This is a genomic window from Pseudomonas sp. JUb52 (assembly GCF_004341115.1).
GTDB lineage: Bacteria > Pseudomonadota > Gammaproteobacteria > Pseudomonadales > Pseudomonadaceae > Chryseomonas > Chryseomonas oryzihabitans.
The window spans coordinates 1-220083 of the sequence record NZ_SLYS01000007.1 but is presented as its reverse complement, the minus strand read 5'-3'; the positions used below and the strand labels follow the sequence as shown (position 1 = coordinate 220083).

Below are 220083 nucleotides of genomic sequence, written 5' to 3'. Positions count from 1 at the left end.
TGGCAGCGGCGTTTTCGCCGTCGGCCATTGGCACAGCGAGGTGGGCAAATGGCGGGTGAACTATACCGAAGAGGAGTACTGCCAGATCCTCGAAGGGGTAAGTCTGGTCACCGATGACCAGGGCCACGCCACCCGTCTCGGGCCCGGCAGCAGCTTCGTCGTGCCGCGCGGCTTCCAGGGCACCTGGGAGGTACTGGAGCCGACCCTGAAACGCTTCGTGGTCTACGAAGCCAAGGGCGGCTGATGACCGACGCGGGAGGCAATCTGGCCGGATCTATCCCCTTTTGGCCGCTGCGCCTCTCGTCGCGGGGCGCCGGGCTGGCAAGAATCTGGAGAGAGCCCGCCGCCCGGAGTCGCCATGCGCATCCATCACAGTCCCGATCACGCCCTGCACCACGGCCGCTGCGAATTGATCGATGGCCAGTTGCAACCCTGTTTCGAAAAGCCCCAGCGCGTCGAATTCATCCTCGCCGAGTGTCACCGTCGGCAGCTCGGCGAGGTGGTGCCGCCCAGGGACTTCGGTCGGGCGCCGCTGGCACGCATCCACAGCACAACCTATCTCGACTTTCTCGCCGGCGCCTGGGACGAATGGGCCGCCCGCGGCGAGACCGTGGACCTGCTGCCCTATACCTGGCCGGCGCGCACCCTGCGCCAGGTACTGCCGCCCACCAGCTTGCACGGGCGCCTGGGTTACTACAGCTTCGACGGCGGCGCGCCCATCACCGCCGGTACCTGGCAGGCCGCCTACAGCGCTGCCCAGGTGGCCTTGAGTGCCGGTGCCGAGGTTGCCGCGGGCGCACGCAGCGCCTTCGCCCTCTGCCGTCCGCCGGGCCACCACGCCGCCGCCGATGTCATGGGTGGCTACTGCTATCTGAACAACGCGGCCATCGCCGCCCAGGCCGCCCTCGACGGCGGCGCCCGGCGGGTGGCCATCCTCGATGTCGACTACCATCACGGCAACGGCACCCAGGACATCTTCTATGCGCGCGACGATGTGCTGTTCCTCTCGCTGCACGGCGATCCGGGTTTCGAATTCCCCTTCTTCCTCGGCTATGCCGATGAGACCGGTAGCGGGGCGGGCGAGGGCTTCAACCTCAATCTGCCGCTGCCCGCCGGCAGCGCCTGGGATAGCTGGAGCGCAGCCCTGGAGCTAGCGCTGGCGCGCGTGCAGGACTATGCCCCGGACCTGCTGCTGGTCTCCTTGGGCGTGGATACCTTCAAGGCCGATCCCATTTCCCAGTTCAAGCTGGAGAGCGACGACTACCTGCGCCTGGGCGAACGCCTGGCGCGACTCGGCCTGCCGACCCTGTTCGTCATGGAAGGCGGTTACGCCGTGGCGGAGATCGGCATCAACACGGTGAACGTCCTGGCCGCCTTCGACGGCGCCTGACCCCTATCGCGAGGAATCCGACCATGCACAGCCTCCTGCGTCCGCTCGCCGCCCTGCTCGGTGGCGCCCTGCTCGCCACCGCCGTCCAGGCCGCCGATCCCGGCGAATTGCGGGTCTACAACTGGGCCGACTACATCCTGCCCGAGACGCCCAAGGACTTCGCCAAGCAGACCGGCATCCGCGTCACCTGGGACACCTTCGACAGCAACGAGTCGCTGGAGGCCAAGCTGCTCACCGGGCGCTCCGGCTATGACCTGGTGATTCCCTCCAACCAGTTCCTGGAAACCCAGATCAAGGCCGGCGTGTTCCAGAAGCTGGACAAGAGCAAGCTGCCCAACTGGAGGAATCTCGATCCCGAGTTGCTCAAGCTGCTGGAGGTCAACGATCCGGGCAACCAGTACGGCGTGCCCTACATGTACGGCACCATCCTCATCGGCTTCAATCCGGCCAAGGTCAAGGCGGCGCTGGGTGCCGACGCACCAGTGGATAGCTGGGACCTGGTGTTCAAGCCGGAAAACATGGCCAAGCTCAAGAGTTGCGGCGTGGCCATGCTGGACTCGCCCTCGGACATCCTGCCGGTGGTCCTGCACTACCTGGGCCTGGACCCCAACAGCGCCAACGCCAAGGACTACGAAAAGGCCACGGCGCTGATGCTCAAGATTCGCCCCTACATGGCCTACTTCAATTCCACCAAGTACATGACCGACATCGCCAACGGCGACATCTGCGTGGCGGTGGGCTATTCGGGCAGCTTCTACCAGTTCGGCAATCGCGCCAAGGAAGCCGGCAACGGCGTGGTGGTGGACTGGCGCCTGCCACGCGAGGGCGCGCCCATCTGGTTCGACACCTGGGCCATTCCAGCCAGCGCCAAGAACGTCGACCAGGCCCATGCCTTCATCAATTACCTGCTCGAACCCAAGGTGATCGCCGGGATCAGCGACTACCTCGGTTATCCCAACGCCAACAAGCCGGGCATGCCGCTGGTGACCGCCGCCATCCGCGACAACCACGACCTGGTGCCCACCCCGGAGATGCTCAAGAAGCTCTATGTGGTGCAACCGCTGCCGCAGCCCATCGAGCGGGTACGGACCCGCGCCTGGAGTCGCATCAAGGCCGGTAATTGAAGGTCGAGTCCTCCACGACCATCCGAATGGTAGCCAATGGCTACCATTCGGCGGTTACATCCCCGCGTCCGGGAACCCTCTATCGCGCTAAGGGACTTATTGTGCTGAAGTGACCCATTGGATTTACCTGCCAGGTACGGCGTCATGTCCCTCAGTCTCGCCCTCACCCGAGCGCTGGCTCGGCCTTTCTGGGCCCTGCGCTTCGAACCGGTATTGGAACGGCATTACCAGCACGACATCGCCCGTTCGCGCCGGCGGCACCTGCGCATCAGCCTGACCGTGGCCATCCTCGCCTACGCCAGCTTCTCGATCTGGGACTGGATCCTGATGACCGATGCCTTCTGGCTCATCAGCCTGCTCAGCGCGCTGGTGGTGATCGGCGGCGGGCTGGTCTTGCTGGCGCTCGGGTTGATACCCGCCGAACATCCCGCGCGCGAGTGGCTGGGCATCCTGCCTTGTCTGCTGGCCTATCTCCCGCCACTGCTCGACGTCGAGGCCACCGATGTGGCCCATCGCGCCCTCTGGCTGGCGACCATGCCGTTGATGACCCTCTTCACCAACAGCTGCATCGCTCCGCCCGTGCGCCAGGCCGCGGTACACACCCTGTTCGCCCTGCTGGCCATCGGTCTGGCCACCCGGATGCACGCCCTGCCGGCCCTGGAGGCCTCGCTGGTCATGACCCTGGCGTTCGCCACCGCGAGCTTTACCCTACTCAACAACTTCTGGATGGAGCGCGCTCGCCGTCAGGGCTATCTGCTGATCCTGCGCGACCGGTTGCGCAACGAAGAGCTGACCGCCTCCAACCGCTTCCTGGCGCAGCAGTCCGCCACCGATCCCCTGACCGGAGTGGCCAATCGCCGGGCGCTGATGCAGGCCCTGGCCACCGGCCTGGCCCATCCTCCGCCCCGGCCGCTGCTCCTGCTGATGATCGACGTCGATCACTTCAAGGCCTTCAATGACCGCTACGGGCATCCGGCCGGCGATCGCTGCCTGCAACAGGTCGCCAGCGCCCTGGCCGACGAATTGCGGGCCGGCGATTGCCTGGCCCGCTACGGTGGCGAGGAATTCGCCATTCTCTGCACGCCTTCGCGCGAAGAGGATGCCGCCAAGCTGGCGCAGCGCCTGCTCGATGCCGTACGGCGCCTGGAGATCCCCCACCTCGGGCCCCAGGCCGGTCCGCGGGTGACTGTGAGCATTGGCGGCGCCTGTGCCCGTCCGGACCACGACTGTGCCGAGACCTTTATCGAAGCCGCCGATCGCCAGCTCTACTGGGCCAAGCAGGCCGGGCGCGACCGCGCTATCCTCGAAGACTGCGTTCGCTGCCACCCACCGATCGAGGAACCCCTCTAGCCCAGGCGATAAACTCGATCGACCAGGGCCACGCTGGCCAGGCGCTGGCGCAGATCGTCGTCCAGGCTGGGATCCTGCCAATCGTAGAGGCCGATGCGGGCATAGGCCCGCCCGCGTGGCGGTCGGGTGCCCAGGTACTCCCAGACCACCCGGGTGCAGGCCGGCTCGCGCCGGTCGGAGGCGCTGACGCCCAGTTTGAGTCCGTTGAGGCGATCGATGCGGTTGCGCGCGCTGGGCAGCAGCACCGTCTGCGACAGCTCGTTGCCGGTCAGGGATTCGTAGTCGGTAAAGAACAGCCGGCTTTCCAGGCTCATGGCCAGGCCCAGGTAGCGAAAACGTGCCTGACTCGTGATCTCGCCCCGGCGACGCAGACGCTCGAAGCGCACATAGCGGAAGACGCCCTCTTCCGCGAACAGCCAGACCAGCCCGCAGAGCACCACGCCTGGTGTGGACAGCGACGGGTAGTATTCGTGGTAGTAGCCCTGGTAGCGCGCCAGGCCTTCCTGACGCTCGCCGAACAGGGCCAGTGCCTGGCCTGCCCACCCCGCTTCCTGGCCGACCGGCGCCCCCAGGCGCGCCGCGAACTGCCGCTGCGGCAGCTGCAGATCGCCCACCGGCAGGCCAAAGAACGCCGCCAGCCGCTGCAGGTTGTAGGGCGACGGACGGCTCTGCCCGTTGAGGTAGCGATTGAACTGGGCGCGGTTGATGCCGACGGCGCGACAGACGGCGGCAATCGAGCGGTGGCGCTGGCAGAGCAGCTGCAAATTGGCGGAAAAGTCGCTCATGAATCCTGCCCGAGCTTGACAGACGGCCAGAAAACTAGCATCAAGTCGCGCCATTTTGAAGCGAGGCGCGGAATTGTCCACGCCGGTGGGATAGCCGAATCTAGGCGCCCGGTCCGACCTACTGCCCGTTCCACCCGGACCGACCCGCCCCAGAGCCTGTTGCCGTCGTCTCCCCACGACGGGAGCAGGCACCGGCGGGATATTCCACAATAATAGCCCCAAGGCTTGCGAGCCGGCCTTGGAGCATCACTAGCATGCTCGAGGATTCTTCATGCACTACCTAGAAATGCTCAACGACTTCCTGTCCGGCCACGTGCTCATCGTGCTGATCGTCGGCCTGGGCAGCTACTTCACCCTGCGCTCGCGGTTCGTGCAGTTTCGTCATTTCCCGCACATGTTCACCGTGTTCAAGGACTCCCTGCGCAACAGCGGTGACGGCCTGAGCTCCTTCCAGGCGCTGATGCTCAGCCTGGCCGGTCGCGTGGGTGCCGGCAACATCGCCGGCGTGGGCCTGGCCGTGACCCTGGGCGGCCCTGGCGCGGTGTTCTGGATGTGGGTGACCGCCCTGGTCGGCATGGCCAGCAGTTTCTTCGAGTGCACCCTCGCGCAGGTCTACAAGCGCGCCGATGGCGACGGCCTCTACGTCGGCGGCCCGGCGTACTACATCCAGCACGGCCTCAACAAGCGCTGGATGGCGCTGGCCTTCTCGGCCCTGCTGCTGGTGACCTACGGCTTCGCCTTCGTCGGCCTGCAGTCCTTTACCGTGACCCATTCGCTGGAAAACGCCTTCGGCCTGCCGGTGCAGTACACCGGGATCGCCCTCGCCATCCTGCTGGGCCTGGTGTTCATCGGTGGCATCAAGCGCATCGCCGCGGTCTCCGACATCCTGGTGCCGGTCAAGACCCTGGCCTACATCGCCGTCACCCTCTATGTGATCGTCACCCAGATCGACCTGGTACCCGGCACCCTGCTGACCATCGTCAAGAGCGCCTTCGGCCTGGAACCGGCCTTCGCCGGCCTGCTGGGCGCCGCCATCACCATGGGCGTCAAGCGTGGCGTCTTCGCCAACGAAGCCGGCCTGGGCGCAGCGCCCAACGTCGCTGCCGTGGCCGCGGTCAAGCATCCGGCCGCCCAGGGCGTGGTGCAGGCCTTCAGCGTCTTCCTCGACACCTTCGTCATCTGCACCTGCACCGCGCTGCTGATCCTGCTGTCGGGCTTCTACACCCCGGGCTTCGACGGCGACGGCATCGTCCTGACCCAGAACTCCCTGGCCGCGGTGGTCGGTGACTGGGGTCGCATCTTCATCAGCGTCGCCCTGTCGCTGTTCGTCTTCACCTGCATCCTCTACAACATCTACCTGGGCGAGAACGGCCTGCGCTACCTGCTCGGCCGCGGCAAGGCCGTGCTGCTCGGCTATCGCGGCCTGGTGCTGGTGCTGATCTGCTGGGGTTCCATGCAGAATCTGACCACGGTGTTCGCCTTCGCCGACATCACCATGACCTGCCTGGCCTTCGTCAACCTGATCGCCCTGGCCCTGCTGATCAAGGTCGGCATGCGCGTGCTCAACGACTACGACGCCCAGCGCCGTGCCGGGGTCGACCAGCCGGTGTTCGACGCCGACCAGTTCCGCGACCTGGACTTGGATCGCCAGGCCTGGCCGGCGCTGGAGCGTCTGGAAGAGACCGTCGCCGAAGCCCGCGCCGCCCAGCCGCGCCAGGCGCACTGACCGCCGCCACCGGGTCGTCCTGACCCGGACCGCGACCGCTTTCCTGCCCCCACCCTGTGTGGGGGCAGTCTTATCAGGAAGTCCCTCATGAACTCACCCTACCTGCACATCCTCTACACCGGCGGCACCATCGGCATGCAGGCGACCGCCGCCGGCCTGGCCCCGGCCGCCGGTTTCGAGGCGCGCATCCATGCCCTGCTGGCCAGCCGTCCGGAGCTGGGCAATCCGGCCTGGCGGCTGCAGGAGCTGCTGCCGCTGATCGACAGCGCCAACATGACCCCCGCCGCCTGGGAGCGCATGGCCCAGGCGATCATCGCGGCCGCTACGGACCCGGCCTGTCGCGGCGTGTTGGTGCTGCACGGCACCGACACCCTGGCCTACAGCGCCGCCGCCCTGGCCTTCCGCCTGCTGGGCCTGGCCATTCCGGTGCTGCTGACCGGCTCCATGCTGCCGGCCGGCGTGCCGGACAGCGATGCCGACGGCAACCTGGCAGACAGCTTCGCGGCCTTCTCGAGCGGACTGGCGCCGGGGGTCCAGGCGCAATTCCATGGCGAACGCCTGCCCGCGGCGCGCTGCACCAAGCAGGCCAGCAGCGGCTGGAAGGCCTTCGTGGAAAGCGCCCGGCCGCGCAGCGGTGACGCCCTCGTCGCCGCACCTGCCGCGCTGCGCTTCGACCAGCCGCGCCAGCCGGTGCGGGTGGCGGTGCTGCCCCTGTTTCCAGGTGTCGACGGCGCGGTCCTGCGCGGTCTGGCGGGCAGCGGCGTGCAGGGGTTGGTCCTGGAGTGCTACGGCAGCGGCACGGGGCCGGCGGATGACGCAGACTTTCTCGCCGCCCTCGCTGAACTACGCGACGCCGGGGTCCCCGTGGTCGCGCTGAGCCAGGGTGCCCGCGGTACGGTGGAATTGGGCACCTACGCCGCCGGCAGTGGCCTGGCCGACGCCGGAGTCATCTCCGGTCGCGGCATGACTCGCGAAGCCGCCCTGGGCAAACTGCACGCCCTGCTCGGCTGCGGCCTGGAGCGCGCGGCGGTGGCCGAGTGGATCGGGCGGAATCTGAGCGAGGAGTTGTGATCGTCGGCTGAATGGTGGCTGCTTCCTCACCCCGGCCCTCTCACAGGGGGAGAGGGGGCGTTTGGGTAGACACCGCAGCAAGGCAGTGACCCTGCCAAGCCAGGCGTGAGCCCTGCGCACGCTCCAATACCCAACAATCGGAGCATCCCCTCTCCCTCTGGGAGAGGGCCAAGGTGAGGGTGCGCTTGAAGCCCAACAGCCCCAAGCCCTTCGCGCCAAACTCCTCCTGAGCGCCCCCTCTCCCTCAGGGAGAGGGTCGGGGTGAGGGCCGCCCCAGACGTCCGCTCAGCCTCTTACAGCGCTTCGCGCCACAGGCTCACTGCCATCTCGGCCGAGGCGCCCGGCGCCACGGTCAGGACGTCGTCCATCACCCGCGCGGTCTCGATGCACAGCATGCCGGTCCAGGCGTCGTCGGCGAACTGGCTCAGGCGCGCGGCCTTGTCGATCCAGGGATTCCACAGCACCGCCGAATGGCTGTTGCGGGTCTCGACGAACAGTCGGCGCTGCCACTGGAGATCGCGGATCGCTAGGCGGGCCGGCAGACCGACATAGACCCGGTCGGTCTCGGCGGTAATGGTCGGCTCGCCGTTCTGCCGTTTGCGGGTCCAGCCGTCCAGGCAGTCGTAGTAGTCGGCATTGGCCAGGCCTTCGATACCCACCTCGCGCACGTCGCTCACGGCGAAATAGGTGTGCAGCGCCTGGCTCAGCACCAGCGGATGATCTTCCAGATTGCGCACGCTCAGGGTCAGTTCCAGGCGCTCGCCGACACTCAGACTCAGGGTCAGCTCGGTGGCATGGGGCCAGCCAGGAGTGGTCTCGGCGGAAGTGCGGTGGTGGAAGTCCAGGCGCACCCGGTCGGTGTCCACCTCGACGCCGCCGGCCTGCCAGGCCACCTGCCGCGCCAGGCCGTGGGCCGGAGCGTCCTCGGTGGTGGTGCACATGGCCTGGACCGCGGCCGGATTCTTCAACAGGTCGCCGAACCAGGGCCAGCAGACCGGGATACCGCCACGGATCGGGGTGCCGGGCTCGAACACGGCTTCCGGATTGCCCCAGACGATGTCCGGTTCGCCGTCGAAGCCGTAGCGCAGCACATGGGCGCCCTGGCAGGCCACCAGGGCTTCTGCCTGGCCGACGCGGATGCGCCAGACGGGCAATTGGCCCAGTTGGATCTGTTCGACGAGGGGGGCAGCGGACATGGGATGACTCCTGGAAAAGGGGAGAGACGACTGTAGTCCAGTCGAGGACGGGGCTCCAGCCAGCCATGGACAGCATCGGTGGGAAAATCTTCCAACGCTGGCCGCGTCTCACACCCAGGCGGCATCGCTCGGCTAGACTCCTGGCCTCCCCTCCTCAGGAATGGCTCCCGCATGTCGGCTTTCCCGCGTCTTTCCCTGCTGCTCGGCCTAAGCCTGGCCCTGCCGCTCCTGGCCAACGCGGCCGATCCCCTCGACGGCGAGGTCCACGCCGCCGCGCGTGCGGTGATGGCCGAGCAGGACATCCCCGGCCTGGCCGTGGGCGTCATGGCCACAGGGCTGCGCCGGCTCTACTACTTTGGCGTGGCCGACCGCCGCAGCGGCCAGGCGGTGGACGCCGCCACCCTGTTCGAGATCGGCTCCCTGAGCAAGACCTACACTGCCACCCTGGGTGGTTACGCAGCGGCGACCGGTCGCCTGCGGCTGGACGAAACGGCGCAGCAGGTTCGTCCAGCCCTGGCCGGTAGCGCCATCGGCCAGGCCAGCCTGCTGCAACTGGCCACCTACAGCGCTGGCGGGCTACCCCTGCAATTTCCCGACAGCGTCACCCACAACGACCAGGCCAACGCCTTCTACCGCGCCTTCCAACCGCCCTTCCCCGCTGGCAGCCGCCGCCTCTATTCCAATCCCAGCATCGGCCTGTTCGGCGCCCTGGCGGCCCAGCGTCTCGACGAACCCTTCGCGACGGCGCTACAGCGCCACGTGCTGAAGCCCCTGGGACTCAATCACACCTATCTGCAGGTACCGACGGCCGAGCGGGCCCACTACGCCTGGGGCCATGGCAAGAACGATCAGCCCCTGCGGGTCAATCCCGGCGTCTATGCCGAAGAGGCCTATGGCATTAAGACCACCGCGGGCGATCTGCTCGCCTTCGTCGAGGCGAATCTGCATCCTGGTCGGTTGCCGGCACCCCTGGCCAAGGCGATCGACGCCACCCAGCAGGGCTACTACCGCAGTGGTCCCCTGATTCAGGGCCTGGGCTGGGAGGCTTACCCCTATCCGCTGGCCAAGACCCAGCTGCTGGCCGGCAACACCCCGGCGATGGCCCTGGAGCCGCAACCGGTGGACTGGCAGCATCCGCCACTGACCGCGACAGGCGCCCGGCTGCTGAACAAGACCGGCTCCACCAACGGTTTCGGTGCCTATGCGCTGTATATCCCGGAGCGCCAGCTTGGTCTGGTGATCCTGGCCAACCGCAATTATCCGATCCCGGCGCGGATCGAGACGGCCTGGCGAATCTTGCAGAAGCTCGATAGTAGGGTGCATTGAGGTACCCAATCGCGGCCATGGGCCGCTTCTACAGAAGCATCACACCCTGTAGGAGCGGCCGCATCGGCGGACCGCCATGGCCGCGCTGATGCGAGCAGACAGCCTCGCAGGGTGGATGACGGCGCAGCCTCATCCACGAACCTATGCGTCAGACCCCGCCCGATTCCTCCCGCCCTTCCACCGGCACCTCGTGCTCGGTGGCGTAGCCGGCGTCGGCTGCCTCCAGCACGCCGTGGGCGATGCTGCAGAACAGCGAATTGACCCGGCGCATGTCGCTGAGCAGGCCCAGGTGCAGGGAGCTGGTCTCGAAGCTCTCCACCACCTGCTGGTGCAGCCGCTCGACGTGAGCATGGGCATAGCGCCGCTCCAGCAGGCGGAAGCGCTGCTTGAGCCGGCGCAGGCGGCGCGCCGCGTCCAGGTCGCCGGAGAGATAGACCGACAGGCACAGCTTGAGGCTGTCGACCAGCAGCCGGTGCAGGGCGGAGAGTTCGTCCACCCCGGATGCGGAGAAGGAACGGCGGGCAGCGATCTTCTTGCTGTCCACGTCGCTGGCCATGCGCTCGATCAGGTCGCCGGCCTGCTCCAGGTTGATCGCCAGTTCGATGGTCTCGGCCCAGCGCCGGCTGTCGCGCTCGTCTAGGTCGTCGCGCGGCATGCGCGCCAGATACAGCTTAATCGCCGTGTAGAGCGCGTCAACGTCGTCGTCGAGACGACGCACCTCGCGGGCCAGCTGCTTGTCGCCGGCGTTGATCAGCACCAGCAGGTGCTGCAGCATCTGCTCGATGACGTCGCCCATGCGCAGGAGCTCGCGGGAGGCATTGGTCAGCGCCAGGGCCGGAGTGTCCAGGGCGGCGGTGTCCAGGTGCCGCGGCCGCAGGATGGTCTCGGCGCTGTCCTTGGCCGGCAGCATGGCGGTGCAGAAGCGCGCCAGGGGCCCGGTCAGCGGCAGGAACAGCAGGCAGCGCACCAGGTTGTAGGCGACGTGGAAACCGATCACCACCTCGGCGTCGTTGAAATCATAGCCCTGCAGCCAGTCGGCCAGCAGGCCGATCCAGGGCAGCACCAGGATGCAGCCGGCAAGCTTGAACAGCAGACTGCCCACCGCTACCCGCCGTGCCTCCACGCCCTGCTTGGCCGCGCCCATCAGCGCCAGCACGCCACTGCCCAGGTTGGCGCCCACCACCAGGCACAGCGCGACCTTGAGCGAGATGACCCCGGAGCCGGCCAGGGTGGCGGTCAGCAGCACCGCCGCCAGGCTGGAATAGGAGACCATGGCGAAGACCGCGCCGGTCAGGGCGTCGAGCAACTGGTCACCGGTCAGCGAAGAGAACAGTACCTTGACCCCGGCCGCATGGGTCATGGGCGAGGCGGCTTCGACGATGAGTTGCAGCGCCAGGATGATCAGCCCCAGGCCGATGGCGACCCGACCGAGCTGGCCGGCGCGGGTCTGCTTGCGGCCGAGAAAGAACACCACGCCGAGAAAGATCAGCAGTGGCGACAACCAAGACAGATCGAAGGTCAACACCCGCGCCATCAGCGCGGTGCCCACGTCGGCGCCGAGCATGATGGCCAGCGCCGGAGTGAGCGGCACCAGGCCCTGGGCCACAAAGGAGGTCACCAACAACGCGGTGGCGTTGCTGCTCTGCACCAGGGCGGTGACGGCAATACCGGAGAGAAAGGCCAGCGGCATGCGCTGCATGCTGCGGCTGAGCACCCGGCGCAGGCTGGCGCCGTATACCCGCAGGATGCCGGTGCGCACGATATGGGTGCCCCACACCAGCAGGGCCACAGCGGATAGCAGATTGAGCAGTGTCAGCATCGTGGCGCCCTCCCGGCGCGTGTCCAAGAGCTCCTGGCGAGCTTGTCACAAAATCGTAACGACCGTTCTGCACAGACGCACGAGCCCGAAGGCAGGGCACCTTCGGGCTCGTGGGGACTTGCTGGATTAGGCGGCGGAGAGCCGGGTGGGTTCCACCGCCGCGATCAGATCTGCTCTTTGCGCAGCTTGACCGCTTCGCGGGCCTTGGCCTTGCCGCGCAGGCGGATGTTGATGGCCTCCACCGCCAGCGAGAAGGCCATGGCGAAGTAGACATAGCCCTTGGGCACATGGACTTCGAAGGCTTCGGCGATGAGCACGGTGCCGACTACGATCAGGAAGGACAGCGCCAGCATCTTCAGGCTCGGGTGCTTGTCGATGAAATTGCTGATAGCGCCGGCCGCCAGCATCATCACCAGCACCGCGACGATGATCGCCGCAACCATGACCGGCACGTGGCTGACCATGCCGACCGCGGTGATCACCGAGTCCAGGGAGAAGACGATATCGATGATGGCGATCTGGATGATGGTGCCGATGAAGCCGCTGCCCTTCTTCTGGGGCGCGTCTTCGTCCTGCTCTTCCTCGCCTTCCAGGCCGTGGTAGATCTCGGCGCTGCTCTTCCACAAGAGGAAAAGGCCGCCGAAGAAGAGGATGAGGTCACGGCCGGAGATGCCCTGGCCGAAGACGAAGAACAGGTCGGCGGTGAGGCGCATCACCCAGGTGATGGACAGCAGGAGCAGGATGCGGGTGACCATGGCCAGGGCCAGGCCAAAGAACCGGGTCCGCGCCTGCATGTGCTTGGGCATGCGGCTGACCAGGATGGAGATCATGATGATGTTGTCGATGCCGAGGACAATCTCCAGGGCCGTCAGGGTAAAGAAGGCGACCCAGATTTCCGGGTTGGTCAACCATTCCATTGCAAATCCTCTCGTAGCTAAGGCGCGTTCGGGCGCGCGCTCTAATGGAAAAGGCGCATCGGATGACGCGCCGTTTTCGAACAGCCGGCAAGGCTAGTCGTACCTCTGGCAAAACTCTAGCGGCTGTACAGCGGAAACACACCCAGTAACAAAGCGCCGACCAGCAGGAACATGCAGGTCACGGTGGCCCACTTCAGGGTAAAGCGCTGGTGGTCACCAAACTCCACCTTCGCCAGGCCTACCAGCAAGTAGGTCGAGGGTACCAGGGGGCTGAGCAGGTGCACGGGCTGACCGACGATGGAGGCCCGGGCGATCTCCACTGGGCTGATGCCATAGGCCGCAGCGGCCTCGGCCAGCACCGGTAGCACGCCGAAGTAGAAGGCGTCGTTGGAGATGAAGAAGGTGAACGGCAGGCTGACCAGGGCGGTGATCACCGCCATGTACGGGCCCAGGGCATCCGGGATCACCGCCAGCAGGCCCTTGGACATGGCGTCGACCATGCCGGTACCCGAGAGGATGCCGGTGAAGATACCTGCGGCGAAGATCAGCGAGACCACCGCCAAGACGTTTTCGGCATGGGCGGCGATGCGCTGCTTCTGCATGTTCAGGCAACGGTAGTTGACGGTCATGGCGATGCCGAAGGCGATCATGAACAGCACCGGCATCGGCAGCACGCCCATGATCAGCGCGGCCATCAGCGCCAGGGTCAGCAGGCCGTTGAACCAGCGCAGGTGCGGGCGGCGGGCCTCGGCGCACTGGGAGACGGTGACGTCGGCGCCTTCGGTCTCGCCAATCTGCAGGATGCCCAGGCGAGCGCGCTCGCTGCGGCCATAGAGGTAGGCGAGGAAGAACAGCCAGGCGATGGCCAGCAGCATGGGCGCGATCATGGGCACGAAGACGTCGGCCGGATCCACGTGCAGGGCACTGGCGGCGCGCGCGGTCGGACCGCCCCAGGGGGTCAGGTTCATCACGCCACTGGAGAGCAGCATCAGGCAGGTCATGATCAGCGGATTCATGCCCAGGCGCCGGTACAGCGGGAACATGGCCGCCACGCAGATCATGTAGGTGGTCGAGCCGTCACCGTCGAGGGAGACCACCAGGGTCAGGAAGACGGTGCCCATGGCCACCTTGAGCGGATCGCCCTTGACCAGCCTGAGGATCCAGCGCACCGCCGGGTCGAACAGGCCGGTGTCGATCATCACCGCGAAGTAGAGGATCGCGAACAGCAGCATCACGCCGGTGGGCGCCAGCTTGCGGATGCCGTCGAGCATCATCGGCCCGAGGGCGTCGAGCTTGACGTGGCCGAGGCTGGCGAATTCGCTGGACAGCGCCCAGGCCAGCACGGCGAAGGCGATCGGCACCATGGTCAGGGCGATCAGCGGAGACAGGCGCTTGGTCATGATCAGGTACATGAAGGTCATGACCATGGCGAAGCCGAGGAAAGTCAGCATGGGAATACCTCTGAATTTTCGCGAGGAGAAAAGGGGTTCAGCCGCGGCGGGAGGGCGCAGTGAGGGCGAAAATCCAGGGGGGGCTGGCGCACAGGGACGCCTGGAGGGACAGGTACGGCATGGCAAGGATCCTGGTTATTTTTGTAGGACTCACCCGCTCACGGAGGCGGGTTTTGAACGGATCCTAAGAGCTCAACCTTTCGCCAGCCTTGCGTGGTGGCGAGTGGATGTTGCGAGATGTCACGAAGCCGACACGGACAGGTGCTGTTCGCCTCGCTGCCAGACGGGAGCACTCAGGTGCTCGACGAAGAAATCGAGCAGCACCTGGATCTTGGTCGGGCGACTGCGCGCCGAGGGGGTCACGAAGTAGAGGCCGCCATGGGTCAGCTGCCAGTCCGGCAGCAGCTGCACCAGCCGGCCATCGGCCAGGTAGTCGGCGGCGATGAAGTCCGGTAACTCGGCGATGGCCAGGCCTTCCAGTAGCACCGGTAGCAGGGCGTCGGAATTGGTGACGCGCAGGGGGCCACGGGGCAGCACGCTTTCTTCGCGACCGTCGTCCCCGCTGAAGCGCCACACCTGGCTACGCGCCCGGTAGGCATAGCTCAGGCAGGCATGTTCGGTCAGCTCCTGCGGATGCCTCGGCGGGCCTTGGCGCTCGACATAGGCCGGCGCGGCCACCAGCAGCTGGCTGACCGCACAGAGACGCCGGGCGACCAGCGAGGAGTCGGGCAAGGCGGCGATGCGCAGGGCGGCGTCGAAGCCCTCCGCCACCAGATCCACGGTGGCATCGGACAGGTGCAGATCCACCGTCAGCTGCGGATAGCGGCGTAGCAACTCGGGCAGCAGCGGCGCCACCCAGCGCAGGCCGAAGGCCATGGGCACCGCCAGCCGTACCTGGCCGCGGGGCTGCACGGCGCGCGCCAGGGCGCCGCTTTCGGCCGCCTCCGCCTGGCGATAGAGATCGCCGGCCTGGGCGGCCAGCTCGTGACCGAATTCGGTCAGTGCCAGCTGCCGCGAGGTGCGATTGAACAGCCGTCCGCCGAGGCGTTCCTCCAGGCGCGTCACCGCCCGCGAGACGGTGGCCACCGAAACGCCCAGCACCCGCGCCGCAGCGGCGAAGGAGCCCTCCTCGGCGACCTTGGCGAACATCGCCAAGCCTTCAAAATCCGGCAATCTATTCATTTCATATCTGCAACGATGGCTTGCCAATCATTCTATTTTGCATGGAGTCCAGGGTCGATAGGCTGACTCCACCTGATCACAACCCCTTGGAGATCCCGTCATGACCCTCAAGCTCGCAGACAAGATCGCCCTCGTCACCGGCGCCACCAGCGGCATTGGCCTGGCCTCTGCCAAACTCTTCGCCCAGCAGGGCGCCCACGTCATCCTCACCGGGCGGCGGCAGGCGGCACTGGACGCCGCGGTCGCCCAGGTCGGCAACGCCACCGGCATCGCCGTGGACTCCTCCCACCTGGACCAGCTCGATGCCCTCTATGAGCACATCCGCTGCGAGCACGGACACCTCGATGTGCTCTACGTCAACGCCGGGGGCGGCAGCATGCGGCCCCTCACCGAGGTGACCGAAGCCCACTACGACGACACCTTCGATCGCAACGTGAAGGGGGTGCTGTTCACCGTGCAGAAGGCCCTGCCGCTGCTGGCAGACCATGCCTCGGTGATCCTGGCCGGCTCCACTGCCGCCAGTACCGGCACCGCGGCCTTCAGCGTCTATGGCGCCTCCAAGGCCGCCGTGCGGGCCTTCGCCCGCAACTGGATCCTGGAACTGCAGGGCCGTGGCATCCGCATCAATATCCTGAGTCCGGGCGCCACCCGCACTCCGGGTCTGGTGGAGCTGGCCGGTCCGGATGCCGCCCAGCAACAGGGCCTGCTGGATCATCTGGCCAGCCAGATCCCCCTGGGTCGCGTCGGTGAGCCGGAGGAGATCGCCAGGGTCGCCCTGTTCCTGGCCTCCGGCGATTCCAGCTTCGTCAACGGCGCCGAGCTGTTCGCCGATGGTGGCCAGGCGCAGGTCTGAACGGCGTCTGGCGGCAAGAAAAAAGCGGACAGTGCTCAGGGCGCTGTCCGCTTTTTTGCCGACTGAACGCGAAGGTCAGCCGCGCAGTCGCTGATTCAGCACCGCGATATGCTCCGGGCCGATGCCGCAGCAGCCACCGATCAGGCTCGCGCCACGCGCCTGCCAGTCCTGGGCGAAACTCAGATAGCCGGGCGGATCCAGGTCCGGACGCAGGGGATCGAGGCCATCGTTGGCGGTGGCCTCTTCCGGCTGGGGCGGGAAGGCGTTGGCATAGGCACCAAAGGGAATCTCGACACCCGCCGCGGCAAAGGTCGCCCGCGCGGTATCCAGCGCCGCGGCCATGACCTCGGGCTGGCTGCAGTTGAACAGCAGGGCTCCGGCGCCCAGCTCCACCGCCAGCTGCGCGGCCGCGGCCACCGGCTCACCGGATCTTAGCCGTGGGGTCTCGTCGACGTCTTCGTCCTTCAGGGTGAAGGACAGCCACAGCGGCTTGCCATCCCCTGGCAGCCCGGCGGCGATGGCGCGCACCTCGGCCAGGGAACTCTGGGTTTCCGCCAGCCAGAGATCGACATGGGGTGCCAGGCCACGGATCAAGGGCTGCAGCACCTCGTCCACCCGCTCCGGCTCGAACAGATCGGGGCGATAGGAGCCGAACAGCGGCGGCAGCGAACCCGCCACCCGCGCCGGCTGACCACTGGCCACCACCGCCTGCCGTGCCAGCTGACCGGCGCGCGCAGCCAGGACCTCGCCTTCGGCGGCGAAGCGCGCTTCGCCGATATGGAAGGGCACCACCGCATAGCTGTTGCTGGTGATCACCTGGGCGCCGGCCTCGATATAGGCGCGATGCACCGCCTCGACCTGCTCCGGCGCCTCGCTCAGGGCCAGGGCCGACCATTCAGGCTGACGGAAGGGCGCGCCGCGGCGCTGGAGCTCGCGGCCCATGCCACCGTCAAGAAGCACAAGATTCATGTTAGCCATATAGCTATTTCACTTTTCCTTATAACCAAAACAGAGTTCAATATCGGTTCTCATATCTCTCTAATACCAGGCCCTCTTACCCTTTGCAAAGGACGCCCCCATGAGAACCGCTCTGCTATCGGCCCTCGGCCTGACCCTGGCGCTGGTCGCCACCTCCGCCTCGGCCGGCGCCACCCTGGACCGCATCAAGGCCAAGGGCGAGCTGGTCAATGTACTCATGGAGAGCTATCCACCCTTCTCCCAGCTCAATGCCCAGAACCAGCTGGAAGGCTTCGACGTGGACGTGGCCAAGGCCGTTGCCGACAAGCTCGGCGTCAAGCTGCGCCTGGAAACCCCTTCCTGGGACGTGATCGCCGCCGGTCGCTGGAGCGGTCGCTACGACGTCTGCATCTGCTCCATGACGCCCAGCCAGGCGCGCGCCCAGGTGTTCGATTTCCCGGTCAACTACTACGCCTCGCCGGCGGTGATCGTGGTCAACGCTGGTGACGACCGCATCCATGGTGCCAAGGACCTCTCCGGCAAGAAGGTCGGGGTCACCAGCGCCTCTTCCTACGAGAGCTACCTGAACAAGGACCTGACCATCGAGGGCCAGGAAGACCAGCCGCTGAGCTATCCCTTCGACGACGTTCAGGTGGTGCCCTTCCCCGACGACAACGTCGCCTTCCAGGACCTGGGCCTGGGCGCCGGCAAGCGCCTGGACGCGGTGCTGACCAATCTGGTGACCGCCCAGCCGCGCCTGGCCCAGGACAGCAAGTTCAAGCTGGCCGGTGCGCCGCTCTATGCCGAGCCCAATGCCGTGGCCATCGAGAAGGGTGACCCGGAATTCGCCGCCAAGCTGCGCGAGATCATCGAAGGGCTGCGCCAGGATGGCACCCTCAAGCGCATCTCCGACAAGTGGATCGGTGCCGACATCAGCCAATGAGTCCGCTACCGCCCCCGGTCGAATCGCGTCCGCTGCTGAGCTTTCGCACCCGTGTCTGGCTGACCTGGCTGGCGCTGCTGGCCGGGGGCGTGGTCTTCGTGCTCGGCTTCGACCTCAAGTTCGCCAGCGTCTGGCCGCGCCTGCCCAATTTGGTGGGCTGGCGTCTGGGCCCTAATGGCTTCCTGCAGGGTGCGGCCCTGACGCTATTCCTCAGCCTCAGCTCCATCTTGGTGTCGGTGCTGCTGGGCTTTGCCGCAGCCCTGGGCCGGCTGTCATCCAGCGCCCTGGCCTATGGCGTGGCGACCTTCTACGCCTCCTTCTTTCGCGGCACCCCGCTGCTGATCCAGATCCTGCTGATCTACCTGGGCCTGCCGCAGATCGGCGTGGTGCCCGGCGCCATCAGCGCCGGCATCCTCGCCCTGTCACTGAACTATGGCGCCTACCTCAGCGAGATCTTTCGCGCCGGCCTGCTCGGTGTCCCCGCCGGTCAGCGCGAGGCGGCCCTGGCCCTGGGCCTGTCGCCACGGGTGATCTTCTGGCGCGTCACCCTGCCCCAGGCCATGCGCAGCATCATCCCGCCCACCACCAGCCAGTTCATCTCCATGCTCAAGGACTCCTCCCTGGTCTCGGTGATGGGTGTCTGGGAAGTGATGTTCCTCGCCCAGTCCTATGGTCGCTCCAGCTATCGCTATCTGGAACTGCTCACCACCGCCGCGGTGCTCTACTGGCTGATGTCCCTGGCCATGGAGTTCATGCAGTCGCGCCTGGAGCGGCACTATGGGAAGGCGTATCGGGGGCGTTAGAGCCTCCCGATGTTCCTGCGGGATCGTGCTAGCCCTTTGATACCAAACCGGATTTCGGTGAACCAGGTCACAACACCCCTGGATCAAGCCTCTACCATTCCATCCTCCTAAATTCCCGCTTCGGAAAGGACTCACCATGAAGCCTCGTCATCGCCTTGCCGTTCTCTGCCTGGGTGGCAGCCTCGCCGTTACTGGCTGCTCCAACATGTCGCAGAACGAATGGCTCAATCAGGAAAATGTCGGCACCGTGGTCGGTGCGGCGGCCGGTATCCTCATCGGCAGTCAGATCGGTGGTGGCAGTGGCCGTACCGCCGCCATGCTGGCCGGCGCCCTCGCCGGTGGCGCCCTGGGCAAGACCCTGGGGGCCAAGCTCGACCAGCGTGATCGCGAGGCCCTGGCCGTGCAGACGCAGAAGGCGCTGGAGCACGCCCAGGATGGTCAGGTGACCACCTGGACCTCCGACCACAGTGGCGCCACCGCCCGCATCGTACCGGTGGCGACCGAGACCGAAGCCCGCCAGGTGGCGGTCAAGCGTACGCCCAAGGTGCAGAAGGTCGAGCAACTGACCCTGCTCAACAAGCCCTATCAGTCGATCAAGTCGGCCAATCTGCGCGCTGCGCCTAACGATAGCGCCGCCAAGGTCGGTGGGCTGCCCACGGGTACGCGCTTCACTGCCCTGGGCCGTACCGGCAACGACTGGATCGCCGTGGGCCGCAAGGGCGTGACCATCGGCTATGTCTACGCGCCCCTGGTGACGCCGGCGACGGCTGCCACGGTGGCGACCTCTGGCAAGACCAAGGCTCAACCGGCACCTGCGGTGGATCTGGACACCCTGGACGTGGCCAGCGCCAAGCAGCAGGGCGTGGACCTCGACGCCGCTGATCTCGATGCCGCGCCGGTGCAGGACAAGGTCGCCGCCAAGACCACCTGCCGCACCCTGAACTACAGCCTGAGCCAGGGCGGTCAGCAGGATCAGCAGACCACCAAGGCCTGCCAGGCCGCTGACGGTGCTTGGGAACTGATCTAAGGAAGGATGACCATGAAACCCACCCTGCTGGCCCTGACGCTGCTGGCCACGGCCACGGCTGCCCAGGCCGAAAGCACCCGCCTCGCCTATTCCAAGGCCGAAGACGTCGAGGTCTTCGTCGACCACGCGGCGGCCGCCTGGTGCGCGCCCGAGCTGGCGCTGCGCTTCGTCTATGGCAAGCCCGCCGAGGCCGTGGCCGTCGAACGCCTGATGCCCAAGATCGGCGCATTGCTCGGCAAACAGTGCGACCAGGCCGAACGCCTGACCTGGACGGCGACCGGTACCACTGACTCCCGGCTGAACGGCACGGCCGCCAAGGCCACGGCCTGGACGGCGCAGGTACAGAATCCGACCGCCGTCGTTGCAGCTCCTGCCCCGGCCCCCGTCGAGCCGCCCAAGGCGGCGCCTGCCGAAACGCCCGCTGCTACGGCGCCTGAGACAGCCAAGCCCGCGACTCCTCCAGTAGTACCAGCGGCACCGGAACCCGCAGCGCTACCGGCCCCGGTCGCCGAATCGACACCTGTCGCGCCGGCCAAGGTCGAGCCTGCACCTGCACCTGCACCTGCAGCAGCCAAGGAGCCTGCCGGTCAGATCGCCACCGATTTCGATGTCGCCGGCTGGCGTCCGGGCGATGGCGAAGCCCAACTGGCCAAGACCGACTTCATTACCACTCTCAAGGACAGCCAGGGCTGTGCCTTCCGCGTCCCCTTCAAGGCCGAGGAAGATAGCCGCTACCTGCAGATTCGCTCCAGCGGTATCCGTTGCGAGAACGGCCTGGCCCAGGGCGAGGGTGAACTCGCCGTGGAGCGGAGCGATGGAAAGCAATTGCAGCGCTGGAAGGGTTTCTTCCTCAACGGTCTGCCACTGGACAAGCCCTTGCCGCCGCTGCGCTTCGTCGGCTTCGATAGCCAGAAGCAGGCTCTGTTCCTGCTGGCCAGCGATCCGGCAACCGCCAGCTACAGCCTGCTGCGTCTAGGTTATAGCTATCGCGACCAGTGGTCGATCAGCGGTCTGGATGTGCTGTTCGTGACCGGCAACAGCGAGCAATTCCGTCAGCTCGATCAGATCCGTCCCATCATCGCCAAGACCCAGCAACAGCTCGACGCGCTGGGTACGATGATCCCGCATTTCACCTTCCTGGCCGTGCGCGACTTCACCAAGGGCATCTTTCCACGCCCCTGGAACAGCAACGAATCCAGTCAGGACTTCTGGCTGTATCGCGTCAATGTCGACCGCAACTGGCGCAGCAAGGCCTGGCAGTTCAACCCCGAGCAGGCCACCAACTATCTGTTCATGTGGGACGAAAAGCAGGCGCGCCAGCGCGAGCAGGCCGCACGCGAGCGGGAGCGCGAAGCCCGGCAGGCACGGATGCAGCAGGCGGCCCGTGCCCAAGATCAGCTGGCCACCTACGAGCGCCTGACCCAGGAAGCACGCAGCAATCCTCAGGCGCTGCTGGCTCGGCAGGTCAACGATGTGCGCTATGCCCCGGACGGCGGTGGTGGCTATGCCGCCCTGGTCGGCGGCGAGACCCAGCCGGTACGCCTGATCGCTAGGGTGACCAAGACGAATAGCGATGGCTGGACCCTGGACTATCCCTATCCGATCCAGGCGCAGGTACCGGTCGGCACCTCGGCCAAGACCGGCTGGTATGTCCTGAGCGGCACTCTGCAGCTCGATCCGAAGGCGCGTGACGCCGACGACCTGCCCCTGACGCACCTGACGGCCAAGGTCGTGCAGCCCTGCACCAGCGAAGGTTGCAGCGACCTGCGCGATCCCCTGGCGCTGGCACGGGTGCAATTCGAAGACCCCGCCTGGACCCCCGAGGCGGCCCGCCAACAGCTCAAGGATGCCGGTCTCGGCGAGGAGCGCTTCTGATGAAACGGACTCTCAACGTCAAACTCCTGGCCGGTGCGGCGCTGGTCGTGGTGGTCGGTGGCTATTTCGGTCTCAAGGCCTATGCCGCCCATGTCGCCGACGGACGTCTGCGCGACTGGCTGTTCGAACACCGCCTGCAAGACAAGATCAGCTGGCAGTCGCTGTCCTCCTCACCGCTGGGCGGCACGATCAAGCTGCACGAGGTGCGCATCAGCGATGGGCCGAGCATCGCCCAGTTGACCCTCTCCGACCTCAAGGACGAACCCGCCCACCGCCGGGCGGATGTCCAGTTCGAAGGCGTGGCTTTTCCGCCCGACGCCAAGGGCCGCTCGACGGCGCTGCGCCTGCCCCTGGTTGGCGATCTGCTGCTCGCCAGCGGACGCGCCGAACTGGCGCCCTTTTCCGGCCGGTTGAAATGGAACGTCGAGGATGAGTTGGCGGACATCGGCCTGACCCTGGACCTGCCGGAGCTGCTGGACGTGGATGCGAGCCTGTCGCTGGCTCAGGTCCGCCGCCTGGCCGAAGACCTGAGTGACATGGCCGACAATGGCCAGCAGGTGGGCCAGCGCGGTCTGCTGTCATCCTTCGGTCTGCTGGGCAAGCTGCAGCAGAGCGCGCAACGCGCCGAGCTGAAGGGCTTGCAGGTGGATGTCACGGATCAGGGCTATTTCAAGCGCAGCCTGGCCCTGACCCGTCGCTATCTGCCGCTCGACCCTACCGCGGGCGACTTCGACAAGCAGCGTGACCGGGCCCTGGCCGCGGCGCACCAGCAGCAGCGCAATGACTGCCTGCAGGACTTCCAGACCCTGGGTGCGCGCGGCAAGGACCTCTGCAAGGGTCTGGTCGACTTGGCCTCCGGCGAAGAAGATGGCCTGCGGGTGAGCCTTGAACCCAAGCAGCGTGTGCGCCTGACGGACACCTTTGAGGCCGCGCTAACGGCGGCCCTGGATCCTGCGGGGGCCGCCGGTCTGCTGGACCGCCTCAACCTGGAGTCGAAAAGCCTCTGACGGCAGCGCTCAGGTCCAGGCCCCCCGCAGCCTGGCCAGCGCCTCCTTGATTCGCGCCTCCGGCACCGCCGCGAAGCCCAGCACCAGTCCGGCGCGGGTGTCGGGCGGGGTCGGCCCCTCGGGCAGCCAATAGCGCGATAGCGCATTGATTTCCACCCCGACCGCGGCCGCTCGCTCTACCAGCTCCGCTTCGCGGGCCAGCTGGGTGACCGGCAGGCACAGATGCAGGCCGGCCACTGGGACGCCGGGCGGGGCGCAGCCGGCGACCTCTGGCCAGCCGGCCAGCAGGGCATCGCGGCGATTGCGCGCGGCCCGTCTCATGCGCCGGATATGGCGCTGGAAATGACCCTGCTCGATGAAATCGGCCATGACCGTCTGGGTGGCGCTGTCGAGATGGCGAATGCCGGCGCGTTGCAGCTCCAGCAGGGCCGGCAGCAGCGCGGGCGGAGCCACCAGATAGCCTAGGCGCAGACCGGGAAAGGCGATCTTGGAAAAGGTGCCGACATAGAGCACCCGACCGTGGCGATCCAGGGCGGCCAGGGGCGCCAGCGGCGCGCCCTGGTAGCGGTATTCGCCGTCGTAGTCGTCCTCGACGATCCAGCCGTCCGCCTGCCGCGCCCAGTCCAGCAGGGCCAGGCGTCGCGGCAGGGACAGTACCGCGCCGGTGGGATACTGGTGCGAAGGGGTGACATAGACCAGCCGGCAGTCCGGGTGGCCTGCCAGTTGCTCCACCCTCAGCCCTGCCCCATCCACCGCGATTCCCTGCAGCCGCGCGCCGCCACTCTGCAAGGCCAGGCCCGCAGCGCGATAGCCGGGGTCCTCCATGGCCGCCAGGGCGCCGGGCGCCAGCAGCAGCCGGGCGCAGAGTTCGATGGCCTGCTGGGCGCCGCTGGTGATGAGGATCTGCTCGGGTACGCAGACCAGGCCCCGCGCCTGGCGCAGGTAGGCGCAGAGCAGTCGGCGCAGTCGCGGTTCGCCGCCGGGTTCGCGATAGCCCAGCAGCGCCGGTTCCGGCTGACGCCAGAAACGCTGTTGCAGCCGCGCCCAGGTGGCGAAGGGAAACAGATCCACCGCCGGCAGGCCGACTCGAAAGGCGCACGGCGCGCCGGGCGGCACGCTGGGGAGGGGCACGGGGGTCGCCCTGGCCGTGGTTTCAGGGGCGGCCAGCGCCTGGGTCACGGGCGCGACATAGGTGCCGTCGCCCGGGCGACTGTCGAGAAAACCCTCGGCCAGCAGCTGCTCGTAGGCCGCGGTCACGGTATTGCGCGAAACGCCCAGCAGCCGCGCCAGTTCGCGGCTGGCGGGTAGCCGTACTCCGGCGGCCAGCTCATCGGCCAGGATGCGCCCGCGCAGGCCCTGGTAGAGCTGGCGCGCCAGACCCTGGCCAGGCGCCAACAACAGCCCTGACGGCTCGAATCCCAACATGGATTGGCACCCTGAAAGTCATGGGAATTGGCTCTTACAGGGAGCCAAAGCCGACCTTAGCATGGCCGGACGTCGCTGGAGTTCCTGCCCATGTATCCCAATCCCGCCTTCTGTCTCGACGATATGCCCAGGCTGCACCAGCACCTGCGCGATCACGCCCTGGCGCTGCTGGTCAGCCAGACCGACGCCGGTCCGCTGGTCAGCCATCTGCCGCTCTGGCTGGCGCCCGACGAGGGCCCCTATGGCACCCTCTACGGCCATCTGGCGCGTAGCAATCCCCAGGCGCAGGCACTGGTCGAGGCCCCTGTCGCGCTGGCGGTGTTCCAGGGTCCCCAGGCCTATGTCAGCCCGGCCCTCTATCCCGGCAAGACCGAACATGGGCGGGTGGTGCCGACCTGGAACTATCAGGCCGTGCACGCCCGCGGCAGCGTCGAGGTGTTCGATGACCCCGAGCGTCTGCTGACCCTGCTGGAGCGCCTCACCGCGCAGCACGAAGCCGGGCGTGCCCGCCCCTGGCAGGTCGCGGATGCGCCCGCGGATTATGTCCAGGGCATGCTGCGCGCCATCCGTGGCCTGCGCCTGCCCCTCGACAGCATCCAGGGCATCGCCAAGCTCAGCCAGAATCGCAACGCCGCCGATCGCGAAGGCGTCCGCCAGGGTCTGGCCGCCAGCCCGGTACCCGGCGACCAGGCCCTGGCAGCCCTGATCCCCTCTCCCGCCTGACCTTGGAGCCACCCATGACCATCCGCCCCCTGAGCGAAGCCGATCACGCTGTCTGGCACGGCCTCTGGCAGGCCTACCTGGCCTTCTACGAGACCGTCCTGCCGGAAACCACCTATGCCCGCACCTGGCAGCGCCTGCTCGATCCCGCCCAGCCCCTGCATGGCGCCCTGGCCTGGGACGGCGAGCGGCCCCTGGGCCTGGTGCACTTCATCTATCACCCGTCCTGCTGGACCGAGACCGACTACTGCTACCTGCAGGATCTCTATGTCGCCGATGGCCATCGCGGCGGCGGCCTGGGCCGTGCCCTGATCGAGCACGTCTATGCCCGCGCCGAAGCAGACGGCTGCGACCGGGTGCACTGGCTGACCCAGGAGACCAACTACCCGGGACGCCAGCTCTACGATCGTATCGCCACCCGCTCCGGCTTCATCCAGTACCGCCACCTGCTGGGAGACAGAACATGACCCCTCTCGACTGGACCCCGGCCCGCCTGCCCCAGCTCCGGCTACTGCAGGGTCGCCATGTACGCCTGGAACCCCTGGACCCGCCGCGTCACGGCGAGGATCTCTGGGAGGCCCTGCACGACCGGGATCCGGCTCTGTGGGACTATCTGCCCTATGGCCCCTTCACCGAGCGGGCCGCCTTCGACAGCTGGCTGGCCGGTCTGGCCCAGGGGCGTGATCCCTTGTTCTATGCCGTGGTGGATCCCCGCCAGGGCCGCGCTCTGGGGCAGCTCAGCCTGATGAGCATCGTCCCCGAGCACGGCAGCATCGAGATCGGCCATGTCGCCTTCGGCGGGCGCCTGCAGCGCACGCCTCTGGCCACCGAGGCCTTCTATCTGCTGATGCAGGAGGCCTTCGCCCTCGGCTATCGGCGCCTGGAATGGAAGTGCGACAACGCCAATGCCCGCTCGAAACGCGCGGCCGAACGCCTGGGCATGCGCCCTGAGGGGCTGTTCCGACAGCACCGGGTGATCAAGGGTCGCAATCGCGACACCGCCTGGTTCAGCCTGCTCGATCACGAATGGCCCGCGGTGGATGCCGGCTTCCGGCGCTGGCTGGCAGCGGAGAATTTCGATGCCGAAGGGCGCCAGCTGAGCGCCCTCGCCGTGAGCGCCGGACGGACCGGCTGACCCGTCACTCGCCGCGGATATAGCCTTCCAGATGGCGGATCAACTCCGCCTGCTGGACGGTGGTCGCCTTGACCAGGTCGCCGATGGACAGCAGCCCGATCAGCTTGCCGTTGCCCATCACTGGCAGGTGGCGCAGGTGGTGCTCGGTCATCATCTCCATGCAGTCGCCCACGGTCTGCTGCGGCAGAACGATGATGACCGCCTCGGTCATGATCTCGCTGACCGGAGTCGCATAGGAAGAGCGCCCCTGCAGGGCCACCTTGCGCGCATAGTCGCGCTCGCTGACGATGCCCACCAGCTCGCCGTCGCGCATCACCGGCAGCGCTCCGACGTTCTTTTCCGCCATCAGCCGCAGGGCGTCGAGCACCCAGGCGTCGGGGGCGATGGTGTAGACGTCCTGCTGGGTCTTCAGGGCGAGCAACTGGGCGACGGTTTTCATTGTGGTTCTCCTGAGGTAAGGCGAGCGTGACCGGAGGTGCCTGGCAGGGCCGGTCAGCCGATTACATCAGGCCACCTGAACGCCCTTGTCGCCCGAACGACGTCGATCCCGCCACAGGCGCCATGCCAGGGCCAGCAGGAAACCGGCCGTCAGCAGCATCACCAGGGTGGGCGCCGGGGCGCTGTCCCACACCAGACTCAGCAGCACCCCGCCCAGGGCTGCCGTCACCGCCAGGGTGGTGGCTACCAGCAGCATCCAGCCAAAGGAACGGGTCAGCAGAAAGGCCGTGGCACCGGGGGCGATCAGCAGCGCCACCACCGGCACCATGCCCACCGCCTGCAGGGCGCCAACCACGGTCAGGGCGATCAGACCGAGCAGGCCGTAGTGCAGCAGCCCCACCCGCAGGCCCAGGGCCCGGGCCTGGGCCGCGTCGAAGGCCAGCACCAGCAGGTCGCGCCACCGACAGGCCAGCGCCAGCACCACCAGGCCGGCGATCACCGCCATCTGCCAGAAGGCCGCCGGGGACACCCCCAGCAGGTCGCCGAGCAGGATGTGGTCCAGGTGCAGCTCGGTGGGCAGCCTGGCGTGCAGCACCAGCCCCAGGCCGAACATGCCGGAAAAGACCACGCCCATCAGGGTGTCCTGCTTTACCCGGCTGTGGCGCTTGAGATAGCCGGTGGCCAGGGCGCAGCCCAGCCCCGCGACAAAGGCGCCCACCACCAGCGGCGCGCCCAGCGCCGAGGCCAGCACCAGACCGGGAAACACCGCGTGGGCGATGGCATCGCCCAGCAGCGCCCAGCCCTTGAGCACCAGAAAGCACGACAGCAGCGCCGTCGGTACCGCCACCAGCACGGCCATCAGCAGCGCCTGGCGCAGGAAATCGACTTCCAGGGTCAGCAGCAGCCAGTCCATCAGCCTGCCTCCGCCGTCTGCCGCGCCCGGCGCCGGTTGGCCAGCAGGCCATGAAGCGGCGCTAGGACGAAGACCAGCAGGAAGATCAGGGTCTGCAAGACCACCACGCAGCCCCCAGTGGCGCCGTCGATGAAGTAGCTGAGGTAGGTGCCTAAGAGGCCGCTGCCGACGCCGATGGCCACGCTGATCAGCACCACCCGCGAGAAGCGATCGCTGAGCAGATAGGCCGTCGCCCCTGGCGTCACCACTAGGGCGATGACCAGAAAAGCGCCCACCGTCTGCATCGCCGCCACGGTGCTCAGCGCCAGAAGGGTAAAGAACAGCAGCCTGTACAGGGCGGGATTGAGACCGCAGGCACGCGCCTGACCCTCGTCGAAAAACACCAGCAGCAGGTCACGCCACTTGAGCAGCAGCACCAGCAGGGAGACGGCGGCGATAGTCAGCAACTGGCTACTGGCCTCGGGGGTGATGGCCAGGATATTGCCGAAGACGATGGTCTGGATGTCCACCGCGACCGGCGCCAGCGAGACCAGGAACAGCCCGCCGCCAAAGAAGGCGCTGAAGATCAGCCCGATGATGACGTCTTCCTTGAGCCGGGTGTACTGCCGCAGCCCGAGCATGGCGCCGGCCGCCGCGCCGCCGGCGAGAAAGGCGCCCAGGGCCAGCGGCAGGCCGAGCAGATAGGCGCCGGCCACGCCGGGCACCACCGCGTGGGACAGGGCATCGCCGATCAGCGACCAGCCCTTGAGCATCAGGTAGGCTGAGAGAAAGGCGCACAGCCCGCCAACCAGCGCCGCCGCGCCCAGGGCATTTCTCATGTAGCCGTAGGCCAGGGGTTCCAGCAGTCCTTCCATCAGGCACGCTCCCGCCGCCGCGGCTCCGCTTGCAGGCCGTCGAACAGCCGCAGGGCGCCGCCAAAGGTGCGTTCCAGATTCTCCCGGGTAAAGACCTCGGCCGTCGGCCCCTGGGCCAGCACGGTGCGATCGAGCAACACGGTGCGGTCACAGAAGCGCTCGATGCTGGCCAGGTCATGGGTCGAGACCAGCATCGAGCGGCCCTCGGCGCGCAGCGCCTGGAGCAATTCGATGATGGCGCGCTCGGAGGTGGCGTCCACCCCGGTGAAGGGTTCGTCCAGGAGTATCACCCGGCTGTCCTGGGCCAGGGCACGGGCGAGGAAGACGCGCTTCTTCTGGCCACCGGAGAGTTCGCCGATCTGCCGCTTGCGCAACGCGGTCAGCCCCACCCGGGCCAGGGCGGCGTCCACCGCCTGGTGATCGGCGGCGCGGGCCAGGCGCAGGAAATTCATCCGCCCATAGCGGCCCATGAGCACCACGTCCTCCACCCGCACCGGAAAGTCCCAGTCCACGTCTTCGCTCTGGGGGACGTAGGCGACGAGGTTGCGCTTGAGCGCCTGGGCCGCCGGCAGGTCATCGACCCGCACCTGCCCGGAACGGATCGGCACGAAGCCCATGATCGCCTTGAACAGCGTCGATTTGCCGCTACCGTTGACGCCCACTAGGGCGGTGATGGAACCGCCGGGTACCACCAGGCTGGCGTCGCGCAGGGCGGTATGGCCATTGCGATAGGTCACACTGACCCCGTCGAGCACGATCATGGCGCCAGCCCCTTCACCAGGGTTTCGGTGGTGACCCGCAGCAGGTCGAGATAGGTCGGTACCGGCCCCTCGGCGGCGCTCAGGGAATCCACGTAGAGCACCCCGCCGTAGCGGGCGCCGCTCTCCCGTGCCACCTGCTCGGCCGGTGCGGCGGAAACCGTGCTTTCGCTGAACACCGCCGGAATCCGTTCGGCGCGCACCGTCTCGATCACCCGCCGGACCTGCTGCGGCGTACCCTGGGCATCGGCGTTGATCGGCCAGAGATAGAGCTCTTTCAGCCCCAGGTCGCGCGCCAGGTAGCTGAAGGCGCCCTCGCTGGACACCAGCCAGCGCCGCTGTTCGGGAATCGCCTGCAGCTGCTGGCGCAGGGGGTCAAGGGTGGCGGTGATGCGCGCCTTGTAGGCCGCGGCGTTGCGGCGATAGGTGTCGGCCTGGGCCGGATCGTGCTCCACCAGGGCATCGCGGATGTTGTCGACGTAGATCAGCGCTGCCTGCGGCGACATCCAGGCATGGGGATTGGGCTTGCCGGCATAGGGGCCCTGGGCGATGGCGATGGGCTTGACGCCCTGCGAGACCACGGCGCTGGGCACGTCCTTCATGCGACTGAAGAAGCGCTCGAACCAGAGCTCCAGATTGAGGCCGTTCCACAGCACCAGCTGGGCGTCGCGCGTCTTGAGCAGATCGCCCGGGGTCGGCTGGTAGTTGTGGATCTCGGCGCCGGGCTTGGTGATGGATTCCACCTGCGCGGCATCGCCCGCCACATTACGCGCCATGTCGGCGATCACCGTGAAGGTGGTGACCACCTTGAATGGCTCGGCGGCCTGAGCGGCATTTGCCAGCAGCAATCCCAGCAGACCCGCCAGAGTCCAGCGTCTCGTCTTCTTCAGCATCCGGCCCGCCTCTCGGTGGTTATAGCCTTGGCTAAATTAGATAGCACAACCTATCAGAGGTGCAGAGAGACTTTGTAACCTGGGATGAGAGGGATAGAGGACAGCGGCGAACAGGGCAAGGCGCCTCGTTCAGGACATAACGGAGGCGCCTGTGAGTGCGGCAGAAGCCGGGCGGCGCCTGCCTGATCGACAGGGATCAGTGCGCGGCGTGGGCCGTCATGCCGCGCGAACGCTCGGGTTGGGTCTCCAGCGCGCGACGTTCGGCGTGTCCGTCGAGCAGCTTGTCCAGCAGACCGCGCAGGGCGCGTTTCTTGAGATCTTTCAGCATCGCGAATCCTCCCGGGATCGTTATAGCCTTGGCTATATTAAATAGCAGACCCTATCGAGAGGTGTTAGTGCTTTTTCTCAATCGATTGGATAGAAACCGCCCATAAAAAAAGGGGCCGCAGGCCCCAAGGGAAATCGAAGTGATCTCAGCCTTCGATTTCGATCAACACCTCGCCCGGATTGACCCGGTCGCCCTTGGCCACCCGCACCGCGGTGACGGTGCCGGCGATGGGCGCCTGGATCTCGGTTTCCATCTTCATGGCTTCGGTGACCAGCACGCCCTGCCCGGCCCTGACCTGGTCACCCTCCTTGACCAGCACCTCGACGATGTTGCCCGGCATGGTGGTGCTGACGTCGCCCGGACGCTCCGCCTGGCGCCGCCGCTGGCCGCCCTCGGCGACGAAGTCGCCACTGGCCTCGAACACCACTTCTTCCGGCACCCCGTCGATGGACAGATAGAAGTGCCGCTTGCCTTCGCTCTTGAGTCCGATACCGGTGATGTCCACTTGGTAGGTCTCGCCATGCACGTCGACGCTGAAGGCGGTCGGCACGCCCTGGCCGCCCACCGCGGCCACGCCATCGGCCGACGGAATGGGCAGCAGGGCTTCCGGCACCAGGGTCCCGGCGGCGCGTTCCTCGAGGAACTTGCGGCCAATGTCGGGGAACATTGCGAAGGTCATCACGTCTTCTTCGCTCTTGGCCAGGTCGCCGATCTCGGCGCGCAGCCGGGCCAGCTCGGGACTGAGCAGATCGGCCGGACGCACCTCGATGACCTCTTCCTGGCCGATGGCCTGCTTGCGCAGCTGCTCGCAGATGGCACCCGGCGCCTTGCCGTAGCGGCCCTGCAGATAGAGCTTCACCTCGTTGGTGATGGTCTTGTAGCGCTCGCCGGCCAGAACGTTGAAGAAGGCCTGGGTACCGATGATCTGCGAGGTCGGGGTCACCAGGGGCGGATAGCCCAGGTCCTTGCGCACCCGCGGGATCTCTTCCAGCACCTCGTTCATGCGATTGAGGGCGCCCTGCTCGCGCAGCTGGTTGGCCAGGTTGGAGATCATGCCGCCCGGCACCTGGTTGACCTGCACCCGGGTGTCGACCCCGGTGAACTCACTCTCGAACTGGTGGTACTTCTTGCGCACCGCATGGAAGTAGAGGCCGATCTCCTGCAGCAGCTCCAGATCCAGGCCGGTGTCATAGGGCGTGTCGCGCAGGGCGGCGACCATGGATTCGGTCCCCGGGTGGCTGGTGCCCCAGGCCATACTGGAAATGGCCGTGTCGATGCGATCAGCGCCATTCTCTACCGCCTTGAGCTGACACATGGCGGCCACCCCGGCGGTGTCGTGGGAGTGCACCACCACGTCCAGGGTCAGGGCCTCCTTGAGCGCCTTGACCAGCTCGCCGGTGGCATAGGGCGTGAGCAGGCCGGCCATGTCCTTGATGGCGATGGAGTCCACACCCAGGTCGGCCATGCGCCGCGCCTGGTCGACGAAGGCCGCGACGGTGTGCACCGGGCTGGTGGTGTAGCAGAGGGTGCCCTGGGCATGCTTGCCGCTGGCCTTGACCGCGCGGATGGCGGTTTCCAGGTTACGCACGTCGTTCATGGCATCGAAGATGCGGAAGACGTCGGTGCCATTGGCGGCGGCGCGCTCGACGAAGGCCTCGACCACGTCATCGCTGTAGTGCCGGTAGCCGAGCAGATTCTGGCCGCGCAGGAGCATCTGCAGCCGGGTGTTGGGCAGCGCCTTGCGCAGCTGGCGCAGGCGCTCCCAGGGATCTTCCTTGAGGAAGCGCACACAGGCATCGAAGGTGGCGCCGCCCCAGACTTCCAGCGACCAGTAGCCGACCTGGTCGAGCTTGGCGCAGATCGGCAGCATGTCTTCGGTGCGCATGCGGGTCGCCAGCAGCGATTGGTGGGCGTCGCGCAGGATGGTGTCGGTGATCTGGATGCTTTTCATTGTTCTGTCGTCCTTACAGACCGGCGTGGGCGGCGATGGCGGCGGCGATGGCGATGGCCAGGTGCGTCGGGTTGCGCTTGATCGAGTACTGGGTCAGCTCCGGATGGTTTTCCACGAAGCTGGTATTGAAGCGCCCGCTGCGGAATTCGGGATCCCGCAGGATGGCCTCGTAATAGGGCGCGGTGGTCTTCACCCCCTGCACGCGCATGTCGTCCAAGGCGCGCAGGCCGCGATCCATGGCCTCTTCCCAGGTCAGCGCCCAGACGATCAGCTTGAGGCACATGGAGTCGTAGTACGGCGGGATCACGTAGCCGGTGTAGATGGCGGTGTCGGTACGCACCCCCGGCCCGCCCGGCGCGTAGTAGCGGGTGATCTTGCCGAAGCTCGGCAGGAAGTTGTTCTTCGGATCCTCGGCATTGATGCGGAATTGCAGGGCGAAACCGCGGTGCTGGACGTCTTCCTGGGCGAAGGACAGTGGCAGCCCCGAGGCGATGCGGATCTGCTCGCGAACGATGTCGATGCCCGTGATTTCCTCGGTGATGGTGTGCTCCACCTGCACGCGGGTATTCATCTCCATGAAGTACACCTCGCCCTCGGCGAGCAGGAACTCCACGGTACCGGCATTCTCGTACCCCACCGCCCTGGCAGCACGCACGGCGAGATCACCAATGTAGGCACGCTGCTCGGGGGTCAGCTGGGGACTGGGCGCGATCTCGATCAGCTTCTGGTTGCGCCGCTGGATGGAGCAGTCGCGCTCGAACAGATGTACGGTGTTGCCGTGGCTGTCGGCGAGGATCTGCGCCTCGATGTGCTTGGGATTGACGATGCACTTCTCGAGGAACACCTCGGCCGAGCCGAAGGCCTTGGTCGCCTCGGAGATCACCCGTGGATAGGCCTGCTCCAACTCCTCGCGGGAGTTGCAGCGGCGGATACCGCGCCCGCCTCCGCCCGAGGTGGCCTTGAGCATCACCGGATAACCGAGCCGATCGCCTTCACGCAGGGCCTCGGCGATGTCCGCCACGTTGCCCTCGGTGCCGGGGGTGCAGGGTACGCCGGCGGCGATCATGCTGCGCCGGGCCTCGGTCTTGTCGCCCATGCGGCGGATGACCTCGGCGGACGGCCCGATGAAACGGATTCCGCGTTGGGCGCAGATTTCCGCCAGTTCGGCGTTTTCGGAAAGGAAGCCATAGCCGGGGTGTAGGGCGTCGCAACCGGTCTCCACGGCGAGGTTCACCAGCTTGCGCGGATTGAGATAACCCTCCAGCGGATCGCTGCCGATCCCATGGGCTTCGTCGGCACGTTTCACGTGGAGCGCTTGGCGATCCGCATCGGAGTAGACCGCCACCGCGCGGATGCCCATCTCGGCACAGGCACGCACGATGCGCACGGCGATCTCGCCCCGATTGGCGATAAGTATCTTCTTGATCACACCTGGCTCCTTGTCTGCTGCAGCCTGCAGCCGCTTGTTATTGCCGGTGACCTGAAGCTACGCCAGGGTCTCTCTTATGGAAAATAAATAATTGTTGGATACTCCATAAGTCATCCCTTATGGATCTCGCCGATGCCCATGCGCAAGCCGCTGATGCGGCTCACCTTCCGCCAACTCCAGGTGTTCGAGGCCGTGTGCGAGGCGCGCTCCTACAGCCGTGCGGCCGACATCATGGCGCTCACCCAGCCGGCGGTGAGCCTGCAGGTGCGCCAACTCGAAGAGGTGGTGGGTGCGCCGCTGTTCAACTACGTCAATCGCACCCTCTATCTCACTGAAGCCGGCGAGGCCCTGCGCCAGACCGGACGTGATCTCTTCGCCCGCCTGGGCAGCCTGGACATGCAGCTGTCGAACCTGCGCGGCGCCCTGCATGGCCAGCTGCGGCTGGGGGTGGAGAGCAGCGCCCAGTACCTGGCGCCGCACCTGTTCAGCCAGTTCCGCAGCAGCCATCCCCAGGTCGATCTGGCGCTGACCGTGGGCAACCATGCCCGGGTGCTGCGTCGGCTGACGGAGAATCGCGAAGACGTGGCGCTGATGTCCGGGGTGCCGAGTGGCTCGGACCTGGACTTTCTGCCCTTGCTGGACAACGCCATCGTCGCCGTGGCGCGCCCGGGCCATGCCCTGGCCGGACGCAGTGGCCTGAGCCTGCGCGATCTGACGGCCTATCCGCTGCTGGTGCGCGAGGTCGGCTCCGGCACGCGCCAGGCCTGCGAGGACTATCTCAAGCAGAAGCGCGCGCACTTCGCCGAACAGCTGGAGATCGGCGCCTTCGAGGCGCAGCGCGAGGCGGTGCGCGCCGGGCTCGGCCTAGCGCTGCTGCCGCGCCAGGCCATTCGCAGTGATCTCGCCGCCGGCAGCCTGGTCGAGCTGGACGTCGCCGAATTGCCGCTGCGCCGCTCCTGGTGCGTGGTCCAGGTACGCGGCAAGCCCCTGTCGCCGGTAGCCCAGGCCTTCGTCGACTATCTGCGGGGCCAGCGCAGCCTGATCAATGCGTTAGGTATTGCTCTGGAGCCTGCTGCCGGCGCTGGGCCTGGCGTTCGTCCAGCAGCTGATTGAGAAACAGCAATTCATCGAGCTCAACGGCGAGCCGCTGTTCTTCGGCGCGGGCTTCGATGGCGCGGCGGAATTTCATCCGCCGTTGATCCTGTAGCTTTCTGCGAGTCTTGCTGTCGAGACGAACGCTGGATTCCTGGATGAGAGCGGTCATGCCAATTCCTCCGGGCTGGGATCGGAATGGGCAGCTTCACCCTAACAGGTGACGATTTGGCGACAGAGAGACGACTATTGAGTGTCGCTGTGCTTGGTCGATTTCGATGACAGCCGCAGGCTGCGCAAGCTGCGCTTCACGCCCTTGAGGTGCTCGACCAGGGCCGGACCGCGGGACATGGCCACGCCCATGGCCAGCACATCGATCACCACCAGGTGAGCGATCCGCGAGGTCAGGGGCACATAGATATCGGTGTCTTCGTGCACGTCGATGGCGATGTTGACCGTCGACAGATCGGCCAGCGGCGTCTGGCCCGGACAGATGGTGATCAGGGCCGCGCCGTTGTCGCGCACCAAGTTGGCGGTGATCAGCAGATCCTTGGAGCGTCCCGACTGGGAGATGCAGATGGCCGCATCGGACGCCGTCAGGGTCGCCGCCGACATGGCCTGCATGTGCGGATCGGAATAGGCGGTGGCACTGAGCTGCAGGCGGAAGAACTTATGCTGGGCGTCGTTGGCCACCGAGCCCGAGGCGCCGAAGCCATAGAACATCACCCGCTGGGCCTTGGCGATCGCCTCGATGGCCGTCTCCAGGGCGCGCATGTCCAGGCGCTCGCGCACGTCCATGAGGGTATGCAGGGTGGTGTCGAAGATCTTCAGGCTGAAGTCTTCCACCGCATCGTTCTCGTGGATGGCGAACTGGCCGAAACTGGCCCCTGCCGCCAGGCTCTGGGCCAGGCGCAGCTTGAGATCCTGGAAGCCATCGCAGCCAATGGCGCGGCAGAACCGCACGATGGTGGGCTCGCTGACGCCGACGTTGTGGGCGAGGTCGGCCATGGAGCTGTGCATGACGGCAGCCGGATCCACCATGACCTGCTCGGCGACCTTGAGCTCCGACTTGCGCAGCAGGTGGCGGGATTGAGCAATGTGTTGCATGAGGTTCACAGGCGTATCTCGTCTAGCGGGCGGATGTAGTGCGCCGTACTTATACTACATAACGGTCGCCAAGGCTCTTGGTCATTACGATTCAGCATGGCCTTTTTCGTGCCTGTGTCGGCACTTGGTAGTCATCCGGACAGGCGACTACCTGAGGCGAAGCAGCTTTCGAACCGCTCTGCGCAAGGCCTTGCGCAGTTTCCCGAGCAGTAGCGCACAGTCGCCCTGCTCCGTTCCTGTAGTGCTTTTGCAAGCTACTGATCAGAAAGGATTTTTTACTTCTGGCACAGCCGTTGTTAGATCCTGGTCCCGGGCCATGAAGGCCTATCACCAGGCAAGGAGAGCACCATGCCAACCCCCGCGTATCTGTCCCTCGAAGGTACCAAGCAAGGTCTGATCACCGCCGGCACCTTCACCGAGGACTCGGTCGGCAACATCTTCCAGGAGGGTCACGAAGACCAGATCCTGGTCCCGGCCTTCAATCACTAGGTGATCATTCCCCGCGATCCCTATCCGGCCAGCCCACCGGCCAGCGCGTGCACAAGCCGCTGATGATTACCAAGGTCTTCGACAAGGCCTCGCCGCTGATCTTCAACGCCCTCACCTCCGGCGAGCGCCTCGGCAAGTGCCGCCTGGAGTAGTACCGCACCTCGGCCACCGGCACCCAGGAGCACTACTTCACCATCGAACTGGAGGACGCCATCATCGTCGACGTCCAGTCGCGCATGCCCAACTGCCAGGACCCGAGCATGGCGCACTTCACCCACCTCGAAGACGTCTACTTCACCTACCGCAAGATCGTCTGGACCCACGAGGTCTCCGGCACCTCCGGCTCCGACGACTGGCGCTCACCGATCGCCGCCTGAGGCGCCGCCGCGAGCGTCCCCCCGAACCCCCGACCAGCAGGGCTGGCCGGGGTTCGGCTGTCCCGCCCTACCCGCCTCGCCTCCCATCCGTCCGGTTTGGCGCTCCTTCTGCCGCATCGGTAGAATGCGGCGATGAACGACGACATCTCCCTGCTGCTCAATTCCCTCAACGATGCCCAGCGTCAGGCCGTGGCCGCGCCCCTTGGGCGCCAACTGGTCCTGGCCGGTGCCGGCTCGGGCAAGACCCGGGTACTGGTGCACCGTATCGCCTGGCTGATCCAGGTCGAGCGCGCCTCGCCGCACTCCATCCTCTCGGTGACCTTCACCAACAAGGCCGCCGCCGAGATGCGCCACCGCATCGAGCAATTGCTGGGCATGAGTCCGCAGGGCATGTGGGTCGGTACCTTCCACGGCCTGGCCCACCGCCTGCTGCGGGCGCACTGGCAGGAAGCGGGGCTGTCGCAGAATTTCCAAATCCTCGACAGCGACGACCAGCAGCGCATCGTCAAGCGGGTGATCCGCGAGCTGGGCCTCGACGAGCAGCGCTGGCCGGCACGCCAGGCGCAGTGGTTCATCAACGGCCAGAAGGACGAAGGCCTGCGGCCGCAGCACATCCAGGCGGCCGGCGATCTTTTCCTCAGCACCATGCGCAGCATCTACGAAGCCTATGAGGCCGCCTGCGCCCGTGCCGGGGTGATCGACTTCTCCGAGCTGCTACTGCGCGCCCTGGATCTCTGGCGCAACAACCCCAGCCTGCTAGAACACTATCAGCGGCGCTTCCAGCACCTGCTGGTGGACGAATTCCAGGATACCAACGCCGTCCAGTACGCCTGGCTCAAGCACCTCGCCCAGAATGGCGCCAGCCTCATGGTGGTGGGCGACGACGACCAGTCCATCTATGGCTGGCGCGGTGCCAAGATCGAGAACATCCAGCAGTTCAACGAGGACTTCTCGGCCGAGATCATCCGCCTGGAGCAGAACTACCGCTCCACCGATACCATCCTCAAGGCTGCCAATGGTCTGATCGCCCACAACTTCGGCCGCCTCGGCAAGGAGCTGTGGACCGATACCGGCGAAGGCGAGGCCATCACCCTCTATGCCGGCTTCAACGAGCACGACGAGGCGCGCTACATCGTCGAGACCATCGAGAGCGAGTTCAAGAAGGGCACCCGGCGCAGCGAGATGGCCATCCTCTACCGCTCCAACGCCCAGTCGCGGGTGCTGGAAGAGGCCCTGTTGCGCGAGAAGATTCCCTATCGCATCTATGGCGGTCTGAGATTCTTCGAGCGCGCCGAGATCAAGAACGCCATGGCCTACCTGCGGCTGATCCAGCATCGCCACGACGATGCTGCCCTGGAGCGGGTGATCAACGTGCCGCCGCGGGGCATCGGCGAAAAGACCGTGGAAGCGCTGCGCAGCGCCGCCCGTACTCAGAACACCTCGCTGTGGCAGGCACTGCACGATCTGGTCGGCGCCCGCGCCGTGTCCGGTCGCGCCGCCTCGGCGCTCAATGCCTTCGTCGAGCTGGTCGACACCCTGGCGCTCAAGGCCGAGGACCTGTCTCTGCACAGCCTGGTGCAGCAGATCATCGAGCAGACCGGCCTGGTCACCTTCCACAAGGAAGAAAAGGGCGAGAAAGGCCAGGCGCGCGTGGAAAACCTGGAAGAACTGGTCAGCGCCGCGCGCTCCTTCGATTTCAGCGGCGACGAGGAGATGACGCCCCTGGCGGCCTTCCTCGATCATGCGGCCCTGGAATCCGGTGACACCCAGGCCGACAGCCACGAAGACAGCGTCCAGCTGATGACCCTGCACAGCGCCAAGGGCCTGGAATTCCCCTTGGTATTCCTTGCCGGCATGGAAGAAGGCCTGTTCCCGCACAAGATGAGCCTGGAAGAACCCGGCCGCCTGGAAGAGGAACGCCGCCTGGCCTACGTGGGCATCACCCGCGCCATGCGCCGCCTGGTGATGAGCTATGCGGAGACCCGCCGACTCTATGGCAGCGAGACCTACAACAAGGTCTCGCGCTTCGTCCGCGAGGTACCGGACGGCCTGATCCAGGAAGTGCGGCTGTCCAATGCAGTCAAGCAGCCCTTCGCCGGCAGCCGGCCCAGTCCCTTCGCCCAGGCCCCGGTACCGGAAACCACCTTCAGCCTCGGCCAGCCGGTGCGCCACGCCCTGTTCGGCGACGGCGTCATCCTCAACTACGAGGGGTCCGGCGCCCATGCCCGGGTGCAGGTGAACTTCAAGTCCGAAGGCAGCAAGTGGCTGATGGTGAGCTACGCCAAGCTCGAACCGCTCTAGGCATGACCACCTCCTGGCTGTTCTGGGCGCTCCTGGCGGCGGCGTTCGCCGCCCTCACGGCCATCTTCGGCAAGCTGGGCGTGGAACACGTCAACGCCGACTTCGCCACCCTGCTGCGCACCCTGGTGGTCGTGGTGGTCCTGGCGGCCATCGTCCTGGCCACCGGGCAGGCGCAACCCCTGGCCAGCATCGCCGGCCGCAGCTATCTGTTCCTGCTGCTTTCGGGCGTGGCCACCGGCCTGTCCTGGCTGTGCTACTACCGCGCGCTCAAGCTGGGCCCCGCCTCGCTGGTGGCGCCGGTGGACAAGTTGAGCGTGGTGCTGGTGGCGATCTTTGGCGTGGCGCTGCTGGGTGAGCGCCTGGACCTGCGCCAGTGGTGCGGCATCGCCGCCATCGGCGGGGGCGTGCTGCTGCTTGCCTGGCGACCCTGAAAGGGCGCAGGAAAAGGGCCTGACCGCCGGTGGGAGATTGCCGGACGGCAGAAAGCGGCCAAGCCCATTTCCTGCATTGCGCATTCCCTTGCCATCGATCCGCTTATTCAAACGGCCGACTTAGAGCGATTCTGCCGCGTCGATCCCCAGCCGGCAATGGCTGGACTCCGCAAAAGCGGGCTAATGGTGTCCGCCCTTGTCCTGTTCCAGAGTCTCGATGAAGGCGATCTGCAGCCGCGAATGGACGCGGATGAACCAGCGCCACAGCACCGCGATCACCACTACCGCGACCAGGCCGATCAGCAGCAACAGCTCGCCGCGCGGCAGGATGCTGCTGCTCAGTGCGGCCAGCAGCACCAGAATGGCGGCCAGCGACAGCAGCGGGATCAGCTCGCTGACCAGCCGCCGTACCGGCTGCGTGTAGCGGCCGGCCTGATTCTGTCGCACGCTGAGTTCGGCCATCAGCATGGCCAGGGCCTTGAGCTTGCGATAGGCGGCGATCAGGCAGGGCAGCGACAGCAGCAAGGCCCCGCCCCAGATGCAGGCCTTCTGCAGATCGGGATCGGTGATCCAGGTGCTGAGCCAGCCCGCCAAGCCGCCCGCGAAATAGGCGCCGCCGAGGAAGATGGCGATGACCAGCGCCAGGTTGATGCCCACCTGCAGCAGGATGCGCCTCATCATACCGGCCAGGACCGCCTTCTCGCCCTGGGGCTGGATGCTGCGCAGCCATTCGCCATAGATGCCCAGCACCCGCTGCAGGGGCTGCGGCAACCAGCGGCCGATCCACAGCGCCAGCGGATCGGCCGCCTTGATCAGATAGGGCGTCAGCAGCGTGGTGACCGCCGACACCGCCACCGCCACCGGATAGAGGAAGTGGCTGGTGACGCCCAGGGTGATCCCCAGGGTGGCGATGATGAAGGAGAACTCGCCGATCTGCGCCAGGCCCATGCCGACCCGCAGCGAAGTCCGGCCGTCGTTGCCGGCGATCAGGGTACCCAGGCTGCAGGCGAGGATCTTACCCAGCACCACGGCAACGCTGATCACGGTGATGGGCCAGGCGTATTCCACCAGCACCTTGGGATCGAGCAGCAGACCGATGGCGACGAAGAAGATGGCGCTGAACATGTCGCGCAGCGGTTCCACCAGCTTCTCGATCTTCAGCAGCTGACGCGACTCGGCCATGATGGCGCCGATCAGGAAGGCGCCCAGCACCACGCTGTATTCCAGCTTGGCTACCAGCAGGCAGAAGCCGAAGCAAAGCCCCAGCACCGTGATCAGCAGCATCTCGTTGCTGTCGAAGGTGGCTACGTAGGCCAGCAGGCGCGGCACCAGCAGGATACCGATGACCAGGGCCACGATCATGAACAGACTCAGCTTGCCCAGGGTCGAGGCCACCGCGCCCGGTTCCACCGAACCGCTCACCGCCAGGCCCGACAGCAGGGCGATGATGCCGATGCCGAGGATGTCCTCGACGATCAGCACGCCAAAGATCTGCTGGGCGAAGCGCTCGTGCTTCATCTTCAGCTCGTTGAGCGCCTTGACGATGATGGTGGTCGATGAGATGGCCAGGATGGCGCCAAGGAACAGCGAATCCATGTGCGACCAGCCGAACATCTGGCCCACCTGGTAACCCAGCCAGAGCATCAGGCTGATCTCTAGGAAGGCGGCGATGAAGGCCGTGGCGCCCACCCGGAACAGCTTGCGCAGCGAGAACTCCAGGCCGAGGCTGAACATCAGGAAGATCACCCCCACCTCGGCGAGGGTCTTGATGCTTTCTTCGTCGTGGATCAGACCGAATGGCGGGGTGTGGGGTCCGATGATGAAGCCGGCGAGGATATAGCCCAAGACCACGGGCTGCTTGAGACGGTGGAAGAGGATGGTCACCACGCCGGCCACCAGCATGATGACGGCCATGTCTTGGATAAAAGCTAGAGCATGCATCGGCCGGGCCCTCCTATGACGGGCCGGGCAATCTCCCGACACCTGCGCTGACTGGAGTCCAAGACTAGCATCTGCAAACTCTTGTGACGGATTTTGCAAAAATCTGTAATAGATTGATGTGCTTGGAAATTTTCAACGGTCGCAAGCACTTGGCGCCCTGCTTCCAGGTAACGCCGACAGGGCAAAATACCGAAACAATTCACGCTGGCTGTACTTGACCGGGCAGCGCAAGATGTACTCAACACCAGACTCTTCACAGAGAGAACACCACATGCAACGCCTGATGAGCTTCTTCATGATCCTGTGCCTGGGCCTCACGCTCAGCCTGGATGCCAATGCCAAACGCATGGGCGCCGGCAAGTCCGCTGGCGCAGCGCCCATCCACCAGACCCGCCAGGCCGCGCCGACCCAGCAGCCGGGCATGGCCGCCCCTGCCGCCGGTGCTGGCGCCGCAGCCGCTGCCCGTCCCAGTGGCGCCTCGCGCTGGCTCGGCCCGCTGGCAGGTATCGCCGCTGGCGGCCTGCTGGCCTCCATGTTCATGGGTGACGGCTTCGAAGGCTTCCAGTTCTTCGACTTCCTGATCCTGGCGCTCATCGCCTTCGTGATCTTCCGTCTGCTTGCTCGTCGCAAGCAGCAGGCCGGTCCGCAGCCCGCCGTCGCCGGTCATGCGCCGATGCAGCGCGAGATGCCCAACCAGCCCAACAACGGTGGTCTGTTCGGCGGTGCCGCCGCTGGCGCCGCGCCGGTGATCAACGCACCGAGCTGGTTCAATGCCGAGCGTTTCGTGGCCGCCGGTCGCGAGCACTTCATGAACCTGCAGCAGCACTGGGACGCCAACGAGATGGACAAGATCTCCGAGTTCGTCACCCCGCAGATGCTGCAGTGGCTGCGTGACGAGCGCGCCGCGCTGGGCGAGGGCTTCCAGTCCACCTACATCGAGAACCTGAACGCCACCCTCGACGGTGTCGAGGATCTGCAGGGCAAGACCATCGCCACCATCACCTTCAACGGTGTGTCAAAGGAATCGCGTTTCGACCAGGGCCAGCCGTTCAGCGAAAGCTGGCGCATGGAGCGCATGGCCGGCGAGAACCAGCCCTGGCTGCTGGCCGGTATCCGCCAGAACGCCTGATAAGGCGCGTCATCCAGAAGCCCGGCTCTACGCCGGGCTTTTTCATGGGCGCCGCCTGCCGAACATCTCTCGAAACCGCTATCAAGTCCGTGCGGAAGCTGCCGTTATCCCGGACTGAACTGCTAACCTTGCGCGCCTCTTTTCCCTTTATCCGGTGCGCATTTCGAGAGAGGCCTGCTATGGAAGACGTCATCGAACGCCTGCGTGAAGAAAACGAACCCGTTCCCGTACCCCTGGAGCTGCCCGACGAAGACCTGCTGGTCGAGATCGAGGAAGAACTGCTCATCAGCCTGCCGCCGGAATTCCGCGAATTCCTGCTGACCGTCAGCGACGTGGTCTATGGCCGTATCGAGCCGGTGACCGTCACCGATCCCCAGTCGCATACCTACCTGCCGGAAGTGGCCGCCACTGCGTGGGACGAAGGCCTGCCGCGCGAGTACATCCCGCTGTGCGCCAGCGACGACGGCTACTACTGCGTCAGCCAGGAAGGCGAGGTACTGTTGTGGGAAGATGGCGACCTGACCGACGAATCCTGGGATTCGGTCTGGGTCTGGGCACGCGACGTCTGGCTGGAAAGCTGACCGGCCCGGTACTGAACGACCCCGCTGCGCATGGGTCTGGATAAGGCCATCAATCCGGAGGAAGCGTCATGAGCACTCCCGTCGTCCTGATCACCGGTGCCGCGGGCGGCCTCGGCCGCGCCCTGGCGCAACGCTTCGCCCAGAGTCGCTGGCGCGTCGCCGCCGCCGACCGCGATGCCGAGGGCCTGCACGGCCTCAACGGCATCGTCGGCCTGGATTCCAGCGTGACTGCCGACATCTCCAGTGCCGAGGGCTGCCGCTCCCTGGTCAGCAAGGTCATGGCCCGCACCGGGCGTCTGGATGCCCTCATCAACGCGGCGGGCATCTGGCGCGAAGGCGAGGTGGAGACCTTTACCGAGGACGACTACGACCTGGTGATGGCGGTCAATCTCAAGGCCACCTTCTTCATGTGCTCGGCGGCCATCCCCTTCCTCAAGGAAAATCGTGGCGTCATCATCAACGTCGCCAGCGGCGCCGGACGCCAGCCCATCGCCGGCGCGGCGGCCTATGGCGCGGCCAAGGCCGCGGTGCGCTTCTTCAGCCAGAATCTGGCGGTGGAGCTGGCGCGCGATGGGGTAAGGGTCAATGCCGTCTCGCCAGGTGACATCGACACTCCCATGCTGGACTTCCAGGCCGCTCACTATGGCAGCGGCGACCCGGCCGGGTATCGCCGCAATTTGCTCAATCGCTATCCCCAGGGCGATACCGCGCGCTTCATCCAGCCGGAAGAAGTGGCCGAATTCGTCTATTTCCTCTGCCAACCCCAGGCAGCGGCCATTTCCGGCGCCGACCTGCCCATCGACTTCGGGCTGTCCGCCGGCCGTTGATGGCTGTGACAGACGGCGCTGGTGCGCCGTCTACAGGATTTCCCCCTCGAGGATTCGCCCATGGAAGCCGGCAACCACCAGTTGAGCATGACCATCCTGATGACCCCGGACCTGGCCAACTTTTCCGGCAATGTCCACGGTGGCGCCCTGCTCAAGCACCTCGACGAAGTGGCCTACGCCTGCGCCAGCCGCTATGCCGGACGCTATGTGGTGACCCTCTCGGTGGATCAGGTGATCTTTCGCGAACCGGTGCATGTCGGCGAGCTGGTGACCTTTCTCGCCTCGGTGAACTACACCGGGACCACCTCCATGGAGATTGGCGTCAAGGTCATCACCGAGAACATCCAGCAGCGTTCGGTGCGCCACACCAACAGCTGCTTCTTCACCATGGTGGCGGTGGACGAGAACGGCAAGTCCTGCCCCGTGCCCCAGCTGGAACCCGTGACCGCGGACGAGAAGCGACGCTGTGTGCAGGCCCAGCAGCGCCGGCAGATCCGTCGGGAACTTCAAGAGCGCTATCAGGCACTCAAGGAAACCTTTTGAGTTTTGCCGGCTAGGTCGCCGTCGTCCGACGGCAGCGGCTCCAGGATCTGGCAATCCAAATCCTTGGAGCCAGCATGTCCCATGACACCCCTCTGATATCCACCCTGGCGATCGGCCTGGTTCTGGCCTTCGCCTTCGGTATCCTGGCCACCCGTCTGCGCCTGCCGCCCATCGCCGGCTATCTGCTCGCCGGGGTGGCTGCCGGCCCCTTCACGCCCGGCTTCGTCGCTGATCCCGAATTGTCCAAGGAGCTGACCGAAATCGGCGTCATCCTGCTGATGTTCGGTGTGGGCCTGCACTTTTCCATTAAAGATCTGCTGGCGGTCAAACGCATCGCCATTCCTGGCGCCATCGTGCAGATCGCTGCCGCCACCCTGATGGGGATGGGGGTGAGTCACTTCTTGGGCTGGGGACTGGGCAGCGGCCTGGTGTTCGGGTTGTCGCTGTCGGTGGCCAGTACCGTGGTGCTGCTGCGGGCCCTGGAAGAACGCCAGATGGTGGAAAGCCGGCGCGGTCGCATCGCCGTGGGCTGGCTGATCGTGGAAGACCTGCTGATGGTGCTGGCCCTGGTGGTACTGCCGGCGCTGGCCGGGGCGCTGGGTGGCGACAGCGGCGAAGAGTCGGGCCAGAGCCTGGGGCTGGAGCTGGGTCTCACCGCGCTCAAGGTCGGTGCCTTCATCGCACTGATGCTGCTGGTGGGCCGACGAGTCATCCCCTGGCTGCTGGCCCGGGTGGTCCGTACCGGTTCGCGCGAGCTCTTCACCCTGGCGACCCTGGCCATCGCCATGGGCATCGCCTATGGCTCGGCGTCGCTGTTCGGGGTGTCCTTCGCCCTGGGCGCCTTCTTTGCCGGCGTGGTACTCAACGAATCGGAACTCAGCCACGATGCGGCAGAGAATTCACTACCCCTGCGCGAAGCCTTCGCCGTGCTGTTCTTCTTTTCCGTGGGTTGCCTTTTCGATCCGGAGATCCTGCTGGAACAACCCCTGGCGGTGCTGACCACGGTAGCGGTGATCGTCTTCGGCAAGTCCATCGCCGCGACCCTGATCGTCCTGGCCTATCGCCGCCCCTTGAGCGTGGCCCTGACCATCGCCGCCAGCCTGGCGCAGATCGGCGAATTCTCCTTTATCCTCGCCAGTCTCGGTCTGTCGCTGAAACTGCTCGACCAGGGCGCTCACGATCTCATCCTGGCGGCCGCCATCATTTCCATCATCCTCAATCCGCTGCTGTTTCACGGCATCGACCTGCTGCAGCCCTGGATGGAGCGTCGCGAAGGCCGCCGGCTGATCAATGCCAAGGGCAAGCATGCGCCAGAGCTGGACGACGAGCCCGAGCCAGTGGCCCAACAGGGTCACCTGGTGCTGGTGGGCTATGGACGGGTGGGCCGCTATATTTGCGATCGCCTGGACCGCGAGGATCCGCCGCTGATCGTGATCTCGGACGAACCGGAGCACGTCACGGCGCTACGCCAGCAGGGATTCAAGGCGATCCTCGGCAACGCCACCCAGGACAAGGTGCTGGCGCGGGCCAAGCTCAAGGAGGCGCGGGCCCTGCTGCTGGCGATTCCCAACGGCTTCGAGGCCGCCGAGATCGCGCGCCGGGCCCGCGAGCTGGCGCCGGAACTGCCTATCCTCGCCCGCGCCCATCACGAAGACGAGATCCGCCATCTGGAGCGTCATGGCGTAGACGAGGTGATCATGGGCGAACGCGAGATCGCCCTTGGCATGTTCCGCTATCTGGGTCTGGAGCGGACCGGGGAGTCCGAGGCGGAGCCCAGGGGCTCCGCCGCCTAGCGACCTAGCGGCGCTGGATCTTGAAGTTGAAGGTCTTGGTGGCCTTGCGCGGGACGATCTGGCCGCCGGAGACCCGGGGGGCGAAGCGCCATTCGCCCAGCACCTCGAGCACCGCGCGCTCCAGTTGCTTGTTGGAGGCTTCCAGCACCTGGATATCGGCCAGTCGACCGTCGGCGGTCACGGTGAACATCACCCGCACCTCGCCACCCACACCGCGACGACGCAGCATTTCCGGATACTCCGGCGGCGTCATCTTGATCGGTCGGATGTCGGCGTCGTCGATGCTGCCGGTGGGCAGGCCGGCGGTCTTCGGCGGACCGGACGGTGCGGCGGCCGGCGCCGGCTGACTGGGCGCAGCCGTGGCCGCAGGCGCGGGGGCCGGCGCCGGTGCGGCCTGAGCCACCGGCTCAGGCGCGGGCTCGACCTTTTTCGGCAGCGGCTTCTGCTGGCTGTGCTCGACCGGCTTGGGCTTCGGCTTGGGTTTGGGCTTTTCCACCACCGGCTTGGGCGGCTCCACCGGTTTCGGTGGTTCCACGGGCTTGGGCGGCTCCGGTGGCGGCGGTTCGGGTTGCGGCGGCGTTGGCGCGGGCGGTGCCGGAGTCGGCGCGGGCGGCTCGGGTACCGGCTTGGGCAACTGGATGAAGCTGACCTGCATGGGTTCGTCGCCCTTGGCGATCTTCAGCTCCGGTGGCGCCTGGACCACTAAGAACAGCGCCGCGGCCATGCTGGCGTGCATGATCAGCGACAGCGCCGAAGCGGTCCCCCAGCCGCGTCCCCGGGGTGGCTGCTCACCCGGTTCTGCAGCGCCGACCGGGGTCAGCACGGGGGTCAGAATCTCTTCGTTACGCTCGGGCATGCGGAACGACAGGATGGTGGCCGAAGGCTCGCTACGCTTGGCATTGACCCCTGCCACGGGCTCCACATCGCCTGCCTGGGCGGCCCTGACGGGTCCCTGGACGGATTTCAGCTCATCGCCATCGGTACGCGCAGCGACTACGAGAGGTTCAGGCTTGGCAAGAGACGTCGGAGCCATGGGAGCAATACGCAGAGGAAGTAAATTTAATAATCATTATCATTAACTGAACGAATTTGGCAACCTCAAATGTCGCGAATGGTCCCCCTCAGCCCGTTTTCGAGAGCCTCTAGGTCCGGCTTCTCCTCCAGGATCAACTCCAGCCGGTTGTCGCGTCGCCACAGGGTCGGCTCCCAGGCGCCCTGTCCGGCCAGACCGTTGTAGGCCTGCCAGCCATCCTTCAGCTGCAGGACCGCCTTCAGCCTGAGCAGCCCGGACAGACCATCCAGCAGGGCCAGCAACGCCGGGCCGTCGAAGCTGTGGCTGGGATGCCAGCGCCAACCGACGGCGTGGTGGCCCTCCAGGGTATGGCTGAAGCGCAGCGGTCGTCCGGGCAGCAACAGCGCCTGTGGAGCGGACGCCGCCTCAAGCTCGGGCAACTCGCCGTCAGTCGAGGTTTCACCATCGGCCAGGGGCAGATCGGCCAGGGTGATCCGCCCGCCTTCGGTCCAGTACAACGGCCGGTCGCCCAGTGACACCGGCAAGCCTGTCCGCTCCAGGCCCGCACTCTTGTTAAGCACGATCAGACCGGCCTGCTCCAATGCCTGTTGCTGGGAATCTTGCAGAGGTTGGCCCGCCAGCAGGTGCCTAGCGTCCACTACCCAGATCAGCGGTTGCAGGGTCAGCACCCCGGTCCAGGGCGGCGCCTGGAGTTGCCGATAGAGGCTGGCGGGATGGCCGAGGCCGGAAGGCTCGATGAACAGCCGCTGCGGTCGTGCCCGTCTGAGCAGTCGCGTAAGGGCCACCTGCAGGGGCACGCCCTGGACGCAACACAGGCAGCCGCCCGGAACCTCGGCGATCGCAAGGCCGTCGTCATCCCGGGTCATGAGCGCCGCGTCGAGTCCGACCTGGCCAAATTCGTTGACCAGGATCGCCCAGCGCTCGCTGGCGGGGCGCTGGGCGAACAGCTGGCGGATCAGAGTGGTCTTGCCGGCGCCCAGGGGGCCGGCGATCACATGGGTCTTGATATCGGCGAGGCGCATGGCGGGAGAGTCGAATGCTAGAGTGGCGATTTCATCAGGGAGATGGGCTGGAATGTGGCGATTGCTGATGCCTCTGTTGCTGTTGCCGTCACTGGCGCTCGCCGATGCCTGCGTGATCCGCAGTCGTCAGGGCAGTGTGGACGTGCAGGTCTGCCAGAGCAACATCGACATCCCTGCCCAGCTGTTTCACGACGGCTTCTGCCAGCCGCAGCTCAAGGATCAGCAGACCGAGGTCCGCTTCGTCGACCGCTGTCCGGTGGGCGAGATCGGGATCTGCCAGGGCGCCCGCAGCCCGGGCGTGCCTTATCGGCAGGATATCCACTACTACGGCGAACCCGGCGACGGCCGTTTCCTGGCCGTCGCCTGTCGGCAGCAGAATCAGGGCAGCTGGCGCGTGCCCTGAGGTTCCACGTGGAACCCCTTATTCCACGGTCACCGACTTGGCCAGGTTGCGCGGCTGGTCCACATCAGTGCCCTTGAACACGGCCACGTGGTAGGACAGCAGCTGCAACGGGATGGTGTAGAGGATCGGCGACAGGGCATCGTGGATGTGCGGCATGGGTACGATGCGGGTGCCTTCGCCTTCCTCGAAGCCGGCACGCTCGTCGGCGAAGACGATCAGCTGACCGCCACGGGCACGCACTTCCTGCAGGTTGGACTTGAGCTTTTCCAGCAGCTCGTTGTTGGGCGCCACCGTCACCACTGGCATGTCGGCATCCACCAGCGCCAGCGGACCGTGCTTGAGCTCGCCGGCCGGATAGGCCTCGGCGTGGATGTAGGAGATCTCCTTGAGCTTGAGCGCACCCTCCATGGCCACCGGGTACTGCTCGCCACGCCCCAGGAACAGGGTGTGGTGCTTCTCGGCAAAGGATTCCGCCAGCTTTTCCACGGTCTTGTCCATGGCCAGGGCTTCGTCCAGCCGCGCCGGCAGCCGGCGCAATTCGGCCACCAGCTCGGCTTCGACGGCCGCAGCCAGACGCTGCTGGCAGCGACCCAGACTCAGGGTCAGCAGCAGCAGCGAAACCAGCTGGGTGGTAAAGGCCTTGGTCGAGGCCACACCGATCTCGGGACCGGCCTGGGTCAGGAAGCTCAGCTGGGATTCACGCACCAGGGAGCTGGTCGCCACGTTGCAGATGGCCAGGCTGCTCAGATAGCCGGATTGCTTGGCCATGCGCAGCGCGGCCAGGGTATCGGCGGTCTCGCCCGACTGGGAGATGGTAACGAACAGGGTGTCCGGGCTGACGGCGACCCGGCGATAGCGGAATTCGCTGGCCACCTCCACTTGGCAGGGGATGCCGACGTATTCCTCGATCCAGTAGCGCGCCACCGAACCGGCATGGAAGCTGGTGCCGCAGGCGACGATCTGGACCTGGCGGACCTTGGCGAACAGCTCGGACGCGGCCGGACCAAAGGCCTCTGGCAGCACCTGACCGTCACCCAGGCGGCCTTCCAGGGTGCGCTGGACCACGCTGGGCTGCTCGTGGATCTCCTTGAGCATGAAGTGGCGATAGGCACCCTTGTCGGCGGCCTCGCTGCCTTCGTGGTACTGCACCGTCTCGCGCTGAACCGGCGCGCCGCTCACGTCCCAGAGCTTGACCTGATCCAGACGGATCTCGGCCACGTCGCCCTCTTCCAGGTAGACGAAGCGATCGGTGACCTGACGCAGCGCCAGCTGGTCGGAGGCCAGATAGTTCTCGCCCAGCCCCAGGCCGATGACCAGGGGGCTGCCACTGCGCGTCGCCACCAGGCGATCCGGCTGCTGGCGCCAGACCGCCGCCAGTCCATAGGCGCCGTGCAACTCCTTGACTGCCGCCTTGAGCGCCGTGGTCAGGTCGCCACTGTCCTGCAGCTTGAGATGCAGCAGGTGGACAATGACCTCGGTATCGGTCTGGGAGGTGAAAACGTAACCTTGGTCCTTGAGCTGGGCGCGCAGGGCCTCGTGGTTTTCGATGATGCCGTTATGCACCACCGCCACGTCACCCTGGGAGAAATGCGGATGGGCATTGGCTTCGGTGGGCGCACCATGGGTTGCCCAGCGGGTGTGGGCGATGCCCAGGCGTCCGGCCAGGGGATCGGCCAGCAGGGCCGCTTCCAGCTCACTGACCTTGCCGATGCGGCGCAGACGCTGCAGCTCGCCCTGGGCATCCAGCAACGCCAGGCCGGCGCTGTCGTAGCCGCGGTATTCCAGGCGCTTGAGACCCTCGACCAGAATGGCGGTGATGTTACGCTCGGCAATGGCGCCGACGATTCCACACATGCTTACCTCCCGTTGCCTGTCTTATCCACCGCAACCCCACGGGGCCGGCTGTGGATGACCTGATTGTCTAGTTTTCCACCGGGGCGCAGATGACCTGCACCCCGCGGGTTTCGATCGCCCGGGCCGCCTCGGCGGGCAGTCGCTCATCGGTGATGAGCACGTCCACCTTTTCCCAAGGTAGTTCCAGATTGGGGATTCGCCTGCCCAGCTTGCTCGCCTCGGCCATGACCACTACCTCGCGCGCCACCTCGGCCATCACCCGCGACAGCGACAGGTGCTCGTTGAAGGTGGTGGTGCCGCGCTCCGGATCGAGACCGTCGGCGCCGATGAACAGCTGGTCGAAGTCATAGGATCTGAGTACCTGCTCGGCGACCTGCCCCTGGAAGGATTCCGAGTGCGGATCCCACGTGCCGCCGGTCATCAGCAGCATGGGTTCCTGTTCCAGCTCGCGCAGGGCGGTGGCCACCTGCAGGGAATTGGTCATCACCACCAGGCCGGGACGACGATCGAGTTGTGGGATCAGCGCCGCCGTGGTGCTGCCGCAGTCGACGATGATCCGTGCATGTTCGCGCAGGCGCCGGGCCGCGGCCCGGGCGATGGCCTGCTTGAAGGGCGACGCCTGGGGCGGTGCCTCGGCCAGCAACTCCTGGGGCATGGCCACCGCACCGCCGTAGCGGCGCAGCAGCAGGCCATTGCGCTCGAGGGCGGCCAGGTCCTTACGGATGGTGACCTCGGAGGTCTCCAACTGGCGGGCCAGTTCGTCCACGCTGACCTCGCCCTGCTCCTGGAGCTGGGCAAGGATGGCGTGGCGACGCTGGGCGGTGTTACGACGGGTCATAAATTTCGATTCGAAAGATAATGAATCGAATCAAAACCTAATAGCAGGCCGGCGTCAAGTCTTGGGGGCCTTCTTCGGTCGCTGCCAGCCGGTCTTGTTGACCTGCCGCGCCCGTCCCAGCGCTAGGGTACCGGCCGGCACGTCCGCCGTGATGACCGAACCTGCCGCCGTGGTCGCGCCGGCGCCCAGGCTGACCGGTGCCACCAGCGAGCTGTTGGAGCCCACGAAGACATCCGCGCCGATTTCGGTTCGAAACTTATTGGCCCCGTCATAGTTGCAGGTGATTGTGCCCGCGCCTATGTTGCTGCCGGCACCGATGGTGGCATCCCCCAGATAGGTCAGGTGGCCGGCCTTGGCGCCGTCCTGCAGGTGGGCATTCTTCAGTTCGACGAAATTGCCCACATGGGCCTTGCTGCCCAGTTCGCTGCCCGGGCGCAGACGGGCGAAGGGACCGACGTCGGCGCCCTCCCCAACCACGGCGCCCTCCAGGTGGCTGTTGGCCTTGATGATGGCGCCGCGCTTAAGGACGCTGTCCTTGATCACGCAATTCGGCCCTATGCTCACCCCATCCTCTAGTACCACCCGGCCTTCGAGGATGACATTGACGTCGATGGAGACGTCGCGACCGGCCTCGACCTGGCCACGCTGATCGAAGCGCAGCGGATCCAGCAGGGTCACGCCCTGCAACATCAGGCGCTCGGCGGCGCGCTGCTGGAAGTGCCGCTCCAGCTGGGCCAGTTGCCGGCGATCGTTGGCGCCCTGCACTTCCATGGCGTCCGCTGGCTGGCTGGTGGCGATGGTCAGGCCGTCCGCCACCGCCAGGGCAATGACGTCGGTCAGGTAGTACTCGCCCTGGGCGTTGCTGTTGGACAGGCGACCCAGCCAGTCCGCCAGTCGCCGACCGGGAACCGCGAGGATGCCGGTATTGCCTTCGCGGATGGCGCGCTGGGCCTCGCTGGCGTCCTTGTGCTCGACGATGGCGATTACCCGCCCCTGCTCATCGCGCAGGATGCGGCCATAGCCGGTGGGATCTTCCAGCTCCACGGTCAGCAGCGCCAGGTGGCTGTCATCCACCTGCTGCAGCAGGCGCTCCAGGGTCTCGACCTGGATCAGGGGCACGTCGCCATAGAGGATCAATACCCGCTCCGCCGTCAGCGCCGGCGCTGCCTGGGCCACCGCATGGCCGGTGCCGAGTTGCTCGGCCTGGACCACGAAGCTCACGTCGTCGGCGGCCAGCTGGCTGCGGACCTGGTCGGCGCCATGGCCGATGACGACGTGGATGCCGGCCGGCTGCAATTCGCGGGCGCGGTCGAGGACATGCCCCAGCATGCTGCGACCGGCCACGGGATGCAGCACCTTGGGTAGAGCGGATCTCATGCGGGTGCCCTGACCAGCAGCCAGGATGACGATTTCCAGGGACATCGGAACCTCGGAGACAGAGGGAAGAGACGGGCCGCGATCGAGGGCAACGGAGCCCCACGAGCGCCGACCACGCGGAATTTCTCGCGCCACTTTTCGGGCGACAAAAGAAAAGGGTAGCCGAAGCTACCCTTGTCGTTACAGCCTGACCTTGCGCTTAGCGCTTGGCCTGCCGCTTGAGCTGCTGGATGGTGCGCAGCTGGGCGGCGGCTTCGGCGAGCTGAGTGGCGGCAGCGGTGTAGTCGAACTCCGTGCCCTTGTCGCTCAGTGCTGCCTCGGCGCGCTGCTTGGCTTCCAGAGCGGCAGCTTCGTCGATGTCACCGGCGCGGCTGGCGGTATCGGCCAGCACTTCGACGACATTCGGCTGCACTTCCAGAAAACCGCCGGAGATGTAGAACACCTCCTCGGCGCCCCCGGCCTTGACCAGGCGGATGGGGCCCGGTTTCAGATCGGTGAGCAGCGGCGCATGGCCCGGGGCGATACCCAGATCACCCAGGTGGCCGTGGGCGATGATCATCTCCACCGCGCCGGAGAAGATTTCCCCTTCCGCGCTGACGATGTCGCATTGGACTGTCTTGGCCATAGCGTGCCTCTAAGAGCGCCCGTCGCCGGGCGCGGCAGTTACAGTTTCTTGGCTTTCTCGATGGCTTCGTCGATGCTGCCGACCATGTAGAACGCCTGCTCGGGCAGGTGATCGTAGTCGCCACGCAGGATCCCGGAGAAGCCGGCGATGGTGTCCTTGAGGGACACGTACTTGCCGGGCGAACCGGTGAAGACTTCGGCCACGAAGAACGGCTGGGACAGGAAGCGCTGGATCTTACGCGCGCGGGATACCAGCTGCTTGTCGGACTCGGACAGTTCGTCCATGCCCAGGATCGCGATGATGTCCTTCAGCTCCTTGTAGCGCTGCAGCACGTACTGGACGCCGCGAGCGGTGTCGTAGTGCTCCTGGCCGATCACGTTCGGGTCCAGCTGGCGCGAGGTGGAGTCCAGGGGATCGACCGCCGGGTAGATACCCAGGGAGGCGATATCACGGGACAGAACCACGGTGGCGTCCAGGTGGGCGAAAGTGGTCGCCGGGGACGGGTCGGTCAAGTCATCCGCAGGGACGTAGACGGCCTGGACGGAGGTGATCGAACCCAGCTTGGTGGAGGTGATGCGCTCCTGCAGGACACCCATCTCCTCGGCCAGGGTCGGCTGGTAGCCCACCGCGGACGGCATACGACCCAGCAGCGCGGACACTTCGGTACCGGCCAGGGTGTAGCGGTAGATGTTGTCGACGAACAGCAGGACGTCACGGCCTTCGTCACGGAATTTCTCGGCCATGGTCAGACCGGTCAGGGCCACGCGCAGACGGTTGCCCGGCGGCTCGTTCATCTGGCCATAGACCAGGGCGACCTTGTCCAGAACGTTGGAGTCCTTCATCTCGTGGTAGAAGTCGTTCCCTTCACGGGTACGCTCGCCCACGCCGGCGAACACGGAATAACCGCTGTGCTCGATGGCGATGTTACGGATGAGCTCCATCATGTTGACGGTCTTGCCCACGCCGGCGCCGCCGAACAGGCCGACCTTGCCGCCCTTGGCGAAGGGGCAGACCAGGTCGATGACCTTGATGCCGGTTTCCAGCAGGTCGTTACCACCGGCCTGCTCTGCATAGGACGGGGCCTTGCGGTGGATTTCCCAGCGCTCTTCCTCGCCGATGGGGCCGGCTTCGTCGATGGGGTTGCCCAGAACGTCCATGATGCGGCCGAGGGTCTTGACGCCGACCGGGACCTTGATGGCCTCGCCGGTGTTGCCTACGTTAAGGCCGCGCTTGAGGCCTTCGGTGCTACCCATGGCGATGGTACGAACCACGCCGTCGCCCAGCTGCTGCTGGACTTCCAGGGTGGTTTCGGCACCCTGCACCTTGAGGGCGTCAAAGACGCGCGGTACCGCGTCGCGCGGGAATTCCACGTCGATCACGGCGCCGATGATTTGTACGATACGTCCGCTACTCATTTCGCGTTCCTCGAATGTTTAAGCTGTCCGTCAGACCGCGGCGGCGCCGCCGACGATTTCCGAAATTTCTTGGGTGATCGCAGCCTGGCGAGCCTTGTTGTAGACCAGCTGCAGCTCCTTGATGAGATCGCCGGCGTTGTCGGTGGCGTTCTTCATCGCGATCATCCGCGCGGCCTGTTCGCTGGCAGCGTTCTCGACCACGGCCTGGTACACCTGGGATTCCACGTAGCGCACCAGCAGACCGTCGAGCAGGGTCTTGGCGTCGGGCTCGTAGAGGTAGTCCCAATGCTTGCCTTGCAGCTCACCGCCCTCGGCCGGTACCAGGGGCACCAGCTGCTGGATGGTCGGCTTCTGGGTCATGGTGTTGACGAAGACGTTGGACACCACGTACAGACGGTCGATACGGCCGTTCAGGTAGGCATCCAGCATCACCTTGATGCTGCCGATCAGATCGCCGATCGCCGGGGCTTCGCCGAGGTGGCTGATCGCCGCGACCACGTTGCCGCCGAAGCTGCGGAAGAAGGAGGCACCCTTGGCCCCAATCACCGCCAGATCGATTTCCACACCCTTGCCGCGCTGGTCGCTCATGTCGCGGACCAGAGCCTTGAACAGGTTGGTGTTCAGACCACCGGCCAGACCCCGATCGGAGCTGACCACTATGTAACCGACGCGCTTGACCTCGCGTTCCACCATGAAGGCATGGCGGTACTCGGGGTTGGCGTTGGCCAGGTGGCCGATCACAGCGCGGATGCGCTCGGCATAAGGCTTGCTGGCAGCCATGCGGGCCTGAGCCTTACGCATCTTGCTGACCGCAACCTTTTCCATGGCGCTGGTGATCTTCTGTGTGCTTTTGATGCTCGCGATCTTGCCGCGAATCTCTTTTGCGCCTGCCATGTGACACCTATCGGGTTGGCAAACGGGGGCTGGCGCCCCCGTCGCGGCTTACCAGGTTTGCGTGGCCTTGAACTTCTCGATTCCCGCCTTGATGCCGGCGTCGATCTCGTCGTTGAAGTCGCCCTTCACGTTGATCTTGGCCATCAGGTCGGCGTGATCGCGGTTGAAGTAGGCGATCAGGGCCTGCTCGAAGCTACCGATCTTGTCCAGGGACACATCGCTCAGGAAACCACGCTCGGCGGCGTACAGGCTCAGGGACATCTCAGCGATGGACATGGGCGCGTACTGCTTCTGCTTCATCAGCTCGGTGACGCGCTGACCATGCTCGAGCTGCTTGCGGGTGGCTTCGTCCAGGTCCGAGGCGAACTGGGCGAAGGCCGCCAGTTCACGGTACTGGGCCAGCGCGGTACGGATACCGCCGGACAGCTTCTTGATGATCTTGGTCTGGGCCGCACCACCCACACGGGATACCGAGACACCGGCGTTGACCGCCGGGCGGATGCCCGAGTTGAACAGGCCGGCTTCCAGGAAGATCTGGCCGTCGGTGATGGAGATCACGTTGGTCGGAACGAAGGCGGACACGTCGCCGGCCTGGGTCTCGATGATCGGCAGTGCGGTCAGCGAGCCGGTCTTGCCGGTCACGGCGCCGTTGGTGAACTTCTCGACGTAGTCGGCGGAGACGCGGGAGGCGCGCTCGAGCAGACGGCTGTGGAGATAGAACACGTCGCCGGGATAGGCTTCACGGCCCGGCGGACGACGCAGCAGCAGGGAGATCTGGCGATAGGCCACGGCCTGCTTGGACAGATCGTCATAGACGATCAGGGCGTCTTCACCGCGGTCGCGGAAGTATTCGCCCATGGTGCAACCCGAGTAGGGTGCCAGGAACTGCAGGGCCGCCGATTCGGACGCACTGGCTGCCACCACGATGGTGTTGTGCAGAGCGCCGTTCTCTTCCAGCTTGCGCACCACGTTGGCGATGGTCGACTGCTTCTGACCAATGGCGACGTAGACGCAGCGGATGCCGCTGTTCTTCTGGTTGATGATGGCATCGATCGCCATGGCGGTCTTGCCGATCTGACGGTCACCGATGATCAGCTCGCGCTGACCGCGGCCTACCGGGATCATGGCATCGACGGCCTTGTAGCCGGTCTGCACCGGCTGGTCGACCGACTGACGCCAGATCACGCCCGGTGCGACCTTCTCGACGGCGTCGGTGGCGCTGGCGTTCAGCGGACCCTTGCCATCGATGGGGTTGCCCAGGGCGTCAACGACGCGACCCAGCAGTTCCGGACCAACCGGGACTTCCAGGATGCGGCCGGTGCACTTGGCGCTCATGCCTTCGGCCAGACCCAGGTAGCTACCCAGGACCACGGCGCCGACGGAGTCCTGCTCCAGGTTCAGCGCCATGCCGTAGATGCCGCCGGGGAATTCGATCATTTCGCCGTACATGACGTCGGCCAGACCGAAGATCCGCACGATACCGTCGGACACGCTGACGATGGTGCCTTCGTTGCGGGCTTGCGAGGTCACGTCGAGTTTCTCGATGCGACCCTTGATGATTTCACTAATTTCGGAAGGATTGAGTTGCTGCATGCTACTGCCCCTTCAAACTCAAGGTTTCAACGCTTCGGCCAGTTGCGCGAGCTTGCCGCGAACGGAGCCATCGATTACCAAGTCGCCGGCGCGGATAACCACACCACCGATCAGGCTCGCATCCTCGGATGCATTTAGTCGCACTTGTCGACCTAGCCTTGCGCTGAGAGCCTTGGCGAGTTTGTCTTGCTGTTCGTCGCTCAAGGCGAAAGCACTGGTGACTTCCGCCTCAATGGATTTTTCCTGCTCGGCCTTGTACGCCTCGTAAATCTCGGCGATGGCCGGGAACAGGTCGATCCGGTCGTTTTCTGCCACGGTCCGAACGAAGTTCTGGGACTGTGCATCCAGCTGATCGCCACATACGTCGATGAGCAATCCGGCCTTGGCGTCCGCAGTCAACTGCGGCTGCTGAAGCAGCTGGCGCACGGTCCCATCTTGGGATACCGCGGCGAGCAGCCCTAGCGCGGCCGACCATTGGGTCAACTGCTGCTGGGACTGTGCGAACTCGAAAGCCGCCTTGGCATAGGGCCGGGCCAGCGTGTTCAGTTCTGCCATTGGTGGCCTCGCTTAGATTTCCGCTGCCAGTCGGTCGACCAACTGGGCATGAGCATTGGCATCAACGGTCGATCCGAGGATCTTCTCGGCGCCGGCCACGGCCAGCACGCCGACGCGAGCACGCAGAGCGTCCTTCGCGGTGTTGATTTCCTGCTCGATTTCCGCCTGAGCCTGCGCCTTGATCCGGTCGCCTTCGGCACGGGCCTTGGCCTGTGCGTCCTCGACGATCTGAGCGGCACGCTTGTTGGCTTGCTCGATGATCTCGGCTGCTTGACCCTTGGCTTCGTTCACTTTCTGGTTGGCTTGCTGCTGTGCCACTTCCAGATCACGAGCCGCGCGGTTGGCAGCGTCAAGGCCATCGGCAATCTTCTTCTCACGCTCACGCAGCGCCGAGATGATCGGCGGCCACACGTACTTCATGCAGAAGAGCACGAAGATGAAGAAGGCAACGGACTGGCCTATCAGGGTTGCATTAATGTTCACGCCAACACCTCGCTCGTTCGTTGTCCATCAGTCCTGCCTACACCCGCGAGGGTGATCAGCCGGCGATCTGACCAACGAAGGGGTTAGCGAAGGTGAAGAACAGGGCGATACCAACACCGATCATGGTCACGGCGTCGAGCAGACCGGCGACGATGAACATCTTGACTTGCAGCATCGGAACCATTTCCGGCTGACGAGCGGCGCCTTCCAGGAACTTGCCACCCAGCAGACCGAAGCCAATGGCGGTACCCAGAGCGCCCAGGCCAATCAGCAGAGCAACGGCGATCGCGGTCAAACCAACTACAGTTTCCATCTTTCCTCCCGACTTTTTTAGTCGTCTTGGTTAAGGTTGAAGCGAAAAAGTTTTCCCAAGTTACCCGGCGGACAGGGCCCGTCGGGACTCACGGCAGAACCGCCTCCGGACGCCGTCAGCAGCGCCCGGGGGCCATTCCTTAGTGACTTTCTTCGTGCGCCATTGACAGGTAGACGATGGTCAGCATCATGAAGATGAAGGCCTGCAGGGTGATGATGAGGATGTGGAACACCGCCCACGCCCACTGCAGCACGATACCCAGACCGCCCAGTGCCAGACCGTTGGCGAACATGATGGCGATCAGGATGAAGATCAACTCGCCCGCATACATGTTGCCGAACAGTCGCAGTGCCAGCGAGATCGGCTTGGCGATCAGGGTGACGAATTCGAGCAGGAAGTTGATCGGAATCAGGATGATCTGCAGCAGCGGATTCTTGCTGCTGAAGGGGTGCAGGGTCAGCTCGCCGAAGAAGCCGCCGAGACCCTTCATCTTGATGCTGTAGAAGATGATCAGGCCGAACACCGACAGGGCCATGCCCAGGGTGGCGTTCGGGTCGGTGGTGGGCACCACGCGGAAGTAGGTGTGCTCGCCGAACAGCATGCCGGCCACGGACGGCAGCCAGTCCACCGGCACCAGGTCCATCAGGTTCATCAGGAAGATCCAGACGAAGATGGTCAGGGCCAGGGGTGCGATCAGGGCGTTCTTGCCATGGAAGGTGTCACGGACGCTGCCGTCGACGAATTCCACCAGCACTTCGACGAAGTTCTGCAGGCCGCCGGGCTGACCGCTGGTGGCCTTCTTGGCGATGCTGCGGAACAGCACCAGGAAGATCAGGCCGAGGGCGACCGACCAGCCGAGGGTGTCCACGTGGAAGGCCCAGAAGCCCATTTCCTTAGCTTCAGCGGGGGTGTGGGCGAAGCTCCAGCCGTTCACCGGATGCATACCATAGGTCAGGTTCTGCAGGTGGTGCTGGATGTAGCCCGAAGCGGAGTCTGCTGCCATGTGTGCCTCGAATGCCTTAAGGTCTAGTCGGTTTTTTCAGTAGCAGGGGCGCGCCGGCATTGACCATCAGCGTCAACAGGTAGACGCCGAACAGTGCAGGAGCCGAAAGCGGTTTTACCCCGGCAAACGTCAGTGCAAAGAGCACTGCCGTGAGAATCAGTTTGCCCGCCTCGCCCGAGTAGAAAGAACGGACGATGTCTCGGGCGGCATGGGCGCCGCGATAGCGGAACGCCTTGAACGAAAAATACAAATTGGGCAGCCAGGCAATCAGCCCGCCCAACAATCCGGAATAACCGGCGACCTTACCGACGAAGCAAGACAAGACAACGGCGGCACACGACGCGACAGCCAGTTGGACGAGCAGCAGGCGAAAGGCAGGCTGATGATGGAAGGGCAGGCGTTTGGGCGTGCGGCGGTCCATCGGCTCGAAGTCCTCTGGTGTCGGCATAATAGTTGTTTTCACTGGCATGCTTTGTGCCGACAAAAAGCGGGCAAAGTATAGGGGCGCGCCAGGGGTGGTTCAAGCCACCCCGGACAGATTGCCTTTCTTGCCGGAAGGCATTTGTGTCAGCGAATGTGCGCCAGTACGCCTTGAAGTTCGTCCAAAGAGGTATAGCGGATCACCAGTTGACCCTTGCCCTTCTCGCCATGGCGGATCTGCACGTTGGCGCCCAAACGCTCGGCCAGACGCTGCTCCAGGCGACTGATGTCCGGATCCACGGCTGGTGCCTTCTCCACCGGCTCCGTTCCGCTGAGCCACTGGCGCACCAGGGCCTCGGTCTGGCGGACGGTGAGCCCCCGTGCGACAACGTGCCGCGCCCCTTCGGCCTGGCGGGCCTTGGGCAAGCCGAGCAAGGCGCGGGCGTGGCCCATCTCCAGCTCGCCCCTGGCCAACAGGTCCTTGGCGTCCTCGGCCAGCGCCAGCAGGCGCAGCAGGTTGGTCACGCCCGAGCGCGACTTGCCGACGGCTTCGGCCACCTGGGCCTGGGTCAGCTCGAATTCGTCCTGCAGCCGCTGCAGGGCCATGGCCTCTTCCAGCGGATTGAGGTTCTGCCGCTGGATGTTCTCGATCAGCGCCAGGGCGATGGCCACCTGGTCGGGCACGTCGCGCACCAGGGCGGGGATGCGGTCCAGGCCGGCCTGCTGGCTGGCGCGCCAGCGGCGTTCACCGGCGATGATCTCGTAACGGCCTTCGCCGATGGCACGCACCACGATAGGCTGCATCAGCCCCTGGACGCGAATGGAGTTGGCCAGCTCTTCCAGAGCGGTCGGATCCATGTGCCGGCGCGGCTGGTACTTGCCGCGCTGGATGATGTCCACCGGCAGCGATTGCAGTTCGCTGACCGGGGTGGCGGCGGCCTGCTCCTGCAGGACCTTGACGCTGGCACCGCCGAGCAGGGCGTCGAGACCGCGGCCCAGACCTCGTTTCTTCACAGCCATGGGGATTCCTTAGGCAGTCTTGGCGACGCGAGCCGCCTTGCGCTGACGTTTGACCAGCTCGCTGGCCAGCTCCAGATAGGCCGCGGCCCCCTTGGAGCTCTTGTCGTAGACCAGCGCGGGCATGCCGTAGCTGGGGGCTTCGGCCAGGCGGACGTTGCGCGGAATGATGGTTTCGTAGAGCTCGTCGCCGAAGTGCTGCTTGAGCTGGGCGGCGACGTCGTTGGCCAGGCCGATGCGCGGATCGAACATGGTGCGCAGCAGCCCTTCGATCTTCAGCTGCGGATTCAGCCGCTGGGCGATGTGCTGGATGCTGCCGATCAGATCGGTCAGGCCTTCCAGGGCGAAGTATTCGCACTGCATGGGGATGATCACGCCATCGGCGGCCACCAGGCCGTTGATGGTCAACATGGACAGCGACGGCGGGCAGTCGATGAGCACGTAGTCGTAGTTGTCCCGCACCGGGGCCAGGGCATCGCGCAGGCGGCTCTCGCGCCCGCTCATCTCCAGCAGCTCGACTTCCGCGGCGGTGACGTCGCGGTTCGAGGGCAGCAGCTGGTAGCCGCCGTGCTCGGAGAAGTGCATGGCGTCGAGCAGGCCGCAGGCGCCGGTGAGGACGTCCAGCACCGAATGCTCCAGGGCATGCTTGTCGACTCCGCTGCCCATGGTGGCGTTACCCTGGGGATCGAGGTCGATCAGCAGCACCTTGCGCCGGTTGGTGGCGGCCAGAGAAGCGGCGAGATTGATGCACGTCGTGGTCTTGCCCACCCCGCCCTTCTGGTTGGCTATCGCGTAAACCTTGGCCATGTACCGCCTTACCCCTCTCCGTTCGTGCGGCGCAGTATCAGCAAGTGCCGCTGGCCTTGGCAACCGGGAACCGCGAGGACGTGCGCCGCCGCAACCCGGAAATCCGCTGGTAGCTTGGCCAGCTCGTCGTCGGGGTGCAGCCCCTTCATCGCCAGCCACTGTGTTTGGTTGTCGCCCAGGTGCCGCGTCCAGGTGGCGAAGTCGTCGATGGCGCTGAACGCCCGCGAGACGATGCCGGTGAAGGGCGCGGCGGGCTGGTAGGCCTCAACGCGGGCATGCACCACCTCGAGATTGGCCAGGCCCAGCTCGATCTTGGCCTGGGTCAGGAAGCGGGTCTTCTTGCCGTTGCTGTCGAGCAGGGTGAAGCGCGACTCCGGAAAGAGGATCGCCAGGGGGATGCCCGGCATGCCGCCGCCACTGCCCACGTCCAGCCAGTGCCCGGCGCCCACGTGGGGGACGATGCTGAGGCTGTCCAGCAGGTGCCGCGAGACCATCTCGTTGGGGTCGCGCACCGCGGTGAGGTTGTAGGCCTTGTTCCACTTGACCAGCAGGTCGAGGTAGCCCAGCAGGCGCTCTTCCACGGCGGTGGACAGCGCCACGCCCAGGGTCTCGGCGCCCTGGCGCAGCTCGTTGGCTTGAATCGCGCTGGCCATCAGGCGCTGTACTCCAGGCTGCGACCGGCGCTGCGCTTCTTCAGGTGGATCAGCAGCAGCGAGACCGCCGCCGGGGTGACCCCGGGAATGCGCGAGGCCTGACCGAGGGTTTCGGGACGGGCCTGGGCCAGCTTGTGCTGGATCTCCTTGGACAGGCCGGAGATGCTGGCGTAGTCCAGCTCGGCGGGCAACGCCACGGCGTCGCTGGCGCGCAGCCGCTGGATCTCGTCCTGCTGGCGATCGATGTAGCCGGCGTACTTGGTCTTGATCTCGATCTGCTCGGCGACCTGTGTCTCGGCCGGCGTTTCGCCCACCGCGGCCATCAGGCCGGCGTAGTCGATCTCCGGGCGGGCCAGCAGATTCTGCAGGTTGTATTCGTGATTGAGCGGGGTGCCGAAGCGCTCGGCCACCGCCGTGCCCTGGGGTGTGCCCGGACGGATCCAGGTCGCCTTGAGGCGCTGCTCTTCCAGGGCGATGCCCTCGCGCTTGGCTTCGAACAGCGCCCAGCGCTGGTCGTCCACCAGGCCCAGCTCGCGGCCCTTCTCGGTCAGGCGCAGGTCGGCGTTGTCTTCGCGCAGGATCAGCCGGTATTCGGCACGCGAGGTAAACATCCGATAGGGCTCCTGGGTGCCCAGGGTGATGAGGTCGTCCACCAGCACGCCGAGGTAGGCCTCGTCGCGGCGCGGACACCAGGCCTCGCGGCCCTGGGCGCGCAGCGCGGCGTTGGCACCGGCGAGCAGCCCCTGGGCACCGGCTTCTTCGTAGCCGGTGGTGCCATTGATCTGGCCGGCAAAGAACAGGCCGGCGATGACCTTGGTTTCCAGGCTGTACTTGAGGTCCCGCGGATCGAAGAAGTCGTATTCGATGGCGTAGCCGGGTCGCAGGATGTGGGCGTTCTCCAGGCCACGCATGGAACGCACCACCTCGAGCTGCACATCGAAGGGCAGCGAGGTGGAGATGCCGTTGGGATAGAGCTCGTGGGTGGTCAGACCCTCGGGCTCGAGAAAGACCTGATGGCTGTCCTTGTCGGCGAAGCGGTGGATCTTGTCTTCGATGGACGGACAGTAGCGCGGCCCTACCCCTTCGATCACGCCGGAGTACATGGGCGAACGATCCAGGTTGGCGCGGATGATGTCGTGGGTGCGGGCGTTGGTGTGGGTGATCCAGCAGCTGACCTGCGCCGGATGCTGCTCGCGATTGCCGAGGAAGGACATCACCGGCAAGGGGGTGTCGCCAGGCTGCTCGGTCATCACCGAGAAGTCCACCGAACGGCCGTCGATGCGCGGTGGCGTACCGGTCTTCAGTCGCGATACCCGCAGCGGCAGTTCACGCAGGCGCTGGGCCAGGGCGATGGCCGGCGGATCGCCCGCTCGTCCACCGCTGTGGTTCTGCAGGCCGATGTGGATAAGACCACCGAGGAAGGTCCCGGCAGTGAGCACCACGTTGTCGGCATGGAATTTCAGGCCCATCTGAGTGATCACGCCGGCGACGCGATCGCCTTCGACGATGAGGTCGTCGCAGGCCTGCTGGAATATCCACAGGTTCGGCTGATTTTCCAGCGTGTAGCGGATGGCCGCCTTGTACAGCACGCGATCGGCCTGGGCGCGAGTGGCGCGCACAGCAGGTCCCTTGCGGCTGTTGAGAATGCGGAACTGGATGCCGGCGAGATCCGTGGCCGCGGCCATGGCGCCGCCCAGGGCATCGATCTCCTTGACCAGATGGCTCTTGCCGATGCCGCCGATGGCGGGGTTGCAGCTCATCTGGCCGAGAGTTTCCACATTATGCGTGAGCAGCAGGGTGCGCACACCCATGCGAGCGGCCGCCAGGGCCGCTTCGGTACCGGCATGGCCGCCGCCGATCACGATGACGTCGAAACGGGAAGGAAAGTCCACCACGCACCTCGTGCCTGTTGGCAGGAATTCAAAGGAAAGCCAGCAAGTATAAGGCCTGGACGTCGCTTGCAGAAGGGGGCTCTGGCCAAAAAATGATCAGCCGGCTTGGCAGACACCCAATATAAACAATAGGGAAGAAAGTTTTAAAAGGACTGATATAGAGCTTATGTATATGCAGGCCCTCCGCTGTGGATAAGCCTACGCAGCCCTCGTCAGCGCTGGGCTGGGGAAAACCTGAACCCCGTGTACGTCTTGTGCTGTGGATGAATACAAGCTCTCAGCATCCTGTGGACCCTTTGCCCGCTTATCCACAACGCTAGTCATGGACAGTTCGTGCACCGATTTATGGGCAGACCTCAGGCAGGGTTATCAACAGGGCTCTGGAAAAGGGAAATGAGGACAGCCAAGGCCTGCGTTGCACAGGCCGGGAACGGCGGGCGGGGAGGTTATTTGCCGATGCAGAAGCTGGAGAAGATGCGGCCGAGCAGGTCGTCGGAGCTGAAGGCACCGGTAATCTCGCCGAGCACCTGCTGGGCCTGGCGCAGGTCTTCGGCCAGCAGCTCGCCGGAGCCGGCCAGGGTGAGCTGGCGATGGCCGTGGTCCAGGGCGCTGGCGGCCCGTTGTAGGGCATCCAGATGCCGGCGGCGGGCGCTGAAGCCGCCCTCGGTGGTCTGCTCGAAGCCCATGCAGGCCTTGAGGTGCTCGCGTAGGGCCTCGATCCCGGCACCATCGGTGGCGCTGAGACTGATCTCGACCGGCTCGGTCGCCAGCAGCCCGGTGGCCTCGCCGGTGAGGTCGGCCTTGTTGCGGATCACCGTCAGCTTGCCCAGCGGCGGACGGGTGCTCAGCAGTTCCGGCCAGAGGGCCTGGGGATCCCGAGCTTCCGGTGCGCTGGCGTCCACCACCAGCAGTACCCGGTCGGCGCCGGCAATGGCATCCAGGGCGCGCTGGACCCCGATCTGCTCGACCCGGTCGCTGGTGTCGCGCAGGCCGGCCGTATCGACCACATGCAGCGGCATGCCATCGAGGTGGATATGTTCGCGCAGGACATCCCGGGTGGTGCCGGCGATGTCGGTGACGATGGCGGCTTCACGCCCGGCCAGGGCGTTGAGCAGGCTGGACTTGCCGGCATTGGGGCGACCGGCGATCACCACGGTCATGCCGTCGCGCAGCAGGGCGCCGCGATTGGCCTCGCGCTGGACCTGGTGCAACTCGGCCTGGACGCCCTCCAGCAGGCCCTGCACCCGGCCGTCGGCGAGGAAGTCGATCTCTTCCTCGGGAAAGTCGATGGCCGCCTCGACATAGATGCGCAGGCGGATCAGCTGTTCGACCAGACTTTCCACCCGGCGCGAGAATTCGCCCTGCAGCGAGCGCAGGGCATTGCGCGCCGCCTGTTCGGTGCTGGCCTCGATGAGGTCGGCGATGGCCTCGGCCTGGGCCAGGTCGAGCTTGTCGTTGAGAAAGGCGCGTTCGCTGAATTCACCCGGGCGGGCCAGGCGGGCGCCCTCTTCCAGGGTGCGGCGCAGGAGCAGGTCGAGGATCACCGGGCCGCCATGGCCCTGGAGTTCCAGTACGTCTTCGCCGGTGAAGGAGTTGGGGCCGGGAAAGAACAGCGCGATGCCGGCGTCCAGCACGCTGCCGTCGGCGGCGAGGAAGTTGCCGTAGTGGGCATGCCGGGGCGGCAGCTCGCGGCCGCAGATCGCCCGCGCCAGCGGGGCGGCCAGGGGCCCGGAGACGCGGACGATGCCGACGCCGCCGCGCCCGGTGGCGGTGGCGATGGCGGCGATGCTGTCGGAAGGCAGGGACATGACGATCCTCCAGAAAGCACGACGCCCCAATCAAGGGGCGTCGTGTGGACAGGGTGAGCGGGGTCAGGCCTTCTTACTGGCCGCCTCGATCTTCCGGGTAATGTACCACTGCTGCAGGATCGACAGGCAGTTGTTGACGATCCAGTACAGCACCAGACCGGCCGGGAACCACAGGAAGAAGAAGGTGAAGATGATCGGCATCATCTTCATGACCTTGGCCTGCATGGGATCCGGCGGTGCCGGGTTGAGCATCTGCTGCACCAGCATGGTACCGCCCATGATGATCGGCAGGATGAAGAAGGGATCCTTGGCCGAAAGGTCAGTGATCCAGAACATCCAGGGCGACTGGCGCATCTCGACGCTTTCCAGCAGCACCCAGTACAGCGCCAGGAACACCGGCATCTGCACCACGATGGGCAGGCAGCCACCCAGGGGATTGATCTTCTCCTTGCGGTACAGCTCCATCATCGCCTGGGACATCTTCTGGCGATCGTCGCCATACTGTTCCTTCAGCGCCTGCAGTCGCGGGCCGACGGCACGCATGCGCGCCATGGAACGGTAGCTGGCGGCGGACAGCGGGAAGAACAGCATCTTGATGATGATGGTCAGGACGATGATCGACCAGCCCCAGTTACCCAGGATGCTGTGGATATGCTGCAGCAGCCAGAAGATCGGCTGGGCGATGAACCACAGGAAGCCGTAGTCGACGGTCAGTTCCAGGCCGTGGGACAGGGTCTTGAGGTGCTCCTGGATCTTCGGACCGGCATAGAGGGTCAGCGAGGTCTCGCCCTTGCCACCCGCCGGCACGCTGAACTGCGGACCGGTGAAGCCGACGATGTAGTTGCCCTGGGCATCCTTGCGGGTGGTGATCTGGTGCTGCTCGTCCTTGTTCGGCACCCAGGCGGTGACGAAGTAGTGCTGCAGCCAACCCACCCAGCCGCCCTGCACGGATTCCTGCAGGCGGTTCTTGTCCATGTCGCTCATGGACACCTTGCGGTAGGGCTCGGCCGGGGTACCGACCGCGGCGCCCAGGTAGGTGGACACGCCGGTGGCGGTGGTGGCCGAGGGATCGCCGCTCTTGTCACGCTTGAGCTGGGCGTAGAGCACCCCGTTCCAGGCGTTGGCGCTCTGGTTGTCGATCAGGTAGCTGACCTGGATCTGGTAGGCGTCCGGATTGATGCAGGTGATCTTCTTCTGCGCCTTTTCGGCGTCCGAACAATCGACCTTGAGGCCCCGGTGGAAGGTGAATCTCTTGGTGTAGTCCACGCCATTGGCCTGGTACTTGAGATCCACCACCAGCTGCGGCTGGCCATCGGCGAGCACGTAGCTGGACTGCGCCGAGGTGTACAGCGGACGGCCGGCGCTGTTGGCGTCGGGTCCGTTGGCACCGGTCAGGCCGCTCTGGGCCAGGTAGAGACGCTCGTTGCCGTTGTCGAACAGCATGAAGGGAACGTCGGGGTGGTCCTGGCGACGGGGGTACTGCACCAGTCCGAGCTGGACGATGTCACCACCGCGCGGATCGATGGCCAGATCCAGGACGTCGGTACGCACCTTGATGAGCGCAGTGCTCGGTTGGGCGGCCGAGTTGTCCACTGGCGCCGCAGCCTTGGCATCGGCCGGTACGTCGGTGGGCACGTTGGGGGTATCGCCCGGCAGGACGCTGGTCTGCGTCTTGGCCGTGGGCAGATCGGCCTGGCCGTAATCCTTGTTCCACTGGAAAACCAGGGTGTAGGACACGATCGCCAAGGCGGCAATGAGTAGCGGGCGCTTGATATCCATGTTTACTCGGCCATCGAAGAGGTCGGGGCTGGGTTCTTTGCGGGAGGAACGGGATCATATCCGCCTGAGTGCCAGGGATGGCACCGGCACAGTCGCCGTGTGGTCAGCCAGCCACCACGCAGCAGCCCGTGGCGCTCGATGGCTTCGAGGGCGTAACCGGAACAGGTCGGATAGAAACGACAGTGACTGGCCATCATGGGGCTGATGGCGTAACGGTAGAAGCGAATCAGCAGCAGGGCCGGTTTACGCATGAGCACCGTCGGGACTGTCGATTGGGTGGGCAACGGTCTTGCTCGCCTGGCGATTGAGACGTTTCCACAGTTGCAGCAGCTGATCGTGCAATTCGGGATTGTCGACTTCGCCAAGTCCCTTGCGGGCGACGAAGACCAGATCGAAGCTGCCCAGGCGGTCCTGATTCAGACGGAAGGAATCCCGGATGACCCGCTTGATGCGATTGCGCTCGACAGAAAGCTTGACGCTCTTCTTGCCGATGACCAGCCCCAGGCGGGAATGGTCGAGCCCATTGGCATGGGCGAGCAGCAGCAGGTGCTTGCCGGATGCCTTGTGGGTGGGAGAGTCAAAGACCGCTTGGAACTGTTGGGAGCTCAGTAAGCGCCTGTCCCGACCGAAACCCTGACTCACCACCTGACCGGGCAATCAGATCGCCAGACGCTTGCGGCCTTTGGCACGGCGACGGGACAGAACCTGACGGCCGTTCTTGGTTGCCATACGAGCACGGAAACCGTGGACACGGGCGCGCTTCAGGGTGCTGGGTTGGAAGGTGCGTTTCATGGACTTTTACCTAGGTGAAAGCGGCAAGGCATGAGTGCCCCGCGCAAAGAGACCGGCGATTCTAGAGAAAGCCTCGGTACAGGTCAATTTCCAACCAGCACCGGCTGACAGGAGACCAGGCAAATAAAATCAACAGGTCAGAAGGTTTTAAAAGACTGTCGAAGTGAATATGTATGGTAAAGCGGATTTCTGTGGATAGATCGTGCCAGGCCAGACGGGCTCTGACCGGAGCGGGAACGGAAAGTCTGTTTTCAACAGGTGCAGTTCGGGTGCTCTGCCTGCTGAGAGGCTGTGGATAAGCACAGCGGTTACGCACAGCACGATTATCCACAACGAAAAGCCCCGGGATGTCCAGAGAGGTCAGACGGCGTTATCCACAGAGCTGACGGTCGTGCGTCCGTTCATTAACGTCGTGACGGCTATCTGCCGGGAAACTGCGCGGTCATGTGGATAACCCGGGTGGGGAGGGATACAATGGGCGTTTGCTCATGGCCCGTCCGGGCCGCTCCAGTTCTTGGGAGACGCTGTGTCGGTCGAACTCTGGCAACGTTGCGTGGATGTGCTGCGCGACGAGCTGCCTTCGCAACAATTCAATACCTGGATCCGGCCACTGCAGGTGGAAGCGGAAGGGGATGAGCTGCGGGTGTTCGCGCCCAATCGCTTCGTGCTCGACTGGGTCAACGAGAAGTACCTGAGCCGCATCCTCGAATTGCTCGAGGAACATGCCGACGATGGCATCGCCCCGGTGCTGTCTCTGTTGATCGGCAGCAAGCGCAGCAACAAGCCGCGTCCGGCGCAGACGCCGAGCAGCCAGAGCACCCCGCTGCCACCCCCGGTGCAGGCTCCGCAGCCGATCCAGTCGGACATCGTCACCGCGGGCGTGGCCCTGGAAGACGTGACGGCGGAACTGGCCGAGGCCGACGAGCCGGCGGTCAAGACCGAACGCACCGTGCAGGTGGAGGGCGCGCTCAAGCACACCAGCTACCTGAACCGTACCTTCACCTTCGAGAACTTCGTCGAGGGCAAGTCCAACCAGCTGGCCCGCGCCGCGGCCTGGCAGGTGGCGGACAATCCCAAGCACGGGTACAACCCGCTCTTCCTTTATGGCGGCGTGGGTCTGGGTAAGACTCACCTGATGCACGCGGTGGGCAACCACCTGCTCAAGCGCAATCCGAACGCCAAGATCGTCTATCTGCATTCGGAGCGCTTCGTCGCCGACATGGTCAAGGCGCTGCAGCTCAACGCCATCAACGAATTCAAGCGCTTCTACCGTTCGGTGGACGCGCTGCTGATCGACGACATCCAGTTCTTCGCCCGCAAGGAGCGTTCGCAGGAAGAGTTTTTCCACACCTTCAATGCCCTGCTCGAAGGTGGACAACAGGTGATCCTCACCAGCGACCGCTATCCCAAGGAGATCGACGGCCTGGAAGAGCGGCTCAAGTCGCGCTTCGGCTGGGGTCTCACCGTGGCGGTGGAGCCGCCGGAGCTGGAGACGCGGGTGGCGATCCTGATGAAGAAGGCGGACCAGGCCAAGGTCGATCTGCCCCACGACGCCGCCTTCTTCATCGCCCAGCGCATCCGCTCCAACGTGCGGGAACTGGAAGGCGCGCTCAAGCGGGTGATCGCCCATGCCCACTTCATGGGCCGCGACATCACCATCGAGCTGATCCGCGAATCGCTCAAGGATCTCCTGGCGCTGCAGGACAAGCTGGTCAGCATCGACAACATCCAGCGCACCGCGGCCGAGTACTACAAGATCAAGATCGCCGATCTGCTGTCCAAACGCCGCTCGCGTTCGGTCGCCCGGCCGCGGCAGGTCGCCATGGCGCTGTCCAAGGAGCTGACCAACCACAGCCTGCCGGAAATCGGCGACGCCTTTGGCGGACGCGATCACACGACGGTGTTGCACGCCTGTCGCAAGATCGCCGAACTTCGGGAATCCGACGCGGATATCCGCGAGGATTACAAGAACCTGCTGCGTACCCTGACGACCTGACGGACGCGGCCCTGGCAAGGACCTGACCATGCATTTCACCATTCAACGCGAAGCCCTGTTGAAACCGCTGCAGCTGGTGGCCGGTGTCGTGGAACGTCGGCAAACGCTGCCGGTGCTGTCCAACGTACTCCTGGTCGTGGAAGGCCAGCGGCTGTCGCTGACCGGTACCGACCTGGAAGTCGAGCTGGTTGGCCGGGTCGATCTGGAAGAAGCCGCCGAAGCCGGCGAGATCACCGTGCCGGCGCGCAAGCTGATGGACATCTGCAAGAGCCTGCAGCCCGATGCGCTGATCGACATCCGCACCGAGGAGCAGAAGCTGCTGATCCGCGCCGGACGCAGCCGTTTCACCCTGTCCACCCTGCCGGCCAACGACTTCCCCACCGTGGAGGAAGGTCCGGGTTCGCTGAAGTTCAGCATTCCCCAGGGTCGCCTGCGCCGCCTGATCGAGCGCACCGGCTTCGCCATGGCCCAGCAGGACGTGCGCTACTACCTCAACGGCATGCTGCTGGAAGCCAGCACCGGGCGCCTGCGTGCCGTGGCCACCGACGGTCACCGCCTGGCCATGTGCATGCTGGAAGCCGACGTCGATCAGGCCGAGAAGCACCAGGTCATCGTGCCGCGCAAGGGCATCCTGGAACTGTCGCGCCTGCTCACCGAACCGGAAGAGCCGGTCAATGTGGTGCTGGGCCAGCACCATATCCGCGCCACTACCGGAGACTTCACCTTTACCTCCAAGCTGGTGGACGGCAAGTTCCCCGACTACGAGCGCGTGCTGCCGCGGCATGGCGACAAGCTGGTGCTGGGCGAACGTCAGCACCTGCGCGAGGCGTTCAGCCGCACCGCCATTCTCTCCAACGAGAAGTACCGCGGTATCCGCCTGCAGCTGGAAAACGGCTTCATGAAGATCCAGGCCAACAACCCGGAGCAGGAAGAGGCCGAAGAAGAACTGCAGGTCGACTACGACGGTGGCAGCCTGGAGATCGGCTTCAACGTCAGCTACCTGCTCGACGTGCTCGGCGTGATGACCACCGACCAGGTGCGCATCACCCTGTCCGATTCCAGCAGCAGTGCGCTGTTGCAGGAGGCGGGCAACGACGATTCCTCCTATGTCGTGATGCCGATGCGCCTCTGATCGCCGCTCGATGACGCTGATCCGCTTCAATGCCGACCGCCTGCGCAATCTGCAGGCGGTCGCGCTTCAGCCCTCGCCCCGGGTCAACCTGCTGCACGGCGCCAACGGCAGCGGCAAGACCAGCCTGCTGGAAGCCATCCACCTGCTGGGCCTGGCCCGCTCCTTTCGCAGCACCAAGCTGGCACCGGTCATCCAGCACGAGCAGGCCAGCTGCACGGTGTTCGGCCAGGTACGGCTGCCCGGGGGGCAGGACTGCAACCTGGGCATCCAGCGCGAGCGCGGGGGCGACTACCAGATCCGCATCAATGGCGAGAATGCCCGCAGCGCGGCGCAGCTGGCCGAGGTGCTGCCGCTGCAGCTGATCAACCCCGACGGCTTCCGGTTGCTCGAAGGCAGTCCCAAGATCAGACGGCAGTTTCTCGACTGGGGCGTGTTCCACGAGGAACAGCGTTTCCTGCCGCTGTGGCAACGCCTGCAAAAGGCGCTCAGGCAGCGAAATCACTGGCTCAGACGTGGTAAAATCGACCCTGCGGCGCAGGCTGCCTGGGATCAGGAACTGGCCCTGGCCAGCGCCGAGATCGATGGCTTTCGTCAGGCCTATATCCAGCGCCTGAAACCGGAATTTACCGCGGTGCTGGCCGAGCTGATCCAGCTCGACGGCCTGACCCTGAGTTACTACCGCGGCTGGGACCGCGAGCGCGATCTGCGCGAGGTGCTGGCGGACAGCCTGCCGCGGGATCTGCAGCTGGGGCATACCCAGGCCGGTCCCCAGCGCGCCGACCTGCGGATCCGCATCGGCAATCACAACGCGGCGGACATCCTGTCGCGCGGCCAGCAGAAGCTGGTGGTGTGCGCACTGCGCATCGCCCAGGGGCGGCTGGTCAACCAGGTCAAGCGGGGCCAGTGCGTCTATCTCATCGACGACCTGCCCTCGGAACTGGACGAGGGACACCGGCTGGCCTTGTGCCGGCTGCTGGAGGCACTGGAGTGCCAAGTCTTCATCACCTGTGTCGAGCGCGAGACGCTACAGGCCGCCTGGCGGCCGGAGACAGAGGTCAGCGTGTTTCACGTGGAACACGGCCATATCAAGCAGACCCACACTAGCGGGAGCCAAGCATGAGCGAGACCAATACCTACGACTCTTCCAGCATCAAGGTGCTGAAGGGACTGGATGCCGTGCGCAAGCGCCCCGGCATGTACATCGGCGACACCGATGACGGCACCGGCCTGCACCACATGGTCTTCGAGGTGGTGGACAACTCCATCGACGAGGCCCTGGCCGGCTTCTGCAGCGAGATCAGCATCACCATCCACATGGACGAATCCATCACCGTGCGCGACAACGGTCGCGGCATCCCGGTGGATATCCACAAGGAGGAAGGCGTTTCCGCAGCCGAGGTCATCATGACCGTGCTGCACGCCGGCGGTAAGTTCGATGACAACACCTACAAGGTGTCCGGCGGTCTGCACGGCGTGGGCGTCTCGGTGGTGAACGCCCTGTCCGAAGAGCTGCGACTGACCATTCGCCGCGCCGGCCAGGTATGGGAGCAGGTCTATGTGCATGGCGTGCCCCAGGCGCCGCTGGCGGTGATCGGCGAGACCGACACCACCGGTACCCAGGTGCACTTCAAGCCGTCCGCCGAGACCTTCAGCAACATCCAGTTCAGCTGGGACATCCTGGCCAAGCGGATTCGCGAGCTGTCCTTCCTCAACTCCGGCGTCGGCATCGTCCTGCGCGACGAGCGCAGCGGCAAGGAAGAGCTGTTCAAGTACGAAGGCGGCCTGCGTGCCTTCGTCGACTACCTCAACACCAACAAGACCGCGGTGAACGAGGTGTTCCATTTCCAGGTGCAGCGCGAAGACGATGGCGTCGGCGTGGAAGTGGCCCTGCAGTGGAACGACAGCTTCAACGAGAACATCCTCTGCTTCACCAACAACATTCCCCAGCGCGATGGCGGTACCCACCTGGCGGGCTTCCGCTCGGCTCTGACGCGCAACCTGAACAACTACATCGAGGCCGAGGGCCTGGCCAAGAAGTTCAAGGTGGCCACCACCGGTGACGACGCCCGCGAAGGCCTGACCGCCATCATCTCGGTCAAGGTGCCGGATCCCAAGTTCTCCTCCCAGACCAAGGACAAGCTGGTCTCCTCCGAGGTGAAGACCGCGGTGGAACAGGAGATGGGCAAGTACTTCTCCGACTTCCTGCTGGAGAATCCCAACGAGGCCAAGGCGGTGGTCGGCAAGATGATCGACGCGGCCCGGGCCCGGGAAGCGGCGCGCAAGGCGCGGGAGATGACCCGCCGCAAGGGCGCCCTGGACATCGCCGGTCTGCCCGGCAAGCTGGCGGACTGCCAGGAAAAGGACCCGGCGCTGTCCGAACTCTACATCGTGGAGGGTGACTCCGCCGGTGGTTCGGCCAAGCAGGGCCGCAACCGGCGCACCCAGGCGATCCTGCCGCTCAAGGGCAAGATCCTCAACGTCGAGAAGGCCCGCTTCGACAAGATGCTCTCCTCCCAGGAGGTAGGCACCCTGATCACCGCGCTGGGCTGCGGTATCGGTCGCGAAGAGTTCAACATCGACAAGCTGCGCTACCACAACATCATCATCATGACCGATGCTGACGTCGACGGTTCGCACATCCGTACTCTGCTGCTTACCTTCTTCTTCCGCCAGATGCCGCTGCTGATCGAGCGGGGCTACATCTACATCGCCCAGCCGCCGCTGTACAAGGTGAAGCGTGGCAAGCAGGAGCAGTACATCAAGGACGACGAGGCGATGGAGGAATACCTGACCCAGACCGCCCTCGAGGAAGCCAGCCTGCACGTCAACGAGAACGCCCCGGGCCTGTCCGGCGTGGAACTCGAGAAGCTGGTGAACAGCTATCGCCAGGTGATGAAGACCTTCAAGCGCCTGTCGCGTCTCTATCCGGCCGACGTCAGCGAACACCTGCTGTACCTGCCCCGCGTGGGCGTGGAGCAGCTGGGTGACGAGGCGGCCATGCGTCAGTGGCTGGCCGGCCTAGAGACGCGCCTGAAAGCTGCCGAGCGCAATGGCACCACCTACAGCCTGAGCCTGCGCGAAGACCGCGAGCGCAGCCTGTGGCTGCCTGAGGTCGAGACCCGTGCACACGGTCTGTCCAGCTACGTCACCTTCAACCGGGATTTCTTCGGCAGCAACGATTACCGGCTGGTGACCGAGCTGGCCGCCCAGCTGGACAACCTGCTGGAAGAAGGCGCCTACGCCAAGCGCGGCGAACGCCGGCGCCCGGTCAGCACTTTCAAGGAAGCCTGGGAATGGCTGATGCTCGAGACCAGCAAGAGATTCAACATCCAGCGCTATAAGGGCCTGGGCGAGATGAATCCGGATCAGCTGTGGGAAACCACCATGGACCCGAACGTGCGCCGCATGCTGCAGGTGACCATCGAGGACGCCATTGCTGCCGATCAGATCTTCAACACCTTGATGGGCGATCAGGTAGAGCCGCGCCGCGACTTCATCGAGAGCAATGCCCTGGCCGTGTCGAACCTCGACGTCTGACCCCACGGTTATGCACAAGCCCCGCCATGCGGGGCTTTTTTGTGGAAAACATTCTGTCTAGATAGACGTAGCGTTTCGTTCCCCGAGAGCAAACGCCGTTCATCTTATAGCCAGAGGTTTTGTGGATAGTTTTCCTCAGCCGCTTTTGATCGACGTCGAAAAGATACGCAAAGAGGCCGTGCCATGCGGCATAGAGACACAGGCTATAACGGGCGATCCTGTGGATAAGCCTGGGAATAAGCTTGTCGGTACTTGTGGATGACGACTCATCCGCGGTAGCTGGCCAAAATCCGCCCACACCAAAGGCTCAACCTGGCCTGTGGATAATTCTGTGGGAAAAGGGCGGAAAAGAGGTGGAAACAGCCAGGCCTCGCGGCCTGGCGGTGAGGCTACGCAGCGCAGGCGGGACTGGCGTCGGGCTTGGGCGCCAGGGCCTGTTCGATGAAGGCGAAGCAGCGGGTATTGAGATCGACGATGGCGCGCGGATCCTGACCCTGGGGATGGAGCAGCGGACCGATGCTGACCTTGATGGTCCCCGGCGACTTGATCCAGGAGCGATTGGGCCAGTAGGCACCGGCGTCATGGGCGATGGGCAGGATGGGCACGTTCAGGCTGCAGGCCAGGGCGGCGCCACCGCGAGAGAACTTGCCCATCTGGCCGTGATCGATGCGGGTGCCCTGGGGAAAGATCAGCACCCAGCAACCCTGGGCCAGGTAGCGACCGCCCTGCTCCGTCAGTTGCTGCAAGGCCAGCTTGCCGTTGTCGCGGTCGATGGCGATCGGCTTGAGCAGCGAGAAGGCCCAGCCGAAGAAGGGAATCCGCAGCAATTCGCGCTTGATCACCTGGGAAGTGGGCTCGAACTGGGCGGAGAGGAAAAAGGTTTCCCAGGTGCTCTGGTGGTTGGCCACGATCACGCAGGGCTGCGCTGGGACGTTTTCCAGGCCTTCGATCTCGTAGCGGATGCCGCAGATGACCTTGGCCAGCCAGACGGCGAAACCGGTCCAGGCCTTGACCACCAGCCGATAGCGGGCGCGATAGGCGAGGAAGGGGGCGATCAGCAGGCTGACGCAGGACCAGAGGATGCCGCTGGTGCCCAGCAGCACATAGAACAACAGGGTACGCAAGAGCCGCATCAGGGCGCTTCCTCGAGCAGGTGATCAGCCACCGCGGCCAGGTCGGCGAAGACCCGGGTACCGGCTGGCAAGGGCTTGGCCAGGGTGCGCTCGCCCTTGCCGGTACGCACCAGACAGGGCGTGCAGCCAAGGGCCACGCCGGCTTCCAGATCGCGCAGGCTGTCGCCCACCACTGGCACGCCGTTCAGGTCGGCCCGGCCATAGTGGTGGGCGATGGCGCGAAACAGGCCGGGCAGCGGCTTGCGGCAGTCGCAGCCCGCTTCCGGGCCATGGGGGCAGTGCAGGATCAGGTCGACCCGACCGCCCTCCTCCGCCAGCAGCCGCTGCAATTTTTCGTGCATGGCCGTCAGGTCGTCTGCCGTGAAGTAGCCGCGGGCCAGGCCGGACTGGTTGGTGGCCACGGCCACCTGCCAGCCGGCCCGGTTCAGGCGAGCGATGGCGGCGAGGCTGCCGGGCAGCGGTTGCCACTGCTCGGCGCTGCGCACGTAGTCATCGGAATCGACATTGATGACGCCATCGCGGTCCAGCACGATCAGCTTCATGCCCTAGCCCAGCACCGAGATGTCGGCGATGCCCAGGAACAGGCCACGCAGGTGGGCGAGCAGCGCATAGCGGTTGGCGCGGACGCGCTCGTCCTCGGCGTTGACCAGCACCTCGTCGAAGAAGGCATCCACCGGGGCGCGCAGGCTGGCCAGGCGCTCCAGGGCTTCGCGATAACGGCGGGCTTCGGCCAGGGGCGCGGCTTCCCGCTCGGCATCGGCGATGGCCGCGGCCAGGGTGCGCTCGGCGTCGGTCTCGAACAGCGTGGCATCGGCCTGGGTGGCGACCGTGCCCTCGAACTTGCCGAGCAGGTTGGAGACGCGCTTGTTGGCGGCGGCCAGGGCTTCGGCCTCGGGCAGGCGGCGGAAGGCCTGCACGGCCTGGACGCGCTGATCGAAGTCCAGCGCCGAAGCCGGGCGCAGGGCCCGCACGGCCAGGTAGGCGGCGGTGTCGACGCCTTCGTCCTCGTAGCGGGCACGCAGCCGGTCGAAGACGAAGTCCAGCACCTGCTCCTGCAGCCCCGCGGCCTTGACCCGCTCGCCGTAACCGGCGATGGCGAAGGCGACGGCGGCCGGCAGATCCAGCTCCAGGCCCTTCTCGATGAGGATGCGCAGCACCCCCAGGGCCTGACGGCGCAGGGCGAAGGGGTCCTTGCTGCCGGTGGGCAGCATGCCGATGCCAAAGATGCCGACCAGGGTGTCGAGCTTGTCGGCCAGGGCCACGGCGGCACCGGTCAGGGTCTGCGGCAATTCGGCGCCGGCGCCGCGCGGCATGTACTGCTCGTTGAGCGCCAGGGCCACGTCGTCGGCCTCGCCGCCCTTCTTGGCGTAGTAGTAGCCGGCGATGCCCTGCATCTCGGGGAATTCGCCGACCATCTCGGTGGCCAGGTCGCATTTGGCGAGCACACCGGCGCGGTGGGCGCGCTCGGCATCACCACCGATGCGTTCGGCGATAAAGGCGGCCAGGGCGGCGACGCGCTGGGCCTTGTCGTAGACGGTGCCGAGCTGGGCCTGGAAGACCACGTTCTTGAGGCGCTCGTTGAAGCTTTCCAGCGGCTGCTTCTGGTCCTGCTTGAAGAAGAATTCGGCATCGGTGAGACGGGGGCGGACCACCTTCTCGTTGCCGCTGACGATCTGCGCCGGATCCTTGCTCTCCAGGTTGGCCACGGTGATGAAGCGCGGCAGGAGTTTGCCCTGGGCGTCCAGCAGGCAGAAGTACTTCTGGTTGTCCTGCATGGTGGTGATCAGGGCTTCCTGGGGCACCTCGAGGAAGCGTTCCTCGAAGGCGCAGACCAGGGGCACCGGCCATTCCACCAGGGCGGTCACCTCGTCCAGCAGCGCGGGCGGCACCACGGCGCTGCCCTGCTCCGCCGCGGCCAGTTCGGCCACGCGGGATTCGATCAGCTGGCGGCGCTCGGCGAAGTCGGCCAGCACATGGGCGGCGCGCAGGTCGGCGGCGTAGTGGGCCGGGGCGCTGATGCGCACGGCGTCGGGATGGTGGAAGCGATGGCCACGGGACTCACGGCCGGCGCGGCGGGTCAGGATCTCGCAGTCGATGACCTCGTCACCCAGCAGCATCACCAGCCACTGGGTCGGGCGCACGAATTCCTCGCGGCGGGCGGCCCAGCGCATGCGCTTGGGAATCGGCAGCTCGGCCAGGGAGGCTTCGACGATGCCGGGCAGCAGGCTGGCCGCCGGTTGACCGGGAATGCTCTGGGAGAATCTCAGCTTGGGACCGCTGCGGTCGATGGCGCTGATATCGACGCCACACTTGCGGGCGAAGCCCAGCGCGGCCTGGGTCGGCTGGCCATCGGCGCCGAAGGCGGCCTGGATCGGCGGGCCGTCCAGATTGACGCTACGCTCGGGCTGCTGGGTCTGCAGGGCCTCGACCAGCACCGCCAGGCGGCGTGGCGCGGCATAGGCGCGGGCGCTGGCATAGCCGAGACCGGCCTGCTTGAGGCCCTTTTCGATGCCGGCGAGAAAGCTGTCGCCAAGGGTCTTGAGCGCCTTGGGTGGCAGTTCTTCGGTACCCAGTTCGACCAGGAAATCCAGAGTGGTGCTCATCATTCGCCCTCCTTGAGCAGCGCCTGGACATCGTCGCGACCCAGGACCTCGTCACGCAGCGCGGGGCTGGCCAGCGGGAAGCCCAGCCGCGCCCGGGCCTTAAAATAGCCCTGGGCGACGCTGCGCGCCAGGGTGCGCACGCGCAGGATGTAGCGCTGGCGCTCGGTCACCGAGATGGCGCGGCGGGCGTCCAGCAGGTTGAAGGTGTGGGAGGCCTTGAGCACCATCTCGTAGGTGGGCAGCGGCAGGTCCAGGGCGATCAGGCGATTGGCCTCGGACTCATAGAAGTCGAACAGCTCGAACAGCTTGGGCACATTGGCGTGCTCGAAGTTGTAGGTGCTCTGCTCCACCTCGTTCTGGTGGAAGACGTCGCCGTAGGTCACGGTGCCGAAGGGGCCGTCGGCCCAGATCAGGTCATAGACCGAATCCACGCCCTGCAGGTACATGGCCAGGCGCTCCAGGCCATAGGTGATCTCTCCGGTCACCGGGTAGCACTCGAGACCGCCCGCCTGCTGGAAGTAGGTGAACTGGGTGACTTCCATGCCGTTGAGCCAGACTTCCCAGCCCAGACCCCAGGCGCCCAGGGTGGGCGATTCCCAGTTGTCCTCGACGAAGCGCACGTCGTGCACCAGCGGATCCAGGCCGATGGCGGCCAGGGAGCCCAGGTAGAGCTCCTGGAAATTGTCCGGGTTGGGTTTCAAGACCACCTGGAACTGGTAGTAGTGCTGCAGGCGATTGGGATTCTCGCCGTAGCGGCCGTCGGTGGGGCGGCGGCTGGGCTGCACATAGGCGGCGTTCCAGGTCTCGGGACCAATGGCGCGCAGGAAGGTGGCGGTGTGGAAGGTACCGGCGCCGACTTCCATGTCATAGGGCTGGAGTACCACGCAGCCCTGCTCGGCCCAGTATTGCTGCAAGGCCAGGATCAAGTCTTGGAAGGTGCGCACGGTGGGCTTGGACTGGCTCACGAAAAATACCCGTTCGGCTGCGACGAAAAGCCGGGGAGTATAGCTGAAAGCCGTCGTCGCCCGCATGGGACTCGTGTCGCGGCCGGGCGGCTGGCCGGGTTGTCCGGACGGGCTGTCTCCGCTGGCGGGCAATTGCGCTAAGGTGAGGCCTTCCCTCCTCGACCGAGTCTTCGCCATGCCGCGTTGCTTCTGGTGCACCGCCGATCCGCTGTACATCGAGTATCACGACCACGAATGGGGCGTGCCCCAGCGCGATCCGGCGGTGCTCTTCGAATTTCTCCTGCTGGAGGGCTTCCAGGCCGGACTGTCGTGGATCACCGTGCTGAAGAAACGCGAGCGCTATCGTCAGGTGCTGCATGGCTTCGATCCCGCGCGTCTGGCGCAGCTGAGCGATGCCGATATCGCGGTGCTGCTACAGGACCCGGGCATCATCCGTAATGGCGCCAAGCTGCGCGCCGCTCGTCAGAATGCCCAGGCCTGGTTGCGCCTCGAAGATCCTGCTGGCTGGCTGTGGTCCTTTGTCGGCGGTACCCCGCGCATCAATCGTTTCCGCGATCGCAGCGAGGTGCCGGCGATCACCCCGGAAGCCGAGGCCATGAGCAAGGCGCTCAAGCGGGCCGGTTTCACCTTTGTCGGCCCGACCATCTGCTATGCCTTCATGCAGGCCATGGGTCTGGTCATGGACCACACCCTCGACTGCGACCGCCATGGCGAATTGGCGTCTGCGTCGGCAGGGCTGCAGGAAAAGTCGAATGTATAGCTGCCAGTTGGCGCGAACCTTACGCTTTCTTAACGTTTCCGGGGTCTGTAGACGGTAAACTGTCTGGGCATTCAGACAGGAGCCCCTCTTTTGGAAAGATTCAAAGGCGCGCTGATGATCGCCTTCCTGCGCCTTTTCGCCCTGCTGCCCTGGCCGCTGGTGCAGCGCCTGGGTGGATTCATCGGCTGGTGCATGTGGAAGCTGCCGACCCGCGCCAGCAAGGTCACCCGCATCAACCTCGCCCACTGTTTTCCCGAACTCGATGCCGCCGGTCTGGAACGGCTGTCGCGCGAGTGCCTGCGCGGTATCGGCAAGACCCTGACCGAAAGCGCCTGCGCCTGGATCTGGTCGCCGCAGCGTTCCTTGCGCCTGGTGCGCGAGGTGGAAGGCATGGACGTCCTGCAGGAAGCCCTGGCCTCCGGCGATGGCGTGGTGGGCATCACCAGCCACCTGGGCAACTGGGAGTTGCTCAACCACTTCTACTGCTCCCATGCCAAGCCGATCATCTTCTACCGGCCGCCCAAGCTCAAGGCGGTGGACGAGCTGCTCAAGCGCCAGCGGGTGCAGCTGGGCAATCGGGTGGCGCCCTCCACCCCGGAAGGCATCATCAGCGTGATCAAGGAAGTCCGGCGCGGCGGCGCCGTGGGCATTCCGGCGGATCCCGAGCCGAGTCGCAGCGCCGGCCTCTTCGTGCCCTTTCTCGGCACCACCGCCCTGACCAGCAAGTTCGTGCCCTCGCTGCTGGCGCGCGGCAAGGCCCGCGGGGTGTTCTTCCATGCCGTGCGCCTGGCAGACGGCAGCGGCTACAAGGTGATCCTGGAAGCGGCGCCGCCGGCCATGTACGACCCGGATCCGGAGGTCTCGGTGGCCGCCATGAGCGAGGTGCTGGCCGGCTACGTGCGGCGCTATCCGACCCAGTACATGTGGAGCATGAAGAGGTTCAAGAATCGCCCGGATGGCGAGGAGAAGTGGTACTGAGGTCTAGCGCCCGGGTCCGGCCCGGGCGCCGAGGGACAGGCGGTGGTCCTATGACCTATCGCTCGGCGCTTCGCCAGCACCGTTCGGTCGGTGCGCGGCTGACAGGCGCCGGGCTTTGCCGGAAGCTGCCAGGACCTCAAGGGAGCGCCTAAGCCAGGGAGTCAGGCGATGAATTCGCGCGATCAGCGCCAGCATACCCGTACCCCGCTCAAGTGCCGGCTGTGGATCGCCTATCCGGATGGCGAGATCGTCGGCGAGACCCGCGACCTGTCCGATGGCGGCGTCTATGTGGTGCATCCCGAGCTGACCCGGCTGCCGCAGGGCACCCGCGTGGTCGGCCAGGTGCTCGACCTGCCGATCGAAGCGCCCAAGGTGACCATGGAAGTCATGCGCACCGACGGTGACGGCGCGGGCCTCAGATTCCTCCGCGATCAGGACTGAGCGCGGCGCGCCAGGCGCTTGAGAAACACCGTCATTTCCTTTTCCGCCTGCTTGTCGCCCCTGGCCTGCGCCGCCTGCAAGCCCTGGGTCCAGGCCGCCTCGGCGCTGGCCAGGTCGCCACTCCCCTCATGGGCCTTGCCCAGCAGCTTCCAGGCCGCCGAATAGGCCGGATCAAATTCGACGCAACGCGCCAGGTGCTCGATCGCCCGGGCGGGCTCGCCGGCATCCAGATAGCCCTTGCCCAGACCGAATCTGAGCAGGGCGTTGTCCTGGCCGCGGGCGAGCATCTTCTCCAGGGATTCGAGCATGGCGAGGTCTCCTACTTGGCGATCTTGATCAGCTTGCAGTAATAGAAGCCGTCATGGCCGTCGGGCTGCGGCAGCAGCTGGCGGCCGTGGGGCTGGGCAAGGCCCCAGGGGGCGGGGATGTCCAGTTCGCGGGCGCCGGGGGTGCGGGCGAGAAAGGCGGCGAGGTTGCTGCTGTTTTCTTCCGGTAGCACCGAACAGGTCGCATAGACCAGGATGCCGCCCACCTCCAGCGTCGGCCAGAGGGCGTCCAGCAATTCACCCTGCAGCTGCACCAGGGGCGCGATGTCGCTGGCCTTGCGGGTCAGCTTGATGTCCGGATGGCGGCGGATCACCCCGGTGGCGCTGCAGGGGGCGTCCAGCAGGATGCGCTGGAAGGGCGTGCCGTCCCACCAGTCGGCCACGGCGCGGCCATCGGCGGCCAGGGTGCGGGCGGTGAGGCCCAGGCGCGCCAGATTTTGCTCGACCCGCTCCAGGCGGCCGGCATCGGCGTCCAGCGCCACCACCTCGGCCAGCCCCGGCTCACGTTCCAGCAGATGGCAGGTCTTGCCCCCGGGCGCGGCGCAGGCGTCCAGCACCCGCTGGCCGGGCGCCAGCTCCAGCAGTTCGGCCGCCAGCTGCGCGGCTTCGTCCTGCACGCTCAAGCGACCCGCGGCGAAGCCTGGCAGGGCGGTGACGTCCTGGGGCTGCAGCAGGCGGATGCCGTCGGCGCTGAAGGCGCAGGGCATGGCCTCGATACCGGCGGCGGCCAGGTCGGCCAGATAGGCATCGCGACCGCCCTGACGGCGATTGACCCTGAGGATCAGCGGCGGATGCAGGTTGTTGGCCGTGGCGATGGCCTCCCACTGCTCGGGCCAGCGCGCCTTGAGGGCTTTCTGCAGCCAGCGCGGATGGGCCAGGCGCGCCGCCGGGTCATGCTCCAGGGCCGGCAGCAGGCTGTCGTATTCGCGCTGGGCGCGGCGCAGCACGGCATTGAGCAGGCCCTTGGCCGAGGATTTCTTCAGGTTGTCGACGCAGCCCACCGTCTCGCCGATGGCGGCATGGGCCGGGATGCGCGTGTGGAACAGCTGGTAGAGTCCGATCAGCAGCAGGGCTTCGAGGTCGCGGTCGCCGGCCTTGAAGGGTTTATCCATGAGCTTTTCCGCCAGCAGCGACAGGCGCGGCTGCCAGCGGGCGGTGCCGAAGGCCAGATCCTGGGCCAGGGCGCGGTCACGCGGATCGACCTTGGCCAGTTGCTCGGGCAGGCTGCTGCCGAGGGAGGCGCGGCCGGCGAGGACCGCCGCCAGGGCGCGGGTAGATGCCAGCCGCGGATTCATAGACCCAGCACCTGCCCGGGAGCGAAGCGCTTGCGACGGGCGTTGTAAAGATCGGCGAAGCCCAGCGGCTTGCCCCCGGGCAGCTGCAGCCGGGTCAGGCGCAGGGCGCCGTCACCGCAGGCGACGAGCAGGCCATGGCGATCGGCATCCAGCACCATGCCGGGAACGCCCTGCCCTTCGGCCAATTCGGCACCCCAGACCTTGAGCGGCTCGCCGGCCAGGGCGGTGTGGCACAGCGGCCAGGGATCGAAGGCGCGGATACGCCGCTCCAGTTCCACCGCCGGACGGCCCCAGTCCAGCCGGGCCTCGTCCTTGTTGAGCTTGTGCGCATAGGTGGCCAGGTCGTCGTCCTGCACCTCGCCCGCCAGGCTGCCGTCGGCCAGACCCGGCAGCGCCTGGACCACGGCGGCGGCGCCCAGGCTGGCCAGGCGATCGTGCAGGCTGCCGCCGGTGTCGTCGGCGGTCAGCGGCGTGGTCACCTTGCTCAGCATGGGACCGGTATCCAGACCGGCTTCCATGCGCATCACGGTAACCCCGGATTCGGCATCGCCGGCCTCCAGGGCGCGCTGGATGGGCGCCGCGCCGCGCCAGCGCGGCAGCAGCGAGGCATGGCTGTTGATGCAGCCCAGGCGCGGGATGTCGAGCACCGCCTGGGGCAGGATCAGGCCGTAGGCCACCACCACCAGCAGATCGGGTTCCAGCGCCGCCAGGGTGGCCTGGGCGGCGGGATCGCGCAGGGTCGGCGGCTGCTGCACGGGAATGCCGTGGCTCAGCGCCAGCTGCTTGACCGGACTCATGGCCAGTTTCTGGCCACGCCCGGCGGGGCGATCCGGCTGGGTGTAGACGGCGGCGATGGGATAACCGGCGTCGATCAGCGCCTGCAGGTGCACGGCGGCGAATTCCGGGGTTCCGGCGAAGACGAGGCGAAGGGATCTGGACATGGCGGACCTGGCGGAAAGGGCGAGCGGCGGACGCCGATGACGCCGTCCGCCAGGGCGATCAGGCCTTGTGGCGCTGCTGCTTTTCGAGCTTCTTCTTGATGCGATCGCGCTTGAGCGGCGACAGGTAGTCGACGAACAGCTTGCCGTCGAGGTGATCGATCTCGTGCTGGATGCACACCGCCAGCAGACCGTCGCATTCCAGCTCGAAGGGCTTGCCGTCACGATCCAGGGCCTTGACCCGGACGCGCTCGGGGCGGCAGACCTTTTCGTAGAAGCCGGGGATCGACAGGCAGCCTTCCTGGTACTCGCCCAGTTCCTGGGTGAGCGGCTCGGCCTCGGGATTGATGAAGACCAGCGGCTCGCTCTTGTCTTCGCTGACGTCGATCACTACCAGGCGGCGATGCACGTTGACCTGGGTGGCGGCCAGACCGATGCCGGGCGCTTCGTACATGGTCTCGAACATGTCGTCGATGGTCTGGCGCAGGGCGTCGTCCACCGTGTCGATGGGCTTGGCGACGGTGCGCAGGCGGGGATCGGGGAATTCGAGGATGTCTAGGATCGCCATGGCGTTGAGGGCACTTGTGGAATACAGTCAAGGGGCGCTGCTAAGATGCCGCAGCGTTGTTTCCACCCGGCTCGGGCTGGTCCCGAGTGGTGGATGACGTCGGTCGACGGGGATGAGCGCCTGCGCTGCCCGGTGCCGACAAAGGTGGCGATCAGGGCACGACTGGGGCGATTCCCCGACGTTTGCGTGAAGACGGTTCTTCAAGGCCAAGAGTGTAAAGGGATTCGACGCATGAGGAAATCTTTGTTCGCCCTGCTGCTGGTTGCAGGGGGCGCCCTGCAGTCGGCGTACGCAGCGGTCACCCTGCGTCAGGATCACCCGGAAAGCTACACCGTGGTTCGCGGCGATACCCTCTGGGACATCTCCGCCAGATTCCTCAGCAAACCCTGGGAATGGCCGGAGATCTGGCAGGCCAATCCGCAGATCAAGAATCCTCATCTCATCTATCCCGGTGACACCCTGGTGCTGAGCTATGTCGACGGTCAGCCGCGCCTGCAGCTCAACCGCGGCGCCTCGCGCGGCACGGTCAAGCTGTCGCCCACGGTGCGCAGCACGCCCATCGCCGAAGCCATCCCGGCCATTCCGCTGGAAGCGGTTAACAGCTTCCTGCTGCAGAATCGCGCCATCGATTCGGCCGAACAGTTCCAGGCGGCGCCCTATGTGGTGGCCGGCAACGCCGAGCGCGTGGTGAGCGGCGCCGGCGATCGCATCTATGTGCGCGGCAAGCTGCAGCCGGGGGTCTCGGCCTATGGCATCTACCGCCAGGGCAAGACCTATGTCGATCCCAAGACCGGCGCCTTCCTCGGCATCAACGGCGACTTCATCGGCAGCGCCGATCTGGTCGCCCAGGAGGGCGACATCGCCACCCTGCGCCTGACGCGCACCACCCAGGAGGTGCGCCTGGGCGACCGGCTGTTCCCCACCGAAGAGCGGCTGGTGAACTCCACCTTCATGCCCAGCGCCCCGGCCCGCGACATCAACGGCCTGATCCTCGATGTGCCGCGTGGCGTCACCCAGGTCGGCCAGTTCGATGTGGTGACCCTCAACAAGGGCGCTCGTGACGGCCTGGCCGAGGGCAACGTGCTGGCGGTCAACAAGACCGGCGAGACGGTGCGCGATCGCATCACCGGCGAGCTGGTGAAGATCCCCGACGAGCGCGCCGGCCTGCTGATGGTCTTTCGCACCTACGACAAGATCAGCTACGGCCTGATCCTGACCGCCACCCGCCAGCTGGCGATCATGGACAAGGTGCGCAACCCCTAACCCCCTCCCGGGTCGCCAGGACGGCGACCGGCCACCCTCAAGGATGACACCATGGCCAGCTTCTCCCCTGCCGAGCTGGACGCTCGGCTGCGCCTGCATGCACTCCCAGAGCTTGGCGCCGTGCGCCAGCGCCTGTTGCTGGACGCCTTTGGCAGTGCCAGCGCCGCCCTCAGTGCCCCGGCCTCCGCCTGGCGCGCCCTGCGCCTGCCGGCGGTGGCCGCGGAGGCCCGCCGCAGTCCCGCCACCCGCGAACGGGTCGACCAGGCCCTGGCCTGGCTGGACGGCCCCGAACGCCACCTGCTCTGCCTGGGCGACGAGCGCTATCCGGCGCTGCTTGCCGAGATCGCCGATCCACCCCCCTTGCTGTTCGTCGAAGGCCAGATCGAGTTGCTCGAGCGGCCGCAGCTGGCCCTGGTCGGCAGTCGCCAGGCCAGCGCCCAGGGACTGGACAATGCCCGACGCTTCGCCCACAGCCTGGCCGCGGCCGGCTTCTGCATCACCAGCGGCCTGGCGCTGGGCATCGATGGCGCGGCGCACCAAGGTGCCCTGGACGCCGGCGGCGGCACGGTCGCCGTGCTGGGTACCGGCCTGCAGCAGCTCTATCCGCGCCGGCACCTGGGGCTCGCTCGGCGCCTGCTGGCCGAGGGCGGCGCGCTGGTCTCGGAATTGCCGCTGGACTGCACGCCCCAGGCCGCCAACTTTCCGCGGCGCAACCGGATCATCAGCGGTCTCAGTCTGGGCACCCTGGTGGTGGAGGCCAGTCCTTCCAGCGGTTCGCTGATCACCGCGCGACTGGCCGCCGAGCAGGGCCGCGAGGTGTTCGCCCTGCCCGGCTCCATCCATCATCCCGGGGCCCGCGGCTGTCACCAGCTGATCCGCGAGGGCGCGCAGCTGGTGGAGGGCGTGGAACACATCCTCGAAGCCCTGCAGGGCTGGCGCAGCCTGGCCCCGCTCGCCACGACCGTGGCGGTCGAAGAGCATCCCCTGCTGCGCCAGCTGGCTGCCGGACCGCTCAACAGCGAAGAACTGGCGCGGCTCTGCGATCTGTCGTTGCCGGAGGTGCTGGTCCAGCTGACCGAGCTGGAGCTGGAAGGCCGAATCGTGGCGCAGCAGGGCAGCTGGAGTCGCCTCGGCTAGCGGGGGATGACTGGCATCGCCGGCGCGCTCGGGTAGACTTCAGGGATTTGGCGGAGGCAAGGCGATGCACAACAGCTGGCGAGTGCGGCAGGCGGCGCGAATCGTGCGCGAGGGGGGCGTCCTGGCCTACCCCACCGAGGCCGTCTGGGGCCTGGGCTGCGATCCCTGGGATCAGGCCGCGGTCTATCGCCTGCTGATGCTCAAGCGGCGGCCCATGGAAAAGGGTCTGATCCTGGTGGCCGACAACATCCGCCAGTTCGACTTCCTGCTGCATGATCTGCCGGAAGAGTCCCTGGCCAAGCTGGCCAGCACCTGGCCGGGGCCCAACACCTGGCTGGTGCCGCACCACAATCGCCTGCCCGGCTGGGTGACCGGCGCCCACGCCACCGTGGCGCTGCGGGTCTCCGAGCACCCGCTGGTGGGCGAACTCTGCGCCCTGACCGGGCCGCTGATCTCCACCTCGGCCAATCCCGCCGGCCGTCCGGCCGCGCGCACGCGGTTACGGGTTCAGCAGTACTTTCCCAATGGCCTCGACGGCATCCTCACGGGTGAACTGGGCGGGCGCAAGAATCCCAGCGTGATTCGCGATCTGGTGACCGGCAAGGTCTTCCGGCCCTAGGTCAGTCCAGCAGCTGGCGCAGCAACCGCGCCAGGGCATCGATCTGGAACGGCTTGGCCAGCGAGGGCTCGCCGTTCGGCGTCGGGCGCTCGGCATGACCGCTGACGAACAGCACCGGCAGCTCCGGCCAACGTTCGCGCAGGCGCCCTGCCAGCTCGGCGCCATCGAGATCCGGCAGGCCGAGATCGGTGATCAGCAGGTCACAGGGCAGGTCGCCGTCGACCAGGGTCAGGGCCGCCGAGGCACTGGCCGCGGTGCGCACCCGATAGCCCAGCTCGGTGAGCATCTCGCGCAGCAGCAGTCGCACCGAAACATCGTCTTCCACCAGCAGCAGGCGTTCGCCTCGGCTCTGAGCGATGGCCGCCTGGGGCGTGTCGTTCGCCGCCGGCCGCTCGGGCTGGGCACAGGGCAGCCAGAGACTGACCCGGGTACCGCTGCCCAATTCGCTCTCCAGGGTCACGTGGCCACCGGACTGCTTGATGAAGCCATAGAGCATCGACAGGCCCAGACCGGTGCCCTGGCCGATGGGCTTGGTGGTGAAGAAGGGATCGAAGGCGCGGTCCACCACCTCGGCGGGCATGCCGCTGCCGGTGTCGGCGATGGTCAGACGCACATAGTCGCCCGGCGGCAGGTCGTGTTCGGCGGCCAGGTCGGTGAGGTGATCGAGGGCGGTTTCCAGGGTCAGCTGACCGCCTTCGGGCATGGCGTCGCGGGCATTGATCACCAGATTCAGCAGGGCGTTTTCCAGCTGGTTGGTGTCGGTGCGCGCCGGCGGCAATTGCAGCGCGAGGCTGCTGCGCAGGCTGATGCGTTCGCCCAGGGTGCGCTGGAAGAGTTCTTCCAGGGACAGGATCAGGTCGTTGACGTCCACCGGTCGCGGATCGAGGGTCTGCCGGCGCGCGAAGGCCAGCAGGCGATGGGTCAGGGCCGCGGCGCGGGTGGCGGATTGCTCGGCGGTGTCCAGGTAGCGCTGCAGGTTGTCGTGGCGACCCTGGTCGAGGCGCCGGCGCAGCAACTCCAGGGAACCGCTGATGCCGGTGAGCAGGTTGTTGAAGTCGTGGGCGATGCCACCGGTGAGATGGCCGATGGCTTCCATCTTCTGCGCCTGGCGCAGGGCCGCTTCGGCATTCTGCAGGGCCAGGGCGGCATCGTGCTCGACGGTGACGTCGCGGCCGAAGACATAGATGCGTCCGTCGTGATCGGCGGTGGCCTTCCACATCATGTGGCGCCAGTGACCGTCGCGGGTACGCAGGCGCCCGGGCAGATCGCTGAGCACCTCGCCGTGGCGCAGGGCGGCCAGGCGCGGAAACACCGGCGGATCGTCCGGATGCTCCAGCGAGGTCGGCGGCTGGTGGCGCAACTCCTCGTCGTCCCAGCCCAGGGCGCGGCCCCAGGCGGGATTGCGGCTGAGCCAGCGTTGTCCCTGGATGACGCCGAGCAGGTCGTCGGCCACCCGCCACATGCGGTCACGCTCGACGGTGCGCTCGTGGACCCGCTGTTCCAGCAATTCGGCCAGCCGGCGCAGGCGGTGCTCGGCCATGCGGATCTCGCTGACGTCGGTGTGCACGCCCACCCATTCGCAGACCACGCCGTTCTCCCGCACCGGCAGGGCGCGCACGCTGAAGGTGCGCCACTGGCCGTCGCGACAGCGCAGGCGGTGTTCGTCGTGGAAGTCCACCTGCTGCTGCACCGCCAGGCGCCAGCGGCGCAGGGTGCGGGGTGCATCCTCGGGGTGCAGGGCATCGGCCCAGCCGTCCTGCTGATACTGGGCATAGCTCTGCCCGGTCAGGGTGCTCCAGGCGAGTTGTTCGCCGAGCAGATGACCCTGGGCATTGGTGGTCCAGACCACCCCCTGCACCGCCTCCACGGCATTGCGGAAGCGCTGGTTGGACAGGTGCAGCGCGGCTTCGGCCTGCTTGCGCTGGGTGAGATCCACCACCACCAGGCTCACCGACAGTTCCTGGCCGATTTCCGATTGCAGCGGCGAGCCATGCAGACTGACCCAGACCACCGAGCCGTCGGGGCGCAGGAAGCGCTGGTCCAGCTTGAAGCTGTCGCCGCGCTCGCGCAGGGTGTCGAGATGGCGCTCCAGGACGGCTCTGTCCTCGGGGTGGGTCTGGGCCTGCAGGGTCTGCTCCAGCACCCCCACCTCGTTGCGATCGAGCAATTCGCAATAGCGGCGATTGGCGAGCAGGATGCGCCCGCGGGCGTCGGTCTGGCAGATGCCGACCGCCGCCTGGTTGATCAGGCTGGCCAGGCGCGCGCTGTGTTCGCGCAGGGCGGTTTCGGCATCGACCCGCTGCTGGACGTCATCGAACAGGGTGACCGAGGCGATCACCTCGCCAGTGGCCGAGCGGACCGGCGCGCTGGACACTTCCAGCAGCCGGATGCTGCCGTCGGGTCGCCGATAGCGCATCAATTCCGGCGCCACTGCCTGGCCGCTGCGCAGCACCCGTACCGTGGGATAGTCGTCCACCGCATAGGGCTGGCCATTGGCGTGCAGGGCGCCGATGGCGCCATAGCGTTCGTCCAGCGTCTCGCCGGCCGGACGCTTGCCGAGCAGGGTGTCGACGCGGTCGTTGAGCATCACCGCTTCTTCGCTGCCGGCTTCGGTGATGGAGATGCCCAGGGGCGCCTGCTGCAGCACGCTGGCTAGCAACCCCTGCTCCAGTGACAGCCGTCGTTCCAGTTGCCGCGCCTGGTCCTGGGTCTGCTGCCGCACCAGCAGGGCGCCCAGCAGCAGGGCCAGCTGATCCAGCAACAGCCGGGTGTCCGCCTCGACGGCGCTGCCCAGCTGCAGATAGCCCAGGGGCTGGGCGGCCGGGCCGAACGGGATGAGCCCCTGACCCGCCGCCGGACTGCCGGCCTCGGCCACGGACAGCAGCCGCGCCTGGGGATCATCGGCGAGGTCCCGCAAGGCCTGGGTGGCGCACAGGCGCAAGGCGGCCAGATCCGTGGTGCCGCTGAGGCGCCGTGACCATTCGCCGAGCGCCTGCAGGCGTTGCGGCAGGTCGCGCTCGGCACTGCGGCGGGCGGCGAAGCGCGCCCGGCTCGCCGGGGCCTGCCAGACGTGCAGCAACCAGCCCACGGCGACATCGGCCCGGCGCAGCGGCACCAGGTGCAGGTCGAGGCGTACCAGATGGCCATCGCGGTGGCGCAGGCCCTGGGTCTGGCAGCGTTCGAGGGCGGTCAGCCAGCCGTCGGCCGGCGGCTCGGGAAGCAGCAGGCCGACGATGGATTCACCGAGCCAGTCCTGCGCCGTCCAGCCCAGCAGCCGGGCGACGGCCGGGCACCACTGCCCGATCCGCCCATCGGCGGTCAGGGTGATCAGCGCCGTGTCCGTGGCGGTGTCGAGCAGGCTGGCGAGGGGGCTGGAGATAGGCATGACGAAGGCAGCGATCCGGCCGATTCTTGAAAGAACGTCCAGGCCGTGACGACCTGGCTGTCCGAGATAGACCGGCGTTTACCCCCGTCGTGCCGCCTGGCTGCGGGAAACTTAATGGCCGTCACGATTTCCCCCGGCCAGGCGCGCGGGCGTTTCGCCTCAGGGCAGCAGGATGGTCGAGCCGCTGGTCTCGCGACCCGACAGCGCCCGATGCGCCTCCTGCACCTCGGCCAGCGGATAGCGCCGACCGATGTCCACCTGGATACGGCCATCGGTGATCAGCTCGAATAGCTGATCGGCCATGTCCTGCAGGGCCTCGGGCGAGGCGGCGTAGGTGGCCAGGGTCGGCCGGGTGACATAGAGCGAACCCTTCTGCGAGAGGATCCCCAGGTTGACCCCGGTGACCGCACCGGAGGCGTTGCCGAAGCTGACCATCAGGCCGCGCGGCGCCAGGCAGTCCAGCGACATCTCCCAGGTGTCCTTGCCGACGCCGTCGTAGACCACCGGCACCTTGGCCCCGTCGGTCAATTCGCGAACCCGCGCCGGGACGTCTTCCTGGCGGTAGTCGATCACCGCCCAGGCGCCCAGCACCTTGGCCTTTTCCAGCTTTTCCGGCGAGCCGGCGGTGCCGATCAGACGCACGCCCAGGGCCTTGGCCCACTGGCAGGCCAGGGAGCCGACGCCGCCGGCCGCGGCATGGAACAGCACGGTGTCGCCGGCCTGCAGCGGATAGGTCTGGCGCAGCAGGTACTGCACCGTCAGCCCCTTGAGCATGACCGCGGCGCCCTGCTCGAAGGACACCGCTTCCGGCAGGTGCACCAGATGCCGCTCGGGCAGCACATGGACCTCGGCATAGGCGCCCAGCGGGCCGGTGGCATAGGCCACGCGGTCGCCGGCCTTGAAGCGGGTGACCGCACTGCCGACCGCTTCCACCACCCCGGCGCCCTCGGTGCCCAGGCCCGAGGGCAGCGCCGGCGGCGGATAGAGGCCGCTGCGGTAGTAGGTCTCGATGAAGTTGAGGCCGATGGCATGGTTGCGCACCTGCACCTCGTCGGGGCCGGGCGCGGCGGGTTCGAAATCCACAAGTTCGAGTACTTCGGGACCACCGGTGCGGCTGAACTGGATGCGCTGGGCCATGCTTGCGTGTCTCCTGGTTGGAGCCCTTGGCCGGGCTCTCTTGGGGTGAGCCTTCATCCAAGCCGCAACCGCGGGCCGCGTCAACCGGTCGGATACGGGTGTTATGCTCTCCGCCCTCCCCGCCTGTTGTGGAAACCCTTGCGATGAATCCCTCCCTGGAGGCCGTCAAGGCCTATCTGCTCGATCTGCAGGAGCGCATCTGCGCCGCACTGGAAGCCGAGGATGGCGCCGCCGCTTTCGTCGAAGACGCCTGGACCCGGCCGACCGGCGGTGGTGGCCGTACCCGGGTGATCGCCGAGGGCGCCCTGCTGGAAAAGGGCGGCGTGAATTTCTCCCATGTGCATGGCGACAGCCTGCCGCCCTCGGCCAGCGCCCATCGCCCGGAACTGGCCGGGCGCAGCTTCGAGGCCATGGGCGTCTCCCTGGTCATGCACCCGCGCAATCCCCATATCCCTACCGCCCATGCCAATGTGCGCTTCTTTCTCGCCGAAAAGCCCGGCGAGGCACCGGTCTGGTGGTTCGGCGGCGGTCTCGACCTGACCCCCTACTACGGCAACGAGGCCGACTGCGTGCACTGGCACCAGGTCTGCCATGACGCCTGCGCGCCCTTCGGCGCCGATGTCTATCCGCGCTACAAGGCCTGGTGCGACCGCTATTTCCACCTCAAGCACCGCGGCGAACCGCGCGGCATCGGCGGCCTGTTCTTCGACGACCTCAACGACTGGGACTTCGACACCTGCTTCGCCTTCCAGCGCGCCATCGGCGATGCCTTCGTCGACGCCTACCTGCCCATCGTCCAGCGTCGCCGCCGCCAGCCGTACAGCGAGGCCGAGCGGGAATTCCAGGCCTATCGCCGCGGCCGCTACGTGGAATTCAACCTGGTCTATGACCGCGGTACCCTGTTCGGCCTGCAATCCGGCGGGCGTACCGAGTCCATCCTCATGTCGCTGCCGCCCGAGGTGCGCTGGGGCTATGACTGGAAACCCGTGCCCGGTTCGCCGGAAGCGCGCCTGACCGAATTCTTTCTCACCGACCGCGACTGGCTCGCGCTCGCCTCGACGCCTGCAGGATAGACCCATGGATCGCTACGCCGTCTTCGGCAATCCCATCGCCCACAGCAAGTCGCCGCTGATCCACAGCCTGTTCGCCGACCAGACCGGCCAGCGCCTGCACTACGGGACGCTGCTGGCGCCGCTGGACGGCTTCAGCGAAAGCGCCCGCAGCTTCTTCCAGAGCGGCCTGGGCGCCAATGTCACGGTGCCCTTCAAGGAAGAGGCGTACCAGCTGTGTGATGAACTTACCCCGCGCGCGCGCCGCGCCGGCGCGGTGAACACCCTCAAGCGCCAGGCCGACGGTCGCCTGCTCGGCGACAACACCGACGGCGCCGGCCTGGTCCGGGATCTCACGGTCAACGCCGGTCTGCAACTGGCCGGTCAGCGCGTCCTGGTGCTGGGCGCCGGCGGCGCCGTACGCGGCGTGCTGGAGCCCTTGCTGGCCTGCAATCCCGGGCAACTGGTGCTGGCCAATCGCACCGAACTCAAGGCGGTGCAACTGGCGCGGGAATTCGCCGAACTGGGGACGATCGAGGTGGCGGCCTTCTCCACCCTGAGAGCGCCCTTCGACGTCATCATCAACGGCACCTCCGCCAGTCTCGGTGGCGGTCGCCCACCGCTGTCCGAAGCGGTGATCGGCCCGCAGACGGTGACCTACGACATGATGTACGGCAAGGACCTTACCCCTTTCAACCGCTGGGCGCAGGACAAGGGTGCCTTCCACACCCTGGACGGCCTGGGCATGCTGGTGGAACAGGCCGCCGAGGCCTTCGAACTCTGGCGCGGCGTGCGCCCCGACAGTGCGCCGGTGCTGGCGGAGTTGCGGCGGCAGCTGGGCTGAGTTCGGGCCTGGGCGGTGTTGGGCTTCGCTGCGCTCAACCCAACCTACCATCTGGAGATGGCCGCCTGCTTTGACAGCCCCCTCTCCCCTTGGGAGAGGGTTGGGGTGAGGGCCAGCCTCGCGCCCCGAAGTCACCCGTGGAAAAGGCTGCGCCGTTTTCCACGCTACGGCTCTGCAACGGGACTTCAATCGCGGCCATGGCGGTCCGCCGATGCGGCCGCTCCTACGGGATATACCGCTTCTGTAGGAGCGGCCCATGGCCGCGATGGCCGCGCTCAGATACTCGCGCTGGCTGAGGTGGCTCTGCCTTCGAAGCCAACGAAGGCGACCGCCTAGGCGATCGTGCTACGCCCCCTCCTCCCCATATCCCTCGGCCAGATGCTGGTCCTTGAGCTTCACGTAGTTGCCGGCGCTGTAGGTGAAGAAGGCCCGTTCCTTTTCCTCCAGTGGCCGCACCTGCTTGACCGGGCGACCGACGTAGAGATGCCCCCCTTCCAGCCGCTTGCCCGGCGGGACCAGGCTGCCGGCACCGATCACCACGTCATCCTCCACCACCGCACCGTCCATGACGATGCTGCCCATGCCCACCAGCACCCGGTCGCCGATCGTGCAGCCGTGCAGGGTCACCTGGTGGCCGACGGTGACGTCGTTGCCGATCAGCAAGGGATAGCCCTCCGGATTGAAGGGGCCGGCGTGGGTGATGTGCAGCACGCTGCCGTCCTGGATGCTGGTGCGGGCGCCGATGCGGACGAAGTGCATGTCGCCGCGGATCACCGTCAGCGGCCAGATCGAGCTGTCTGCGCCGAGGGTCACGTCGCCGATCACCACCGCGGTGGCGTCGACGAAGGCGCGTTCGCCCAGTTGCGGGGTCTTACCCTGGAAGGTCCTTATAGTCACGATAGATACCTTTTCTCGTCGGAAGGGTCTTGAGACCTATTAGGATGGGCTCCATATATACCTGTCAAAGCCATCGCCCCGAGGGGAACGCCGTGAGCGCCAGCAATCCGCTGCTTCAGTCCCATGACCTGCCGCCCTTTTCCGCCATCAAGCCCGAGCACGTCGAGCCGGCCATCGACACCATCCTGGCCGAGAACCGTGCCGCCCTGGCCAAGCTGCTGGAGACCCAGAAGGAACACCCCACCTGGGCCGGCCTGGTGCTGGCGATGGACGAGCTGAACGATCGCCTGGGCCAGGCCTGGAGCCCCATCGGCCACCTCAACGCCGTGTGCAACAGTGCCGAGCTGCGCGCCGCCTACGAGGCCTGCCTGCCCAAGCTGTCGGCCTATTCCACCGAGATCGGCCAGAACAAGGACCTCTTCCAGGCCTACAGCCGCCTGGCCGAGAGCGAGGAAGCCAAGGGCTTCGACGTCGGTCAGAAAACCACCCTGGAGCACGCCCTGCGCGACTTCCGCCTGTCCGGCATCGACCTGCCGCCGGCCGAGCAGCAGCGCTATGCCGCCATCCAGGCGCGCAAGTCCGAGCTGGGCAGCAAGTTCTCCAACCAGCTGCTCGACGCGACGCAGGCCTGGACCAAGCACCTTACCGACGAAGCCGCCCTGGCCGGCCTGCCCGAGTCGGCCAAGGCGCAGCTGCAGGCCGCCGCCCAGGCCAAGGAGCTGGACGGCTGGCTGGTGACCCTGGAATTCCCCAGCTACTACGCGGTGATGACCTACGCCGATGACCGCGCCCTGCGCGAAGAGGTCTATGCCGCCTACGCCACCCGCGCCTCCGAACAGGGTCCCAATGCCGGCCAGTTCGACAATGGCCCGGTGATGGAGGAATTGCTCGACCTGCGCCAGGAACTCGCCCGCCTGCTGGGCTACGCCAACTACGCCGAGCTGTCGCTGGCTACCAAGATGGCCGAGAGCAGCGACCAGGTGCTGGGTTTCCTGCGCGACCTCGCCGTGCGCTCCAAGCCCTTCGCCCAGCGCGACCTGGAAGAACTGCGCGCCTTCGCCGCCGAACAGGGCGTGCAGGATCTGCAGAGCTGGGACACCGGCTATTTCGCCGAAAAGCTGCGCCAGCAGCGCTATTCGCTGTCCCAGGAAGAGGTCCGTGCCTGGTTCCCGGTGGACAAGGTGCTGTCCGGCCTGTTCGCCACGGTGCAGAAGCTCTATGGCATCGAGATCGCCGAGTTGCGTGACTTCGAGAAGTGGCATCCGGACGTGCGCCTGTTCGAGATCAAGGAAAACGGCACCTCCATCGGCCGCTTCTATTTCGATCTCTATGCCCGCGCCAACAAGCGTGGCGGTGCCTGGATGGACGGTGCCCGCGACAAGCGCCGCGATGCCCAGGGTCGGCTGATCGATCCGGTGGCCTACCTGGTCTGCAACTTCACGCCGGCCAGCCCCGGCAAGCCGGCGCTGCTCACCCATGACGAGGTGACCACCCTCTTCCACGAATTCGGCCATGGCCTGCACCACCTGCTGACCCGCGTCGAGCACGCCAGCGTTTCCGGCATCAACGGCGTGGCCTGGGATGCGGTGGAGCTGCCCAGCCAATTCATGGAGAACTGGTGCTGGGAGCCCGAGGGCCTGGCGCTGATCTCCGGCCACTACGAGACCGGCGAGCCGCTGCCCCAGGAGCTGCTGGACAAGATGCTGGCGGCCAAGAACTTCCAGTCCGGCCTGATGATGCTGCGCCAGCTGGAATTCTCGCTGTTCGACTTCGAGCTGCACGCGACCCACGGCGACGGTCGCAGCGTGCGCGAGGTGCTGGAAGGCATCCGCGACGAGATCTCGGTGGTGCGTCCGCCGGCCTACAACCGCTTCCCCAACAGCTTCGCGCACATCTTCGCCGGCGGTTATGCGGCGGGTTACTACAGTTACAAGTGGGCCGAGGTGCTGTCCGCCGATGCCTTCGCCAAGTTCGAGGAAGAAGGCGTCTTCAACCCCGAAACCGGGCGGGCCTTCCGTGAAGCCATCCTGGCCCGCGGCGGCTCCCAGGCCCCCATGGTGCTGTTCGTCGACTTCCGCGGTCGCGAGCCCAGCATCGACGCCCTGCTCCGCCATTCCGGGCTGAGCGAGGAGGCGGCGTGAGCGAGCCGATCCGCAAGAGGTTCATCGCCGGGGCGGTCTGCCCGGCGTGCCAGGCGCAGGACACCCTGAAGATGTGGACCCAGGACGGCACCCCCCATCGCGAGTGTGTCTCCTGCGGCTACAGCGACACCCTGGACGAGCGCGGCAATTCGGTCCCCAAGGAATTGCCGACGCGGGTCAACATCAGTGCGCTCAAGCCCAAGAAGCCCGATCCCACCGTACAGGCCGTGCAGTTCTTTCCCAATCCCAAGCTGAAGAAGCCGGATTAGGCAGGAATGACCTTCGACAAGACCGCGCCCGGGATCCCCCGGGCGCGGTCTTGCTGTTTCTGGGGTGAATAACATCGAGCCGGACAGGGCATGAGCAGCGGTGAAAACTGCCATAAACGCAGGGGGTCTCAAGCTTTATCCACAAAAAGTGGAATCGATAGCCAGCCGATCATCTTTTTAATCCATTGATAATAAAGGCTTTTTATTCGATATCTGGTTTGTCTTAGGGATTTATCACGGAGTTATACCGATTTTATCCCGGATTTATCCACAGGCTGCGCGTCCGCGAATGACCCGGGAGTCTTTTTCCGCGATCGGACTCCAAGGGGATAACCGACACCCTCGTCCCCCATGAGGAAAGCCCCGATGCGTACCCTCCTCGCTGCTGCAGTCTTCTGCCTGACCGGCAACCTGGCCCTGGCCGCGCCGCCGGATCACGGGCCTGGTGGGCCCAAGGGACCGCCCGGGCCGGGCTGGCAGGAACAGGGTGGCCCTCATGGCCAGGGCCCGGGCCCCAAGGCGCATGGCCAGGGTCGTCCGGGTGCCGGACCGGCCGCGGGCGGGCCGCCGGATCTGGGACCGGCGCGGGAGCGCATCCAGGCGCTGCGCGGCCAGATCGGCCGTGGGGGTGACCTGCCACCGGGTCTGCGTCTGGAGCGCGGGCATCCCCTGCCACCCGGCTACGGCCGCCCCCTGCCCCCGGGCATCGCCCGCCAGTTGCCTGACTATCCAGGCTACGAATGGCGGCGCCTGGGTACCGACATGGTGCTGGTCGCCGTGGGCACCGGGCTCGTCTACGCCATCCTGCAGGGCGTGCTGGACTAGCCCGGGCAATTCTTTTGCCGGCAGCCCGCGGGCACCACCGAGTTCACCGCAGGCTCTGGCATGGGCTCCCGGGGCCGGTCGCTCGGGCGTGGCCCGCCGGTGCGCCGGCGCAGGCGATAAATGGCGAAATCCCTCTGGCACAGTGCCAGCCCGGATTTCAGTAGAATAGCCGCCGCGCGCGGCCGCCTTCCGCCTCCAGACGGTAGGGAAACCGGGCCGCCTCGCACCGGTCTCAACGCCCATCGCTCGCCAAGGATTTCCCATGAGAGCTCTGCCCCGTCTGCTGCCGCTGGCCCTGTTCGCCCTGCTCGTGGGGCACCATGCCCCGGCCCGCGCCGAACCCGGTCTGTTCAATCTGCTGGTCGGCAGCTACACCGCGGGCAGCAGCCAGGGGCTGTATGTCTACCGCTTCAACAGTCGCAATGGCCAGATCGATGGCCCGCTGCGCATCGTCAAGGCGTCCAATCCCTCGTTTCTGACCCTGTCTCGCGATGGCCGGACCCTGTTCGCCGTCAACGAGAATGGCCGGGGCTCGAGCGGCGACAGCATCGGCCGGGTCACCTCCTATCGCTTCGAACCGGGCAATGGCCGTCTGCAGCAGATCAGTCAGGTCAAGAGCCTGGGCGACGAGCCGACCCATTCCAGCCTCAGCACCGACGGCAAGTTCCTGTTCGTGGCCAACTACTCCAGCCTGCCGGAAGGCTCCCTGGCGGTGCTGCCGATCCAGGACGGCGGCGTGCTCAGTCCGGTGGCGCAGATCGAATTCCACCAGCCCAGCGAACAGCACCCACGCCAGCAGTCCAGCCATGTGCACGCGGCGGTGACCACCCCGGACGGCCGCTTCGTCTTCGCCCCGGACCTGGGCGCCGACAAGGTCTTCGTCTATCGCTATCTGCCGCAGCAGCCGGAGCGGCCGCTGGTGGCCGCCGAGACGCCCTTCGTGCCGGTCCCGGAAGGCAGCGGGCCGCGTCATCTGGTGTTCAGCGCCGATGGCCGCTATGCCTACCTGACCCTGGAACTGGCCGGGCAGGTGATGGCCTTCGCCCACCAGGACGGCATGCTGCGGCAGTTGCAGAGCTACAGCCTGACGCCCCAGGAATTCACCGGCGAGCGGGATGCCGGAGCGCTGCACCTGTCCGGCGACGGGCGCTTCCTCTATGTCGCCAGCCGTGGCACCGACAACCAGCTGGCGGTGTTCGCGGTGAATCCCGACGGCACCCTGACCTTTGTCGAACGCCATCCAGTCAACGGCCTGTCGCCACGGGAATTCGCCATCGATCCGTCCGGGCGCTTCCTGCTGGTGGCCAACCAGAAATCCAACCAGCTCAAGGTCTTTGCTCGGGATCCCGACAGCGGCAAGCTCGGCGACGAACTACAGAGCCTGGACGTTGGCGCCCCGGCTGACCTCAAATTCGTCGCGGTACCCTGATGACCCACTTCGATCGTCTGCACCACGTGGCGCTGATCTGCGCCGACTACCAACGCTCCCGGCACTTCTACACCGAGATCCTCGGGTTGCCGGTGATCGCCGAGACCTATCGTGAGGCCCGGCGCTCCTGGAAGCTGGATCTGGCGGTGGGCGCGCATGCCCAACTGGAGCTGTTTTCCTTTCCCGATGCCCCGCCCAGGCCGTCGCGCCCGGAGGCCCAGGGGCTGCGCCACCTGGCCTTTGCCGTGGCCGACCTGGACGCCACCGTCGCCCACCTGCAGAGCCATGGCGTGGTCACCGAGCCGATCCGCACCGACGAACTGACCGGCAAGAGATTCACCTTCTTCGCCGATCCGGACGATCTGCCGCTGGAAGTCTACGAGCGCTAGCGCGCCGCTCAGGTCGCCAGCCGCGCGCCGGCCAGGGATTCGCGCGGCAGCTCCAGTTCTTCCAGCAGCCAGTCGAGAAAGCGCTGCACCAGCCGCTGGCGCCGCTTGCGCTCGGGCAGGATGGCGTAATAGCCATAGCGCGAGGTGGCCAGTCCGGCGAAGGGACGACAGAGCAGCTCCTGCTGCAGCAGGTCGTCCACCAGGTGGCGCCAGCCGATCGCCAGGCCCTGGCCGGCAATGGCCGCCTGGATCACCAGGGTATAGTTGTCGAAGCTCAGCACCGCGCCGGACGGCGCGGCGGGCAGGGGCGCCAGGTCCAGCGCCGGCAACAGCGTCTTCCAGTCGTACCAGCGGCTGTTGGGCGCCGCCTTGAGGTGCAGCAACGGCCAGCGCCCCAGTTCCAGGGCGGGCAACGGCGGCTGCCGACCCTGGAGTAGCCGCGGACTGCACACCGGAAAGACCTCTTCGCGAAACAGCGGCCAGGCTTCGCCATGCTTGAAGCGGCCGTCGCCGAAGCCCAGGGTGATGTCGATCTCCGGACCGGGCAGGGGCACCCTGTCGCTGGTCACCAGGCTGACGTCCAGCTCCGGGTGGCGGGCATGAAAACGCGGCAGGCGCGGCAACAGCCAGTAGGCGGCAAAGGCGAAATCGGTGGCCACCTGCAGCACCTCGTGGGCGGGGCGGGCGGTAACCAGCCGCACCCCCTCGTCCAGGGTGGCGAGACCGGCCTCGACGTATTCCTGCAGCAGCCGTCCGGCTTCGGTGAGCAGGATGCCGCGATGGACGCGATCGAACAGCCGCACCTGCAACTGGGCTTCCAGGCGCTTGATCTGCTGGCTGATGGCCGGCTGGGTGGTCCCAAGTTCGCCCGCCGCTGCGGTAAAGCTCAGGCGGCGTGCCACCACCTCGAAGGTGCGCAGGCTGTCCAGCGCCAGGGCCGGGCGGTCGGGAGGGGGAGTGGCGTCCAAGGGTGCGTTTCCATGGCGATAGGTCATAAGCCCAGCTTATCCGAAACATCATTCCCAATGGCCTTCACGCAGATTTTTCAGCGTTGGATGATGGGCCACCCATAAGCAACCCTGATCCTAGCGGAGGCGCTCTTGTCCAAGCCGATGAACATCCTCTTTCTCATGGCCGACCAGATGGCGGCGCCCATCCTGCCGCTGTACGACCCCGCCTCGCCGATCAAGCTGCCCCATCTGCAGCGCCTGGCCGAGCGCGCCGTGGTATTCGACTCTGCCTACTGCAACAGTCCGCTGTGCGCACCCTCGCGCTTCACCCTGGTGAGCGGCCAGCTGCCGTCGAAGATCGGCGCCTACGACAACGCCGCCGATTTCGCCGCGGACATTCCCACCTATGCCCACCACCTGCGCCGCCTCGGCTATCGCACGGCGCTGTCGGGCAAGATGCATTTCTGCGGACCGGATCAGCTGCACGGCTACGAAGAGCGCCTGACCAGCGACATCTATCCCGCCGACTACGGCTGGGCGGTGAACTGGGACGCGGCGGACGAGCGCCCGAGCTGGTACCACAACATGTCCTCGGTGCTGCAGGCCGGGCCCTGCGTGCGCACCAACCAGCTGGATTTCGACGAAGAGGTGGTCTTCAAGGCGCGCCAGTACCTCTACGATCACGTGCGTCGCGGCGATGACCAGCCGTTCTGCCTGACCGTGTCCCTGACCCATCCGCACGATCCCTACACCATCCCCCGCGAGTTCTGGGACCTGTACAACGAGGTCGACATCCCGCTTCCGCAAGGCGCCATCCCCCAGGCCGAGCAGGATCCCCACAGCCAGCGCCTGCTCAAGGTGATCGACCTCTGGGACAAGCCGCTGCCCGAGGCCAAGATCCGCGATGCCCGCCAGGCCTACTACGGTGCCTGCAGCTATGTCGACGCCCAGGTCGGCCACCTGCTCAAGACCCTGGAGGAATGCGGTCTGGCCGACGACACCGTGATCATCTTTTCCGGCGACCATGGCGACATGCTTGGTGAGCGCGGACTCTGGTACAAGATGCACTGGTTCGAGATGGCCGCGCGGGTACCGCTGCTGATCCATGCGCCCGGTCGCTTCGCCCCGGCGCGGGTGCAGGCCTCGGTCTCGACCCTGGACCTGCTGCCGACCTTCGTCGAGCTGGCCGGCGGCCAGCTGCCGGATGAACTGCCACTGGATGGCCGTTCGCTGCTGCCGCACCTGGAGGGCCGGGCCGGGCACGACGAGGTGATCGGCGAATACCTGGCCGAGGGCACCGTCAGCCCGCTGCTGATGATCCGCCGCGGCGCCTACAAGTACATCCACTGCGAACTGGATCCGCCGCTGCTGTTCGATCTGCAGAACGATCCGCTGGAGCGCGAGAATCTGGCCGCCAGCGCCGACTATGCCGAGTTGCTCGCCAGCTTCCAGGCCGAGGTCCGCCAGCGCTGGGACCTGCCGCGCCTGCACGCCGAGGTGCTGGCCAGCCAGCGGCGGCGACGCTTCGTCGCCAAGGCCCTGGAACAGGGCGAGCGGACCAGCTGGGATCACCAGCCCTTCGTCGATGCCAGCCAGCAATACATGCGTAATCACATCGATCTCGATGACCTGGAGCGTCGTGCCCGCTACCCTCAACCCTGAACCGCTAACAGGAGCACGGCCATGAAACACGGAATCATCGCTACCTTCACGCTGGCCCTGGTCAGCCTGTCGGCCCAGGCCGAGGACCAGGCCTGCGCAACGGTTCGCCTGGCCGATCCGGGCTGGAGTGATATCGCCGCCACCAATGCCCTGACTGGCGCGATCCTGGGTGCGCTGGGCTACACCGGCAAGGTCGAGACCCTGGCGGTGCCGATCATCTACGGCGGCATGCGCAACGGGCAGGTGGATGCCTTCCTCGGCAACTGGATGCCGGCGCAGCAGGCGCACTATGACCAGTTCGTGAAGACCGGGCAGGTCACCGAGCTGGCGCAGAATCTGGTCGGGACCGAATTTACCCTGGCGGTGCCCACCTATGTCTGGGAAGGCGGGGTAAAGAGCTTCGATGACCTGGCCAAGCATGCCGACCAGTTCGGCAAGAAGATCTACGGGATCGGCGCCGGCGCGCCGGCCAACCAGTCGCTGCAGAAGATCATCCAGGACAACGAATTTGGTCTGGGTGGCTGGCAACTGGTGGAGTCCAGCGAGCAGGCCATGCTGTCCCAGGTCGGGCGGGCGGTGAAGCGCGACAAGTGGGTGGTCTTTCTCGGCTGGACCCCGCACCCCATGAACGTCGACTACCCCATCAAGTACCTGACCGGCGGCGACAAGTACTTCGGGACCGCCGGCACGGTGAACACCCTGACGCGCAAGGGCTACGCCGAGCAGTGCCCCAATCCGGCCCGCCTGCTGAGCAACATGAAATTCACCCTGGACATGGAAAACGCCGTCATGAGCGCCGCGCGGGACAAGGGCGGCAGCTACGACACCGCCGCCAAGGCCTGGCTCAAGGCCCATCCGCAGGTGCTGGAGCCCTGGCTGCAGGGGGTCACCACCCGCGATGGCCAGCCGGGCCTGCCGGCGGTACAGAAAGCCCTGTGAACGCTACGGCCTGAGGGCTACCTGAGACCGAGCCGCCGCGCCAGGCGGGCGAGGTTGGCGCGGTCCAGATCGAGGGCGGCGGCGGCCAGGGTCCAGTTCTGGCTGTGCTGTTCCAGCGCCAGGGTGATGGTCTGGCGCTGGAAGGCGTCCGTGGCCTCGCGCAGGGAGGTGGTGGGCAGGGCGGTATCCTCCTCGGGCAGGGGCGCGGTGCCCAGTGGCAGGCCGAGCTGATCGCTGTCCAGGGTCAGGATGCCGCCGCGTTCCTCGCTGCCGGCATGGGCCTTGAGCGCCGCCCGGCTGATGAGGTGGGAAAGTTCGCGCACGTTGCCCGGCCAGTCGTAGGCCAGCAGGGTGCGCTGCGCCGCGGGCGTCAGCCGCAGGCCCCGCAGGCCCAGGCGGGCACGATTCTGCTCCAGGTAGAAACCGGCCAGCAGCAGGACGTCGCGGCCGCGCTCGCGCATGGCCGGCACGGCCAGCGGATAGACGCTCAGGCGATGATAGAGGTCGGCGCGAAAGCGCCCGGCGCGCACGCACTCGGCCAGGTCGCGATTGGTGGCGGCGATGATGCGCACGTCGACCTTGAGATCGCGATCCGAGCCCAGCCGCTGCAACTGGCCGCTCTGCAGCACCCGCAGCAGCTTGGCCTGCACCGTCAGCGGCAATTCGCCGACCTCGTCGAGAAACAGGGTGCCGCCGTCAGCCAGCTCGAAGCGCCCGCGGCGGTCGCTCACCGCGCCGGAAAAGGCCCCGCGCACATGGCCAAAGAGTTCGCTTTCCACCAGGGCCTCGGGCAGGGCCGCGCAGTTGAGGCTGATCAGCGGCCGCTGCTGGCGCAGGGAGCGCGCGTGCACGGCTTCGGCCACCAGCTCCTTGCCGACTCCGGTCTCGCCGGTGATGAGCACTGTCAGGTCGCTGGCCGCCACGGTCTCGATCTCCTGCCGTAGGCGCAGGCTGGCCGGACTCTGGCCGATGAGTTCACGGGGCCGCTGGTGCCCTACCGATTGCTGATAGGCCACGGTCAGCTCGTGCTCGCTGACGATGCGCGCGGAGAGCTGGCCGATGCGCTCGGCGGCGGCCACGGTGGCGGCCGCCAGCCCGGCGAAGGCGGCGAGGATGGTGAGATCCTCGGGCTGGGCATTCTGCGCCTGCAGCGAATCCAGGGTCAGCAGGCCCCAGAGCTGGTCCTGCACATAGAGCGGACAGCCCAGGCAGTCGTGGACCTCCAGATGCCCCTGCACGCCTTCCACCAAGCCATCGTAGGGATCGGGCAGATCGCAATCGACGGCGAAGCGGGTGGGCGCGCGACTCGCCAGCAGCAGCGCCAGGCGCGGGTGCTCGCCGACCTTGAAGCGCCGGCCCAGGGTGTCGGCCGCGAGGCCCCTTACCGCCAGGGGCACCAGTATGTCGCCGTCCAGGCGCAACAGGGCCACCGCATCGAAGGGCAGGACCTGGCGCAGGGCATCGAGCAGGCTGGCGTAACGCTGCTGGTCGGGCAGGTCGCGGGCCAGATCCGCCACTAGGGGCACCATGGCTTCGAGCAGGGTGGTACGGGTCAATTTGACCTCGGCGAGTCATAGGGACCTGGTCATTATGACAAGCTCCCTGGATAAAAGCCTGATCTGGCGCAGTTTTTTGGTTGGCACGACTCGTGATACGGCCAGGGCAGTCCTGTTTGGAGATCCCTGCCATGCTGTCATCAGACCAAAAAGCCATCATCAAGGCCACCGTCCCCCTGCTGGAAACCGGCGGGGAAGCCCTGACCCGGCATTTCTACGACAGATTGCTCGGCGACAACCCCGAGATCCGCCCGCTGTTCAACGGCGCCCACCAGGCCAGTGGCGCCCAGGCCCGGGCGCTGGCCCGCGCGGTGCTGATGTACGCCCGCTACATCGATCGCCTGGATACCCTGGGGCCGCTGGTGGAGCAGATCGTCAACAAGCACGTCTCGCTGCAGGTGCAGGCAGATCACTATCCGCTGGTGGGCATCGCCCTGCTGCAGAGCATCCGCGAGGTGCTGGGAGCCGAGGTGGCCACCGATGCGGTGATCGACGCCTGGGCCGCCGCCTATGGCCAGCTGGCCAATCTGCTGATCGGTGCCGAGGAACAGCGCTACGCCGCCCAGGCCGAGGCGCCCGGTGGCTGGCGTGGCGGGCGGGCGTTCCGCATCGCGCGGATCGAGCCGGAAAGCGAAGAGATCAGCTCCTTCTACCTGGAGCCGGTGGACGGCCTGCCGACCAGCATCGCCCAACCCGGCCAGTACCTGGGGTTGAGCCTGACGCTGGACGGGGTCGAATACCGCCGCAACTACTCGATCTCCGCCGCCAGCGAAGGCCGTGGCTATCGCATTAGCGTCAAGCATCAGCCGGGTGGGGTGGTCTCGCGCTACCTGCATACCGACGCTCATGAGGGCACCGTGCTGCAGGTCTTCGCGCCGGCCGGCGAATTCGTCCTGCAGGAATCGACCAAGCCGCTGCTGCTAATCGCCGGTGGCGTCGGCATCACGCCGCTGCTGCCCATGGTGTCGGCGGCGCTGCCGAGCGGGCGGTCGATCCAGCTGATCCATTGCACCCGCCATGTCGGGGTGCAGGCCTTCGGGCACTGGCTGGAAGAGCAGGCCGCCCACCATCCGCAACTGCAGCTGTATTTCTGCTACAGCGAGCCGGTGGCGGAAGAGGCCTATGCCTCGCGCCTGGATCGGGCGCGCCTGCAGCGTTGGCTGCCCAGGGATCGCGACCTGGACGTCTATCTTCTCGGCCCGCAGCCGTTCATGGCCCAGGTGCGCCGTGATCTGCTGGAGCTGGGCGTGCCGGAAAAGCAGATCCGCCATGAGTTCTTCGGACCCGCCACGGACCTCTGAAAAAAGAAACGCCCGCTGCCTTAGGACAGTGGGCGTTTCTTCAATAGAAGCAAGGCGCCACGCTCGGGCGGTGCCTTGTAGGCTGAGACCTAGCGACGCTGGTAGACGATGTCCTTGCTACCGCCTTCGCAGCTGCCCACCACCTTGGCGGAGGCGGTGGCGCTGCCCTTGTCCACCACCTCGAGGCTGTAGTTCGCCACCTGCTTGGCCTGCAGCTTGGCATCGATATCGGCCTTGACCGTGTCGCACGAGGTGCCGGCGGCAAAGGCACCGCCGCTCAGGGCCAACAAACCGAGGGTGATCACGACTCTACGCATCTTGCCTGTCCTTTTGCGGGGGGAGGGAGGTCTGGAGCTACGCTCAGCTGGCTTCGATACGGAAGCCGATCTTCAGGGTGACCTGATAATGGGCCACCTTGGCGTCCTGGATATGACCGCGGATTTCACCCACCTCGAACCATTCCAGGTTCTTGACCGACTTGGCGGTCTCGGCGAGGGCGTTGTTGATGGCGTCCTCGACACTGGTGGTGGAGGAGCCAACGATTTCCAGCTTCTTGTAGGTGTGATGATCGGACATGAAACTCTCCTGGGTCAGCAATAGCGGGCGCTGCAGCGGATAGCCGGCAACGCGTTGACCGGTGTCGCGGTCGACTCGCCGGGAAGGGTGCCTCTGCCATTTGAGGCCGCGAAAGGCCCCGATAAGTTCACTGCCCAGGCTCTCGCCCACGGCTTTGCAGCACTTTCCAACGGCTCGGTAGTCACATTTCCTGAATCCGTCCATCCCAGGAGGTTGTCATGGCCCGTAACACCGATTACCAGGCGTCCATCGCCAGCATCGAGAACGAAATCAACAGCCTGCTCGACTCGCTGGCGTCGCTGAAGAAGAACGCTGCACGCGAATCCCGCAGCAGTCTGAACTCCTTCAAGAGCACCGCTCGCGAAGCCCTGCACCATTCGGGCGATTCGCTGGAAGAAGTCTATGACGACGTGCGTCGCCTGACCCGTCAGTACGGTCGCGCCGCCAGCGGCGTGGCGCGCGAACATCCCTGGGCCACCGTCGGCATCGCCGCCGGCGTGACCGTCCTGGTCGGCTGGGCGCTGCTGCGCGGCGACCACTGATCGTGGCGGTTCGAGGCATCCTCAAGGGGTGCCTCGGGCGCTAGCGCTCGGCTAGCTCGGTTCTGAGCCAGGCCGCCAACCGCTCCACCCGTTCATCCGCCAGCCGACCCGGCGCCCACAGCGCCAATTCTGCACCGGTCGCCGCAAAACCCCAGGGCGCCACCAGCCGGCCCGCCTTGAGATCCGCCGCCACCAGTGGCTCCGGCGCGATCGCCACGCCCAATCCCGATAGCGCCGCTTCCAGCAGGTAATAGAGGTGCTCGAAGCCCTGCCCGTACTCCAGCACCGGTGCCTCCTGGCCCTGGGTGGCGAACCACTGTGGCCAGGCCTGGGGCCGTGACAGGGTGTGCAGCAACCGTTCCGCCAGCAAGGCCTGCAGGTCGCCGTCCCGCAATCTCAGATAGGCCGGGCAATAGGGGCTCAGCACCGGGCCGATGCGCTCGGCTGCCAGGTGATAAGGCATCACTTCCTGCGGTGGCGCCGTCTCGGTGAACAGCAGGCTGGCGTCCAGGCCGGCGGCGGCCAGCGGGGTGTCGTCGGTGCGGGTCGAGAGGTGCAGGCGCAACTCCGGCAGATCGCGATTGAGGCGATCCAGCCGCGGAATGAACCAGCGCGCCACCAGACTGCCCGGGCAGCCCAGCACGAAGGGCCCCTGGCGACTGCCGGCCTTGAGTTCGGCGCACACCTCACGTAAGCGCTCGAAGACCTCGCCACTCACCTCGCGCAGCCGCAGACCGGCTTCGGTCAGCGCCAGGCCACGGCCTTCGCGGCGAAACAGCGCCACCCCCAGTTGTTCCTCCAGCGCACGGATCTGGCGGCTCACGGCGCCATGGGTCACATGCAGCTCGTCTCCGGCGCGGCTCATGCCACCCAGACGAGCAGTGGCTTCGAAGGCGCGTAGGGCATTCAGGGGCGGCAGGTCGCGGGGATCGCTCATCTGTGAGATTTCCTGACGGATCATCGCGATCTTATCGATTTATCAGCGGCACTCAAGCGGGTAAGGTAGATCCATCTTCGCAGGAGAATCCCATGACCCAGACCGCTTATCGCCAGGGCCCCGACGCTCAAGGCATGTTCGGCCAGTTCGGTGGCCGCTATGTCGCCGAAACCCTGATGCCGCTGATCCTCGATCTGCAGCGCGAATACGAGACCGCCATGGAAGACCCGGCGTTTCTCGAGCAGCTGGCCTACTTCCAGCGCGACTACGTCGGTCGGCCCAATCCGCTGTACTTCGCCGAGCGCCTGACCGAGCACTTCGGTGGCGCCAAGATCTATCTCAAGCGCGAAGAGTTGAATCACACCGGCGCGCACAAGATCAACAACTGCATTGGCCAGATCCTGCTGGCCAAGCGCATGGGCAAGACCCGCATCATCGCCGAGACCGGCGCCGGCATGCACGGCGTGGCCACTGCCACCGTGGCCGCGCGTTTCGGCCTGCCCTGCGTCATCTACATGGGCAGCACCGACATCGACCGCCAGCAGGCCAATGTCTTTCGCATGAAGCTGCTGGGTGCCGAGGTGATTCCGGTCACCTCTGGTACCGGCACCCTCAAGGACGCCATGAACGAGGCGCTGCGCGACTGGGTGACCAATGTCGCCGACACCTTCTACCTGATCGGTACCGTGGCCGGTCCGCACCCCTATCCGGCCATGGTCCGCGATTTCCAGGCCGTGATCGGTCGCGAGACCCGCGCCCAGATCCTGGAGAAGGAAGGACGCCTGCCCGACAGCCTGATCGCCTGCGTCGGCGGTGGCTCCAACGCCATGGGCCTGTTCCACGAATTCCTCGATGACCGGGACGTCGCCATCATCGGCGTTGAAGCCGGCGGCCACGGCGTCGACACCAGCAAGCACGCCTCCAGCCTTAACGGCGGGATGCCCGGGGTGCTGCACGGCAACCGCACCTTCCTGCTGCAGGACGACGACGGCCAGATCATCGACGCCCACTCGATTTCCGCCGGCCTGGACTATCCCGGCATCGGTCCGGAGCACGCCCACCTGCACGACGTGAAGCGCGTGGAATACGTGCCGATCAACGACGACGAGGCGCTCAAGGCCTTCCACCAGACCTGCCGCCTGGAAGGCATCATTCCGGCGCTGGAAACGGCTCACGCCCTGGCCGAGGCCTACAAGCGCGCGCCGCACCTGCCCAAGGACCACCTGATGGTGATCTGCCTCTCGGGCCGCGGCGACAAGGACATGCAGACCGTGATGAGTCACCTGGGAGATGCCCTATGAGCCGCCTGGAAACCCGCTTCGCCGCGCTGAAGGCCGAGGGCCGCGCGGCCCTGGTCACCTACACCACCGCCGGCGATCCGGACTATGACACCGCCCTGGCCATCCTCAAGGGCCTGCCGGCGGCCGGTGCTGACGTCATCGAGCTGGGCATGCCCTTCACTGATCCCATGGCCGACGGCCCGGCTATCCAGGCCGCTGCCCTGCGCGCCCTGCAGGCGGGTCAGAATCTGGCCAAGACCCTGGAGATGGTGCGCGACTTCCGGCGCGGCGAAGGCGAGACGCCGCTGGTGCTGATGGGCTACTACAACCCCATCCATCGCTATGGCGTGGAGCGCTTCCTGGCGGAAGCCGCCGAAGCGGGCGTGGATGGCCTGATCGTGGTCGACCTCCCGCCCGAGCACGACGCCGAGCTGGCGCTGCCAGCCCAGGCCGCCGGCATCGACTTCATTCGCCTGACCACCCCGACCACCGACGACGCCCGCCTGCCGCGGGTGCTCAACACCAGCTCCGGCTTCGTCTACTACGTGTCCGTCGCTGGCGTGACCGGTGCCGGTTCGGCCACCACCGAGCACGTCGAAGCCGCCGTGGCGCGTCTGCGCCGCTTCACCGACCTGCCCCTGGCCGTCGGCTTCGGCATCCGTACTCCCGAGCAGGCACGGGTGATCGCCCGGATCGCCGATGGTGTAGTGGTGGGCTCGGCGTTCGTCGACCAGATCGCCAAGGCCGAGTCCTCGGGCGCTGCCATCGACGGCGTGCTCGGCCTCTGCAAGCAGCTGTCGGACAGCGTACGCACCGCACGCTAGGCCCTCGCCAGCCTCGAAAAAGACCGCCTCAGGCGGTCTTTTTTTATGCCCGGGCAGCCTGCAAGCTGTGCATAACTTTGTGGGCAGTCTGTTCGCTTCCGGCGCAAAGCCGCGTGCCAGAAGGACTGGGCAGGTATTGGCCCTGTTGATCGAATCCGCTACGACTTGGTCCGCTGAGTCAGGCCACGAACGCCGGACCGTTTTATCGTCATTGCCTGACAGGTAAAGGCTGTGGATAAGCCCTGGGCAAGTTGTCAGCAACCGATCAGGCTGTTGTCCGGGCAAAATTGCTCAATAAATAGCCAATCTCGTTCAGGTTACTCAGGCGGCCGAATGCGCACTCCGCGATCCGGTTTTCCCACATCTGCTGTGCGCGCGCCTGTGGAAAAGATGTGGGACCTGGCCTGTATGCCATAGCTGGTAAGGCCTGCAGAGGATCGTACAAAAAATGATCAATCCTCTTTCAGGTGTTTTCCACAACCCACAATAGCGCTGCATAGGGCTGTGGATAGGTTGTTCGTCTAGTGCCAGAGACCAGAGCTGGCGCGGCTTCCAGAGAATCGATCAAATAATGACCAGTTTTCCCGGTTATTCCCGAGTCAAGGAATTTTTGCTGCCATCCCAATGAGTTATCCACGTCTGCTCAGCGCCGGGCTCAACGATCACCGCTAAAAGACTTGTGGATAAGTCTGTTGATTTTCTGTTTGGAAGCCTGTGCACGACAGCAGTGACCTAGCGCAGCGTCACCTGCTGGCGCAGGCCCGCGGCCGGCAGGACGAAGGCGCATTCCTCGAAGGTGGCCATGCGCATGCGCAGTGGCGGATTGTTGCTGTAGCCGTATTGTTCGGTGGGCATGCCGATGAAATTGGTGTCCAGCGCGCTGTTGCCGTTGTTGTCGTGGATGACCGACACGGCATAGCGCCCGGGCGGCAGCTCGAAGCGTTGCTCCTGGGTACCCGCCTGCGCGGCGAGATGGGCCTGGGCCACTGGCGTCTTGTGCGCCTTCCAGGCCGCTTCGCTGTCGAATACCGCCAGCAGCAACTGGCCCCCCGAGGCATCGACCGTCTCCACCCGTACCTGCAGTTCGGCGGCCTGCAAGAGACCGCTCAGACCGAGACCAGCAACCAACAACAGAGACTTCATGGGCATTCCTTCAGCAGGGGGAGGGCAGCAGCCGCAGCAACTCGGCCGGTTGTTCGAAGAAGAGATCGGGTTGCTGGGCGCGCAGCGTCGTGGGGCAGCCATAGCCCCAGGCCACGGCGGCGCAGCCCAGTCCGGCGCGACGCGCGGCCTGGAGATCGCGCAGTTCGTCACCGACATAGAGGGCTTCGGCCGGTGCTATCCGCTGGTGACGGAGCAGACGGGTCAGGCGCCGCGCCTTGCCCAGCAGGGGGATGTCGAATTCGCCAGCGGCAAACAGGCGTCCGGCCTGGGGCAGCACCTGGTGCACGGCCGCGGCGGAGTTGGAGGTCGCCAGGCCCAGCTGCAGGCCACTGGCCTGCAAGCGATCGAGGGTAGCGGGAATATCGGCGAAGGGCAGGACCTGATTGCCTCGCTGGACCAGCAGGCGGCGATAGTGCCGGGCGATGCGGGGCACCTGCCAGAGCGGGATGTCCAGGCTGTCGAGCAGACCGGTCAGGGAGGCGGCGCGCAGCCGGGGCCACTCGTCGGCAGCTGGCTGGCGAAAGCCATGGGTCTGCGCCAGCTCGCCGAGACAGCCCAGCAGAAAGGGCAGGCTGTTCGCCAGGGTGCCGTCGAAGTCGAAGATGACGTAGCGATAGCTCATGCGAGAGAGGCGCGGTGGGCGAAGGCGCCAGCGTAGCGGTCGCCTCCCGGTTTTGCCACCGCGACGGGATCCGGCAGGGGTGTCTCTGCCGGACAGGTCACACGCGGAAGCGGCGGATCTGGCCGTTGAGCTCCACCGCCAGCTCGGAGAGCTGCTGGCTGGCGGCGCGGGTCTGTTCGGCACCGGCGGCGGTCTGCACCGACAGATCGCGGATGCGCACCAGGTTGCGATCCACCTCGCGGGCCACCTGGGCCTGCTCTTCGGCGGCGCTGGCGATCACCAGGTTGCGCTCGTCGATGCCCGACACCGATTGGGCGATGGCGGCCAGGGCGGCGTTGGCCGACTGCGCCTGCTCGCGGGTCTGCCGGGCCTGGTCGGCGCTGGTCAGCAAGGCATCGACGGTCTGGCCGGTGCCCTGCTGGATGCTGCCGATCATGCCTTCGATCTCGCGGGTGGATTCGCCGGTGCGATGGGCCAGGGCGCGGACCTCGTCGGCGACCACGGCGAAGCCACGTCCGGCATCCCCGGCACGCGCGGCTTCGATGGCGGCGTTGAGCGCCAGCAGGTTGGTCTGCTCGGCGACCGAGCGGATCACGTCCAGCACCTGGCTGATGTTGCGGGTCTGCTCGGCCAGCTGACGGGCCTGCTCACTGGCACCCAGCACGTTTTCGGTGAGCACCTCGATGGCGCCCAGGGTATCGCCCAGCTGCCGCTGGCCCTGGCGCGCGGTATCGGCCGCCTGGCGCGATTCGGACGAGGTGGAGGTGGCGTTGCCGGCCACCTCGTCCACCGCCTGGCTCATCTCGGTGACGGCGGTGGCGGCCATCTCGATCTCGCTGTTCTGCTGCTGCAGGCCGTGGGCGCTCTCCTGCATGACCGCGGTCATTTCCTCGGCGGCGGAGGCCAGCTGGGTCGCGGAGTGGCCCAGGTGGCCCAGGGTATCGCGCAGATTGGTCTGCATCTGCTGCATGGCCTGCAGCAGCTGGGCGGCTTCGTCGTGACCGCGGGTATCCAGGGTCTGGGTCAGATCGCCGCTGGCGATGGTCCGGGCGGCGGCCACGGCCTCGGCGATGGGGCGGGTCATGCTCAGGGTCAGGCGCCAGGCCAGCAGCACGGTCAGACCCAGGGCCAGGGCAATGACGATCCAGGTAATGGAAGTGGCCTGGGCATAGGTGTCGCCGGAGCGCTGGGAGGCGGCCTTGATGTCTTCCTGGTTGATCTTGCGCAGGGCTTCGGTGCGCTCGTTCATCTGCGCGCCGAGCTGGGCCATGCCGGTCTGGATCAGGCTGCGGGCCTCGTCGAGCTTGCCGGCGCCGATCAGCTCAGCGAGCTGGCCGGTGTAGCGGACATAGTCGCGATGGATCTGGCGCAGGGCATCGAAGGCCTGGCGCTCGCGATCGGCGCTGAGGAGTTTTTCATAGCGGCCAAACCCGGCTTCGATGTCGGCATTGATGCTGTCGATCTTCTTGCGCGTGTTGGCAACGGTGGTGGCATCCGGAATAGCCAGCAGGCGCAGCACCTCGACCCGGGTGCGGGCCAGTTGCAGGGCCAGGTTGTCGGCTTCGACGATGCTGGGCACGTTGTTGGTTTCGATCACTTGGCCCTGGGTACGGATCTGCGACAGTTGCAGCAACCCGAACAGGCCCAGACTGGCCACGAGGATGGCCAGCAGGCCGAAACACAACACACTGCGGATGGCGAGGGAGAAGGAACGAAAAGTCACGGCGGCAGCCCCGGTGAAGAGTGAGGCCCCCTTTAACGGCTAGGGTCACCGTGACTTTATGGTCATTCGTCTTAAATATGACCTATGCGCTGGTAGAGCCGACCTGATGCAGGTGCGGCGCCGGTTGCGCCTCGCCCAGGTTGTTGAGCAGCCGCTCGCTGTACCAGTCGATGAAGTTGATCACGCCGAACTCGTAGGTCTTGGAATAGGGACCCGGCTGATAGGCCTTGGAATTGATGCCGCGCTGATTTTCCTCGGCCAGCCGGCGATCCTGGTCGTTGGTAGCATCCCAGACCTTGCGCAGATTGACCGGATCGTAGTCGACGCCTTCCACGGCATCCTTGTGTACCAGCCACTTGGTGGTCACCACGGTCTCGGTCGGACCCAGCGGCCAGACGGTGAAGACGATCATGTGATCGCCCATGCAGTGGTTCCAGGAGTGCGGCAGGTGCAGGATGCGCATGGAGCCCAGGTCCGGGTCCTTGATGCGACCCATGAGCTTCTTGCAGCCCGGCTTGCCGTCCATGGTCATGGACACGGTGCCAGCGAGCAGCGGCATGCGCACGATGCGGTTGCGCAGGCCGAAGCTGGCATGGGCGTAGGGGATGTTGTCGGCGTCCCAGCGGCTGGTGCAGGCGGCGACTTGATCCTTGAACGCCTGGGAGGCGCGCGGATCGGTGACGTCGTCCCATTCCAACAGGGTGTTCAGCAACTCGGGGTGGGAGCCGCTGCAGTGATAGCACTCGCGGTTATTTTCCAGCACCAGCTTCCAGTTGGCCTGCTCGACCAGGTCGGTGCGCACCGCGACCTTGGTGTTCTCCATGTCGTACGGCTCCATGTAGTGCTCGAGCGTACGCAGGAAGTCGTCGATGGCCGGCGGTTCGTCGGCCAGGGAGATGAAGATGTAGCCGCCGGCGGTCTTGACGTGGATCGGCTTGAGGTTGAAGTCGGCCATGTTGAAGTCGGCGCCCATCTCGGTGCCGGCGAACAGCAGGCGGCCGTCCAGCTCGTAGGTCCACTGGTGGTAAGGGCAGACTAGCTTGGCGACCTTGCCCTTGTCGCTGACGCAGAGGCGCGAACCCCGGTGACGGCAGACGTTGTGGAAGGCGTGGACCTTGCCCTCGGCACCACGGACTACCAGGATGGGGTTGTCGCCCAACTGCAGGGTGATGAAGTTGCCCTTGGTGGGAATCTCGCAGGTCATGCCGGCGATCAGCCATTCCTTGCCGAAGATCTCCTGCATGTCGATCTGAAACAGGCGCTCGTCGTTGTAGAACGGCTGGGGCAGGGAGTAGGTGCGCTCGCGGGTGCGCAGCATCTCGGCCGTGGCCTTGCGGGCCGGATCGAGAGGGTCGCCCAAACTCAAGGTGCTGACGTCCATCGTACATCCTCGTGGCCACCGCGGCGGGTGGCAAAAGTGGTTGGTCACGGTATTGCAAGGCTATTGGCCGACGGGGCAGGGCCGCCGAATGACCCCGTGCTTCGCCCGTCGCGCGCTGTTCAGGTTCGGCTTGGGGCGGAGTGTGGGGCCGGAGCCGGGAGGGGGCCTTGCTCATGGGCGACATGGCCGACGCTGTTCACGACGCCCCAGCCCTTGCCATTGCTGGGCCGGTCGCCATCGACATGTGGATGTCGCGATTGGGAAAGTGACGGTCGTGGGGCCCTCCCAGAATCGCCGCCAATAGCCCCAGTGGCAGTCGAGGTGCGTCATGAATACCTTCCTCAACCCCGTAACCACCCAGACCTGGACCAATGGCCGCCACCCCGTGCGCTGCGTCAAGGTCATCCAGGAAACCTGGGACGTGCGCACCTTCTGCTTCACGGCCGAAATCCCGCTGATGTACTTCTTCAAGCCGGGCCAGTTCGTGACCCTGGAGCTGGAGATCGACGGCCGGCAGGTGATGCGTTCCTACACCATCTCCAGTTCGCCCTCGGTGCCCTACAGCTTCTCCATCACCGTCAAGCGCGTGCCGGGCGGCCAGGTGTCCAACTGGCTGCACGACAACCTCAAGGTCGGCGACAACCTGGCCGTGCACGGGCCGGTCGGCCTGTTCAACGCCATCGACTATCCTGCCGACAAGGTGCTCTACCTTTCCGGCGGCGTCGGCATCACCCCGGTGATGTCCATGGCGCGCTGGTTCTACGACACCAACGCCAGCGTCGACATGGTCTTCGTGCACAGCGCCCGTACCCCGCGCGACATCATCTACCAGGGTGAGCTGGAGCACATGGCGGCGCGGATCGACAACTTCGCCCTGAATCTGGTGTGCGAGCGCACCGAGCACGGCGAGTCCTGGGCCGGCTATCGCGGCTACTTCGACCGCCGCATGCTGGAGCTGATGGCGCCGGACTTCCGCGAGCGCGAGATCTTCTGCTGCGGCCCCACGCCCTACATGAATGCCGTCAAGACCATGCTCCGCGAGCTGGACTTCGACATGACCCACTACCACGAGGAATCCTTTGGCGCGACGCCGCCGGAAGCCAAGGTGGAGGCCGCCGAACAGGCCGAAGCCGCGGCCGACCTGCCGCCAATTCCCCTGGAAGCCCAGTGCCTGATCTCTTTCACCGAGAGCGACAAGAGCGTCAGCATTGGCCCCGGCGAGACCATCCACGGCGCCGCCGCCAAGCTCGGTCTGCACATTCCCAAGGCCTGCGGCATGGGCATCTGCGGCACCTGCAAGGTGCTCAAGAAGAGCGGCGATGTGGTCATGGACCACAACGGCGGCATCACCGAGGAAGACGAAGCCGAAGGCTACATCCTGTCCTGCTGCAGCATCCCGCAAGGGGATGTGCAGATCGAGTTCTGAGGCACAGGCTGGGCTGAGGCGGCTCCATTGCCGAAGCCCAACCGCACGGATTCATCCTTGGCAGCGTTGGGCTTCGCTGCGCTCAACCCAACCTACGGACGCTCGGCTAGGCTGTAGGGTGGACAACGGCGCAGCCTTGTCCACATCGCCCAAGCCCTTCTCTTGCACCAGTGGAAAACGCTGCGCGGTTTTCCACGCTACAGACGCCAGGAATCCTCGCGATGCTGCGCTTTCCTAAAAGCCTCTAGGCCAAACGCAGCGGTAGGTGCAGCGTGATGACCACTTCCCCCGCGCCGTTGGCGAAGCGCGCTTCGCCGCCGAAGCTTTCGCTGAGCGCCTTGACGATGGGCAGGCCCAGGCCCCAGCCGCGCTTGTCGCTGCGGGTGGAGATGAAATAGGGCGTGGCCAGGTTGGCCAGGACCTCGTCGGGAAACTGGCCGAGGTTGCGCAGCTCCAGCATGACCTGGTCGTCGGCCAGCCACTGGCGGACTCGAATCGGCGTTCCCGCCTCGCCGTGCTTGGCGGCGTTGAGCACCAGATTGTCGAAGATGCGCAGGAAGGCGTATCTGTCCCACAGCACCTCCTGCGCCGGGGTCTCCAGCTGCAGGTCGAGGTGATTGGCGAACTGCAGGCGCAGATTGGCCGCAGCATCGTTCAGCAGCGGACCCAGCACCAGCGGATCGCCGCTGAGGCGGACGCCGCCGCCCAGGCTCATGTGGCTGATGTCCAGCACGTCGGTGATCATCTGGTTCATGCGCTGCAGGTTGTCGTGCAGGGTCTGCAACAGATCGTCGGTCCGCCGCGCCGGATTGCGCTGCATCAGGTTGACCACCATGGTGGCGGCGGTGAGCGGCGAGCGTAGGTCGTGGTTGAGCGATCTCATGAAGCGTTCGAGCATGACCTTTTCCGCTTGCAGGTTCTCGCTGCGGGCGATGGCCGAGTTGCGCTGCTGCTCCATGTGGCCGACCTGGGAGCTGGCCTTGAGCAGGGCGCCGACGGTGGCCAGCACCTCTTCCGGATTGATCGGGTGGGTCAGGTAGGCCTGGGCGCCGGTGTTGAAGCCCTGGGCCTTGTCCCTGCCGGAGACGAAGGTGGCCGAGATGTTGATGATGGCCGGCAGCCGGCCCCAGCCGCACTTGCGCTCGATGGCCTGGATCAGCTCGAAGCCGGTGGTGTCCGGCAGATTGACGTCGATGATCACCAGTTCGACGGATTCGTCGATCAGCGCCAGGCCGCTGGCGCCGCTGGCCGCTTCCAGCACCTCATAGTGGCTCTGGCTGCCGAGGATCTTGCGCAGCACATAACGATTGGCCTCGGTGTCGTCGATGATGACGATACGGTGTGGGGCACTAGTCATCGGACAGACTCCGCGCCAGGGCGCAGACCTCGGCCAGCAGCCGCTCGGCGTGATCGGGTGCGTGCTTGAACAGGATGGCGTGGCAGTAGTCCTGCAGGCGCTGGCGGCCCGCCTCGTCGAGGGGCTTGGCGGTGTTGATCAGCACCCGCCGGTGCATGCTCCAGTCCATGCTGGCGAGCAGGTCCTCGCCGTTGATGTCGGGCAGGTCGAGGTCGAGGATGATGATGTCCGGGCGCACCGCATTGAGCCGGTCGAGGCTGCTGCGGGCGCTGTCCGCCTCCAGCAGGACTGGATTGAGGCGTTCGAGGGTGCGCCGGACCAGATAGCGATCGCCTTCGTTGTCCTCGATCACCAGCACGGTGAGGCCGCTGAGGTCGGGTTCCGGCTCGGCGGCCCGGTGGCTGGCGTAGTGGCGCGGCAGGCGCAGGGTGAAACGACTGCCGCGGCCGACTTCGCTGTCGAGAGAGAGCTCGCCGCGCAGCAGCACGGCCAGGCGCTGCGCCAGGGGCAGGCCCAGGCCGGTGCCTTCGATATGGGTCAGGTGCGGCGAGCGGATGCGCTCGAATTCCTCGAAGATCTTCTGCTGATCCGCCGCCGCGATGCCAATGCCGCTGTCTTCCACCAGGAATTCCAGGCTGGCGTCGTCGGGCTGGAACACCTGGATGCGCACCTGGCCCTGCGGGGTGTACTTGAAGGCGTTGGAGATCAGGTTACGCAGCACCTGGAACAGCCGACTCTCGTCGGTATCCAGCAGCACCCCGGCCGGCGGCGGGGCGACGCTGAAGCTGACCTGGGGATAGCGCGGCGCCAGGGCCGCGGCGAACTGTTCGAGGCGATCGATGAAGGGCGCTAGCGCAAAGGGCTGGGGCACGATGGTCAGGCGGCCGGACTGCACCTCGGCCAGCGCCAGCAGCTCGCTGACCAGGTTGGCCAGTTCCAGCGCCGCGTCACTGATGAAGCGCACCTGGCGCTGCTGTTCGGCATTGAGCGCCCCGTCCACGCCGCTGGCGAGCAGCTTGGCGACATTCTCGATGATGTTGATCGGGGTGCGGAATTCATGGGTCATGTTGGAGAAGAAACGGGTCTTCGCCTCGCTGGCCTCCTTGAGTTCCTGGGTGGCCTTTTCCAGCTCGGAATAGAGCGCCACCACGCCCTGATTGGTGTTTTCCAGTTCCTTGTTGGTGACCTCTAGTTCCGCCTGGCGCAATTGCAGCTCGGTGTTGGTCAGCAGCAGCTCTTCGCTCTGCAGGCGGATCTGTTGATAGGGATCCGGTGGCGGACTGCCCTGCAGCTCGGCCGTCAGAGCCTGGAGCAGCTCCGCCGCGGGAAAGGGCCGCGGCGCCTGGTACTTGCGGGCGGTGATGCAGGTGCCGGCAGGGGAGGTCTGGATGTCGAAGTCGTCGAACAGCCGCTGGGCGCCGCGCAGGCCGATGCCCATGCCGGTGCTGGAGCGATAGCTGCCCGCGCGGATGGCCTCCATCTCGGCGATGCCCGGGCCCTGGTCAACTGCCTGCACCTCCAGGCCGCGCAGGCGCTGGTCTGCGCCACGCAGCAGGGCGAAGTCGAAGTGACCGCTGCCGGCGTACTGGTGGATGTTGCGCGCCAATTCGGAGACCGCGGTGGCCAGGCGGATCTGCTCCAGCGCCGGCCACTCCAGCGCCGCGGCCAGGCGCTTGGCTGCCTGGCGGCAGTGCACGATGTCCTGCTCGCTGTGCAGGGCGAGGGTCAGCAGGGGCAAGACGTCAGACATGCTTGAGTACCAGAACGGTGGCATCGTCGGCGGAGCGCCGGAAGTCGCGGTGCAGGAGGGCGGCGATCAGCGCCGGATGGCGCGCCCCGAGCCCGGAGTGCTCGCCCAGTCCCACCTTGGACGTCAGTCCATCGGAGTTCAGCACCAGCAGGGTGCCGGGCGTCCAGGGGTAGGTATAGGTCTGGATCCGGCCGATCCGGTAGCCCAGGGTGCCATTGTTGGACACCAGGCTGCGTGTGGTGTTGCCCAGCAGGCGCCCGGCGATGTTGCCGATGCCGCAAAAGCTCACCTGGCCCTGATCCGGGTCCAGCTCGGCCAGCGCTAGGGCGGCGCCGCGGGTTTCCATCAGCGCCTGGTGCAGATTCTCCATCAGCCGCTGCAGGGGCAGGTGTGCGCCATGGCGCAGGAACAGGTCCCGCGCCCGGCGGCTGGCGGTGGCGGCCTGCTGGCCATGGCCCAGGCCGTCGCACACCAGCAGGCGACGCCCGCTGACCGCCCAGGTGTCGCCGCAGAGCTGTTCCTCGGGGTGCGGCGTGCACAGGGCGCCATGCTGCAACCGGCTGCCGGGCGCGCCGGCCAGATGGAAGCGCGCCAGCACCACGGTGCCCTGACCCGGTCGCGAATGGATGTCGAACACATCGGACTGCCGACGGATCGCCCCCAGGCCGGCGCCCAGCGTCGCGGCCGTGCTGTAGTGATCGCTCAGGCAGCGGGCGACGTCGTGCATGCCCGGGCCGCGATCCACCGCCAGGACATCGAGCACCCCTTCGCCGCTCAGGGTGGCCAGGAGTTCGCCGTGTCCGGCATGGCGGACCAGGTTATAGCCCAGCTCCTGGGCAACGATGGTCAGACGCCCGAGCAGGGTTTCGTCGGCGGTGACGGTGCCGGCCAGCCGGACCAGGGCGCGCCGGGCGGCATCGACATGGACGCTGGTGCTTACCAGCAGCACCAGGCTGCACGGCTGGTCGTTCATCGCCACTTCCAGAGTTCGACGGTAGTGCCCTGGCCGGGCTGGCTGTCGATGTGGAAGTCGTCCACCAGCCGCCGCGAACCGGACAGCCCCAGGCCCAGGCCCTTGCCCGAGGTGTAGCCGTCGACCATGGCGCGGTCGAGATCGGCGATGCCCGGGCCCTGGTCGCGGATCACCAGGCGGATCGCCGGCTTGCCAGCGCGCAGCGTCTCTTCGATCAGGCACTCGCCGCCCAGCCCGTAGACTAGGCCGTTGCGCGCGATCTCGCTGGCCGCGGTGACGATCTTGGTCTGGGAGATAAGGCCCAGGCGGATGGCTTCGGCGACCTTGCGCACCTGCTGACGGATCAGCACGATGTCAGTCTCCTGGCGGAGTGGAAGCGTCTGTGTCTTCGCCACCCTCTGACTCCTCCAGCGATTCGTCCGCGGCGACCATGGCTTCCAGCCGGCGCATGCCCTTTTCCATGTTCAGCGCCGTGGCGATGCCCTCCAGCGACAGCCCCAGTTCCACCAGGGTGATGGCCACCGCCGGCTGCATGCCGACCACGATCACCTTGGCATCGAGGATGCGCGAGACCTGGGCGATGTGGGACAGCATCCGGCCAATGAAGGAATCGACGATTTCCAGCGCCGAGATGTCGATGAGTACGCCCTTGGCCTTGTGCCGCACGATCTGCTCGGTAAGGTCTTCCTGCAGGTCCAGCGCCAGCTGGTCGTGCATGTCGACCTGGATGCTCAGCAGCAGGAAAGGGCCCAGCTTGAGGATCGGAATCCGCTCGATCATGACGCGTTCCTCAGACCTTTGCCGGGGCGGCCAGGCGCACGCCCTGCTGGCGCAGGGCCAGGCGGAAGGCATCGGCCAGGGAAGCCTTGGTGATGACGTCACCCAGGTCCACGCCCAGGTGAACGATGGTGGCGGCGATCTGCGGGCGGATGCCGCTGATGATGCACTGGGCGCCCATCAGGCGGGCGGCGGTCACCGTCTTGAGCAGATGCTGGGCGACCATGGTGTCCACCGTGGGTACGCCAGTGATGTCGATGATGGCGATGTCCGACTCGGTCTGGACGATCTTTTCCAGCAGCGACTCCATCACCACCTGGGTACGATTGCTGTCCAGCGCGCCGATCAGCGGGATGGCCAGGATACCGTCCCATAGTTCCACCACCGGGGTGGACAGTTCCAGCATGCTTTCCTGCTGCTCGCGGATCACCGTCTCGCGGCCGCTCATGAAGCTTTCCATGCTGTACAGACCGAGGTCGTCGATCAGCCGGGTGGCGGCCCAGATCTCGGCGAGAGGATCGTCGCACTCGTTCTGGATCAGGTTGAACAGCGGTTCCTTGAGCGAGAAGACGAAGGTCGCCGTCTGCGCGGGCGTTAGACCCGCGCGACTCTGGTCGAAGGAAAAGCGCTCCAGCAGCGCGCGCACCGGCTGCCAGTGCGGCTCGCGCAGATTGCCCAGGCCTTGGGCGGCGGCCACGGTGATCCGCCGCAGCAGTTCGGCGGAGTTGGCCAGGATGGTGGTTTCATCGAGCAGGTCGATGCGCATGCCGGCTGCGCGCTGGGCGCCGATCCAGGCATCGAGCAGCGACCGCTCGTGGGTGCGCAGCAGCTCGACCAAAGCGGTACTGTACATGGGGGTTCCTAGGTGACGAGAAGGTGGCTCAGGACGGGCCGACCGGGTAGAGAGCGGGCAGGAAGAGGCGGCAGGTGCCGGTGGGGATCCGAGCGCGTGGTCGGATCCCCGGGAGATCACATGTCCATCTTTTCCTTGGTGATCTTGCCGGTCTTGGCGTCGGCATGGAAGTCGTACTTCATACCATCCTTCTTCATGCCCTCGCCTTCCCACTGACCGTCATCGGCTTCGATCTTGGTGATCGAGGTGTAGCCCTGTTCCATGAGCTTGGATTTGACGTCGTTCATGGGCATCCAGTCGGCGCCGGGCTGATCGGCCAGGGCGGCGGTGCTGGCCAGGACGGAACAGGCAAACAGGGAAGCGAGCAGCTTGGATTTCATCGCGAGACCTCGTCGTGGTGGTATGCCCGTGCTTGGACCACCACCACGCGCGACAAATCCCGTCTGGTCCAGGCGTCAGATTGACGATTCCTCGACCAGGTGCGGCAGCAGTCCGGCAGGAGCCTTGGCGCTCTTGCCCTTGGTCTTGCGCGGCGCATAGGGGCGACTGGCCAGCCGCCAGAGATCCCGCCAGCGCTCGGCAAGGGCGGTGGGCTTGTCCAGATAGAGGCGCAGGCCCAGGGAAAAGGCCTTCGCCTGCAGCCGCTCACGCTGCTGGGCCAGGCTTTCGCCGATGGCCAGGCGGGTATTGCTGGCGCCGAACAGGGTCGGCTCGTCCACCAGCAACTGCTGCATCACCGCCAGGTCGTGATCATCGCCCAGGTATTCCGACAGGCGCTTGAGGCTCTTCTGCCGCGTCTTGAATTCCGCCGGCCAGGCCGCGGCGAGCAGCTGGGTGTGATACCAGTGATCCTTCACGCGCTTGCGCCAGTCGTGCAGGGTGTCGTCGGTGGGCTTGTCGCGAGCGGTCTTGAGCGCCTGGCGCCCGGCCTTGTAGTTGTCTTCCAGGCCGCGGGCGAAGAGGGCAAAGCCCTTGCCGGACAGTTTCCAGCCCGCCACTTCCTCACGCATGGCGGTCAGTTCCTCGAGCAACTCGGGATGGCCGCTGGCCGCGGCGATCTGCTGGTCGGCGCGCTCCTGCAGACGCTGACGTACACGCTTCATGGCCGGCGAGGCGAACCTCTTGCGGTCGGATTCGCCCAGCTTGTCCCAGCTTTCCACCAGGGCAGCGCTGTCACGCAGCGACGACAGCTCTCGGCCCAGGTCGCGCAGGCGCCGATTGCGACTGGCGAAGGCGCGCTTGCCCAGGGCGCCGTGCAGCAGCCGCAGGAGGGCGCGCAATTCCTTGAGCCGTTTGCGCGTCTCGTGGACGCCCTTGGGGGTACCGCTCGCCAGGGACGCTTCAGCCTGCACCAGACGATCCGTCACCACGCGGCGGACTTCCTCGTCAGCCGGTTGCCGTGCATCGAAACGAAAGGCCATCGAACTCTCCTCAATAGGTGGACCGCAGCACCCGCTTGCGCGGGAGCGTAACGGTATGAAAGACCTCCACGACAGCGGGAGATGCCAAATTTCATCTAAACGTCATATTTCCTTCATGCCGCCCGACGCTGGGCACCGCCTGCCGCAGGCTGGGTCAGAAGGGCTATAGTTGCCCGACCACCTGCGCAAGGAGATCCGGATGTTCGAAGCCGCCGAAAGCGAACACTTGCTCGATGAAGCCACCTACGACGCCAAGCTGCCCAAGCTGCGCGAGGCGCTGCTGGCTGCCCAGTACGAACTCAAGGCGCAGGGCCGTTTCCCGGTGATCGTGCTGATCAATGGCATCGAGGGGGCGGGCAAGGGCGAGACGGTCAAGCTGCTCAACGAGTGGATGGATCCGCGCCTGATCCGCGTCGAGACCTTTCTCCAGCCCACCGCCGAGGAACGCCAGCATCCCCCGGCCTGGCGCTACTGGCAGCGCCTGCCGGGCAAGGGCCGGACCGGCGTCTTCTTTGGCAACTGGTACAGCCAGATGCTGCACGGCCGGGTCAACAAGGACCTCAGTCGCGTCGAACTGGATGCCGCCATCGGCCAGGCGGAACGCTTCGAGCGCATGCTCGCCGACGAAGGCGCGCTGATCCTCAAGTTCTGGTTCCACCTCTCCAAGCCGCAGCTCAAGCAGCGCCTGAAGCACCTCAAGAACGATCCCCGCCTGGGCTGGAAGCTCAGTCCGCTGGACTGGCGCCAGGCCAAGGTCTACGACCGCTTCGTCAAGGAGGGCGAACGGGTGGTGCGGCGAACCCACCACGACTACGCGCCCTGGCACGTGGTGCCCGGCTTCGACGAGCGCTTTCGCAGCCTGACCGTCGGCACCGTGCTGCTCAAGGCGCTGCAGCGCGCCCTGGCCAACAAGCCGCGCAAGCAGCGCCGGGCCGCCGCCGTGGTACCGCCGCCGGTGGATGGCCGCGGCGTGCTGGAAGCCATGGATCTGACCCAGCGCCTGGACAAGGCCGACTACGAGGACCAGCTGCTCGCCGAACAGGCTCGGCTGGCGCGCCTGCTGCGCGACAAGAAGTATCGCCGCCATGCCCTGGTGGCGGCCTTCGAGGGCAACGACGCCGCCGGCAAGGGCAGCGCCATCCGCCGCGTCACCGGCGCCCTGGATCCGCGTCAGTACCGCATCGTCCCGGTTGCCGCACCCAGCGACGAGGAACTGGCCCAGCCCTATCTCTGGCGCTTCTGGCGGCACATTCCGCGGCAGGCCAACTTCACCATCTTCGATCGCTCCTGGTACGGCCGGGTGCTGGTGGAGCGGGTCGAGGAACTGACGCCCGCCGCCGACTGGCAGCGGGCCTATGGCGAGATCAACGACTTCGAGGAACAGCTCCACGACGCCGGCATCGTGCTGGCCAAGTTCTGGCTGGCCATCGACCAGGACACCCAACTGGAGCGCTTTCGCGCTCGCGAGGAAACGCCCTTCAAGCGTTTCAAGATCACCGAGGACGACTGGCGCAACCGGGACAAATGGGATCTCTACAGCCAGGCGGTCAACGACATGGTGGTCCAGACCAGCACCGCCATCGCGCCTTGGACACTGGTGGAAGCCAACGACAAGAGGTTCGCCCGGGTGAAGGTGGTGCGGACGCTCAATGAGGCGTTGGAGCGGGCGTATGACAAGGGGTAAGTAAAGACCGGCTTTCGGTAAAAGCGGTTGTTCAGCTCGTTATCGTCTTTGGGGATACTTTTGTTTCGCCCCGCCGGGCGACTCACTTTTTTTAGTCACCAAAAAAGTAAGCAAAAACGCTTGCCCCACCATCCGGCCCCGGCTGCGCCGGGGTCCGCTCCCGCCATCGTCGCTCCAGGGGCCCGCCGCGAAGGGCCTTCCCTGGCCCTCGCGACTCTCGCGGCATCCATGCCGCTCGACCCCCTACGCAACGATTGCGCTCGCCCTGCTGGAAGGGGCGTTGGGCGCGCCTGAGGCTTTGGGTGGTTTGGGTAGCCAGCGTCTTTGTGGCGGAGCGATGGACCATCCTGCAAAACCCAAATCCCAGAAACGAAAAAGCCCCGCCGAAGCGGGGCCTTTCTGCAACCGGATCAGTCGTTAGACGACTTGAACCTGGTCAGCTTGCATACCCTTCTGGCCTTTGACAGCCACGAAAGTGACCTTCTGGCCTTCGCTCAGGCTCTTGAAGCCGGCGCTTTCGATGGAGCGGTAGTGCACGAACAGGTCGGCGCCGCTTTCCGGGGTGATGAAGCCGTAGCCTTTCTCATCGTTGAACCACTTGACGGTGCCATTTTCACGATTGGACATGAGTATCTCCAGGATGTAGGGGGAACAACCACGTTAGCGAGACATTCGCTAGCGGGACTGTAATGCGAGAGTGAGACGAGCCAGGAGATGAAAATGAAGCAACATCAAGCAGGTATCGAGTAACTATTGCAGTAGCAGTGCCTATACCATACGCGCTTTCGCGAGCTTGTATAGCCCTGACTCGCATATTTGTTGACCAATGGCGCTGCTTGCGCTGTCAGAGCGTCTCACTCAGGCTACGGGCTCCCCTGCTCGAAAGAGACTCCGCATGGACAAGCTGCACCGGATCAAGGGGGCCTGGCCCTACCTGATCGCCGTCTTTCTCAACGCCTTCGTCGATCTTGGCCACAAGATCGTCATCCAGAACACCGTGTTCAAGGTCTATGACGGTTCCACCCAGGTGGTGCTGACCGCGCTGGTCAACGGCATGATGCTGCTGCCCTTCATCCTGCTGTTCAGCCCCTCCGGCCATGTCGCCGATCGCTTCGCCAAGGTGCGGGTGCTGCGCCTCGGTGGCTGGGCGGCGGTGGCCATCACCCTCGGCATCACCCTGGCCTACTACGCCGGGCTGTTCGAGCTGGCCTTCGCCATGACGCTCCTGCTGGCCATCCAGGCGACCTTCTATTCGCCGGCCAAGTACGGCTACATCAAGGCGCTGTTCGGCAAGCAGCGGCTGGCCGAGGGCAATGGCCTGGTGCAGGCCAATTCCATCATCGCCATCCTCGCCGGCACCGTGGTCTTCACCGCCTTCTTCCAGTTGCACCTGGGCGCGAGCCAGGCTACGCCCCACGCCATCCTGCAGGACATCGCCCCGCTGGGCTGGCTGCTGGTGCTCTGCAGCCTGGCCGAGGTGGCGCTGCTCTATCGCCTGCCGCTGCTGGAAGAGCCCCGGCCGCGCGCGCCCTTCGACTGGCATGCCTATGTGCGGCTACAGAGCGCCCGGCAGAACCTGGCGGTGATCGGCGAGAATCCGGTGATCCGCCTGTCGATCATTGGTCTCGCGGTGTTCTGGTCGGTGGGCCAGGTGCTGCTGGCGAGCTTTCCGGCCTACGCCAAGGATCACCTGGGCATCGACAACGTGCTGCTGCTGCAGGGCATCCTGGCCTGCGCCGGGATTGGCATCGCGATCGGCTCGGCGCTGGCCAGCCGGGCCTCGCGCGGGCGCATCGAGACCGGCCTGATCCCGGTGGGCGCGCTGGGCATCGCCCTCGGTCTGTGGTGGCTGCCGGCGCCCAGTTCGGCGCTGGTGCATGCGCTCAACTTCATCTTCATCGGCCTGATGGGCGGGCTGTTCATCGTTCCGCTCAATGCCCTGATCCAGTTCCATGCCCGGGAAGACCAGCTCGGCACGGTGCTGGCGGCCAACAACTGGGTGCAGAACGTCGCCATGCTGAGCTTTCTGGTGCTCACCGCGGTGATCGCCCTGCTCGGCCTGGACAGTCGCTGGCTGCTGCTGCTGATCGCCGCGGTGGCGCTGATCGGCGGCGCCTACACGGTGTGGAAGCTGCCGCAGAGCCTGGTGCGCTTTCTGCTCGGCCTGATGGTCACCCGCCACTACCGCATCCAGGTGCAGGGGCTGCAGAACCTGCCGGCCCAGGGCGGGGTGCTGCTGCTGGGCAATCACATCAGCTGGGTCGACTGGGCCATGGTGCAGATCGCCAGTCCGCGCCCGGTGCGCTTCGTGATGCTGCGCTCGATCTATGAGCGCTGGTACCTGAAGCCCTTCCTCAAGGCCATGGGCTGCCTGCCCATCGCCCAGGGCAACGGTGCCGGGGCGGCGCTGGAGCAGGTGGCGGGATTGCTCAGCGCGGGCGAGGTGGTCTGCCTGTTTCCGGAAGGGGCGATCAGCCGCACCGGGCAACTCGGCGAATTCCGCCGCGGCTACGAAAAGGCCTGCGAGCGGGTCGGGCCCGAGGTGCAGATCGTGCCCTTCTACCTGCGCGGTCTCTGGGGCAGCCAGTTCTCCCGCTCCTCCAGCAAGCTCAAGGAATTGCGCGACAGTCCGCTGCACCGCGAAGTGGTGGTGGCCTTTGGCAAGGCGTTGCCCAAGGACACCCCGGCCGATGTGCTCAAGCGGCGGATCTTCGAGCTGTCGATCCGCTCCTGGGAGCGCTACATGCAGGGCCTGCCGTCGCTGGCCGATGCCTGGGTGGCCAGCGTCAAGCGCCGCCCCAATGGCCTGGCGCTGATCGACGACCTGGGCGCCCCGCTCAAGGCCGCCCAGGCCCTCACTGGCGCTGCCTGCCTGGCGCGGCGGATGCGCAAGAGCCCCGAGGCCAACCTCGGTCTGCTGCTGCCCACCAGCAGCGGCGGCATGCTGGCCAACATGGCGGTGCTGCTGGCCGGCAAGACCCTGGTCAATCTCAACTACACGGCCACGCCCGAGGCCCTGGCGTCCGGACTGGACCAGGCCGGTATCCGCACCGTCTACACCTCGAAGCGCTTTCTCGACCGCCTGCGCACGCGTGGCCTGCCGGTGGACGAGTTGCTCGTCGGGCGCGAGGTGGTGGATCTGGAGGCATTGCGCGCCGGGATCGGCAAGGCCGAGTTGCTGGCCAACTGGCTGGCGGTCTGGCTGCTGCCCACCGCCATGCTGCAGGTGCTGGTAAGTCGCGCCCACGATCCCGAGGCCACCGCCGCCATCCTCTTCTCCAGTGGCAGCGAGGGCACGCCCAAGGGGGTGATGCTCAGCCATCGCAACCTGATGGCCAATCTCAAGCAGACCTCGGACGTGCTCAATACCCAGGACGACGACGTCTTCATGGCCTCGCTGCCGCTGTTCCACGCCTTCGGTCTCACGGTGACCCAGTTCCTGCCGCTGATCGAGGGGGTGCCGGTGGTCTGCCAGGCCGATCCCACCGACGTGGCCGGCATCGCCAAGGCGGTGGCGACCCATCGCGCCACGGTGCTCTGCGGCACCTCGACCTTCCTGCGGCTGTTCGTGCGCAACACCAAGGTGCATCCGCTGATGCTGGAGAGTCTGCGCATCGTGGTGGCCGGCGCCGAACGCCTGGATCCGGCGGTGCGCGAGGCCTTCAAGCTCAAGTTCAACCAGGACATCTACGAGGGCTACGGCGCCACCGAGACCGCCCCGGTGGCCTCGGTCAACCTGCCCGATGCCCTAGACGTCAGCTACCTGCAGGTGCAACGCGGCGGCAAGCTCGGCACCGTGGGCATGCCGCTGCCGGGGACCGGCTTCAAGATCGTCGATCCCCAGACCTTTGCCGAATTGCCCACCGGCGAAGCCGGCATGGTGCTGATCGGCGGGCCGCAGCTAATGCAGGGCTACCTGAACGATCCCGAGCGCACCGCCAAGGCGATCCGTGAGATCGAGGGCGAGCGCTGGTACGTGACCGGCGACCAGGGCCGGCTGGACGAGGACGGCTTTCTCACCATCGTTGATCGCTATTCGCGCTTCGCCAAGATCGGTGGCGAGATGGTCAGCCTGGGCGCTGTGGAGCAGGCTCTGGCCAGGGCGGTGGCCGATCCGGAGATCGAGCTGCAGGCGGTCAATCTGCCGGATGCCAGAAAGGGCGAGCGCATCGTGGTGCTGCATACCGGCACCCTGGACGCGGCGGCGGTGGAGAAGACCCTGCTGGCCCAGGGGGTGGGTGGGCTGCTGCTGCCCTCGGCCTGGCTGGCGGTGGACAGCCTGCCGAAACTGGGGGCCGGCAAGGCCGACGTGGCCGGGGCGAAACGCCTGGCGCAGACGCGGTTAAACGAGTCGGAGGAGGTTTAGGCGGTAATTCGTCCATCCGGCGCCGGCGAACCCTAAAGCCTGGCGCCGCTTGGCCGATCATGAGGGGGCTAATCATGTTTTCGAGGTTTTCCGGTGAAACTACGCTCCCTCAACATCGCCCCGCGGGCCCTGGTCGCCTTTGGTTTCTTCGCCCTGCTGGTGATCGGCCTCGGGCTGTTTTCCTTGGGCCAGAATCGCGTCATCAAGGAGAGCGAGGAGCAGATCGTCGGCAACGTCATCCCCAGCGTCCAGACCATTGGCGAGATCCGCGCCGACCTGCTCAGTCTGCGCATGCACAACCAGGGCCTGATGCTGGCCACCTCCAACGCCGAGACCCAGGCGGTGCACAAGGCCATCGAGGCGGCCAAGGCCACCCTGGAACAGCACGTGCGCCAGTTCGACGCCCTGCTGCTCACCGACAAGGGGCGTGAGGTCTACACCCGGATGACCGGCCAGTTGGCCACCTACCTGAACAACCAGAACCGCTATCTGAAGGCGCTGGACGACCAGAACGATGCCGAGCTGCTCAAGCTGGCCGGGCAGGACGGCGAGATGGCCCACAGTGGCAATGCCCTGAGCGCCACCGTCAACGAACTCGCCGGGCTTGTCGATGGCAAGGTCACGCGCCTGGCCGCCGCCTCCATGGCCAGCTACCACAATGCCATCGCCATCACCGTGGCGGTGATGGTGGCGGCCCTGGCCGGTACCCTGTTGCTGGCCTGGCGCTTTACCCGCAGCCTCACCGGGCCGCTGGAAAAAGCCCTGGCGGTGGCCGAGCGCATCGCTGCCAACGATCTCAGCCGGACGATCGAGCCCGACGGGCGCGACGAACCCGGCCGGTTGCTGGCAGCCATGGCGCGGATGCAGGACAACCTGCGCGCTACCCTGGAGCGGCTGACCCTGTCGTCCACCACCCTGGCGTCCACCTCCGAAGAGTTGTCGACGGTCACCGAGACCGGGCTGCGCGGCATCCAGCGGCAGAACGACGAACTGGCCCAGGCGGCTACCGCCGTCAACCAGATGACCGCCGCGGTGGAGGAGGTGGCGCGCAACGCCGCCGCCGCCAGCGCCGCCGCCCAGGACTCGCGCACCTCGGCCGATCTCGGCCAGCGCCGGGTCGAGGAAACCCTCGCCACCATTCATGCCCTGCACAGCGCGGTGGCCTCCAGCAGCGGCGAGATCGACGGCCTGGCGGGCCAGGTACAGCGCATCAGCGGGGTGCTCGACGTGATCCGCGGCATCGCCGAACAGACCAATCTGCTGGCGCTCAACGCCGCCATCGAAGCGGCGCGCGCCGGTGAGGCCGGGCGTGGCTTTGCCGTGGTGGCCGACGAGGTGCGTGCCCTGGCGGCCCGTACCCAGCAGTCCACCGGCGAGATCGAGGACATGATCGGCGCCATCCAGGGCGGCGCCGGCAAGGCGGTGGACGCCATGGCCACTAGCAATCAGCAGGCCGGTGCCTGCCTGACGGTGGCCGCCGCCGCCGGCGAGGCCTTGGCCGAGATCGCTCGCCACATCGTGCAGATCAACGAGCGCAACCTGAGCATTTCCGCGGCCACCGAGGAGCAGGCCCAGGTGGCGCGTGAAGTGGATCGCAACCTCACCAGCATCCGCGACCTCTCCACCCAGAACGCCGCCGGGGCCGAGCAGACCGCCGCCGCCAGCACCGACCTGGCGCGCCTGGCCGGCGACCTGAACGGCGCGGTCCGGCAATTCCGCCTCTGACCGCGGGCCTGCCTCAGCGGGCGATGTCTTCCAGCGCCCGGTTGCGGGTGCGCGGGCCAAACAGGCCGATGGTCAGCACCACGATCAGCATGCTGGCGACGATGAAGGCCAGCACGCCCGGTGTGCCCAGGCGCTCCAGCAGGGTGCCGATCAGCAGGCTGCTGAACACCGTCGACAGCCGGCTGAAGGAATAGCAGAAGCCTACCGCCCGGGCGCGGATGGCGGTGGGAAACAGCTCCGCCTGGTAGGAGTGGAAGGCAAAGGTCAGCCAGGCGTTGCAGAAGGTGATGCCGACGCCACAAAGGATCAGGCCGAGGGCGCCCTGCTGCAGGGCGAACAGACTGCCGAAGCCCACCGTCCCCAGGGCGGAGCCGACGATCTGCCACTTGTTCTCGAAGCGATTGGCGATGCGCACGAACAGCAACGGCCCCACCGGATAGGCGAGGGTGATGACGAAGGCATAGCCCAGGCTGTGGGTCAGGCTTACGCCCTGGCCGGAGAGCAATGCCGGCAGCCAATTGCCGAAGCCGAAGAAGCCGATGGCCTGGAACAGGTTGAAGACGATCAGCATGATCACCCGGCGCCGATAGGGCGGTTGCCACAGCGCCGCGAAGCGCGCGCTCACGGCGCGTTCTTCGACGATCGCCGCGGGCGGCGGCAGCGGCTGGCCGCTGTCGGCCTGGCAGGCGGCTTCCAGGCGCTCCACGCCCTGTTCGGCTTCGTCCAGCCGGCCCTGCTGCGCCAGCCAGCGCGGCGATTCGGGCAGGCGCTGGCGCAGCCACCAGATGAACAGGGCGAAGACGGCACTGGACAGCACCACCCAGCGCCAGCCGGAAATGCCCAGCGGCGCCTGGGGCACCAGCCACCAGGACAGCAGCGCCACCGCCGGTACCGAGAGGAACTGGAGGGCGAAGGCAAAGGCGAAGGCCGAGGTGCGCATGGCCTTGGGCACCAGCTCCGACAGATAGGCGTCGATGGTCACCAGCTCCAGGCCCAGGCCGATGCCCACCAGGAAGCGCAGGGCGATCAGCCCCAGGGCGGTGGTCTGCAGACCCATGGCCAGGGTCGCCAGGGTGTAGCCGACCAGTGCCCAGGTAAAGATCGCCCGGCGGCCGAAGCGGTCGGCGATGGGGCTGAGCAGGCTGGCACCGACGAACAGGCCGAGAAAGGTGGCCGCGGCGAAGGCGGCCTGGTCGGAGACCCCGAACACCCCGGCCGCGCCGGTCTGGAAGACGCCGTCGCGCAGGAGCCCGGGACTGATGTAGGCGGTCTGGAACAGGTCGTAGAGTTCGAAGAAACCGCCGATGGACAGCAGGGCCACCAGGCGCCACAGGCTGCGGGTGGCCGGCAGGCGATCGAGACGCGCCGAGAGGGCGGCGGCCCGCTGGGAGGCGGGCAGGGCAGTGGCCGAAGCCGAGGACGCAGGGGTCATGGGACGCTATCCAGAGAACAGTCGTCCTACAGCTTACGGATCAGCCCTTGCCGAATGTTGCCAAAGATTTCCGTATCGACGATGCCGTTTGGCAGGAAATCGGGTTTTTCGGCTTGGTTCTGGCAGCCGCTTGCGTGGATTAGGGGACCAGCGCCAGGGCAGTGCGCAGATCGACCACCAGGACATCCAGATAACCGCCCTGCAGCGCGCCGCGGATGGCATTGACCTTGCGCAGGCCTCCGGCCAAGCCCACCACGCGGTCGATCTCTAGCAATTGCGGCAGGTCCACCGCGACCACGGTTTCTTCGCTGTCGTCCAGCACCGGCCGGCCCTGGGCGTCGAAGTACCTCAGGCAGATGTCGCCCACCGCACCGCGGGCGGCGAGCACTTCCAGCATGGCCTCGCCGTGGTAGTTGCCGCTGTTGCGCAGGAGCTGCGACGGCTCCAGTTCGCCGATGCCGACCAGGGCCACGGTGAGCCGGGCGAAGCGCTCGGTCACCTCGCGCACCTCGTCCAGCTGCAGGATGCGCTGACGACTTTCCGGCGACTGCTCGATGCTCTGCGAGGGCAGCAGATAGGCTGGACAACCGAGCAGATTGGCCAGTTGCTGAGTCAGCAGGGTGGCCTCGAAAGCACCCTTGTTGCCGACTCCGCCGAGCAGCTGCACCACCTCGGTCGCGCCCTGGCGACTGCTGCCGCGGTGCATGTGGCCGACCATGGCGCGAATGGTGGAGCTCCAGGAGGAGATGCCGATGTGGTCCTTTTCGGTGACGCTGGTTTCCAGATAGTGGGCGGCGGCCGAGCCGATGGCCTGCTTGATGGCCTCTTCGTCGTCACCGGTGGGCTCCACCACGATCGCCTGGCGAATGCCGTAGCGCTGTTGCAGCTGACGCTCCAGCTCCAGGTGGAAGTTGCGCGGGCGCTGCACCGAGATGCGCACGATGCCTTCCTTGAGCGCTCGGCTCAGGGCACGGCTGACGAAGGATTGCGACAGGTCGAGCTGTTCGGAGATCTGCGACTGCTTGAGCCCTTCTTCGTAGTAGAGGGAGGCGATCTTGGTCAGCAGGCGTTGTTCTTCGAGATTACTCATCCAGATTTCCGGTACCGGCGGCTAGGTTGCACCCAGGGCCGCCGGGCCGGGGCGGCCGTGACGAACCCTCAAAAAGCAGGCACTTGGCTGTTAGAAAGGCGCATTTTCCCGCTATTTTCCCTCAGCCTCCCGCTGGACGCCAAGGCTTTTGCGGCCTGGCGTCCCCGGGGGTCGATCAGGACATGATCAGGCCACCGTCCACATTGATCGCCTGGCCGGTGATGTAGGCGGCGTCCGCCGAGGCGAGAAAGGCCACCAGGCCGGCCACATCGGCCGGGGTGCCGGCGCGCTTCATGGGGATGTTGCCGACCCATTCCCGCATCAGTTCGCCCTGGCCATAGCGCTTTTCCGGGGTGGACAGGATCTCGCCCCAGACGCGGTCGTTGTAGTCCCACATCTCGCTTTCGATGATGCCGGGGCAGAAGGCGTTGACCGTGATGCCGTGGCGCGCCAGTTCGTGGGCCAGGCTCTGGGTGATGCCGATGACGCCCATCTTGCTCGCCGCATAGTGGGGCGTGTAGATGAAGCCCTGGCGCCCCTGGCCGGAGCTGGTGTTGATCAGGCGGCCGCCACGCCCGGCGGCGACCATGCGCCTGGCCGCCTCGCGACAGCACAGCCAGACGCCGGTGGTGTTGACCTGCAGGATGCGGTCGAAGTCTTCCCGCGGCATGCGGTCGAAGGCATCGATGGTGATGATGCCGGCGTTCTGCACCGAGACGTCGACCCGACCGAAGCGGGCCTCGGCCTGGGCATAGAGGTCGGCCACTGCCGCCTCGTCGGTGATGTCCACCACCAGTGGCAGCACCTCGGCCCCGGTCTCGGCGGCCAGCCGCGCGGCGGTGTCGTGCACCCGCTCGGCGTTGGAGACCAGTACCAAGTTGGCGCCCTCACGCCCAAAGCGCTCGGCGATACCCTCGCCGATGCCCCGGCAACCGCCGGTGATGACCACGGTTTGACCTGCGAAGCGACGTTCCACGTGAAACCTCCTAGAGCTATAGGCCACGATCTCGCGAGCTAGAGCCAAACAAGGCGAATACAGCTGAGGACGCGGAGTTTACGAGTGGTAAATGAGCAGTCCGAAGCGGTATTCAACGCAGGTTGGCCGACGCGCAGCAGATCGTGAAAAGCGTTACCAGCAGACGAAGCCGCCATCGACGATGAGATCCACCCCGGTGCAAAAGGATGCGGCCGGGCTGCAGAGGAAGATCGCCGGACCGACCATTTCCTCCACCTCGGCCATGCGGCCCAGGGGGGTCGTCTGCTCGAAGATCCTGACCTGGTCGGCCACCTCGGGACGGGTGTTCATCGGCGTGGCGGTGTAGCCGGGGCTGATGCAGTTGACGCGGATGCCGCGCTCGGCCCATTCCATCGCCAGGCTCTTGGTCAGGTGGATGACCCCGGCCTTGGAGGTGTTGTAGTGGGCCTGCAAGAGGCCGCGGTTGACGATGCTGCCGGACATGGAGGCGATGTTGACGATGGCGCCCTTGCCGCGCGGCAGCATGACCCGCGCCTGGGCCTGGCAGCTGAGCATCACCCCGGTGAGGTTGATGTCGAGCATGCGCTGCCAGCGCTCCAGCTCCAGCTCCTCGGCCGGCTGGGCATTGGCGATGCCGGCGCTGTTGACGGCGAGACTCAGGGGGCCGAGTTCGGCCTCGGTACGGGCCACCGCGGCTTCCAGATCCGCGGCGCTGGTCACCGAGCCTTCCAGGGCCAGGGCGCGGCGGCCATGGGCCTGGATCCGCTCGACGGTACCGGCGAGGTCGCGGCTGCCCGGCAGGTCGAAGCAGGCCACCTGGGCGCCGGCCTCGGCGAGACCGACGGCGATGGCCTGGCCGATGCCGCTGCCGGCACCGGTGACGAAGGCGGTCTGGCCGCCGAGATCGAAGAGACGCATGTAAGAACTCCTAGTCAGGCGGTCGCCAGTTCCATCACGGCCACCGGAGTGGCCTGTTCACGTTCGAGAATGCCCATCTGCTGGCCACGGCTCATCACCATGACCCGGTGCGACAGGCCGAGGACCTCGTCGAGGTCCGAGCTGACCACGATCACCGCCATGCCGGTGGCCGCCAGTTCGGCGATCACCTGGTAGATGGCGGCGCGGGCGCCGACGTCGATGCCGCGGGTGGGCTCGTCGAGGATGAAGACCTTGGGGTTGCGCGCCAGCCACTTGGCGATGATCACCTTCTGCTGGTTGCCGCCGGAGAGGGCGGCGATGGCCTGCTCCGGCTGGCCCTTGACGCCGAGTCGCGCCACCGCTTTGCGGGCGAAGGCGCGCAGGCCGCCGGGTGAGACCCAGCCGCCGCCGGCGAGCAGGTCGGTGTTGCCGTAGATGAGGTTTTCCTCGATGGCGTGATCGACCACCACGCCCTGCTGCTTGCGATCCTCGGGCACCAGCACGATGCCGGCGTGGATGGCGTCGTAGGGACTGGCGAAGCGGCAGGCCTGGCCTTCCAGCACCAGTTCGCCGGTGACCTGCTCGGCCGCGCCGGCGATGGCGCGGACCAGCTCGGTACGGCCGGCGCCGACCACTCCGGCCACGCCAAAGACTTCGCCCGCGCGCACGCTGAAATCGATGTGCTTGAGCGGCATCTCGCGGCAGCTCAGGCCCTTCACCCGCAGCACCTCGCGGGCAGCGGGCGCCGCCATGGCCGGGAAGATGCGTTCCACGCTGCGGCCGACCATCTCTTCCACCAGTTGCCGCACCGGCACCTGGGCGGTGGCGTGCAGGGCGATCTGGCGACCGTCGCGCAAGACCAGCACCCGGTCGGCGATGCGCGCGATCTCTTCCAGGCGATGGCTGATATAGATGAAGGAGACACCCTCGGCCTTGAGCCGCTCGACCTGGGCGAACAGCAACTCGGTCTCTTCGCCACCCAGGGCCGCGGTGGGTTCGTCGAGGATCAGCAGGCGCGCCTTGAGGGTCAGCGCCTTGGCGATCTCCACCAGTTGCTGGGCGGCCACGCTGAGGCCGGCCACGGTACGCGTGGCGGGTACCTTCAGGCCCAGGCGATCCAGCTGGCGCTGGGCTTCGGTTTCCATGAAGGAGCGATCGATGCGGCCACCGCGCATGGGCAGGCGACCGACGAACATGTTCTCGGCGATGGTCAATTCCGGCAGCAGGCGGATCTCCTGGTGGATCAGGCCGATGCCGGCGGCCAGGGCGGCGCCGGGGGAATCCGGAGCGTAGTCGCGACCCAGCCAGGTCATGCGCCCGCCGGCCTCGGGCGGCACCAGGCCGGCGATGATCGACGACAGGGTGGACTTGCCGGCGCCGTTCTCGCCGAGCAGGGCCAGGACCTCGCCGGGCTGGATGTCGACGTCCACGCCGCTCAGCACCTCGATGCCGGCGTATTTCTTGCCGATGTTTCTCAGGCTGAGGGCCGCGGGCTGTTCCAGGGGCATGACGGCGGACATGGAGCCTCCGAAGGGGGAGCTGAAACGGTGCCTCCCGCGGGAGGCACCTGGGGCATGGGCTGGCGGCGGCGGCCGTTACCCGCCGCTGGCCAGACGCACCGTTACGGGTGGTTCTCGATGAAGGGGGCGACGTTATCCTTGGTGGTCAGGATCGCCTCCTGCAGCTGCTCCTTGGGCACCTGCTTGCCTTCCTTGAGCGCCACCGCCGACTCCAGGGCCATGCGCCCCATCTTGCGGGTCTGCTGGGTCATGGTGGCGGACAGGGTGCCGGCGGCCACGGCCTTGAGGCCAGCCACATCGCCGTCGAAGCCGACGATGGTCACCGGATGGTCGAGGTTGGCCACCTTGACCGCCTGGGCGGCACCCAGGGCCATGGCGTCGGCACGGCCGAAGAAGACGCTGATGTTGGGATCGCGCTGGAGCATGTCCTGGGCCACGGCGAAGCCCTTATCCTGGGCCCACTCGGCGGGCTGCTGGGCGACCACCTTCAGCTCGGGAAACTTGGCCAGGCCTTCGGCGAAGCCCTTGGCGCGATCGTTTTCCGGCGTGGTGCCGATCTGACCCTGGAGGATGGCGACGCGGCCCTTGCCGTTGGTGACCTTGCCGACGTATTCGGCCAGGGTACGGGCGGCGCCGACACTGTCGCTGGCGATGAAGGTGTCACCCGGGGCGTCGGGGGCGTTGCGGTCCACCGCCACCACCGGGATGCCGGCGGCCTTGGCCGCCTTGACCGGGACACCGGCGGCGGTGGCGCCGGCCGGGATATAGATCAGGGCGTCGACCTGGCGGGTGATCAGGTCCTGGATCTGGTTGACCTGGGTCGCCGAGTTGCCCTGGGCGTCCACGGTGATCACCTTGATGCCCTTGGCCTTGCCCTCGGCCTCGACGGCCTGCTTGATCTGGTTGAAGAAGTCGGCCTGCAGGTTGGCCACGGCCAGGCCCACCGTGAGTTCCTTGGCCTGGGCATTGAGGGCGCCGGTGCAGGTGATGGCGGCGAACAGGGTACTGAGCAACAGCTTCTTGGGGGTCAGCATGGATGGCACTCCGTTGTTATTGTTGTACTGCGGTGACGAGACGAAGCCGATCTGATCTAGCGCTGCCCGTTACGGCGGCGCAGGGTGTCCAGGGTGACGGCCAGGGCGATGACGATGCCGATGATCACCTGCTGCACGAAGGGCGAGACCCCCAGCAGATTCAGGCCGTTGCGCAGCACGCCGATGATCAGCACCCCCACCAGGGTGCCACCGACGCTGCCGACGCCGCCGCTGAGGCTGGCGCCGCCGATCACCACCGCGGCGATGGCATCCAGCTCCATGGACAGGCCGGCGCTGGGCTGGGACGAATCCAGCCGCGCGGCCATGGCCACCGCGGCCAGGCCCGCCAGGGCGCCGCTCAGGGCATAGATCCAGACGGTGATAGTGCGCACCTTGATGCCCGACAACCGCGCCACCTCGGCGCTGCCGCCCATGGCATAGAGGTTGCGGCCACCGGCGCGAAAGCGCAGGAACACCCAGGCCACCAGCAGCATCAGCAGAAATAGCCCGACGGTGACCGAGAGGAAGCCGAAGTGCCGCACCGTGGCCAGGCTGGTGAACCAGTCGGGAAAGCCGACGATCTGGCGCCCATCGGTGAGGATGTTGGCCAGGCCGCGGGCCACCGACATCATGGTTAGGGTGGCGATGAAGGCGGGCAGGCGAGCGCGGGCGATGAGCAGGCCCGAGACCAGGCCGCAGACCAGGCCGCCGAGGATGGCGGCGGGAATCGCCAGACCCAGCGGCCAGCCGATGTCCTGATAGAGCCAGCCCAGCAGCATCATGGCGAAGGCCAGTACCGAGCCCACCGACAGGTCGATGCCGCCGATGACGATGACCAGGGTCATGCCGATGGCCAGGATGCCGAGCACGGTCACCTGGTCGAGGATGTTGAGGGCGTTGCGCACGGAGAAGAAATACTCCGAGGCAAAGGAGAACACGGCGATCAGCAGCGCCAGGCCGATCAGCGGACCGCCGACGTTGCGCGGCAGGCGCAGGGCCAGGCGGGCGAGGGGCTTGGCGGGTGGCGAGGCGGTCGGGGCTTTGGCGTCCACGCACTTCTCCTGAGGTTATTGTTCTTGTGTCTGGCTCGCCTGAATATTTATGCGTGCCTGATTTTTAATTCAGACTCCGCCTGTTCCGGATGGAAGTCAAGCGCCTTTTCATCGCCGCGCGCCGAACGCGACGGCCTCGGCAATCCCGCATCCTGCCCCGCATTCTATCCGTTCATCCGGCCGCCAACGGTCCCTCCTGGCTATTGACGGCCCTGTGGATTGAGGTCTAAATGATAAATATATTTTCAGTGACGAATAAATATTCATAAGACGCCCACTGAAACCTCGGCAGGCGTCTGCTCCACTGCAGCTTCGGATACCCGAGGGGGTCGCCTGATGAATCCGTTCCAGTACGACGTCGCGCAGATTCGCGAAAAGGCCCGGCTGATCCGCCGGCGTGTCATCCAGCTCAACGCCGCTTCGCCTGCCGGCGGCCATACCGGGGCGGATCTGTCGGAGACCGACATCCTCGCCACCCTTTACTTCCGCCTGCTCGACGTCGCCCCGGAGCGCCTCGCCGATCCCCAGCGCGACATCTACATCCAGAGCAAGGGCCACGGCGTCGGCGGCCTCTATTGCTGCCTGGCCGAGGCCGGCTACTTTCCGCCGGAATGGCTCGATACCTACCAGCATTTCGACTCCCACCTGCCGGGCCATCCGGTGCGGCAGAAGACCCCTGGCATCGAACTTAATACTGGCGCCCTGGGCCACGGCCTGCCGGTTGCCACCGGGATCGCCCTGGCTGCCCAGCGCGACAGGAGTCCGCGCCGCGTCTATGTGCTGACCGGCGATGGCGAACTGGGCGAGGGCTCCAACTGGGAGTCGGCGCTGACCGCCGCCAAGTACCGGCTGGACAACCTCACGGTGATCGTCGATCACAACCGCCTGCAACTGGCCGGCCCCACAGCTGAGATCCTGCCGCTGGAGCCCCTGGCCGAGAAGTGGCGCGCCTTCGGCTTCCATGTGGTCGAGTGCGATGGCAACGACGTGGCCCAGCTGGTGGAGACTCTGGAAGTCCTGCGCGAACACCGCGGCCAGCCCCAGGTGCTGATCGCCAATACCGTCAAAGGCAAGGGGGTTTCCTTCATCGAAGGCAAACCCGAATGGCACCACCGGGTGCCCAAGGGCGACGAGATCGCCGCTGCACTGGAGGAGCTCGACCATGGCCACTGATACCCAGACCCCGGGCGAAGCCCATCTCGCCAGCGTCATGGTCGAGGCCTTCATCGCCGCGGTGGACGCCGGCGTCGACCTGGTGCCGGTGGTGAGCGATTCCACCTCCACGGCCAAGATCGGCCCCTTCGTCAAACGCTTCCCGGAGCGCCTGGTCAACGTCGGCATCGCCGAGCAGACCCTGGTCGGGGTGGCCGCCGGCCTGGGCCTCGCCGGCAAGGTGGCGGTGACCTGCAACGCCGCGCCCTTCCTGATCTCCCGCGCCAACGAACAGGTCAAGGTGGACGTCTGCTACAACAGGTCCAACGTCAAGATGTTCGGCCTCAACGCCGGGGCCAGCTACGGTCCCCTGGCCAGCACCCACCACAGCCTCGACGACATCGCCGTGATGCGCGGCTTCGGCAACGTGGAGATCTATGCCCCGGCCGATGGCGCCGAATGCCGGCAGATCGTCGAGCACGCCCTGGCCCATGACGGTCCGGTCTATATCCGTCTGGACGGCAAGGCGCTGCCCGATCTGCACGGGCCCGACTATCGCTTCGTGCCCGGTCAGGTGGACGTGCTGCTGCCAGGGCACGACGTCAGCCTGGTGGCCCTGGGTTCGGTGGTCCACGAGGCCGTCGAGGCCGCGCGGCAGCTGGCCGAGCAGGGCGTCAGCGCCCAGGTGATCAATCTTTCGTCGATCCGTCCGCTCCGGCGCGAGGCCCTGCTGGAAGCTCTCTGCGCCGCTCGCGGTGGGGTGGTTACGGTGGAAGAGCACAATGCCAACGGTGGGGTGGGCAGCCTGGTCGCCGAGGTCATGGCCGAGGCCGCGCTGGGCGTGCGGCTGATCCGCCTGGGCATCGCCGATGGCGAGTATGCTGCCGCCGGCGGCCGTGGGCCGACCCGCGCCAAGCACGGCATCGATGCCGCCGGCATCGTCGCCGCGGTACAGCGCCTGCGCTGAGGCCAAGGCGTCTGCCACAAGAACAACAACAGGAGCTGCCATGGCCGCCGAACCGCTGATCCTCGCCCTCGACGAGGGCACCACCAATGCCAAGGCGATCCTGGTGGATCGCGCCGGCCGGGTCGTGGCCCGCAGTTCCCGGCCGCTGACCGTCCAGCATCCGCAGGCGGGCTACGCCGAGCAGGACCCCCTGGCCATCTGGCAGGCCCTGCAGGGTGCCATCGGCGACTGCCTGGCCCAGACGGACGCCCCCCTGGCGGCCATCGCCATCAGCAACCAGCGCGAATCCGCCCTGGCCTGGGAGCGCGGCAGCGGCCAGTTGCTCGGTCCGCTGGTGAGCTGGCAGTGCAAGAGATCCCAGCCGCAGTGCGAAGCCTTGCACGCTGCCGGCCACGGCGAGCTGATCCTGCAGCGCAGCGGCCTGGCGCTGGATCCGATGTTTTCCGCCGGCAAATGGCGCTGGCTGCTCGACCAGATCCCCGACGGCACGGCTCGCGCCGCCGCCGGCGAGATCTGCCTGGGCACCGTGGACAGCTGGCTGCTCTGGCAACTCAGCGGCGGCGCGAGCTTTCTCATCGACGCGGCCAACGCGGCCCGTACCCAGTTGCTCGACTTGCGCGGCGGTGACTGGGATCCGCAGCTGCTGAAGCTGTTCGGCATTCCCCAGGCGGCCTTGCCGGAGATCCGCCCCAGTGCTGGCTGCTTCGGCGAGACCCGCGCCCAGGGTCCGCTGCCGGCCGGTCTGCCGATCCTGGCGATGATCGGCGATTCCCATGCGGCGCTGTTCGGCCAGGGCGGTTTCGTCCCGGGCAAGGTCAAGGCCACCCTGGGCACCGGCTCCTCTTTGATGACGCCCATCGCCGAACCCGTGGTCTCCGCCCATGGCCTGGCCACTACCCTGGCCTGGCGCCTGGGCGCGATCCCGACCTTTGCCCTGGAAGGCAATATCGTCCACACCGGCGCCGCCGTGGGCTGGACGGCGCGGCTGCTGGGTGGCGCGGGAGAACTGGAGGCCCTGGCCGCCGAAGCCGCGGCGCTGCCGGACAATGGCGGTGTCTACTTCGTCCCGGCGCTGGGCGGCCTGGGTGCGCCGCACTGGCGGGCCGAGGCCCGTGGGCTGTTCTGCGGCCTGGCCGAGAACTGCGGTCGGGCGCACCTGATGCGCGCGGCCCTGGAGGCCATCGCCTACCAGATCCGTGATGTCTTCGATGCCATGCAGCAGGACAGTCCGACGCCTTTGGATGAACTCTGGGTGGATGGCGGCGCCACGCGCAACGAATGGCTGCTGCAATTCCAGGCTGATCTCCTGCAGCGCCCGGTGATCTGCAGTCTGTCACCGGAGGTCTCGGCCCTGGGCGCCGCCCACCTGGCCGGCCACGCCCTGGGCTGGTGGCAGGACGCCGCGGCCCTGAGCGATCTCGAACGGCCGCGTCGGCGCTACGAACCCCGCGCCAATACCGTGCAGGAACTCTACGCCGGCTGGCGCCAGGCCCTGGCGCGGACACTGCTGTAAAGACCCTAGGTTGGGTTGAGGCGGCTCCATCGCCGAAGCCCAGCGTTGGCAAACGCTGAGGCACCGTTGGGCTTCGCTGCGCTCAACCCATCCTACGACGGCCCGGGTCGCCTGGCTCAGGTCGGCAGGGTCATGAAGATCTGGGTGCCCTGGCCGGGGCGGGAGACCACGCCGATGCGGCCGCCGTGCTGGCGGATGATTTCCTTGCACAGGGCCAGGCCCAGGCCGGCGCCGCCCTTCTGGCTGCCGATCTGCACGAAGGGCTCGAATACTCGACCCTGCTGGGCGTAGGCGATACCCTCGCCATTGTCCTGCACCGCCATCAGCAGCTGATCGTTCTGGCGCAGCGCCTGGATGACGATACGGCCACCGGCCGGGGTATGGCGCAGGGCATTGCTCAGCAGGTTGTCGAACACCCGGCCCAGTTGCTTGGGGTCCAGGCTGACCCGTGGCAGCGGCGTGTGCAGCAACTCGACGGCCAGCTCGACATCGCGCTCGCGGGCCTCGTCGGCATGGCGGGCGCGGGCTTCTTCGAGCAGGTCGCCGATCTCGCTCGGCAGCTTTTCTGGACGCTGCAGGCCGCTCTGGTGGCGCGAATAGTCCAGCAGGTCGTTGATCAGCTGCACCAGGCGATGGGTTTCCTCGTCCACCGTCTGCAGCAGAAAGGCCTCGCGGGATTCCGGTGCCACCTTGAGACGTTCGCGCAGCAGACCGAAGGCCATGTGCATGCCGGTGACCGGCGTGCGCAATTCGTGGGAGGCGCGCAGCACGAATTCGTTGCGCACCCGATCGAAGGCGCGCTGCTCGGTGACATCGCGCAGCACCATCAGCGCACCCACGCTGCGGCCATCGGCGTGGTTGACCGGGGTCAGACTCCAGGCCAGCAGCCGGACCTCGTCGTCGACCCGGATCTCCAGGTCTTCGGGCGCCGCATCCAGGGCGCCGCCGGCCAGCACCCGTTGCACGCTGGTCTCGATTTCGGGTCGTTCCAGGGCGGCGATCAGGGATTCGCCCAGGTGATTCTCGTTCCAGCCCAGCTGGCGGCAGGCCACTGGATTGGCGTGTTCGATGTTGCCCTGGGGATCGAGGATCACCAGGCCGTAGTCGATGCTGTCGAGCACTGCCTGCAGGCGCCGCTGGCCGGCCACCAGGGCCTCGACATTGGTCTGGCTGAGGCGGTGCAGAGCCTGGGCCATGTTGCCGAAGCGGCGGCTGAGCAGGGTGAATTCGGCGATCTGCGAAGTGGGCAGCTGGACGTCGAAGTTGCCCTGGCTGATGCGCTCGGCAGCCTTGGCCAGACCGTCGATGGGGCCGGTGAAGCGTCGGGCGATGCCGTTGGCGGTCACCACCCCGGTGACCAGGATGGCCACACCGATCAGCGCCAGCAGCAGGGCGATGATCACCGCCCGGTCATGGGCCTCGTTCTGCATGCGCTCCAGGGTCACCACATAGCTTTTTTGCAGGTCGTAGATGCGATTGCGCAGGGCGTCGAGGGTCTGCTGGAAATCCGGATCGGCGCGCAACTGGTTGTAGCCGCCGGGCGGCGCGCGCAGATAGTCGGCGAAGCGCTCGTAGCGGCGCTTGACGTCTTCCAGCACCGCCAGCTGCTCGGGCTTGTGCATCTCGCCCTGGACCAGGTGCAGGTTCTGTTCGAAGCGCTGCTGGGCGGCGACCAGGACCTGGGGATCCGGGGCGCCATCGAGCATCTGGAACAGGCTGTTGCTCAGCTCCTGGCGCATGTTCAGCGTCAGGTTGATGAAGTCCAGATTGCTGCGGGTCTGGACGCTCTGCTCGCGGGCCAGGTGCAGGACGCTGACCAGGCCGACCAGCAGCCCGATGAGGGCCACGGCGATCAGGGCGGAGATGCTGAGAAAGAGGCGGGTGTGCAACTTGATCGGCAGTTTCATAGCCCGTACTGCTTGCGTTTTCGATAGAGCGTGGACGCGTCGATGCCGAGGGTCTTGGCGGCCTGGTCGAGGGTCTCGCTGGTGGCCATCACCGCGGCGATGTGGGCGCGCTCCAGGGCTTCCAGACTCAGGGCCTCGCCGACCCGCGGCGCGCTGGCGGCGCCGCTGCTGGCCGGGCTGTCACCCAGGCCCAGGTGATTGACGTCCACCAGGTCCTGGCCGCAGATGATGCTCGCCCGTTCGATGACGTTGCGCAGCTCACGGACGTTGCCTGGCCAGCCATAGTTGCGCAGGGCGTCCAGGGCAGCCTCGCTGAAGCCATGGGCGGGTCTGTTGTAGTCCTTGACGAAGCGGGCAAGAAAACGCTCGGCGAGATCGACGATGTCTTCCTTGCGCTCGCGCAGCGGCGGCAGGTTGAGCACGATGACGTTGAGGCGATAGAGCAGGTCTTCGCGGAATTCGTTTTCAGCCACCATCTGTTCTAGGTTGCGGTTGGTGGCGGCGAGGATGCGCACGTCGGCTCGACGGGTCACTGGATCGCCGACGCGCTCGTATTCCTTGTCCTGGATGAAGCGCAGCAGCTTGGGCTGCAGGGCCAGGGGGAAGTCGCCGATCTCGTCGAGGAAGAGAGTGCCGCCATCGGCCTGGCTGACCCGGCCGAGGGTGCTCTCGCTGGCCCCGGTGAAGGCGCCGCGGGTATGGCCGAACATCTCGCTTTCCATCAGATCGGCGGACAGCGACGGGCAGTTGATGGTGACGAAGGTCTTCTTGGCGCGCCGACTCCAGGCGTGGATGGCGCGGGCCAGTTCACCCTTGCCGGAACCGGACTCGCCGAGGATCAGCACGTTGGCATCGGTGGTGGCGACCTGCCGGGCGGTCTCCAGGATGCTCATCATCGCCGGGCTGCGCGAATCGAGACCGGCGCTGGACTTGCGCACTTCGCCCTCGAGGGCCTCCAGGCGCGCCGAGAGCTGGCGGAATTCCAGCTGCTTGGCCGCCGCCATGCGCAGCTGGTCGGGACTGCAGGGCTTCACCAGGTAGTCGGCGGCACCGGCCTGCATGGCATCCACCGCAGTGTCGATGGCCGAGTGAGCGGTGACGATTACCACCCGCATCCAGGGCGCTTGGATACGCATTTGCTGCAGCACGTCCAGACCATTGTCTGCGCCCAGTCGTAGGTCGAGAAAGCAAAGGTCGTAGACCTGACGCAGGAGCAGGGCTTCGGCCTGGGCCGCGCTGTTGGCCGTGGCCACGCTATAGCCGGCGTCTTCCAGGCAGAAACGAAAGGTCCGCAGGATGGCGGCTTCGTCATCCACGAGCAGGATACGACCGCTGGTTTGTTCCATGACGGGAGAACTCCAGGCCACAGGGGCCGAAAAGCGCTAAAGGACAGGGCTGGCAGTTAGTCCATCATACATCGTGCAAGTTGCAATCCGCAGGACCATCGGGCCATCCAGGCGTGATGTAACGACCATCGTGCAGATCGCAACCCGCAGGCGAGAAAGTGGCAAGAAGCCGATTTCCGGCGAGCACCGGAGGGATTTTTGGCCGCCTTTTATCGTTGCGCTTGCCTTCGGACTGGCCTAGTGCCCCCAGATCGCCCCCTGGCCATCATGCAAAACGCAATGGCTCAGGCGTTGCACCTTGCAAGGTGCAAGTGGAGAGGTTTCTGGCTAAACGTATAAGCTATTGTTTTATAAAGTAAAAATAGTTTTCGAAAAGCTGGCACGCAGTCTGCAGTCTCCTTGGCAAGCCGGCCTCAGGGCCAACGGATTGCAGGAGATACCCGATGATCAGCCAGACCCTTCGCAAGCACTTGGTAGGTACTGCGCTCTTCGCTTGCTTCGCCAGCGCTGCCGTCGCTGCCCCCCAGGGCCAGGACGTCAGCCGCGAGCAGGCACTCATCGCGTCCACTCGCATTGCTGCCCAGGCCATGGTGCCTGCAGCCAAGCCGCTGGCAAGTCAAGGCCGTGGGGAACTCAAAGCCATCCCGGCACAGTCCAACGGTGACCGTCTGGTGAAGCAGACCCGCTGGGTATTCTGAGGTCATGACCATGATGTGGATGCTGCTGATGATCTTGTTGTTCGCTGCAGCGGCGGTCGTGACTGGGATGTTGCTCAGTGCTTTGATGATGGGTCGTGCGCTCAATCAGACGCACAACCTCAATGGTCTGGATCTCGATCTGACCGATGTGGAACCACGGATGGCGAGTCTGGATACCCAGGATTTCGCTAATAAAACCACTGCTCGCTGGACAGGTGCTGTCGTCCGCTGAGTGCACTTGCAATACATAGGAGAAACACCATGCTGAGCTGGGCTATCACTTTCCTGATCATCGCGATCATCGCAGGCGTCCTGGGTTTCGGTGGCATCGCCGGTACCGCCACCAGTATCGCCAAGATCCTGTTCGTGCTGTTCCTGGTGCTGTTCGTGGTGTCGTTCTTCATGGGTCGCCGTCGTCCCTGACGGTCGAGCCATGAGCAAGACGAGCAGCCGGTCGTAACGACCGGCTGCTGAGGCTCTGTCATCGGATTGCAGCTTTAAGCCGATTCAATGGACAACCTCGAAGTCGTCTCCTAACCCGAGACGCAAGGGCCACATGGTCGGGACGCTCTGCAGTAGGGGAGGGTTCCAAGAGTACAGGGAGTACTTTCGCACTCGCGGCGGACTGGGCTGGTTACGACCACACCCCTGAATTCGACCGGTTTCGTCTCTATCGAAACCCGCCGACGTCAGGGGTGTTGTCGTTTGGGAGAGGAAAAGTCGAGCGTTCGGCAGGATTCAACCCTGCCAGAAAGCCTCCCACCAGGAGCGCTCGCCGCGGGCGTCTTCCAGAACCACCGTGCAGGTAGTGCCGGCCGCCAGCAGCAGGCCCTCGGGCACCGGGTCCAGGGCGATGCGCACCGGCACCCTCTGGGCTAGGCGCACCCAGTTGAAAGTGGGATTCACATCGGCAGTGAGTTCACGACTCTGGGGATTGTCCCGGTCATAGATGCCGCGGGCGATGCTTTCCACGTGACCCTGCAGCGTCTGGCCGCTCATCAGGCGCATCTCCGCTGCCGCACCGACCCGCACATGGGGCACCTTGGTCTCTTCGAAATAGCCATAGACCCAGAACGAATGGGCGTCGATGACGGCCAGCTTGGGCGCGCCCGCGGCGGCATAGTCGCCCTTGAATACCGAGAGGTTGGTGACGTAGCCATCCACCGGCGCCAGCACCCGCGTGCGCTTGAGATTGAGGCGCGCCGATTCCAGCTGGGCTTGGGCCTGGCGCAGATCGGCTTCGGCCGCCAGGGCCGCGCTGCTGGCGTCTTCGCGGTTTTCGCGGGAGACCACCAGGCTGTCGATGTCGGCGCGGCGGCGGGCGTTCTGCTGACGCATGGCCAGGGTGGCCTTGCGCGCGGCGACCGTGGCCTCCGCCTGATGCACGGCGATCTCGTAGTGCTCCGGATCGATCTGCAGCAGCAGGTCGCCCTTTTTGACCCACTGGTTGTCGCGTACGGCGATCTCGGTCACCAGGCCCGCCACGTCGGGCGCGATGGTGATGACCTCGGCGCGCACCCGGCCGTCGCGGGTCCAGGGATCGTTCATGTAGTGCACCCAGAGCAGCCGACCAAGGATCAGCGCCAGGCAGACCACCAGCAGGGTAAAGAGCACGCCGAAGAGTTTCTTGAGGATCATGGCAGGAGTCCTAGCGATAGACGCACAGCGCCAGGGCGCAGTAGAGGCAGATGAACAGGGCCAGGCGCAGCAGCGCCGGATGCCAGACGACGTGATAGAGACCGACCGCGGCGAGCACCCGGTCCAGCGCCCAGGCGAGCAGGGCGGCGACCAGGAACAGCACCGTCACGGTGGGCAGGTAGAGGCCGTGGAAGGCGATTTCACGTGGCATGGGGGATCTCGAGATAGCGGGCCAGCGGCCCCTGGGGATCAAGCAGGGCGCTGCGGATGAAGTACAGATCGCTCTGCACCTGGCGCAGCGGCGACTCGTCATAGGGCAGTTCCGGCGGTTCGGTCACGACCGTCACGGCGGCCAGGGCCGCATCCACCGCCGCCAGCGCCCGGCGCAGATTTTCCGCGCCGGGCTTGAGGAAGAGACGCACCAGGGCGCGTCCGACCACGCGGATGGCCTGGCGCCAGGCGCTGCCCTCGGCATAGCGTGGCGCGCTCGGCAGCCGCGCCTGCAGCTGGCGCAGCTCGATCACCGCATGGCCGATCTCCAACACCGCGAAGGCCCAGCCGATCAGGCGCCGCTGAGCCTCGCCGCGTCCGGCGCTGACGCCATAGGCCTGGTTGAGCAGGTCGCGGGTCTGGCCCTCGAAGGCCGGCGCCAGGTGCGGCAGCGGCGCGCTCACCGCCCGTACCAGCTGCTGGCGCAGGTCCCGTTCCAGCCGGCGCCACAGCCAGGGGCTGTTGGGCGGCAACAGCACCGCCGAGACCGCCGCGGTGATCACCATCGACAGGACCACGGCGATGCCATTGTTGATGAAGGCATAGGCGTCGTAGACCGGCGGATTGTCGGGAATCGAGGTGAAGCAGAAGAACACCAGGCAGCCCAGGCCATAGCCCATCCAACCGGGGCGCAGGGAGATCCAGGTGCCGAGCATGAACACCGGCGCCAGGGTCAGTAGCAGCAGCGGCAGACCGGTGATCCAGGGAAAGACGAAGAAGGTCAGGAAAAAGCCCAGCACCACGCCGCCGCTGGCGCCGACGGCCATCTGCAGCGCCGTGCGCTTGGGATCCGGCGAGGCCGAGGCCAGGGCCGAGACGGCCGCGGCGTTGAGCGCCAGCATGCCGCCGCTGGGATAGGCACTGGCGATCCAGAAGGCGCCCAGTACCAGCACCAGAAAGGCGCTGCGGATACCCGTGACCGCCGCGCCCAGGGCATTGGCCTTGGCCACGAAGCGCGGCTTCCACTGCTCGCGGCTATGCCGGGGCGCAGCCAGGGAGGCATGGGTCTGCAAGTAGCCATGCCATTCGCCGGTGAAGCGAAAGAGCAGTTCCACGGCGGTCTCGAAGTCGCGCCGGTCGGTTTCGCTCAAGGGTGGCAGCTCGGCACGCAGGGCGCGGATACGTGGTCGCAGACCCTGGTGCAGCTGTTCCAGGCGCGCCGCGGCCGTCAGGGCAGCACGGTCGGTGAGCGCCTGGCCGCGCCATTCCTCGAACAGTTCCAGCAGCGGGGCCCATAGGCGTTCGAGGGCTGCCAGTGGCAGCTGGGCGTCGCGCTCGCGCAGGCGCATCAGCAGGCGGCTGAGGGCATGCAGGCGGGTGGTCAGGCCCATGAATTCGGCATTCAGCCGGGCCAGGCGGCCGCTGCGCATGCGCATGTGCGGGTCTTCGAAGGCCGAGGCGCTGCGCAGGCTTTCCAGCCCCACCGCCTCGGCGGCCAGACGTACGCCCGCGGCTTCCAGGGTGGCCCGGTCGAGGCGACCGCGCAGGACGTCGGCGGCCAGCCCGGCGAAGCCGCCCATGCGCCGATAGAGGGTCGCGCGCATGGCCGTGGCGCTGGTCTGCGGAAAGACCGCCGCGCTCACCGCGCCGCTGCAGAGCACGCCCAGGGTGATGGCCAGCACCCGCATCACCGCCGACATGAAGGCGGTGTCGGCATTCAGCGCGGCAGGAATGCCGATCAGCGCGGCGGTATAGCCGGCCAGCATGCAGGCGTAGCTGCGAAAGTCCCGGTAGCGCGCCGAACCGGCCACACAGAGGCCGATCCACAGCGCCAGAAAGATCAGGAAGGGCACCCGTTCCTGGGCGAACAGGGCGATCAGCACCAGCATCACTGCCAGCCCCAGCAGGGTGCCCATGACCCGGTAGAAGCTCTTGGCCAGCACCTGGCCGCTCTGCGGCTGCATGACGATGAACACGGTGATCACCGCCGAGCTGGGGTGCGGCAGTTGCAGGCGCATGGCCAGCCAGAGGGTGAGGCTGGCAGCGAGCAGCATCTTGGCCTGATAGAGCCAGAGGCTGCCATCGCTGCGTGCCCAGGCGCCGAGGGCCTGGCGCAGCGGCGCGCCGGCGGCGGTGCCCGTACTCACCGGGGCGCTCGCTCGACGGCCACGCGCGCCGGCACCAAGTCGCGGTCGCCCGGGCCGCGTTCGAGGTCCGCGCCGCCGCCGAGGGCGACCAGGGCAGCGGCCTGGGCGGCCAGGTGCAGGGCATGCACCTGGGCGGTGACCCGCTGCTGGGCGAACAACCGGGTCTGGGCGTCGAGCACGTGCAGGTAGTCGGTCAGGCCGCGGCGAAAGGCCTCGCGGGCGATGTCGTAGGTGCGCTGGGCTTCCTGACTGGCCTGGTCGGCGAGGGTGGCCTGCTTGGCCGCCGAGTCGGCCTTGATCAGCGCATCGGAGATGTCCTTGAGGGCGTCCACCAGGGTCTGGTTGTAGGCGCTGACGGCCATGTCGTAGGCCGCCGATTCCGCGCCGAGACGACTGCGCAGAGCGCCGCCGTCGTAGATCGGCAGGGAGAAGGCGGGACCGATGAAGGAGCCGGTCTTGGCGTGGGTCAGCATCTCGCTGAGGCGGCCCAGGGTCAGGAACTGGCCGACGTTGGCCACCAGGTCGATGTTGGGATAGAAGCTGGCACGGGCGACGTCCACGCCCTTGGCCGCGGCGGCGATCTGCCAGCGGCGCGCCACCACGTCCGGGCGCTTGCCGACCAGTTCCAGGGGCAGACTACTGGGCAGGCGCGGCGCCGCGCCCAGGGTCAGCCGCGGCCGTTGCAGGCGGGCGCCGGCACCCGGGCCCTTGCCGGCCAGGGCGGCGAGCTGGTTGCGATCCAGTGCCAAGGTCTCGTCCAGGGCTTCCAGCTGGCGTTCGGTCTCGGGCAGCAGGGCACGCGCCTGGCTGACCTCGAACTGGGTGCCGAGGCCGCCGTCCAGCTGGCGCTGGGCCAGGTCGGCCAGTTGCCGTTGCTGCTCCAGGGTGGCGGCGAGGATGTCGCGCTGGTCGTGGTGCAGGGCGAAGCCGATGTAGCTGCGGACGATGTTGCCGGTCAGCTCCAGTTCGGCGGCGCGCACCTCGGCGGCGGCCTGGTGCGCCTGGTCCAGCGCCTGGGCACTGGCGTCGCGCTCGCGGCCCCAGAAGTCCAGGGCATAGCTCAGGCCCAATTCGGCATTGTTGTTCCAAGTGGTGCGATCGGCCAGCTCGCCCGGGCCATAGAAGCCGTCGGTGGGCCAGCTGTAGCGCTTGAAGGCGCCCTTGGCCTCGACCTGCAGGGCCTCGCGGGATTCGGCCAGGCCGGCCAGGGACTCGGCGCGGCGCACCCGCGCGGCAGCCGTGGCCAGGCGCGGATTGTCGGCTAGGGCGGCGCTGATCCAGGCATCCAGCTGGGGATCGCCATAGGCGCGCCACCACTGGCGCTCGGGCCAGGCGGCCTGGCCGGCGGCGGCCTGGATGGCGGCATCGGTGGCCAGCGACTGATCGTCGAGACGCTGCGCCTGGGGCGCGTTGTGACCGGTACCGATACAGCCGGCCAGCAGGGTCGCGAGGGCGACCACCGTGAGCGCAGGCCAGGCTCTGCTAGAGAAAGGCAACACGTGGGGGGTCCGTTGGCAACAAGGCCATACCTGCGTCTGGCGTGAGACGGCGCAGCGCGGCTGGCGAGATGAGCTGGAATTGAAGAGGACGCCTGTAGGAGACGCCTGTAGCGGACGCCCGCGAACCAGGCGGTCAGCGGACGTTACCATTAGGCTGCTAACGATTCTATAAAATTCCCGGGTGGCCGATTAGCGCGCGAACCGGCGAATCTTTGTTTCACATACTGAAATAATATGGAGAATGACGCTTTTCCCGACTGTCGAGGCGGCATGGACACCCTGCACAACATGCGCGTTTTCGTCGCCGTGGTGGAGAGCGGCAGCTTCACCGGTGCGGCCCAGACGCTGCAGACCACCACGGCCCACGTCTCCCGGGCGGTGGCCCATCTGGAAACCCATCTGCGCACCCGCCTGCTGCATAGGACGACGAGACGCATCGCCCTGACCGAGGCCGGCCAGCGCTACCTGGCGCGCTGCGAGCAGATCCTCGCCTATGTTGAAGAGGCCGAAGCCGAGGCCGGGCACGCCCAGGCGCGGCCCGAGGGACGGCTGCGGGTGCACAGCATGACCGGCATCGGTCAGCACTATGTGATCCGCGCCATCGCCGGCTATCGCGCCCTGTACCCCGAGGTGCGCTTCGACCTGACCATGGCCAACCGCATCCCCGATCTGCTCGAAGAGGGTTTCGACCTGGCCATCGTGGTGGCGGCGGAGTTGCCCGATTCCGGCTTCGTCTCCCAGCAGATCGGCCACACCTACAGCATCCTCTGCGCCTCGCCCGCCTACCTGCAGGAGCATGGTCAGCCGCAGACGCCGGCCGAGCTGGCCCACCACGCCTGCCTGAGATTCATCAGTCCGGTGGTGTCCTTCGACCGCTGGCACTTCGAGGGCCCCAACGGCCCGGAAACCTATCGCATCGGCGAGACCCCCTTTCAGGTCAACGTCGGCGACGCCATGACCGAGGCCCTGCGTCAGGGGCTGGGCATCGGTGTGCTGCCGCTCTATTCGGCGGTGGACGGCCTGCGCGATGGCAGCCTGGTGCGGGTGCTGCCGGCCTATCGCCTGCAGCGGCTCAATGCCTATGCGCTCTATGCCTCGCGGCAGTACCTGGATGCCAAGATCCGCACCTGGGTGGCCTATCTGCGCGAACAGATCCCCGGGGCACTGGAAGCGGACGAGGCCTTCGTGCGCGCCGTCAGCGAAGTCGTCGGACAAGCGCATTGAGATCAGCGGGGCGCTTGGACTAAGCTCGGAGAAGGCCGGGCCGCGCGCCGGGTCATAGTTAGTAAGCTATTGAAATATCGCCCGGTATCGCGGTCCTGAGGGCGACAGGATGGCTGCTCGACGGCACGCTCCGCTATCGTCGAGGTCCATGTCCCGAGTCGGTGCCCACGCCGACGGACCGCCGTGCAGGACGGCCGGATCATGCAGGCGGTCAGGGACCGCCGTCAGCGCCACGGGAGTCCAATGAGCGCCCCAGCAGGACCCACTCTGAGATTCGCCGACCAGCCGCTCAAGGGCATCGCCCTGATCTGCCTCGCGGTCTGGCTGTTCGCCTCCCACGATGCCCTCTCCAAGTACCTGTCCGGTTTCTATCCGGTGGTCATGGTGGTCTGGGCCCGCTATCTCTCCCACACGCTGCTGATGATGGGCATCTTCATCCCGCGTTCGGGGCTGGCGGTGATCCGCACCAAGAGACCCGGCCTGCAGGTGCTCAGGGCGCTGTGCCTGATCGGCTGCAGCCTGTTCTTCACCACCGGGCTGCGCTACCTGCCGATGGCCGAGGCCACGGCGGTCAACTTTCTCGCGCCGCTGATGGTGACGGCGCTGTCGGTGCCGCTGCTCAAGGAAACCGTGACCCGCAGCCAGTGGGCGGCGGTGCTGGCCGGTTTCATCGGGGTGCTGATCATCGTGCGGCCGGGTGGCCAGCTGTTCACCCCGGCGGTGCTGCTGCCGGTCTGCTCGGCGGTGTGCTTCGGTCTCTACCAGCTGCTGACGCGCCTGCTCAGCGGCATCGACAGCCCCACTACCAGCAACTTCCTCACCGGCATCATCAACACCCTGGTGCTGAGCAGCGTGGTGCCCTTCTTCTGGGAGATCCCCACCCTGGGCCACGGCTTCATGCTGGCCCTGCTCGGCCTCTTCGGCATGTCCGGCCACCTGCTGCTGACCCAGGCCTTCCGCTATGCGCCGCCGGCGCTGCTGGCGCCCTTCAGCTACGGCCAGATCGTCACCGCCGGCATCATCGGCTATTTCTTCTTCGGCCATGTGCCGGACAGTGGTGCGCTGATCGGCATCCTCATCATCTGCGCCAGCGGCCTGGCGGTGGCCTGGCAGCAGAGTCGCAAGGCCTCCAGGGCCAAGAAGGCCCGGGCGGTGCCGGCGGCGCAATCCGAGGCGCTGCCGGAAGTGGTGGCCGATGCCGCTACGGGCGCTCCGGCTCAGCGCAGTCCGTAATCGGCGATGATGCCGACGAGGATCGCCAGACCCGCCCAGTGGTTGTGAAGGAAGGCCTTGAAGCACACCAGGGGATCACGGCCACGGGTGACGTGGAATTCCCAGGCGAAGCAGCCAGCCGCCACCACCAGCCCCAGGTAGAACGGCAGGCCCAGGCCGAAGCGGCCGCCGGCCAGCGCCAGGCAGAACAGGGTCAGGCCCTGCAGGGTGGCGATGATCACCCGGTCGGCGTCGCCGAACAGGATGGCAGTGGATTTCACCCCGATCTTGAGATCGTCTTCGCGGTCGGCCATGGCGTAGTAGGTGTCGTAGCCCACCGTCCAGATCACGTTGGCCACGAACAGCAGCCAGGCCGCCGCCGGCAGCTGGCCGGTCTCGGCGGTGAAGGCCATGGGCATGCCCCAGGAGAAGGCCGCGCCGAGCACCGCCTGGGGGTAGTAGGTGTATCTCTTCATGAAGGGATAGAGCGCCGCCACGCCAAGGGCGCCAAAGGACAGCCAGACGGTGGTGGCATTGGTGCAGAGCACCAGGCCGAAGCTGAGCAGCACCAGCACGGCAAAGAACAGCAGGGCTTCCTTGGGCGAGATGCGCCCGGTGGCCAGGGGGCGGTTCCTAGTGCGGGCGACGTGGCCGTCGAAATTGCGGTCGGCGAAGTCGTTGATCACGCAGCCGGCCGATCTCATCAGCACCACGCCGAGCACGAAGATCAGTAGATTCTTCAGACTCGGCACGCCCTCGGCGGCGATCCACAGCGCCCAGAGGGTGGGCCAGAGCAGCAGATAGATGCCGATGGGGCGGTCCAGCCGGGTCAGCTGGACGAAGTCGCGGATGCGCTCGCGACGGGGGCGCGTGGCGATCACCCGGGCGCTGGGCTCGGGGCCGCGGGGCGCGGCGGGACGGCGATCACGGGGGCGGGAGGCGTTCTTTTTCATCGGACGGCTGCATGGCGAAGGGCCCGGCGATTATAGGGGGCCTGGGATTTCGCCGCTGCCGTCGTGATGATTTGGCTCGCCTTCGCGCCGCGCGTGCCCCCAGAAAGCCGGCAGGAAGACCTCGCCCACCAGGATCGCCAGGGGACCGCGCCGGAACACCGAGCGCCGGGCCCAGCAGGGCGTGGTGGCCGCCCCTGCGGGCAGCCAGGCCAGCGGATAGCGACAGGCTTCCAGCGGCCCGCGCACGAAGGCCGGGGCCTGGAACAGCCAGTGGCCGAGGGGGCGCTCGCCCAGCGCCGCCAGGTCGAAATCCGCCGCGTCCAGGGCCTCGCGCGCCGCCACGCTGCGGGCGAAGACCCAGGCTTCGCCAGCACCGCGCAGCCAGACCTCGCGCACCCAGCCAGGGCTGGCCGGCGGCACCTCCAGCGCCTGGCACTCGTCCGGCCGCAGCGCTTGCCAGCCTTCGGCGATCACCTCGACGGCGAAGCGCCCGCCACTGAGGGCGGTCAGGCGTTCGGTGAGAGAGCCGCGGTCGGCATAGAGCCAGCTGTACGGCGCCTCGGCATAGTCCGGCTCCGCGCCGGCCGCCGCCTGGGTCCGCCAGCGCGGGGCGCCGTCAGAGGCCCCAGACATTGCCCAGGGTGCTCAGCAGGGAGGGCTGGGTACCTTGCTTGCCGAGATAGCCAAGGATCACCTGGGCGAACTGGCTGGTCATGCCGCTGTGCATGCCCAGGGCGTTGAAGGTCTTGTCGACGTCCTGACGGCTGTCGACATTGCCCAGCAGGCTGCCCAGCGGACTCTGCTTGGCGTCCTGACCACCACCGCCGAGCAGACTGCCCAGGCCGCCCAGTTGCGCCAGGCCGCCGGTGGCATTGGCGCCGGCCAACTGATCCAGTCCCGGCACGGCCTTGGCCAGCTGGCGATAGTCGTTGCCCACCAGCTGATTCTTGGCCAGGCCGAGCAGGGCGCCGGTGCCGCCCACCGCCTGTTGCGGGGTGACGTTGAGCTGGCTGGTCAGCGCCTGCAGCAGGCCCTGGGCCTGGGGTGTGGCCGCCGCGGCGGCGGTGGCCTTGGCGTTGTTGTTGCCATTGGCGCTGTTGTAGGCGTTGACGGCGTCATTGAGGTTGAAGGCGAACACCGGGCTGGCGGCGAGCATCAGCGGCAGGGCGAGAACGGACAGACGCATGGGCGGACTCCAGCGGATTGCGTGAAAGGTCAGAGGATAACCCGGCGGCGATGACCACAGACTGAACGGCGTCCCTGCAGGGAGCGGACGCTGCGGTTATTATCGCCGTTTTGCCGGGAGAACCGCGATGCTCAACGGGTTGTGGCTGGGCTTCTTCATCGTTGCCGGGATCAGCGCCTTCGGCCAATGGCTGGTCGCCGGCAACGCCGGGGTCTTCGCCGCCATGGTGGAGAGTCTGTTCGCCATGGCCAAGCTGTCGGTGGAGGTCATGGTGCTCCTGTTCGGTACCCTGACCCTCTGGCTCGGCATCCTGCGCATCGCCGAAAAGGCCGGGCTGGTGGACGCCCTGGCGCGGCTGCTCGGGCCGCTGTTCGCCCGGCTGATGCCCGAGGTGCCGCGCGGTCATCCGGCATTGGGGCTGATCACCCTCAACTTCGCCGCCAACGGTCTGGGCCTGGACAACGCCGCCACGCCCATCGGCCTCAAGGCCATGCGCGCCCTGCAGGAGCTCAATCCCAGCAGCACCACGGCGAGCAATGCGCAGATCCTCTTCCTGGTGCTCAACGCCTCTTCGCTGACCCTGCTACCGGTGACGGTATTCATGTACCGCGCCCAGCAGGGCGCCACCGATCCGACCCTGGTGTTTCTGCCGATCCTGCTGGCCCACACCTGCGCCAACCTGGTGGGGCTGTTCTCGGTGGCCTTCATGCAGCGGCTGAAGTTGTGGGATCCGGTGGTGCTGGCCTGGATCGGCGGCGGCGCCCTGGCCTTCGGCGCCTTCGTCGCCTTTCTCTTCACCCTGACCGCCACGGCGCTGGCCGGGTTGTCGTCGCTGCTCGGCAACCTGACCCTGTTCGGCATCATCCTGGCGTTCATGATCCTTGGCGCCCTGCGCAAGGTGCCGGTCTACGAAGCCTTCGTCGAAGGCGCCAAGGAAGGCTTCGACGTCGCCAAGTCGCTGCTGCCCTATCTGGTCGCTATGCTCTGCGCGGTGGGGGTGCTGCGCGCTTCCGGCGCCCTGGAAGCCGTTCTCGAAGGCATCCGCCATGCGGTGACGTTCCTTGGCTGGGACACCCGCTTCGTCGAGGCGCTGCCCACCGCCCTGGTCAAGCCCTTCTCCGGCAGCGCCGCCCGCGCCCTGCTGATCGAGACCATGCAGACCCACGGCGTGGACAGCTTTCCGGCACTGGTGGCGGCGACCATCCAGGGCAGTACCGAGACCACCTTCTATGTGCTGGCGGTGTATTTCGGTGCGGTGGGCATCCAGCGCGCCCGCCATGCGGTGGGGTGCGCCCTGCTGGCGGAATTCACCGGGGTCACGGCCTCGATTCTGATCTGCTACTGGTTCTTTGGCTGAGCTTTGGGCTCCAGCTCGACCATCCACTCGTCCTGCACCATGCGCCGCTGGCGGCGCGTGGTCAGCTGCTGGGTCTGCCAGTCCTCGGCGATCAGCGCGCAGTAGTGGCCGTCGTGCTGGCCGAGGCGGAAGCGCCGACGTACCCCGATGGGGTCGTGATCCGAGCCGTAGAAGGCCACCGCGCGGATCTCTAGGCCCTCGAACACCCAGCCCTCGGGCGGGCGGTGGTCTTCCAGCGTCAGGCCGTTGTACTCGGCGGCGCGGCGGATCAGGCCCTGGAAGGTGCCGATGTGGGTGAAGTCGCCGGTGTTGAGCGGGCCCTGGTGAGTGGCCTGGCCCAGCACCAGATCGGGATCGACGTCATCCTGGCCACTCTCGCGGATGTCGGTGACATCCGTGTAGAGCGTCTCGCGATTGGTCTTGAGGATCACCGTGAGCTGGTTGATGAACACCGGCTCGGCGCTCATGTTGGACAGCAGGCAGAGGGCGCCCACGCCCTTGCCGGCGCCGCGGTTGATGATCAGCCGCGGCTGGCGCTGGCGCTTGTAGTTGTTGAGCAGGAGCTGCGCATAGAGCACCCAGACGCCCAGGGTGCAGCACTGGGCAAAGAGCGTGAGGACCTGGGAATTGTCTTTTAACCACTGGAACATGGGAGCACTTCGCTGAACGGAATGACCATCGGAAATACCGTTCGGGTTCCAGGTTCCACCGCTTCGCTGACCAAAGGGCGGCGCTGAGAACATCGCCACAGCTGGAGCGTCCAAGCCTGAGAGGTCATCACGCCAAGGAAAACTGCCATGCTGCGTCTATCGCTCCTCTGCTGCACCGCTCTGCTGAGCACCGCCGTGCTGGCCGAACCCCTGTCCTGCGATCAGCTCAAGGCCGACATCGAGGTCAAGATCCAGTCGGCCGGGGTGACCGCCTATACCCTCGAAGCGGTCCCCAATGCCGAGGTGCGCGATCCCAACATGGTGGTGGGCAGCTGCGCCAACGGGACCTACAAGATCCTCTACCAGCGCAACGACTGAACCCCCGGACCGGGAGACAGACCGTTCATCCGCTGGATGCTTGTACAGTTCCGCTTGGCTTAGTACTGTTTGCGCATACAGTATTTAGCCAAGAGGGTAATGCCATGTCGCCGTTCGCCCGGATTCGCCAAGCTCTGTCCCTTGCCCAGCCCGCGCCGCGCTGGATGGAACGCGAGGATTTCCTGCGCATGAGTCGCCAGCTGCGCGAGCAGAAGGGTCGCCCGCTGACGGTCCGCACCCAAGACCGCAGCCAGGACGACTGGCTCAGCGTGCCTGCCTAGTAGCCCTTCGCCTGACCGTGCCGGCCGCTCTGCCAGCCGCGGTCAGAAGGGCGAGCAGATGCCGCGCTCGGAGCTCACCAGTTCGCGCGGGCCGTCGTAGAGAGTGATCTGGCCCTGGCCAAAGGTGTTCTCGGCCTCCAGGCGATAGCGCCGGCCGGCCTGGAAGTCTGGGTAGTCCAGTTCCAGATAGCACTGGATCTGCAGCGGTTCGCGCCAGCCGAAGCGCGAACCGAAGCCACCGCCGCCATAGAGTTCGTAGCGATAGCTCACCTTGAGGCTGTGGCTGCCGGGAGTGAGCTGGAAGTAGCGGCCGTCGTCGAGACGCTTGCCGTCCTGGGCCTCGGCCAGCAGCGAGGCGCCCACCGCGGGTTCGCGCAGCACCAGATCGACCCACGCCTGGTGGGGATCCTTGGGGGGCAGCGGCGTGGTGCAGCCGCCGAGCAGGAGCAGCAGGGGGACCAGCAGGCGCAGACGCATGGACGGCGACTCGCGACAGGGAGATCAGCCGAGTCTACACGTCGCCGCAACGACTGGCAGTGCTGCGCGCCACTTCCTGGTTGCGCTCGTCATAGAGGCGCGCCCAGGGCCGCCAGCCGGTCTGGCCGGCTTCCAGGCGATAGCGCTCGCCCGCGGCGAAGGCCTTGTAGTTGAGGGTCACCAGGCAGGTGCGCGCCAGCGGATCGGCCACCTGGGCGCCGATGTTGGTGGGCTGCACCTCGAACTGGTAGCGTACCTGCAGATCGTGGCTCCCCGGCCAGACCTGGAAGTAGCGCCTGTCTTCGAGATCCTTGCGGTCGGCGCGCAGGGCTTCCAGCTTGGCCTTGCCGTCGCTGTCCAGATCGATCCAGGCCTGCGCCGGATCCGGCTTGGGCAACGGCCACAGGGAACAGCCACCTAGGAACAGCACAGGCAACAGCAGGCACAGTCTACGCATGACGGCTACAACTCCGGGCAGGGAAGGGCGCGCCACCCAGCCAGGCACCCTGCCTGCGCAACGCACGAGCCGCTGGCTGGCGCTGCTGTCCCTCGTGATCGGACTGAGCGGTTGTACCTCGGTCGGGTACTACGGTCAGATGGTACAGGGCCAATGGGCGCTGATCCGTGATCGCGAGCCCATTGCGACGGTCGTCGCAGATCCCGCACGACCCGCCGCCCTGCGCGAACGCCTGGCTGCCGCGGCGGCGGCCAGGCGCTTCGCCAGTGCCGAGCTGGCCCTGCCCGACAACGCCAGCTATCGCAGCTTCGTCGAGCTCAGGCGGCCCTTCGTGCTGTGGAACGTCTTCGCCACCGCCGAATTCTCCACCCGGCCCACCACCCACTGCTTTCCCATCGCCGGTTGCGTGGCCTATCGCGGCTACTACCAGGAAGCCCGGGCGCGAGCCGAGGCGCAGCGTCTGCAGGCCGAGGGCCAGGACACCTATGTCGGCGGCGTACCGGCCTATTCGACGCTGGGCTGGTTCAGCGATCCGCTGCTCAGCAGCATGCTGCGCTGGGACGACGACCAGGTGGCGGCGACGATCTTCCACGAACTGGCGCACCAGCGCTTCTATCTGCCCGGCGATACCGCCTTCAACGAGTCCTATGCCACCTTCGTCGAGGGCGAAGGCCTGCGGCAATGGCGCGCCAGTCGCGGTCTACCCCCGCCGGATGCGGGGCGCGAAGCCCGCTACCAGCAATTCCGCGCCCTGCTGCTGACCACCCGCGCCGACCTGGCCCGGCTCTATGCCCAGCCATTGACGGCCGAGGCCAAGCGCGCGGCCAAGGCCCGGCGCTTCGCGCAGTTGCGCAGCGATTACCAGCGGCTGCGCGCCACCCCGGACTGGCGGGACGACCGCCGCTTCGATGGCTGGATGCAGCAGCCGCTCAACAATGCGCGGCTGGTGCCCTATGGCCTGTATGAACAGTGGGTGCCGGCCTTTGCCGCCCTCTATCGACAGCACCCGGGCAACTGGCCGGCCTTCTTTCATCGGGTCCGGCTGCTGAGCGAGCGCCCGGCGGCCGAGCGCGAGCAGGCGCTCAGGGCGCTGCTCGGGCCGGAGACAGGCTCTCAGTCCTAGCGCGGAGCCCGCCAGTTGGACCAGGCGGCGACCAGACCCAGAGCAGCCGCCAGGGCCAGTCCCAGCCGCGGGGCCAGGCTGCCATCCAGATGCAGCAGCAGCGCCAGGGCCGCGGCGCCCAGGGCCATGCCGGTCTGCCGCGCCGTGGCCTGGACACCGCCGGTGGCGCCATTGCGACCGGCCGGGGCGGCGGTAAGCATGATCCTGTTGTTGGGCACCTGAAAGAAGCCGAAGCCGATGCCGCCGAGGATCAGGCAGGGGATCAGCAGGGCGGTCGAGCGCTCCAGCGGCATCACCGCGGCGGCCGCCAGACCCAGGGCGATGCCCAGACCGCCGAGCATGCACAGCCGCTGCGGCGGATGGCGGTCGGCCAGGCGCCCTGCCACCTGCGCCGAGACGGCCACGGTGAGCGGCCAGGCCAGCATCAGCAGAGCCACCTGCAAGGGCACCAGTCCGAGCTGGTGCTGCAGATAGAAGGGCAGGGCGAGAAAGCAGAGCATCTGCGCGGCAAAGGAGCAGACCGAGGCCAGCACCGAATGGCGCATGGCCGGCAGCCCCAGCAGATCGACCGGCAACAGCGGCGCCGGCAGACCGCGCTCGCGGCGCACCAGCAGCACCAGGCTGGCGGCGGCCAGCAGCAGCAGACCCACGCCCTGCAACGGCGCGGCGCCGAGGCGCTCCAGACCGCCGATGCCGGCGCAGAACAGCAGGGCGTTGAGCAGCACGCTGAGGGGATCGAGGCGGCGCTGCGCACGGGGGCTGTCGGGCAGGTTGTGCACCAGCAGCGCGATCAGCACCGCCACGGGCACATTGACGGCGAACAGCCAGGGCCAGCCACCCAGGGCCAGGATGGCGGCGCCCAGGCTGGGTGCGGCGGCCGACCCCAGGGCCACGCAGAGGGCATTGATGGCGATGCCACGCCCGAGGCGGTCGCGCGGATAGGAGAGGCGGACGATACCGGCGCTGACGCACATGATGGCTGCAGCGCCCACCCCCTGTAGCGCCCGCGCAGCCACCAGGCTGGCGAGATCCGGCGCCAGGGCGCAGCCCAGGGAGGCCAGGCCGAAGATCCCGACCCCGGCGGCGAAGACCGGCCGCAGACCGTGACGCTCGGCCACCGCGGCCAGCGGAAACAGCAGGGCCACCAGACTCAGCTGATAGGCGCTGACGATCCAAACCGCCGCCGCCGCCGAGACGTCCAGGGCCTCGGCGATGCTGGGCAGCGCCAGGTTGGCGATACCGCTGTCCAGCACCGTCATGCTGATGGCCAGCAGCAGGGCGGCCACGGCACGATAGCGGCGGGGCAGGGGCAGGCCGTCGGTGACAGCGGTGGCGGTGCTCAATCCTCGACCTTCACGTGCTGGTCGCTCTCGCCGAGCTTCCAGTAGCCGGCCGCCTTGACCCAGTCCCGCGGCAGTCCCTTGGCCAGCAGCGCCTGGCGCGCGGCGCGGGCTTGGGTGGCCTCACCGGCGATCCAGGCATAGCCTTCACCGGGCGGCAGCTCCAGCTGCTCCAGGGCCTGCACCAAGGCCTCGGCCGCGGTCTCGCGATAGACCCAGCGGATCTCGGCGGCGGCGGCCGTCGGCAGGGCGATCTCCAGGCACGGACGGGCCACTTCGGCAATGACTACTACCCGGACGCCGGCTGCCAGCTGTTCCAGACGGCGGGCGATGGCGGGCAGGGCGGTCTCGTCGCCGGCCAGCAGGTACCAGTCGAAATCCTCGGGCGGCACCAGGGCGCCCTTGGGTCCACCGATGATCAGCTCGGCACCCGGCTGCGCCTGGCGCGCCCAGGTGGTCAGCACCCCGGCTTCATGCAGGTAGAAGTCGATGGCCAGTTCGCCACGGGCGGCATCGTAGTGGCGCGGCGTGTAGTGACGGCCCACCAGCTGTTCGGGGCTGGCGGCGCGAATCGGCGTGGTGTCGGCGGGGACGAAGAGCTTCACGTGCTCGTCGAAGGCCGCGCTCTGGAAATCGGCCAGGTCGCTGCCGCCAAAAGTCAGGCGCAGCAGGTCGCCACCGAGTTCTTCGCGGCGGACGACGGTTGCCCAGCGGCGCTTGAGATCGAAGCGCACGCGCTGGAAAAGGTGAGGGGCACTGGCATCGCCCTCGCGGCTGTGAAAAGATGTCGCCATTGCGGAGGTACCATTCATTGAGGTTCCTCACTATATTCGAGGTAAGCAGCTTCCATGTCAACCGCCGCCGCCATTGCCGAAGCCCTGATGGATCTGAAACGGCAGATGCGCCAACAACTGGATGAGACCCTCAAGGCCTCCGGACTTTCCTTTGCTCGCTACAAGGTGCTCAAGGTGCTGGAACGCCTGGGCCCCTGTCGTCCGGGCGAGGTCGCCGAACAGCTGCGCCATGCGCCGCGCACCCTGACCGATGCCTTCGATGCCCTGGAACGCGACGGTCTGGTCCGGCGCGAGCCCCATCCCCAGGATCGCCGGGCGCTGCTGGTCCATCTCACCGAGCAGGGTCGCCATGCGCTGGACCAGGCCCAGGTGCCGCGCACCCAGGCCCTGGAAGCGGTCTTCGCGCCGCTGGACGCCAGCGAGCAAGCGCAGTTGCTGGCCTATCTGGAACGGGTGCGGATCCGCAATTGAGCGGCGGGCGAACTCCGCAGCGGTCGTCGCGCTCGAAAGAAGGACCCTACCGAGGAGAGCCCTTCATGAGCGACCAGCGTTCCGATGCCCATTTGGGCAAGACCCCACCCAACGAACCCGCGCTCGACGAAGCCGGGCGGCCGGTGGACGTGGTGAAAAAGGACATGGAACAGCCGGAATCGACGCCGACCGATGGCATCGACAAGGTCATCACGCCCACCGATATTAAGACCAAGGAGCAGGAAGCCGAGGAGATCAGGCGCAAGACCGCCGAGGTCGAGCGCAAGCTGGAACGCTGATGCTCCACGTGGAACCTCGGGCCAGCCGGGGCTGCCGCGCCAGCGGTCCTGGCCGGTCATAGTCCGTACCAGGGCCCGTCATAGCGATTTTGAACGGGTCAAAAGCAGGTGGGCGCTTTAGCCTGGACGCGGATCATCTCCCTTCAGTGTCAGGAGCTGCCTTGGACCAGACTGCCTTCATCGAGCAACTCGCCCGCGAGGGCTTCCAGCCGCCGGTACTGGTCGAGCGCGAGGCCCTGGGCCGCCTGGACTCACATGCTCATCCTTTCGAAGCCAAGGCGCTGGTCGTCCAGGGCGACTTGCACATCCGCACGGCCATAGGCGAGCGCCACTATGGCGTTGGCGAGGTCTTCCACCTAGCCGCCCACGAGCCGCACTCGGAGCGCTTCGGTGCCGAGGGCGTGCGCTATCTGGCAGGTCGGTGCCCGGCCTAGCCTTCGCTGTCGTTCTTCTCGATGTCCTTGCGCTGGCGATTGAGGATCACGCAGCCGTAGATGCCGCCGCCCAGCAGCAACACGGCGAGGATGGAAAAGAGGGTCATGAAGAGGGAGTCGTTCATCGTGCTCTCCGAAAGCGAGGTCGGAGCAGTCTAGCGATTCGGCCTGTCACTGCGAACGGCCTTTATGACGCGGTGTTGCCGATGCCAGGCGGCACCGGCAGGCATCTCAGACCCTTAGCCTTCGAGCGTGGCGTTCAGGTTGATCTTGGCGCCCTTGAGCACCTTGGACACCGGGCAGCCTTCCTTCGCCTGGTTGGCGATGGTGGTGAACTGCTCCTGGGTGGCACCGGGGATCTTGGCCTTCATGGTCAGATCGATGGTGGTGATCTCGAAGCCGTCGCCGACCTTGTCCAGGGTCACGTCGGCCTTGGTCTCGATGCGCTCGGGGGTCAGACCGTTCTGGCCAAGCAGCATGGAAAAGGCCATGGAGAAGCAACCGGCATGGGCCGCGCCAATCAGTTCCTCGGGATTGGTACCCGGGGTATCTTCGAAACGGGTGTTGAAGCCGTAGGCATTGTCCTTGAGCGCGCCGCTCTCGGTGGAGATATGGCCCTTGCCATCCTTCAGACCGCCTTGCCAGACCGCGGAAGCATATTTCTTCATGGATCGTCTCCGGTTGTGGATGAGAATTCATCTAGAACCAGACGGCAGCCAGTAAGTTCGTTGCAGTCGATCCGGGACCCGCGTGGTCAACCCTTTTCGACCATCCCTGGAGGCCCCCATGAACTATCGCAATCTAGGCCGCACCGGTCTGAAGATCTCGCCCCTCTGCCTCGGCTGCATGACCTATGGCGTCCCCGAGCGCGGCAATCACCCCTGGACCCTGCCGGAAGACCAGAGTCAGCCGCTGCTGAAGAAGGCGCTGGATCTCGGGATCAACTTCTTCGACACCGCCAACAGCTACTCCGACGGCACCAGCGAAGAGATCGTCGGCCGCTTTCTCAAGGCCAACGCCGTGCGCGAGGAGATCGTGCTGGCGACCAAGGTGTACTTCCCGCTACGTGACAAGCCCAACGTCGGCGGCCTGTCGCGCAAGGCCATCTTCGCCGCCATCGACGCCAGCCTGCAGCGGCTGGGCACCGACTATGTCGACCTCTACCAGATCCACCGCTGGGACTACCACACCCCCATCGAGGAGACCCTCGAAGCCCTGCATGACGTGGTCAAGGCGGGCAAGGCGCTACACATCGGTGCGAGCAGCATGTATGCCTGGCAATTCGCCAAGGCGCTGCACACGGCGGAACGCCATGGCTGGACAAAATTCGCCACCATGCAGAACCACCTTAATCTGCTCAATCGCGAAGAGGAGCGGGAGATGCTGCCGCTGTGCCGCGACGCCGGCATCGGCGTGATCCCCTGGAGTCCGCTGGCCCGCGGCCGCCTGACCCGCGACTGGGACGCCAGCACCGCGCGCACCGAAAGCGACGCCTTCGGCAAGACGCTCTATACCGCCAGTGAGGAATCCGATCGGCAGATCGTCGCCGCCGTGGCGCGCATCGCCGAAGCCCGTGGCGTCCCTCGTGCCCAGGTGGCCCTGGCCTGGCTGCTGCAGAAGCCCGGGATCGACGCACCCATCGTCGGGGCGTCCAAGCCGCAGCATCTGGAGGATGCGGTGGCGGCGCTGGAACTGCGTCTGAGCGAAGAAGAGATCGGTGCCCTCGAAGCGCCCTATGTGCCGCACCCGGTGGTGGGGTTCAGCTGAGGCGGGGGCTTGCCCTCACCCCGGCCCTCTCCCGGAGGGAGAGGGGGAAGAGCGGGATGGCGCGGGGAATGAGTTCCGGCGCTCAGGCCGTCACGAAGCTTGATCTCTGGGCTTTAGCTCCCCTCTCCCTCAGGGAGAAGGGCCGGGGGTGAGGGCCCCTTCACTCCGACCTCGACTTTTCAGACTGTCCCTGCCCACGCGCGAGGAGTCGCTAGCTCCCCTCTCCCTCGGGGACAGGGGACGGGGGTGAGGGCGTCCGGACTCAGGCGTACTGGTCGGCGATCTGGCGTTCGGCGTTGGCCAGGGCCGCGTTCTTGGCTTCGTCGCCATAGGCCAGGCCTTCGGCGCGGACGATCTGGACATCGGTGATGCCGAGGAAGCCCAGCAGCAGCTTCAGATAGTCTTCGTGGGCGATGCCGGTGGGCTTGCCGGCATGGATGCCGCCCGCGGTAGCGACGATGATCGCCTTCTTGCCTTCACAGAGACCCACCGGACCGGCTTCGCTGTAGCGGAAGGTGGTGCCGGCCACGGTGATGCGGTCGATCCAGGCCTTGAGCTGGGTCGGGATGGTGAAGTTGTACATGGGGGCGCCCAGCACCAGGACATCGGCGGCGAGGAATTCCTGCAGGGCGCGGGCATTGCGCTCGGCTTCGTCGCGCTGTTCGGCGCTGCGCTGCTCGGCCGGGGTGGCACCGGCGGCCAGGCTGGCGGCGGAGAAGTGCCCCAGGGCGTCGTGGGCGAGGTCATGGTAGCTGACCTCCAGTCCGGGGGTAGCGGCCTTGAGGGCGGCGACCACCTTGGCGGTCAGGGCACGGGAGGCGGAGTGATCACCGAGGATGCTGGAATCGATGTGCAAGAGTTTCATGTGCGGTAGTCCTGTAGGGTTCGACGCGATGAGCCCAGGCTACCGATAAGACGATCGGCTGATTAGTCGCCTAGAATGCGATGCTTCGTCCCATGGATAGGACAATCGTCCATGCAAGACCTCAATGATCTCGCCTACTTCGCCAAGGTGGTGGAAGCCGGTGGCTTCGCCGCCGCCGGAAGGCTGCTGGGCATTCCCAAGTCGCGGCTGTCCCGGCGCATCGCCGAGCTGGAGACCCGCCTGGGCGCGCGGCTGTTGCAGCGCACCACCCGCACCCTGACCCTGACCACCCTCGGCGAGCGCTACCTGGTGCACTGCCAGGCGCTGCTGCGCGAGGCGGAGAGCGCTGCCGAAACGGCGGCCAGCCTGTCCAGCGAACCCCGTGGACCGCTGCGGGTGTCCTGCCCGGTGGCCCTGGCCCAGGATTACCTGCCCGACGTCGTCACCCGCTTCCTGCAGCGCTATCCCCAGGTGCAGCTGGAGATGGTGCTGGTCAATCGGCGGGTGGACGTGGTCAATGAGGGCCTCGATGTGGCCCTGCGGGTAAGGGACGTCGACGACGTGGAACCGGGGCTGATAGTGCGCCGCTTGCGCCAGGCCTCCGGAGTGCTGGTGGCCGCACCCGCCTTTCTCGTCGGTCGCCAGCTGGATGCGCCGGAGGCTCTGCTGGGCGTCCCCCTGCTCGGCGCCCTGGAGCTGGATCGCCGGGTACACCTGCGCATGGTCGGCCCCCATGGCCAGCGCCGTGAGCTGGTGCTGGAAGCCCGACTGGGCATCGACGACTTCAGCGTACGCAAGACCGCTGCCCTGGCGGGTCTCGGCTACACGATGCTGCCATTGCTCTATTGCGAATCCGAACTGGCCGAGGGCCGCCTGCAGCGCCTGCTGCCGGACTGGTCGTTGCCCGGCGGCCATCTGCAGGCCGCCTATGCCCACAGGCGCGGCCAGTTGCCGGCGGTACGTGCCTGGCTGGAGCACCTGGAGGACAGCTTCCGCGATCAGGGCGGGATGCCCGTTTAGACCACCGTCGCCCAGGCCGAGGCGAGCAGCAGCGCCGCCATCCCCAGGTTGAAGCCGCGCCAGGCGCGGCGCGATTTCAGGCCCTGCGCCGCGACCCGGCCGAGCAGGGCCCAGAGGCCCAGGCAGGGTACGGACACCAGCAGGAACACCAGGGCCAGCACCAGCACCTGGTGCCAGAGATCGGCACCGGGTTCGGCATAGACGGTCACCACCGCCAGCGCCATGCTCCAGCTCTTGGGGTTGAGCACCTGCAATCCGGCGGTGCCGCCGAAACCCAGGCGGGCACTATCGTCCGCAACCGCGGGCGCCCCTGCGCGGGCCAGTTGCCAGGCCAGCCAGCTCAGCCAGAGCACCCCGGCCCAGGCCAGGGCGCGCTGCCAGTCGGGGTGTTGCGCCAGGGTTTGGCCGAGTCCGAAACCCACCACCAGCACCAGGGCCACCGCGCCCAGGCTGCCGCCCAGCACCAGCGGCAGGCTGGCCCGGGCGCCATGGCGCGCGCTGTGGCCGAGGATGAGCACATTGGTCGGCCCCGGGGTGATGGAGGCGACCAGGGCGAACAGCAGAAAGGGCAGCAGGGACATGGGAGACTCCCGAGAGGACTGAGCCACCAGGGTCGCAAGCCTTGCTGCTAGCGGTCTGGAAGATTCGAGCAGCGCGCGCGATAGGCCGCCGGGGTCAGGCCATAGGCGCGGCGGAACCAGCGCCCCAGGTGACTCTGATCGGCGAAGCCCAAGGCGGCCGCGGTCTCCGCCGGCGACAGGCCGTCGGCCAGCAGGCGGCGTGCCCGCGACAGGCGCAGCTGCACCAGATAGGCATGGGGCGCCAGGCCGAAGGCGGCCTTGAAGGCGCGAGTCAGGCGGAATCTGTCCACCCCGGCGGCCCGGGCCAGCTCCTCAAGGCCGATGTCTTCGTGGTGATGGGCATGCAGGAAGTCGCGGGCGCGCAGGGCCACCTGGGGCAGCCGCGGATCGCCGGTCTGGGGCGCGCGCCATTGCAGTTGCGGCAGGAGGCGCAGCAGCAGGGCATCCAGCGCGCTCTGGCGGACGATACGCAATTCCGGACGACTCAGGACCTCATGGGCCCAGGCCACGGCGCGATGCAGCTCGGCCTGCTCCACCAGGGTCCGGGCGAAGCCGGGTTCGCCCAGGGGCCGGCCGTCGCCATGCAAGCCCTGCAGCTCGCGCGCCAGCCACTGGGGATCGAGATAGAGCATGGAATAGGTGAAGCCTTCGGCCTCCGGCGCCTGGCCGTCGTGCAATTCGCCGGGCTCCAGGAGGAAGACCTGGCCGGGGGTGCTCAGGTGGCGCTGGCCGCGACAGTGGAATTGCTGCAGACCCTGCTCGGTGTAGCCCACCAGATAGGCGTCGTGCCAGTGCGGGTCATAGGCATGGCCCTCGAAATGGGCGCGCAGGGTCTCGATGCCGGTCTCGGCGTCCTGCTGCAGCTGGATCCAGTGATCGTCGGCCATGGCGAGAGAAGGGGGCTTTCGGGCCTTTCAGTCTAGTTACTGACCTGATGTCGGTCTGGAAGATTCGTGCAGCCTAGTGTGGCGTTTCAGAAGTTCGCGCAAGAGTTGGCGAGTGATTTTTTGCGGTTCGGCGTTCCGACTTGGGCTAGGCGCCGCGACGAGTCATAGCAGGGCTATGGCGAGGAGTGGCAACGCCGCTCAAGCCGAAAAAGCGCCGCCAACATTGTGCAGTTAATTTCTGAAACACCACACTAACGTCCCAGCCGCGCGGGCAGCTCCCGTGCCAGGTAGCGGATCAGCTCCGACAATCGGCGCGGCACGTGGCGCTGCTGGCGGTGCACCGCATAGATGGCCGCCGCCGATGCCTCGTGATCGGTCAGCAACGGCACCAGAGCGCCGCTGGCGATCAGCTCGGCCACGTCCCATTCCGATCTCAGGATCAGTCCGTGGCCCTCCAGCGCCAGGCGTACCACCACCTCGCCGTCGTTGCTGCTCAGGCTGCCGCGGACCTTCTGGGCGAAATGCTGGCCGCCTTTGGTGAAGCGCCAGACGGCGTAGTCGCCGGCGTCCTGGCGCAGCACCAGGCAGTTGTGGTGCGCCAGGTCGGCCACGCTTTCCGGCACGCCGGCCCGAGCTAGGTAGCTGGGGGCGGCGCAGAGCAGGCGGCGGTTGTCGAGCAGGCGATGGGCGATGACCCGGGCGTCCGGCGGCTCGCCGACGCGGATATCCAGGTCGAAGGGACCGTCCAGCAGATTCACCGGATGGCTGGAGAGGTGCAGATTGAGCTCCAGCTCGGGATGACGGCGAGCGAAATCCGACAGCAGTGGCGCCAGGTGGCGGCGGCCGAAGCCAAAGGTGGCGTTGAGATTGAGCGCGCCACTCAGGGGCGCATCGGGTCGGCCGACCGCGGCCTCGAGATCCTCCAGCTGAGTCAGCAGCGGGCGCGCGCCTTCCAGATAGCGCAGGCCTTCCGGGGTCAGGTCCAGCCGTCGCGTGGTGCGGCGGATCAGCTGCACGCCCAGCCGGCGCTCCAGGGCGGTGAGTCTCTTGCTGACGGCCGCCAGCGACAGGCCCAGTTCCCGGGCGGCGGCGGTCAGGCTGGGGTGGCCAGCCAGGCGGACAAAGAAGGCGAGGTCATCGGCGGACAAGATTCTTGATTCCAGGTTAAGAATGGCTTTCCCTGCGGCGGGATTGTACGCCCCTGGCGCAGGACTACACTGGGTCCATCTCATCCAGACTGCCGGAGAACGTCCATGCAAGCGTCCAAGCCCTACAAGATCGCGGTCATCGCCGGAGACGGCATCGGCAAGGAAGTCATGCCCGAAGGCATCCGCGTGCTGGACGCCGCCGCCCGCCGCTTCGGACTCTCGCTGCAGTGGGACCACTTCGACTTCGCCAGCGCCGAGTACTACCAGGCCCATGGCAAGATGCTGCCGGACGACTGGTTTGAGACGCTCAAGGACTACGACGCCCTCTATTTCGGCGCCGTCGGCTGGCCGGACGTGGTACCCGACCACATCTCCCTCTGGGGCTCGCTGCTGCAATTCCGCCGCCGCTTCGACCAGTACGTCAACCTGCGGCCCTGCCGGCTGATGCCCGGGGTCAAGGCGCCCCTGGCCAATCGTCAGCCGGGCGACATCGACTTCTATGTGGTGCGCGAGAACACCGAAGGTGAGTATTCCAGCGTCGGCGGCATCATGTTCGAGGGCACCGAACGCGAGGTGGTGATCCAGGAAACGGTGATGACCCGTCACGGCACCGACCGCATCCTCAAGTTCGCCTTCGACCTGGCCCAGCAGCGGCCGCGCAAGAAGCTGACCTCGGCCACCAAATCCAACGGCATCGCCATCACCATGCCCTGGTGGGACAGGCGCGTGGAGGAGATGGGCAAGGCCTATCCGGAGGTGGCGGTGGACAAGTTCCATATCGACATCCTCACCGCCAACTTCGTCCTGCACCCGGACTGGTTCGACGTGGTGGTGGCCAGCAACCTGTTCGGCGACATCCTCTCCGACCTGGGTCCGGCCTGCACCGGCACCATCGGCATCGCGCCCTCGGCCAACATCAACCCGGAGCGCACCTTTCCTAGCCTGTTCGAGCCGGTGCACGGCTCGGCGCCGGACATCGCCGGGCGGGGCATCGCCAATCCCATCGGCCAGATCTGGTGCGGCGCCATGATGCTGGAGCACCTCGGCCATGCCGAGGCCGGCGCTGCCGTGGTGGCGGCCATCGAGGCGGTGCTGCGCCAGGGGCCCGAGCAGGCGCCCCTGACCCGCGACCTCGGCGGCCAGGGCACCACCGAAAGCCTGGGGCAAGCCATCGCCGCGGCCCTGGCCTGAGATGGACGGCTTCTTCGCGGGTTTCGAACAGCGGCGGCTGGATATCGACGGCGTCGAGCTCAATTGCCGCGTCGGCGGCCAGGGCCCGGCGCTGCTGCTGCTCCACGGCCATCCCCAGACACTTGTCATGTGGCACAAGGTAGCGCCGCGGCTGGCCGAGCGCTTCACCCTGGTGGCCGCCGATCTGCGCGGCTATGGCGACAGCGCCAAGCCGGAGGCGGGTGCCGAGGCGTACAGCAAGCGCACCCTGGCGCGGGACAACGTCGAGCTGATGCGCCGGCTGGGCCATGAGCACTTCGCCGTGCTGGCCCACGACCGCGGCGCCCGGGTCGCCCATCGCCTGGCGCTGGATCATCCCGCGGCGGTGGAACGCCTGCTGCTACTGGACATCGCGCCGACCCTGGCCATGTATCGGCAGACCGACGAGGCCTTCGCCCGCGCCTACTGGCACTGGTTCTTTCTGATCCGCCCGGCGCCGCTGCCGGAGCGGTTGATCGAAGCCGATCCGGAAGGCTATCTCAAGGGCGTGATGGGTACCCGCAGCGCCGGCCTGGCGCCCTTTCCGCCTGAGGTGCTGGCCGAATACCTGCGCTGCCTGAGCCTGCCCGGCACCGCCCGTGGCATCTGCGAGGACTATCGCGCCAGCGCCGGGATCGACCTGGCGCATGACCAGGCCGATCTGGATGCCGGGCGCCGGCTGGAATTGCCGTTGCGCATACTCTGGGGCGCGGATGGCACCGTGGGGCGCTGCTTCGATCCCCTCGCCGAATGGCGTCAGGTGGCCACCCAGGTCAGCGGCCGCGCCTTGCCGGGCGGGCATTACCTGGCGGAAGAGCTACCGGATCTGGTGGTAGAGGAGGCCCTGGCTTTCTTTGGTTGACGCGGTGAATGCAAAGGAGTGTTGCGTCATCTGGCTGTAACAAAGTGTGACGTTATCGAGGTCGAGCGGGTCTATTCGTGAAATTTTCGTGAAAAGAGACCTCGATGAACGCTCCACTCTTCGCTTCCACCTGGCAGTGGCGCCGCCTGGCGCTTTGCCAGGGACTGGCTCTGGGCCTGTTGCTGCTCTGGCTGATTCCGGGTGTGCGCAGCCAGCTGCTGGCCTTCGATGCCGGGTTGTTCCACGCCCTCAACGCGCCCCTAGCGCAGTCCACCGCCTGGCTCTACCTCTGGACCTTCTTCAGCCTGAGACCGGTGGATGCCCTCGTTGGCCTGATCCTGCTGGCGCTCCTGGTCCGTGGCGGCTGGGCCTATCCGGCCTGGCAGGTAAGGCCGGCGTTGGCGGCCTTCATTGGCCTGCTGGTGATCCTGCTGATCGTGCGAACGCTGTTGACCAAGGGCATCGAAACCTGGGGCCTGCAGCATTCCAGTCCGTCCGATGTGCTCTCGGGCGCCTATCTGCTCAGCGATCGCTTTCCCGGGCTGGAGCACGGCTGGGAATTGAAGGACAGATCCGGCGCCAGCTTTCCCGGCGACCATGCCTCGGTGCTGTTGCTCTGGGCCCTGTTCATGGCTCATTTCACCAGTGGCGGACGCCGGCTGGTGGTGGCCGCGCTGGCCGTGCTGTTCATGCTGCCACGCCTGGTGGCCGGCGCCCACTGGGGCTCGGATGACTATATCGGCGGCCTGGCGCTGGCCCTAGCCGTCATCAGCCTGGGCCTGCATACGCCGCTGGCGGCCGTCTTCGCCCGCCAGGGTGAGCGCCTGCTGACGCCGCCGTTGCGGAGTCTGGGCCGGTTGCCGCTGCTGGGTCGGCTGAGTCTGCTGCGGCCCTAGCGCCTGCTAGCCGCGCGGCTGGGCCAGGGCTGGCAGCAATTGCTGGTCGATGGCCTGGCGCACCGCCGGCAGCAGCGCCGCGCTGCCGGACAGCAATTCCTGAATCAACTGCCGCAGGGCCTGGGCGCGCTCCTGGTTGAGGCCCGTCACCGCCTGGCGGCAGGCCTCGTCCGCGGTGGCCGCGGGCGTCACGTTGAAACCCAGCGCACGCAGGCGGTCGCGGAAGTCGTCCTGGTCGATCAAGTCGGCGATCATCATGGTGCTGCCCTCTCCGGTGGAATGCCTGGATTCTCCCATCGGCGTCGCAGACGGCAAGCCGGGCTGGCGTCGCCGCATAGCCGGATGTCGTTTTTGGAAAGCGCCGCGCCCGCCAGCCAGGCAATGTAGATTTATTACGACGTCATGCCCGGACAATCTGCCGCAGGGTCAACAGCGACGTTCGCCGTTAGAATGGCGCCTATCAACGACATTTTCCGGTTGTTCGCCACCAGAGCTGAGCAACCCCGGTTACACACTGAGGCCCATCAGGGCGTTTGAACCTCTTCCGTCTCCAGCGGTTGAGGTTTTTTTTTGTCTTTTGCTAGGTCAGCAGGGAGCAGGGCGCCCAGTTCGCCCACGAGAAAGACTTCCAAGGCTTCGCGCAAGGCCTCGGCCCGCCGACCCCGGGCGCGCAGGGCGCCGTGCAGCAGACCGGCGCCTTGCCACAGGCGACCGGGCGTTCCGCCGGCACGCAGGGCAGCGGCATAGGCGCGGCCATGATCGGCCAGGGGATCGCGCCGGGCCACGGCGACAAAGGCCGGCGCCAGGCCACTGCAATCGGCAGCCTCCAGGGGCAGGGCGAGAGGTTCCCGGCGCAGCGCCGGGCGGGGCAGATAGACATCCAGACATGCCCGCCAGTCGGCGGCGCTCAGCAGCGGCGCCGCGACCTGCCGGCGTTCGCTGGGCAGCACCCGCGCGGTCAGTGCCGGATAGATCAGCGCCTGGGCCCGGGGCTGGGCACGGCCCTGCTGCCGCAGCGCCAGGCACAGGCCGGCGGCGAGATTGCCGCCGGCACTGTCACCGGCCACCGCCAGCCGGGTCGGGTCCAGCCCCAGGGTCGGGGCTTCCCGCTGCAACCAGTCCCAGGCCTGGCGGGCATCGTTCAGAGCGGCGGGATAGGGATGCTCCGGCGCCAGGCGATAGTCCACCAGTAGCACCGCCAGCCCCAGTCGCCGCGCCAGCCGCGCCGCAAGAAAACCGTGGGAATTCAGATCGCCGAGCATCCAGCCTCCGCCATGTAGATAGAGCAGGGCGGGGCGGTCAGCGGTGGACTCCCGCGGCGCCACCAACCGCAACGGCACGTCGCCGGCGCGGTGATCGCTGACCGCCAGGCCCTGATAGTCCGCCGGTGCCAGGGCGGCGCAGAGCCGCGTATAGGCCTGGCGTTGGGCCTGGATATCCGGATCGGCCGTGGCGAAGGCCTGGCTGGCCGCGACGAAGGCGGCCATGTCCGCTGACAGCGGTGGCTGGCTCATCGTTGCAGCACGCGAATCCTGGAATGCAATTCGTCTCTGTCGACATAGCAGCCCTGGAAGTGGCGCGCGCCGCTGGCAGGGTCGAATTCATCCCTGGCATGCAGGGCGCGTCTGTTGTCGAAACACCACAGCTGACCCGCTTCGAGTCGGTGTCGATAGCGGAAGCGATCGTCGCGCGTCAGGGCGATGAAGCGACGGTAGGCGCGGTAGAGCAACGGCATGGCTGCGGGCGGGGTACTGAAGGGGCCACGCAGGAAATTCGCCATGCGGATTTCCGTCACCTCCTGGTTTTCGTCCAGGGCAATGATGGGCGCCTGGTAGCGATAGTCAGAAGACCTGCCCCGATTGCGGAATTCGATGGGCAGGCTGGTGAGGATCTCGAAGGACTGCGGGTCTTCTTCCCTGAGCACTTCCGCCAGTTTGAAACCATCGACGAAGGTGCTGCTGCCGCCGCGTGCGTCGTTGACCAGGCAGTGCAGGAATTGCAGACCGGGTTGCAACTCGCGGGTCGGCAGATCGGTATGCAGCGGGAGGTTGAAGGCGGTGTAGGCGTTGCTGTCCGCACCGACCTTGGACTGGACATCGAAGAGCGTGCCGAAATTGCTTTCCCGGATGAAGGAAATGCGTTTTGCCACGGGGACGAGCGCGCCGCTTTCGGTAGGCACGCCGTGGATCAGGGACAGGCCGGTATCTCTCACCATCAGCAGCCAGGCCAGCAGCGCGGTGTCGTCGGCCATTATGTCGGTGTAATGGAAGGCTGGTACAGCCAGGCTGCTGTCCCAGAGCCTTTTCTTCGGCTTCAGCCGTTCCCGTTCAGCGAGGGATTCCTCGTCATAGGCGTGGGCGCGCAACCAACCCGCGTCGTAGGTACTGGCATGCCCGTCTTGCCAGAGGATGTCCAGATTGCCGTCGTCCGTGAGGGTCACCCGGGCGGCCTGAATGTCTTCGGGAATATCCAGGATCTCGACGACCTGCTCGCGGGTAACGGAATAGACACAGCGCGAGCAGGGGCAGTTGTCCCTGAGCCAGAGCAGATGGTAAGGACTGGTTCGGCCATCCAGCCAGTGAACGGTGACATGGGTATCGTCGCCTCGGGCACTGCCTATCGGGCTGATGACTTTATAGGTACTGAAGTCGGCGATGGCGCTCATGTCAGGGTGACTCCGCTGGATCCTTGGGGTCGTTGGTCATTTTCTCGCGGGCGGCAGGCCGATGACCCGTCCGACATGCTCCGGCCAGGGTTCGTCCCGCTGCGCCGCCAGCCGGGTCGCCAGCCAGTCGTGTACCCGCGGCGCGAAGGGCGCGGAGCGGGGGCCGTCTAGGTGGACGTGCAGGAGCAGTTGTTCGGAGGCGGCCAGCAGTTTGGTCTGGCCCTGGTGATGGAGGCCGAAGTGCAGGTGCAGGCGCTTGGCATCCAGCGCCAGGAATCTCACCCGCACCTCCAGCTGGGCGTCCGCCTTCACCTCGTGCAGGAAGTTGAGATGGCACTCCAGGGTGAACAGCGAGTGCCCACTGGCCTCGCGGCCGGCGGCGTCCAGGCCCATGGAGTCCATCAGGGCGTCGGTGGCGTGGCTGAAGATCAGCAGGTAGTAGGCGTCGCGCAGATGACCGTTGTAGTCGACCCACTCGGGGGCGACGGTGGTGCTGTGGATCAGCATGACCCTTCTCCTAGTCCCGAATCCCGTGGCGTGTCTTGCAGTCGGCGATGGCCGCCTGCACCGCCAGCAGGCAGTCGTCGCGATAGCGCTCCAGGGCGGCCAGTTCCAGGTCGCCCTGCTGGGCCTGGGTGCCCTCGACCACGGCGTCGATCAGGCCGTCGGTCAGTTCCGGGGCTTCCAGGTAGGTCCAGGGCAGCTTCAGTGCCGGGCCGAATTGCTGCATGAAGTGGCGCATGCCCGCCGGGCCGCCGGCCAGGGTGTAGGTGAGGAAGGTGCCCATGAACGACCAGCGCAGGCCGGCGCCATAGCGGATGGCGTCGTCGATCTCGCCGGTGGTGGCGACGCCGTCGTTGACCAGGTGCAGGGCCTCGCGCCACAGGGCTTCGAGCAGGCGGTCGGCAATGAAGCCAGGCACCTCCCTTCGCACCCGCAGCGGCCGCATGCCCAGCTCGCGATAGAAGGCTTCGGCGCGCTCCAGGCTGGCCGTCGAGGTCTGGCGGCCACCCACCACCTCCACCAGCGGCAAGAGATAGACCGGATTGAAGGGATGGCCCACCAGGCAGCGCTCGGGGTGCTGGGCGTCGGCATAGAAGTCACTGGGCAGCAGACCCGAGGTGCTGGAGCAGATCAGGGCGTCAGGCCGCGCCGCCCGGCTGACCCGGGCATGCAGGTCGCGCTTGAGGTCCAGACGCTCGGGCGCGCTTTCCTGGATGACGTCGGCAGTGGCCACCGCAGCTTCCAGGTCGGTATGGAAGCTCAGGCGGTCCAGGCTGGAACCGGCTGCCAGGCCCTGGGCCTCCAGCGCCGGCCAGGCATTGGCCAGGCGCTCGCGCAGGGCGGCCTCGGCGCCGGGTGCCGGGTCCCAGGCACGGACGTCCAGACCCCGGGCCAGGGCCCGGGCGATCCAGCCGGCACCGATCACGCCGGTGCCGAGGGCGGCGAAGACGGCGCTCATCGGGCATCTCCCAGCTGCATCCGGTCCCGCCCTTCTGCCGGGCTCAGGGCGCGTCCACCCAGCCGTTCGATGATCTGGATGACCCGCTCCACCAGGCTGCCATTGGTGGCGTGGACGCCCCGGTCCAGCCAGAGATTGTCTTCCAGACCGACCCGGACGTTGCCACCCAGCAGCATGGCCTGGGCGGCCATGGGCATCTGCATCCGGCCGATGCCGAAGCCGGCCCAGCAGGCACCCGCCGGCAGGTTGTCGACCATGGCCTTCATGGTGGTGGTGTCGGCCGGGGCGCCCCAGGGAATGCCCAGGCACAGCTGGAACAGCGGATCCTTCAGCAGGCCCTCCTTGAGCAACTGCTTGGCGAACCAGAGGTGGCCAGTGTCGAAGATCTCCAGCTCGGCCTTCACCCCCAGTTCGGTGATGCGCCTGGCCCCGGCGCGCAGTTGCGCGGGGGTGGAGACATAGATGAAGTCGCCATCGCCGAAGTTGAGGGTGCCGCAATCCAGGGTGCAGATGTCCGGACGCAATTCCTCGACATGCAGCAGGCGGGTGAGGGGACCGACCAGGTCCGAGCCGGGGCCGAAGTCGGTGGGCGTCTCGCCCGGGCCGATCTCCAGGTCGCCGCCCATGCCGGCGGTGAGGTTGATGACGATCTCGGTGTCCGCCTCGCGGATGCGCTCGACCACCTCACGATAGAGGGCCACGTCGCGACTCGGCTTGCCGGTGGCGGGATCGCGCACATGGGCGTGCACCACGGTGGCGCCGGCGCGGGCCGCTTCCAGGGCGGCGGCGGCGATCTGCGCCGGGGTAACGGGGACATGGGGATTGCGGCCTACGGTATCACCGGCGCCGGTCAGGGCGCAGGTGACGATGACATCGGTGTTCATGGGGTCTGTCCTTGGGCGATCAGAGCTTGAGAGCGGCGGGCTGGCCGGTACGGGTGGTCACGCCCTGGAGAAAGGCGTCGAGGCGTTGCGGGTTGTCCTTGAGCCAGGCGCGGGCGGCGTCCTTGGGCGCGGTGCGCTCCAGGATGGGCGCCATCACGGCACTGACCTCGGCACTGTCCATGTGCAGATTGCTAAGCAGGCGCTGGACGTTGGCGCAGCGCTGCGGATAGTCGGCGGTGGTCACCACCGAGACCGTGGCCTGGCCTTCGTTGGGGCCGAAGACGTCTTCGCTGCCGGTCAGGTAGCGCATCTTGATCTGCAGGTTCATCGGATGCGGCTTCCAGCCAAAGAAGACGATCCATTCCTTGCGCTTCTCGGCGCGGCGCACGGCGGTGAGCATGCCCGCCTCGCTGGACTCCACCAGCTGGAAGTCCTTGAGGCCGAAACGGTCGGTTTTGATCATCTCGGCGGTGCCGCGGTTGGCGCCGCTGCCCGGCTCGATGCCGTAGATCTTGCCGCCGAGCTTGTCCTTGAAGCGGGCGATGTCGGCAAAGGTCTTCAGCCCCCCTTCATAGACGTACTCGGGCACTGCGAAGGTGGATTGGGCATCGGCCAGCAGCGGTGGGGTCAGTACCTTGACCTGGCCCTTGTCGACGAAGGGCTGCACCACCGGCTGCATGGTTGGCTGCCAGTAGCCGAGGAACACATCCAGATTCTTGTCGCCCATGGCCGCCATGATGATCTGCTGGGAGGCGGTGGTCGGCTTCACCCCGTAGCCGAGGCCTTCGAGCATGACCTCGGCCAGGGCACTGGTGGCGACCACGTCGGTCCAGCCGACGATGCCCATCCGTACGGTCTGGCAACTGTCGGGATCGGCGGCGCGGGCGCTGCCAAGGGTGGCGACCAGTAGGCCGCAGGTGAGGAGGGTGGCGCTTAGGGTCTTGTTGGGCATGACGAACTCCCTGGGGCGGCGGGCGGGGATGACTGCCGATTGCCTTCTACCCTAGGCGCCTCGCCTAGCCACCATGTGCAGTCCGACGACCGGAATTTGCACCCTGGCGACCTTCTTGCTTGCAACAGCCAATCGTTACCGAGGACGCCCCACCCATGCCGCAGTCCTTTGCCTTTCTCCTGCTGCCCGGCTTTTCCGCCCTGGGCTTCATCGCCACTCTGGAGCCCCTGCGGGTGGCCAACCGCTTTCGCCCGGGCAGCTACGGCTGGCGCATCCTTGGCCGCGAGGGCGCGGCGGTGACCGCCAGCAACGGCATGTCGGTCAATGTCGATGGCGGCCTCGACGCCCTGGAAGCGGGCACCACCCTGTTCGTGGTGGCCGGTTTCGAGCCCCTGGCCCATTACGACGATGGCCTTGCCAGCTGGCTGCGCCAGGTCGCCCGTCATGGCCATCCTCTGGGCGGCATCGACACCGGCGCCCTGGTACTGGCTCGCGCCGGGCTGCTGGACGGCTATCGCGTTACCCTGCACTGGGAGGCAGTGGCGGCCTTTCGCGAAGCCTGGCCGCAGCTCGAGGTGACCGGCGAGCTGTTCGAGATCGACCGCGGCCGCATCACCTGCGCCGGCGGCACGGCCAGCCTCGACCTGCTGCTGGAACTGATCGGCCGCAGCCACGGCAGCGAACTGGCGGTGCAGGTCTCCGAGCAATTCGTGCTCGGGCGCATTCGCCCGCCGCGCGAGCACCAGCGGCTGCAGGTGGCGCAGCGCTACGGTATCGCCAACCGCAAGCTGATCCGCGTGGTGGAGCGCATGGAGCGCCACACCGAGACGCCCCTGGGCACCCTGGAACTGGCCGCCGGCATCCAGGTGACCCGCCGCCAACTGGAGCGGCTGTTCCGCCTCCACCTGCAGACGACCCCCTCCACCTTCTATCTGCAGTTGCGCCTGGACCGGGCCCGCCAGCTGCTGCAGCAGGGGGAGGCCAGCGTGCTGGACGTCGCCCTGGCCTGCGGCTTCGAGTCCGCGTCCTATTTCTCCCGCTGCTACCGCCAGCGCTTCGGCCTGAGTCCGCGGGAAGATCGGCCGCACCGGTCGTCGGCGCCGGAGCTTGCGGCGGCGGCTGCCGGCCTGCCGCCGGGGTAGGCCGACCCGGTCACTGACGCTTCTGGTGATACCCCTGTCGTTTTTGCATCCGGTCGGCCAGGACCCCGGGGCTATGCTGGCCTCGAATCGCCGGCACCCGTTCCGGCGCGAGACCAACGCCGGAGCCCGTCATGAATGCCACCGAACTCCACGCCGACAGCATCGTCATCGACGGGCTGATCATCGCCAAGTGGAACCGCGAACTCTTCGAAGACATGCGCAAGGGTGGCCTGACCGCCGCCAACTGCACCGTCTCGGTATGGGAGGGCTTCCAGGCCACGGTCAACAACATCGCCGCGAGCCAGAAGCTGATCCGCGAGTGCAGCGACCTAGTGGTCCAGGTGCGCACCACCGCCGAGATCCGCCAGGCCAAGGCCCAGGGCAAGACCGGCATCCTGTTCGGCTTCCAGAACGCCCACGCCTTCGAAGACCAGATCGGCTACGTCGAGATCTTCAAGCAGCTCGGCGTGGGCATCGTGCAGATGTGCTACAACACCCAGAACCTGGTGGGCACCGGCTGCTACGAGCGTGACGGCGGCCTGTCCGGCTTCGGTCGCGAGATCGTCGCCGAGATGAACCGCGTCGGCATCATGTGCGACCTCTCCCACGTCGGCTCCAAGACCAGCGAGGAAGTCATACTCGAATCCAAGAAGCCGGTCTGCTACTCCCACTGCCTGCCGTCCGGCCTGAAGGAGCATCCGCGCAACAAGTCGGACGAGGAGCTCAAGTTCATCGCCGACCGCGGCGGCTTCGTCGGCGTGACCATGTTCGCCCCCTTCTTGGCCAAGGGCATCGATTCGACCATCGATGACTACGCCGAGGCCATCGAGTACGTGATGAACCTGGTGGGCGAAGACTCCATCGGCATCGGTACCGACTTCACCCAGGGCCACGGCCATGACTTCTTCGAGTGGCTGACCCACGACAAGGGCTACGCCCGTCGCCTGACCAACTTCGGCAAGATCGTCAACCCGCTGGGCATCCGCACCGTGGGCGAATTCCCCAACCTGACCGAGACCCTGCTCAAGCGCGGCATGCCCGAGCGCACCGTGCGTAAGGTCATGGGCGAGAACTGGATGCGCATCCTCGGCGAAGTCTGGGGCGAGTGATCCCGACGAACCCTTTCCACCCCTTTGTGATCGTCGGGCTTCGCTAGCGCTCGATCCGACCTACGACCCTCTGTTCTGGAGTACCCGCATGGCCAGCCACGCCCCCGAAATGCCCATCCAGGTCGACGACGAAACCGGCGTCTGGACCACCGACGCCCTGCCGATGCTGTACGTACCCCGGCACTTCTTCGTCAATAACCACATGGGCATCGAAGAAGTCCTGGGCGCCGACAAATACGCCGAGATCCTCTACAAGGCCGGCTACAAGTCCGCCTGGCACTGGTGCGAGAAGGAAGCCGAGTGCCATGGCATCCACGGTGCCGCTGTGTTCGAGCACTACATGAAGCGCCTGTCGCAGCGTGGCTGGGGCCTGTTCGAGACCCAGAAGCTCGACCTGGACACCGGCTATGCCGAGGTCAAGCTCAAGCACTCCGCCTTCGTCTACGTCTACGGCAAGGTCAATCGCAAGGTCGACTACATGTTCACCGGCTGGTTCTCCGGCGCCATCGACCAGATCCTGGCCGCCAAGGGCAGTGCCATCCGCACCGTCACCGTCCAGGAATACAGCGGCTCCGAAGAAGGCCACGACGACGGCCTGTTCGTCACCCGGCCGAAGTAACGCCACGCCCCCGGGTGGCCGCCGACCCGCTCGCCGCCACCCCAGCGACACCCTAGAGCAAGAGCGCGGCTCAAGACCGCGCACCAGCCGATCGAGGAGAAGGTCATGGCCTTCGAAGCAATGTTCCAGCCGATCCAGATCGGCAAGCTCACCATCCGCAACCGCGTACTCTCCACGGCCCACGCCGAGGTCTATGCCACCGACGGCGGCATGACCACCGAGCGTTACGTCAAGTATTACGAAGAGAAGGCCAAGGGCGGCATCGGCCTGGCCATCTGCGGGGGGTCCTCGGTGGTCGCCATCGACAGCCCGCAGCACTGGTGGAGTTCGGTCAACCTCTCCACCGACCGCATCATTCCGCACTTCCAGAATCTGGCCGACGCCATGCACAAGCACGGCGCCAAGATCATGATCCAGATCACCCACATGGGGCGCCGTTCGCGTTGGGACGGCGGCCACTGGCCGACCCTGATGTCGCCGTCGGGTATCCGCGAGCCCGTGCACCGCGCCACCTGCAAGACCATCGAGCCGGAAGAGATCTGGCGGGTGATCGGCAACTTCGCCCAGGCGGCCCGCCGGGCCAAGGCCGGCGGCCTGGACGGCGTCGAGCTGTCCGCTGTGCACCAGCACATGATCGATCAGTTCTGGTCGCCGCGCGTCAACAAGCGCACCGACGAGTGGGGCGGCAGCTTCGAGAACCGCATGAGATTTGGCCTGGAAGTGCTCAAGGCCGTACGCGCCGAGGTCGGTGACGACTTCTGCGTCGGCATGCGCATCACCGGCGACGAATTCCACCCGGACGGTCTGTCCCACGACGACATGAAGCAGATCGCCAAGTACTACAGCGACACCGGCATGCTCGACTTCATCGGCGTGGTCGGCTCGGGCTGCGACACCCACAACACCCTGGCCAACGTCATCCCCAACATGACCTTTCCGCCGGAGCCCTTCCTGCACCTGGCCGCGGGCATCAAGGAAGTGGTCAACGTACCGGTGCTGCACGCCCAGAACATCAAGGACCCGAACCAGGCCACCCGCATCCTCGAGGGCGGCTACGTCGACATGGTCGGCATGACCCGCGCCCACATCGCCGATCCGCACCTGATCACCAAGATCAAGATGGGGCAGATCGACCAGATCCGTCAGTGCGTCGGCGCCAACTACTGCATCGACCGCCAGTACAACGGCCTGGACGTGCTGTGCATCCAGAACGCCGCCACCAGCCGCGAATACATGGGCCTGCCGCACATCATCGAGAAGTCCACCGGGCCCAAGCGCAAGGTGGTCATCGTCGGCGGCGGCCCGGCCGGCATGGAGGCCGCGCGCGTCTCGGCCGAGCGGGGTCATGACGTCACCCTGTTCGAGAAGCAGGAGCAGCTCGGCGGCCAGATCACCCTGGCCTCCCGTGCCCCGCAGCGCGACCAGATCGCCGGCATCACCCGCTGGTACCAGCTGGAACTGGCGCGCCTGGGCATCGACCTGCGCCTGGGCACCGCCGCCGATCCGGCGACCATCCTCGACCTGCGTCCGGACATCGTGATCCTCGCCAACGGCGGCCATCCCTTCCTGGAGCAGGTCGATCATTGGCACGCCGCCGACGGCCTGGTCGTCAGCAGCTGGGACATCCTCTCGGGCAAGGTCGAGCCGGGCAAGAACGTGCTGGTGTACGACACCATCTGCGAATTCACCGGCATGTCGGTGGCCGACTACTTGGCCGACAAGGGCGCCCAGGTCGAGATCGTCACCGACGACATCAAGCCGGGCGTGGCCATCGGCGGGACCACCTTCCCGACCTACTACCGCAGCCTCTATCCCAAGGAAGTGATCATGACCGGCGACCTGATGCTGGAAAAGGTCTACGCCGAGGGCGACAAGAAGGTCGCGGTGCTGGAAAACGAATACACCGGCGCCCGCGAAGAGCGCGTGGTCGACCAGATCGTCATCGAGAACGGCGTGCGCCCGGACGAAGGGCTCTACTACGCCCTCAAGGAAGACTCGCGCAACAAGGGCCAGATGGACATCGAGGCGCTGTTCGCCATCGAGCCACAGCCGGCGTTGAACGAGACCGGCAACGGTTACCTGCTCTACCGGATCGGCGACTGCGTGGCCCAGCGCAACACCCACGCCGCCATCTACGACGCCCTGCGCCTGTGCAAGGACTTCTAAGACACGCCCCGTGAGGGTTCGCAACGTCCGGTCGGCACGGACAGCCCCCTCTCCCTGAGGGAGAGGGCAGGGGTGAGGGGCCTAGCTGACGCCTTGGCGTGAACTCAGGCTCCCATCTCGGCTTTCTCCCCAGGGAGAGGAGGTAATCCGCCGCCACCCGAGGTCCCGTAGGGAGACCCGCAATGCTCAGTACCATCCTCCCCATCCTGCTCTTCGCCGCCCTGGCCCTCACCGTGATCGGTGCCGTGCGCCGCTTCAGCCTCTGGCGACAGGGGCGTCCGGCCGAGGTCGACTGGCTGGGCGGGCTGCTGAAGATGCCGCGGCGCTACCTGGTGGATCTGCACCACGTGGTCGACCGCGACAAGTACATCTCCAAGACCCACGTGGCCACCGCTGGCGGTTTCGTCCTGGCGGCGCTGCTGGCCATCTTGGTGCACGGCTTCGGCCTGCACAGCCGTATCCTCGGCTGGGCGCTGCTGGTGGCCACCGCCTGCATGTTCACCGGCGCCCTGTTCGTCGCCAAGCGCCGCCGCAACCCGCCGGCGCGGCTGTCCAAGGGCCCCTGGATGCGCCTGCCCAAGAGCCTGCTGGCCTTTGCCGCGAGCTTCTTCATTGCCACCCTGCCGGTCGCCGGCATCCTGCCGCCGGACTTTGGGGGCTGGCTGTTGGCCGCCGTGCTGGCGGTGGGCGTGGCCTGGGGCGTGTCCGAGCTGTTCCTCGGCATGACCTGGGGCGGTCCCATCAAGCACGCCTTCGCCGGTGCCCTGCACCTGGCCTGGCACCGTCGCGCCGAGCGCTTCAGCACCCCGCACAACGCCAGCGCCGCCCGCTCCAGCGGCCTCAAGGCGCTGGACCTACACGACCCCAAGGCGCCGTTGGGCGTGGAAAAACCCGCCGACTTCACCTGGAACCAGCTGCTCGGCTTCGACGCTTGCGTCCAGTGCGGTCGCTGCGAAGCCATGTGTCCGGCTTTCGCCGCCGGCCAGCCGCTCAATCCCAAGAAGCTGATCCAAGACATGGTGATCGGCCTCAAGGGTGGCAGCGATGCCCGTTATTTCGGCTCGCCCTATCCGGGCAAGCCGGTCGGCGAGCATGCCGGCGGTCCGCACCTGCCCATCGTCGCCCGCCAGGGCAAGGCCCTGGTGGACGCCGAGACCCTCTGGTCCTGCACCACCTGCCGCGCTTGCGTTGAGGAGTGCCCGATGATGATCGAGCATGTCGATGCCATCGTCGACATGCGCCGGCACCTGACCCTGGAACGCGGCGAGACGCCGAACAAGGGCGCCGAGGTGCTGGAAAATCTCATCGCCACCGACAACCCCGGCGGCTTCGCCCCCGGTGGCCGCCTGAACTGGGCCGCTGACCTGGACCTGCCGCTGATGAAGGACAAGGGCCAAGCCGAGGTGCTGTTCTGGGTCGGCGATGGCGCCTTCGACATGCGCAACCAGCGCACTTTGCGCGCCTTCGTTAAGGTGCTCAAGGCGGCCAAGGTAGACTTCGCCGTGCTCGGCCTGGAAGAGCGCGACAGCGGTGACGTGGCCCGCCGCCTGGGCGACGAGGCGACCTTCCAGCAACTGGCCAGGCGCAACATCGAGACCTTGGGCAAGTATCGCTTCCAGACCATCGTCTCCTGCGATCCGCACAGCTTCCATATGCTCAAGAACGAATACGGTGCCCTAGGCGGCAACTACCAGGTGCAGCACCACAGCACCTTCATCGAGACCCTGCTCAGCCGCGGCACCCTGCACCTGGGCCAGCACGCCCTGGCCGAGCAGGGCGCCACCATCACCTATCATGATCCCTGCTACCTGGGCCGCTACAACGGCGAGTACGAGGCGCCGCGCGCGGTGCTCAAGGCGCTGGGCATCGCGGTCAAGGAGATGGAGCGTTCCGGCTTCCGTTCGCGCTGCTGCGGCGGTGGCGGTGGCGCCCCCATCACCGACATCCCCGGCAAGCAGCGGATCCCCGACATGCGCATGGCCGACATCAAGGAAACCGGCGCCGAGCTGGTGGCCGTGGGCTGCCCCCAGTGCACCCTGATGCTGGAAGGCGTGGTCGCCCCGCGTCCGGAGATCAAGGACATCGCCGAACTGGTGGCCGAGGCCATCGTCGAGGCGCCGGTGGACAGCAAGCCGGCGGCCGCGCGGCGGCCGGTGGCGGAGGCCCTGTCGTGAGTGGGCGTCGGGGCCCCCTCTCCCTGGCCCTCTCCCCGAGGGGAGAGGGGATGGCTACCGGTGTCCGGCCAGTTCCGGCGTTCGCCTGTAGCACCGGGAAAAGCCATCTGGCAGGCCTGCCGCTTTCTTTTACCCCCTCTCCCCTCAGGGGAGAGGGCTGGGGTGAGGGGCCCACCGCGCACCTCACCTGCCATTTCCAAACGGAGCGCCCAGCATGAGCATCATCCGTCGCGATCCGCGCCGCGAGTGGATCGCGCGCAACCGTCTGCATCCGCTGCACGCCAGTATCGCCAGCAGCGCCGAGGCCGAAGTCCGCTGGATGGGCCCCAATGGCCTGGTCCGCAAGAATCCCCATGCCGCGGCGGCCGGCTTTGTCGGCCCCCAGGGCGTCAAGCGGATCGATCGCAGCGGCGCCCAGCAGGGCGGCGGCCGCCGTGGCGCCGCCCAGGCGGTGGAAGAACAGCTGCCGCTGCACCGCATCGCCGAACCGGCCTTCTACATCGCCGTGGTCCCGGACCTGGTCAGCGGTCGACTGACCGCCCACGACCGTGACCTGCTGGGCCTGGCCCGGCAACTGGCCGGCGCCGAGGGCGCCGTGCTGGCGGTGGTCTTCGGCGAGGTCAAGGAAACCGCCTTCGATACCGCCGGGGTGGATCGCCTGCTGCATCTGGACGGCGAGCAATTCCAGGGCTATGCCCCCGAGCAGCGGGTGCTGGCGCTGCGCGCGGTAAACAACGAACTGCAGCCACGTCACTGGCTGCTGCCCGACAGCCGCAGCGGTGGCGGCGAACTGGGTCGGCGCCTGGGCGCGGCCCTTCACGAGCGTCCCGCCACCCGCGTCTGGCAGGTCAAGGATGGTCTGGCCACCGGCCGCGCCGGTGCCGGTCGCCAGGATCTGCAGCAGCCGCTGCCGCGCCTGGTGCTGGCCCTGCCGGAATGCGCGGAGCCGGTCGGCGAGACCCGTCACGAGGTCCTGCCGGTCGCGCTCGGCGGCAACATCGCCCGCCACCTGCCACGCATCGAGGACCTCGGCCCGGTCGCGGTCGACCCCATGCAGATTCCCCTGGGCGAGGCCGAATTCATCCTCTCCGGCGGCAACGGCATCCGCGACTGGAGTCTGTTCCACAGCACCGCCGCCATCCTCGGTGCCACCGAAGGCGCCTCGCGGGTGGCGGTGGACGACGGCCACATGCCGCGCAATCGTCAGGTCGGTGCGACCGGGACCTGGGTCACCGCCCGGGTCTATCTGGCGGTGGGCATCTCCGGCGCCGTGCAGCACCTGCAGGGCATCGCCAGTTGCGACAAGGTCATCGCCATCAACACCAATCCGGGCTGCGACATGGTCAAGCGCGCGGATCTCTCGGTGATCGGCAACGGTGACGCCATCCTGGCCGCCCTGGCGCGGCTGGTCGAACAACAGCGGACAGGGGAGTTGCAGGATGTCGCCTGAGCAAAAGCTGCCGTCGCTGGACGGCGTCAAGGTCGTGGCCCTGGTCTCCGTCGGCGCCCATCCCACCTCCGGGCGGGCCCGGCGGGCGGAACAGGATGCTCGCGCCGTCGAACTGGGCCTGCGCCTGGTCGGCGACAAGCTGCGCGTGCTGCACGCCGGTGATCCCGCCGAAGAGGCCCTGCGTGGCTATCTGGGCATGGGCGTGCCGGCCCTGCACGTGCTGGAACAACCCGCGGGCGCCGATGCCCTGCCGGCCCTCGGCGATACCCTGCGCGACGTCGGCGCCGGGCTGGTGCTGACCGGCAGCCAGGCGGAAACCGGCGAGGGCTCGGGCCTCTTGCCCTATCTGCTGGCCGAGACCCTCGGCTGGCCGCTGGTGGTCGGCCTTGCCGCGGTGGAAGCCGTGGAAGGTGGCCAGGCCACGGTGCTCCAGGCTCTGCCGCGCGGCCAGCGGCGGCGCCTGCGGGTACGGCTGCCCTTCGTCGCCAGCGTCGACAGCGCCGCCCCGGCGCCCCGGCAGAGCGCCTTCGGTCCCGCCCGGCGGGGCGAACTGCAGGTCGAGACCACCGAGATCGTGCAGGACAGCCTGTTCGACAGCGGCGAACTGCAGCCCGCCAAGGCCCGTCCCAAGCGCCTCAAGGTGATCAAGGCCAAGACCGCCGCCGATCGCTTCAAGGCCGCCACGGCCAAGGCCTCCGGTGATGGTGGCCAGGTCCTCAAGGACCTGACCCCGGAAGCCGCAGCAGCCGCCATCTTCAAGGTGTTGCGCGAGGAAGGCGTGGTGCGTTGAAGCTGTGATCCCCTCTACCTTGGGAAGAGGGTCGAGGTGAGGGCGCCCTTGGCACCTGAGTTTCAGGTGGAAAGGGCTGCGCCGTTTTCCACGCTAAGGAGCTACCACGACGTGCAGGAACCGTAGGTTGGGCTGAGCCTGCGAAGCCCAACGATCCCAACCTCCGACGCCTATCAGTGCGCCTCATCCCAGTTACCACCCACTCCCGACTCCACCAGCAGCGGCACGTCCAGCTCGCCGGCGCCGCTCATCAGCGGCAGCAGGCCTTCGCGCAGCAGCTCCACCTGGTCTTCGCGGACCTCCAGCACCAGTTCGTCGTGTACCTGCAGGATCACCCGGGCATCCAGCTCCGGGGCCGATTGCAGCCAGCCGTCCACGGCGATCATGGCGCGCTTGATGATGTCCGCCGCGGTGCCCTGCATGGGCGCATTGATTGCCGCCCGTTCGGCTGCCCGACGCAGGCCCTGGTTCTTGGAGTGGATGTCCGGCAGATACAGCCGGCGGCCATAGAGGGTCTCCACATAGCCCTGGTCCACCACCTGGGCGCGGGTGCGCTCCATATAGGCCAGCACCCCCGGATAGCGCTGGAAATAGCGATCGATATAGGCCTGGGCCTCGGCCCGGCCGACGCCGATCTGCTTGGCCAGGCCAAAAGCGCTCATGCCGTAGATCAGGCCGAAGTTGATGGCCTTGGCGCGGCGACGGTCCTCGTTGCTGACCTCTTCCAAGGGCACGCCCATCACCTCGGCGGCGGTGGCGCGGTGCACGTCCAGATCGTTCTGGAAGGCGTGCAGCAGGCCTTCGTCCTGGGCCAGATGGGCCATGATGCGCAGTTCGATCTGCGAATAGTCCGCCGCCAGCAGGCGATAGCCCTGGGGCGCGACGAAGGCCTGGCGGATGCGCCGGCCCTCGGCGGTGCGGATCGGAATGTTCTGCAGATTCGGGTCGCTGGAAGACAGCCGACCGGTCGCCGTCACCGCCTGGTGGTAGCTGGTGTGGATGCGTCCGGTGCGCGGATTGATCTGCTGCGGCAGCTTGTCGGTGTAGGTGCTCTTGAGCTTGCTCATCTGCCGGTACTGCATCAGCACCTTGGGCAGCGGGAAGTCCTGGTCGGCCAGTTCCTGCAGCACCGCCTCGGCGGTGGAGGGCTGGCCGGAGGCGGTCTTGCTGACCACCGGCAGGCCCAGCTTGACGAAGAGGATCTCGCCCAGCTGCTTGGGCGAACCCAGGTTGAATTCCTGGCCGGCCAGCTCATAGGCCTCCTTTTCCAGGGCGATCATCTTCTCGCCCAGCTCGCGGCTCTGTACCCCGAGCAGCGCCGAATCCACCAGGGCGCCGTTGCGCTCGATGCGCGCCAGTGCCGGCACCAGTGGCATCTCGATGTCGCGCAGCACCGCCGCCAGGCCTGGCACGGCTTCCAGCCTGGGCCAGAGGGTCTCGTGCAGGCGCAGGGTGACATCGGCATCCTCGGCTGCGTAGGGGCCAGCCTGCTCGATGGCGATCTGGTCGAAGGTCAGCTGCTTGGCGCCCTTGCCGGCGATGTCCTCGAAACGGATGGTGCTGTGACCCAGGTACTTAAGCGCCAGGCTGTCCATGTCGTGACGGGTGCCGGTGGCGTCCAGCACATAGGATTCGAGCATGGTGTCGAAGGCGATGCCCTGGATCGAGATGCCGTAGCGGGTCAGCACATTGAGGTCATACTTGCCGTGCTGCATCACCTTGAGCTTCTTAGGGTCTTCCAGCAGCGGCTTGAGCGCGGCCAGCACCGGCTCCAGCGCGAGCTGGGTCGGCGCGCCCATGTAGCTGTGGGCCAGGGGCACATAGGCGGCCTGGCCCGGCGCCACGGCAAAGGACAGGCCCACGAGGTCAGCGCGCTGGGCGTCGATGCTGGTGGTCTCGGTGTCGAAGGCGAAGCAGTCGGCGGCCTGCAGGCGCGCCAGCCAGGCGTCGAAGTCGGCCTGTTCCAGCACGGTGTCGTAATGGGTTTCCACCTGGGTGGTGGCGGCATCCTCGGCCAGCGGCAGGGGCGCGCCCTGGCGCTTGGTGTCGCGGATCAGGTCATCCAGCCAGGACTTGAATTCCAGCTCTTGGTAGAGCGCCATCAGGGCTTCCACATGGGGCTCGCCGACGTGGAGCTCCTCGAAGGTGAGGTCCAGCGGCACGTCCAGCTTGATGGTCGCCAGCTGGTAGGACAGATAGGCCTGCTCGCGATGCTGGTCCAGCTTGGCGGCCAGCGACTTGGCGCCGCGCAGGGGCAGGGCGGCCACGGCGTCGAGGTTGGCGTAGAGGGTATCCAGGCCACCGCCGATGCCGTTGAGCAGGCCGGCGGCGGTCTTCTCGCCCACCCCGGGCACCCCGGGGATGTTGTCGATCTTGTCGCCCATCAGCGCCAGGTAGTCGATGATCAGCTCCGGACCCACGCCGAACTTGGTCCTGACCCCTTCCACGTCCAGCACGCTGCCGCTCATGGTGTTGACCAGGGTGACATAGGGGCAGACCAGCTGGGCCATGTCCTTGTCGCCGGTGGAGATCACCACCGGGCGCTCGGCGCTAGCGCAATGGCGGGCAAGGGTGCCGATGACGTCGTCGGCTTCCACCCCTTCGATCGCCAGCAGCGGCAGGCCCAGGGCGCGGATGCAGGCGTGCAGCGGCTCGACCTGGCCGCGCAGGTCGTCGGGCATGGCCGGGCGCTGGGCCTTGTAGTCGGCGAAGAGTTCGTCGCGGAAGGTCGGGCCCTTGGCGTCGAAGACCACCGCGAAGAGGCTGTCCGGATACTGGCGGCGCAGCGAGAGCAGCATGTTGAGCACGCCCTTCACCGCGCCGGTCGGCTTGCCGGTGGAAGTCATCAGCGGCGGCAGGGCATGGAAGGCGCGATAGAGATAGGAGGAACCGTCCACCAGGACGAGAGGGGCGTGGCTCATGGTCTAAACCTTTGTCGTGGCGTGTGCGGCGTCTGTCCGGCCAGTCTCGACGACAACTGGGCCGGGTTCTAGAATCGACCACTCGCTCCGTTCAAAAGGTCAAAGGTTACCATGGGTGCTCGTCGCTTCCTCTTCGCCGCGTTGCTGCTGGCGCCGCTGGTCCAGGCCGCGGAGCCGCTGCCACCGGGGGAAAAGCCCCTGCCTGACGAGATCAAGGTGATCCGCTACCAGGCCGGCGACCAGACCATCGAGGAGACGCGCATCCGCGGCGTGCTGCAGTCCACCCGGGTCATCCCCAAGCATGGCGCGGCCTACGAACTAGTGCCCGCCGATGGCAGCAGCACCGCCGCCAACGACAAGCCGACCCTGCACGTCCCCAGCTGGCGCCTGTTCAGCTGGTAGGCGCAAGGCGCCTGGACCGGTAAACTGCGCGCCGCTCGCACATTCCTCCGCCAGGCCCCGTCATGTCCGTCTTCACGCCCCTCGATCGTTCCACCCTCGAAGCCTTTCTCGCGCCCTATGGCCTGGGCCGGCTGCGGGATTTCCGGGGCATCGCCGAGGGCTCGGAAAACACCAACTACTTCATCAGCCTGGAAGGCGGCGAATTCGTGCTGACCCTGGTGGAGCGCGGTCCGGTGGCGGAGATGCCGTTCTTCATCGAACTGCTCGACGTCCTCCACGACGCCGACCTGCCGGTGCCCTATGCGGTGCGCACCCAGGATGGTCAGGCCCTGCGCGAGCTGGCCGGCAAGCCGGCGCTGCTGCAACCGCGCCTGGCCGGTCGCCACGAACGCGCGCCCAATCCCCATCACTGCAGCGAAGTCGGCCACCTGTTGGGCCATCTGCACCGGGCTACTGCGGGTGAAAAACGCATCGAGCGCGCCAGTGATCGTGGCCTGGCCTGGATGCTGGCCGAAGGCAAGCGCCTGGCGCCGACCCTGGACGCGACCACCCGGCCGTTGCTGGAGCGCACCCTGGCGGAGATCCGCGAACTGCTCAGCGAGCAGCCGCCGCTGCCCGAGGCCAATCTCCACGGCGACCTGTTCCGCGACAACGTGATGTTCGACGGCCCCCGGCTGTCGGGCGTCATCGACTTCTACAACGCCAGTTCCGGCTGGATGCTCTATGACCTCGCCATCACGGTGAACGACTGGTGCTCCACCGAGAGCGGCGCGCTGGACCTGCCACGCGCCCGGGCGCTGCTGGCGGCCTATGCCGCCGACCGCCACTTCACGCCGCGCGAAGCCGAGTTGTGGCCGGTGCTGCTGCGGGTCGCCTGCGTGCGCTTCTGGCTGTCACGCCTGATCGCCGCTCAGGCCTTCGCCGGTCAGGACGTGCTGATCCATGATCCGGCCGAATTCCAGCAGCGCCTGGCGGCGCGGCAGCAGACCCCGCTGGAATTGCCGCTGACCCTGTAGCCCAGGGTTCCACGTGGAACCTCTGTGCCGAGCTACAGCTGTAGGCGTCGCTCGATGGCGGGCTGCGCCTGGCCCTGTCGCTGCCAACTTAACCTCGCCTCGATCAGACTGCCCGGCGCGGCACCCAGCCGCGTGGTGACCGGGCAGCCATCGCCCCTGGCCTCGCCGGCCTGGCGGGTGCGAGCGACGCCCCCCGGGCCGTGCAATTCGACGATGAGTTCGTAACGCAGGGGCGCGTCTACGCCGGCGAAGCACAGCTCCACCTGAGCGCCCGCCGGGTGCGGCTGCACCTCCAGGCGGGCGCTGGCCGCGGCGCCTCCCGCCAGGGGCAGGAGGGCCGCGAGCAGCCAGGCGCTGCGCTTCACCGCTGGTTGATGGTGGCGCTGTTGCCGAAGCCGCTCTGCGAGATCTGCGCGCTGTCGTTGAAGCCGTTGAAGTTGGCCGAGGTCTGCAGGATGCTCGCGCGGTTGCTGTCGCCGACCTGGCTGACGCTGGCCGTGCTGATGGCGCTGGTGACGTCGAGACGCGCCTCGTTACCGTTGCCGGTCTGGACGATGCTGGTCTGGTTGCTGTCGCCCTGGACGGTGACGCTGGCCAGGTTGTCGTCGCCGGTGGAGCTGCCGCTGAAGCGGTTGCCGCGGCCGGCCTGGTTGACGTTCAGGGTGTTGCGATTGCCGTCCTGGGTAAAGCTCAGTTCGTTGAACTTGCCGGAGGAGAGCACCGTGGCGACATTGGCCTGGCCGCGCTGGGTCAGCTCCACGGTGTCGACCGAGTAGCCCTGCTGGGTCAGGTCGATGCGGTTGTCGGTGCCGGACTGACTGAGGGAGGCCGTCACGGCATCGCCGCTCTGGTCGACCCGGACCTGGTTGTTGTCGCCGTTCTGCTCCAGGGTCAGCTGGGCACTGGAGGCCGACTGGACCAGGATGCCGCTGTTGCTGCCCATGGAGGCGACGGTGGCCTGGTTGCCGAAGCCGTCCTGGGTCAGGGTATGGACGTTGCTGCCGCCCTCCTGGCGCAGACTCGCCACGTTGCCCTGGGCGTAGCCGTAGACGTCACCGCCCTGAGTGATGGTGGCGCTGCTGGCACCGGTCTGGACCACGCTGATCGCGTTGCCTTCGCCCTGCAGCTGATAGAGCGACGCGCTGTTGCCGGGGCCACTCTGGTCCAGGGTGATGGTGCCGCTGTTGCCGTCCTGCTGGACGGTGGCGGTGCTGTTCTGGGCGAGGGCGTTGGCCGCCACGAGGGCCAGCGTCAGGGCGGCCAGGGGCCTGAGTAGAAACATCTGTCTGATCTCCATGAGTGCCATCAGCGGTACTGGCGTACCACCGTGTTCTGGTTGCTTCCGTACTGGACGATGCGGCTGGACAGGCCCGAGCCGTGCTGTTCGATGCGGGCGTTGCCCTGGACGCCGAGTTGCAGGATGTCGGCCTGGTTGCCGCTACCGAGCTGCTCGATGCGCGCGACGTTGCCGTAGCCGCCCTGGAGGATGACCGCGCTCAGTTCCGTGCCATCCTGCAGGATGCGGGCTTCCTGGGCAGCGCCGCTCTGGGCGACCTGCGCACGCAGGGCGGTGCCACGCTGGTCGATGAGCGCCTGGTTGCCTACGCCGAGCTGGCGAATGGCGGCGTCGCGCCCGGCCGCGGGCGCCTGCCCCAGATCGCCGGTCTCCATCAGATCGGCGGCCGCCGCCATGGCGTCCAGGCCGAGTACCAGGGCAAGGGCCACGGCCAGGCCGCGGGTTGGGCTGCGCATCTCTGTCACCGTCATTGCCTTGGATTCTCCGCCTGGCATTGTCCGGAGCCGCCTGGCCCATCGCTATCGCTCCAGGGAGCGAATCCCGCGGGGCTGGCGGCTTAATCCCTAGCGCCGGGTCGGCTCCAGGTACTTGGTCAGCGCCGGATCCCGCGCATCGCGACCGTCGGCTACCAGCCACAGGCGGCGCTCCACGCCCTGGGCGACCAGATGGGCGACCGCCGCCTCGATGGCCGAGAGCACGCACAGCTGCGCCGGTTCGTTGGTGGTGTAGCCGGACTCGGCTTCGAGCAGCTTCTTGAATTCGATGAACTTGAAGACTCCGGCCTGACGCCCGATGGAATAGATGGTCTTGGAGGTCATGACATTGGCCAGCACCCGGCCGCTGCGGGTGTCGATGGCGCGCAGATTGACCGTCACCTGATCCACCCGGTACTCCTCGGACAGGCCGATGCCCAGGTAGCGCGCCCCTTCGCCGCCGCTGCGGACGTTGGTGTCATAGGCCACCACGCCGCCTTCCAGCAGCAGGTTGGCCGCCTGCAGCGACGGCAGCGCCTGCTGCAGATTTTCCGGCAGATCCGGCTTGTTCTGGGTGGCGCGGATGATCTTGCGCTCGGTCAGCAGATTCTGCAGGCCCTCGCGTTCGAGCACCACGAACCAGCCGCTGGCCTGCAGGGCGTCCACCAGCATGCTGCCGGCGCCCTGGGTGACGGCGGTGGAAAAGGAACTGGCCGGATTGGGCTTGTATTGCCCGGTCTGGTCGCGGAAGCCGTAGACGGCGGCCACCAGCGGGCCCTTGGGCGGCGGCAGCGCCAGCAGGTCATAGTAGGTGGAGGCGCGCGGCGTCAGCGTCGGCGCGGCGTTCTGTTCGGCGGGCATGGGGTCGCGCACGCAGCCGGTCAGGACGAGGGCGGCGGTCAGGGCCGCCGCCAGGGAAAAGGCGTTCATGGCAGGCATCCGTGCTCAGGGTTGGTTGAAGCCGTTGACGGAGATTTCCGAAATCTCCCCGGTCCCGCGGTCGGTGATCTGCACGGTCAGGTTGCCGGAGTCGTCGACGATGTTGACGATGAACTGGTCGGTGGAGAGCGTGCCCGAGTTGCCGTCCTTGATGTCGGTCAGCACCTGGGACAGCAGCCGCGATTCCAGCTGGCTGGTGAAGCGTTCGAGGGGCGACTGGCTGCTGGCGCTGCTGCGCAGGTCGGGATCCTTGTGGCGATCCTGAGCGGTGGCGTTGTTCAGCAGGTAGGTGCCATTGAGCGGATTGCCGCCAAAGGACGGATTCACCGGCGCGTAGACCAGTTCGGTCGCCATGGCCGGGGTGACGCCCAAGGTGCAGAGCAGGGGCAGGGCCTTCCAGGCGTGCGCGTTCATAACTCGTCCTTTTCCATGTCGAAAGTGTCCTGCAGCAGATTTTCCAGGCGGCGCCGGGTGATGCCCTCGTGGACCTGGTCCGCCGCGGCGTAGGCGGCACCCTTGAGTTCGCTGTTGTTCGGCGGGATGAACTGGCGATAGAGCAGCCGCTGCTCGTACTCGACCCAGACCAGGCTGCCCCAGCGCGCCGAGGGCCGTTCGCGCACCACTAGGTTGAAATCCAGGTCGGTGGTGTCGGTGAGGCGGTCGGCGAAGTGGCGATAGAAGTCGTGGCCGAAGCGGGAGATGGTGTTGTCCACCAGCAGTCCCTGGATCAGCTCGCCCTCGGCCCGCAGCGGTCCGGCCAGCAGCAGGCCGAACAGCAGCCAGACCGCCTTCATCCCGGCAGGTCCTGCCCGGCATGGAAGCGCAGCGCCGCCTCGGCGCGATTGGCCGCACCGGTCTTGCGCAGCAGGTTGTGCATGTGGCTCTTGACCGTGTGGGTGCTCAGGCACAGCGTCTCGCCGATGGCGGCGTTGGACAGGCCGCGACCGACCAGGCGGAGGATCTCCCGCTCGCGGCGGGTCAGGCCGTCGGCGGCGATGCTGGGGCGCTCGCGGGAGCGGCGCAGCAGGTGGGCCAGGATGGCGCGGGGCAGCCAGTCCTCGCCGGCCAGCAGGGCGCCCAGCCCCTGCAGCAGCTGGTCGCGACTGGCCTGGGGGGCGAACACACCCTGAATGGCAGGAAAACGTTCGACCCAGGGCAGGGCCTGTTCGACGCTGGCGTTGAGGAAGGCCACCGTGACCGTCGGCGTCAGGCCTTCCAGCCAGCGCTCCAGCGCCGGCTCGGGCACGCTGCCGAGATCGACCAGCACCAGACCGGCCTCGCCGGCTGTGTCCAGCTCGCGGGCGCAACTCAGCTCGATACCGTGGCGTTCTTCCAGAAAGGGTTTGAGCAGTTCTGCCAGCAGGACGTTTCCTGTCGTCAGGCAGACCTTGCTCGCAGGTATCGCGCGCATGTCCATATGGGCTGTCTCATCATCCGTTGCGCGAACGCTGAGACAAATCGCCGGGAGCGACAAGAAAAAATTGAACGATTTCCAGCGACTTACCGGCTCTGTGGACCGCTTGGCAGATTACCCGTCGACCAGCCGGCGGCGGCTAGCTCCAAAGACTTAGCTCTCCGGATTGAAACGCGAAACCAGGCGCGCCGGATGCCGGAGTGCCTGGGCCGGCGATCACCGTCTCAGCGGGTGAGGGTGACCTTGCGCAGGTGGCGCGGCTGGTCCGGGTCCTGACCCCGGGCCTCGGCCAGCAAGGCGGCCATGCGATAGAAACTCTGGATCGCCAGCAGGCCGTCCAGATCCGGATGGCCGGCGACGGCAAGGGGTAGGTCACGCTCGGCGATCTCGTCCGGGGCGGCCAGCAGCACCCGGGCGCCGCGTCCGCGCAGGTCCCGCGCCAGTTGCAGCAGACCGGCCTGCTCGGGGCCGCGCAGGGCGAAGATCAGTAGCGGATAGCCGCGCTCCACCAGCGCCAGGGGGCCGTGCTGCAATTCGGCGCCGCTGAAGGCCTCGCCCTGCAGCGCCGAGGTTTCCTTGAGCTTGAGCGCTGCCTCCTGGGCGATGGCGAAACCGGGCCCGCGGCCGACCACCATGCAGCGCTCGGCGTCGCGCAGTACCGGCAGTGCCGGCGCCCAGCTCAACTCGGCTGCGCGATCCAGCGCTTCGGGCAAGGCAGCGCCGGCGGCCAACAGGGTCTCGTCCTGCTGCCAGTGGGCGATCAGCCGGGCCGCGGCGGCCAGGGTGGCGATAAAACTCTTGGTGGCGGCGACGCTCCGTTCGGGCCCGGCCTGCACGCCGATGGCGTGGCGACAGGCCAGGGCCAGCGGCGAGTCGATCTCGTTGACCAGGGCGGCGGTGCGGGCGCCGTAGCGATCCAAGGCGGACAGCGTCTCGATCAGGTCGGGGCTGCGCCCGGACTGGGAAAAGCCCAGGGCGAGCTGGCCTTCGACGCGCAGCGGCGCCTGGCGCAGGGTCACCAGCGAGGGCGGCAGTGACAGCACCGGCAGTCCCAGGTGGGCCATGGCCAGGTAGGCGAAATAGCTCGCCGCATGGTCCGAACTGCCGCGCGCCACGGTCAGCGCCAGCTGCGGCGGGTGGGCTCTGAGGTCGTCGGCCAGCGCCGCCAGGGCCTGGTCGATGGTCGTTAGTTGGCGAGTGACCGCCGCGCCGCTGGCGGCGGCTTCTGCGAGCATGAGCGAGGTCAAGAGGGTCTCCTTGCGAACGCCTGTTACACGATGTCTGTTGCACGACGCCTGAGTCCCGCACTCTGCCACTCCTGGGCAGGCGCGACCAGCCGACCTTGGCCTAGTCGTTCTCGTCCGCCGCGCCGCCGGTGAACTGCAGGTCGTGCTTGCGCAGCTTGTCGGACAGCGTCTTGCGCGGCAGGCCCAGGGCTTCGGCCAGGCTGCGCAGGGAGGCGTGGGGGCGGGCCAGTTCGCGCTGGATGAGTTCGCGTTCGAAGGCCTCGACCTGCTCGCCCAGCCCGGCGACGGGCGTTGCCGCCACCGTGGCAGCGGCCACGGGGGCGGCCGCCATGGGCGCCAGGGGCGCATAGGCGCTGTTGTCCAGCGCCAGCTCCAGTCCCAGAGCGAAGCGCTCGGCGGCGTTCTGCAATTCGCGCACGTTGCCCGGCCAGCTGTGAGCGATCAGGGCGGCGCGCTGCTCGGCATCGGGCTCGCGCACCGGGGTGCCATGGCGCTGGGCGGCGGCCAGGACGAAGTGGCGGAACAAGGGCAGGATGTCTTCGCTGCGCTCGCGCAGGGCGGGAATGCGCAGGGTGGCGACATTGAGCCGGTAGTAGAGGTCAGCACGGAAGCGACCTTGGTCGGCGGCCTGGCGCAGGTCTTCCTTGGTGGCGGCGACCACCCGGATATCCAGCGGGATCTGCTGGTTGGAGCCGAGTCGTTCGACCTTGCGCTCCTGCAACAGGCGCAGCAGCTTGACCTGGACATCCAGGCTCATGCTCTCGATCTCGTCGAGAAAGAGGGTGCCGCCGCTGGCGTATTCGAACTTGCCGATGCGTCTTTTCTGGGCGCCGGTGAAGGCGCCCTGTTCGTGGCCGAAGAGTTCGCTTTCCACCACGGATTCGGCGAGGGCGCCGGCGTTGATGGCGACGAAGGGGCCGTCGCGACGATTCGACAGGTCGTGCAGGGCGCGGGCCACCACCTCCTTGCCGGCACCGGTTTCGCCATGGATCAGCACATCGGCCTGGGTCGCGGCGAGGGCGCCGATCTGGTCGCGCAACCGCGCCATGCCCGGGGTCTGGCCGATCAGCCGGGTCTGCAGTTCATGGCGTTCGGCCAGGGCCAGGCGCAGGCTGCGGTTCTCCAGCACCAGATGGCGGGCGCCCAGGGCGCGGCGCACGCTGTCGATCAGGGCGTCGTTGGCAAAGGGCTTTTCCAGGAAGTCATAGGCACCGGCGCGCATGGCCTGGACCGCCAGGGGCACGTCGCCGTGGCCGGTGATCAGCACCACCGGCAATTCGGCGTCGCGCTGGTGCAACTGGGCCAGCAGCTCCAGGCCATCGATGCCGGGCATGCGGATATCGCTGACCACCACGCCGGGCCAGTCGCGCACCGCCGCCAGCTCCAGCTCGCGGGCATCGGCGAGGGTGGTCACCTTGAAGCCGGCCAGATCCAGGGTCTGGCTCAGGGCCAGGCGCAGGTGGGCGTCATCGTCGATCAGCAGGATCTGGCTGGCGGGATCGAAGGGGGGCAGGGCACTCATGACTAGGACCTAAGGTAGAGGGCTGGACGGTCAACCGCGGACTTCTTCCTGGGGCACCGCGGCGACCCCCGGCTTGCCATGCAGCAGATAGAGACGCACCTCGGCGCCACCGTCGCCATGGTTGGACAGGTGCAGATGGCCACCGAGGGTGCGCAACAGGTTATCGCAGATCGCCAGGCCCAGGCCGAGGCCCTGGGCGGTGGCCTTGGTAGTGAAGAAGGGTTCGTGGGCGCGGGCCAGGGCCTCGCTGGAAAAGCCCGGACCGTTGTCTCTCAGGATCAGGGTCACGCCGCGTTCATCGATGCTCGTGGTCAGCCACAGCCGGCGGGTGCTGGTCTTTTCCGCCAGGGCGTCGAGGGCGTTGCTCAGCAGGTTGCTGATGATCTGGCGCAAGCGGGTCTCGCCGGCCTGCACCCACAGCGGCGCATCGGGCAGGTCGCGGATCAGCTCCACCTGCATGGCCCGGCGCCGCGCGGCGACCAGCGCCAGGGCGTCTTCCAGGGCGCCCTGCAGCACCACGCTCTCCGGCGCGCGGCGGGCGCCGCGGGCATAGGCCTTGAGGTGGGCGATGATGTTGGCCATGCGCGTGGTCAGCTCGCCGATCAGCTTGAGATTGCCACGGGCATCGTCCAGGCGATCGTGATCGAGCAGCACCACGGCGTTTTCCGTGTAGCTGCGGATGGCCGCCAGCGGCTGGTTGAGTTCGTGGCTGATACTGGCCGACATGGTCCCCAGGGCCGACAGCTTGCCCGCCTGCACGGCTTCGTCCTGGGCGCGCATGAGTTCGCGCTGGGCCTGCTCGCGATCGTGGACCTCCTGCTGCAGCCGCGCATTGAGCGTCTGCAGGTCGCGGGTGCGTTCCTCCACGTTCAGTTCCAGATCACGCTTGGCCCGGGCATCCAGCGCCAGGCGCTCAATGAAGTGGCGCCGCCGTAGGGTCATGACCACCAGCAACAGCAGCAGCGCCAGCAGGGTCGCCGCGCCGACGTAGAGGGCGCTGCGCACCTGGCGCTCGACCATCTCCCGCGGTGCCAGGATCTGCGCCTTCCAGCCCACCTCGTCGAGATTGCGGGTCTGAGTCAGCCAGTCGCCGGGCGCTAGGGTCAGGGGCGCTGGATTGGTGGTGGGGTAGGGCCGGTTGGCATTGACCTGCTCACGCTGGCGCTCGTCCAGCGGATGGGTGGCGCGAAAGCGCCAGGCGTCATGGGAGGTGAGGATGACCACGCCCAGGTCATCGGTCACCAGCAACTGCTCGGGTGCGTTGCCCCAGAGCCGTTCCGCGCTGTCCAGATCGACCTTGACCACCACCACGCCGATGGCGCGCGCGCCGTCACGCACGGCTGCGGCGAAATAGTAGCCGCGCTTGCTGGAGGTGGTGCCCAGGCCGAAGAAGCGCCCCGGCTGGCCCTGCATGGCCGCCTTGTAATAGGGCCGGAAGGAGAAGTCGCGACCGACGAAGCTGTCCGCCTGGCGATAGTTGGAGCTGGCCAGGCAGGTGCCGTCATCCTGCATCAGGTAGATGACATCCGCCCCGGTGCGCTGGCGGATGTCTTCCAGCATCTGACTGGCGGCGTCCTGGGCGCTGCCGTCACGCTGGTCTTCCAGGGCATGGCGCAGCACCGGCAGATCGCCCAGCAGATCCGGCAGCACCTCGTAGCGGCGCAGGGTGCCTAGCAGGTTGGCGACATAGAGGTCCAGGGTCTGGCCGTTCTGCTCGGCCAGTTGCGCTTCGTAATAGTGCTGGGCCGCATAGCGCAGCGGAATCAGCAGCAGCGTCAGACCCAGGGCCAGCAGCAACAGACTGCTCCAGCGGGGGCGCTTGGGAAGGTGAGGGCTCTTGGGCATACGCGGCTACGGTAAGGGGGCGTCTCGGCATTATGCCCAAGCCGGGACCCTGACGAAGGGATTGCCAGACTGTTAACGCCTTAGCAGTCGATTGAAATATCTTGTTACCAATGGCCGTGGCTGTGGAAGGGGACACGGTTTTAACCGGCGAAAGGCGGCTAACTGAGGGTGCAATCAGCCACCGAAGGAGTGACTTCCATGAAAAGCACCACCCTCTGCCTGACCCTTGCCGGCCTGCTGGCCACCTCTGCCGCCTTCGCCCAGACGGCGCCCGCCGATCCGGCAACGCCGCCTGCCGCGACGAGCAGCAGCCCGGCCAAGACCGGCAAGCAGGCCACCACCCACCACAAGAAGGTGGCGCACAAGAAGGTCCACAAGGCCAGCACCAGCGGCAGCTGATCTGTGGCGCGGCACCTCCCCGCGGGGGAGGTGCCTAAAGGGGAGTGCATCCGTTCCGAGGAGTCCTCTCATGCGTACCTCTTCCCTGCTCTCCGCTCTGCTCCTGGGCCTCAGCCTGTCCGGCGCCGCCCTGGCCCAGACCAGCCCGACCAATCCCCCCGCCACCCCCGCGCGACCCGATCCCACCAGCACCCATGGCCTGGAAAAGGCGCCCAGCACCGGCGTCGGCGCAGCCGACAATGGCTCCAGCAGCGGTTCGGGCAGCGATACCGGCACCGATCACGTGAAGAAGCCCAGGAGCCAGCACAAGGATCACTGAGGCGTCCTGCCCATTCCCCCGGGGAATGATCCAATGAGCAAAGATCGCTTGAGCAGCCTGCGCGGGCATGTCGAAATCGGCTTCTAGCCTGAGCCAGGAGCCGCTCCCATGACCGCCGCGTCGCTGCTTTCCCCGGATCTGATCCGCACCCGCTTTTCCCAGGCCATGTCGGCGATGTACCGCCAGGAGGTGCCCCAGTACGGCACCCTGCTGGAACTGGTCGCCGAGGTGAACGCCGGACAACCGGGCTTCGCCGGGGATTCCGCGGAGCGCCTGGATCTGGAACGCCACGGCGCCATTCGCGTTGGCACCGCCGCCGAGCTGGCCATCCTGCGTCGCCTGTTCGCCGTGATGGGCATGCAGCCGGTCGGCTACTACGACCTCAGCGTGGCCGGGGTGCCGGTGCATTCCACCGCCTTTCGCCCAGTGGAACCGGCCGCCCTGCAGAGCAATCCCTTCCGCGTCTTCACCTCGCTGCTGCGCCTGGAACTGATCGAAGACGCCGAACTGCGCCAGCTGGCCGAAGGGGTGCTGAACGCGCGCCGCATCTTCACCTCGGGCGTGCTGGAGCTGATCGAGCGCGCCGAAGCCCAGGGCGGGCTGACGGATGCCGAGGCCAATGCCTTCGTCCAGGACGCCTTGGAGACCTTTCGCTGGCACCGCGAGGCCAATGTCGACGCCAGTCTTTACCAGCGCCTGCACGACGCCCACCGACTGATCGCCGACGTGGTCTGCTTCAAGGGGCCGCACATCAACCACCTGACCCCGCGCACCCTCGACATCGACGCCGTCCAGGCGCAAATGCCCGCCCGCGGCATCGCGCCCAAGGAAACCATCGAAGGTCCGCCCCGCCGCCAGTGCCCCATCTTGCTGCGCCAGACCAGTTTCAAGGCCCTGGAAGAACCCATCCTGTTCCAGGGCGAGGTCCAGGGTTCGCACACGGCGCGCTTCGGCGAAATCGAACAGCGCGGCATCGCCCTCACGCCGGCCGGTCGCCAGCGCTACGACGAGCTGCTGCAGGAGGTTCGCCAGCGCAGCAAGGCGCCAGGCAGCGACTATGCAAGCGTCTTGGCCGAGGTGTTCCAGGCGCTGCCCGACAACTGGGACGAGCTGCGCCGTCAGGGTCTGGCCTGGTTCCGCTATCGCGCTGCGCCCGGCAGCCAGGCGGCTAGCGATAGCCGCGATCCCGAGGCCCTGATCGCCGCCGGCCAACTCCTGGCCGATCCCATCACCTATGAGGACTTCCTGCCGGTCAGCGCCGCGGGCATCTTCCAGTCCAATCTGGGTGCCGGCAGCCAGCAGGAATACCAGAGCGGCGGCAATCGCGCCGCGTTCGAAGCCGCCCTGGGCGCGCCGGTCCTCGACGAGATGGCGCTGTACGAGCGCCAGCAGCAGGAATCCCTGGACGCCGCCCTGGCTGCCCTCGGCCGCCCCGCCTAGAATGTCGGCTCCCGCGTCGGCGGCCCCCGGCCCCGACGCCCGCCCCCGGCAGGCAGCCATGATGTTCACCAAACTCGATCCGACCGACTGGCAGCTCATCCACCTGCTGCAACAGAACGCCCGCGCCTCCAACGCCACCCTGGCCCGCCAGCTGGGCCTGGCGCGCACCACCGTGGTCACTCGCCTGGCGCGCCTGGAGCGCGACGGCATCATCCAGGGCTACGGCCTGCGCTTGGGCTCCGAACTGGAACAGGCCGCCGTGCGCGCCTACTGCGCCATCAGCGTCCTGCCGCGCAGCACCGCCGGCGTCATCCGCGCCCTGGAAAAGATGGTCGAGGTCGAGGAGGTCTCCTCGGTCAGCGGCCAGTTCGACTACCTGGCCTTCCTGCGCTGCACCACCCACGAAAAGCTCGACGAGCTGCTCGACCGCATCGGCAACCTCGACGGGGTGAAGCAGACGCAGACGTCGATCATCCTGAATCGGAAGATCGATCGGCGTTTGGGTAATTGATGGCTTGGCCTTTTAGAGCTTACCGAAAAGTACCTTTGCTGCTTCTTTAAAAGCCGCCACCTGCGTTTAACCAGGCCTGTTCGTCCAAGGTATTGTGCCGGCCTAGAGCGTGATTTCGGTGTGGAAAACGGCCGTAGCGAGCGATCACTTCCAGATGAGCTTCGGCATAACGCCGGTAATGCTCGATGCCCAAGGCCTCGAACAATTCGAGTGAACGCTGCTGATCGGCCAGGGCTTCGGAGTGCTCAAATGGCAGGTAGAAGAAGGCGCGAAGTTCGGCCTCGATCTGCTGATCCAGACCGGCGTCGATCGCCTGTCGCGCGTGCTTCAGGGCTAGGCCGTCGGTCGCGAAGGCGTGGCCACTGTGGCGGAAGATATTGCGCGGGATCTGGTCGAGCAGCAGGCACAGGGCCAAGGCGCCTTCAGCGCTGGCAGCCCACCCGTCCAGTTCACCGCGACTGGCGGCCAGGTGCGTGTCCGCAAAACGCGCGCGGCACTCTGCATCGAATCCGGGGCCGCCGTTGAACCACTGGCGACGGCCGGCAGCGCACCAGAAGGAGACGATCTCGGCTGGGTTCATTTCATCTTCCTTGCCTGATCGGGTTCCACATGGAAGCCCTCAGCCCCGCCCCACATAGGGCATCTTGGTCGCCATCACCGTCAGCGTCTGGACGTTGGCGTCCAGCGGCAGGCTGGCCATGTAGCGGACGGCGTCGGCGACGTGCCTGACATCCATGCGCGGCTCCACGGCGGTGCTGCCGTCGGCCTGCAGCACGCCGTTGGCCATGCGCTCGGTCATCTCGGTAGCGGCATTGCCGATGTCGATCTGGCCGCAGGCGATATCGAAGGCGCGGCCGTCCAGGGCTAGCGCCTTGGTCAGCCCGGCCACGGCATGCTTGGTGGCGGTATAGGGCGCGCTGAAGGGTCTGGGCGTGTGCGCCGAGATGGAGCCGTTGTTGATGATGCGTCCGCCGCGGGGCGATTGGGCGCGCATCAGGGCGAAGGCCGCGCGGCTGCAGAGGAAGACGCCGGTGAGGTTGGTGTTGACCGCCCGGTGCCAGGCGTCCAATTCCAGCTCGTCGATCGGCACCGCCGGGGCGCCGACGCCGGCATTGTTGAACAGCAGGTCCAGGCGGCCATAGGTGTCGCGGATACGGGCGAACAGCGCTTCGACGCTGGCGGCATCGGTGACGTCGCAGGGTACCGCCAGGGCTTCGCCATTCTGTTGCCGCGCTTCTTCGGCGAGGGCCTCCAGGGGTTCGGCGCGGCGGGCGGCAAGGACCACGCGGAAGCCGTCCGCGAGCAGGCCGAGGGCGACGGCGCGGCCAATGCCCTGGGAGGCACCGGTGACGAGAGCGATGGGGCGGACGTTGGTCATGGGCGGTCCTTGGGCTGGGGGAGAGCTTCCAAGGCTAGCAGGTAGGGAGGGTTAGGGTTGAGTGTGTCAGGGAAGGTGAGTAGTCATCGATAGCTGCGGTGGCTCCCATGGGCTCACCGCAGCTTGAAATCGGTCGCCACCAGGATCGCCTGGCCGGAGGGTCGAGCGCGAAGGCGGTCGAGATAGGCGGCGAGGCGGGGCCAGGTCGTCTGCCAGTGAAGGTCCGGCAGGGGCTCCAGGTAGTCGAGCATGGGCGCCAGCAAAGCGTCGGGCAGGCTGAATTCGGCGCCGCAGAGAAAGCTCTGGTTGCCCAGCTGGCGATCGAGCACGGCCAGGGTCGCGTTGACGTCGGCCAGGGCGCGCTGCTCGTTCTCCGGCGTGCGAAAGGGGTCGGGTCGTGGCCCGGCGACGCGCAGCAGGTAGCGGCGGACCAGGCGCGTATCCACGGTGGTCAGCAGGGCGCTGCTCCAGGCGTCCTGTTCCGGGCTGCCGCCGCGTCCCGGCGAGAGCCGACGATCGAGATGGCGACAGATGGCGAGGGTCTCGAAGATTCGCAGCTCGCCATCGAGCAGCACCGGCACCTGGCCGAAGGGGTGCAGCGTCAGATGGGCTTCGCTGCACCAGGCAATGGCCTGGCCGGCGGGTGCGAGGCCACAGGGCAGCTCCAGGCCCTGTTCCAGGGCATGGAGGCGCACGCTGCGCACCAGGGTGCTGAAGGCGGGACCGAAGAGATAGGGCGTCATGCTGCAGGCTCCTTGCAAAGAAGGCTGCATGCTGGCAAAGGGGACCTTATGTTCAAGAACATAATCTGGAGCAACCATGGCCTGGCCCCTTGATCAGCGCGAGCAGACCCGCCAGCGCATCCTCGACAGCGCCGCCCGCCTGTTCGCCCTGCGCGGCTTCGATGCGGTCGGTCTCGATGAGCTGATGGCCGACGCCGGTCTCACCCGCGGCGCCTTCTACCACCACTTCCGCACCAAGACCGAGGTCTATGACCAGGCCATCGCCCATGCCGCGCGGGTCGGCAGCGCCCGGCTCGACGGTCTCGGTAGCGAAGGCCTCGGTCAGCTGGTCGAGCATTACCTGAGTCGCGAGCATGCCGAGGGCGAAGCGCTGCGCTGTCCGCTGGCCTTTCTGGCGGCCGACGTCACCCACCGGGAGGCCGCCATCCGTGGCAGCTACACCCGCTTCTTCGGGCGCTTCGTCAGCCGGCTGGAGCAGGATCTGTCAGGACCGCCGGCGCCGCGGCGCGCCCGGGTGCTGCAGCTGGCCACCACCTTGATCGGGGGCGTAGCCCTGGCGCGGGCGCTGGATGACGAGGGCCTCGCCGAGGAACTGCTGGCGGCCTGTCGTCAGGGTGCTCAGGGGCTGCTGGATGAGGGCGGTGATTTGGCAGCGGCGGCCGGCTAGGCGACACTGGCGGCTCCTTCGTCCGCCGGAGTTACCCATGCAGATTCGCCCCCTCGAAGCCGCCGATTTCGATCAGGTCTGGCCGCTGATCCAGCAGGTCGCCCAGGCCCGGGAGACCTACGCCTACGACCCGGAAATGACCCGCGACGAGGCCTGGAGCCTCTGGGTGGAGCTACCGCGGGCGACCTTTGTCGCCGAGCGCGACGGTCAGCTGCTCGGCAGCTACTACCTTAAGGCCAATGCCATGGGGCCAGGTGACCACGTCTGCAATTGCGGCTACATGGTCGCCCCCGCCACCCGCGGCCAGGGCGTGGCCGGCGCCCTCTGCGAGCACTCCGTGCAGGTGGCCCGCGAACTGGGCTTCCAGGCGATGCAGTTCAACTCGGTGGTGGCCAGCAACCAGGTGGCGGTGCGGCTCTGGCAGAAGCATGGCTTCGAGATCGTCGGCACCCTGCCCAGGGCCTATCGCCATGCCAGCCTGGGGCTGGTGGATTGCCTGGTGATGTATCGCTGGCTGGCGGACTAGCGCCACTCGCTCAACACGGCCTGCAGCGAGGCCGGCAGCATGGGGCCGTGGCCCAGGCCTTCGAGCACCTCGTAGCGCACCCGGATGCCGGGGAGCTGGCCAAGGCGGTCGGCCAGGCGCCGGGTGGCATCGACGGGGACCTCGCTCTGGAAGTGCGCGGGCAGTTCGCGCTCGGCGCCGCCCTGCAGCAGCACCAGGCGGACCGGATGGGCCTGGAAGCGCGCCTTCAATTGCTCGTCGTCTTGCGGCAGCACGGTGGGACTCCACCACAGCGAAGGACTCACGGCGTAGCCCTGGGCAAAGGCGTCCGGACGGGTGAGCAGGGCGTGGAGGACGAACAGCCCGCCCAGGGAATGGCCCCAGACCGCGCGCTGGCCAGGATTCAGGGAGACTTGGCGGGCCACCGCCGGCTCCAGGCGCTCCAGCAGCCAGGCGAGAAAGACGTCGGCGCCGCCGGTGGCCATCTCGCGAAAGCGTTCGCTGGTGGGCGCCGAGGGCGTGTAGTCATAGGCCCGGCCGGGGCCGTCGATACGTTTGCCGCCCGTGTAACCCACCGCCACCAGCACGGGCGGATGGGGCCGTTTGGCCAGGGTATCGAGCAACTCGGCGTTCAGCCCGCCCAGGGCGGCGTTACCATCGAGCAGATAGAGCACCGGATAGCCGGCGGCCGGCGCCGGGGTGGCGGGTCGGGCGATCCACACCTGGTAATGGCGGGCGCCGTCGGTGGAATCCAGCTGGAGTTCGCTGAAGGCATAGCCGTGGCCCGGCTGCTGGAGCACCTGGGCGTCCATGGGCTGATCGATGGGGCGCGCCTGGCCCGGCAGGGCCAGGGCCAGCAGCAGCGGCAGGGCCAGCCAGCTGTAGCGTGGGGGACGGCGAGAGGAGAGCGGCGACAGAGGCATCAGCGAACAAGACTCATTTCCAGTGGAGCGGTCGAGCCTACCGATCTCTGCCGCCGGTCGCCATACTGACGGGGATCTCCGCCGCCCAGGACGCCCCATGCATCACCCCCATCTGCTGTTCGATCTCGATGGCACCCTCACCGATTCGCGCCTGGGCATCACCCGGGCGATCCAGGTGGCGCTGCGCGCCGAGGGGATCGAGGAGCCCGATCTGCGCAGGCTGGAGGTCTTTATCGGCCCGCCGCTGCTGCAGAGTTTCATGACCCACTACGGCTTCGACGAGGCGCGCGCCTGGCGCGCGGTGGCGGCCTATCGAGGGTATTTCCGCGCCACCGGTCTCTATGAAAACGAGGTCTATGCAGGCATCCGCGAGTTGCTGGCCGCGCTGCAGGCGGCGGGGCGGCGGCTCTATCTGGTGACGGCCAAGCCGCGGGTGTTCGCCGTGGAGATCCTCCGGCACTTCGCGCTGACGGAGTTCTTCATCGCCCTGCATGGCAGCGAGCTGGATGGCACCCGCACCGACAAGACCGAGCTGCTGCGTTTCGTGCTGGACACCGAAGGCCTGGCGCCGGAGACCTGCCTGATGCTGGGTGACCGCGAGCACGACCTGATCGCCGCCCAGGCCAACGGCGTGGCGGCGGTGGCCCTGAGCTACGGCTTCGGCAGCCGGGAAGAGCTGGAGCGCCACCGCCCGGCCTTTCACTTCCACAGCGTGGCGGCCCTGCGCCAGGGCTTCGGCCTCTAGCGGCAGGCGCCGACCTGCGCGGCAGTGGCCGGCAGGTCGTGGGGCGCGACGGGGATCAGCCGCAGGTGGCGGTCTGCACCACCAGGCTGGCGCTGGTGGTGATGGTCAGGCGCTGGGAGTTGAAGTCCATGGTCATGGGGTCCTGCGGACGGACCACGCGGACAACCTGGGCACCGGCGCGTTGCCGGCCTTCTTCGGCCAGGGCCGGGGAGAGGGCCTTGCCGACCAGATCCTGGACCGCATCGGAGTTGCACCGGCCACTGCTGCTGACGGCACCGCTCGGGGCCGAAGAGGCCGCCGCCGGGCTGCTCTGGGTTTCGTGCGAGCCGCAACCGGCCAGCAGGGTGAAGAGCGCGGCGCCAGCCAGCAGGAGAGGAGTCTTGAAGCTCATGAGTTCGCCTTTTCGATCGTGAGAGAAGGAACCTTAACCCGTACGGGCCTCCTGATGGACCCCTCAAGGGCGGGCATTGTTACAAAGCGCGATACAGAAGACGTTGCGAGACCTAGGTGAGCGATCGTCCTGCAGGCATAAAGTTAATAAATATAACGTTCGGTAATCGGCCAGATTCGGGTCGGATGGCTTGATCCATTTCTGCCATCGACCATCATCGAACCAGGGCCACCCGGCCCCCACGGTGACGACAACAACAACAAAGGGACACCCGCCATGTCAGCTCGCTATCCAACCACCCTCCCGCCTGACCGCTACCCGATCCGCGCCCGCTAGGCCCTGATCCGCGCGCCCCCGCGGCGCCTTCCGCATCCTCAGTCAGGACGGTCATCTCATGTCTTGTTCGCGCTCGCTTCCGGCCTGCGCACGGGCCCGCTCGTGCCTCGCCTTTACCGCTCTCGCCGCCCTGCTCGCCAGCCAGGGTGCCCTGGCCGCGCCTTCCACCACCCTGGAAAGCGCCCGCCCCAAGCCGTTCAACAGCCTGGAGACGGCGCGCCCCCTGCCGCCCGGACCGCCGCGCTGGGCGGAGGATTATCGCTTCCTCGACGATCCGCAAAAACGCACCGATCCCTTCGACGCGCTGCGTTACCAGCACCTCGGCGACTCCGCCTGGCTGCAGACCGGTGGCGAGGCGCGCTACCGCTTCGACACCATCCGCAATCCGGTCTTTGGCCGGCGCGGGGTGGATACCGATCACTACATCCAGCAGCGCCTGCAGCTGCACGCGGACCTGCACCTGTTCGACGATGCCGTGCGCGCCTTCGTCCAGCTGGAAAACACCCGCGCCTGGAACAAGGCGCTCTACGGCCCCTACGACCAGAGCCGCACCGAGCTGCACCAGGCCTTCATCGACCTCAACACGCCGCTGGCCGGTGGCAAGCTGATGACCCGCATCGGTCGCCAGGAACTGGGCTACGGCAACCAGGCCTTCGTCACCTACCGCGACGCCCGCAACATCCGCCTCAACTTCGACGGCCTGCGCCTGGCCTGGACCCGTCCGGACGGCTACCGGCTGGACGCCTTCGGCCTGAGACCCGTGGTGACCGGCGAAGACAGCTTCGACGACGGCTCCAACAATGCGGTCAAGTTCTATGGCCTCTACGGCACCCTGCCGCTGACCGGGCCGCTCAAGCTCGACGTCTACGGCTTCGGTCTGGAGACCGACCAGCGCACCCTGGATGGCCTGACCGGCGCGGAAAAGCGCTACACCGCCGGCTTCCGCCTGTTCGGCAACGCCGGTCTCTGGGACTGGAGCTGGGACCTGGCCGGGCAGGGCGGGCATCTGGCCGGCGCCCGGATCCGCGCCTGGGGCCTGAGCAGCGAAACCGGCTATCGCCTGGGCGGCGCCTGGAAGCCGCGGCTGGCCTTGCGGGTGGACGCCGCCAGCGGCGATCACGGCCCGGGCGACGACCGCGTCGGCACCTTCGATCCGCTCTTTCCCAAGAACGGCTTCTATGGCGACTCCGGGCTCACCACCCTGGCCAACCTCTATCTGGTCGGGCCGCTGCTGACCCTGGCACCGCGGCCGACGCTGCAGCTGGAGAGCGGACTGTTCGGCGTCTGGCGGCAGAGCACCGAAGACGGCGTCTACCTGCCGGGCATGACCACGGTGCCGGGCACCGCGGCCAGCTCGGCGCGCAAGGCCGGCACCCTCTGGCGCAACAACCTGCGCTGGATGCCCACCGCCAATTTGACCCTGGACCTGGAATACAGCTACTTCCAGGCCGGCGCCGCCGTGCGCCAGGCCGATGGCGACGACACCAGCTTCCTGATGGTCGCCACCACCTTCCGCTTCTGAGGAATCCACCATGCGCCTGCTCTCGACCGCCCCGCCCGGGGCCCGCCTGACCCTGCTGCTGTGCTTCATCGTCGCCCTGCTGGAAGGCATGGACCTCCAGGCCATGGGCATCGCTGCGCCGGCCATGGCCAAGGCCTTCGGCTTCCAGCCGGGACAGATGGGCCTGGTGTTCAGCGCCAGCATCCTCGGCCTCTTGCCCGGCGCCTTCATCGGCGGCTGGTGCGCCGATCGCATCGGCCGCAAGCGTGTGCTGATCGCCTGCGTGCTGATCTTTGGCATCTTCTCGGTGGCCACCGCCCATGTCTGGAGTCTGGAGAGTTTGCTGCTGGCGCGGCTGCTCACCGGCATCGGCCTGGGCGGCGCGCTGCCCAACCTGATCGCCCTGTCCGCCGAATCGGTGGACGAGCGCGCCCGGGCCACCGCGGTCAGCCTGATGTATTGCGGTGTGCCCCTGGGCGGCGCCCTGGCGGCGGTGGTGGGGCTGCTGGACGTCGGCCGCTGGCAGACGGTGTTCTATGTCGGCGGCCTGGCGCCGCTGCTGGTGGCACCGCTGCTCGGGCGTTACCTGGCGGAGACCGCCGGCTTTCTGCGCAAGCGAGGCGGGACTCAGGCGGGTGATCCGCGCGGGGCCTGGCTGGGCGCCATCCCGCTGTCGACCACCCTGCTGCTGTGGCTGGGCTACTTCTTCACGCTCACGGTGATGTACATGCTGCTCAACTGGCTGCCGTCGCTGCTGGTGGGGCAGGGCTTCAGCCGCGGCCAGGCGGTGGGGGTGCAGATCCTCTTCAACCTGGGCGGCGGCATCGGTTCGGTGCTGTTCGGCCTGCTCATGGATCGCTGGCGGCCACGGCTGACGGTGCTGGCCATCTACCTGGGCATCCTGCTCGGTCTGGCCGGACTGGGGCTGGCCAAGGCCTATCCGCTGGTGGCCCTGGCCGGTTTCGCCGCCGGACTGTTCGTGGTCGGCGGCCAGCTGGTGCTCTATGCCCTGGCGCCGCAACTCTATCCGGCGGCGGTGCGGGCCACCGGAACCGGCGCGGCGGTGGCGGTCGGACGCCTAGGCGCCATGGCCGGCCCGCTGCTGGCGGGGCAGGTCCTGGCCCTGGGCGGTGGTGCGGCGACCCTGGTGGCGGCCACCACCCCGGCGGTGCTGGTGGCCGCGGGCGCGGTGCTGGCCCTGCTGCACCGGCGAGCGCCGTCACCGGCGGCTGCAACCCGCGCGGAGGCGCCTGGCCATGCGTAGCCTACTGCTCGTCACCCTGCTGACGCTGACTGGCCTGGCCCGGGCGGCCACGGCGGACGGCGATCCAGCCACCGCCACGCCACCGCCGCTGCAGCTCGAACCCCTGGCGCGCTTCGAGGTGGCCCTCGACGCCCCGGTCTGGGAGCTGGGCCAGACCAGTGACCTGGGCAAGCGGCGCATCATCCCAATCACCGGTGGCCGCTTCGAAGGCCAGCGCCTGCATGGACGGATCCTCGACAACGGCGCCGACTGGCAGGTGGTGACCGCCGATGGCCTGGCCATCATCGACACCCGCTATCTGCTGCAGACCGACGATGGCGCCCTGATCTATCTGCAGACCAAGGGCTATCGCTATGGCCCGCCGGAGGTGATGCGCGAGCTGGCCGCCGGCAAGCCGGTGGATCCCCGGCGCTATTTCTTCCGCGTCACCCTGACCTTCGAGACCGCCGCGCCGGCCTATGCCTGGCTCAACCGCGCCCTGGGCGTGGGCAGCGCCATGCGTCTGGGCAAGGCGGTGGTCTACGACGCCTATCTGCTGCAGTAGAGGAGGGACCGATGCCCACCGGAATGAGTGCGCTCTACGACGATGTCCTGCTGCTGGATGGCGTGCGCACGCCCTGGACCGATCTGAATGGCACCCTGGGGCAGGTATCGCCCACCGATCTGGGGATCGCCGTGGCGCGGGCGCTGCTGGCGCGCGGGCATGAGGCCAGTGCGGTGGATTCCGTGCTGGCCGGCTCGGTGGCCCAGGCCAGCTTCGATGCCTATCTGCTGCCACGCCATATCGGCCTCTATGCCGGGGTGCCCGAGGCGGTGCCGGCGCTGCAGGTGCAACGGGTCTGCGGCACCGGCCTTGAGCTGCTGCGTCAGGCCGGCGATCAGTTGCAAAGCGGCCAGGCCAGCCGGGTGCTGTGCGTGGCGGCCGAGTCCATGACCCGCAATCCCATCGCTGCCTATACCCACCGCAGCGGCTTTCGCCTCGGCGCGCCGGTGGAATTCCACGACTTTCTCTGGGAGGCGCTCAAGGACCCGGCGGCCGGCCTGGACATGATTGCCACCGCGGAGCGCCTGGCGCAGCGCCACGGCATCGCCCGCGAGGCGGTGGATGCCTGGGCGCTGCGGAGTTTCGAGCGGGCCCTGGCGGCCCAGCGCCAGGGCTGGTTCCGCGAGGAGATCGTGCCGGTGGCGGCGGCACGTTTCGAGGTCGCGGGTCTGGTGCCGCGGGAGTTGCGTCTGCCGCGGGGCTGCGCGGTGGTCGAGCATGACAGCCATCCGCGGGAGACCTCACGGGAGGCCCTGGCGCGGCTGACACCGGTGCATTTCGGCGGGGTACAGACCGCCGGCAACAGCTGCGCGGTGGCTGACGGCGCCGCCGCCGTGCTGCTGGCACGGGGCGCGGATGCCGCATCGGAGCGGGCACTGGCCTGGGTGCGCGGCAGTTGCGTGGTGGGGGTGCCGCCCGATGTCATGGGCAGCGGCCCGGTGCCGGCCATCCAGGGCCTGCTCGACCGCGCCGGCCTCAGGCTGGAGGCCATCGACCGCCTGGAGATCAACGAAGCCCAGGGCGCCCAGCTGCTGGCGGTGCAGCAGGCCCTGGAACTGGATCCGGCGCGACTCAATGTGCATGGCGGGGCCATCGCCCTGGGGCATCCATTGGCTGCCACCGGCCTGCGCCTGGCCATCACCCTGGCCCGCCAGCTGCGCGCCGAGGGACTCAGGTACGGGGTGGCGGCGGTGTGCATCGGCGGTGGGCAGGGGATGGCGGTGCTGCTGGAGAATCCGGGGTGGCGGGAATAGGGCAGAACACCGGGATTTAGCTCCGTGCCGCACAGCCCCCTCTCTCTCGGGGAGAGGGTTGGGGTGAGGGTCGCTTTCGATCCAACCTACGACGCCTCCGCCGGCGGCACGACCAGGGGCGGGAAGTGGATGGCCACGCGCAGGCCGTGGCCGCCGGTGGCGGTGGCCAGTTCGATGCCGGCGTCGTGAGCGGTGGCGATATCGCGGACGATGGCCAGGCCCAGGCCGGTGCCGTGGATGCCGCGGTCGAGGCGATAGAAGCGCTCGAAGATACGTTCGCGCTCCGCCTCGGGGATGCCCGGGCCGTCGTCTTCCACCTCCAGCACCGTGGCCCCGGCCTGGCCGCGCAGGCGGACCGTGACCTGACCGCCGCGCGGGGAGTATCTGAGGGCGTTGTCGACCAAGTTGTCGAGCAGGTCGCGCAGCTGGAAGGCATTGCCCTGCACGGTCTGCGGCTTCAGTTCGTAGCCCAGGTCGATGCCGTGGCCATCGGCCTGGGCCAGCTGACTGGGCATGGCTTCGCCGATCAGTTCGTCCAGCCGCAGTGGCTCGCGCGGCGGACTCTCCAGCCGCGCGGTGGCGGCGCGGGCTAGGGTCAGCAACTGGTTGGTCTGGCGGGTCATGCGCTCGGTGGCGGCCTGGAGTTGCGCCAGGGCCGCGGCGCTTTCGGCATCGCCGGCATGGCGCTGGCGTAGCCACTGGGTCAGGGTGCTGATGCCCGCCAGCGGGGTGCGCAGCTGGTGGGCCATGTCGTCGAGAAAGGCGCGCTGGTTGCGCGCGCCCTCGCGGATGCGCAGCAGCAGGCCGTTGAGCGCGGTGACGAAGGTGCCCAGTTCGCGGGGCGCACCCTCTTCGCGCAGCGGCGCCAGGTCATCGTAGTGGCGACTGTCGAGCTGACGCTCCAGCCGTTCCAGGGGCTTTAGGCCGCGGCGCACCGCCCAGAGCAGCTGGGCGGCGATCAGCAGGGCGACCAGGATCTGCACCGCCACCAGGGTCAGCACCATGCGCTGCAGGGCGGCGGTGTGGCGACTCAGGGTCTGGGCCACGCTGGCCACCACCGGTTGCCCGGCCACCTCGCCGAGGCGGCCGACCATGAACACCGAGCGGTCGTTGATACGGGTGCGCAGCGCGGTGGTATGGCCGTCGCGCATCTCATCGGTGATCTCCTGGACCGGCATGGCGGCATCGCCGAACAGCAGCTGGCCGTCGAGAGCGCGCACCGCCAGCCAGACGTGGTCGTGGCTGTTATGGCGCAGCAGGTAGTCGGCTTCGGTCGGCAGCCACAGGCGGCCGTTGCCATCCACCTCCAGCTGTTCGAGCAGCAGGATCGCTGCGTCGGTGAGATCGCCGTCCAGGGCACTGAAGGCCGGTTTGCGGGCGAACTGGTAGCTGACCACGGCGCCGCCGAGGTTGACCAGCAGCACCGGCAGCACCAGCCATTTCAGCAGCCGCCGGCGCAGGCTGGGCGCGGTGGCGGTCATGGCGCGGCTTCTTCCAGGCGATAGCCGAAGCCGCGCACGGTGCGGATACCGACCCCGGAGTCGGCCAGTTTCAGCCGTAGCCGCGAGACATAGACCTCCACGGCGTTGTGGGTCAGGTCTTCGCTGCCCCAGGGCGCCAGGGCGTCGATGATCTGCTGCTTGGAGACCACCTTGCCGGCCTGGCGCAAGAGGTGTTCAAGTACCGCCCACTCCCGGGCCGAGAGGTCCAGCGCAGTGTCGCCGAGGCGCGCCTGGTGGGCGGCGGTGTCCAGGCGCAGGGCACCGAGGGTGAGGTCGGCGCTGTTCTGGCCACCGGCACGACGGACCAGCGCCTTGATCCGCGCTACCAGCTCGGGCACGGCGAAGGGCTTGACCAGGTAGTCGTCGGCGCCCACCTCGAAGCCGTGCACCCGGTCGTCGATGGCATCGCGGGCGGTGAGCAGCAGCACCGGCTGGTCGCTGCCGCGCTGGCGCAAGCGGCGGACCACCTCGAAGCCGTCCAGGCCACCGGGCAGGCCGATGTCCAGCACCACCACGGCGAAGCGGGTGGTGCGCAGCCAGGCATCGGCCTCGGCCCCGTTGCGCAGGAGGTCGACCTGCATGCCATGGCCTTCCAGGACGCGGCGGATGCCGTCGGCCAGGGTGGCGTCATCTTCGACCAGCAGGATGTGCATGGGTGATCCTCAGATTCAACGCGATTCGGTCGCCGTACCGCCGATTATGCACAGGCGCTCAGCGGGGCAGGGCGCAGAAATCGCCCAGCGCTCGCACCAGCGCCAGGCGGTGGAGATCATCGGGACGCGCGGCGGCGAGGTGGGCGGCGAGGGCGCGGTCCAGCGCTGCCGGGCAGTCCGCGGCGGCGCGCAATTCGCCGGTGGCGGCGAGACCGCCGAGCAGCCTGGCCTGGAGTTCGTTCAGCTGGGTCCTGAGCGCCGTCAGGTCCGTCTTCTTGGCGGGCAGCGGCTGTTCGTGGCGCCGCCAGGCCTGCAGCAGGCCGTATTGCACCAGCTTGTTGGCTTCCATCTGGGCGGCGAAAAAGGTCTGGGCGGTGGCCGGGGAGACGGCGGCTGCGGGCGCGGCCTGGGCGACCTCCTGCAGCACCTGGCGCTCGCGGGCTTCGTCCAGCACCGACTTGCCGCTGTCGTGCTTGCTGCGGGCCACCCCATCGGCCAGCGTCAGGCGCTGGGCCATGGCATCCAGCAGGGCCGGCAGCGGCGCCGGCGCGGCCTGGGCGGCAAGGGCGATGCTCAAGAGCGGAAGGGCGAACCAGCGAACACCCGACATGACGGACCTCCAGGGCAGGGGAAAGGGCACCGAAGCTCGCACGGGGCCGCGGGGCGGTCAAGATGGCCGGGGCAGGGCGGTTGCGTGGGAGCGCGGTGGTGGGGGCGGCCCTCACCCAGCCCTCTCCCGGAGGGAGAGGGGGCGGAGCGGCGCGGGGGTTGGGCTGGCGTAGATACCGTCTTCCACCTCAGTGTGCAATTGCTAAGGCAGGATCGAAAGGCTTGCCCGATTTGAGCACGCCATAGGCAATGCTCAGCAGTTT

At 66.9% G+C, this 220083-nt stretch carries 215 protein-coding genes and 6 pseudogenes (1 of these 221 only partly in view); 94 read left to right on the top strand and 127 right to left on the bottom strand.

Annotation, left to right across the window (positions count from 1 at the left end; all coding sequences use genetic code 11):
- From EC839_RS14145 to EC839_RS14130, 4 genes are all read left to right on the top strand, one after another.
- Positions 1-244, top strand: partial view of a cupin domain-containing protein gene (locus tag EC839_RS14145; protein ID WP_132832684.1) — the 3' portion only. It extends 116 nt beyond the left edge of the window; only the last 244 of its 360 coding nucleotides appear in the window; its start codon lies off the left edge, out of view; its stop codon occupies positions 242-244.
- Between the two features lie 114 nt (positions 245-358).
- Complete coding sequence (locus tag EC839_RS14140) at positions 359-1390, top strand: histone deacetylase family protein (protein WP_132832683.1); 1032 nt, start codon at positions 359-361, stop codon at positions 1388-1390.
- A gap of 23 nt (positions 1391-1413) precedes the next feature.
- A complete protein-coding gene (locus EC839_RS14135; RefSeq protein WP_132832682.1) occupies positions 1414-2514 on the top strand; it encodes a polyamine ABC transporter substrate-binding protein in 1101 nt (366 codons plus the stop codon).
- Between the two features lie 144 nt (positions 2515-2658).
- Positions 2659-3864: a diguanylate cyclase gene (locus tag EC839_RS14130; RefSeq protein WP_132832681.1), complete on the top strand. Its 1206-nt coding sequence runs from the start codon at positions 2659-2661 to the stop codon at positions 3862-3864.
- Here EC839_RS14130 and EC839_RS14125 read toward each other — a convergent pair.
- Complete coding sequence (locus EC839_RS14125) at positions 3861-4649, bottom strand: helix-turn-helix transcriptional regulator (RefSeq protein WP_132832680.1); 789 nt, start codon at positions 4647-4649, stop codon at positions 3861-3863. The two genes, EC839_RS14130 and EC839_RS14125, sit on opposite strands and share 4 nt — an antisense overlap.
- A gap of 271 nt (positions 4650-4920) precedes the next feature.
- Here EC839_RS14125 and EC839_RS14120 point away from each other — a divergent pair, with 271 nt between their 5' ends.
- Positions 4921-6375 carry a sodium:alanine symporter family protein gene (locus tag EC839_RS14120; protein WP_058790747.1) on the top strand — a complete coding sequence of 485 codons (1455 nt, stop codon included), beginning with the start codon at positions 4921-4923 and terminating at the stop codon, positions 6373-6375.
- Between the two features lie 87 nt (positions 6376-6462).
- On the top strand, positions 6463-7446 hold the full coding sequence (locus EC839_RS14115) for an asparaginase (protein ID WP_132832679.1): 984 nt from the start codon (positions 6463-6465) through the stop codon (positions 7444-7446).
- Between the two features lie 293 nt (positions 7447-7739).
- On the opposite strand, the gene EC839_RS14110 is transcribed toward EC839_RS14115, so the two are convergent.
- Entirely contained in the window at positions 7740-8642 is a 903-nt protein-coding gene (locus EC839_RS14110) for a D-hexose-6-phosphate mutarotase (protein WP_132832678.1), read from the bottom strand.
- Positions 8643-8813: 171 nt separating this feature from the next.
- On the opposite strand from EC839_RS14110, the gene ampC reads away from it, so the two are divergent.
- A complete protein-coding gene (gene ampC, locus EC839_RS14105; RefSeq protein WP_132832677.1) occupies positions 8814-9968 on the top strand; it encodes a class C beta-lactamase in 1155 nt (384 codons plus the stop codon).
- 148 nt (positions 9969-10116) lie between these two features.
- On the opposite strand, the gene EC839_RS14100 is transcribed toward ampC, so the two are convergent.
- The 4 genes from EC839_RS14100 to EC839_RS14085 form a co-directional block, all read right to left on the bottom strand.
- Positions 10117-11787 (bottom strand): Na/Pi cotransporter family protein, encoded by a 1671-nt coding sequence (locus tag EC839_RS14100; protein WP_132832676.1) that lies wholly within the window; start codon positions 11785-11787, stop codon positions 10117-10119.
- Between the two features lie 164 nt (positions 11788-11951).
- Positions 11952-12704 carry a TerC family protein gene (locus EC839_RS14095; RefSeq protein WP_007160080.1) on the bottom strand — a complete coding sequence of 251 codons (753 nt, stop codon included), beginning with the start codon at positions 12702-12704 and terminating at the stop codon, positions 11952-11954.
- A gap of 116 nt (positions 12705-12820) precedes the next feature.
- Positions 12821-14155: a CitMHS family transporter gene (locus EC839_RS14090; RefSeq protein ID WP_058792173.1), complete on the bottom strand. Its 1335-nt coding sequence runs from the start codon at positions 14153-14155 to the stop codon at positions 12821-12823.
- 240 nt (positions 14156-14395) lie between these two features.
- Positions 14396-15337, bottom strand: coding sequence for a LysR family transcriptional regulator (locus EC839_RS14085; protein ID WP_132832675.1), 942 nt, complete (start codon positions 15335-15337; stop codon positions 14396-14398).
- 100 nt (positions 15338-15437) lie between these two features.
- On the opposite strand from EC839_RS14085, the gene EC839_RS14080 reads away from it, so the two are divergent.
- Complete coding sequence (locus tag EC839_RS14080; protein ID WP_132832674.1) at positions 15438-16190, top strand: SDR family oxidoreductase; 753 nt, start codon at positions 15438-15440, stop codon at positions 16188-16190.
- Positions 16191-16265: 75 nt separating this feature from the next.
- Here EC839_RS14080 and EC839_RS14075 read toward each other — a convergent pair whose 3' ends face one another.
- Positions 16266-17168, bottom strand: coding sequence for a homocysteine S-methyltransferase family protein (locus EC839_RS14075; protein WP_132832673.1), 903 nt, complete (start codon positions 17166-17168; stop codon positions 16266-16268).
- A 100-nt stretch (positions 17169-17268) separates the two neighbouring features.
- Between EC839_RS14075 and EC839_RS14070 the strand changes: the two genes are divergently transcribed.
- From EC839_RS14070 to EC839_RS14050, 5 genes are all read left to right on the top strand, one after another.
- Complete coding sequence (locus EC839_RS14070; protein ID WP_132832672.1) at positions 17269-18090, top strand: ABC transporter substrate-binding protein; 822 nt, start codon at positions 17269-17271, stop codon at positions 18088-18090.
- Positions 18087-18893 carry an amino acid ABC transporter permease gene (locus EC839_RS14065; RefSeq protein WP_132832671.1) on the top strand — a complete coding sequence of 269 codons (807 nt, stop codon included), beginning with the start codon at positions 18087-18089 and terminating at the stop codon, positions 18891-18893. Before EC839_RS14070 ends, EC839_RS14065 begins: the two co-directional genes overlap by 4 nt.
- 136 nt (positions 18894-19029) lie before the next feature.
- Positions 19030-19920 (top strand): SH3 domain-containing protein, encoded by an 891-nt coding sequence (locus EC839_RS14060; protein WP_132832670.1) that lies wholly within the window; start codon positions 19030-19032, stop codon positions 19918-19920.
- 12 nt (positions 19921-19932) lie between these two features.
- Positions 19933-21795, top strand: coding sequence for a hypothetical protein (locus EC839_RS24790; RefSeq protein ID WP_132832669.1), 1863 nt, complete (start codon positions 19933-19935; stop codon positions 21793-21795).
- Positions 21795-22802 carry a hypothetical protein gene (locus EC839_RS14050; RefSeq protein WP_132832668.1) on the top strand — a complete coding sequence of 336 codons (1008 nt, stop codon included), beginning with the start codon at positions 21795-21797 and terminating at the stop codon, positions 22800-22802. The genes EC839_RS24790 and EC839_RS14050 overlap by 1 nt, the downstream gene beginning before the upstream one ends.
- 9 nt (positions 22803-22811) lie before the next feature.
- Here the strand turns inward: EC839_RS14050 and EC839_RS14045 are convergent, their stop codons facing one another.
- Positions 22812-24227 carry a PLP-dependent aminotransferase family protein gene (locus EC839_RS14045; RefSeq protein ID WP_132832667.1) on the bottom strand — a complete coding sequence of 472 codons (1416 nt, stop codon included), beginning with the start codon at positions 24225-24227 and terminating at the stop codon, positions 22812-22814.
- Between the two features lie 90 nt (positions 24228-24317).
- On the opposite strand from EC839_RS14045, the gene EC839_RS14040 reads away from it, so the two are divergent.
- The 3 genes from EC839_RS14040 to EC839_RS14030 are packed head-to-tail and all read left to right on the top strand — an operon-like array spanning position 24318 to position 26082.
- Entirely contained in the window at positions 24318-24950 is a 633-nt protein-coding gene (locus tag EC839_RS14040) for an FMN-binding negative transcriptional regulator (protein WP_132832666.1), read from the top strand.
- 14 nt (positions 24951-24964) lie between these two features.
- The gene (locus tag EC839_RS14035) at positions 24965-25414 is read left to right on the top strand and encodes a GNAT family N-acetyltransferase (protein ID WP_177416734.1); all 450 of its coding nucleotides are present in this window, start codon (positions 24965-24967) and stop codon (positions 25412-25414) included.
- Complete coding sequence (locus tag EC839_RS14030) at positions 25411-26082, top strand: GNAT family N-acetyltransferase (RefSeq protein WP_132832664.1); 672 nt, start codon at positions 25411-25413, stop codon at positions 26080-26082. The genes EC839_RS14035 and EC839_RS14030 overlap by 4 nt, the downstream gene beginning before the upstream one ends.
- 4 nt (positions 26083-26086) lie before the next feature.
- Here the strand turns inward: EC839_RS14030 and EC839_RS14025 are convergent, their stop codons facing one another.
- The 8 genes from EC839_RS14025 to EC839_RS13995 form a co-directional block, all read right to left on the bottom strand.
- Positions 26087-26521, bottom strand: coding sequence for a CBS domain-containing protein (locus EC839_RS14025; RefSeq protein WP_132832663.1), 435 nt, complete (start codon positions 26519-26521; stop codon positions 26087-26089).
- Between the two features lie 66 nt (positions 26522-26587).
- The gene (locus EC839_RS14020) at positions 26588-27433 is read right to left on the bottom strand and encodes a metal ABC transporter permease (protein WP_132832662.1); all 846 of its coding nucleotides are present in this window, start codon (positions 27431-27433) and stop codon (positions 26588-26590) included.
- Positions 27433-28287 carry a metal ABC transporter permease gene (locus tag EC839_RS14015; protein ID WP_132832661.1) on the bottom strand — a complete coding sequence of 285 codons (855 nt, stop codon included), beginning with the start codon at positions 28285-28287 and terminating at the stop codon, positions 27433-27435. The genes EC839_RS14020 and EC839_RS14015 overlap by 1 nt, the downstream gene beginning before the upstream one ends.
- Entirely contained in the window at positions 28287-29048 is a 762-nt protein-coding gene (locus tag EC839_RS14010; protein WP_132832660.1) for a metal ABC transporter ATP-binding protein, read from the bottom strand. The genes EC839_RS14015 and EC839_RS14010 overlap by 1 nt, the downstream gene beginning before the upstream one ends.
- Positions 29045-29938 (bottom strand): metal ABC transporter substrate-binding protein, encoded by an 894-nt coding sequence (locus EC839_RS14005; protein ID WP_132832659.1) that lies wholly within the window; start codon positions 29936-29938, stop codon positions 29045-29047. Before EC839_RS14005 ends, EC839_RS14010 begins: the two co-directional genes overlap by 4 nt.
- A gap of 196 nt (positions 29939-30134) precedes the next feature.
- Entirely contained in the window at positions 30135-30266 is a 132-nt protein-coding gene (locus EC839_RS24550; RefSeq protein ID WP_256681070.1) for a hypothetical protein, read from the bottom strand.
- Positions 30267-30411: 145 nt separating this feature from the next.
- The gene (oadA, locus tag EC839_RS14000) at positions 30412-32217 is read right to left on the bottom strand and encodes a sodium-extruding oxaloacetate decarboxylase subunit alpha (RefSeq protein ID WP_132832658.1); all 1806 of its coding nucleotides are present in this window, start codon (positions 32215-32217) and stop codon (positions 30412-30414) included.
- Between the two features lie 13 nt (positions 32218-32230).
- Positions 32231-33646 carry an acetyl-CoA carboxylase biotin carboxylase subunit gene (locus EC839_RS13995; RefSeq protein WP_132832657.1) on the bottom strand — a complete coding sequence of 472 codons (1416 nt, stop codon included), beginning with the start codon at positions 33644-33646 and terminating at the stop codon, positions 32231-32233.
- 138 nt (positions 33647-33784) lie between these two features.
- On the opposite strand from EC839_RS13995, the gene EC839_RS13990 reads away from it, so the two are divergent.
- Entirely contained in the window at positions 33785-34759 is a 975-nt protein-coding gene (locus tag EC839_RS13990; protein WP_177416738.1) for a LysR family transcriptional regulator, read from the top strand.
- Here EC839_RS13990 and EC839_RS13985 read toward each other — a convergent pair.
- Together EC839_RS13985 and hexR are read right to left on the bottom strand one after the other, a co-directional pair.
- Positions 34689-34910, bottom strand: a complete 222-nt coding sequence (locus EC839_RS13985) for a PA3496 family putative envelope integrity protein (RefSeq protein WP_132832655.1) — start codon at positions 34908-34910, stop codon at positions 34689-34691. The two genes, EC839_RS13990 and EC839_RS13985, sit on opposite strands and share 71 nt — an antisense overlap.
- A 74-nt stretch (positions 34911-34984) precedes the next feature.
- Positions 34985-35854, bottom strand: coding sequence for a transcriptional regulator HexR (hexR, locus tag EC839_RS13980; protein WP_007160102.1), 870 nt, complete (start codon positions 35852-35854; stop codon positions 34985-34987).
- A gap of 339 nt (positions 35855-36193) precedes the next feature.
- On the opposite strand from hexR, the pseudogene EC839_RS13975 reads away from it, so the two are divergent.
- The 3 genes and pseudogenes from EC839_RS13975 to EC839_RS13965 all read left to right on the top strand — a co-directional run bounded on the left by EC839_RS13975 (position 36194) and on the right by EC839_RS13965 (position 39443).
- A pseudogene (locus tag EC839_RS13975) lies at positions 36194-36711 on the top strand (Hcp family type VI secretion system effector).
- 132 nt (positions 36712-36843) lie between these two features.
- The gene (gene uvrD / locus EC839_RS13970; protein WP_007160103.1) at positions 36844-39012 is read left to right on the top strand and encodes a DNA helicase II; all 2169 of its coding nucleotides are present in this window, start codon (positions 36844-36846) and stop codon (positions 39010-39012) included.
- A gap of 2 nt (positions 39013-39014) precedes the next feature.
- Positions 39015-39443, top strand: coding sequence for an EamA family transporter (locus EC839_RS13965; RefSeq protein WP_007160104.1), 429 nt, complete (start codon positions 39015-39017; stop codon positions 39441-39443).
- Between the two features lie 180 nt (positions 39444-39623).
- On the opposite strand, the gene EC839_RS13960 is transcribed toward EC839_RS13965, so the two are convergent.
- On the bottom strand, positions 39624-41384 hold the full coding sequence (locus tag EC839_RS13960; RefSeq protein WP_132832654.1) for a cation:proton antiporter: 1761 nt from the start codon (positions 41382-41384) through the stop codon (positions 39624-39626).
- A 271-nt stretch (positions 41385-41655) separates the two neighbouring features.
- Here EC839_RS13960 and EC839_RS13955 point away from each other — a divergent pair, with 271 nt between their 5' ends.
- From EC839_RS13955 to ybaL, 5 genes are all read left to right on the top strand, one after another.
- Positions 41656-42513 (top strand): Tim44 domain-containing protein, encoded by an 858-nt coding sequence (locus EC839_RS13955; RefSeq protein WP_132832653.1) that lies wholly within the window; start codon positions 41656-41658, stop codon positions 42511-42513.
- Positions 42514-42692: 179 nt separating this feature from the next.
- The gene (locus EC839_RS13950) at positions 42693-43094 is read left to right on the top strand and encodes an SMI1/KNR4 family protein (RefSeq protein ID WP_007160107.1); all 402 of its coding nucleotides are present in this window, start codon (positions 42693-42695) and stop codon (positions 43092-43094) included.
- Positions 43095-43162: 68 nt separating this feature from the next.
- A complete protein-coding gene (locus EC839_RS13945) occupies positions 43163-43921 on the top strand; it encodes an SDR family NAD(P)-dependent oxidoreductase (RefSeq protein ID WP_007160108.1) in 759 nt (252 codons plus the stop codon).
- 60 nt (positions 43922-43981) lie between these two features.
- Positions 43982-44464, top strand: a complete 483-nt coding sequence (locus EC839_RS13940) for an acyl-CoA thioesterase (RefSeq protein WP_007160109.1) — start codon at positions 43982-43984, stop codon at positions 44462-44464.
- Positions 44465-44538: 74 nt separating this feature from the next.
- Complete coding sequence (gene ybaL / locus EC839_RS13935) at positions 44539-46257, top strand: YbaL family putative K(+) efflux transporter (protein ID WP_132832652.1); 1719 nt, start codon at positions 44539-44541, stop codon at positions 46255-46257.
- Between the two features lie 4 nt (positions 46258-46261).
- Here ybaL and EC839_RS13930 read toward each other — a convergent pair whose 3' ends face one another.
- A complete protein-coding gene (locus tag EC839_RS13930) occupies positions 46262-47170 on the bottom strand; it encodes an energy transducer TonB (RefSeq protein ID WP_256681069.1) in 909 nt (302 codons plus the stop codon).
- Positions 47171-47355: 185 nt separating this feature from the next.
- Complete coding sequence (locus EC839_RS13925) at positions 47356-48312, bottom strand: GTP-binding protein (protein WP_132832651.1); 957 nt, start codon at positions 48310-48312, stop codon at positions 47356-47358.
- Positions 48313-48379: 67 nt separating this feature from the next.
- On the opposite strand from EC839_RS13925, the gene EC839_RS13920 reads away from it, so the two are divergent.
- Positions 48380-48715, top strand: coding sequence for an NADH:ubiquinone oxidoreductase (locus EC839_RS13920; RefSeq protein WP_256681068.1), 336 nt, complete (start codon positions 48380-48382; stop codon positions 48713-48715).
- An 18-nt stretch (positions 48716-48733) separates the two neighbouring features.
- On the opposite strand, the gene glmS is transcribed toward EC839_RS13920, so the two are convergent.
- The 21 genes from glmS to rpmH form a co-directional block, all read right to left on the bottom strand.
- Positions 48734-50569, bottom strand: a complete 1836-nt coding sequence (glmS, locus tag EC839_RS13915; RefSeq protein WP_132832649.1) for a glutamine--fructose-6-phosphate transaminase (isomerizing) — start codon at positions 50567-50569, stop codon at positions 48734-48736.
- A 67-nt stretch (positions 50570-50636) separates the two neighbouring features.
- Complete coding sequence (locus EC839_RS13910) at positions 50637-51407, bottom strand: DeoR/GlpR family DNA-binding transcription regulator (RefSeq protein WP_132832648.1); 771 nt, start codon at positions 51405-51407, stop codon at positions 50637-50639.
- Positions 51408-51461: 54 nt separating this feature from the next.
- Entirely contained in the window at positions 51462-52829 is a 1368-nt protein-coding gene (glmU, locus tag EC839_RS13905; RefSeq protein WP_132832647.1) for a bifunctional UDP-N-acetylglucosamine diphosphorylase/glucosamine-1-phosphate N-acetyltransferase GlmU, read from the bottom strand.
- A gap of 154 nt (positions 52830-52983) precedes the next feature.
- A complete protein-coding gene (locus tag EC839_RS13900; protein WP_007160117.1) occupies positions 52984-53409 on the bottom strand; it encodes a F0F1 ATP synthase subunit epsilon in 426 nt (141 codons plus the stop codon).
- 38 nt (positions 53410-53447) lie between these two features.
- Positions 53448-54824, bottom strand: a complete 1377-nt coding sequence (atpD, locus tag EC839_RS13895) for a F0F1 ATP synthase subunit beta (protein ID WP_007160118.1) — start codon at positions 54822-54824, stop codon at positions 53448-53450.
- 30 nt (positions 54825-54854) lie between these two features.
- Positions 54855-55718, bottom strand: a complete 864-nt coding sequence (gene atpG / locus EC839_RS13890) for a F0F1 ATP synthase subunit gamma (RefSeq protein WP_007160119.1) — start codon at positions 55716-55718, stop codon at positions 54855-54857.
- A 48-nt stretch (positions 55719-55766) separates the two neighbouring features.
- Positions 55767-57311 carry a F0F1 ATP synthase subunit alpha gene (gene atpA, locus EC839_RS13885; RefSeq protein WP_007160120.1) on the bottom strand — a complete coding sequence of 515 codons (1545 nt, stop codon included), beginning with the start codon at positions 57309-57311 and terminating at the stop codon, positions 55767-55769.
- An 18-nt stretch (positions 57312-57329) separates the two neighbouring features.
- Positions 57330-57866 (bottom strand): F0F1 ATP synthase subunit delta, encoded by a 537-nt coding sequence (locus tag EC839_RS13880; protein ID WP_027598717.1) that lies wholly within the window; start codon positions 57864-57866, stop codon positions 57330-57332.
- A 12-nt stretch (positions 57867-57878) separates the two neighbouring features.
- Complete coding sequence (locus EC839_RS13875) at positions 57879-58349, bottom strand: F0F1 ATP synthase subunit B (RefSeq protein ID WP_007160122.1); 471 nt, start codon at positions 58347-58349, stop codon at positions 57879-57881.
- Between the two features lie 55 nt (positions 58350-58404).
- Positions 58405-58662, bottom strand: coding sequence for a F0F1 ATP synthase subunit C (gene atpE, locus EC839_RS13870; RefSeq protein ID WP_003097235.1), 258 nt, complete (start codon positions 58660-58662; stop codon positions 58405-58407).
- A gap of 139 nt (positions 58663-58801) precedes the next feature.
- On the bottom strand, positions 58802-59665 hold the full coding sequence (gene atpB, locus EC839_RS13865) for a F0F1 ATP synthase subunit A (RefSeq protein ID WP_007160124.1): 864 nt from the start codon (positions 59663-59665) through the stop codon (positions 58802-58804).
- A gap of 16 nt (positions 59666-59681) precedes the next feature.
- Positions 59682-60086, bottom strand: coding sequence for a F0F1 ATP synthase subunit I (locus EC839_RS13860; RefSeq protein WP_037006585.1), 405 nt, complete (start codon positions 60084-60086; stop codon positions 59682-59684).
- Between the two features lie 146 nt (positions 60087-60232).
- Positions 60233-61105, bottom strand: a complete 873-nt coding sequence (locus EC839_RS13855; RefSeq protein WP_007160126.1) for a ParB/RepB/Spo0J family partition protein — start codon at positions 61103-61105, stop codon at positions 60233-60235.
- Positions 61106-61114: 9 nt separating this feature from the next.
- A complete protein-coding gene (locus tag EC839_RS13850) occupies positions 61115-61909 on the bottom strand; it encodes a ParA family protein (RefSeq protein ID WP_007160127.1) in 795 nt (264 codons plus the stop codon).
- An 8-nt stretch (positions 61910-61917) separates the two neighbouring features.
- On the bottom strand, positions 61918-62562 hold the full coding sequence (gene rsmG, locus EC839_RS13845; RefSeq protein ID WP_007160128.1) for a 16S rRNA (guanine(527)-N(7))-methyltransferase RsmG: 645 nt from the start codon (positions 62560-62562) through the stop codon (positions 61918-61920).
- Positions 62562-64454: a tRNA uridine-5-carboxymethylaminomethyl(34) synthesis enzyme MnmG gene (gene mnmG, locus EC839_RS13840; RefSeq protein WP_007160129.1), complete on the bottom strand. Its 1893-nt coding sequence runs from the start codon at positions 64452-64454 to the stop codon at positions 62562-62564. The genes rsmG and mnmG overlap by 1 nt, the downstream gene beginning before the upstream one ends.
- A gap of 446 nt (positions 64455-64900) precedes the next feature.
- Entirely contained in the window at positions 64901-66262 is a 1362-nt protein-coding gene (gene mnmE / locus EC839_RS13835; RefSeq protein WP_007160130.1) for a tRNA uridine-5-carboxymethylaminomethyl(34) synthesis GTPase MnmE, read from the bottom strand.
- 63 nt (positions 66263-66325) lie between these two features.
- Complete coding sequence (gene yidC, locus EC839_RS13830) at positions 66326-68041, bottom strand: membrane protein insertase YidC (RefSeq protein WP_007160131.1); 1716 nt, start codon at positions 68039-68041, stop codon at positions 66326-66328.
- A 2-nt stretch (positions 68042-68043) separates the two neighbouring features.
- Complete coding sequence (gene yidD / locus EC839_RS13825; RefSeq protein ID WP_007160132.1) at positions 68044-68292, bottom strand: membrane protein insertion efficiency factor YidD; 249 nt, start codon at positions 68290-68292, stop codon at positions 68044-68046.
- Positions 68285-68686: a ribonuclease P protein component gene (gene rnpA / locus EC839_RS13820; RefSeq protein ID WP_007160133.1), complete on the bottom strand. Its 402-nt coding sequence runs from the start codon at positions 68684-68686 to the stop codon at positions 68285-68287. The genes yidD and rnpA overlap by 8 nt, the downstream gene beginning before the upstream one ends.
- Before the next feature lie 12 nt (positions 68687-68698).
- Positions 68699-68833 carry a 50S ribosomal protein L34 gene (gene rpmH, locus EC839_RS13815; RefSeq protein ID WP_007160134.1) on the bottom strand — a complete coding sequence of 45 codons (135 nt, stop codon included), beginning with the start codon at positions 68831-68833 and terminating at the stop codon, positions 68699-68701.
- Positions 68834-69359: 526 nt separating this feature from the next.
- Between rpmH and dnaA the strand changes: the two genes are divergently transcribed.
- The 4 genes from dnaA to gyrB are packed head-to-tail and all read left to right on the top strand — an operon-like array spanning position 69360 to position 75498.
- Positions 69360-70829 (top strand): chromosomal replication initiator protein DnaA, encoded by a 1470-nt coding sequence (gene dnaA / locus EC839_RS13810; RefSeq protein WP_007160135.1) that lies wholly within the window; start codon positions 69360-69362, stop codon positions 70827-70829.
- 28 nt (positions 70830-70857) lie between these two features.
- Positions 70858-71961: a DNA polymerase III subunit beta gene (gene dnaN, locus EC839_RS13805; RefSeq protein ID WP_007160136.1), complete on the top strand. Its 1104-nt coding sequence runs from the start codon at positions 70858-70860 to the stop codon at positions 71959-71961.
- A 10-nt stretch (positions 71962-71971) separates the two neighbouring features.
- The gene (recF, locus tag EC839_RS13800) at positions 71972-73081 is read left to right on the top strand and encodes a DNA replication/repair protein RecF (RefSeq protein WP_007160137.1); all 1110 of its coding nucleotides are present in this window, start codon (positions 71972-71974) and stop codon (positions 73079-73081) included.
- On the top strand, positions 73078-75498 hold the full coding sequence (gene gyrB, locus EC839_RS13795) for a DNA topoisomerase (ATP-hydrolyzing) subunit B (protein WP_132832646.1): 2421 nt from the start codon (positions 73078-73080) through the stop codon (positions 75496-75498). Before recF ends, gyrB begins: the two co-directional genes overlap by 4 nt.
- A 389-nt stretch (positions 75499-75887) precedes the next feature.
- On the opposite strand, the gene EC839_RS13790 is transcribed toward gyrB, so the two are convergent.
- Genes EC839_RS13790 through glyQ form a run of 4 tightly spaced genes read right to left on the bottom strand, consistent with a single transcriptional unit; the run spans position 75888 to position 80199 of the window.
- Positions 75888-76631: a 1-acyl-sn-glycerol-3-phosphate acyltransferase gene (locus EC839_RS13790; protein ID WP_007160139.1), complete on the bottom strand. Its 744-nt coding sequence runs from the start codon at positions 76629-76631 to the stop codon at positions 75888-75890.
- Complete coding sequence (gene gmhB, locus EC839_RS13785; protein ID WP_007160140.1) at positions 76631-77173, bottom strand: D-glycero-beta-D-manno-heptose 1,7-bisphosphate 7-phosphatase; 543 nt, start codon at positions 77171-77173, stop codon at positions 76631-76633. The genes EC839_RS13790 and gmhB overlap by 1 nt, the downstream gene beginning before the upstream one ends.
- Positions 77174-77176: 3 nt before the next feature.
- Entirely contained in the window at positions 77177-79234 is a 2058-nt protein-coding gene (gene glyS / locus EC839_RS13780; RefSeq protein ID WP_007160141.1) for a glycine--tRNA ligase subunit beta, read from the bottom strand.
- Positions 79234-80199, bottom strand: coding sequence for a glycine--tRNA ligase subunit alpha (glyQ, locus tag EC839_RS13775; protein ID WP_027598728.1), 966 nt, complete (start codon positions 80197-80199; stop codon positions 79234-79236). The genes glyS and glyQ overlap by 1 nt, the downstream gene beginning before the upstream one ends.
- A gap of 175 nt (positions 80200-80374) precedes the next feature.
- Between glyQ and EC839_RS13770 the strand changes: the two genes are divergently transcribed.
- From EC839_RS13770 to EC839_RS13760, 3 genes are all read left to right on the top strand, one after another.
- Positions 80375-80959: a DNA-3-methyladenine glycosylase I gene (locus EC839_RS13770; RefSeq protein ID WP_007160143.1), complete on the top strand. Its 585-nt coding sequence runs from the start codon at positions 80375-80377 to the stop codon at positions 80957-80959.
- Between the two features lie 90 nt (positions 80960-81049).
- On the top strand, positions 81050-81937 hold the full coding sequence (locus EC839_RS13765; RefSeq protein WP_007160144.1) for a lysophospholipid acyltransferase: 888 nt from the start codon (positions 81050-81052) through the stop codon (positions 81935-81937).
- A 168-nt stretch (positions 81938-82105) separates the two neighbouring features.
- A complete protein-coding gene (locus EC839_RS13760; RefSeq protein WP_007160145.1) occupies positions 82106-82378 on the top strand; it encodes a PilZ domain-containing protein in 273 nt (90 codons plus the stop codon).
- Here the strand turns inward: EC839_RS13760 and EC839_RS13755 are convergent.
- From EC839_RS13755 to def, 4 genes are read right to left on the bottom strand one after another with little or no spacing between them, the layout of a single operon-like run.
- Entirely contained in the window at positions 82369-82686 is a 318-nt protein-coding gene (locus EC839_RS13755) for a tetratricopeptide repeat protein (protein WP_007160146.1), read from the bottom strand. The two genes, EC839_RS13760 and EC839_RS13755, sit on opposite strands and share 10 nt — an antisense overlap.
- A gap of 11 nt (positions 82687-82697) precedes the next feature.
- Positions 82698-83999, bottom strand: coding sequence for a 16S rRNA (cytosine(967)-C(5))-methyltransferase RsmB (gene rsmB / locus EC839_RS13750; protein ID WP_007160147.1), 1302 nt, complete (start codon positions 83997-83999; stop codon positions 82698-82700).
- On the bottom strand, positions 83996-84940 hold the full coding sequence (fmt, locus tag EC839_RS13745; RefSeq protein WP_039975564.1) for a methionyl-tRNA formyltransferase: 945 nt from the start codon (positions 84938-84940) through the stop codon (positions 83996-83998). The genes rsmB and fmt overlap by 4 nt, the downstream gene beginning before the upstream one ends.
- A 58-nt stretch (positions 84941-84998) precedes the next feature.
- Positions 84999-85505 carry a peptide deformylase gene (def, locus tag EC839_RS13740; RefSeq protein ID WP_007160149.1) on the bottom strand — a complete coding sequence of 169 codons (507 nt, stop codon included), beginning with the start codon at positions 85503-85505 and terminating at the stop codon, positions 84999-85001.
- Between the two features lie 231 nt (positions 85506-85736).
- On the opposite strand from def, the gene EC839_RS13735 reads away from it, so the two are divergent.
- From EC839_RS13735 to EC839_RS13725, 3 genes are all read left to right on the top strand, one after another.
- Positions 85737-86768: a LysM peptidoglycan-binding domain-containing protein gene (locus EC839_RS13735; RefSeq protein ID WP_039975566.1), complete on the top strand. Its 1032-nt coding sequence runs from the start codon at positions 85737-85739 to the stop codon at positions 86766-86768.
- A 51-nt stretch (positions 86769-86819) separates the two neighbouring features.
- The gene (gene dprA, locus EC839_RS13730; RefSeq protein ID WP_007160151.1) at positions 86820-87905 is read left to right on the top strand and encodes a DNA-processing protein DprA; all 1086 of its coding nucleotides are present in this window, start codon (positions 86820-86822) and stop codon (positions 87903-87905) included.
- Positions 87906-87969: 64 nt separating this feature from the next.
- Positions 87970-88524, top strand: a complete 555-nt coding sequence (locus tag EC839_RS13725; RefSeq protein ID WP_007160152.1) for an L-threonylcarbamoyladenylate synthase — start codon at positions 87970-87972, stop codon at positions 88522-88524.
- A 1-nt stretch (position 88525) separates the two neighbouring features.
- Here EC839_RS13725 and EC839_RS24980 read toward each other — a convergent pair.
- The 4 genes and pseudogenes from EC839_RS24980 to EC839_RS13715 all read right to left on the bottom strand — a co-directional run.
- Positions 88526-88843: pseudogene (locus EC839_RS24980) on the bottom strand (response regulator); the annotation flags it as partial.
- Between the two features lie 141 nt (positions 88844-88984).
- Positions 88985-89224 (bottom strand): annotated as a pseudogene (locus EC839_RS24975) (ATP-binding protein); the annotation flags it as partial.
- Between the two features lie 201 nt (positions 89225-89425).
- Positions 89426-91909: pseudogene (locus tag EC839_RS13720) on the bottom strand (PAS domain S-box protein); the annotation flags it as partial.
- Between the two features lie 159 nt (positions 91910-92068).
- Positions 92069-93046, bottom strand: a complete 978-nt coding sequence (locus EC839_RS13715) for an NADPH:quinone reductase (RefSeq protein ID WP_007160154.1) — start codon at positions 93044-93046, stop codon at positions 92069-92071.
- A gap of 143 nt (positions 93047-93189) precedes the next feature.
- On the opposite strand from EC839_RS13715, the gene hemF reads away from it, so the two are divergent.
- Together hemF and aroE are read left to right on the top strand one after the other, a co-directional pair.
- On the top strand, positions 93190-94119 hold the full coding sequence (gene hemF, locus EC839_RS13710; protein WP_007160155.1) for an oxygen-dependent coproporphyrinogen oxidase: 930 nt from the start codon (positions 93190-93192) through the stop codon (positions 94117-94119).
- Positions 94120-94123: 4 nt separating this feature from the next.
- Entirely contained in the window at positions 94124-94939 is an 816-nt protein-coding gene (gene aroE / locus EC839_RS13705; protein ID WP_007160156.1) for a shikimate dehydrogenase, read from the top strand.
- A gap of 345 nt (positions 94940-95284) precedes the next feature.
- On the opposite strand, the gene EC839_RS13700 is transcribed toward aroE, so the two are convergent.
- On the bottom strand, positions 95285-95836 hold the full coding sequence (locus EC839_RS13700) for a gamma carbonic anhydrase family protein (protein ID WP_007160157.1): 552 nt from the start codon (positions 95834-95836) through the stop codon (positions 95285-95287).
- A 44-nt stretch (positions 95837-95880) separates the two neighbouring features.
- On the opposite strand from EC839_RS13700, the gene prlC reads away from it, so the two are divergent.
- From prlC to EC839_RS13675, 5 genes are all read left to right on the top strand, one after another.
- Positions 95881-97977, top strand: a complete 2097-nt coding sequence (prlC, locus tag EC839_RS13695) for an oligopeptidase A (protein WP_177416732.1) — start codon at positions 95881-95883, stop codon at positions 97975-97977.
- The gene (locus tag EC839_RS13690) at positions 97974-98246 is read left to right on the top strand and encodes a YheV family putative zinc ribbon protein (RefSeq protein ID WP_007160159.1); all 273 of its coding nucleotides are present in this window, start codon (positions 97974-97976) and stop codon (positions 98244-98246) included. Before prlC ends, EC839_RS13690 begins: the two co-directional genes overlap by 4 nt.
- A gap of 366 nt (positions 98247-98612) precedes the next feature.
- A complete protein-coding gene (locus tag EC839_RS24545; RefSeq protein WP_007160160.1) occupies positions 98613-99071 on the top strand; it encodes an anti-virulence regulator CigR family protein in 459 nt (152 codons plus the stop codon).
- Positions 99072-99333: 262 nt separating this feature from the next.
- Positions 99334-100500, top strand: a complete 1167-nt coding sequence (locus tag EC839_RS13680) for a lactonase family protein (RefSeq protein ID WP_007160161.1) — start codon at positions 99334-99336, stop codon at positions 100498-100500.
- Positions 100500-100889: a VOC family protein gene (locus EC839_RS13675; RefSeq protein ID WP_007160162.1), complete on the top strand. Its 390-nt coding sequence runs from the start codon at positions 100500-100502 to the stop codon at positions 100887-100889. The genes EC839_RS13680 and EC839_RS13675 overlap by 1 nt, the downstream gene beginning before the upstream one ends.
- An 8-nt stretch (positions 100890-100897) precedes the next feature.
- On the opposite strand, the gene EC839_RS13670 is transcribed toward EC839_RS13675, so the two are convergent.
- On the bottom strand, positions 100898-101884 hold the full coding sequence (locus EC839_RS13670; protein ID WP_007160163.1) for a LysR substrate-binding domain-containing protein: 987 nt from the start codon (positions 101882-101884) through the stop codon (positions 100898-100900).
- Between the two features lie 117 nt (positions 101885-102001).
- Here EC839_RS13670 and betC point away from each other — a divergent pair, with 117 nt between their 5' ends.
- Together betC and EC839_RS13660 are read left to right on the top strand one after the other, a co-directional pair.
- Positions 102002-103501: a choline-sulfatase gene (gene betC, locus EC839_RS13665; RefSeq protein WP_007160164.1), complete on the top strand. Its 1500-nt coding sequence runs from the start codon at positions 102002-102004 to the stop codon at positions 103499-103501.
- 21 nt (positions 103502-103522) lie between these two features.
- Positions 103523-104440, top strand: coding sequence for a choline ABC transporter substrate-binding protein (locus EC839_RS13660; RefSeq protein ID WP_007160165.1), 918 nt, complete (start codon positions 103523-103525; stop codon positions 104438-104440).
- Positions 104441-104457: 17 nt separating this feature from the next.
- Here EC839_RS13660 and norR read toward each other — a convergent pair whose 3' ends face one another.
- On the bottom strand, positions 104458-105996 hold the full coding sequence (gene norR, locus EC839_RS13655; protein WP_007160166.1) for a nitric oxide reductase transcriptional regulator NorR: 1539 nt from the start codon (positions 105994-105996) through the stop codon (positions 104458-104460).
- A gap of 131 nt (positions 105997-106127) precedes the next feature.
- On the opposite strand from norR, the gene hmpA reads away from it, so the two are divergent.
- Positions 106128-107297: an NO-inducible flavohemoprotein gene (hmpA, locus tag EC839_RS13650; RefSeq protein WP_007160167.1), complete on the top strand. Its 1170-nt coding sequence runs from the start codon at positions 106128-106130 to the stop codon at positions 107295-107297.
- A gap of 89 nt (positions 107298-107386) precedes the next feature.
- Here the strand turns inward: hmpA and EC839_RS13645 are convergent, their stop codons facing one another.
- Positions 107387-107614, bottom strand: a complete 228-nt coding sequence (locus EC839_RS13645) for a DUF1161 domain-containing protein (RefSeq protein WP_007160168.1) — start codon at positions 107612-107614, stop codon at positions 107387-107389.
- Positions 107615-107657: 43 nt separating this feature from the next.
- Positions 107658-107873, bottom strand: a complete 216-nt coding sequence (locus EC839_RS13640) for a dodecin (protein ID WP_007160169.1) — start codon at positions 107871-107873, stop codon at positions 107658-107660.
- Between the two features lie 218 nt (positions 107874-108091).
- Here EC839_RS13640 and EC839_RS13635 point away from each other — a divergent pair, with 218 nt between their 5' ends.
- Positions 108092-108415, top strand: a complete 324-nt coding sequence (locus EC839_RS13635; RefSeq protein ID WP_007160170.1) for a YqjD family protein — start codon at positions 108092-108094, stop codon at positions 108413-108415.
- A 40-nt stretch (positions 108416-108455) separates the two neighbouring features.
- Here EC839_RS13635 and EC839_RS13630 read toward each other — a convergent pair whose 3' ends face one another.
- Positions 108456-109352, bottom strand: a complete 897-nt coding sequence (locus EC839_RS13630; RefSeq protein ID WP_007160171.1) for a LysR family transcriptional regulator — start codon at positions 109350-109352, stop codon at positions 108456-108458.
- 92 nt (positions 109353-109444) lie between these two features.
- Between EC839_RS13630 and trpB the strand changes: the two genes are divergently transcribed.
- Entirely contained in the window at positions 109445-110653 is a 1209-nt protein-coding gene (gene trpB / locus EC839_RS13625) for a tryptophan synthase subunit beta (protein WP_007160172.1), read from the top strand.
- Positions 110650-111456, top strand: coding sequence for a tryptophan synthase subunit alpha (gene trpA, locus EC839_RS13620; protein WP_007160173.1), 807 nt, complete (start codon positions 110650-110652; stop codon positions 111454-111456). Before trpB ends, trpA begins: the two co-directional genes overlap by 4 nt.
- Positions 111457-112188: 732 nt before the next feature.
- On the opposite strand, the gene EC839_RS13615 is transcribed toward trpA, so the two are convergent.
- From EC839_RS13615 to gbcA, 5 genes and pseudogenes are all read right to left on the bottom strand, one after another.
- A complete protein-coding gene (locus EC839_RS13615; protein ID WP_007160174.1) occupies positions 112189-112599 on the bottom strand; it encodes a DUF2141 domain-containing protein in 411 nt (136 codons plus the stop codon).
- 10 nt (positions 112600-112609) lie between these two features.
- The gene (locus EC839_RS13610) at positions 112610-113242 is read right to left on the bottom strand and encodes an HAD hydrolase-like protein (RefSeq protein WP_007160175.1); all 633 of its coding nucleotides are present in this window, start codon (positions 113240-113242) and stop codon (positions 112610-112612) included.
- A 97-nt stretch (positions 113243-113339) separates the two neighbouring features.
- Positions 113340-114068, bottom strand: a complete 729-nt coding sequence (locus EC839_RS24970) for a methyl-accepting chemotaxis protein (protein WP_371913872.1) — start codon at positions 114066-114068, stop codon at positions 113340-113342.
- Between the two features lie 126 nt (positions 114069-114194).
- Positions 114195-114965, bottom strand: a pseudogene (locus EC839_RS24965) (MCP four helix bundle domain-containing protein); the annotation flags it as partial.
- 82 nt (positions 114966-115047) lie between these two features.
- Positions 115048-116346 (bottom strand): glycine-betaine demethylase subunit GbcA, encoded by a 1299-nt coding sequence (gene gbcA / locus EC839_RS13600; RefSeq protein ID WP_007160177.1) that lies wholly within the window; start codon positions 116344-116346, stop codon positions 115048-115050.
- A 328-nt stretch (positions 116347-116674) separates the two neighbouring features.
- On the opposite strand from gbcA, the gene EC839_RS13595 reads away from it, so the two are divergent.
- On the top strand, positions 116675-117772 hold the full coding sequence (locus EC839_RS13595) for a hybrid-cluster NAD(P)-dependent oxidoreductase (protein WP_007160179.1): 1098 nt from the start codon (positions 116675-116677) through the stop codon (positions 117770-117772).
- A gap of 244 nt (positions 117773-118016) precedes the next feature.
- Here the strand turns inward: EC839_RS13595 and EC839_RS13590 are convergent, their stop codons facing one another.
- From EC839_RS13590 to EC839_RS13555, 8 genes are all read right to left on the bottom strand, one after another.
- A complete protein-coding gene (locus EC839_RS13590) occupies positions 118017-119129 on the bottom strand; it encodes a response regulator (RefSeq protein WP_007160180.1) in 1113 nt (370 codons plus the stop codon).
- The gene (locus tag EC839_RS13585) at positions 119122-120879 is read right to left on the bottom strand and encodes an ATP-binding protein (protein ID WP_007160181.1); all 1758 of its coding nucleotides are present in this window, start codon (positions 120877-120879) and stop codon (positions 119122-119124) included. Before EC839_RS13585 ends, EC839_RS13590 begins: the two co-directional genes overlap by 8 nt.
- Positions 120872-121852 carry a SpoIIE family protein phosphatase gene (locus EC839_RS13580; RefSeq protein ID WP_007160182.1) on the bottom strand — a complete coding sequence of 327 codons (981 nt, stop codon included), beginning with the start codon at positions 121850-121852 and terminating at the stop codon, positions 120872-120874. The genes EC839_RS13585 and EC839_RS13580 overlap by 8 nt, the downstream gene beginning before the upstream one ends.
- Positions 121849-122202: an ATP-binding protein gene (locus EC839_RS13575; protein ID WP_007160183.1), complete on the bottom strand. Its 354-nt coding sequence runs from the start codon at positions 122200-122202 to the stop codon at positions 121849-121851. Before EC839_RS13575 ends, EC839_RS13580 begins: the two co-directional genes overlap by 4 nt.
- Positions 122203-122206: 4 nt before the next feature.
- Positions 122207-122632 (bottom strand): STAS domain-containing protein, encoded by a 426-nt coding sequence (locus EC839_RS13570; RefSeq protein WP_007160184.1) that lies wholly within the window; start codon positions 122630-122632, stop codon positions 122207-122209.
- A gap of 10 nt (positions 122633-122642) precedes the next feature.
- Complete coding sequence (locus tag EC839_RS13565) at positions 122643-123482, bottom strand: STAS domain-containing protein (protein WP_007160185.1); 840 nt, start codon at positions 123480-123482, stop codon at positions 122643-122645.
- A 116-nt stretch (positions 123483-123598) separates the two neighbouring features.
- A complete protein-coding gene (locus tag EC839_RS13560) occupies positions 123599-123862 on the bottom strand; it encodes a PepSY domain-containing protein (protein WP_007160186.1) in 264 nt (87 codons plus the stop codon).
- A gap of 75 nt (positions 123863-123937) precedes the next feature.
- Complete coding sequence (locus EC839_RS13555; RefSeq protein WP_007160187.1) at positions 123938-124903, bottom strand: CHAD domain-containing protein; 966 nt, start codon at positions 124901-124903, stop codon at positions 123938-123940.
- A 199-nt stretch (positions 124904-125102) separates the two neighbouring features.
- Here EC839_RS13555 and pap point away from each other — a divergent pair, with 199 nt between their 5' ends.
- Positions 125103-126587 carry a polyphosphate:AMP phosphotransferase gene (pap, locus tag EC839_RS13550; protein ID WP_007160188.1) on the top strand — a complete coding sequence of 495 codons (1485 nt, stop codon included), beginning with the start codon at positions 125103-125105 and terminating at the stop codon, positions 126585-126587.
- A 417-nt stretch (positions 126588-127004) separates the two neighbouring features.
- On the opposite strand, the gene EC839_RS13545 is transcribed toward pap, so the two are convergent.
- Positions 127005-127214, bottom strand: a complete 210-nt coding sequence (locus EC839_RS13545) for a cold-shock protein (RefSeq protein WP_007160189.1) — start codon at positions 127212-127214, stop codon at positions 127005-127007.
- A gap of 268 nt (positions 127215-127482) precedes the next feature.
- Between EC839_RS13545 and EC839_RS13540 the strand changes: the two genes are divergently transcribed.
- The 3 genes and pseudogenes from EC839_RS13540 to EC839_RS24955 all read left to right on the top strand — a co-directional run bounded on the left by EC839_RS13540 (position 127483) and on the right by EC839_RS24955 (position 132678).
- A complete protein-coding gene (locus tag EC839_RS13540; RefSeq protein WP_007160190.1) occupies positions 127483-130953 on the top strand; it encodes an acyl-[ACP]--phospholipid O-acyltransferase in 3471 nt (1156 codons plus the stop codon).
- Positions 130954-131046: 93 nt separating this feature from the next.
- Positions 131047-131499 (top strand): annotated as a pseudogene (locus tag EC839_RS24960) (MCP four helix bundle domain-containing protein); the annotation flags it as partial.
- Between the two features lie 138 nt (positions 131500-131637).
- On the top strand, positions 131638-132678 hold the full coding sequence (locus EC839_RS24955; protein WP_372237656.1) for a methyl-accepting chemotaxis protein: 1041 nt from the start codon (positions 131638-131640) through the stop codon (positions 132676-132678).
- A gap of 13 nt (positions 132679-132691) precedes the next feature.
- Here EC839_RS24955 and EC839_RS13530 read toward each other — a convergent pair whose 3' ends face one another.
- From EC839_RS13530 to EC839_RS13500, 7 genes are all read right to left on the bottom strand, one after another.
- Complete coding sequence (locus EC839_RS13530) at positions 132692-134110, bottom strand: MFS transporter (protein ID WP_007160192.1); 1419 nt, start codon at positions 134108-134110, stop codon at positions 132692-132694.
- 139 nt (positions 134111-134249) lie between these two features.
- On the bottom strand, positions 134250-135200 hold the full coding sequence (locus tag EC839_RS13525) for a sugar-binding transcriptional regulator (protein ID WP_007160193.1): 951 nt from the start codon (positions 135198-135200) through the stop codon (positions 134250-134252).
- A gap of 175 nt (positions 135201-135375) precedes the next feature.
- Complete coding sequence (locus EC839_RS13520; RefSeq protein ID WP_007160194.1) at positions 135376-136176, bottom strand: SDR family oxidoreductase; 801 nt, start codon at positions 136174-136176, stop codon at positions 135376-135378.
- 153 nt (positions 136177-136329) lie between these two features.
- The gene (locus EC839_RS13515) at positions 136330-137094 is read right to left on the bottom strand and encodes an SDR family oxidoreductase (protein ID WP_007160195.1); all 765 of its coding nucleotides are present in this window, start codon (positions 137092-137094) and stop codon (positions 136330-136332) included.
- A 14-nt stretch (positions 137095-137108) separates the two neighbouring features.
- A complete protein-coding gene (locus EC839_RS13510) occupies positions 137109-138614 on the bottom strand; it encodes a sugar ABC transporter ATP-binding protein (RefSeq protein WP_007160196.1) in 1506 nt (501 codons plus the stop codon).
- A 101-nt stretch (positions 138615-138715) separates the two neighbouring features.
- Positions 138716-139648: a sugar ABC transporter substrate-binding protein gene (locus tag EC839_RS13505; protein WP_007160197.1), complete on the bottom strand. Its 933-nt coding sequence runs from the start codon at positions 139646-139648 to the stop codon at positions 138716-138718.
- A 56-nt stretch (positions 139649-139704) separates the two neighbouring features.
- Positions 139705-140700: an ABC transporter permease gene (locus EC839_RS13500; RefSeq protein WP_007160198.1), complete on the bottom strand. Its 996-nt coding sequence runs from the start codon at positions 140698-140700 to the stop codon at positions 139705-139707.
- Positions 140701-141036: 336 nt separating this feature from the next.
- On the opposite strand from EC839_RS13500, the gene EC839_RS13495 reads away from it, so the two are divergent.
- From EC839_RS13495 to EC839_RS13485, 3 genes are read left to right on the top strand one after another with little or no spacing between them, the layout of a single operon-like run.
- On the top strand, positions 141037-141873 hold the full coding sequence (locus EC839_RS13495; RefSeq protein WP_007160199.1) for a transketolase: 837 nt from the start codon (positions 141037-141039) through the stop codon (positions 141871-141873).
- Complete coding sequence (locus tag EC839_RS13490; protein ID WP_007160200.1) at positions 141863-142819, top strand: transketolase family protein; 957 nt, start codon at positions 141863-141865, stop codon at positions 142817-142819. The genes EC839_RS13495 and EC839_RS13490 overlap by 11 nt, the downstream gene beginning before the upstream one ends.
- A 40-nt stretch (positions 142820-142859) precedes the next feature.
- A complete protein-coding gene (locus tag EC839_RS13485) occupies positions 142860-144332 on the top strand; it encodes an FGGY family carbohydrate kinase (RefSeq protein WP_132832644.1) in 1473 nt (490 codons plus the stop codon).
- Positions 144333-144448: 116 nt separating this feature from the next.
- Here EC839_RS13485 and EC839_RS13480 read toward each other — a convergent pair whose 3' ends face one another.
- Together EC839_RS13480 and algB are read right to left on the bottom strand one after the other, a co-directional pair.
- Positions 144449-146239: an ATP-binding protein gene (locus EC839_RS13480; protein ID WP_007160202.1), complete on the bottom strand. Its 1791-nt coding sequence runs from the start codon at positions 146237-146239 to the stop codon at positions 144449-144451.
- Positions 146236-147585: a sigma-54-dependent response regulator transcription factor AlgB gene (algB, locus tag EC839_RS13475; protein ID WP_007160203.1), complete on the bottom strand. Its 1350-nt coding sequence runs from the start codon at positions 147583-147585 to the stop codon at positions 146236-146238. Before algB ends, EC839_RS13480 begins: the two co-directional genes overlap by 4 nt.
- 443 nt (positions 147586-148028) lie before the next feature.
- Between algB and EC839_RS13470 the strand changes: the two genes are divergently transcribed.
- From EC839_RS13470 to EC839_RS13460, 3 genes are read left to right on the top strand one after another with little or no spacing between them, the layout of a single operon-like run.
- Positions 148029-148283, top strand: a complete 255-nt coding sequence (locus tag EC839_RS13470) for a hypothetical protein (protein ID WP_007160204.1) — start codon at positions 148029-148031, stop codon at positions 148281-148283.
- A 10-nt stretch (positions 148284-148293) separates the two neighbouring features.
- A complete protein-coding gene (locus EC839_RS13465) occupies positions 148294-148515 on the top strand; it encodes a hypothetical protein (RefSeq protein WP_177416730.1) in 222 nt (73 codons plus the stop codon).
- A 29-nt stretch (positions 148516-148544) separates the two neighbouring features.
- A complete protein-coding gene (locus EC839_RS13460) occupies positions 148545-148706 on the top strand; it encodes a DUF1328 domain-containing protein (protein WP_007160206.1) in 162 nt (53 codons plus the stop codon).
- A gap of 315 nt (positions 148707-149021) precedes the next feature.
- Here the strand turns inward: EC839_RS13460 and EC839_RS13455 are convergent, their stop codons facing one another.
- From EC839_RS13455 to EC839_RS13440, 4 genes are read right to left on the bottom strand one after another with little or no spacing between them, the layout of a single operon-like run.
- A complete protein-coding gene (locus EC839_RS13455) occupies positions 149022-149921 on the bottom strand; it encodes an HlyD family secretion protein (protein ID WP_007160207.1) in 900 nt (299 codons plus the stop codon).
- A gap of 10 nt (positions 149922-149931) precedes the next feature.
- On the bottom strand, positions 149932-150132 hold the full coding sequence (locus EC839_RS13450) for a DUF1656 domain-containing protein (RefSeq protein ID WP_007160208.1): 201 nt from the start codon (positions 150130-150132) through the stop codon (positions 149932-149934).
- Positions 150122-152278: an FUSC family protein gene (locus tag EC839_RS13445; protein WP_007160209.1), complete on the bottom strand. Its 2157-nt coding sequence runs from the start codon at positions 152276-152278 to the stop codon at positions 150122-150124. Before EC839_RS13445 ends, EC839_RS13450 begins: the two co-directional genes overlap by 11 nt.
- Positions 152275-153774, bottom strand: coding sequence for an efflux transporter outer membrane subunit (locus tag EC839_RS13440; protein WP_039975656.1), 1500 nt, complete (start codon positions 153772-153774; stop codon positions 152275-152277). The genes EC839_RS13445 and EC839_RS13440 overlap by 4 nt, the downstream gene beginning before the upstream one ends.
- Before the next feature lie 273 nt (positions 153775-154047).
- Between EC839_RS13440 and EC839_RS13435 the strand changes: the two genes are divergently transcribed.
- Positions 154048-155001: a LysR family transcriptional regulator gene (locus EC839_RS13435; RefSeq protein WP_007160211.1), complete on the top strand. Its 954-nt coding sequence runs from the start codon at positions 154048-154050 to the stop codon at positions 154999-155001.
- A 243-nt stretch (positions 155002-155244) separates the two neighbouring features.
- Positions 155245-156234 carry a DMT family transporter gene (locus tag EC839_RS13430; RefSeq protein WP_007160212.1) on the top strand — a complete coding sequence of 330 codons (990 nt, stop codon included), beginning with the start codon at positions 155245-155247 and terminating at the stop codon, positions 156232-156234.
- On the opposite strand, the gene ubiA is transcribed toward EC839_RS13430, so the two are convergent.
- From ubiA to EC839_RS13415, 3 genes are read right to left on the bottom strand one after another with little or no spacing between them, the layout of a single operon-like run.
- Positions 156219-157166 (bottom strand): 4-hydroxybenzoate octaprenyltransferase, encoded by a 948-nt coding sequence (gene ubiA, locus EC839_RS13425; protein WP_007160213.1) that lies wholly within the window; start codon positions 157164-157166, stop codon positions 156219-156221. The two genes, EC839_RS13430 and ubiA, sit on opposite strands and share 16 nt — an antisense overlap.
- 30 nt (positions 157167-157196) lie before the next feature.
- Positions 157197-157799 (bottom strand): chorismate lyase, encoded by a 603-nt coding sequence (locus tag EC839_RS13420; RefSeq protein ID WP_007160214.1) that lies wholly within the window; start codon positions 157797-157799, stop codon positions 157197-157199.
- Positions 157783-158352: a DUF2780 domain-containing protein gene (locus EC839_RS13415; RefSeq protein WP_007160215.1), complete on the bottom strand. Its 570-nt coding sequence runs from the start codon at positions 158350-158352 to the stop codon at positions 157783-157785. The genes EC839_RS13420 and EC839_RS13415 overlap by 17 nt, the downstream gene beginning before the upstream one ends.
- Positions 158353-158479: 127 nt before the next feature.
- Between EC839_RS13415 and EC839_RS13410 the strand changes: the two genes are divergently transcribed.
- The gene (locus EC839_RS13410) at positions 158480-159709 is read left to right on the top strand and encodes a nucleoside recognition domain-containing protein (RefSeq protein WP_007160216.1); all 1230 of its coding nucleotides are present in this window, start codon (positions 158480-158482) and stop codon (positions 159707-159709) included.
- Here the strand turns inward: EC839_RS13410 and EC839_RS13405 are convergent.
- On the bottom strand, positions 159691-160359 hold the full coding sequence (locus tag EC839_RS13405) for a hypothetical protein (protein ID WP_007160217.1): 669 nt from the start codon (positions 160357-160359) through the stop codon (positions 159691-159693). The genes EC839_RS13410 and EC839_RS13405 overlap by 19 nt on opposite strands.
- Before the next feature lie 147 nt (positions 160360-160506).
- Between EC839_RS13405 and EC839_RS13400 the strand changes: the two genes are divergently transcribed.
- Both EC839_RS13400 and EC839_RS24170 read left to right on the top strand, forming a co-directional pair.
- Entirely contained in the window at positions 160507-160737 is a 231-nt protein-coding gene (locus EC839_RS13400; RefSeq protein ID WP_007160218.1) for a DUF1161 domain-containing protein, read from the top strand.
- A 104-nt stretch (positions 160738-160841) separates the two neighbouring features.
- The gene (locus EC839_RS24170) at positions 160842-161018 is read left to right on the top strand and encodes a hypothetical protein (RefSeq protein ID WP_007160219.1); all 177 of its coding nucleotides are present in this window, start codon (positions 160842-160844) and stop codon (positions 161016-161018) included.
- Between the two features lie 42 nt (positions 161019-161060).
- Here EC839_RS24170 and EC839_RS13395 read toward each other — a convergent pair whose 3' ends face one another.
- Together EC839_RS13395 and EC839_RS13390 are read right to left on the bottom strand one after the other, a co-directional pair.
- A complete protein-coding gene (locus EC839_RS13395; protein WP_007160220.1) occupies positions 161061-161495 on the bottom strand; it encodes a hypothetical protein in 435 nt (144 codons plus the stop codon).
- A gap of 34 nt (positions 161496-161529) precedes the next feature.
- Complete coding sequence (locus tag EC839_RS13390) at positions 161530-161952, bottom strand: hypothetical protein (protein WP_007160221.1); 423 nt, start codon at positions 161950-161952, stop codon at positions 161530-161532.
- On the opposite strand from EC839_RS13390, the gene EC839_RS13385 reads away from it, so the two are divergent.
- Positions 161951-163075, top strand: a complete 1125-nt coding sequence (locus tag EC839_RS13385) for an aminopeptidase (protein ID WP_132832643.1) — start codon at positions 161951-161953, stop codon at positions 163073-163075. The two genes, EC839_RS13390 and EC839_RS13385, sit on opposite strands and share 2 nt — an antisense overlap.
- On the opposite strand, the gene EC839_RS13380 is transcribed toward EC839_RS13385, so the two are convergent.
- A complete protein-coding gene (locus tag EC839_RS13380; protein WP_007160223.1) occupies positions 163072-164418 on the bottom strand; it encodes an MFS transporter in 1347 nt (448 codons plus the stop codon). The genes EC839_RS13385 and EC839_RS13380 overlap by 4 nt on opposite strands.
- The gene (locus EC839_RS13375; RefSeq protein ID WP_007160224.1) at positions 164415-165209 is read right to left on the bottom strand and encodes a siderophore-interacting protein; all 795 of its coding nucleotides are present in this window, start codon (positions 165207-165209) and stop codon (positions 164415-164417) included. The genes EC839_RS13380 and EC839_RS13375 overlap by 4 nt, the downstream gene beginning before the upstream one ends.
- Positions 165210-165263: 54 nt before the next feature.
- Between EC839_RS13375 and EC839_RS13370 the strand changes: the two genes are divergently transcribed.
- From EC839_RS13370 to EC839_RS13360, 3 genes are all read left to right on the top strand, one after another.
- Positions 165264-165680, top strand: a complete 417-nt coding sequence (locus tag EC839_RS13370; protein WP_007160225.1) for a MarR family winged helix-turn-helix transcriptional regulator — start codon at positions 165264-165266, stop codon at positions 165678-165680.
- A 65-nt stretch (positions 165681-165745) separates the two neighbouring features.
- Positions 165746-165979 carry a hypothetical protein gene (locus tag EC839_RS13365; RefSeq protein ID WP_007160226.1) on the top strand — a complete coding sequence of 78 codons (234 nt, stop codon included), beginning with the start codon at positions 165746-165748 and terminating at the stop codon, positions 165977-165979.
- Between the two features lie 161 nt (positions 165980-166140).
- Positions 166141-166413 (top strand): hypothetical protein, encoded by a 273-nt coding sequence (locus EC839_RS13360; RefSeq protein WP_007160227.1) that lies wholly within the window; start codon positions 166141-166143, stop codon positions 166411-166413.
- Here EC839_RS13360 and EC839_RS24540 read toward each other — a convergent pair.
- Entirely contained in the window at positions 166410-166538 is a 129-nt protein-coding gene (locus EC839_RS24540; RefSeq protein WP_007160228.1) for a hypothetical protein, read from the bottom strand. The two genes, EC839_RS13360 and EC839_RS24540, sit on opposite strands and share 4 nt — an antisense overlap.
- Before the next feature lie 114 nt (positions 166539-166652).
- Entirely contained in the window at positions 166653-167081 is a 429-nt protein-coding gene (locus EC839_RS13355) for an OsmC family protein (protein WP_007160229.1), read from the bottom strand.
- A 118-nt stretch (positions 167082-167199) separates the two neighbouring features.
- On the opposite strand from EC839_RS13355, the gene EC839_RS13350 reads away from it, so the two are divergent.
- Positions 167200-168180, top strand: a complete 981-nt coding sequence (locus tag EC839_RS13350; RefSeq protein WP_007160230.1) for an aldo/keto reductase — start codon at positions 167200-167202, stop codon at positions 168178-168180.
- A 262-nt stretch (positions 168181-168442) separates the two neighbouring features.
- Here EC839_RS13350 and EC839_RS13345 read toward each other — a convergent pair whose 3' ends face one another.
- On the bottom strand, positions 168443-169045 hold the full coding sequence (locus tag EC839_RS13345; protein ID WP_007160231.1) for an NAD(P)H-dependent oxidoreductase: 603 nt from the start codon (positions 169043-169045) through the stop codon (positions 168443-168445).
- A 111-nt stretch (positions 169046-169156) separates the two neighbouring features.
- On the opposite strand from EC839_RS13345, the gene EC839_RS13340 reads away from it, so the two are divergent.
- Positions 169157-170065, top strand: a complete 909-nt coding sequence (locus EC839_RS13340; RefSeq protein ID WP_007160232.1) for a LysR family transcriptional regulator — start codon at positions 169157-169159, stop codon at positions 170063-170065.
- Here EC839_RS13340 and EC839_RS13335 read toward each other — a convergent pair.
- From EC839_RS13335 to EC839_RS13325, 3 genes are all read right to left on the bottom strand, one after another.
- The gene (locus EC839_RS13335) at positions 170062-170646 is read right to left on the bottom strand and encodes a LysE family translocator (protein ID WP_007160233.1); all 585 of its coding nucleotides are present in this window, start codon (positions 170644-170646) and stop codon (positions 170062-170064) included. The two genes, EC839_RS13340 and EC839_RS13335, sit on opposite strands and share 4 nt — an antisense overlap.
- Before the next feature lie 47 nt (positions 170647-170693).
- Positions 170694-171533, bottom strand: a complete 840-nt coding sequence (locus EC839_RS13330) for an AraC family transcriptional regulator (protein WP_007160234.1) — start codon at positions 171531-171533, stop codon at positions 170694-170696.
- A gap of 251 nt (positions 171534-171784) precedes the next feature.
- A complete protein-coding gene (locus tag EC839_RS13325) occupies positions 171785-172681 on the bottom strand; it encodes a LysR family transcriptional regulator (RefSeq protein ID WP_007160235.1) in 897 nt (298 codons plus the stop codon).
- Positions 172682-172786: 105 nt separating this feature from the next.
- On the opposite strand from EC839_RS13325, the gene EC839_RS13320 reads away from it, so the two are divergent.
- From EC839_RS13320 to EC839_RS13310, 3 genes are all read left to right on the top strand, one after another.
- Positions 172787-173872 (top strand): tartrate dehydrogenase, encoded by a 1086-nt coding sequence (locus EC839_RS13320; RefSeq protein WP_007160236.1) that lies wholly within the window; start codon positions 172787-172789, stop codon positions 173870-173872.
- 1 nt (position 173873) lies between these two features.
- Positions 173874-174752 (top strand): alpha/beta fold hydrolase, encoded by an 879-nt coding sequence (locus EC839_RS13315; RefSeq protein ID WP_007160237.1) that lies wholly within the window; start codon positions 173874-173876, stop codon positions 174750-174752.
- Positions 174753-174856: 104 nt separating this feature from the next.
- Positions 174857-175648, top strand: coding sequence for a phosphatase PAP2 family protein (locus tag EC839_RS13310; RefSeq protein WP_007160238.1), 792 nt, complete (start codon positions 174857-174859; stop codon positions 175646-175648).
- 6 nt (positions 175649-175654) lie between these two features.
- Here the strand turns inward: EC839_RS13310 and EC839_RS13305 are convergent, their stop codons facing one another.
- From EC839_RS13305 to choX, 7 genes are all read right to left on the bottom strand, one after another.
- The gene (locus tag EC839_RS13305) at positions 175655-175906 is read right to left on the bottom strand and encodes a hypothetical protein (RefSeq protein WP_007160239.1); all 252 of its coding nucleotides are present in this window, start codon (positions 175904-175906) and stop codon (positions 175655-175657) included.
- Positions 175907-176172: 266 nt separating this feature from the next.
- The gene (locus tag EC839_RS13300) at positions 176173-177162 is read right to left on the bottom strand and encodes an alpha/beta hydrolase (protein WP_256681067.1); all 990 of its coding nucleotides are present in this window, start codon (positions 177160-177162) and stop codon (positions 176173-176175) included.
- A complete protein-coding gene (locus EC839_RS13295) occupies positions 177159-178313 on the bottom strand; it encodes a gamma-butyrobetaine dioxygenase (protein WP_007160241.1) in 1155 nt (384 codons plus the stop codon). Before EC839_RS13295 ends, EC839_RS13300 begins: the two co-directional genes overlap by 4 nt.
- Before the next feature lie 36 nt (positions 178314-178349).
- Positions 178350-178820: a thioesterase family protein gene (locus EC839_RS13290; RefSeq protein WP_007160242.1), complete on the bottom strand. Its 471-nt coding sequence runs from the start codon at positions 178818-178820 to the stop codon at positions 178350-178352.
- A 10-nt stretch (positions 178821-178830) separates the two neighbouring features.
- Positions 178831-179775 (bottom strand): L-carnitine dehydrogenase, encoded by a 945-nt coding sequence (locus tag EC839_RS13285; protein ID WP_007160243.1) that lies wholly within the window; start codon positions 179773-179775, stop codon positions 178831-178833.
- Complete coding sequence (locus EC839_RS13280) at positions 179772-180659, bottom strand: 3-keto-5-aminohexanoate cleavage protein (RefSeq protein WP_007160244.1); 888 nt, start codon at positions 180657-180659, stop codon at positions 179772-179774. The genes EC839_RS13285 and EC839_RS13280 overlap by 4 nt, the downstream gene beginning before the upstream one ends.
- A gap of 19 nt (positions 180660-180678) precedes the next feature.
- Positions 180679-181611, bottom strand: coding sequence for a choline ABC transporter substrate-binding protein (gene choX / locus EC839_RS13275; RefSeq protein WP_007160245.1), 933 nt, complete (start codon positions 181609-181611; stop codon positions 180679-180681).
- A gap of 155 nt (positions 181612-181766) precedes the next feature.
- Between choX and EC839_RS13270 the strand changes: the two genes are divergently transcribed.
- From EC839_RS13270 to EC839_RS13240, 7 genes are all read left to right on the top strand, one after another.
- A complete protein-coding gene (locus EC839_RS13270) occupies positions 181767-182753 on the top strand; it encodes a GlxA family transcriptional regulator (RefSeq protein ID WP_007160246.1) in 987 nt (328 codons plus the stop codon).
- A gap of 131 nt (positions 182754-182884) precedes the next feature.
- A complete protein-coding gene (locus EC839_RS13265; protein ID WP_007160247.1) occupies positions 182885-183862 on the top strand; it encodes a dipeptidase in 978 nt (325 codons plus the stop codon).
- Positions 183863-183950: 88 nt separating this feature from the next.
- The gene (locus EC839_RS13260) at positions 183951-184481 is read left to right on the top strand and encodes a DUF5943 domain-containing protein (RefSeq protein WP_007160248.1); all 531 of its coding nucleotides are present in this window, start codon (positions 183951-183953) and stop codon (positions 184479-184481) included.
- 105 nt (positions 184482-184586) lie between these two features.
- Entirely contained in the window at positions 184587-186647 is a 2061-nt protein-coding gene (dgcA, locus tag EC839_RS13255; protein WP_007160249.1) for a dimethylglycine demethylation protein DgcA, read from the top strand.
- 182 nt (positions 186648-186829) lie between these two features.
- Positions 186830-188821 carry a dimethylglycine demethylation protein DgcB gene (dgcB, locus tag EC839_RS13250; protein WP_007160250.1) on the top strand — a complete coding sequence of 664 codons (1992 nt, stop codon included), beginning with the start codon at positions 186830-186832 and terminating at the stop codon, positions 188819-188821.
- A gap of 214 nt (positions 188822-189035) precedes the next feature.
- Positions 189036-190271: an electron transfer flavoprotein subunit alpha/FixB family protein gene (locus EC839_RS13245; RefSeq protein WP_007160251.1), complete on the top strand. Its 1236-nt coding sequence runs from the start codon at positions 189036-189038 to the stop codon at positions 190269-190271.
- Positions 190261-191061 carry an electron transfer flavoprotein subunit beta gene (locus tag EC839_RS13240; RefSeq protein ID WP_007160252.1) on the top strand — a complete coding sequence of 267 codons (801 nt, stop codon included), beginning with the start codon at positions 190261-190263 and terminating at the stop codon, positions 191059-191061. The genes EC839_RS13245 and EC839_RS13240 overlap by 11 nt, the downstream gene beginning before the upstream one ends.
- Positions 191062-191234: 173 nt before the next feature.
- On the opposite strand, the gene polA is transcribed toward EC839_RS13240, so the two are convergent.
- Positions 191235-193982, bottom strand: coding sequence for a DNA polymerase I (gene polA / locus EC839_RS13235; RefSeq protein WP_007160253.1), 2748 nt, complete (start codon positions 193980-193982; stop codon positions 191235-191237).
- Between the two features lie 111 nt (positions 193983-194093).
- Here polA and EC839_RS13230 point away from each other — a divergent pair, with 111 nt between their 5' ends.
- On the top strand, positions 194094-194384 hold the full coding sequence (locus EC839_RS13230) for a DUF2782 domain-containing protein (protein WP_007160254.1): 291 nt from the start codon (positions 194094-194096) through the stop codon (positions 194382-194384).
- Positions 194385-194446: 62 nt separating this feature from the next.
- Positions 194447-195400, top strand: a complete 954-nt coding sequence (locus tag EC839_RS13225; RefSeq protein ID WP_007160255.1) for a homoserine kinase — start codon at positions 194447-194449, stop codon at positions 195398-195400.
- A 32-nt stretch (positions 195401-195432) separates the two neighbouring features.
- On the opposite strand, the gene EC839_RS13220 is transcribed toward EC839_RS13225, so the two are convergent.
- From EC839_RS13220 to EC839_RS13175, 10 genes are all read right to left on the bottom strand, one after another.
- Complete coding sequence (locus tag EC839_RS13220; protein WP_007160256.1) at positions 195433-195765, bottom strand: hypothetical protein; 333 nt, start codon at positions 195763-195765, stop codon at positions 195433-195435.
- Entirely contained in the window at positions 195762-196682 is a 921-nt protein-coding gene (locus tag EC839_RS13215; protein WP_007160257.1) for a hypothetical protein, read from the bottom strand. Before EC839_RS13215 ends, EC839_RS13220 begins: the two co-directional genes overlap by 4 nt.
- A gap of 23 nt (positions 196683-196705) precedes the next feature.
- Entirely contained in the window at positions 196706-197152 is a 447-nt protein-coding gene (locus EC839_RS13210; protein ID WP_039975571.1) for a curli fiber surface-exposed nucleator CsgB, read from the bottom strand.
- A 108-nt stretch (positions 197153-197260) separates the two neighbouring features.
- Positions 197261-198100 carry a CsgG/HfaB family protein gene (locus EC839_RS13205; RefSeq protein ID WP_007160259.1) on the bottom strand — a complete coding sequence of 280 codons (840 nt, stop codon included), beginning with the start codon at positions 198098-198100 and terminating at the stop codon, positions 197261-197263.
- A gap of 15 nt (positions 198101-198115) precedes the next feature.
- The gene (locus tag EC839_RS13200; RefSeq protein WP_007160260.1) at positions 198116-198523 is read right to left on the bottom strand and encodes a curli assembly protein CsgF; all 408 of its coding nucleotides are present in this window, start codon (positions 198521-198523) and stop codon (positions 198116-198118) included.
- Entirely contained in the window at positions 198520-198903 is a 384-nt protein-coding gene (gene csgE / locus EC839_RS13195) for a curli production assembly/transport protein CsgE (protein ID WP_007160261.1), read from the bottom strand. The genes EC839_RS13200 and csgE overlap by 4 nt, the downstream gene beginning before the upstream one ends.
- Positions 198900-199520 carry a helix-turn-helix transcriptional regulator gene (locus EC839_RS13190; protein ID WP_237709543.1) on the bottom strand — a complete coding sequence of 207 codons (621 nt, stop codon included), beginning with the start codon at positions 199518-199520 and terminating at the stop codon, positions 198900-198902. Before EC839_RS13190 ends, csgE begins: the two co-directional genes overlap by 4 nt.
- A 227-nt stretch (positions 199521-199747) precedes the next feature.
- The gene (locus EC839_RS13185) at positions 199748-200758 is read right to left on the bottom strand and encodes an SIS domain-containing protein (protein WP_039975665.1); all 1011 of its coding nucleotides are present in this window, start codon (positions 200756-200758) and stop codon (positions 199748-199750) included.
- Positions 200759-200870: 112 nt separating this feature from the next.
- Entirely contained in the window at positions 200871-202292 is a 1422-nt protein-coding gene (locus EC839_RS13180) for a sigma-54 dependent transcriptional regulator (protein WP_007160264.1), read from the bottom strand.
- Positions 202293-202322: 30 nt separating this feature from the next.
- Positions 202323-204137: an ATP-binding protein gene (locus EC839_RS13175; protein WP_039975573.1), complete on the bottom strand. Its 1815-nt coding sequence runs from the start codon at positions 204135-204137 to the stop codon at positions 202323-202325.
- Positions 204138-204335: 198 nt separating this feature from the next.
- Here EC839_RS13175 and EC839_RS13170 point away from each other — a divergent pair, with 198 nt between their 5' ends.
- From EC839_RS13170 to EC839_RS13155, 4 genes are all read left to right on the top strand, one after another.
- Complete coding sequence (locus EC839_RS13170) at positions 204336-204536, top strand: hypothetical protein (RefSeq protein WP_007160266.1); 201 nt, start codon at positions 204336-204338, stop codon at positions 204534-204536.
- 70 nt (positions 204537-204606) lie between these two features.
- A complete protein-coding gene (locus EC839_RS24785; RefSeq protein WP_007160267.1) occupies positions 204607-204855 on the top strand; it encodes a hypothetical protein in 249 nt (82 codons plus the stop codon).
- 108 nt (positions 204856-204963) lie between these two features.
- On the top strand, positions 204964-206295 hold the full coding sequence (locus EC839_RS13160; RefSeq protein WP_007160268.1) for a VOC family protein: 1332 nt from the start codon (positions 204964-204966) through the stop codon (positions 206293-206295).
- Between the two features lie 58 nt (positions 206296-206353).
- A complete protein-coding gene (locus tag EC839_RS13155; protein ID WP_007160269.1) occupies positions 206354-206806 on the top strand; it encodes an Lrp/AsnC family transcriptional regulator in 453 nt (150 codons plus the stop codon).
- 46 nt (positions 206807-206852) lie between these two features.
- Here the strand turns inward: EC839_RS13155 and EC839_RS13150 are convergent, their stop codons facing one another.
- The 3 genes from EC839_RS13150 to EC839_RS13140 form a co-directional block, all read right to left on the bottom strand.
- Complete coding sequence (locus tag EC839_RS13150; RefSeq protein WP_007160270.1) at positions 206853-207386, bottom strand: DUF924 family protein; 534 nt, start codon at positions 207384-207386, stop codon at positions 206853-206855.
- Positions 207387-207425: 39 nt separating this feature from the next.
- Complete coding sequence (locus EC839_RS13145) at positions 207426-208184, bottom strand: SDR family oxidoreductase (protein ID WP_007160271.1); 759 nt, start codon at positions 208182-208184, stop codon at positions 207426-207428.
- 113 nt (positions 208185-208297) lie between these two features.
- Positions 208298-208927, bottom strand: a complete 630-nt coding sequence (locus EC839_RS13140; protein ID WP_007160272.1) for a glutathione S-transferase family protein — start codon at positions 208925-208927, stop codon at positions 208298-208300.
- 76 nt (positions 208928-209003) lie between these two features.
- Between EC839_RS13140 and EC839_RS13135 the strand changes: the two genes are divergently transcribed.
- Both EC839_RS13135 and EC839_RS13130 read left to right on the top strand, forming a co-directional pair.
- Positions 209004-209594, top strand: coding sequence for a TetR/AcrR family transcriptional regulator (locus tag EC839_RS13135; RefSeq protein WP_007160273.1), 591 nt, complete (start codon positions 209004-209006; stop codon positions 209592-209594).
- Between the two features lie 37 nt (positions 209595-209631).
- On the top strand, positions 209632-210120 hold the full coding sequence (locus EC839_RS13130; RefSeq protein WP_007160274.1) for a GNAT family N-acetyltransferase: 489 nt from the start codon (positions 209632-209634) through the stop codon (positions 210118-210120).
- On the opposite strand, the gene EC839_RS13125 is transcribed toward EC839_RS13130, so the two are convergent.
- Entirely contained in the window at positions 210117-211022 is a 906-nt protein-coding gene (locus EC839_RS13125; protein WP_007160275.1) for an alpha/beta hydrolase, read from the bottom strand. The two genes, EC839_RS13130 and EC839_RS13125, sit on opposite strands and share 4 nt — an antisense overlap.
- Before the next feature lie 97 nt (positions 211023-211119).
- On the opposite strand from EC839_RS13125, the gene EC839_RS13120 reads away from it, so the two are divergent.
- Complete coding sequence (locus tag EC839_RS13120) at positions 211120-211767, top strand: HAD hydrolase-like protein (RefSeq protein WP_007160276.1); 648 nt, start codon at positions 211120-211122, stop codon at positions 211765-211767.
- A 55-nt stretch (positions 211768-211822) separates the two neighbouring features.
- Here EC839_RS13120 and EC839_RS13115 read toward each other — a convergent pair whose 3' ends face one another.
- Positions 211823-212158, bottom strand: a complete 336-nt coding sequence (locus tag EC839_RS13115; protein WP_007160277.1) for an I78 family peptidase inhibitor — start codon at positions 212156-212158, stop codon at positions 211823-211825.
- Positions 212159-212552: 394 nt separating this feature from the next.
- On the opposite strand from EC839_RS13115, the gene EC839_RS13110 reads away from it, so the two are divergent.
- Genes EC839_RS13110 through EC839_RS13095 form a run of 4 tightly spaced genes read left to right on the top strand, consistent with a single transcriptional unit; the run spans position 212553 to position 217056 of the window.
- Positions 212553-214016 carry an alginate export family protein gene (locus tag EC839_RS13110; protein ID WP_007160278.1) on the top strand — a complete coding sequence of 488 codons (1464 nt, stop codon included), beginning with the start codon at positions 212553-212555 and terminating at the stop codon, positions 214014-214016.
- Positions 214017-214026: 10 nt separating this feature from the next.
- A complete protein-coding gene (gene mhpT / locus EC839_RS13105) occupies positions 214027-215259 on the top strand; it encodes a 3-(3-hydroxy-phenyl)propionate transporter MhpT (protein WP_007160279.1) in 1233 nt (410 codons plus the stop codon).
- Positions 215252-215803 (top strand): DUF3237 domain-containing protein, encoded by a 552-nt coding sequence (locus EC839_RS13100; protein ID WP_007160280.1) that lies wholly within the window; start codon positions 215252-215254, stop codon positions 215801-215803. Before mhpT ends, EC839_RS13100 begins: the two co-directional genes overlap by 8 nt.
- A 23-nt stretch (positions 215804-215826) precedes the next feature.
- Positions 215827-217056, top strand: a complete 1230-nt coding sequence (locus EC839_RS13095) for a thiolase family protein (protein ID WP_007160281.1) — start codon at positions 215827-215829, stop codon at positions 217054-217056.
- Positions 217057-217142: 86 nt separating this feature from the next.
- On the opposite strand, the gene EC839_RS13090 is transcribed toward EC839_RS13095, so the two are convergent.
- Genes EC839_RS13090 through EC839_RS13080 form a run of 3 tightly spaced genes read right to left on the bottom strand, consistent with a single transcriptional unit; the run spans position 217143 to position 219821 of the window.
- Entirely contained in the window at positions 217143-218537 is a 1395-nt protein-coding gene (locus tag EC839_RS13090; RefSeq protein WP_007160282.1) for a sensor histidine kinase, read from the bottom strand.
- Positions 218534-219211, bottom strand: coding sequence for a response regulator transcription factor (locus EC839_RS13085; protein ID WP_007160283.1), 678 nt, complete (start codon positions 219209-219211; stop codon positions 218534-218536). Before EC839_RS13085 ends, EC839_RS13090 begins: the two co-directional genes overlap by 4 nt.
- Before the next feature lie 58 nt (positions 219212-219269).
- On the bottom strand, positions 219270-219821 hold the full coding sequence (locus EC839_RS13080; RefSeq protein WP_007160284.1) for a chorismate mutase: 552 nt from the start codon (positions 219819-219821) through the stop codon (positions 219270-219272).
- Positions 219822-220083: the final 262 nt, after the last annotated feature.

Excerpts from the sequence above, each read along its gene's own strand:
- yidC (WP_007160131.1), bottom strand. The coding sequence starts at position 68,041 with ATGGATATCAAGCGCCCGCTACTCATTGCCGCCTTGGCGATCGTGTCC.
- mhpT (WP_007160279.1), top strand. The coding sequence starts at position 214,027 with ATGCGCCTGCTCTCGACCGCCCCGCCCGGGGCCCGCCTGACCCTGCTG.
- EC839_RS13240 (WP_007160252.1), top strand. The coding sequence starts at position 190,261 with ATGTCGCCTGAGCAAAAGCTGCCGTCGCTGGACGGCGTCAAGGTCGTG.
- EC839_RS24785 (WP_007160267.1), top strand. The coding sequence starts at position 204,607 with ATGCGTACCTCTTCCCTGCTCTCCGCTCTGCTCCTGGGCCTCAGCCTG.
- EC839_RS13770 (WP_007160143.1), top strand. The coding sequence starts at position 80,375 with ATGCCGCGTTGCTTCTGGTGCACCGCCGATCCGCTGTACATCGAGTAT.
- EC839_RS13420 (WP_007160214.1), bottom strand. The coding sequence starts at position 157,799 with ATGTCTGGGGCCTCTGACGGCGCCCCGCGCTGGCGGACCCAGGCGGCG.
- hemF (WP_007160155.1), top strand. The coding sequence starts at position 93,190 with ATGAATCCCTCCCTGGAGGCCGTCAAGGCCTATCTGCTCGATCTGCAG.
- EC839_RS13150 (WP_007160270.1), bottom strand. The coding sequence starts at position 207,386 with ATGAACCCAGCCGAGATCGTCTCCTTCTGGTGCGCTGCCGGCCGTCGC.
- EC839_RS13675 (WP_007160162.1), top strand. The coding sequence starts at position 100,500 with ATGACCCACTTCGATCGTCTGCACCACGTGGCGCTGATCTGCGCCGAC.
- pap (WP_007160188.1), top strand. The coding sequence starts at position 125,103 with ATGTTCGAAGCCGCCGAAAGCGAACACTTGCTCGATGAAGCCACCTAC.
- EC839_RS13345 (WP_007160231.1), bottom strand. The coding sequence starts at position 169,045 with ATGAAACTCTTGCACATCGATTCCAGCATCCTCGGTGATCACTCCGCC.
- EC839_RS14070 (WP_132832672.1), top strand. The coding sequence starts at position 17,269 with ATGAGAACCGCTCTGCTATCGGCCCTCGGCCTGACCCTGGCGCTGGTC.
- EC839_RS14020 (WP_132832662.1), bottom strand. The coding sequence starts at position 27,433 with ATGGACTGGCTGCTGCTGACCCTGGAAGTCGATTTCCTGCGCCAGGCG.
- EC839_RS13585 (WP_007160181.1), bottom strand. The coding sequence starts at position 120,879 with ATGTCTGACGTCTTGCCCCTGCTGACCCTCGCCCTGCACAGCGAGCAG.
- aroE (WP_007160156.1), top strand. The coding sequence starts at position 94,124 with ATGGATCGCTACGCCGTCTTCGGCAATCCCATCGCCCACAGCAAGTCG.
- EC839_RS13230 (WP_007160254.1), top strand. The coding sequence starts at position 194,094 with ATGGGTGCTCGTCGCTTCCTCTTCGCCGCGTTGCTGCTGGCGCCGCTG.
- EC839_RS14025 (WP_132832663.1), bottom strand. The coding sequence starts at position 26,521 with ATGAAAACCGTCGCCCAGTTGCTCGCCCTGAAGACCCAGCAGGACGTC.
- EC839_RS13855 (WP_007160126.1), bottom strand. The coding sequence starts at position 61,105 with ATGGCTGTGAAGAAACGAGGTCTGGGCCGCGGTCTCGACGCCCTGCTC.
- EC839_RS13540 (WP_007160190.1), top strand. The coding sequence starts at position 127,483 with ATGGACAAGCTGCACCGGATCAAGGGGGCCTGGCCCTACCTGATCGCC.
- EC839_RS13880 (WP_027598717.1), bottom strand. The coding sequence starts at position 57,866 with ATGGCAGAACTGAACACGCTGGCCCGGCCCTATGCCAAGGCGGCTTTC.
- EC839_RS13635 (WP_007160170.1), top strand. The coding sequence starts at position 108,092 with ATGGCCCGTAACACCGATTACCAGGCGTCCATCGCCAGCATCGAGAAC.
- EC839_RS14115 (WP_132832679.1), top strand. The coding sequence starts at position 6,463 with ATGAACTCACCCTACCTGCACATCCTCTACACCGGCGGCACCATCGGC.
- EC839_RS13135 (WP_007160273.1), top strand. The coding sequence starts at position 209,004 with ATGGCCTGGCCCCTTGATCAGCGCGAGCAGACCCGCCAGCGCATCCTC.
- EC839_RS13725 (WP_007160152.1), top strand. The coding sequence starts at position 87,970 with ATGCACAACAGCTGGCGAGTGCGGCAGGCGGCGCGAATCGTGCGCGAG.
- EC839_RS13205 (WP_007160259.1), bottom strand. The coding sequence starts at position 198,100 with ATGAACGCCTTTTCCCTGGCGGCGGCCCTGACCGCCGCCCTCGTCCTG.
- EC839_RS24170 (WP_007160219.1), top strand. The coding sequence starts at position 160,842 with ATGTCGCCGTTCGCCCGGATTCGCCAAGCTCTGTCCCTTGCCCAGCCC.
- dprA (WP_007160151.1), top strand. The coding sequence starts at position 86,820 with ATGGCCAGCTTCTCCCCTGCCGAGCTGGACGCTCGGCTGCGCCTGCAT.
- EC839_RS13460 (WP_007160206.1), top strand. The coding sequence starts at position 148,545 with ATGCTGAGCTGGGCTATCACTTTCCTGATCATCGCGATCATCGCAGGC.
- EC839_RS13315 (WP_007160237.1), top strand. The coding sequence starts at position 173,874 with ATGGACGGCTTCTTCGCGGGTTTCGAACAGCGGCGGCTGGATATCGAC.
- EC839_RS14110 (WP_132832678.1), bottom strand. The coding sequence starts at position 8,642 with ATGTCCGCTGCCCCCCTCGTCGAACAGATCCAACTGGGCCAATTGCCC.
- yidD (WP_007160132.1), bottom strand. The coding sequence starts at position 68,292 with ATGCGTAAACCGGCCCTGCTGCTGATTCGCTTCTACCGTTACGCCATC.
- EC839_RS13320 (WP_007160236.1), top strand. The coding sequence starts at position 172,787 with ATGCAAGCGTCCAAGCCCTACAAGATCGCGGTCATCGCCGGAGACGGC.
- atpB (WP_007160124.1), bottom strand. The coding sequence starts at position 59,665 with ATGGCAGCAGACTCCGCTTCGGGCTACATCCAGCACCACCTGCAGAAC.
- EC839_RS13260 (WP_007160248.1), top strand. The coding sequence starts at position 183,951 with ATGGCCAGCCACGCCCCCGAAATGCCCATCCAGGTCGACGACGAAACC.
- EC839_RS14050 (WP_132832668.1), top strand. The coding sequence starts at position 21,795 with ATGAAACGGACTCTCAACGTCAAACTCCTGGCCGGTGCGGCGCTGGTC.
- EC839_RS13170 (WP_007160266.1), top strand. The coding sequence starts at position 204,336 with ATGAAAAGCACCACCCTCTGCCTGACCCTTGCCGGCCTGCTGGCCACC.
- EC839_RS14130 (WP_132832681.1), top strand. The coding sequence starts at position 2,659 with ATGTCCCTCAGTCTCGCCCTCACCCGAGCGCTGGCTCGGCCTTTCTGG.
- EC839_RS13355 (WP_007160229.1), bottom strand. The coding sequence starts at position 167,081 with ATGAAGAAATATGCTTCCGCGGTCTGGCAAGGCGGTCTGAAGGATGGC.
- EC839_RS13295 (WP_007160241.1), bottom strand. The coding sequence starts at position 178,313 with ATGAGCGCCATCGCCGACTTCAGTACCTATAAAGTCATCAGCCCGATA.
- EC839_RS13590 (WP_007160180.1), bottom strand. The coding sequence starts at position 119,129 with ATGACTAGTGCCCCACACCGTATCGTCATCATCGACGACACCGAGGCC.
- EC839_RS13085 (WP_007160283.1), bottom strand. The coding sequence starts at position 219,211 with ATGCACATCCTGCTGGTCGAAGATGACGCCACCCTGGCCGACGGCATC.
- fmt (WP_039975564.1), bottom strand. The coding sequence starts at position 84,940 with ATGTCCAGATCCCTTCGCCTCGTCTTCGCCGGAACCCCGGAATTCGCC.
- EC839_RS13480 (WP_007160202.1), bottom strand. The coding sequence starts at position 146,239 with ATGAAACTGCCGATCAAGTTGCACACCCGCCTCTTTCTCAGCATCTCC.
- EC839_RS13900 (WP_007160117.1), bottom strand. The coding sequence starts at position 53,409 with ATGGCCAAGACAGTCCAATGCGACATCGTCAGCGCGGAAGGGGAAATC.
- EC839_RS13545 (WP_007160189.1), bottom strand. The coding sequence starts at position 127,214 with ATGTCCAATCGTGAAAATGGCACCGTCAAGTGGTTCAACGATGAGAAA.
- EC839_RS24970 (WP_371913872.1), bottom strand. The coding sequence starts at position 114,068 with ATGGCCGCCACCGCCGTCACCGAGATGAGCCAGGCGGTGGACGAGGTG.
- prlC (WP_177416732.1), top strand. The coding sequence starts at position 95,881 with ATGGGCTCCATATATACCTGTCAAAGCCATCGCCCCGAGGGGAACGCC.
- EC839_RS14035 (WP_177416734.1), top strand. The coding sequence starts at position 24,965 with ATGACCATCCGCCCCCTGAGCGAAGCCGATCACGCTGTCTGGCACGGC.
- EC839_RS13390 (WP_007160221.1), bottom strand. The coding sequence starts at position 161,952 with ATGCGTAGACTGTGCCTGCTGTTGCCTGTGCTGTTCCTAGGTGGCTGT.
- EC839_RS13850 (WP_007160127.1), bottom strand. The coding sequence starts at position 61,909 with ATGGCCAAGGTTTACGCGATAGCCAACCAGAAGGGCGGGGTGGGCAAG.
- trpA (WP_007160173.1), top strand. The coding sequence starts at position 110,650 with ATGAGCCGCCTGGAAACCCGCTTCGCCGCGCTGAAGGCCGAGGGCCGC.
- EC839_RS13395 (WP_007160220.1), bottom strand. The coding sequence starts at position 161,495 with ATGCGTCTGCGCCTGCTGGTCCCCCTGCTGCTCCTGCTCGGCGGCTGC.
- glmU (WP_132832647.1), bottom strand. The coding sequence starts at position 52,829 with ATGTCCCTGGAAATCGTCATCCTGGCTGCTGGTCAGGGCACCCGCATG.
- EC839_RS13660 (WP_007160165.1), top strand. The coding sequence starts at position 103,523 with ATGAAACACGGAATCATCGCTACCTTCACGCTGGCCCTGGTCAGCCTG.
- def (WP_007160149.1), bottom strand. The coding sequence starts at position 85,505 with ATGGCGATCCTAGACATCCTCGAATTCCCCGATCCCCGCCTGCGCACC.
- EC839_RS13560 (WP_007160186.1), bottom strand. The coding sequence starts at position 123,862 with ATGAAATCCAAGCTGCTCGCTTCCCTGTTTGCCTGTTCCGTCCTGGCC.
- atpA (WP_007160120.1), bottom strand. The coding sequence starts at position 57,311 with ATGCAGCAACTCAATCCTTCCGAAATTAGTGAAATCATCAAGGGTCGC.
- EC839_RS13760 (WP_007160145.1), top strand. The coding sequence starts at position 82,106 with ATGAATTCGCGCGATCAGCGCCAGCATACCCGTACCCCGCTCAAGTGC.
- EC839_RS14015 (WP_132832661.1), bottom strand. The coding sequence starts at position 28,287 with ATGGAAGGACTGCTGGAACCCCTGGCCTACGGCTACATGAGAAATGCC.
- EC839_RS13130 (WP_007160274.1), top strand. The coding sequence starts at position 209,632 with ATGCAGATTCGCCCCCTCGAAGCCGCCGATTTCGATCAGGTCTGGCCG.
- EC839_RS13300 (WP_256681067.1), bottom strand. The coding sequence starts at position 177,162 with ATGAGCCAGCCACCGCTGTCAGCGGACATGGCCGCCTTCGTCGCGGCC.
- EC839_RS13310 (WP_007160238.1), top strand. The coding sequence starts at position 174,857 with ATGAACGCTCCACTCTTCGCTTCCACCTGGCAGTGGCGCCGCCTGGCG.
- EC839_RS14085 (WP_132832675.1), bottom strand. The coding sequence starts at position 15,337 with ATGAATAGATTGCCGGATTTTGAAGGCTTGGCGATGTTCGCCAAGGTC.
- EC839_RS14135 (WP_132832682.1), top strand. The coding sequence starts at position 1,414 with ATGCACAGCCTCCTGCGTCCGCTCGCCGCCCTGCTCGGTGGCGCCCTG.
- gyrB (WP_132832646.1), top strand. The coding sequence starts at position 73,078 with ATGAGCGAGACCAATACCTACGACTCTTCCAGCATCAAGGTGCTGAAG.
- ybaL (WP_132832652.1), top strand. The coding sequence starts at position 44,539 with ATGTCCCATGACACCCCTCTGATATCCACCCTGGCGATCGGCCTGGTT.
- EC839_RS24955 (WP_372237656.1), top strand. The coding sequence starts at position 131,638 with ATGGTGGCGGCCCTGGCCGGTACCCTGTTGCTGGCCTGGCGCTTTACC.
- EC839_RS14030 (WP_132832664.1), top strand. The coding sequence starts at position 25,411 with ATGACCCCTCTCGACTGGACCCCGGCCCGCCTGCCCCAGCTCCGGCTA.
- gmhB (WP_007160140.1), bottom strand. The coding sequence starts at position 77,173 with ATGAAGCTGATCGTGCTGGACCGCGATGGCGTCATCAATGTCGATTCC.
- EC839_RS13210 (WP_039975571.1), bottom strand. The coding sequence starts at position 197,152 with ATGCGCAGCCCAACCCGCGGCCTGGCCGTGGCCCTTGCCCTGGTACTC.
- EC839_RS13940 (WP_007160109.1), top strand. The coding sequence starts at position 43,982 with ATGGAAGCCGGCAACCACCAGTTGAGCATGACCATCCTGATGACCCCG.
- EC839_RS14075 (WP_132832673.1), bottom strand. The coding sequence starts at position 17,168 with ATGGCTAACATGAATCTTGTGCTTCTTGACGGTGGCATGGGCCGCGAG.
- EC839_RS13400 (WP_007160218.1), top strand. The coding sequence starts at position 160,507 with ATGCTGCGTCTATCGCTCCTCTGCTGCACCGCTCTGCTGAGCACCGCC.
- EC839_RS13270 (WP_007160246.1), top strand. The coding sequence starts at position 181,767 with ATGCCGCAGTCCTTTGCCTTTCTCCTGCTGCCCGGCTTTTCCGCCCTG.
- polA (WP_007160253.1), bottom strand. The coding sequence starts at position 193,982 with ATGAGCCACGCCCCTCTCGTCCTGGTGGACGGTTCCTCCTATCTCTAT.
- oadA (WP_132832658.1), bottom strand. The coding sequence starts at position 32,217 with ATGAAAAGCATCCAGATCACCGACACCATCCTGCGCGACGCCCACCAA.
- EC839_RS13510 (WP_007160196.1), bottom strand. The coding sequence starts at position 138,614 with ATGTCCGCCGTCATGCCCCTGGAACAGCCCGCGGCCCTCAGCCTGAGA.
- atpD (WP_007160118.1), bottom strand. The coding sequence starts at position 54,824 with ATGAGTAGCGGACGTATCGTACAAATCATCGGCGCCGTGATCGACGTG.
- EC839_RS13095 (WP_007160281.1), top strand. The coding sequence starts at position 215,827 with ATGAGTGCGCTCTACGACGATGTCCTGCTGCTGGATGGCGTGCGCACG.
- betC (WP_007160164.1), top strand. The coding sequence starts at position 102,002 with ATGAACATCCTCTTTCTCATGGCCGACCAGATGGCGGCGCCCATCCTG.
- EC839_RS14100 (WP_132832676.1), bottom strand. The coding sequence starts at position 11,787 with ATGCTGACACTGCTCAATCTGCTATCCGCTGTGGCCCTGCTGGTGTGG.
- EC839_RS24545 (WP_007160160.1), top strand. The coding sequence starts at position 98,613 with ATGCGTACCCTCCTCGCTGCTGCAGTCTTCTGCCTGACCGGCAACCTG.
- EC839_RS13610 (WP_007160175.1), bottom strand. The coding sequence starts at position 113,242 with ATGAGCTATCGCTACGTCATCTTCGACTTCGACGGCACCCTGGCGAAC.
- EC839_RS13115 (WP_007160277.1), bottom strand. The coding sequence starts at position 212,158 with ATGAGCTTCAAGACTCCTCTCCTGCTGGCTGGCGCCGCGCTCTTCACC.
- EC839_RS13415 (WP_007160215.1), bottom strand. The coding sequence starts at position 158,352 with ATGCGTCTGTCCGTTCTCGCCCTGCCGCTGATGCTCGCCGCCAGCCCG.
- EC839_RS14090 (WP_058792173.1), bottom strand. The coding sequence starts at position 14,155 with ATGCTGACTTTCCTCGGCTTCGCCATGGTCATGACCTTCATGTACCTG.
- EC839_RS13155 (WP_007160269.1), top strand. The coding sequence starts at position 206,354 with ATGATGTTCACCAAACTCGATCCGACCGACTGGCAGCTCATCCACCTG.
- EC839_RS13200 (WP_007160260.1), bottom strand. The coding sequence starts at position 198,523 with ATGAACGCGCACGCCTGGAAGGCCCTGCCCCTGCTCTGCACCTTGGGC.
- EC839_RS14040 (WP_132832666.1), top strand. The coding sequence starts at position 24,318 with ATGTATCCCAATCCCGCCTTCTGTCTCGACGATATGCCCAGGCTGCAC.
- EC839_RS14010 (WP_132832660.1), bottom strand. The coding sequence starts at position 29,048 with ATGATCGTGCTCGACGGGGTCAGTGTGACCTATCGCAATGGCCATACC.
- algB (WP_007160203.1), bottom strand. The coding sequence starts at position 147,585 with ATGGAACAAACCAGCGGTCGTATCCTGCTCGTGGATGACGAAGCCGCC.
- EC839_RS13595 (WP_007160179.1), top strand. The coding sequence starts at position 116,675 with ATGAATACCTTCCTCAACCCCGTAACCACCCAGACCTGGACCAATGGC.
- EC839_RS13755 (WP_007160146.1), bottom strand. The coding sequence starts at position 82,686 with ATGCTCGAATCCCTGGAGAAGATGCTCGCCCGCGGCCAGGACAACGCC.
- EC839_RS24550 (WP_256681070.1), bottom strand. The coding sequence starts at position 30,266 with ATGCTGAAAGATCTCAAGAAACGCGCCCTGCGCGGTCTGCTGGACAAG.
- EC839_RS13505 (WP_007160197.1), bottom strand. The coding sequence starts at position 139,648 with ATGCTGACCCCCAAGAAGCTGTTGCTCAGTACCCTGTTCGCCGCCATC.
- EC839_RS13630 (WP_007160171.1), bottom strand. The coding sequence starts at position 109,352 with ATGAGCGATCCCCGCGACCTGCCGCCCCTGAATGCCCTACGCGCCTTC.
- EC839_RS14120 (WP_058790747.1), top strand. The coding sequence starts at position 4,921 with ATGCACTACCTAGAAATGCTCAACGACTTCCTGTCCGGCCACGTGCTC.
- EC839_RS14140 (WP_132832683.1), top strand. The coding sequence starts at position 359 with ATGCGCATCCATCACAGTCCCGATCACGCCCTGCACCACGGCCGCTGC.
- atpG (WP_007160119.1), bottom strand. The coding sequence starts at position 55,718 with ATGGCAGGCGCAAAAGAGATTCGCGGCAAGATCGCGAGCATCAAAAGC.
- EC839_RS13555 (WP_007160187.1), bottom strand. The coding sequence starts at position 124,903 with ATGGCCTTTCGTTTCGATGCACGGCAACCGGCTGACGAGGAAGTCCGC.
- EC839_RS14045 (WP_132832667.1), bottom strand. The coding sequence starts at position 24,227 with ATGTTGGGATTCGAGCCGTCAGGGCTGTTGTTGGCGCCTGGCCAGGGT.
- EC839_RS13140 (WP_007160272.1), bottom strand. The coding sequence starts at position 208,927 with ATGACGCCCTATCTCTTCGGTCCCGCCTTCAGCACCCTGGTGCGCAGC.
- EC839_RS13370 (WP_007160225.1), top strand. The coding sequence starts at position 165,264 with ATGTCAACCGCCGCCGCCATTGCCGAAGCCCTGATGGATCTGAAACGG.
- EC839_RS13945 (WP_007160108.1), top strand. The coding sequence starts at position 43,163 with ATGAGCACTCCCGTCGTCCTGATCACCGGTGCCGCGGGCGGCCTCGGC.
- EC839_RS13190 (WP_237709543.1), bottom strand. The coding sequence starts at position 199,520 with ATGCGCGCGATACCTGCGAGCAAGGTCTGCCTGACGACAGGAAACGTC.
- EC839_RS13910 (WP_132832648.1), bottom strand. The coding sequence starts at position 51,407 with ATGACCCGTCGTAACACCGCCCAGCGTCGCCACGCCATCCTTGCCCAG.
- EC839_RS13515 (WP_007160195.1), bottom strand. The coding sequence starts at position 137,094 with ATGCGTCTCTTCGATCTCGGCGGCCAGACCGCCTTCGTCACCGGTGCC.
- EC839_RS13120 (WP_007160276.1), top strand. The coding sequence starts at position 211,120 with ATGCATCACCCCCATCTGCTGTTCGATCTCGATGGCACCCTCACCGAT.
- hmpA (WP_007160167.1), top strand. The coding sequence starts at position 106,128 with ATGCTGTCATCAGACCAAAAAGCCATCATCAAGGCCACCGTCCCCCTG.
- ubiA (WP_007160213.1), bottom strand. The coding sequence starts at position 157,166 with ATGAAAAAGAACGCCTCCCGCCCCCGTGATCGCCGTCCCGCCGCGCCC.
- EC839_RS13485 (WP_132832644.1), top strand. The coding sequence starts at position 142,860 with ATGGCCGCCGAACCGCTGATCCTCGCCCTCGACGAGGGCACCACCAAT.
- EC839_RS13465 (WP_177416730.1), top strand. The coding sequence starts at position 148,294 with ATGATGTGGATGCTGCTGATGATCTTGTTGTTCGCTGCAGCGGCGGTC.
- EC839_RS13670 (WP_007160163.1), bottom strand. The coding sequence starts at position 101,884 with ATGACCTATCGCCATGGAAACGCACCCTTGGACGCCACTCCCCCTCCC.
- EC839_RS13375 (WP_007160224.1), bottom strand. The coding sequence starts at position 165,209 with ATGGCGACATCTTTTCACAGCCGCGAGGGCGATGCCAGTGCCCCTCAC.
- EC839_RS13965 (WP_007160104.1), top strand. The coding sequence starts at position 39,015 with ATGACCACCTCCTGGCTGTTCTGGGCGCTCCTGGCGGCGGCGTTCGCC.
- EC839_RS13410 (WP_007160216.1), top strand. The coding sequence starts at position 158,480 with ATGCTCAACGGGTTGTGGCTGGGCTTCTTCATCGTTGCCGGGATCAGC.
- EC839_RS13125 (WP_007160275.1), bottom strand. The coding sequence starts at position 211,022 with ATGCCTCTGTCGCCGCTCTCCTCTCGCCGTCCCCCACGCTACAGCTGG.
- EC839_RS13330 (WP_007160234.1), bottom strand. The coding sequence starts at position 171,533 with ATGGCCGACGATCACTGGATCCAGCTGCAGCAGGACGCCGAGACCGGC.
- EC839_RS13565 (WP_007160185.1), bottom strand. The coding sequence starts at position 123,482 with ATGTACAGTACCGCTTTGGTCGAGCTGCTGCGCACCCACGAGCGGTCG.
- EC839_RS13580 (WP_007160182.1), bottom strand. The coding sequence starts at position 121,852 with ATGAACGACCAGCCGTGCAGCCTGGTGCTGCTGGTAAGCACCAGCGTC.
- EC839_RS24540 (WP_007160228.1), bottom strand. The coding sequence starts at position 166,538 with ATGAACGACTCCCTCTTCATGACCCTCTTTTCCATCCTCGCCGTGTTG.
- EC839_RS13175 (WP_039975573.1), bottom strand. The coding sequence starts at position 204,137 with ATGCCCAAGAGCCCTCACCTTCCCAAGCGCCCCCGCTGGAGCAGTCTG.
- EC839_RS13080 (WP_007160284.1), bottom strand. The coding sequence starts at position 219,821 with ATGTCGGGTGTTCGCTGGTTCGCCCTTCCGCTCTTGAGCATCGCCCTT.
- glmS (WP_132832649.1), bottom strand. The coding sequence starts at position 50,569 with ATGTGTGGAATCGTCGGCGCCATTGCCGAGCGTAACATCACCGCCATT.
- EC839_RS13435 (WP_007160211.1), top strand. The coding sequence starts at position 154,048 with ATGGACACCCTGCACAACATGCGCGTTTTCGTCGCCGTGGTGGAGAGC.
- EC839_RS13430 (WP_007160212.1), top strand. The coding sequence starts at position 155,245 with ATGAGCGCCCCAGCAGGACCCACTCTGAGATTCGCCGACCAGCCGCTC.
- EC839_RS24790 (WP_132832669.1), top strand. The coding sequence starts at position 19,933 with ATGAAACCCACCCTGCTGGCCCTGACGCTGCTGGCCACGGCCACGGCT.
- EC839_RS13180 (WP_007160264.1), bottom strand. The coding sequence starts at position 202,292 with ATGAGTGCCCTGCCCCCCTTCGATCCCGCCAGCCAGATCCTGCTGATC.
- EC839_RS13490 (WP_007160200.1), top strand. The coding sequence starts at position 141,863 with ATGGCCACTGATACCCAGACCCCGGGCGAAGCCCATCTCGCCAGCGTC.
- EC839_RS14125 (WP_132832680.1), bottom strand. The coding sequence starts at position 4,649 with ATGAGCGACTTTTCCGCCAATTTGCAGCTGCTCTGCCAGCGCCACCGC.
- trpB (WP_007160172.1), top strand. The coding sequence starts at position 109,445 with ATGACCCAGACCGCTTATCGCCAGGGCCCCGACGCTCAAGGCATGTTC.
- EC839_RS13350 (WP_007160230.1), top strand. The coding sequence starts at position 167,200 with ATGAACTATCGCAATCTAGGCCGCACCGGTCTGAAGATCTCGCCCCTC.
- choX (WP_007160245.1), bottom strand. The coding sequence starts at position 181,611 with ATGCCCAACAAGACCCTAAGCGCCACCCTCCTCACCTGCGGCCTACTG.
- recF (WP_007160137.1), top strand. The coding sequence starts at position 71,972 with ATGACGCTGATCCGCTTCAATGCCGACCGCCTGCGCAATCTGCAGGCG.
- EC839_RS13645 (WP_007160168.1), bottom strand. The coding sequence starts at position 107,614 with ATGCGTAGAGTCGTGATCACCCTCGGTTTGTTGGCCCTGAGCGGCGGT.
- EC839_RS13185 (WP_039975665.1), bottom strand. The coding sequence starts at position 200,758 with ATGCTCGCAGAAGCCGCCGCCAGCGGCGCGGCGGTCACTCGCCAACTA.
- EC839_RS13160 (WP_007160268.1), top strand. The coding sequence starts at position 204,964 with ATGACCGCCGCGTCGCTGCTTTCCCCGGATCTGATCCGCACCCGCTTT.
- EC839_RS13385 (WP_132832643.1), top strand. The coding sequence starts at position 161,951 with ATGACGGCTACAACTCCGGGCAGGGAAGGGCGCGCCACCCAGCCAGGC.
- EC839_RS13925 (WP_132832651.1), bottom strand. The coding sequence starts at position 48,312 with ATGCGCCTCGCCGATATCAAGACCCATGTGATCGCCGGCCCCCTGGGC.
- dgcB (WP_007160250.1), top strand. The coding sequence starts at position 186,830 with ATGCTCAGTACCATCCTCCCCATCCTGCTCTTCGCCGCCCTGGCCCTC.
- EC839_RS13265 (WP_007160247.1), top strand. The coding sequence starts at position 182,885 with ATGAATGCCACCGAACTCCACGCCGACAGCATCGTCATCGACGGGCTG.
- EC839_RS13450 (WP_007160208.1), bottom strand. The coding sequence starts at position 150,132 with ATGCCACGTGAAATCGCCTTCCACGGCCTCTACCTGCCCACCGTGACG.
- EC839_RS13090 (WP_007160282.1), bottom strand. The coding sequence starts at position 218,537 with ATGACCGCCACCGCGCCCAGCCTGCGCCGGCGGCTGCTGAAATGGCTG.
- EC839_RS14005 (WP_132832659.1), bottom strand. The coding sequence starts at position 29,938 with ATGCTGAAGAAGACGAGACGCTGGACTCTGGCGGGTCTGCTGGGATTG.
- EC839_RS14065 (WP_132832671.1), top strand. The coding sequence starts at position 18,087 with ATGAGTCCGCTACCGCCCCCGGTCGAATCGCGTCCGCTGCTGAGCTTT.
- EC839_RS13100 (WP_007160280.1), top strand. The coding sequence starts at position 215,252 with ATGCGTAGCCTACTGCTCGTCACCCTGCTGACGCTGACTGGCCTGGCC.
- gbcA (WP_007160177.1), bottom strand. The coding sequence starts at position 116,346 with ATGGACGTCAGCACCTTGAGTTTGGGCGACCCTCTCGATCCGGCCCGC.
- EC839_RS13530 (WP_007160192.1), bottom strand. The coding sequence starts at position 134,110 with ATGACCCCTGCGTCCTCGGCTTCGGCCACTGCCCTGCCCGCCTCCCAG.
- EC839_RS13405 (WP_007160217.1), bottom strand. The coding sequence starts at position 160,359 with ATGTTCCAGTGGTTAAAAGACAATTCCCAGGTCCTCACGCTCTTTGCC.
- EC839_RS13525 (WP_007160193.1), bottom strand. The coding sequence starts at position 135,200 with ATGAGTAATCTCGAAGAACAACGCCTGCTGACCAAGATCGCCTCCCTC.
- EC839_RS13960 (WP_132832654.1), bottom strand. The coding sequence starts at position 41,384 with ATGCATGCTCTAGCTTTTATCCAAGACATGGCCGTCATCATGCTGGTG.
- uvrD (WP_007160103.1), top strand. The coding sequence starts at position 36,844 with ATGAACGACGACATCTCCCTGCTGCTCAATTCCCTCAACGATGCCCAG.
- EC839_RS13280 (WP_007160244.1), bottom strand. The coding sequence starts at position 180,659 with ATGAACACCGATGTCATCGTCACCTGCGCCCTGACCGGCGCCGGTGAT.
- EC839_RS13615 (WP_007160174.1), bottom strand. The coding sequence starts at position 112,599 with ATGAAGTCTCTGTTGTTGGTTGCTGGTCTCGGTCTGAGCGGTCTCTTG.
- EC839_RS13570 (WP_007160184.1), bottom strand. The coding sequence starts at position 122,632 with ATGATCGAGCGGATTCCGATCCTCAAGCTGGGCCCTTTCCTGCTGCTG.
- EC839_RS13110 (WP_007160278.1), top strand. The coding sequence starts at position 212,553 with ATGTCTTGTTCGCGCTCGCTTCCGGCCTGCGCACGGGCCCGCTCGTGC.
- EC839_RS14060 (WP_132832670.1), top strand. The coding sequence starts at position 19,030 with ATGAAGCCTCGTCATCGCCTTGCCGTTCTCTGCCTGGGTGGCAGCCTC.
- EC839_RS13985 (WP_132832655.1), bottom strand. The coding sequence starts at position 34,910 with ATGACCGCTCTCATCCAGGAATCCAGCGTTCGTCTCGACAGCAAGACT.
- EC839_RS14095 (WP_007160080.1), bottom strand. The coding sequence starts at position 12,704 with ATGGAATGGTTGACCAACCCGGAAATCTGGGTCGCCTTCTTTACCCTG.
- dgcA (WP_007160249.1), top strand. The coding sequence starts at position 184,587 with ATGGCCTTCGAAGCAATGTTCCAGCCGATCCAGATCGGCAAGCTCACC.
- EC839_RS13735 (WP_039975566.1), top strand. The coding sequence starts at position 85,737 with ATGAGGAAATCTTTGTTCGCCCTGCTGCTGGTTGCAGGGGGCGCCCTG.
- EC839_RS13335 (WP_007160233.1), bottom strand. The coding sequence starts at position 170,646 with ATGTCCCTGCTGCCCTTTCTGCTGTTCGCCCTGGTCGCCTCCATCACC.
- mnmE (WP_007160130.1), bottom strand. The coding sequence starts at position 66,262 with ATGTCCCTGCCTTCCGACAGCATCGCCGCCATCGCCACCGCCACCGGG.
- csgE (WP_007160261.1), bottom strand. The coding sequence starts at position 198,903 with ATGAAGGCGGTCTGGCTGCTGTTCGGCCTGCTGCTGGCCGGACCGCTG.
- EC839_RS13790 (WP_007160139.1), bottom strand. The coding sequence starts at position 76,631 with ATGCGGCTCTTGCGTACCCTGTTGTTCTATGTGCTGCTGGGCACCAGC.
- EC839_RS13920 (WP_256681068.1), top strand. The coding sequence starts at position 48,380 with ATGCCTCTGTTGCTGTTGCCGTCACTGGCGCTCGCCGATGCCTGCGTG.
- EC839_RS13305 (WP_007160239.1), bottom strand. The coding sequence starts at position 175,906 with ATGATGATCGCCGACTTGATCGACCAGGACGACTTCCGCGACCGCCTG.
- glyS (WP_007160141.1), bottom strand. The coding sequence starts at position 79,234 with ATGAGCACCACTCTGGATTTCCTGGTCGAACTGGGTACCGAAGAACTG.
- EC839_RS13245 (WP_007160251.1), top strand. The coding sequence starts at position 189,036 with ATGAGCATCATCCGTCGCGATCCGCGCCGCGAGTGGATCGCGCGCAAC.
- EC839_RS13990 (WP_177416738.1), top strand. The coding sequence starts at position 33,785 with ATGCGCAAGCCGCTGATGCGGCTCACCTTCCGCCAACTCCAGGTGTTC.
- rpmH (WP_007160134.1), bottom strand. The coding sequence starts at position 68,833 with ATGAAACGCACCTTCCAACCCAGCACCCTGAAGCGCGCCCGTGTCCAC.
- EC839_RS13285 (WP_007160243.1), bottom strand. The coding sequence starts at position 179,775 with ATGAGCGCCGTCTTCGCCGCCCTCGGCACCGGCGTGATCGGTGCCGGC.
- EC839_RS13145 (WP_007160271.1), bottom strand. The coding sequence starts at position 208,184 with ATGACCAACGTCCGCCCCATCGCTCTCGTCACCGGTGCCTCCCAGGGC.
- EC839_RS13955 (WP_132832653.1), top strand. The coding sequence starts at position 41,656 with ATGCAACGCCTGATGAGCTTCTTCATGATCCTGTGCCTGGGCCTCACG.
- EC839_RS13640 (WP_007160169.1), bottom strand. The coding sequence starts at position 107,873 with ATGTCCGATCATCACACCTACAAGAAGCTGGAAATCGTTGGCTCCTCC.
- rsmG (WP_007160128.1), bottom strand. The coding sequence starts at position 62,562 with ATGGCCAGCGCGATTCAAGCCAACGAGCTGCGCCAGGGCGCCGAGACC.
- EC839_RS13340 (WP_007160232.1), top strand. The coding sequence starts at position 169,157 with ATGCAAGACCTCAATGATCTCGCCTACTTCGCCAAGGTGGTGGAAGCC.
- ampC (WP_132832677.1), top strand. The coding sequence starts at position 8,814 with ATGTCGGCTTTCCCGCGTCTTTCCCTGCTGCTCGGCCTAAGCCTGGCC.
- EC839_RS13215 (WP_007160257.1), bottom strand. The coding sequence starts at position 196,682 with ATGTTTCTACTCAGGCCCCTGGCCGCCCTGACGCTGGCCCTCGTGGCG.
- EC839_RS13290 (WP_007160242.1), bottom strand. The coding sequence starts at position 178,820 with ATGCTGATCCACAGCACCACCGTCGCCCCCGAGTGGGTCGACTACAAC.
- EC839_RS13365 (WP_007160226.1), top strand. The coding sequence starts at position 165,746 with ATGAGCGACCAGCGTTCCGATGCCCATTTGGGCAAGACCCCACCCAAC.
- dnaN (WP_007160136.1), top strand. The coding sequence starts at position 70,858 with ATGCATTTCACCATTCAACGCGAAGCCCTGTTGAAACCGCTGCAGCTG.
- EC839_RS13470 (WP_007160204.1), top strand. The coding sequence starts at position 148,029 with ATGATCAGCCAGACCCTTCGCAAGCACTTGGTAGGTACTGCGCTCTTC.
- atpE (WP_003097235.1), bottom strand. The coding sequence starts at position 58,662 with ATGGAAACTGTAGTTGGTTTGACCGCGATCGCCGTTGCTCTGCTGATT.
- EC839_RS14080 (WP_132832674.1), top strand. The coding sequence starts at position 15,438 with ATGACCCTCAAGCTCGCAGACAAGATCGCCCTCGTCACCGGCGCCACC.
- EC839_RS13495 (WP_007160199.1), top strand. The coding sequence starts at position 141,037 with ATGAATCCGTTCCAGTACGACGTCGCGCAGATTCGCGAAAAGGCCCGG.
- EC839_RS13680 (WP_007160161.1), top strand. The coding sequence starts at position 99,334 with ATGAGAGCTCTGCCCCGTCTGCTGCCGCTGGCCCTGTTCGCCCTGCTC.
- EC839_RS13715 (WP_007160154.1), bottom strand. The coding sequence starts at position 93,046 with ATGGCCCAGCGCATCCAGTTCAGCCGCACCGGTGGTCCCGAAGTACTC.
- EC839_RS13860 (WP_037006585.1), bottom strand. The coding sequence starts at position 60,086 with ATGGACCGCCGCACGCCCAAACGCCTGCCCTTCCATCATCAGCCTGCC.
- EC839_RS13950 (WP_007160107.1), top strand. The coding sequence starts at position 42,693 with ATGGAAGACGTCATCGAACGCCTGCGTGAAGAAAACGAACCCGTTCCC.
- EC839_RS13455 (WP_007160207.1), bottom strand. The coding sequence starts at position 149,921 with ATGATCCTCAAGAAACTCTTCGGCGTGCTCTTTACCCTGCTGGTGGTC.
- rsmB (WP_007160147.1), bottom strand. The coding sequence starts at position 83,999 with ATGAATCCGCGGCTGGCATCTACCCGCGCCCTGGCGGCGGTCCTCGCC.
- EC839_RS13225 (WP_007160255.1), top strand. The coding sequence starts at position 194,447 with ATGTCCGTCTTCACGCCCCTCGATCGTTCCACCCTCGAAGCCTTTCTC.